At 43.8% G+C, this 230,686-nt stretch carries 222 protein-coding genes, 3 tRNA genes and 1 other RNA gene (2 of these 226 cut by a window edge); 104 read left to right on the plus strand and 122 right to left on the minus strand.

All coding sequences use genetic code 11. The features are described 5' to 3' along the window. On the plus strand, positions 1-956 hold the 3' end of the coding sequence (locus tag K7G75_RS12940) for a M14 family zinc carboxypeptidase (RefSeq protein ID WP_222984657.1). The gene continues 1,558 nt to the left of window position 1, outside the view; only the last 956 of its 2,514 coding nucleotides appear in the window; its start codon lies beyond the left edge, outside the window; the stop codon is at positions 954-956. An 8-nt stretch (positions 957-964) separates the two neighbouring features. Further along, positions 965-2,542, plus strand: a complete 1,578-nt coding sequence (locus tag K7G75_RS12945; RefSeq protein ID WP_222984658.1) for an amidohydrolase family protein — start codon at positions 965-967, stop codon at positions 2,540-2,542. A gap of 138 nt (positions 2,543-2,680) precedes the next feature. On the opposite strand, the gene K7G75_RS12950 is transcribed toward K7G75_RS12945, so the two are convergent. After that, positions 2,681-2,917, minus strand: a complete 237-nt coding sequence (locus K7G75_RS12950; RefSeq protein ID WP_222984659.1) for a hypothetical protein — start codon at positions 2,915-2,917, stop codon at positions 2,681-2,683. Between the two features lie 374 nt (positions 2,918-3,291). Between K7G75_RS12950 and msrA the strand changes: the two genes are divergently transcribed. Beyond that, complete coding sequence (gene msrA / locus K7G75_RS12955) at positions 3,292-3,987, plus strand: peptide-methionine (S)-S-oxide reductase MsrA (protein WP_222984660.1); 696 nt, start codon at positions 3,292-3,294, stop codon at positions 3,985-3,987. A 114-nt stretch (positions 3,988-4,101) separates the two neighbouring features. Here the strand turns inward: msrA and K7G75_RS12960 are convergent, their stop codons facing one another. The 4 genes from K7G75_RS12960 to K7G75_RS12975 all read right to left on the minus strand — a co-directional run bounded on the left by K7G75_RS12960 (position 4,102) and on the right by K7G75_RS12975 (position 7,196). Continuing rightward, a complete protein-coding gene (locus K7G75_RS12960) occupies positions 4,102-5,514 on the minus strand; it encodes a hypothetical protein (protein WP_222984661.1) in 1,413 nt (470 codons plus the stop codon). After that, positions 5,486-6,088, minus strand: a complete 603-nt coding sequence (locus tag K7G75_RS12965; RefSeq protein ID WP_222984662.1) for a hypothetical protein — start codon at positions 6,086-6,088, stop codon at positions 5,486-5,488. The genes K7G75_RS12960 and K7G75_RS12965 overlap by 29 nt, the downstream gene beginning before the upstream one ends. Continuing rightward, on the minus strand, positions 6,078-6,617 hold the full coding sequence (locus K7G75_RS12970) for an RNA polymerase sigma factor (protein ID WP_222984663.1): 540 nt from the start codon (positions 6,615-6,617) through the stop codon (positions 6,078-6,080). The genes K7G75_RS12965 and K7G75_RS12970 overlap by 11 nt, the downstream gene beginning before the upstream one ends. 153 nt (positions 6,618-6,770) lie before the next feature. Next, entirely contained in the window at positions 6,771-7,196 is a 426-nt protein-coding gene (locus tag K7G75_RS12975) for an organic hydroperoxide resistance protein (protein WP_222984664.1), read from the minus strand. A 194-nt stretch (positions 7,197-7,390) separates the two neighbouring features. Between K7G75_RS12975 and meaB the strand changes: the two genes are divergently transcribed. Genes meaB through K7G75_RS12990 form a run of 3 tightly spaced genes read left to right on the plus strand, consistent with a single transcriptional unit; the run spans position 7,391 to position 10,288 of the window. Further along, the gene (meaB, locus tag K7G75_RS12980; RefSeq protein WP_222984665.1) at positions 7,391-8,434 is read left to right on the plus strand and encodes a methylmalonyl Co-A mutase-associated GTPase MeaB; all 1,044 of its coding nucleotides are present in this window, start codon (positions 7,391-7,393) and stop codon (positions 8,432-8,434) included. A 38-nt stretch (positions 8,435-8,472) separates the two neighbouring features. Then, the gene (locus K7G75_RS12985; RefSeq protein ID WP_222984666.1) at positions 8,473-9,435 is read left to right on the plus strand and encodes a glycosyltransferase family 2 protein; all 963 of its coding nucleotides are present in this window, start codon (positions 8,473-8,475) and stop codon (positions 9,433-9,435) included. Next, positions 9,416-10,288 carry a lysylphosphatidylglycerol synthase transmembrane domain-containing protein gene (locus tag K7G75_RS12990; protein ID WP_222984667.1) on the plus strand — a complete coding sequence of 291 codons (873 nt, stop codon included), beginning with the start codon at positions 9,416-9,418 and terminating at the stop codon, positions 10,286-10,288. Before K7G75_RS12985 ends, K7G75_RS12990 begins: the two co-directional genes overlap by 20 nt. Here the strand turns inward: K7G75_RS12990 and K7G75_RS12995 are convergent. The 5 genes from K7G75_RS12995 to mazG form a co-directional block, all read right to left on the minus strand. After that, a complete protein-coding gene (locus K7G75_RS12995) occupies positions 10,285-11,946 on the minus strand; it encodes an ArnT family glycosyltransferase (RefSeq protein WP_222984668.1) in 1,662 nt (553 codons plus the stop codon). The two genes, K7G75_RS12990 and K7G75_RS12995, sit on opposite strands and share 4 nt — an antisense overlap. Further along, positions 11,943-12,512: a phosphatase PAP2 family protein gene (locus K7G75_RS13000; protein ID WP_222984669.1), complete on the minus strand. Its 570-nt coding sequence runs from the start codon at positions 12,510-12,512 to the stop codon at positions 11,943-11,945. Before K7G75_RS13000 ends, K7G75_RS12995 begins: the two co-directional genes overlap by 4 nt. Continuing rightward, positions 12,512-12,739: a hypothetical protein gene (locus K7G75_RS13005; RefSeq protein WP_222984670.1), complete on the minus strand. Its 228-nt coding sequence runs from the start codon at positions 12,737-12,739 to the stop codon at positions 12,512-12,514. Before K7G75_RS13005 ends, K7G75_RS13000 begins: the two co-directional genes overlap by 1 nt. Positions 12,740-12,764: 25 nt before the next feature. Then, positions 12,765-14,144, minus strand: coding sequence for an MATE family efflux transporter (locus tag K7G75_RS13010; RefSeq protein WP_222984671.1), 1,380 nt, complete (start codon positions 14,142-14,144; stop codon positions 12,765-12,767). Positions 14,145-14,220: 76 nt separating this feature from the next. Next, on the minus strand, positions 14,221-14,994 hold the full coding sequence (gene mazG / locus K7G75_RS13015) for a nucleoside triphosphate pyrophosphohydrolase (RefSeq protein ID WP_222984672.1): 774 nt from the start codon (positions 14,992-14,994) through the stop codon (positions 14,221-14,223). Between the two features lie 129 nt (positions 14,995-15,123). On the opposite strand from mazG, the gene K7G75_RS13020 reads away from it, so the two are divergent. The 3 genes from K7G75_RS13020 to K7G75_RS13030 are packed head-to-tail and all read left to right on the plus strand — an operon-like array spanning position 15,124 to position 18,291. After that, positions 15,124-15,999, plus strand: coding sequence for an alpha/beta hydrolase (locus K7G75_RS13020; RefSeq protein WP_222984673.1), 876 nt, complete (start codon positions 15,124-15,126; stop codon positions 15,997-15,999). 53 nt (positions 16,000-16,052) lie between these two features. Next, positions 16,053-16,706 (plus strand): GDSL-type esterase/lipase family protein, encoded by a 654-nt coding sequence (locus tag K7G75_RS13025; protein ID WP_222984674.1) that lies wholly within the window; start codon positions 16,053-16,055, stop codon positions 16,704-16,706. Positions 16,707-16,716: 10 nt separating this feature from the next. Then, complete coding sequence (locus tag K7G75_RS13030; RefSeq protein ID WP_222984675.1) at positions 16,717-18,291, plus strand: family 20 glycosylhydrolase; 1,575 nt, start codon at positions 16,717-16,719, stop codon at positions 18,289-18,291. Positions 18,292-18,294: 3 nt separating this feature from the next. On the opposite strand, the gene K7G75_RS13035 is transcribed toward K7G75_RS13030, so the two are convergent. From K7G75_RS13035 to ruvX, 3 genes are read right to left on the minus strand one after another with little or no spacing between them, the layout of a single operon-like run. Continuing rightward, complete coding sequence (locus K7G75_RS13035) at positions 18,295-18,729, minus strand: DUF5606 family protein (protein WP_222984676.1); 435 nt, start codon at positions 18,727-18,729, stop codon at positions 18,295-18,297. 53 nt (positions 18,730-18,782) lie between these two features. Further along, entirely contained in the window at positions 18,783-19,373 is a 591-nt protein-coding gene (def, locus tag K7G75_RS13040) for a peptide deformylase (protein WP_222984677.1), read from the minus strand. A gap of 3 nt (positions 19,374-19,376) precedes the next feature. After that, positions 19,377-19,787 carry a Holliday junction resolvase RuvX gene (gene ruvX, locus K7G75_RS13045; protein WP_222984678.1) on the minus strand — a complete coding sequence of 137 codons (411 nt, stop codon included), beginning with the start codon at positions 19,785-19,787 and terminating at the stop codon, positions 19,377-19,379. A gap of 99 nt (positions 19,788-19,886) precedes the next feature. Here ruvX and K7G75_RS13050 point away from each other — a divergent pair, with 99 nt between their 5' ends. Continuing rightward, positions 19,887-20,702 (plus strand): 2,3,4,5-tetrahydropyridine-2,6-dicarboxylate N-succinyltransferase, encoded by an 816-nt coding sequence (locus tag K7G75_RS13050; RefSeq protein ID WP_222984679.1) that lies wholly within the window; start codon positions 19,887-19,889, stop codon positions 20,700-20,702. Positions 20,703-20,894: 192 nt separating this feature from the next. After that, a complete protein-coding gene (locus K7G75_RS13055; protein ID WP_222984680.1) occupies positions 20,895-21,698 on the plus strand; it encodes a glycosyltransferase family 2 protein in 804 nt (267 codons plus the stop codon). Here the strand turns inward: K7G75_RS13055 and K7G75_RS13060 are convergent. Beyond that, entirely contained in the window at positions 21,680-22,513 is an 834-nt protein-coding gene (locus K7G75_RS13060) for a glycosyltransferase family 2 protein (RefSeq protein ID WP_222984681.1), read from the minus strand. The two genes, K7G75_RS13055 and K7G75_RS13060, sit on opposite strands and share 19 nt — an antisense overlap. A gap of 66 nt (positions 22,514-22,579) precedes the next feature. Between K7G75_RS13060 and K7G75_RS13065 the strand changes: the two genes are divergently transcribed. Genes K7G75_RS13065 through K7G75_RS13090 form a run of 6 tightly spaced genes read left to right on the plus strand, consistent with a single transcriptional unit; the run spans position 22,580 to position 28,028 of the window. Then, the gene (locus tag K7G75_RS13065; RefSeq protein ID WP_222984682.1) at positions 22,580-23,398 is read left to right on the plus strand and encodes a glycosyltransferase family A protein; all 819 of its coding nucleotides are present in this window, start codon (positions 22,580-22,582) and stop codon (positions 23,396-23,398) included. A gap of 2 nt (positions 23,399-23,400) precedes the next feature. Continuing rightward, positions 23,401-23,961, plus strand: a complete 561-nt coding sequence (locus K7G75_RS13070; protein ID WP_222984683.1) for an L-threonylcarbamoyladenylate synthase — start codon at positions 23,401-23,403, stop codon at positions 23,959-23,961. 1 nt (position 23,962) lies between these two features. Then, positions 23,963-25,393, plus strand: a complete 1,431-nt coding sequence (locus tag K7G75_RS13075) for a CCA tRNA nucleotidyltransferase (protein ID WP_222984684.1) — start codon at positions 23,963-23,965, stop codon at positions 25,391-25,393. Continuing rightward, complete coding sequence (locus K7G75_RS13080) at positions 25,390-26,403, plus strand: COX15/CtaA family protein (RefSeq protein ID WP_222984685.1); 1,014 nt, start codon at positions 25,390-25,392, stop codon at positions 26,401-26,403. Before K7G75_RS13075 ends, K7G75_RS13080 begins: the two co-directional genes overlap by 4 nt. A gap of 41 nt (positions 26,404-26,444) precedes the next feature. Then, positions 26,445-26,939 carry an IS1096 element passenger TnpR family protein gene (locus K7G75_RS13085; protein ID WP_222984686.1) on the plus strand — a complete coding sequence of 165 codons (495 nt, stop codon included), beginning with the start codon at positions 26,445-26,447 and terminating at the stop codon, positions 26,937-26,939. A gap of 30 nt (positions 26,940-26,969) precedes the next feature. Continuing rightward, a complete protein-coding gene (locus K7G75_RS13090; RefSeq protein WP_222984687.1) occupies positions 26,970-28,028 on the plus strand; it encodes a nucleoid-associated protein in 1,059 nt (352 codons plus the stop codon). On the opposite strand, the gene K7G75_RS13095 is transcribed toward K7G75_RS13090, so the two are convergent. Further along, positions 28,025-29,101: a hypothetical protein gene (locus K7G75_RS13095; protein WP_222984688.1), complete on the minus strand. Its 1,077-nt coding sequence runs from the start codon at positions 29,099-29,101 to the stop codon at positions 28,025-28,027. The two genes, K7G75_RS13090 and K7G75_RS13095, sit on opposite strands and share 4 nt — an antisense overlap. A 74-nt stretch (positions 29,102-29,175) precedes the next feature. On the opposite strand from K7G75_RS13095, the gene K7G75_RS13100 reads away from it, so the two are divergent. The 5 genes from K7G75_RS13100 to uvrB are packed head-to-tail and all read left to right on the plus strand — an operon-like array spanning position 29,176 to position 37,483. Then, positions 29,176-30,072, plus strand: coding sequence for an ABC transporter ATP-binding protein (locus K7G75_RS13100; protein ID WP_222984689.1), 897 nt, complete (start codon positions 29,176-29,178; stop codon positions 30,070-30,072). Between the two features lie 11 nt (positions 30,073-30,083). Continuing rightward, a complete protein-coding gene (locus tag K7G75_RS13105) occupies positions 30,084-30,917 on the plus strand; it encodes an ABC transporter permease (RefSeq protein WP_222984690.1) in 834 nt (277 codons plus the stop codon). A gap of 29 nt (positions 30,918-30,946) precedes the next feature. Next, positions 30,947-33,661 (plus strand): T9SS type B sorting domain-containing protein, encoded by a 2,715-nt coding sequence (locus tag K7G75_RS13110; RefSeq protein WP_222984691.1) that lies wholly within the window; start codon positions 30,947-30,949, stop codon positions 33,659-33,661. Positions 33,662-33,708: 47 nt separating this feature from the next. Beyond that, positions 33,709-35,445 (plus strand): T9SS type B sorting domain-containing protein, encoded by a 1,737-nt coding sequence (locus K7G75_RS13115; RefSeq protein WP_222984692.1) that lies wholly within the window; start codon positions 33,709-33,711, stop codon positions 35,443-35,445. Between the two features lie 49 nt (positions 35,446-35,494). Continuing rightward, positions 35,495-37,483 carry an excinuclease ABC subunit UvrB gene (gene uvrB, locus K7G75_RS13120; protein WP_222984693.1) on the plus strand — a complete coding sequence of 663 codons (1,989 nt, stop codon included), beginning with the start codon at positions 35,495-35,497 and terminating at the stop codon, positions 37,481-37,483. A 100-nt stretch (positions 37,484-37,583) separates the two neighbouring features. Here the strand turns inward: uvrB and K7G75_RS13125 are convergent, their stop codons facing one another. The 4 genes from K7G75_RS13125 to K7G75_RS13140 all read right to left on the minus strand — a co-directional run bounded on the left by K7G75_RS13125 (position 37,584) and on the right by K7G75_RS13140 (position 40,576). After that, complete coding sequence (locus K7G75_RS13125) at positions 37,584-38,009, minus strand: Hsp20/alpha crystallin family protein (RefSeq protein WP_222984694.1); 426 nt, start codon at positions 38,007-38,009, stop codon at positions 37,584-37,586. Between the two features lie 117 nt (positions 38,010-38,126). Then, on the minus strand, positions 38,127-38,528 hold the full coding sequence (locus K7G75_RS13130) for a TerB family tellurite resistance protein (RefSeq protein ID WP_222984695.1): 402 nt from the start codon (positions 38,526-38,528) through the stop codon (positions 38,127-38,129). Positions 38,529-38,652: 124 nt separating this feature from the next. After that, entirely contained in the window at positions 38,653-39,846 is a 1,194-nt protein-coding gene (gene sucC / locus K7G75_RS13135; RefSeq protein WP_222984696.1) for an ADP-forming succinate--CoA ligase subunit beta, read from the minus strand. 91 nt (positions 39,847-39,937) lie between these two features. Further along, positions 39,938-40,576, minus strand: a complete 639-nt coding sequence (locus K7G75_RS13140) for an LON peptidase substrate-binding domain-containing protein (protein WP_222984697.1) — start codon at positions 40,574-40,576, stop codon at positions 39,938-39,940. Between the two features lie 166 nt (positions 40,577-40,742). Here K7G75_RS13140 and lysA point away from each other — a divergent pair, with 166 nt between their 5' ends. The 3 genes from lysA to K7G75_RS13155 all read left to right on the plus strand — a co-directional run bounded on the left by lysA (position 40,743) and on the right by K7G75_RS13155 (position 42,981). Continuing rightward, on the plus strand, positions 40,743-41,981 hold the full coding sequence (gene lysA, locus K7G75_RS13145) for a diaminopimelate decarboxylase (RefSeq protein WP_222984698.1): 1,239 nt from the start codon (positions 40,743-40,745) through the stop codon (positions 41,979-41,981). A 1-nt stretch (position 41,982) separates the two neighbouring features. After that, positions 41,983-42,396: a DUF3995 domain-containing protein gene (locus K7G75_RS13150; protein ID WP_222984699.1), complete on the plus strand. Its 414-nt coding sequence runs from the start codon at positions 41,983-41,985 to the stop codon at positions 42,394-42,396. Between the two features lie 69 nt (positions 42,397-42,465). Beyond that, the gene (locus tag K7G75_RS13155) at positions 42,466-42,981 is read left to right on the plus strand and encodes a thioredoxin family protein (RefSeq protein ID WP_222984700.1); all 516 of its coding nucleotides are present in this window, start codon (positions 42,466-42,468) and stop codon (positions 42,979-42,981) included. A 6-nt stretch (positions 42,982-42,987) separates the two neighbouring features. Here K7G75_RS13155 and guaB read toward each other — a convergent pair whose 3' ends face one another. Further along, complete coding sequence (gene guaB / locus K7G75_RS13160) at positions 42,988-44,460, minus strand: IMP dehydrogenase (RefSeq protein ID WP_222984701.1); 1,473 nt, start codon at positions 44,458-44,460, stop codon at positions 42,988-42,990. Positions 44,461-44,701: 241 nt separating this feature from the next. Here guaB and K7G75_RS13165 point away from each other — a divergent pair, with 241 nt between their 5' ends. Beyond that, complete coding sequence (locus K7G75_RS13165; protein ID WP_222984702.1) at positions 44,702-46,924, plus strand: TonB-dependent receptor family protein; 2,223 nt, start codon at positions 44,702-44,704, stop codon at positions 46,922-46,924. A gap of 57 nt (positions 46,925-46,981) precedes the next feature. Here the strand turns inward: K7G75_RS13165 and K7G75_RS13170 are convergent, their stop codons facing one another. From K7G75_RS13170 to K7G75_RS13185, 4 genes are read right to left on the minus strand one after another with little or no spacing between them, the layout of a single operon-like run. Then, complete coding sequence (locus K7G75_RS13170; RefSeq protein WP_222984703.1) at positions 46,982-47,845, minus strand: hydroxymethylglutaryl-CoA lyase; 864 nt, start codon at positions 47,843-47,845, stop codon at positions 46,982-46,984. A gap of 21 nt (positions 47,846-47,866) precedes the next feature. Next, the gene (locus K7G75_RS13175; protein WP_222984704.1) at positions 47,867-48,535 is read right to left on the minus strand and encodes a LysE family translocator; all 669 of its coding nucleotides are present in this window, start codon (positions 48,533-48,535) and stop codon (positions 47,867-47,869) included. Next, positions 48,535-49,572: a quinone-dependent dihydroorotate dehydrogenase gene (locus tag K7G75_RS13180; protein ID WP_222984705.1), complete on the minus strand. Its 1,038-nt coding sequence runs from the start codon at positions 49,570-49,572 to the stop codon at positions 48,535-48,537. Before K7G75_RS13180 ends, K7G75_RS13175 begins: the two co-directional genes overlap by 1 nt. A 53-nt stretch (positions 49,573-49,625) precedes the next feature. Further along, positions 49,626-50,051 (minus strand): hypothetical protein, encoded by a 426-nt coding sequence (locus K7G75_RS13185; RefSeq protein WP_222984706.1) that lies wholly within the window; start codon positions 50,049-50,051, stop codon positions 49,626-49,628. Positions 50,052-50,142: 91 nt separating this feature from the next. Between K7G75_RS13185 and pepT the strand changes: the two genes are divergently transcribed. Then, on the plus strand, positions 50,143-51,372 hold the full coding sequence (gene pepT / locus K7G75_RS13190) for a peptidase T (RefSeq protein WP_222984707.1): 1,230 nt from the start codon (positions 50,143-50,145) through the stop codon (positions 51,370-51,372). 134 nt (positions 51,373-51,506) lie between these two features. On the opposite strand, the gene yajC is transcribed toward pepT, so the two are convergent. From yajC to nusB, 3 genes are read right to left on the minus strand one after another with little or no spacing between them, the layout of a single operon-like run. Further along, a complete protein-coding gene (gene yajC, locus K7G75_RS13195; RefSeq protein ID WP_222984708.1) occupies positions 51,507-51,794 on the minus strand; it encodes a preprotein translocase subunit YajC in 288 nt (95 codons plus the stop codon). Positions 51,795-51,806: 12 nt separating this feature from the next. Continuing rightward, entirely contained in the window at positions 51,807-52,286 is a 480-nt protein-coding gene (locus K7G75_RS13200; RefSeq protein ID WP_222984709.1) for a DUF1573 domain-containing protein, read from the minus strand. A gap of 39 nt (positions 52,287-52,325) precedes the next feature. Next, positions 52,326-53,273, minus strand: a complete 948-nt coding sequence (gene nusB, locus K7G75_RS13205; RefSeq protein ID WP_222984710.1) for a transcription antitermination factor NusB — start codon at positions 53,271-53,273, stop codon at positions 52,326-52,328. A 170-nt stretch (positions 53,274-53,443) separates the two neighbouring features. Here nusB and K7G75_RS13210 point away from each other — a divergent pair, with 170 nt between their 5' ends. From K7G75_RS13210 to K7G75_RS13220, 3 genes are all read left to right on the plus strand, one after another. Continuing rightward, positions 53,444-55,195, plus strand: a complete 1,752-nt coding sequence (locus tag K7G75_RS13210) for an ABC transporter ATP-binding protein (protein ID WP_222984711.1) — start codon at positions 53,444-53,446, stop codon at positions 55,193-55,195. A gap of 80 nt (positions 55,196-55,275) precedes the next feature. Further along, positions 55,276-55,647: a PUR family DNA/RNA-binding protein gene (locus K7G75_RS13215; RefSeq protein WP_222984712.1), complete on the plus strand. Its 372-nt coding sequence runs from the start codon at positions 55,276-55,278 to the stop codon at positions 55,645-55,647. 87 nt (positions 55,648-55,734) lie between these two features. Continuing rightward, positions 55,735-58,263 carry a M14 metallopeptidase family protein gene (locus tag K7G75_RS13220; RefSeq protein ID WP_222984713.1) on the plus strand — a complete coding sequence of 843 codons (2,529 nt, stop codon included), beginning with the start codon at positions 55,735-55,737 and terminating at the stop codon, positions 58,261-58,263. Here the strand turns inward: K7G75_RS13220 and K7G75_RS13225 are convergent. Both K7G75_RS13225 and K7G75_RS13230 read right to left on the minus strand, forming a co-directional pair. Then, a complete protein-coding gene (locus K7G75_RS13225; protein ID WP_222984714.1) occupies positions 58,238-59,284 on the minus strand; it encodes a lysophospholipid acyltransferase family protein in 1,047 nt (348 codons plus the stop codon). The genes K7G75_RS13220 and K7G75_RS13225 overlap by 26 nt on opposite strands. Next, a complete protein-coding gene (locus K7G75_RS13230) occupies positions 59,281-60,198 on the minus strand; it encodes a bile acid:sodium symporter family protein (RefSeq protein WP_222984715.1) in 918 nt (305 codons plus the stop codon). The genes K7G75_RS13225 and K7G75_RS13230 overlap by 4 nt, the downstream gene beginning before the upstream one ends. 114 nt (positions 60,199-60,312) lie before the next feature. Between K7G75_RS13230 and K7G75_RS13235 the strand changes: the two genes are divergently transcribed. The 3 genes from K7G75_RS13235 to K7G75_RS13245 are packed head-to-tail and all read left to right on the plus strand — an operon-like array spanning position 60,313 to position 61,729. Beyond that, on the plus strand, positions 60,313-60,867 hold the full coding sequence (locus tag K7G75_RS13235) for a thioredoxin family protein (protein ID WP_222984716.1): 555 nt from the start codon (positions 60,313-60,315) through the stop codon (positions 60,865-60,867). Between the two features lie 15 nt (positions 60,868-60,882). Then, positions 60,883-61,212 carry a cupin domain-containing protein gene (locus tag K7G75_RS13240; RefSeq protein ID WP_222984717.1) on the plus strand — a complete coding sequence of 110 codons (330 nt, stop codon included), beginning with the start codon at positions 60,883-60,885 and terminating at the stop codon, positions 61,210-61,212. Beyond that, positions 61,202-61,729: a GNAT family N-acetyltransferase gene (locus K7G75_RS13245; protein WP_222984718.1), complete on the plus strand. Its 528-nt coding sequence runs from the start codon at positions 61,202-61,204 to the stop codon at positions 61,727-61,729. Before K7G75_RS13240 ends, K7G75_RS13245 begins: the two co-directional genes overlap by 11 nt. Here K7G75_RS13245 and K7G75_RS13250 read toward each other — a convergent pair whose 3' ends face one another. Next, the gene (locus K7G75_RS13250; protein ID WP_222984719.1) at positions 61,730-62,272 is read right to left on the minus strand and encodes a YfiT family bacillithiol transferase; all 543 of its coding nucleotides are present in this window, start codon (positions 62,270-62,272) and stop codon (positions 61,730-61,732) included. A 160-nt stretch (positions 62,273-62,432) separates the two neighbouring features. Here K7G75_RS13250 and K7G75_RS13255 point away from each other — a divergent pair, with 160 nt between their 5' ends. Then, on the plus strand, positions 62,433-63,071 hold the full coding sequence (locus K7G75_RS13255) for a peroxiredoxin (RefSeq protein WP_222984720.1): 639 nt from the start codon (positions 62,433-62,435) through the stop codon (positions 63,069-63,071). 491 nt (positions 63,072-63,562) lie between these two features. Here K7G75_RS13255 and K7G75_RS13260 read toward each other — a convergent pair whose 3' ends face one another. Then, positions 63,563-64,495, minus strand: a complete 933-nt coding sequence (locus K7G75_RS13260; protein ID WP_222984721.1) for a peptidylprolyl isomerase — start codon at positions 64,493-64,495, stop codon at positions 63,563-63,565. 253 nt (positions 64,496-64,748) lie between these two features. Here K7G75_RS13260 and K7G75_RS13265 point away from each other — a divergent pair, with 253 nt between their 5' ends. After that, positions 64,749-65,135, plus strand: coding sequence for an SRPBCC family protein (locus tag K7G75_RS13265; RefSeq protein ID WP_222984722.1), 387 nt, complete (start codon positions 64,749-64,751; stop codon positions 65,133-65,135). Positions 65,136-65,151: 16 nt separating this feature from the next. Next, complete coding sequence (locus K7G75_RS13270; protein WP_222984723.1) at positions 65,152-65,367, plus strand: hypothetical protein; 216 nt, start codon at positions 65,152-65,154, stop codon at positions 65,365-65,367. Positions 65,368-65,384: 17 nt separating this feature from the next. On the opposite strand, the gene K7G75_RS13275 is transcribed toward K7G75_RS13270, so the two are convergent. Next, complete coding sequence (locus tag K7G75_RS13275) at positions 65,385-66,785, minus strand: M20/M25/M40 family metallo-hydrolase (RefSeq protein ID WP_222984724.1); 1,401 nt, start codon at positions 66,783-66,785, stop codon at positions 65,385-65,387. After that, positions 66,782-67,666, minus strand: coding sequence for a PPK2 family polyphosphate kinase (locus tag K7G75_RS13280; protein WP_222984725.1), 885 nt, complete (start codon positions 67,664-67,666; stop codon positions 66,782-66,784). Before K7G75_RS13280 ends, K7G75_RS13275 begins: the two co-directional genes overlap by 4 nt. Positions 67,667-67,845: 179 nt before the next feature. Between K7G75_RS13280 and K7G75_RS13285 the strand changes: the two genes are divergently transcribed. After that, the gene (locus K7G75_RS13285; RefSeq protein WP_222984726.1) at positions 67,846-68,562 is read left to right on the plus strand and encodes a hypothetical protein; all 717 of its coding nucleotides are present in this window, start codon (positions 67,846-67,848) and stop codon (positions 68,560-68,562) included. A 2-nt stretch (positions 68,563-68,564) separates the two neighbouring features. Here the strand turns inward: K7G75_RS13285 and K7G75_RS13290 are convergent, their stop codons facing one another. The 10 genes from K7G75_RS13290 to K7G75_RS13335 all read right to left on the minus strand — a co-directional run bounded on the left by K7G75_RS13290 (position 68,565) and on the right by K7G75_RS13335 (position 78,054). After that, positions 68,565-69,728 carry a sigma-54-dependent transcriptional regulator gene (locus K7G75_RS13290; protein ID WP_222984727.1) on the minus strand — a complete coding sequence of 388 codons (1,164 nt, stop codon included), beginning with the start codon at positions 69,726-69,728 and terminating at the stop codon, positions 68,565-68,567. Between the two features lie 11 nt (positions 69,729-69,739). Beyond that, positions 69,740-70,564, minus strand: a complete 825-nt coding sequence (locus K7G75_RS13295) for a DUF6268 family outer membrane beta-barrel protein (RefSeq protein WP_222984728.1) — start codon at positions 70,562-70,564, stop codon at positions 69,740-69,742. A gap of 68 nt (positions 70,565-70,632) precedes the next feature. After that, the gene (locus tag K7G75_RS13300; RefSeq protein ID WP_222984729.1) at positions 70,633-71,532 is read right to left on the minus strand and encodes a mechanosensitive ion channel family protein; all 900 of its coding nucleotides are present in this window, start codon (positions 71,530-71,532) and stop codon (positions 70,633-70,635) included. A gap of 6 nt (positions 71,533-71,538) precedes the next feature. After that, on the minus strand, positions 71,539-72,882 hold the full coding sequence (locus K7G75_RS13305) for an ABC transporter permease (protein WP_222984730.1): 1,344 nt from the start codon (positions 72,880-72,882) through the stop codon (positions 71,539-71,541). After that, positions 72,872-73,810 (minus strand): ABC transporter ATP-binding protein, encoded by a 939-nt coding sequence (locus K7G75_RS13310; protein ID WP_222984731.1) that lies wholly within the window; start codon positions 73,808-73,810, stop codon positions 72,872-72,874. Before K7G75_RS13310 ends, K7G75_RS13305 begins: the two co-directional genes overlap by 11 nt. Before the next feature lie 185 nt (positions 73,811-73,995). Further along, positions 73,996-75,111, minus strand: coding sequence for a molecular chaperone DnaJ (dnaJ, locus tag K7G75_RS13315; protein WP_222984732.1), 1,116 nt, complete (start codon positions 75,109-75,111; stop codon positions 73,996-73,998). 6 nt (positions 75,112-75,117) lie between these two features. After that, positions 75,118-75,693, minus strand: a complete 576-nt coding sequence (locus K7G75_RS13320; RefSeq protein ID WP_222984733.1) for a nucleotide exchange factor GrpE — start codon at positions 75,691-75,693, stop codon at positions 75,118-75,120. Positions 75,694-75,822: 129 nt separating this feature from the next. Further along, positions 75,823-76,797, minus strand: coding sequence for a TIGR01777 family oxidoreductase (locus K7G75_RS13325; RefSeq protein ID WP_313777842.1), 975 nt, complete (start codon positions 76,795-76,797; stop codon positions 75,823-75,825). 121 nt (positions 76,798-76,918) lie between these two features. Next, on the minus strand, positions 76,919-77,581 hold the full coding sequence (mnmC2, locus tag K7G75_RS13330; protein WP_222984734.1) for a tRNA (5-methylaminomethyl-2-thiouridine)(34)-methyltransferase MnmC2: 663 nt from the start codon (positions 77,579-77,581) through the stop codon (positions 76,919-76,921). Beyond that, the gene (locus K7G75_RS13335; RefSeq protein WP_222984735.1) at positions 77,578-78,054 is read right to left on the minus strand and encodes a DUF4920 domain-containing protein; all 477 of its coding nucleotides are present in this window, start codon (positions 78,052-78,054) and stop codon (positions 77,578-77,580) included. The genes mnmC2 and K7G75_RS13335 overlap by 4 nt, the downstream gene beginning before the upstream one ends. Positions 78,055-78,159: 105 nt before the next feature. On the opposite strand from K7G75_RS13335, the gene K7G75_RS13340 reads away from it, so the two are divergent. Further along, the gene (locus K7G75_RS13340) at positions 78,160-79,227 is read left to right on the plus strand and encodes a branched-chain amino acid aminotransferase (RefSeq protein WP_222984736.1); all 1,068 of its coding nucleotides are present in this window, start codon (positions 78,160-78,162) and stop codon (positions 79,225-79,227) included. A 27-nt stretch (positions 79,228-79,254) separates the two neighbouring features. Here K7G75_RS13340 and K7G75_RS13345 read toward each other — a convergent pair whose 3' ends face one another. Together K7G75_RS13345 and K7G75_RS14830 are read right to left on the minus strand one after the other, a co-directional pair. Beyond that, complete coding sequence (locus K7G75_RS13345) at positions 79,255-79,641, minus strand: pyrophosphohydrolase domain-containing protein (protein WP_222984737.1); 387 nt, start codon at positions 79,639-79,641, stop codon at positions 79,255-79,257. Continuing rightward, positions 79,631-79,855: a hypothetical protein gene (locus tag K7G75_RS14830; RefSeq protein ID WP_222984738.1), complete on the minus strand. Its 225-nt coding sequence runs from the start codon at positions 79,853-79,855 to the stop codon at positions 79,631-79,633. Before K7G75_RS14830 ends, K7G75_RS13345 begins: the two co-directional genes overlap by 11 nt. Positions 79,856-79,985: 130 nt before the next feature. Here K7G75_RS14830 and K7G75_RS13355 point away from each other — a divergent pair, with 130 nt between their 5' ends. Together K7G75_RS13355 and crcB are read left to right on the plus strand one after the other, a co-directional pair. Next, on the plus strand, positions 79,986-80,165 hold the full coding sequence (locus K7G75_RS13355) for a hypothetical protein (RefSeq protein WP_222984739.1): 180 nt from the start codon (positions 79,986-79,988) through the stop codon (positions 80,163-80,165). 16 nt (positions 80,166-80,181) lie between these two features. Next, on the plus strand, positions 80,182-80,556 hold the full coding sequence (gene crcB, locus K7G75_RS13360) for a fluoride efflux transporter CrcB (RefSeq protein WP_222984740.1): 375 nt from the start codon (positions 80,182-80,184) through the stop codon (positions 80,554-80,556). Here crcB and K7G75_RS13365 read toward each other — a convergent pair. Next, the gene (locus tag K7G75_RS13365; protein ID WP_222984741.1) at positions 80,553-80,789 is read right to left on the minus strand and encodes a hypothetical protein; all 237 of its coding nucleotides are present in this window, start codon (positions 80,787-80,789) and stop codon (positions 80,553-80,555) included. The genes crcB and K7G75_RS13365 overlap by 4 nt on opposite strands. A 38-nt stretch (positions 80,790-80,827) precedes the next feature. Between K7G75_RS13365 and K7G75_RS13370 the strand changes: the two genes are divergently transcribed. The 3 genes from K7G75_RS13370 (at position 80,828) to K7G75_RS13380 (ending at position 83,630) form a co-directional block, all read left to right on the plus strand. Beyond that, a complete protein-coding gene (locus K7G75_RS13370; protein ID WP_222984742.1) occupies positions 80,828-81,166 on the plus strand; it encodes a P-II family nitrogen regulator in 339 nt (112 codons plus the stop codon). Positions 81,167-81,195: 29 nt separating this feature from the next. Further along, positions 81,196-82,452: an ammonium transporter gene (locus tag K7G75_RS13375; protein WP_222984743.1), complete on the plus strand. Its 1,257-nt coding sequence runs from the start codon at positions 81,196-81,198 to the stop codon at positions 82,450-82,452. Positions 82,453-82,568: 116 nt separating this feature from the next. Then, a complete protein-coding gene (locus tag K7G75_RS13380; RefSeq protein WP_222984744.1) occupies positions 82,569-83,630 on the plus strand; it encodes a porin in 1,062 nt (353 codons plus the stop codon). A gap of 44 nt (positions 83,631-83,674) precedes the next feature. Here the strand turns inward: K7G75_RS13380 and K7G75_RS13385 are convergent, their stop codons facing one another. Beyond that, entirely contained in the window at positions 83,675-84,322 is a 648-nt protein-coding gene (locus K7G75_RS13385; RefSeq protein ID WP_222984745.1) for a DUF1684 domain-containing protein, read from the minus strand. Positions 84,323-84,382: 60 nt separating this feature from the next. Between K7G75_RS13385 and K7G75_RS13390 the strand changes: the two genes are divergently transcribed. After that, positions 84,383-85,120, plus strand: coding sequence for a DJ-1/PfpI family protein (locus K7G75_RS13390; RefSeq protein WP_222985036.1), 738 nt, complete (start codon positions 84,383-84,385; stop codon positions 85,118-85,120). On the opposite strand, the gene K7G75_RS13395 is transcribed toward K7G75_RS13390, so the two are convergent. Together K7G75_RS13395 and K7G75_RS13400 are read right to left on the minus strand one after the other, a co-directional pair. Then, positions 85,107-86,522, minus strand: coding sequence for an alpha/beta hydrolase family protein (locus K7G75_RS13395; protein WP_222984746.1), 1,416 nt, complete (start codon positions 86,520-86,522; stop codon positions 85,107-85,109). The two genes, K7G75_RS13390 and K7G75_RS13395, sit on opposite strands and share 14 nt — an antisense overlap. A 68-nt stretch (positions 86,523-86,590) precedes the next feature. Beyond that, positions 86,591-87,043 carry an Lrp/AsnC family transcriptional regulator gene (locus tag K7G75_RS13400; protein WP_222984747.1) on the minus strand — a complete coding sequence of 151 codons (453 nt, stop codon included), beginning with the start codon at positions 87,041-87,043 and terminating at the stop codon, positions 86,591-86,593. 124 nt (positions 87,044-87,167) lie between these two features. Between K7G75_RS13400 and K7G75_RS13405 the strand changes: the two genes are divergently transcribed. Next, the gene (locus tag K7G75_RS13405) at positions 87,168-87,569 is read left to right on the plus strand and encodes a TIGR03643 family protein (RefSeq protein WP_222984748.1); all 402 of its coding nucleotides are present in this window, start codon (positions 87,168-87,170) and stop codon (positions 87,567-87,569) included. A gap of 10 nt (positions 87,570-87,579) precedes the next feature. Here the strand turns inward: K7G75_RS13405 and K7G75_RS13410 are convergent, their stop codons facing one another. Next, a complete protein-coding gene (locus K7G75_RS13410) occupies positions 87,580-91,038 on the minus strand; it encodes a methylmalonyl-CoA mutase family protein (RefSeq protein WP_222984749.1) in 3,459 nt (1,152 codons plus the stop codon). A gap of 141 nt (positions 91,039-91,179) precedes the next feature. On the opposite strand from K7G75_RS13410, the gene purU reads away from it, so the two are divergent. From purU to K7G75_RS13430, 4 genes are all read left to right on the plus strand, one after another. Continuing rightward, the gene (gene purU / locus K7G75_RS13415) at positions 91,180-92,028 is read left to right on the plus strand and encodes a formyltetrahydrofolate deformylase (protein ID WP_222984750.1); all 849 of its coding nucleotides are present in this window, start codon (positions 91,180-91,182) and stop codon (positions 92,026-92,028) included. A gap of 71 nt (positions 92,029-92,099) precedes the next feature. After that, complete coding sequence (locus tag K7G75_RS13420; RefSeq protein ID WP_222984751.1) at positions 92,100-92,804, plus strand: DUF4197 domain-containing protein; 705 nt, start codon at positions 92,100-92,102, stop codon at positions 92,802-92,804. Positions 92,805-93,171: 367 nt separating this feature from the next. After that, complete coding sequence (locus K7G75_RS13425) at positions 93,172-94,695, plus strand: helix-turn-helix domain-containing protein (RefSeq protein ID WP_222984752.1); 1,524 nt, start codon at positions 93,172-93,174, stop codon at positions 94,693-94,695. Between the two features lie 356 nt (positions 94,696-95,051). Continuing rightward, positions 95,052-95,246, plus strand: a complete 195-nt coding sequence (locus tag K7G75_RS13430; protein WP_222984753.1) for a hypothetical protein — start codon at positions 95,052-95,054, stop codon at positions 95,244-95,246. On the opposite strand, the gene pyrF is transcribed toward K7G75_RS13430, so the two are convergent. The 10 genes from pyrF to K7G75_RS13480 form a co-directional block, all read right to left on the minus strand. Next, entirely contained in the window at positions 95,243-96,073 is an 831-nt protein-coding gene (pyrF, locus tag K7G75_RS13435; protein ID WP_222984754.1) for an orotidine-5'-phosphate decarboxylase, read from the minus strand. The genes K7G75_RS13430 and pyrF overlap by 4 nt on opposite strands. A 20-nt stretch (positions 96,074-96,093) precedes the next feature. Then, positions 96,094-97,170 carry a peptide chain release factor 1 gene (gene prfA, locus K7G75_RS13440; protein WP_222984755.1) on the minus strand — a complete coding sequence of 359 codons (1,077 nt, stop codon included), beginning with the start codon at positions 97,168-97,170 and terminating at the stop codon, positions 96,094-96,096. Positions 97,171-97,235: 65 nt separating this feature from the next. Continuing rightward, a complete protein-coding gene (locus K7G75_RS13445) occupies positions 97,236-98,552 on the minus strand; it encodes a DUF3570 domain-containing protein (RefSeq protein WP_222984756.1) in 1,317 nt (438 codons plus the stop codon). 4 nt (positions 98,553-98,556) lie between these two features. Next, complete coding sequence (locus tag K7G75_RS13450; RefSeq protein WP_222984757.1) at positions 98,557-98,766, minus strand: DUF4266 domain-containing protein; 210 nt, start codon at positions 98,764-98,766, stop codon at positions 98,557-98,559. 9 nt (positions 98,767-98,775) lie between these two features. Continuing rightward, the gene (locus K7G75_RS13455; RefSeq protein ID WP_222984758.1) at positions 98,776-99,768 is read right to left on the minus strand and encodes an FAD:protein FMN transferase; all 993 of its coding nucleotides are present in this window, start codon (positions 99,766-99,768) and stop codon (positions 98,776-98,778) included. After that, complete coding sequence (locus K7G75_RS13460; protein ID WP_222984759.1) at positions 99,765-100,202, minus strand: thioredoxin family protein; 438 nt, start codon at positions 100,200-100,202, stop codon at positions 99,765-99,767. Before K7G75_RS13460 ends, K7G75_RS13455 begins: the two co-directional genes overlap by 4 nt. A gap of 17 nt (positions 100,203-100,219) precedes the next feature. After that, positions 100,220-100,660 carry a QcrA and Rieske domain-containing protein gene (locus tag K7G75_RS13465; protein WP_222984760.1) on the minus strand — a complete coding sequence of 147 codons (441 nt, stop codon included), beginning with the start codon at positions 100,658-100,660 and terminating at the stop codon, positions 100,220-100,222. A gap of 46 nt (positions 100,661-100,706) precedes the next feature. Beyond that, a complete protein-coding gene (locus K7G75_RS13470) occupies positions 100,707-101,885 on the minus strand; it encodes an AIR synthase related protein (RefSeq protein WP_222984761.1) in 1,179 nt (392 codons plus the stop codon). Positions 101,886-101,950: 65 nt separating this feature from the next. Next, a complete protein-coding gene (locus tag K7G75_RS13475) occupies positions 101,951-102,943 on the minus strand; it encodes a serine/threonine dehydratase (RefSeq protein ID WP_222984762.1) in 993 nt (330 codons plus the stop codon). 6 nt (positions 102,944-102,949) lie between these two features. Beyond that, a complete protein-coding gene (locus tag K7G75_RS13480; RefSeq protein WP_222984763.1) occupies positions 102,950-105,136 on the minus strand; it encodes a glutamine synthetase III family protein in 2,187 nt (728 codons plus the stop codon). 210 nt (positions 105,137-105,346) lie between these two features. Between K7G75_RS13480 and K7G75_RS13485 the strand changes: the two genes are divergently transcribed. Continuing rightward, a complete protein-coding gene (locus K7G75_RS13485) occupies positions 105,347-106,357 on the plus strand; it encodes a glutamine synthetase beta-grasp domain-containing protein (RefSeq protein WP_222984764.1) in 1,011 nt (336 codons plus the stop codon). 56 nt (positions 106,358-106,413) lie between these two features. On the opposite strand, the gene K7G75_RS13490 is transcribed toward K7G75_RS13485, so the two are convergent. Further along, positions 106,414-107,352 carry a calcium/sodium antiporter gene (locus tag K7G75_RS13490; RefSeq protein ID WP_222984765.1) on the minus strand — a complete coding sequence of 313 codons (939 nt, stop codon included), beginning with the start codon at positions 107,350-107,352 and terminating at the stop codon, positions 106,414-106,416. 671 nt (positions 107,353-108,023) lie between these two features. Between K7G75_RS13490 and K7G75_RS13495 the strand changes: the two genes are divergently transcribed. Together K7G75_RS13495 and K7G75_RS13500 are read left to right on the plus strand one after the other, a co-directional pair. After that, positions 108,024-109,799, plus strand: a complete 1,776-nt coding sequence (locus K7G75_RS13495) for a DUF885 domain-containing protein (RefSeq protein ID WP_417950721.1) — start codon at positions 108,024-108,026, stop codon at positions 109,797-109,799. Positions 109,800-109,887: 88 nt separating this feature from the next. Further along, positions 109,888-110,031 carry an SsrA-binding protein gene (locus K7G75_RS13500; protein WP_222984766.1) on the plus strand — a complete coding sequence of 48 codons (144 nt, stop codon included), beginning with the start codon at positions 109,888-109,890 and terminating at the stop codon, positions 110,029-110,031. Here the strand turns inward: K7G75_RS13500 and K7G75_RS13505 are convergent. Next, complete coding sequence (locus K7G75_RS13505; RefSeq protein ID WP_222984767.1) at positions 110,028-110,540, minus strand: adenine phosphoribosyltransferase; 513 nt, start codon at positions 110,538-110,540, stop codon at positions 110,028-110,030. The two genes, K7G75_RS13500 and K7G75_RS13505, sit on opposite strands and share 4 nt — an antisense overlap. 73 nt (positions 110,541-110,613) lie before the next feature. Between K7G75_RS13505 and K7G75_RS13510 the strand changes: the two genes are divergently transcribed. Further along, a tRNA-Arg gene (locus K7G75_RS13510) sits at positions 110,614-110,687 on the plus strand. 340 nt (positions 110,688-111,027) lie between these two features. Here the strand turns inward: K7G75_RS13510 and K7G75_RS13515 are convergent. From K7G75_RS13515 to K7G75_RS13525, 3 genes are all read right to left on the minus strand, one after another. Continuing rightward, positions 111,028-112,614 carry a right-handed parallel beta-helix repeat-containing protein gene (locus tag K7G75_RS13515; protein WP_222984768.1) on the minus strand — a complete coding sequence of 529 codons (1,587 nt, stop codon included), beginning with the start codon at positions 112,612-112,614 and terminating at the stop codon, positions 111,028-111,030. Between the two features lie 417 nt (positions 112,615-113,031). After that, entirely contained in the window at positions 113,032-113,745 is a 714-nt protein-coding gene (locus tag K7G75_RS13520) for a LytR/AlgR family response regulator transcription factor (RefSeq protein WP_222984769.1), read from the minus strand. Next, on the minus strand, positions 113,742-114,788 hold the full coding sequence (locus K7G75_RS13525) for a sensor histidine kinase (RefSeq protein WP_222984770.1): 1,047 nt from the start codon (positions 114,786-114,788) through the stop codon (positions 113,742-113,744). The genes K7G75_RS13520 and K7G75_RS13525 overlap by 4 nt, the downstream gene beginning before the upstream one ends. 327 nt (positions 114,789-115,115) lie before the next feature. Here K7G75_RS13525 and K7G75_RS13530 point away from each other — a divergent pair, with 327 nt between their 5' ends. The 5 genes from K7G75_RS13530 to K7G75_RS13550 all read left to right on the plus strand — a co-directional run bounded on the left by K7G75_RS13530 (position 115,116) and on the right by K7G75_RS13550 (position 118,329). Continuing rightward, the gene (locus K7G75_RS13530; RefSeq protein ID WP_222984771.1) at positions 115,116-116,120 is read left to right on the plus strand and encodes a Vgb family protein; all 1,005 of its coding nucleotides are present in this window, start codon (positions 115,116-115,118) and stop codon (positions 116,118-116,120) included. Further along, a complete protein-coding gene (locus tag K7G75_RS13535; protein WP_222984772.1) occupies positions 116,113-116,496 on the plus strand; it encodes a DoxX family protein in 384 nt (127 codons plus the stop codon). Before K7G75_RS13530 ends, K7G75_RS13535 begins: the two co-directional genes overlap by 8 nt. 71 nt (positions 116,497-116,567) lie before the next feature. Then, positions 116,568-117,053 (plus strand): hypothetical protein, encoded by a 486-nt coding sequence (locus K7G75_RS13540; protein WP_222984773.1) that lies wholly within the window; start codon positions 116,568-116,570, stop codon positions 117,051-117,053. Then, positions 117,053-117,925, plus strand: coding sequence for a hypothetical protein (locus K7G75_RS13545; RefSeq protein WP_222984774.1), 873 nt, complete (start codon positions 117,053-117,055; stop codon positions 117,923-117,925). The genes K7G75_RS13540 and K7G75_RS13545 overlap by 1 nt, the downstream gene beginning before the upstream one ends. A 5-nt stretch (positions 117,926-117,930) precedes the next feature. Beyond that, the gene (locus tag K7G75_RS13550) at positions 117,931-118,329 is read left to right on the plus strand and encodes a hypothetical protein (protein WP_222984775.1); all 399 of its coding nucleotides are present in this window, start codon (positions 117,931-117,933) and stop codon (positions 118,327-118,329) included. Between the two features lie 12 nt (positions 118,330-118,341). On the opposite strand, the gene K7G75_RS13555 is transcribed toward K7G75_RS13550, so the two are convergent. After that, positions 118,342-120,534, minus strand: coding sequence for a carbohydrate binding family 9 domain-containing protein (locus K7G75_RS13555; protein WP_222984776.1), 2,193 nt, complete (start codon positions 120,532-120,534; stop codon positions 118,342-118,344). A 454-nt stretch (positions 120,535-120,988) separates the two neighbouring features. Here K7G75_RS13555 and K7G75_RS13560 point away from each other — a divergent pair, with 454 nt between their 5' ends. Then, complete coding sequence (locus K7G75_RS13560; protein WP_222984777.1) at positions 120,989-122,098, plus strand: helix-turn-helix domain-containing protein; 1,110 nt, start codon at positions 120,989-120,991, stop codon at positions 122,096-122,098. Between the two features lie 61 nt (positions 122,099-122,159). Here the strand turns inward: K7G75_RS13560 and K7G75_RS13565 are convergent, their stop codons facing one another. From K7G75_RS13565 to K7G75_RS13625, 13 genes are all read right to left on the minus strand, one after another. Then, positions 122,160-123,182: a pectinacetylesterase family protein gene (locus K7G75_RS13565; RefSeq protein ID WP_222984778.1), complete on the minus strand. Its 1,023-nt coding sequence runs from the start codon at positions 123,180-123,182 to the stop codon at positions 122,160-122,162. Positions 123,183-123,311: 129 nt separating this feature from the next. Continuing rightward, positions 123,312-123,611 carry a hypothetical protein gene (locus K7G75_RS13570; RefSeq protein WP_222984779.1) on the minus strand — a complete coding sequence of 100 codons (300 nt, stop codon included), beginning with the start codon at positions 123,609-123,611 and terminating at the stop codon, positions 123,312-123,314. Between the two features lie 386 nt (positions 123,612-123,997). Continuing rightward, complete coding sequence (locus K7G75_RS13575) at positions 123,998-124,873, minus strand: hypothetical protein (protein WP_222984780.1); 876 nt, start codon at positions 124,871-124,873, stop codon at positions 123,998-124,000. A gap of 35 nt (positions 124,874-124,908) precedes the next feature. Then, positions 124,909-126,627 carry a SusD/RagB family nutrient-binding outer membrane lipoprotein gene (locus K7G75_RS13580; protein WP_222984781.1) on the minus strand — a complete coding sequence of 573 codons (1,719 nt, stop codon included), beginning with the start codon at positions 126,625-126,627 and terminating at the stop codon, positions 124,909-124,911. 18 nt (positions 126,628-126,645) lie between these two features. After that, the gene (locus K7G75_RS13585) at positions 126,646-129,918 is read right to left on the minus strand and encodes a SusC/RagA family TonB-linked outer membrane protein (RefSeq protein WP_222984782.1); all 3,273 of its coding nucleotides are present in this window, start codon (positions 129,916-129,918) and stop codon (positions 126,646-126,648) included. A gap of 507 nt (positions 129,919-130,425) precedes the next feature. Then, a complete protein-coding gene (locus K7G75_RS13590) occupies positions 130,426-131,136 on the minus strand; it encodes a gluconate 2-dehydrogenase subunit 3 family protein (protein WP_222984783.1) in 711 nt (236 codons plus the stop codon). Between the two features lie 3 nt (positions 131,137-131,139). Continuing rightward, positions 131,140-132,861 carry a GMC family oxidoreductase gene (locus K7G75_RS13595; RefSeq protein ID WP_222984784.1) on the minus strand — a complete coding sequence of 574 codons (1,722 nt, stop codon included), beginning with the start codon at positions 132,859-132,861 and terminating at the stop codon, positions 131,140-131,142. A 190-nt stretch (positions 132,862-133,051) separates the two neighbouring features. After that, positions 133,052-133,666 (minus strand): hypothetical protein, encoded by a 615-nt coding sequence (locus tag K7G75_RS13600; protein WP_222984785.1) that lies wholly within the window; start codon positions 133,664-133,666, stop codon positions 133,052-133,054. Positions 133,667-133,843: 177 nt separating this feature from the next. Continuing rightward, positions 133,844-134,119, minus strand: coding sequence for an ATP-dependent Clp protease adaptor ClpS (locus K7G75_RS13605; protein WP_222984786.1), 276 nt, complete (start codon positions 134,117-134,119; stop codon positions 133,844-133,846). A gap of 19 nt (positions 134,120-134,138) precedes the next feature. Next, positions 134,139-134,966, minus strand: coding sequence for a 50S ribosomal protein L11 methyltransferase (gene prmA / locus K7G75_RS13610; RefSeq protein WP_262420349.1), 828 nt, complete (start codon positions 134,964-134,966; stop codon positions 134,139-134,141). Positions 134,967-134,978: 12 nt separating this feature from the next. After that, a complete protein-coding gene (tpiA, locus tag K7G75_RS13615; protein WP_222984787.1) occupies positions 134,979-135,728 on the minus strand; it encodes a triose-phosphate isomerase in 750 nt (249 codons plus the stop codon). A gap of 23 nt (positions 135,729-135,751) precedes the next feature. Beyond that, entirely contained in the window at positions 135,752-136,846 is a 1,095-nt protein-coding gene (locus tag K7G75_RS13620; RefSeq protein ID WP_222984788.1) for a BT_3928 family protein, read from the minus strand. Further along, on the minus strand, positions 136,843-137,385 hold the full coding sequence (locus K7G75_RS13625; protein ID WP_222984789.1) for a DUF1599 domain-containing protein: 543 nt from the start codon (positions 137,383-137,385) through the stop codon (positions 136,843-136,845). The genes K7G75_RS13620 and K7G75_RS13625 overlap by 4 nt, the downstream gene beginning before the upstream one ends. Positions 137,386-137,478: 93 nt before the next feature. On the opposite strand from K7G75_RS13625, the gene folP reads away from it, so the two are divergent. From folP to K7G75_RS13640, 3 genes are read left to right on the plus strand one after another with little or no spacing between them, the layout of a single operon-like run. Beyond that, positions 137,479-138,312, plus strand: coding sequence for a dihydropteroate synthase (gene folP / locus K7G75_RS13630; RefSeq protein ID WP_222984790.1), 834 nt, complete (start codon positions 137,479-137,481; stop codon positions 138,310-138,312). A gap of 44 nt (positions 138,313-138,356) precedes the next feature. Beyond that, the gene (gene cdaA / locus K7G75_RS13635) at positions 138,357-139,142 is read left to right on the plus strand and encodes a diadenylate cyclase CdaA (RefSeq protein ID WP_222984791.1); all 786 of its coding nucleotides are present in this window, start codon (positions 138,357-138,359) and stop codon (positions 139,140-139,142) included. Next, positions 139,139-139,909 carry a DUF3667 domain-containing protein gene (locus K7G75_RS13640; protein ID WP_222984792.1) on the plus strand — a complete coding sequence of 257 codons (771 nt, stop codon included), beginning with the start codon at positions 139,139-139,141 and terminating at the stop codon, positions 139,907-139,909. Before cdaA ends, K7G75_RS13640 begins: the two co-directional genes overlap by 4 nt. 2 nt (positions 139,910-139,911) lie before the next feature. On the opposite strand, the gene K7G75_RS13645 is transcribed toward K7G75_RS13640, so the two are convergent. Beyond that, on the minus strand, positions 139,912-141,684 hold the full coding sequence (locus K7G75_RS13645) for an ABC transporter ATP-binding protein (protein WP_222984793.1): 1,773 nt from the start codon (positions 141,682-141,684) through the stop codon (positions 139,912-139,914). Continuing rightward, positions 141,668-142,423: a tRNA pseudouridine(38-40) synthase TruA gene (truA, locus tag K7G75_RS13650; protein ID WP_222984794.1), complete on the minus strand. Its 756-nt coding sequence runs from the start codon at positions 142,421-142,423 to the stop codon at positions 141,668-141,670. Before truA ends, K7G75_RS13645 begins: the two co-directional genes overlap by 17 nt. 88 nt (positions 142,424-142,511) lie before the next feature. Here truA and K7G75_RS13655 point away from each other — a divergent pair, with 88 nt between their 5' ends. Beyond that, complete coding sequence (locus tag K7G75_RS13655) at positions 142,512-143,006, plus strand: metallophosphoesterase family protein (protein ID WP_222984795.1); 495 nt, start codon at positions 142,512-142,514, stop codon at positions 143,004-143,006. A gap of 59 nt (positions 143,007-143,065) precedes the next feature. On the opposite strand, the gene K7G75_RS13660 is transcribed toward K7G75_RS13655, so the two are convergent. After that, on the minus strand, positions 143,066-143,476 hold the full coding sequence (locus tag K7G75_RS13660; protein ID WP_222984796.1) for a DUF4293 domain-containing protein: 411 nt from the start codon (positions 143,474-143,476) through the stop codon (positions 143,066-143,068). 194 nt (positions 143,477-143,670) lie between these two features. Here K7G75_RS13660 and rho point away from each other — a divergent pair, with 194 nt between their 5' ends. From rho to K7G75_RS13675, 3 genes are all read left to right on the plus strand, one after another. After that, positions 143,671-145,227, plus strand: coding sequence for a transcription termination factor Rho (gene rho, locus K7G75_RS13665; protein ID WP_222984797.1), 1,557 nt, complete (start codon positions 143,671-143,673; stop codon positions 145,225-145,227). 130 nt (positions 145,228-145,357) lie between these two features. Then, positions 145,358-146,032, plus strand: coding sequence for a hypothetical protein (locus K7G75_RS13670; RefSeq protein ID WP_222984798.1), 675 nt, complete (start codon positions 145,358-145,360; stop codon positions 146,030-146,032). A 5-nt stretch (positions 146,033-146,037) separates the two neighbouring features. Next, positions 146,038-146,727, plus strand: a complete 690-nt coding sequence (locus tag K7G75_RS13675; protein ID WP_222984799.1) for a hypothetical protein — start codon at positions 146,038-146,040, stop codon at positions 146,725-146,727. 81 nt (positions 146,728-146,808) lie between these two features. On the opposite strand, the gene rpsT is transcribed toward K7G75_RS13675, so the two are convergent. The 4 genes from rpsT to proS form a co-directional block, all read right to left on the minus strand. Next, a complete protein-coding gene (rpsT, locus tag K7G75_RS13680) occupies positions 146,809-147,060 on the minus strand; it encodes a 30S ribosomal protein S20 (protein WP_222984800.1) in 252 nt (83 codons plus the stop codon). Positions 147,061-147,145: 85 nt separating this feature from the next. Next, a tRNA-Glu gene (locus K7G75_RS13685) sits at positions 147,146-147,217 on the minus strand. A 75-nt stretch (positions 147,218-147,292) separates the two neighbouring features. Next, a tRNA-Glu gene (locus tag K7G75_RS13690) sits at positions 147,293-147,364 on the minus strand. Between the two features lie 78 nt (positions 147,365-147,442). After that, entirely contained in the window at positions 147,443-148,918 is a 1,476-nt protein-coding gene (gene proS, locus K7G75_RS13695; RefSeq protein WP_222984801.1) for a proline--tRNA ligase, read from the minus strand. Positions 148,919-149,012: 94 nt separating this feature from the next. On the opposite strand from proS, the gene K7G75_RS13700 reads away from it, so the two are divergent. Together K7G75_RS13700 and K7G75_RS13705 are read left to right on the plus strand one after the other, a co-directional pair. After that, positions 149,013-150,326: a hypothetical protein gene (locus K7G75_RS13700; protein WP_222984802.1), complete on the plus strand. Its 1,314-nt coding sequence runs from the start codon at positions 149,013-149,015 to the stop codon at positions 150,324-150,326. A gap of 35 nt (positions 150,327-150,361) precedes the next feature. Further along, entirely contained in the window at positions 150,362-151,861 is a 1,500-nt protein-coding gene (locus tag K7G75_RS13705) for an OmpP1/FadL family transporter (RefSeq protein WP_222984803.1), read from the plus strand. A gap of 53 nt (positions 151,862-151,914) precedes the next feature. Here the strand turns inward: K7G75_RS13705 and K7G75_RS13710 are convergent, their stop codons facing one another. Further along, entirely contained in the window at positions 151,915-153,375 is a 1,461-nt protein-coding gene (locus K7G75_RS13710; RefSeq protein ID WP_222984804.1) for a T9SS type B sorting domain-containing protein, read from the minus strand. A gap of 116 nt (positions 153,376-153,491) precedes the next feature. Beyond that, positions 153,492-155,291: a T9SS type B sorting domain-containing protein gene (locus tag K7G75_RS13715; RefSeq protein WP_313777846.1), complete on the minus strand. Its 1,800-nt coding sequence runs from the start codon at positions 155,289-155,291 to the stop codon at positions 153,492-153,494. A gap of 138 nt (positions 155,292-155,429) precedes the next feature. On the opposite strand from K7G75_RS13715, the gene folE reads away from it, so the two are divergent. From folE to K7G75_RS13760, 9 genes are all read left to right on the plus strand, one after another. Further along, positions 155,430-156,110, plus strand: coding sequence for a GTP cyclohydrolase I FolE (gene folE, locus K7G75_RS13720; protein ID WP_222984806.1), 681 nt, complete (start codon positions 155,430-155,432; stop codon positions 156,108-156,110). Between the two features lie 12 nt (positions 156,111-156,122). Continuing rightward, positions 156,123-157,604, plus strand: coding sequence for a cysteine--tRNA ligase (gene cysS, locus K7G75_RS13725; RefSeq protein WP_222984807.1), 1,482 nt, complete (start codon positions 156,123-156,125; stop codon positions 157,602-157,604). A gap of 4 nt (positions 157,605-157,608) precedes the next feature. Further along, on the plus strand, positions 157,609-157,863 hold the full coding sequence (gene yidD, locus K7G75_RS13730) for a membrane protein insertion efficiency factor YidD (RefSeq protein ID WP_222984808.1): 255 nt from the start codon (positions 157,609-157,611) through the stop codon (positions 157,861-157,863). 189 nt (positions 157,864-158,052) lie between these two features. Next, on the plus strand, positions 158,053-159,015 hold the full coding sequence (lgt, locus tag K7G75_RS13735; RefSeq protein ID WP_222984809.1) for a prolipoprotein diacylglyceryl transferase: 963 nt from the start codon (positions 158,053-158,055) through the stop codon (positions 159,013-159,015). 4 nt (positions 159,016-159,019) lie between these two features. Beyond that, positions 159,020-159,505, plus strand: coding sequence for a DUF192 domain-containing protein (locus tag K7G75_RS13740; protein WP_222984810.1), 486 nt, complete (start codon positions 159,020-159,022; stop codon positions 159,503-159,505). Beyond that, positions 159,505-160,029: a GNAT family N-acetyltransferase gene (locus K7G75_RS13745; RefSeq protein WP_222984811.1), complete on the plus strand. Its 525-nt coding sequence runs from the start codon at positions 159,505-159,507 to the stop codon at positions 160,027-160,029. The genes K7G75_RS13740 and K7G75_RS13745 overlap by 1 nt, the downstream gene beginning before the upstream one ends. A 37-nt stretch (positions 160,030-160,066) precedes the next feature. Then, positions 160,067-161,326 (plus strand): ATP-binding cassette domain-containing protein, encoded by a 1,260-nt coding sequence (locus K7G75_RS13750; RefSeq protein ID WP_222984812.1) that lies wholly within the window; start codon positions 160,067-160,069, stop codon positions 161,324-161,326. 212 nt (positions 161,327-161,538) lie between these two features. Continuing rightward, positions 161,539-161,865, plus strand: coding sequence for a hypothetical protein (locus K7G75_RS13755; protein WP_222984813.1), 327 nt, complete (start codon positions 161,539-161,541; stop codon positions 161,863-161,865). Positions 161,866-161,882: 17 nt separating this feature from the next. Further along, on the plus strand, positions 161,883-162,659 hold the full coding sequence (locus K7G75_RS13760) for a HEAT repeat domain-containing protein (RefSeq protein ID WP_222984814.1): 777 nt from the start codon (positions 161,883-161,885) through the stop codon (positions 162,657-162,659). Between the two features lie 37 nt (positions 162,660-162,696). Here K7G75_RS13760 and secDF read toward each other — a convergent pair whose 3' ends face one another. Continuing rightward, positions 162,697-165,657: a protein translocase subunit SecDF gene (gene secDF, locus K7G75_RS13765; protein ID WP_222984815.1), complete on the minus strand. Its 2,961-nt coding sequence runs from the start codon at positions 165,655-165,657 to the stop codon at positions 162,697-162,699. A 212-nt stretch (positions 165,658-165,869) separates the two neighbouring features. Then, complete coding sequence (gene mdh / locus K7G75_RS13770) at positions 165,870-166,796, minus strand: malate dehydrogenase (RefSeq protein WP_222984816.1); 927 nt, start codon at positions 166,794-166,796, stop codon at positions 165,870-165,872. 235 nt (positions 166,797-167,031) lie between these two features. Here mdh and K7G75_RS13775 point away from each other — a divergent pair, with 235 nt between their 5' ends. Then, a complete protein-coding gene (locus K7G75_RS13775) occupies positions 167,032-167,403 on the plus strand; it encodes a hypothetical protein (RefSeq protein ID WP_222984817.1) in 372 nt (123 codons plus the stop codon). Positions 167,404-167,489: 86 nt separating this feature from the next. Here K7G75_RS13775 and K7G75_RS13780 read toward each other — a convergent pair whose 3' ends face one another. Together K7G75_RS13780 and gyrB are read right to left on the minus strand one after the other, a co-directional pair. Next, on the minus strand, positions 167,490-168,491 hold the full coding sequence (locus K7G75_RS13780) for a DUF6588 family protein (protein WP_222984818.1): 1,002 nt from the start codon (positions 168,489-168,491) through the stop codon (positions 167,490-167,492). A 72-nt stretch (positions 168,492-168,563) separates the two neighbouring features. Then, the gene (gyrB, locus tag K7G75_RS13785; protein WP_222984819.1) at positions 168,564-170,504 is read right to left on the minus strand and encodes a DNA topoisomerase (ATP-hydrolyzing) subunit B; all 1,941 of its coding nucleotides are present in this window, start codon (positions 170,502-170,504) and stop codon (positions 168,564-168,566) included. A 403-nt stretch (positions 170,505-170,907) separates the two neighbouring features. Between gyrB and K7G75_RS13790 the strand changes: the two genes are divergently transcribed. Next, positions 170,908-171,438, plus strand: coding sequence for a hypothetical protein (locus K7G75_RS13790; RefSeq protein ID WP_222984820.1), 531 nt, complete (start codon positions 170,908-170,910; stop codon positions 171,436-171,438). Positions 171,439-171,504: 66 nt separating this feature from the next. Here K7G75_RS13790 and asnB read toward each other — a convergent pair whose 3' ends face one another. After that, the gene (asnB, locus tag K7G75_RS13795) at positions 171,505-173,196 is read right to left on the minus strand and encodes an asparagine synthase B (protein WP_222984821.1); all 1,692 of its coding nucleotides are present in this window, start codon (positions 173,194-173,196) and stop codon (positions 171,505-171,507) included. A gap of 239 nt (positions 173,197-173,435) precedes the next feature. Here asnB and K7G75_RS13800 point away from each other — a divergent pair, with 239 nt between their 5' ends. Next, the gene (locus K7G75_RS13800; protein WP_222984822.1) at positions 173,436-173,966 is read left to right on the plus strand and encodes a DUF2911 domain-containing protein; all 531 of its coding nucleotides are present in this window, start codon (positions 173,436-173,438) and stop codon (positions 173,964-173,966) included. A 44-nt stretch (positions 173,967-174,010) separates the two neighbouring features. On the opposite strand, the gene K7G75_RS13805 is transcribed toward K7G75_RS13800, so the two are convergent. From K7G75_RS13805 to K7G75_RS13840, 8 genes are all read right to left on the minus strand, one after another. Further along, the gene (locus tag K7G75_RS13805; RefSeq protein ID WP_222984823.1) at positions 174,011-175,633 is read right to left on the minus strand and encodes an amidohydrolase; all 1,623 of its coding nucleotides are present in this window, start codon (positions 175,631-175,633) and stop codon (positions 174,011-174,013) included. Positions 175,634-175,682: 49 nt separating this feature from the next. Next, positions 175,683-176,744, minus strand: coding sequence for an OmpA family protein (locus tag K7G75_RS14835; RefSeq protein ID WP_222984824.1), 1,062 nt, complete (start codon positions 176,742-176,744; stop codon positions 175,683-175,685). A 146-nt stretch (positions 176,745-176,890) separates the two neighbouring features. Beyond that, entirely contained in the window at positions 176,891-178,279 is a 1,389-nt protein-coding gene (locus tag K7G75_RS13815; protein ID WP_222984825.1) for an alpha/beta fold hydrolase, read from the minus strand. Between the two features lie 13 nt (positions 178,280-178,292). Continuing rightward, the gene (locus K7G75_RS13820) at positions 178,293-180,065 is read right to left on the minus strand and encodes an alpha/beta hydrolase (RefSeq protein WP_222984826.1); all 1,773 of its coding nucleotides are present in this window, start codon (positions 180,063-180,065) and stop codon (positions 178,293-178,295) included. Positions 180,066-180,075: 10 nt separating this feature from the next. Then, entirely contained in the window at positions 180,076-181,314 is a 1,239-nt protein-coding gene (locus tag K7G75_RS13825; protein ID WP_222984827.1) for an FG-GAP repeat domain-containing protein, read from the minus strand. Between the two features lie 52 nt (positions 181,315-181,366). After that, positions 181,367-182,173: a helix-turn-helix domain-containing protein gene (locus K7G75_RS13830; RefSeq protein WP_222984828.1), complete on the minus strand. Its 807-nt coding sequence runs from the start codon at positions 182,171-182,173 to the stop codon at positions 181,367-181,369. Between the two features lie 80 nt (positions 182,174-182,253). Continuing rightward, complete coding sequence (locus K7G75_RS13835) at positions 182,254-184,005, minus strand: TonB-dependent receptor (RefSeq protein WP_222984829.1); 1,752 nt, start codon at positions 184,003-184,005, stop codon at positions 182,254-182,256. Between the two features lie 13 nt (positions 184,006-184,018). Beyond that, positions 184,019-187,042, minus strand: a complete 3,024-nt coding sequence (locus K7G75_RS13840; RefSeq protein ID WP_222984830.1) for a tetratricopeptide repeat protein — start codon at positions 187,040-187,042, stop codon at positions 184,019-184,021. Positions 187,043-187,187: 145 nt separating this feature from the next. Here K7G75_RS13840 and K7G75_RS13845 point away from each other — a divergent pair, with 145 nt between their 5' ends. From K7G75_RS13845 to ppgK, 3 genes are all read left to right on the plus strand, one after another. Continuing rightward, entirely contained in the window at positions 187,188-187,871 is a 684-nt protein-coding gene (locus tag K7G75_RS13845; RefSeq protein WP_222984831.1) for a cell division ATP-binding protein FtsE, read from the plus strand. Positions 187,872-187,873: 2 nt separating this feature from the next. Further along, a complete protein-coding gene (locus tag K7G75_RS13850; protein WP_222984832.1) occupies positions 187,874-188,299 on the plus strand; it encodes a hypothetical protein in 426 nt (141 codons plus the stop codon). 97 nt (positions 188,300-188,396) lie between these two features. Next, the gene (ppgK, locus tag K7G75_RS13855; protein WP_222984833.1) at positions 188,397-189,164 is read left to right on the plus strand and encodes a polyphosphate--glucose phosphotransferase; all 768 of its coding nucleotides are present in this window, start codon (positions 188,397-188,399) and stop codon (positions 189,162-189,164) included. Here the strand turns inward: ppgK and typA are convergent. Then, a complete protein-coding gene (typA, locus tag K7G75_RS13860) occupies positions 189,161-190,960 on the minus strand; it encodes a translational GTPase TypA (RefSeq protein WP_222984834.1) in 1,800 nt (599 codons plus the stop codon). The genes ppgK and typA overlap by 4 nt on opposite strands. A gap of 133 nt (positions 190,961-191,093) precedes the next feature. On the opposite strand from typA, the gene kdsA reads away from it, so the two are divergent. Further along, positions 191,094-191,912 carry a 3-deoxy-8-phosphooctulonate synthase gene (gene kdsA, locus K7G75_RS13865; RefSeq protein WP_222984835.1) on the plus strand — a complete coding sequence of 273 codons (819 nt, stop codon included), beginning with the start codon at positions 191,094-191,096 and terminating at the stop codon, positions 191,910-191,912. On the opposite strand, the gene K7G75_RS13870 is transcribed toward kdsA, so the two are convergent. The 3 genes from K7G75_RS13870 to K7G75_RS13880 all read right to left on the minus strand — a co-directional run bounded on the left by K7G75_RS13870 (position 191,909) and on the right by K7G75_RS13880 (position 193,922). Beyond that, positions 191,909-192,280, minus strand: coding sequence for a DUF1801 domain-containing protein (locus K7G75_RS13870; protein ID WP_222984836.1), 372 nt, complete (start codon positions 192,278-192,280; stop codon positions 191,909-191,911). The genes kdsA and K7G75_RS13870 overlap by 4 nt on opposite strands. Positions 192,281-192,370: 90 nt before the next feature. After that, positions 192,371-192,652 carry a hypothetical protein gene (locus K7G75_RS13875; RefSeq protein WP_222984837.1) on the minus strand — a complete coding sequence of 94 codons (282 nt, stop codon included), beginning with the start codon at positions 192,650-192,652 and terminating at the stop codon, positions 192,371-192,373. Between the two features lie 64 nt (positions 192,653-192,716). Beyond that, positions 192,717-193,922 (minus strand): NAD(P)-dependent oxidoreductase, encoded by a 1,206-nt coding sequence (locus K7G75_RS13880; protein ID WP_222984838.1) that lies wholly within the window; start codon positions 193,920-193,922, stop codon positions 192,717-192,719. Positions 193,923-194,026: 104 nt separating this feature from the next. On the opposite strand from K7G75_RS13880, the gene ssrA reads away from it, so the two are divergent. The 3 genes from ssrA (at position 194,027) to K7G75_RS13890 (ending at position 196,376) form a co-directional block, all read left to right on the plus strand. Next, positions 194,027-194,423, plus strand: a transfer-messenger RNA (tmRNA) gene (gene ssrA, locus K7G75_RS13885). A 339-nt stretch (positions 194,424-194,762) separates the two neighbouring features. Continuing rightward, positions 194,763-194,894, plus strand: coding sequence for a hypothetical protein (locus tag K7G75_RS14800; protein WP_262420350.1), 132 nt, complete (start codon positions 194,763-194,765; stop codon positions 194,892-194,894). A 120-nt stretch (positions 194,895-195,014) separates the two neighbouring features. Next, a complete protein-coding gene (locus K7G75_RS13890) occupies positions 195,015-196,376 on the plus strand; it encodes an exonuclease domain-containing protein (RefSeq protein ID WP_222985039.1) in 1,362 nt (453 codons plus the stop codon). Positions 196,377-196,473: 97 nt separating this feature from the next. On the opposite strand, the gene K7G75_RS13895 is transcribed toward K7G75_RS13890, so the two are convergent. The 4 genes from K7G75_RS13895 to K7G75_RS13910 form a co-directional block, all read right to left on the minus strand. Continuing rightward, complete coding sequence (locus K7G75_RS13895; RefSeq protein ID WP_222984839.1) at positions 196,474-196,656, minus strand: hypothetical protein; 183 nt, start codon at positions 196,654-196,656, stop codon at positions 196,474-196,476. Between the two features lie 77 nt (positions 196,657-196,733). Continuing rightward, positions 196,734-197,522: an aldose 1-epimerase gene (locus K7G75_RS13900; protein ID WP_222984840.1), complete on the minus strand. Its 789-nt coding sequence runs from the start codon at positions 197,520-197,522 to the stop codon at positions 196,734-196,736. Positions 197,523-197,524: 2 nt separating this feature from the next. Further along, positions 197,525-198,505 carry a PLP-dependent cysteine synthase family protein gene (locus K7G75_RS13905; protein WP_222984841.1) on the minus strand — a complete coding sequence of 327 codons (981 nt, stop codon included), beginning with the start codon at positions 198,503-198,505 and terminating at the stop codon, positions 197,525-197,527. An 87-nt stretch (positions 198,506-198,592) separates the two neighbouring features. Further along, positions 198,593-199,834, minus strand: a complete 1,242-nt coding sequence (locus K7G75_RS13910) for an ABC transporter permease (RefSeq protein ID WP_222984842.1) — start codon at positions 199,832-199,834, stop codon at positions 198,593-198,595. A gap of 3 nt (positions 199,835-199,837) precedes the next feature. Here K7G75_RS13910 and K7G75_RS13915 point away from each other — a divergent pair, with 3 nt between their 5' ends. Next, positions 199,838-201,064: an exo-beta-N-acetylmuramidase NamZ family protein gene (locus tag K7G75_RS13915; RefSeq protein WP_222984843.1), complete on the plus strand. Its 1,227-nt coding sequence runs from the start codon at positions 199,838-199,840 to the stop codon at positions 201,062-201,064. 20 nt (positions 201,065-201,084) lie between these two features. Here the strand turns inward: K7G75_RS13915 and K7G75_RS13920 are convergent, their stop codons facing one another. The 3 genes from K7G75_RS13920 to K7G75_RS13930 are packed head-to-tail and all read right to left on the minus strand — an operon-like array spanning position 201,085 to position 203,322. Further along, positions 201,085-201,939 carry an alpha/beta hydrolase family protein gene (locus K7G75_RS13920; RefSeq protein ID WP_222984844.1) on the minus strand — a complete coding sequence of 285 codons (855 nt, stop codon included), beginning with the start codon at positions 201,937-201,939 and terminating at the stop codon, positions 201,085-201,087. A gap of 27 nt (positions 201,940-201,966) precedes the next feature. After that, positions 201,967-202,806, minus strand: coding sequence for a sterol desaturase family protein (locus K7G75_RS13925; protein ID WP_222984845.1), 840 nt, complete (start codon positions 202,804-202,806; stop codon positions 201,967-201,969). 21 nt (positions 202,807-202,827) lie between these two features. Continuing rightward, entirely contained in the window at positions 202,828-203,322 is a 495-nt protein-coding gene (locus K7G75_RS13930; protein WP_222985040.1) for a YkgJ family cysteine cluster protein, read from the minus strand. A gap of 80 nt (positions 203,323-203,402) precedes the next feature. On the opposite strand from K7G75_RS13930, the gene K7G75_RS13935 reads away from it, so the two are divergent. Beyond that, positions 203,403-204,116, plus strand: coding sequence for a class I SAM-dependent methyltransferase (locus K7G75_RS13935; RefSeq protein ID WP_222984846.1), 714 nt, complete (start codon positions 203,403-203,405; stop codon positions 204,114-204,116). 40 nt (positions 204,117-204,156) lie between these two features. Beyond that, positions 204,157-204,957 carry a hypothetical protein gene (locus tag K7G75_RS13940; protein WP_222984847.1) on the plus strand — a complete coding sequence of 267 codons (801 nt, stop codon included), beginning with the start codon at positions 204,157-204,159 and terminating at the stop codon, positions 204,955-204,957. A gap of 12 nt (positions 204,958-204,969) precedes the next feature. On the opposite strand, the gene K7G75_RS13945 is transcribed toward K7G75_RS13940, so the two are convergent. Continuing rightward, positions 204,970-205,602 carry a 7-carboxy-7-deazaguanine synthase QueE gene (locus tag K7G75_RS13945; protein WP_222984848.1) on the minus strand — a complete coding sequence of 211 codons (633 nt, stop codon included), beginning with the start codon at positions 205,600-205,602 and terminating at the stop codon, positions 204,970-204,972. Between the two features lie 99 nt (positions 205,603-205,701). Between K7G75_RS13945 and K7G75_RS13950 the strand changes: the two genes are divergently transcribed. Continuing rightward, the gene (locus K7G75_RS13950) at positions 205,702-206,376 is read left to right on the plus strand and encodes a DUF4386 domain-containing protein (protein WP_222984849.1); all 675 of its coding nucleotides are present in this window, start codon (positions 205,702-205,704) and stop codon (positions 206,374-206,376) included. Here K7G75_RS13950 and K7G75_RS13955 read toward each other — a convergent pair whose 3' ends face one another. After that, complete coding sequence (locus K7G75_RS13955) at positions 206,377-206,835, minus strand: RidA family protein (RefSeq protein ID WP_222984850.1); 459 nt, start codon at positions 206,833-206,835, stop codon at positions 206,377-206,379. A 56-nt stretch (positions 206,836-206,891) separates the two neighbouring features. On the opposite strand from K7G75_RS13955, the gene K7G75_RS13960 reads away from it, so the two are divergent. The 3 genes from K7G75_RS13960 to K7G75_RS13970 all read left to right on the plus strand — a co-directional run bounded on the left by K7G75_RS13960 (position 206,892) and on the right by K7G75_RS13970 (position 210,097). Further along, complete coding sequence (locus tag K7G75_RS13960; protein WP_222984851.1) at positions 206,892-208,397, plus strand: helicase HerA-like domain-containing protein; 1,506 nt, start codon at positions 206,892-206,894, stop codon at positions 208,395-208,397. Between the two features lie 114 nt (positions 208,398-208,511). Further along, positions 208,512-209,063, plus strand: coding sequence for a hypothetical protein (locus tag K7G75_RS13965; protein WP_222984852.1), 552 nt, complete (start codon positions 208,512-208,514; stop codon positions 209,061-209,063). A 74-nt stretch (positions 209,064-209,137) separates the two neighbouring features. After that, positions 209,138-210,097 carry a YybH family protein gene (locus K7G75_RS13970; protein ID WP_222984853.1) on the plus strand — a complete coding sequence of 320 codons (960 nt, stop codon included), beginning with the start codon at positions 209,138-209,140 and terminating at the stop codon, positions 210,095-210,097. Here the strand turns inward: K7G75_RS13970 and K7G75_RS13975 are convergent. Beyond that, a complete protein-coding gene (locus K7G75_RS13975; RefSeq protein WP_222984854.1) occupies positions 210,094-210,516 on the minus strand; it encodes a winged helix-turn-helix transcriptional regulator in 423 nt (140 codons plus the stop codon). The two genes, K7G75_RS13970 and K7G75_RS13975, sit on opposite strands and share 4 nt — an antisense overlap. Positions 210,517-210,612: 96 nt before the next feature. On the opposite strand from K7G75_RS13975, the gene K7G75_RS13980 reads away from it, so the two are divergent. Further along, positions 210,613-211,452 carry an alpha/beta fold hydrolase gene (locus K7G75_RS13980; protein ID WP_222984855.1) on the plus strand — a complete coding sequence of 280 codons (840 nt, stop codon included), beginning with the start codon at positions 210,613-210,615 and terminating at the stop codon, positions 211,450-211,452. A 33-nt stretch (positions 211,453-211,485) separates the two neighbouring features. Next, a complete protein-coding gene (locus tag K7G75_RS13985) occupies positions 211,486-211,908 on the plus strand; it encodes a VOC family protein (protein ID WP_222984856.1) in 423 nt (140 codons plus the stop codon). Positions 211,909-211,910: 2 nt separating this feature from the next. Here the strand turns inward: K7G75_RS13985 and K7G75_RS13990 are convergent, their stop codons facing one another. Together K7G75_RS13990 and K7G75_RS13995 are read right to left on the minus strand one after the other, a co-directional pair. Then, the gene (locus K7G75_RS13990) at positions 211,911-212,534 is read right to left on the minus strand and encodes a DUF2306 domain-containing protein (RefSeq protein ID WP_222984857.1); all 624 of its coding nucleotides are present in this window, start codon (positions 212,532-212,534) and stop codon (positions 211,911-211,913) included. 4 nt (positions 212,535-212,538) lie between these two features. Next, entirely contained in the window at positions 212,539-214,266 is a 1,728-nt protein-coding gene (locus K7G75_RS13995) for an alpha/beta hydrolase-fold protein (RefSeq protein WP_222984858.1), read from the minus strand. Between the two features lie 150 nt (positions 214,267-214,416). Between K7G75_RS13995 and K7G75_RS14000 the strand changes: the two genes are divergently transcribed. After that, positions 214,417-214,572 (plus strand): hypothetical protein, encoded by a 156-nt coding sequence (locus K7G75_RS14000; RefSeq protein ID WP_222984859.1) that lies wholly within the window; start codon positions 214,417-214,419, stop codon positions 214,570-214,572. On the opposite strand, the gene folD is transcribed toward K7G75_RS14000, so the two are convergent. From folD to K7G75_RS14015, 3 genes are all read right to left on the minus strand, one after another. Next, the gene (gene folD / locus K7G75_RS14005) at positions 214,569-215,453 is read right to left on the minus strand and encodes a bifunctional methylenetetrahydrofolate dehydrogenase/methenyltetrahydrofolate cyclohydrolase FolD (RefSeq protein ID WP_222984860.1); all 885 of its coding nucleotides are present in this window, start codon (positions 215,451-215,453) and stop codon (positions 214,569-214,571) included. The genes K7G75_RS14000 and folD overlap by 4 nt on opposite strands. A gap of 70 nt (positions 215,454-215,523) precedes the next feature. Further along, complete coding sequence (ffh, locus tag K7G75_RS14010; RefSeq protein WP_222984861.1) at positions 215,524-216,852, minus strand: signal recognition particle protein; 1,329 nt, start codon at positions 216,850-216,852, stop codon at positions 215,524-215,526. A gap of 99 nt (positions 216,853-216,951) precedes the next feature. After that, positions 216,952-218,706 (minus strand): hypothetical protein, encoded by a 1,755-nt coding sequence (locus tag K7G75_RS14015; protein ID WP_222984862.1) that lies wholly within the window; start codon positions 218,704-218,706, stop codon positions 216,952-216,954. Between the two features lie 114 nt (positions 218,707-218,820). On the opposite strand from K7G75_RS14015, the gene K7G75_RS14020 reads away from it, so the two are divergent. From K7G75_RS14020 to K7G75_RS14030, 3 genes are all read left to right on the plus strand, one after another. Beyond that, a complete protein-coding gene (locus K7G75_RS14020) occupies positions 218,821-219,318 on the plus strand; it encodes an RNA polymerase sigma factor (protein WP_222984863.1) in 498 nt (165 codons plus the stop codon). A gap of 106 nt (positions 219,319-219,424) precedes the next feature. Next, on the plus strand, positions 219,425-220,339 hold the full coding sequence (locus K7G75_RS14025; protein WP_222984864.1) for a FecR family protein: 915 nt from the start codon (positions 219,425-219,427) through the stop codon (positions 220,337-220,339). Further along, positions 220,317-222,884: a TonB-dependent receptor gene (locus tag K7G75_RS14030; protein WP_222984865.1), complete on the plus strand. Its 2,568-nt coding sequence runs from the start codon at positions 220,317-220,319 to the stop codon at positions 222,882-222,884. Before K7G75_RS14025 ends, K7G75_RS14030 begins: the two co-directional genes overlap by 23 nt. A 29-nt stretch (positions 222,885-222,913) precedes the next feature. Here K7G75_RS14030 and argS read toward each other — a convergent pair whose 3' ends face one another. Beyond that, the gene (argS, locus tag K7G75_RS14035) at positions 222,914-224,692 is read right to left on the minus strand and encodes an arginine--tRNA ligase (protein WP_222984866.1); all 1,779 of its coding nucleotides are present in this window, start codon (positions 224,690-224,692) and stop codon (positions 222,914-222,916) included. A 105-nt stretch (positions 224,693-224,797) separates the two neighbouring features. Between argS and K7G75_RS14040 the strand changes: the two genes are divergently transcribed. The 4 genes from K7G75_RS14040 (at position 224,798) to K7G75_RS14055 (ending at position 228,860) form a co-directional block, all read left to right on the plus strand. After that, positions 224,798-225,223, plus strand: a complete 426-nt coding sequence (locus tag K7G75_RS14040) for a hypothetical protein (RefSeq protein WP_222984867.1) — start codon at positions 224,798-224,800, stop codon at positions 225,221-225,223. Next, a complete protein-coding gene (locus K7G75_RS14045; protein ID WP_222984868.1) occupies positions 225,220-225,738 on the plus strand; it encodes a DUF1648 domain-containing protein in 519 nt (172 codons plus the stop codon). Before K7G75_RS14040 ends, K7G75_RS14045 begins: the two co-directional genes overlap by 4 nt. Then, positions 225,735-227,165 (plus strand): SDR family oxidoreductase, encoded by a 1,431-nt coding sequence (locus K7G75_RS14050; protein ID WP_222984869.1) that lies wholly within the window; start codon positions 225,735-225,737, stop codon positions 227,163-227,165. Before K7G75_RS14045 ends, K7G75_RS14050 begins: the two co-directional genes overlap by 4 nt. Positions 227,166-227,360: 195 nt before the next feature. Beyond that, the gene (locus K7G75_RS14055) at positions 227,361-228,860 is read left to right on the plus strand and encodes a peptidase associated/transthyretin-like domain-containing protein (protein ID WP_222984870.1); all 1,500 of its coding nucleotides are present in this window, start codon (positions 227,361-227,363) and stop codon (positions 228,858-228,860) included. Between the two features lie 131 nt (positions 228,861-228,991). Here the strand turns inward: K7G75_RS14055 and K7G75_RS14060 are convergent, their stop codons facing one another. Further along, a protein-coding gene (locus K7G75_RS14060) for a hypothetical protein (protein ID WP_222984871.1) crosses the window boundary here: on the minus strand, positions 228,992-230,686 show its 3' portion. The gene runs 606 nt beyond the window's last position; the window shows 1,695 of its 2,301 coding nt (coding positions 607-2,301); its start codon lies beyond the right edge, outside the window; the stop codon is at positions 228,992-228,994.

Consider the following 230,686-nt stretch of genomic DNA (forward strand, 5'->3'; position numbering starts at 1 on the left):
TGTCGTCATCTTTTAAACCGTTTACCATCAAGACCGCTTCGGGTGACAAAGAATTCAACTATGGTGCGTTGGTCGTGCCTGTAAGTCTTCAAAAGAAAGATGCGGAAACCGTATTCTCACTGCTAAAAGAGGCCCAAGACCAGTTTCAGATATCCATGTATGCGGTCAATTCGGGATATAGCCAAAAGGGCATCGATTTGGGTAGCCGATATATGGAGCCGTTAACTGCACCTAAGGCCGCTATGCTCATCGGACATGGGGTCCACTCCTACGAGGCCGGTGAAGTATGGCATCTGTTGGACACCCGGGTCCATATGCCTATCACAAAAATCCCTCTGCGAAATTTCGACTGGGCAAACCTGGACAAATACAATACCTTGGTCATGGTTTCAGGCAGTTATGACTTCTCCGAAAAGGAATTTGACAAAATTAAGGACTGGGTAAGCAAGGGCAACACCCTAATCACCATTGGAACCGCCTCTAAATGGGCGGTGGACAAAAAACTGGTCAAGGAAAAGCTTACAAAAAAGGAAAAGGACTCCACAGAACTTGTGGAACGCAAACCTTATGTGGATGCCCCAGAAAACCTGGGAAAGGAGAGCTTGGGAGGAGCTATCTTCAAAGTTGACCTTGACATTACCCATCCCCTGGCTTTTGGGTATCGGGACACTGCAATTCCAGTATACAAAAACAATTCGGTATGGTTGGCCCCAAGTAAAAACGAGTATGCCACCGTGGCCAAATATTCCTCCGACCCCCATATTGACGGTTTTATCACCAAGAAAAACATGGAAGAAAACCTTAAACCTTCGGCATCACTGGTGGTGAGCAAGGTGGGTTCAGGGAGGGTAATACTCTTTGCGGACAATCCCAATTTTAGGGGTTCCTGGTACGGAACCAACCGATTATTTTTGAACGCCCTCTTTTTGGGCAATAAAGTTGAAATTCCAGAATGATGATCACAATGAAAAAAGTATGCTCCGTATTGTTGTTCCTTCTTTTTTTCTTGGCCCAAGGCCAGGAAAAACTAGGCGAGGGACCCTTTCCACAGCTAATAATCCGAGGGGTAACCCTTATTGATGGGAACGGGGCTCCTCCTCGGGGACCCGTCGATATCGTTGTGGAGAACAATAAGATTGTCAACATTCAAGTCGTGGGATATCCCGGTGTGAAGATTGATGAATCCACAAGACCCAAATTAAAGTCCGGTGGCAAAGAACTTGATTGTACCGGTATGTATCTATTGCCGGGATTTGTGGATATGCACACCCACATTGGGGGTGAAGCACAGGGTGCCCCACCTGATTACGTCTTCAAACTATGGATGGGTCATGGCGTCACCACTGTAAGGGAAGTCGGAGGAAGAGGGGTGGATTGGTCTTTGGACCTTAAAAAGAAAAGTCAGAAAAACGAAATTATTGCCCCCCGAATATTTACCCATACCATCTTTGGACAAAAGACCTCGGATTTCAACCCATTGAACGATGCCCCAATTAGCACCCCTGAACAGGCTAGAAAATGGGTGCGAGCCAATGCGGAGCGCGGCGCTGATGGCATCAAGTTTTTTGGAGCATCCCCAGAAATAATGGCGGCTGCCTTGGACGAGAACAAAAAACTGGGGCTTCGCTCAGCCTGTCATCATGCACAACTGGATGTTGCCCGTTGGAATGTTTTGCACTCGGCTAGGGCCGGACTGACCAGTATGGAACATTGGTACGGACTTCCCGAAGCGCTTTTTGAGGACAGGACCGTTCAGGACTATCCGCTGGATTACAACTATCAAAATGAACAGCATCGATTTGAGGAAGCCGGGAAATTGTGGAAACAGGCAGCCAAACCTTATTCCGAACATTGGAACAACGTCATGAATGAACTTATTGGCTTGAATTTCACTTTAGACCCGACATTGAACATTTATGAGGCCAGTCGTGACCTGCACAGGGCCAGAAGAGCGGAATGGCATGAGGACTATACCTTGCCATCCCTTTGGGATTTTTATCAGCCCAGTAAAATATCGCATGGTTCCTATTGGCACGATTGGGGCACGGAACAGGAAGTGGCCTGGAGAGAAAACTACAAACTTTGGATGACGTTTGTGAACGAATACAAAAACCGGGGTGGGCGGGTCACCACAGGGTCCGATTCGGGATTTATTTTTCAACTCTATGGTTTTGCCTACATCCGGGAAATGGAACTGCTTCGCGAAGCGGGCTTCCATCCTTTGGAAGTAATCCGCTCAGCCACCTTGAACGGGGCCGAAGCGTTGGGCATGGCGGATAAAATTGGGACCGTTTCGGTCGGGAAATTGGCCGATTTCGTGATTGTTTCCGAAAATCCCCTGAAAAACTTAAAGGTACTCTATGGAACGGGGGCCATCAAACTGACCGAAAACAATGAGGTGGTGCGTGTGGGCGGTGTCTCCTATACCATCAAAGATGGCATCATTTACGACGCGAAAGCACTTTTAGAGGACGTAAAGAAGACCGTACAACAAGAAAAACTGAAATTGAGCTACAAGATAAAGCAACCAGGGTTAAAATAGTTTCCATAGTATGAGATTGGGGTTAGTAATGGGTTTAGTCCGAATTTCTTCTTTTTCGAAGCGAAAAGGCCAGGGTAGAAATCACAAAGGCCAGGCTAAAAAATAGGGCTAGCGGAATCAATATTCCCAATATCATGATTAAGCCAATTTGGAACTGTTGTTCTTGGTTCTAAAAGTAAGTTCCTTTTTGATTCTGGAATTCTTGAACTTGTACAACCTGGCCACTTCAGCTCCGTTCTTTTCAACGGTCTTGATTTCAATACTCAATTCAACACCAGCGGTTGTGGTGTCCACTTTGATCTCTTTGGTATCATTCTGGGCCATGGCCGCAGTTCCGAAGAAGATGATCGCGATGAAGGTGAATATTGTTTTCATGATTTGGGTTTTAATTACATTGTAAATGTACCCCCGCCCTCTTCCTGCCCTAGATTTATGTCGCCCAATGTCCATTTTTTTTCGGTGTAGAAACTTTTTTAAGGCAAAGTGCACGCTATCGTCGATGAACGTTTTCCGCTGGAAAAACCATAGGCCGATTCGATGTGCATTTCATCGATGCGCCAAGGCCAGCGAACGGTTCAGCAAAGTGGGAATTAATGTAGTTTTGTAAGAATTAGCTCACAGATTTGTTTCGATATTTTCCCTTTTTGATGATATTTATCCACTGGATGGAAGGTGCAACACTTAACACTTTTTAACCTTTGTTGCTGTAATTGTTGCTATCTTATACCTACTTAGTAAAAAAACATCCAATGAAAATTGTTCACACGCTATTCTTAATCACTCTTTTCTTGTCCACCTCCAGCTGTCTTTCAAAAAACAAAGCTGAAAAAACGGTAGCTGTACAATCGGAACAGTCCGACGTTTCCAAAAAACAAACCCTTACCGAAGCTGAACTGCAACAATATGAAACGGCCTATTTTGCCAGTGGCTGTTTTTGGTGTGTGGAGGCCATTTTTGAAAGTGTAAAAGGCGTACAAGAGGTATATTCGGGATATTCCGGAGGATCTGAAAAGAACCCAACCTATAAAAAAGTAGCCTATGGTCTGACCCGCCACGCCGAAGCGGTTGAGGTATACTATGACCCAAAGGCAATTTCGTTCACACAATTGGTACAGGTCTTCTTTGGATCCCATGACCCGACCACCATAAATAGGCAAGGTCCCGACCAGGGTGCCCAATACCGTTCCATTGCTTTCTATAAGAGTGAAGAGGAGAAAAAAATTATTGAAGACTATATTGCCGCCTTAACGGCTGAGGATGTTTACCAGGGGCGTCCCATTGTGACGGAAGTTGAAAAGTTTGATGTTTTTTATAAGGCCGAGGAGTATCACCAGGACTATGAACGAAAAAATCCGAATAATTCCTACATTCAAAATGTGTCCATTCCAAGATTGAATCGGTTCAAGAAGAACTTTGCATCCTTTTTAAAGGAAGAATCACATTAGCATTTTTGTTTTTTAAAAAAAGAATGGAAAATCCTGAAGGGCATCGGACTTAGCAAGAGGTTTTTGTGAAGCATTGGGAGTTATTGGGACAAGGGTATAGAAGCGTTCCGGTGGTTATTCTTTCAGCACCACATCACTATATCGGGAAGTAATACTTATGGATTTCCCATCCGTATTTGCAAGATGGTACCCCTTATGCACCTTATTGTTGTGGTTGTTGGAGGTGTTCAAGGTCAGTTTTTTAGGGTATTCAAACTCGGACAGGGTTTCGTTTATGAAGATTGAGTAGGCCACAGTGGGCAACTTTAGGTCCAATTCCCCATGCTCCACCGAAATATCAATCGATGAAAACCCCTCACCCACCGCATTGATCAGCAAAGATCCCAAGTTATTGGAAACAAGGGCACTGTCCAGAAGTCGGTCAATGGTAACATGGGAGGAAACGGAGTTTAAGTTCAATTCCTTCACTTCCTTTAGGTTTACTTTATCGGAATAATCGGTTCTTAGCTGTCCATAGTTCCATTTTTGGACCACCACAGGGGAATAGGAGGCCCTGATATTGGTCCCCCTCCCCTCTATAGTGGATGCAAGCAAGCTTGCATAGGACAAGCTTGCATTGATATTCCTTGTGTTGTTCGCCAACTTTACCTCGCCGTGCCTTACGTCCATTTTAAGTTTAACGGATTTTGGCATTTTTATCTTGATATGGGTCTTGACCTTATATTTTTTGCTTTCCCCATCAGATGAAAAGTAGAATACGTTAGTATCGCCATCGGAATGGACACTGACACTTCTTTGCATTCGGGCTTGGTGTCTGGCTTCATCCCTGTGCTTGCGAAGCTCGTCCCGTTGCTTTCGTGCCTCGTCCCTGGCCTCTTCCCGAATTTTATCCCTCTCTTCCCGAAGTTCTTTCAACTCCTCGGCCCTCTCCCTGGATCTTTCCTCAACTTCCTTGCTCCATTCCTTTATTCGCTCCTGATATTCGGCATCAAAATTCTTGTCAAAGTCCTTTTTCCATTCCTTCAGGTACTTTTCACCATCCTCCCTGTATGCATCATAGTCAAATTCCAAAAAAGGTATCGGAGGCATAGGTGGCATTTCGGGGATTACCATGATTTCGGGTATATCAATATGCTCCATGATATGGTCCACGGAGGGGACATCGGGAATCACAAAATCAAAATCCTTGATGTCGAAAGCATACGATGACATGCCCATTCCACGGCCTACGGTGCGTACCTCAATTTCCCTGCTATTTCCAAAAATCTTTATGGCATCCTTCTCGAAGAACTCAGTGGCCTCTTCATCCGTGGCATCCTCCAGTTTCACCACAGCAGTAACTTCCACTTGGTCCTCGTCCCACGTTTCGAACTCAATGTCGGCATGGGAAGTGTCAATGTTCAATACGGCATCATTGCCAACGGTGAACGTTTCCTTGTAGGTCTTGCTCCTTTCCTGAGCATGAGCCATCAGGCCCGCCAGCAGAAAAAGCGAAGCATTAAACGATATGAGATGATTTCTGTTCATTTTTTGATGATTTTATTTGGTTCAACTTCGATTTTAATTTTTGTAACAATTGCAGTCGCAACTGCAAGTTTTGGACCAGCGCATTTATCGTCTGGTCATTGGGGCCTACCTGGTTCAACTCTTGGTTAAGTCTCCGATATTCGGCATCCAGTTCTGAGAGTCTTTCCATAAAATTGTCCATGACTTCCTTGTTTTCCGAATCCACTTCCAAATCAGAAAGTTGTAGGTTGATGTTGGACAGATAGTAATTCTCGATTTTCTTTAGGTCTGGGGAAAGGTCTCCCAATGAAATGGAGGTGTTTGTTTTTGGAGGTGAATCCTTATCCACAATTTGGATTCCGTTCTCGGTTCCAGGTTTTGTTTCCCCATTGAAAAAATAGATGCCAAGACCCATGACCAAGACCACGGAGGCCGCTACCTGTATCCAAAAACCGATACTTCTTTTCCTTTTTGATGGGTCGATGGGCATTTCCTTTTCCAATTTGGACAAAAAGCGTTCCTCATGTCCTTTTTTCAGAACTGGATTTTCCCCTTCCCTTTCTTTGGCAAACATTTCCCTAAGATCAAGTGCCATATGCCATATTTTTTAAAGTTTCTTTCAATTGGGTCTTCCCTCTCAACAATCTGGTTCTGGAAGCCGTCTCCGAAATGTCCAGTATTTCGGAGATTTCGCCGTGGTCGTATCCTTCAACCAGAAACAATTGCACCACATATCTGTATTTTTCGGGCAGTTCCTCAATGGCCAACTTCACCTGTTCCACGGATGGCCCTTCTTCTATGGTCCAATCGTTCTCCTCTTCAGCCACATGTAGCATCTGTTCATCAAGATCAGCCCTTTGACGGTGCTTGGATTTCAAAAAATCAATACTTCGGTTAACCACTATCCTTTTCAACCAAGCTCCAAAAGTAACCTCTCCCTTAAACTGTTCTATGCGCTGGAACGCCTTTATGAAAGATTCCTGCACTACGTCCTCGGCATCATCCGGGTTTCCCAAAAAGCGCATGGCCACCCCGTACATTCCTTTACAGTATTGTTTGTACAGTTTCAGTTGGGCCTTTCTGTCGTTGGCCTTGCATTGCTCTACCAATTCTATTTGAAACACCTTCAGTTTTGTGGTTTGGTAACTTAGTTGTTCGCCTTAAGGACGCAGAAAAAAATGCGCCGTTGCAAAATACCATCGTTTTCCGTTTTATTTAACAAAAAATCCCGTTGAACTAACAACGGGATTCTTCGGGGTGGACCAAAAATTTATAAATCATTCATCCAACAGTAAATTCAAATGGACCGTTATATTATCCCTGGTAGCTTTGCTATACGGACATATTTCGTGGGCTGCGTTGATCAAACGTTCACCGGTGTCCTTATCCACAGTGGGTAAATACGCATCAAGGGTGGCTTCCAAAAAAGCGCCTTCCTCCTCTGTATTGAAAGCTATGGTGGCCGTTACGCTGAAGTCCCCCAGATCCTTCACGTCATGATTTTTGGCAACGACCTGCAGCGCGCCCGCAAAACAGGTGGAATATGCCGCTGCAAAGAGTTCTTCCGGATTCGTTGTCTTTGGGTTTGTTTTTCCTTTGGAATTGGGCATGCTAATGTCAAAATCCAAAAACCCGTCCTCACTTTTCACATGCCCAGACCTGCCCCCGGTGTTTGTGGCCGTACTCTCAAAAATAGTTTTCATAGATCAGTATTTTGTATTTGTATCGAGAAGTTACTATTTGTGGGGCTACGCCCCTAATAAATGCCATTAAAATTTTGTGAAATACCACAAATGCGGCATTCTTTTTTCTTGGATATGAATCGTTCACCAAAAATTGAATGTACCGTAACCCATGAAAACTTTTTACTTTAGTGGAGAATTAGATCTTACATTACTTGAAAAACAGCAAAGACCAGAAATCCAACACCGTTTCCCGAATCAAACAGCTTCGCAAGCGGGAAATTGCTGTTGAAACCCTGGTAGATGGCATTTTGAAGGGAAACCAGGCCCTTTTGGCCCAAGCGATAACCCTGCTGGAAAGCACCAATCCCAAGCATTACGAAAAGGCAAATACCGTTATAGAGCAATGCCTTTCCCAACCCAATAACAGCATTCGAATAGGCATCACTGGTGTTCCCGGGGTAGGAAAAAGCTCTTTTATTGAGGTATTTGGAAAAATGCTGACCTCCTTGGGGAAAAAGGTGGCCGTTTTGGCCGTGGATCCCACCAGTTCGCTGAGCAAGGGCAGCATTCTTGGCGATAAAACACGGATGGAAACCCTTTCCAAAGATCCAAAAGCCTTTATTCGTCCCTCTCCCTCCGGTTCATCATTAGGAGGGGTGGCACAAAAAACAAGGGAGAGCATCATAATCTGTGAAGCCGCCGGGTACGATGTGATATTGGTGGAAACCGTGGGCGTGGGTCAAAGCGAGATTGCCGTGCACAGTATGGTGGATTTTTTCTTGTTGCTAAAACTTTCAGGTGCCGGGGATGAGCTGCAGGGGATTAAAAGGGGAATTATGGAAATGGCCGATATTATTGCCATAAATAAAGCGGATGGAGGGAATATTGAACAGGCCAAATTGGCCGTGTCCGAATTTTCAAGGGCCCTGCAACTCTATCCTCCCAAGGAAAATGGGTGGGTTCCCAAAGTAGTGGCCTGTTCGGCAGCCGAAAATACCGGAATTGGTGAGTTGTGGGAAATTATTGAGGATTTCATTAAAAAGAACAGGGCCAATGGCCATTTCTTTGAAAACAGGAAAAAACAGAACAGGAATTGGTTCCTTCAGACCGTAGACGAAAGCATAAAGCACTTTTTTCATCAGAAGCCTGCTTTTAAAAAGGCACAGGAGAAAATGCTGAAAGAAGTGGAAGCGAACAAAATTTCTCCCTTTTATGCCGCAAAGGTTTTGTTGGATGGGATTACCAAGGAACTTTAAATAAAAGCAATAACTTTGCACGCACCATATATCAATACATGAGCGCCATAACCGATTCTCTTCTATCCATAGTGGTCCCACTTTATAATGAGGAGGACAATGTGGTTCTGTTGACCACCAAAATCCATGAAAGTCTAAAGGGTTATCAGTACCAGATCGTGTATGTGGATGATTTTTCCAAAGATGGTACACGAAGGGTGGTCAAAGAGATGGATGACAACAAGGTGCATCTTATAGAGCTCAAAAAAAACTATGGCCAGAGCTTGGCCCTGGCAGCAGGAATTGACTATGCGCAGGGCGAATACATCATTACCATGGACGGAGATCTCCAAAACGATCCTTCTGACATTCCCATCATGTTGGAGCATGCCCTTAGCGGGGAATACGACGTGGTCACGGGCATCCGCCAGAAAAGAAAGGACTCCCTAGTTAAGAAAATACCATCCAAAATTGCCAATTTTCTGGTGCGGAGGGTAACCAAGCTCGACATCAAGGACAATGGCTGTGCTCTAAAGGTTTTTACCAAGGATATTGCCAAGGGCCTGAACCTGTATGGTGAAATGCACCGGTTCATAACTCTTTTGGCCCATTTGGAAGGTGCACAGATAAAGCAAGTGCCGGTCAAGCACCATGCGCGCCATGCGGGCGAGTCCAAATACGGCTTGGAGCGTGTCTTCAAGGTGGTGGCGGACATGATGCTCCTGCTCTTTATCAGAAAATATTTTCAACGACCCATACATCTCTTCGGAATTTTTGGGGTGCTATTGATCATTCTGGGGGTGTTCATCAATATCTATTTGTTGATCGTGAAATTGGGTTTTGGCGAGGATATTGGGAGCAGGCCGTTGCTGATTTTTGGAATGATGTTCATTCTTGGGGGAATTCAATTGTTCACTATTGGCATTGTAATGGAACTGCTGATAAGAACGTATTACGAGTCCCAGCAGAAAAGGCCTTACCGCATCAAAAATATTTCGATAGGTGACGGAAAAGCTGCGTAAAAAGTTACTAACAGCGCTGAAATTGGTCGTCAGTGCCGCTTTGATCTATTTCATTTTTACCAAGATAGATTTTGATGAGGTACTCCAAGCCTTGAAAAAGAGCCAGCCTCTCTATCTGATGGCCTCGATATTGCTCTTTGTTTTATCAAAGATTCTTTCCGCTTTCCGGCTCAATCTATATTTTCATCAGATAGGGGCCAAACTGTCCCAAAAGAGCAATTTGGTCCTATACCTTCTGGGTATGTTTTACAACCTTTTTTTGCCCGGGGGCATTGGTGGTGATGCTTACAAAGGATACCTCATCCAAAAAAAATACAATACAGGCACTAAAAAGGTGGTTGCCGTTCTGCTTTTGGATCGTTTGAGCGGTATGCTCCTGATTTTTGTGTATGCCTGCGTTTTGGCACTTTTGTCCGAACAATCCATTTTTCAAAACTTACAATGGCCCTTGGCCTTGGCGATTCCGTTGAGCATATTCGCTTTTTGGTTCGCCAAAAAACGATTTTTTTCCTACACACTGCCCATTTTTTGGAAGTCATTGGGATATTCCGCCTTGGTGCAACTTGCACAGCTGGTTTGCGTTTGGTTCATCCTAAAATCACTCGCCATACATTGGAATCTTGTGGAATATCTTTTTGTTTTCTTGGTTTCGTCCATAGTATCAGTGATTCCGCTCACCATTGGGGGCATCGGAAGTCGTGAAGTGACCTTTTTGTACGGGGCAAAATGGCTTGGATTAAATGCGGGTACTTCGGTTGGTATAAGTTTTACCTTCTTTTTGATTACCGCTTTGGTATCGCTTTCAGGTATCATGTACCATTTCAAGAAGCCAAAATTAGAGGAGGTGCCCTAGTCCTTTATGTGTACCAAATGCATCCGTTCCAATTTCTTCTGTCTGGTATGCGGGTTCAAAAACTTAAGCTGAAGTCGGGTAATCCGGAACTGGTCCACGGTGATTTGTTCATGCCAATGAAATCCCTCATCACTCAATATATCCAGTTCTTGGTCGGTGGCATAGATCCAAATGTCCTGTTTGTCCAACAGCTCGGATGTGGATGCAAGGTTGACAGGATTTTGATTATAGAAATCCAAGGCCCAGGTATGACGCTCAGAAATCTTGAAGATCTTGTCCACAGGTATTTCGTGCTCTGCCACTTTTGCAGCCATGGTAGATCCTGCTTGGTAGCTTAATAGACGGGGGTAAAAATGGGTGTTCAAAATCCCATTCAACAATAGTGAACTACAGACAGAGAGCGTTATGATTCGCATGTACTGTGCTTCCCTTTTCAGGCAGAAATAGGTAATCACCGCCAGTACGGATACCAAAATGGCGTAACCGTGCCAATGTTCAAACTTGAAGACATAGAAACATATCAGAAGGGAAAAAATGAACACTATTCCCAATATAAAATATTGGATTCCCAAAACTACATTGGCCACCCGATGCTTTTCATATCGGTACAAACTATACAGATAGGATGCTGCAAGAATTGCATATAGTGGAACAAGAATGTTCATATAGTGTGGCAGTTTGAACTGGGCGAAACTAATGATGAAGAATAAGATGGTGATTCCGCCCAAAGTCAGAAATTCGTACTGGGGAAGATAGGCAAAACGCATTTTCAAGAATGTTTTTACCCGACACCAATAGGCAATCAGGGCCAATACGGTCCACGGCAGAAAAATCCAAAGAAACGTATGAAAGAAGAAGAAGAAATCACTACTGTTTTTTCCAACCCCCTCGCCACTCAATCGTTCAAAACTCTGTTCCCAAAAAATAAAAAAGATTCCGCTTCTATTGTCCCTGCCGCGGATCACTTTTTCCGGATGCAGATCAAATTGATGGTAATAGGCGTAGAGCATAGGTGTAATGGCCATTGCAAATACCAACAAGGCCACCAAGACCTTCCAGTTCAACAATTGCGCCCATTTTCGGGTATAGGTCAAATGACAAAGCAATGATATGCCTATGACCACCAAGGCAATTTGGCCCTTGGTGGAAAAGGCCAATCCTGCCCCCAAAGCACCCAAGGCTATATTTTTCAGCGTGTTTTTTTCAACATAGGCCACGAGCTGCCAAATGGCAAAAATGGTAAAGCCAGTCAGGACTGCATCTGTGCGGACATCAATAACTGATAAAACTATGGTCTGTGCCGTCATAAAAATCAATGCAGAAAATCGACCAATATCCCTGTTGTACAGTAGGTTCCCCAAACCAAAACAACTATAGGCTCCCAGCAGGGTAATCAAAATGGCCGGTATACGATAGGCCCAGGCACTTATCCCAAATAGTTTGAATGAAAGGGACGCCAACCAGTAATGCATGTGGGGTTTGTCCAAATACTCCTCCGTGCCTTTTATCAGATTGATAAAATCATTTTCTTGAACCATACGCATGGCCATGACCGCAAATTGTGCAGAATCATTTTCAAAAAGAGTCACGAACATTCCGGCGATATATACCAGAACAACAAGGGCAAGTAAAAACCAGTACCTGGTAGAAGAAATCATTTCCTCATTTTTTGGAATGCAAATATAGCCAACTTGGCAAACAACCATCCAAAGAGTATTCCAACACATGTTCCAGTGAGCACATCCAGTGGATAATGCACTCCAATATAAATACGGCTGTAGGCGACCAAGCAGGCCCAAATGACCAAAATTGCACCCAAGTATTTTACCTTACCTCGAAATAAAACCAGAAAAAAAGTGGCAGGGCCGAAGGAATTGGCCGCATGTGCGGAAAAATACCCAAACTTACCTCCACAATAGCTTTTTACCAGGCGCATTGTCTCGCTAATCTCTGGATCATAGCAGGGCCTTAGCCTACCAATTCCATATTTAAAAAAATTGGAAAGTTGATCCGTGCACGTGATAAGCAGGGCCACGGTGACAAGAACAACGCTTGTCTTTTTCCATCCAAAGTTCTTAAAGCACAGATATAGTAATAGGAGATAAAGTGGGAAAGAATTTCTGGTCTTCGTCATGAACATCCAAAAACCATCCCAAGTGTCGGTCCCCAAGCCGTTCAGATATAGGAACAGCTGCTTGTCCAATTGCAGGATCTCCTCAAGCATCAGCCATCGTATCTTGATACCTCCCTATCGTAAAAAGCGTTGGCCGCTTCAATCAAAATTTCTGCCTCTGAGGCCAATTCCTGTTCATCTTCCTTGGAAAACTCCTCCATCCACTCCACTTCATCATTCTCCAGATTGATAATGAACCGTGGATACTCCGTATGGACGATAAAAATGGCGTCGGGATAATCGGTGTTATCAGCCAAAAGAAATTTCGGTAGTTCCATGTGCTAAGAATTTGATGTGCAGGTTTTAGGGTCCAGTTTGGTTCCTGATCAATTTTTTGGTCAAATAGTTAAATCGAATATACAACATTACTGCGGATGCGGTAAGCCCCAATAAAAGCCCCAACCAAATGCCCGTGCTCTTGAGCTCCGTGAACAAACCGAAATAATAACATACGGGAAAACCTATCAACCAATAGGCCGCAAAAGTGATGAAAGTGGGTATTTTGACATCCTGAAGTCCGCGTAATGCGCCAAGCACCACCACCTGAAGCCCATCTGAAATTTGGAAGAATGCCGCCACCAACAACAATTTGGCCGCTATAACGATCACTTCGGTGTTGTCCACTTGGTTGGCAAGATCGTCCACATCCAAATAAATGGTGGGAAACCAATGCCTTCCCAACAGGAAAAGTGTGGCAAAGACGACCTCCAACAGAAAAGTGAGGAAAAATATGGATTCCGCGATTCTTCTAAGTTCCCGAAAGTTCTGCAATCCTTTTTGATTGCCCACACGTATCATGGCCGCTACGCTGAGCCCCATCCCGACCATAAAGGTCATACTGCTAAGGTTCAAGGCTATCTGATTTGCAGCCTGGGCATTCTTGCCAAGAACCCCGCTCAACCATATGGCAGCGGTAAAAATGGCCACTTCAAAAAACATTTGCATGGCCGAAGGGAATCCCAGGCTGATTATTTTTCGCATCACTTTGTTTTCAATGTTCCTGAAATTGAAATGTGATACATAGGGCCTAAATTTTTCTTTCCGCTTCAATAAATACCAGATATAGCCCACCATAATGAGTCTAGATACCAGTGTGCCGATGGCAGCCCCCACAATTCCCAATTTTGGAAAACCAAACGACCCAAAAATGAGCAAATAGTTGATGACAATGTTAATCACATTGGCCAAAATGGTGGCATACATGGGGTATTTGGTCTGCGAAAGTCCTTCAGAAAATTGCTTCAACGCCTGAAAAATAATCAGGGGAACTAGCGAAAAGGCAACCAGGTCCAGATAGGGAATTGCCAATTCAACCACTTCCGGTGGTTGGTCCATGGAATGCAGCAGTGGTTTGCAGACCAATATCACCCCAAAGAGGGAAAATCCCAATAAGGTACAGAGCACCAAACCATGTTTTAGTGCACTCTTGCCATCGGCTTGGTTACCCGCGCCGTCCGCTTCGGCCACCAGCGGCGTGATTGCCGTTGAAAAACCGATGCCCAAAGACATGGCGATGAACACAAAACTATTGCCAAGGGAGACAGCGGCCAACTCTGCCGTACCCAATTGGCCTACCATGATGTTATCGGCAAAGGCTACGAAGGTATGGCCCAACATCCCCAAGATCACGGGATAGGCCAATCTTAGGTTAAATGCAAACTCTCTGGTATATCGTTGTAGCAAAATGGATTCTTAAAGCGGACAAATGTAGTCCAATCAACATAATCTGAATCGTTTATAAGGGAACTATTCGGAAAACCTAAACTTTTTTGGCCTCTTCCCAGAATACGTCCATTTCGGCCAAGGTCATTTCCTTAAGGCTTTTTCCCTTTTCCTTGGCTTTTCTTTCCAGATATTTGAAGCGTTCGATAAACTTCTTGTTGGTCCGTTCCAACGCATTTTCAGGATTTATCTCCAAAAAGCGGGCATAATTGACCATCGAAAAAAGAACATCCCCAAACTCGGACTCAATTCTATCTCTATGGTTCGATTCCACCTCAACCTGCAATTCGCCGAGTTCTTCCTTTAATTTTTCAAAGACCTGTTCCGGCCGTTCCCAATCGAATCCCACACCGGCCACTTTTTCCTGGATTCTATTGGCCTTGACCAAGGCAGGTAGGCTACTGGGCACTCCCTCGAGAACACTTTTCTTGCCTTCTTTCAGTTTGATGTTTTCCCAATTCTGCTTCACCTCTTCCTCATTTTCTACCTTTACATCGCCATAGATATGCGGATGACGGTTTATCAATTTTTCGCAGATGTCATTGGCTACGTCCGCCATATCAAAATCCCCGGTCTCCGAGCCTATTTTGGCATAAAAAACAATATGCAATAACAGGTCGCCGAGCTCCTTCTTCACTTCTTCCAGGTCATCATCCAAAATGGCGTCCCCCAACTCGTAGGTTTCCTCAATGGTCAGATGGCGCAGCGACTGCATGGTTTGTTTCTTGTCCCACGGACATTGTTCACGCAGTTCGTCCATGATGTCCAACAATCTTGAAAAAGCCTTCAATTGCCTCGCTCTATTGTTCATCCAAAAAGTTTTGCCAAAAATACGAAGACCCTTTTAAGTAAAATCCATCCTTGCCTAACAAAGCGTTCTTATTTTTCAACAGGTGGGGCGTATCAAAAACAGTTGTATTTTTGAAGAAAAGCCGATACTATGAAATCCATAACGCTTCTTGTCATTTTGTTCGGATGCCTTTGGCTACCGGCCCAAGAAATCGTGAAATTGCCTGTTGATGAAAACCCTCCAGTGGTATGGACAACCGCTCTGGGGCAATATTATTCTCCCATTTGGAAGACTGAAGTGGTCACCAATGTCTCGGAGCCCACCATACAGGTTTTCCGTCCCGAAGAAGCCCTCAATAATGGCACATCAGTCATTGTCGCGCCCGGGGGCGGATTATACGCTCTCAGTATAAAAAAAGAGGGTACGGAAGTTGCTAAGTGGCTTAATGAAAAAGGGATTACCGCATTTGTACTCCAATACAGGTTAGTGCCCACCGAAAAGGACGGGGTTGCGGAGATTTCGGATTTGTCCGTGAACAACCCGGACAAGATTGGTGAGGAAGTGGCCAAAGTGCTCCCCTACTCCATTAAAGATGGCCTAAATGCGATAAAACATGTTAGGGAAAATGCCACCTCATACGGTGTGGATCCAAACAAAATCGGGTTTATGGGATTCTCGGCAGGTGGTGCGGTAACCGTGGGGGTAGGCTACAATTACTCCCAAGACAACAAGCCCAATTTTTTAGTGCCAGTATATTACTGGTCGGATGTGCTACCAATCCAAGAACCGAAACCCGATGCACCTCCCATGTTTATTATTTGTGCCACCGATGATCCCTTGGGATTGGCAAAAGGCAGCATCGATCTCTATTCCTCATGGTTGCAGGCAGGAAAACCTGTGGCCCTGCACATGTACAGTAAGGGCGGACATGGTTTTGGAATGGAAAAACAGGGACTGCCCTCAGATTCTTGGATTGAACGGTTTTATGAATGGAGCCAAGCCCAAAATCTGGTAAGCAATTATTGATGTTTTTTAGTCGGTTACCAAAAAAATATCTCTCAAAACAATACGCTGATGCTATGAGGCGATTTTTGTTTCTGATGATGCTATTCCCCGTGCTGGGCAATACACAGGATCCAAACCGATTCAAGAAGGAGGTAATGCATATAGAACAAAGAATGGATTCTCTATGGGATTCATCAAAACCGGTCATAGTATTTACAGGGAGTTCCAGCGTACGACTTTGGAAAGATCTGGAAGAGCGATTCCCGGAACATCAGATATTGAACACAGGATTCGGAGGTTCCCAATCGTCCGATCTGGAACATTATTTGAACCCTTTGGTCATAAAATATGCTCCAGTACGTGTCTTCATTTATGAAGGCGACAATGATATAAGTGATAAAAAAAGACCTGGGCTCGTCTTCAAAACCATGGAGCGGATAGTGCATGTACTCCGGGGCCAAGCATCAAACCCTGAAGTTGTCCTCATTTCATCCAAACCCAGCATTGCCCGATGGCGTTTAAGGGGAAAATATCGTCGACTTAACCGCAAATTGGCTCGATTTGCCACCGAAACCCAAGGGGTTTATTTTGCTGATGTTTGGCATCCTATGCTGGATAACAGAACGCTCAAAAGAGATCTCTTTATTGATGATGGCCTTCACATGAACAGCGAAGGTTACGATATATGGTATGGCGTTTTGAAGGATTTTGTCGATTTTGTTAAATAAAACCCAATGTATGTTTAAAAAAGTTTTTGCGGTATCCCTTTTGTTGATAGTTGCCGCAGCCTGCCAGCCCAAGAAAAAGGAAATTTTGTATCCCAAAACAGATCTTTCCCAAGCTCCCCTTATCCCAAAACCCATTAACACTGTGGCCACCCACAGTGCTTTTGGATTGGATCAAAATACCGTTATCCTTACTTCTGAAAGTGACCCTGGTTTTGAGCAGGTGGGACGATTTTTGTCGGATAAGATAAAATGGCAAACTGGATTGGAAGTACCTGTAAACCAGACTGCTGAGGAAAATTCCATTCATCGCTTCATTTATATAAATAAGGCAAATTCCCAAGACCTTAAAACCCCAGAGTCTTATCAGCTTTACATTAAAAATGATTCCATATTCGTCAATTCCGAATCGGTGGAAGGTGCTTTTAGGGGAATACAGACCCTGCGCCAACTCATTCCAGAAAAAAGCAACGACACGCTCACGGACCATCCATTATGGGTTATTCCATCCGGTAAGATCGTGGATGCTCCAAAATTTGCGTTCCGTGGGGCCATGTTGGATGTGGCCCGCCACTTTTTTACCGTGGAGGAAGTAAAGAAATATATAGATATTTTGGCCTATTATAAATATAATAAGTTTCACCTTCACCTTTCCGATGACCAAGGTTGGCGGATTGAGATCAAATCTTGGCCCAAACTTACAACCGTTGGAGGAGCCACCGAAGTTGGCGGTGGCAAGGGAGGGTTTTATACCCAAGAGGAATATAAGGAGTTGGTCAATTATGCTGCTGAGCGACATATCACCATAATCCCAGAAATAGATATGCCAGGGCACACCAACGCCGCATCGGTGAGCTATCCTTTTTTGAACGGCAATGGAAAAACTTTAAAGCCTTACACAGGCACACGGGTCGGTTTCAGCACCTTTGATGCGAACAAGGACAGTGTTTACATTTTCCTGGACGATGTTATTCGTGAAATTGCCTCCATTTCACCGGGACCTTATTTTCATATTGGAGGCGATGAGAGCCACGTTACCCCAAAAAAAGACTATATACATTTTGTGGAACGGGTTGAAAAAATAGTGCAAAAACACGGAAAATCCATGATTGGATGGAATGAGATAGCCCAAGCGGATATAAGCCCTTCAAGTGTTGTCCAGCTTTGGAATGAAAAGAAACATGCCCAAATAGCCGCGCAAAATGGTTCAAAAATCATTCTGTCCCCAGCGGAGAAAATTTATCTGGACATGAAGTACGATTCACTTTCGACCTATGGACTTAACTGGGCTGGCCTCATTCCGGTGGACACAGCTTATAACTGGGATCCGGAAACCTATGTGGAAGACCTTCCGATAGAAAGCATTTTGGGCATTGAAGCGCCGTTGTGGTCCGAAACCATTTCCAACAGTGCCGAGCTTGAATATTTGGCGTTTCCCCGTGCCATAGGATATGGCGAGTTGGGATGGTCGCTTCGGGAGCATTGCGATTGGGAGGATTATAGGACCAGACTGAGACAACATGTGCCCTACCTAGAACGGATGCAGGTAAATTATTATCCAACAACGTTGGTGGATTGGGATAAATAGTCCCTATTCCTCCTCGGTGGCAGGGATAGCGGTCTCTTCAGTGTCTGTTTCAGAGAAATCGGTGATCTTGTTGTCGACAAGGATATTGTACCACTGTATTATTTTTTTGATATCACTGGCATAAACCCTGTCTTCATCATAGTTGGGCAAAATTTCGAAGAAATATTCCTCCAAGTCCATTTTTTCGGCTTTGTGGCTGATTTTGGTCTTTTCCCCGCCTTCCTTTTCCTTTATTTTTTGGAAGATTTCTCTAAGGGGAACCTCTTCTTCCAGCGTATAGATGGCAATTTCGGACAGAACGCTGACATTGTTCCGCATGCTCACGGTCACCCTTTTTCCATCCAAAAGCGATTCGCCCACGAAACCGCTCCTGGTTTGGGTCAGCAACTTGTAAAGTCCAGGTTTTCCACCTATCGACAAAATTTTATCCAGTGTCATTGCTTATATTTTCTGGGCGTAAAATTATGTTTTTATCCCAAATCCAATTTTTTTTAACGTCTTTTTTTGATGCTGGGAAACCGCATCTTGTATTCCACCTCGATTTTTCCCTTGGAAATTTTGTCCAGTCTGCTTTTTAAAAGTCTTTTCTTTAAGGATGAGAGCTTGTCGGTGAACAGAATTCCCTCGATATGATCGTACTCATGTTGTATGACCCGAGCCAACAGTCCGTCAAAAGTCTCTGTGTGAGAATTGAAGTTCTCATCCAGATAGCTGATGGTTATTTCCGGCTTGCGCTTTACATCTTCCCGAATATCCGGAATACTCAGGCATCCTTCATTGAAGTTCCATTCCTGGCCATTCTGTTCCTCAATCTTTGCATTGATGAACACTTTTTTAAAATCCTTTAACCGATCTTGTTCTTCTTGGCTCAATTCCTCATCATCGGCAAAGGGTGATGTATCCACCAAGAAAAGTCGTATCGGCAATCCAATTTGCGGGGCTGCCAATCCCACACCGTGGGCATTGTACATGGTCTCCCACATGTTGGAAATCAACTCATCCAATTTGGGATAATCTTGGGGCAGATCTTCCGCGACCTTTCGTAAAACGGGGTCTCCGTATGCAACTATGGGTAAAATCATAAACTATTTTCTGTTAAGGTAGGCCTGCAAAATAAGTGTCGCGCTTATTTCATCCAGCTTGGCCTTGTCCTGACGCTTTTTTTTCTTCATTCCTCCTTCAACCATGGATTGCATGGCCATTTTGGAGGTAAACCGTTCATCCTGTCGTTCAATCGGGATATGTGGAAATCGCTGTGAAAGTTTTTCCATAAAAGGTAGGATAAGCTCTTCAGATTCCGACGGTGTGCCATCCATCTGCTTGGGTAGACCAATCACAATTCTTTCCACGACTTCCTTTTCTTCATACTCGGAAAGAAATTGCATCAGATCACTGGTCTGGACTGTGGCCAAGCCAGAGGCAATAATTTGAAGTTCGTCGGTTACCGCTATTCCTGTCCGCACTTTTCCAAAATCCAAAGCCAAAATTCTCGCCAAAGCAATTTTTTGGCAAAAATAGCGCAAAAATGTTACGCGGTTAAAATAGGGGCCAATATTCTGGCAAGGGCATTATCTTTGCCCAAATTTAACATGGACATGACAGATTTACGAGCAACGGTTGAACAAGCATGGGAAAATAGGGATTTGCTTAAGGAGGAATCTACACAAAAAGCCATCAGGGAGGTGATAGACCTTATTGATACGGGCAAACTTCGCTGTGCGGAGCCAACCAGCACTGGTTGGACCATTAACGAATGGGTCAAAAAGGCCGTGGTGCTCTACTTCCCCATTCAAAAAATGGAGGTTTTGGAAGCGGGAATTTTTGAATACCACGACAAAATTCCATTGAAAAGAGGATATAGGGAGAAGGGCGTTAGGGTGGTCCCCCATGCGGTCGCAAGGCATGGTGCATATATTTCTAAAGGGACCATATTGATGCCCAGCTACGTTAATATTGGTGCCTACGTGGATGAAGGCACCATGGTAGATACTTGGGCCACTGTTGGAAGTTGTGCTCAGATTGGAAAAAATGTCCATTTAAGCGGAGGTGTTGGTATTGGGGGTGTGCTGGAGCCGTTACAGGCTGCTCCAGTGATCATTGAGGATAATGCTTTTATAGGTTCCAGATGTATTGTTGTGGAAGGTGTTCGGGTTGAGAAGGAAGCCGTATTGGGGGCCAATGTTGTGCTGACTGCCTCCACCAAAATTATTGATGTAACCGGTGACGAGCCCAAAACTTTAAAAGGTATTGTGCCTGAACGGTCAGTTGTTATACCCGGGAGTTATACCAAAAAGTTTGCGGCGGGAGAATTTCAAGTGCCATGTGCACTGATAATTGGTAAGCGAAAAGCGAGTACGGACAAAAAAACCTCTTTGAACAATGCATTGAGGGAGCATGATGTTGCTGTTTAAAAAAAATGTTAAACCAAAAGCAACCCTTTTTCATTATTTAATCCTATAGGATAGAAGACAACCTCAACATTACATATACAGAAGGTAGGGTTTTTTTGATTTCAGTTGTTGTAAGAAAAACTGACTGCGCAACAATTTTTACCCCATTTTTTTGTTATAATTTTGTCAAACCAATTTTGAATACCAATAAATATGGCTGAATTGAGCGCCCCAAAGCAAAAATTGTCAGCATTGATCATAACCTACAATGAAATGGGTTACATTGAAAAATGTATAGAATCGGTTTCGTTTGCTGATGAAATCCTAGTAGTAGATTCCTATAGTACGGATGGCACTTTTGAGTATCTTCAAAACCATCCGAAGGTCAGGGTACTCCAAAATCCTTTCGAGAATTTTACGGCCCAGAAGTCCTTCACCCTCAAACACGCTTCCAACGATTGGATTCTTTTTGTGGATGCCGACGAAATAGTCACCGATGCACTTCAAAAAGAAATAACGCAGACCATTAACAACCCAAACGCCTGCGAGGCCTATTGGTTCTACCGTAGGTTTATGTTCCAAAATGAACCCTTACACTTTAGTGGCTGGCAAACAGACAAAAACCATAGGCTCTTTAGAAAAAGTAAGGCCAAGTTCACCGATAGGAAAATTGTCCATGAAACCTTGGAGGTTAATGGTAATTCCTGTGTTCTTAAGGAAAAATTGGTGCACTACTGCTATAAAAACTATGAGGATTACAAAGGAAAAATGTTGAAATACGGTCAATTAAAGGCCAAGGAAGCTTTTTATAAGGAAAAGCATTTCAACTATTTTCTCATGGTCTTCAAACCGCTTTGGAAATTCTTCAACCACTACGTTTTGCGACTGGGGTTTTTGGATGGAAAAAAAGGCGTTATCGTCTCTTATTTGAATGCCTTGGGTGTATTGGAAAGATTTCGTGAACTTAAACGATTGGAAAAGAAAAACGAGCTCGCCTATTATTTGGTGATGCCATAGTGGGTCCAAACCATTTTTTGCAATCGGGTCTCCCTTCGTATGGCCCTGTTCCTTGCGATGGATTCCGGAGTCTTATATCCCCTCTTATGATCTAGGTGTACACAAACCGCACTGTATCGGAGCTGTTTGGACTTTATCCCAAAATTGAACAAGCGTTCCCCAAGTTCCCGGTCCTGACCACCATATTGCATACGCTCGTCGAAGCCATTCACATTCATGATGTCCTTCTTCCAACCAGAAGAATTGTGTCCGTTCCAACTGGCGTTGGTCGGTGTTAGGGTATTCAGAAATTTTGAAATTACCCCTCTTGCCCTTAGTTTGTTGTTCTTGAATGTTTTGGGAATGCCTTTTTCCTTGAGCCAATTGATGTTGAAACAGTTCTGTTTTTCAATATCCTTCAAGGTAATCATCTTGGAAATGTTCATGGGAAGCATGTAATAGCCTCCCGAAATGAAATAACCTTCTTCTTTGTTGATGTAATGTACCTCTACAAAATCTTCCCTGGGAATGCAATCCCCGTCCGTCATTATGATGTATTCCGCATTGCACGACTCGACAGCCTTGTTCAGAATCCTGGATTTTTGGAAACCATCATCCTCTTGCCAAACATGGATGATCTCATAAAAAACCTGAGGGGCAAGTTCTTCCAAGAGTGCTTTTGTCTTTGGTCCTGAACCGTCGTCGGCTATTACCACCTCAAAATCCTTGAATATTTGGCAATTGAAGCCCCACAACACTTTTTTTAACCATTCTTCGGCGTTATAGGTGCTTACGATAACGGAAATTTTTGGAGCTTCCTTTACTTTCTGCTTCATCTTCGCAAAAATAGAAATATTAAATGTTATCCCATATCCTTAATTTTGCAATAACAAAATCCTTATATGAAGGTAAAAGAAATACCCATTTCGCTTTTTGAGCAATTCAAGCTAACAATAACATCCCAAAACAGTTTAGTTCGTGACAAAAAGCATATTCCGGTAATTGTATCCTTGGCATCCATACCATCAAGATTGGGAATTGTGCATTTGACCATACGGAGTATTTTGAATCAAGACGTGCTGCCAGAAAAAATAGTTTTATGGCTCCATAAGGATTTGCAAACCGATATTCCCAAAAAGCTTGAAGATTTACAGGGAGATTTTTTCGAAATTAGATATACAGATTATTCCAGTTCCCATAGAAAGTTGGTAGAACCGCTAAGAATTCATCCAGAGAAGATAATTGTCACATGCGACGATGACATGATGTATCAAACGGATTGGCTCTCCAAACTTTACGAATCCCATCTTAAAAATCCCAATTGTGTCATGGCCAATCAGACTCGCTGTATTTCCCATTCCAAATCAGGGGATTTGCTGCCTTATAGCCTATGGGAGTCCAAATCAAGAAAGTGCGAGAATCCCAAAGCCACGTTACCTATCGGAGCTGGAGGTACATTATATCCCCCATGGGTAATGGATGATAAAGTATTTGACCGGGAACTGTTCATGCAGCTAGCACCAAAAGCGGATGACCTATGGTTCAAAGCCATGACCCTGTTAAACGGAACGCTTTCCAAACAAACCGAAAACAACGATAAGGAACCAATCCCTATTTGGGGATCTCAAAAAACATCATTAAAAAAAACAAACATCAAAGAGGACAAGAACCGCACCCAGTGGTTGGCCCTTTCTGATTACTTTCAACTAAAAGTATACTGATCTTGATAGAGGAAATCAACAATTGCATAAGGGAGCTCAAAAAAGGAAACCTCATATTATACCCCACCGACACGGTTTGGGGCATTGGCTGTGATGCCACGGACCCCGAGGCCGTTAAAAAAGTATATGCCCTAAAACAACGGGAAGATAGCAAGGCCTTAATCTGTCTTGTGTCCAATCAAGCCATGCTGGAGCGCCATGTAAAACACGTTCCCGAAGTGGCCTATGACATCATGGATTTGGCCACCAAACCTACCACCATTGTTTTTGATGAACCATTGGGTATCGCCCCCAACCTGATTGCCTCGGACAATACCCTGGCCATAAGGGTGGCCTCGGATAAATTTTGCCAATACCTCATCAACAAATTTGGCAAACCCATTGTGTCCACATCAGCCAACATTTCTGGTCAACCCACCCCAGGAAACTTCAAAGAGATTGACCCCAAAATTTTAAAAGGAGTGGACTATGTGGTAAATTTGCCGGACGAAAGCAACAACCCTTCTCCCTCCTCGATCATAAAATTGGGCAACGACGGGCAGGTTAGGGTAATCCGGGAGTGAAATGACGCAGGAATTCCATAAAGAAGCCATACAAAACCCCATTTTTGAGACAATTGGAAAAACCGCTGAGGAGCTAGAAGTGGATGCCTATGTGATCGGTGGTTTTGTGCGTGATCATTTCTTAAAAAGGGATACCCCAACCGATATCGATTTTGTTGCCATTGGAAGTGGAATTCAACTGGCCAAACACGTGGCCTCCAAACTGAAGGGCAAACCTGAGGTGACGGTATTCAAAAATTTTGGAACGGCCATGATCAAATATGAGGGCATGGAACTGGAATTTGTGGGGGCCAGAAAAGAAAGCTATCACCGGGACAGCAGAAAACCCATTGTTGAGGATGGCACACTGGAGGATGACCAAAACCGCCGTGATTTCACCATAAATGCAATGGCACTTGCACTAAACCCAAAAAACTTTGGCGCTCTTTTGGACCCTTTTGATGGCATGGGCGATTTGGACAAAAAAATCATTCGCACACCATTGGAACCCGGCATCACATACTCCGATGACCCCCTGCGTATGATGCGGGCCATAAGGTTTGCAACTCAACTGGATTTCCATATTGCATTGCCCTCCCTAAAAGCGATCGCCCAACACAAAGACCGTCTGAAAATCGTTTCCAAAGAACGTATCGTGGACGAACTCCACAAAATACTGATGAGCCCCAAGCCTTCCGTAGGCTTTGCTTTGATGCACCAAACCGAACTTTTGCCTTTAGTACTGCCGGAGCTTAAAGCACTTCAGGGTATCGAGGAAATAGAAGGGCAACGCCACAAGGACAATTTTTGGCATACACTGGAAGTGGTGGACAACATTGCCCAGACCACCGATAACCTTTGGTTGCGCTGGGCGGCCCTGTTGCACGACATTGGAAAGGCCCCGACCAAAAAATTCCACAAAAAAATCGGGTGGACCTTCCATGCGCATGAATTTGTGGGTGCCAAAATGGTTTACAAACTCTTCAAAAGGCTCAAAATGCCCTTGAACGACAAGATGAAGTTTGTCCAAAAAATGGTGTTGATGAGTTCACGGCCCATCATCCTGGCAGAAGAGCATGTGACCGATTCCGCGGTAAGACGCCTGGTATTTGATGCTGGTCAACATGTCGACGAGCTCATGACTCTTTGTGAAGCGGATATCACGACCAAAAATCCACGAAAACAAAAGAGATATAGAAACAACTTTCAACTTGTTCGGCAGAAAATTGTTGAGGTCGAGGAACGGGACCACATTCGCAACTTCCAACCTCCCGTTTCCGGTGAGGAAATCATGGCAACCTTCAACCTAAAACCGTCCAAGGAAATAGGCATCATAAAAGAGGCCATCAAGGAGGCCATTTTGGAAGGTGAGATTCCCAATGAGCATGGGGCCGCCTATCAATTTATGCTGAAAAAAGGAAAGGAAATGAATTTAAAGGCCCATTCAGAATGAAGCGGAACAAATACGTAATATATTGGTTATTAACGGGATGCGCTCTTATTTTTATTATGGTACTGGTGGGTGGCATCACACGGTTGACGCACTCGGGGCTTTCCATTTCGGACTATAAATTGATACAGGGAACAATTCCCCCGATGAACGAACTGGAATGGCAGGCGGCTTTTGACCTTTACAAACAATACCCTGAGTACCAGAAGCTCAACTACCATTTTGATTTGGAGGATTTTAAACAAATCTATTTTTGGGAGTGGCTGCATCGGGTCATTGGCAGGTTCATCGGTATAGTGTTCATTGTTCCCTTTCTGTTCTTTCTATGGACCAAGAAATTGGACCGGGCCACGGTAAAAAAATGTTTGCTACTACTTTTTTTAGGGGCATTTCAAGGATTTTTGGGTTGGTATATGGTGAAAAGTGGTCTTGTGGACCTCCCCGATGTATCCCATTATCGCCTGGCCGCACATTTGACCACGGCATTCATCACTTTTGCGTACAGCCTTTGGGTTGCCCTAGACTTGATTTTTCCAACGAAAAAAGAAGTACATACTGGAATTCGGAACCTTATCCGGGTGGCGTTGGCCGTACTTTTGATACAGATAGTTTGGGGCGCCTTCGTGGCAGGGCTGGACGCAGGCTTCATTCACAACGATTGGCCGATGATGAGCGAGGGAAAATTGATGCATGAAACAGTTTATATTGAGCAGCATCCTTTGCTTAAAAACTTCATTGAAGGAAGAAGTGGGGTACAGTTTGTACACCGCTATCTGGCCTATATTGTTGTCGCATTTATGCTTGCCATATGGTATAAAACAAGAAAGACAGGCAGGACATCCTGGCAGGAAAAAGGGATTCAATCCATTTTGATTTTGGTTCTTTTGCAGTTCTTGCTGGGCGTGTTGACCTTGATTTATGCTGTTCCGCTATGGTTGGGCGTGGCCCATCAAATCGGTGCATTTTTTCTGTTGGCCGCCACTACCTTTACCTTGCACAGGTTCACCAAATAATGGCGAATTGTCGTAAATTTGTGCCACTTTAATTTTTTTCGATGATTTATAAAGTCAGGATTATCCTGGATGCCGAGGAAGATATTTTTAGGGATATCGAAATTGAGGACAGTAATACTTTGGAGGAATTTCACGATGCCATTACCCAGGCATTTGGATTTGAAGGAGGTGAAATGGCTTCTTTTTATACCTGTGACGAAGAATGGAACCAAGATGAGGAGATTGCACTTTTCGACATGGGGGAAAACGGTTCGGATATCCGACTAATGAATGAGACGTTTTTGGAGGACGTACTTTCGGAGAACAGCCCTAAACTGATTTATGTGTACGATTTTTTCAGCATGTGGACCTTTTTTGTGGAGTTGGCCGATATTATTGAAAAAGAGGATGGAAGGGCTTATCCCAACCTTTTGTTCAGTTTTGGGGAGTTGCCAGATTCACCCCCAGAGAAAACATTTGAATCCAAGCCCAATATGGAATTTGAGGATCCACTGGACAATTATGATGATTTTGACTTTGACGAAAACTGGAACTAAAACCCATTTGCCCTTTAACCCTTCACCCTTATGCTGAACTTCTATAATGCCCAAATCGAAAACATATCCCTGCACCGTGTGGGGAACAAAAGCAAGAACGAAACAGCCTTTTTATCCGTGGAGCCCTATACCCTGAACGATGAAATGGCGGGGCTCCTCAAGGAATACTTTTTTAGGCCTTTTAGGGAAAAGGAAGAAAATTATTTCCGGTTTTCGCATGAAGCGGATTTGGAATTCAACGAGGTATTTAATGCCATTTCGAAGATTTTCAGCAATCCCCGGGATACACACACACAATCCAAAAAAATAACCACACATCTGTTCGAGCAATCCAACCATCCCCATATCAAAAGCGGAGAGGTATTTATAGCCCATTTTTCAGATGTTGTGTTGGATAACCAAAAAACGGAAGCTGTCGGTATTTTCAAAAGTGAATTGAAGCACGATTTCCTTCAATTTGGTGAAAAAGACCAAAACCTCGATGTTTATATTCGTCAGGGAATCAATACCAATAAACTGGATAAGGGATGTCTGGTGCTCAATGTAAGCCAGGAAGAGGGTTACAAGGTGCTTTCCGTGGACAGTAATCGATACGATGCCAAATATTGGTTGGAAGATTTTTTGGGCCTTGTTCCTTTGGCCGATGAAAATTTTTACACCAAGAACTATCTCAAGTTCTGCCAAAATTTTGCCAAGGATGTGGTGTTGCCTGCGGAAGATAAACAACAGGAAGTGCTCTTCATGAACAGGGCCGTGAATCATTTTGCTAAAAACGATGCGTTTGAGGAGTCCTCCTTCTTGAACGAGGTCATGGAAAATCCGGATTTGATCCCTGAGTTTAAACACTACAAGGTTGAGAAAGGCCCAAAATACAGCATTGAGGATGTTTCCAACTTTGATATTTCCAACAAGGCGGTTTCCGATACCCGAAAAAAAATAAAGAATGTCATCAATCTGGACACCAACATCCAAATAAAAATGGATTTTATCAACCCGGAATCAGCGCAGAAATTTGTGGAAAAGGGTTGGGACGAAGAGCGACAGATGTATTACTATTTGGTCTATTTCAACAAGGAGCAGAAAAGCTAGAATTTCTTCTCAATAATCTGTTTCATGCTTACATCTTGGTAATTTCTTTTCACGAAATCCAGAGCAGTGGCCAGAATCTGGCCCATATTCTTGCATTTTTTGAATTCCACATCCATCGTGAAGTCGTGAAGCTCGGTTTTTAGCCGTTCTACATTTTCAGGCAGGGATATTTTATCCATTTTCACGCAGTTTATCAACCGTTTGATCCTGTTTCCAGAACTGATGATACGCTTGGCAACTATGGACCTTTCCTCTATTTTATATTGATCTACGGAATATTGCTGGAGCCTCTGCCCCACCAGATCTACCATTTTAAAATTCTCCTTAAAAAATTGGGGCAGGTATACTTTGAACTTTCCTTCAAAGCATTGCTGGTCAAAATCAATGGCCCTTATTCGGTAGACCACGTGGTCAAAATCGTGCACGGGCACAATCACATAATTATAGGATCTCATATCGCCCAATAACCGAATCATGCAGCGCTCATTGAACTTTACGAACTCCTTGGCCAATTGGGCCTGCTCGGACTTGGAGCATTTAGGTAAGATGTCCTTGATGAACACATCGCCGGGGATGCCCGCAATATGCTCTTCTATCAACGTGTCCTTGTACAATAAAAAGTTCAGGTTGTAGGGGGACAGCATGTGTTCCAATTCGAGGCCATAAACCCGAGAGGCATCCGTTTTTTTTATGTAAAAATGGGTGTAATTGTCATTGAGGATGTTCCTTACCTTGATGCGGAATGGCTTTGAGTTGCCAAAAGTGCAAAAATCCACGGCATCAATATTCAAATAGTCCAAAATGCGAGTACTACCGTCGGAATGCAGTATGGAATAGACTTTCTTCAGGCTCATATCTATTTCCGCCCGGTCAAAATCAGAATAATAGACCCGCACCCAAAGGGTGTCGTTCCCCTCATTGTCATAGACAACCACGGAGCCTGAAAAGCGTAACAGGTCATCGTAAAAGATGGGAATCTCTATTTTCCGGTTGTACCGCTCTAGATAACCATCCAACTTTTTGTTGATGGGAAACGCCGGTTTTTTCTTCGACATCAGTTTTTCCTCGGACATTCTTTCGCTATTTTGTAACAAATTTCCTTTGACCTCGTCAAGTTACTATAAACAAATCGAAAAACGATTCCGTCTTGCAAACAATACTGACCGTAACCAATCTAACAAAAAAATTCGGCTACATCACGGCCGTCAAGGACCTGTCGTTTACCATAGAAAAAGGCAATGTGTATGGCATTTTGGGACCCAACGGCAGTGGTAAGTCCACCACCCTGGGCATTATTCTGAACGTGGTGAACAGAACGGCTGGGGATTTTTCGTGGTTCGACGGAAATACCACGACCCACGAAGCGCTCAAAAAAGTAGGGGCCATTATTGAACGACCCAATTTTTATCCCTACATGACAGCGATCCAAAACTTGAAGCTGGTGTGCAAAATCAAAGAAGTGCCAGAAACGAGAATCCAGGAAAAGCTGGAATTGGTCGGACTTTGGGAACGTCGCAACAGCAAGTTCAAGACCTATTCCCTGGGAATGAAACAGCGTTTGGCCATTGCCTCCGCACTACTGAACGACCCCGAAATCTTGATTCTCGATGAACCCACAAACGGATTGGACCCGCAAGGCATCCATCAAATACGGGAGATCATTAAAAAAATTGCCGGCGAAGGAACTACCATTTTATTGGCCTCCCATTTGTTGGACGAGGTTGAAAAAGTGTGTTCCCATGTGGTCATCCTAAGAAAAGGAGAAAAATTGTACTCGGGTCCCGTAGGCGGCATGATGGCAAGCCATGGCTTTTTTGAACTGCGCACCGTAGACATGGAAAAACTACAGGCACTTTTGGAAAAAAATGCAAGTTTTGGGAAAATCACCCGCGAGAATGGCACATTGACAGCTTTCTTAAAGGAGGAAATGGACGCAGAAGAACTCAACAAAATGCTGTTTGATCAAGGAATGGTACTCTCTCATTTGGTAAAACGCAAAGAAAGTCTGGAAGAACAATTTTTGACCCTGACCAAGAACAACTAATCAAAAAACGAATGGTACGCTTACTACAGATAGAATTCATCAAACTTTGGAACAACCGGGCAAGCAAGGTCTTGATAACCTCCTATTTTGTGTTGCTCACCTCCATTGCCTTGATAGCAGCGATAAAATTTGACATTGGCCCGGTGCAATTCCACCTGGCCGATCAGGGTATCTTTAACTTTCCGTACATCTGGCATTTCAACACCTGGGTGGCTGCCATTTTCAAATTGTTCCTGGCCATTGTTATCGTGTCCATGATGGCCAATGAGTATAGCAATAAAACCATCAAACAAAATTTGATCGATGGGCTGTCCAAAAAAGAGTTCATCCTCTCCAAATTCCTGACTGTTATTTCCTTTGCCTTTATTTCCACAGTGTTTGTTTTTATAACCTCCCTTATTCTAGGGTTGATTTATTCAGATTATAATGAAATCTCCATCATCTTTTCCGACCTGGAGTTTTTGCCTGCTTTTTTTGTGAAACTTGTTGGGTTCTTTTCTTTTTGTCTGTTCTTGGGCATGTTAATAAAACGGTCTGCATTTGCCCTTGGTTTCTTGATCTTATGGACCATTTTGGAGCAGGCCGTATTTGGCATTTTAGGCTGGAAGTTCATGAGCTGGCCAGCGGCCAAACGCGTAAAGGACTTTTTTCCGTTGGAATCCATGATGAACCTCATTAAAGAGCCAGGTTCCCGTCTATCGGCGGTACAGAATATTGGTGACCAGATTGGGGAGAACTTTCGATTCGATTACCACACCTATTGGTACGAGTTTTTGATCGTCATCTTTTGGACCGCACTTTTCATCTATTTATCCTATGCTTTATTGAAAAAGCGTGATTTGTAGTATCTTGTAAGATGCTATAATGAGGATGAATGTTTTTTCGACACCACTTTTTTCTGCTGGTATCTCTTTTATTCTGCCTTAACTCCATTGGACAGGACGAGACCTCCAATTGGTATTTCGGAAATAATGCCGGCATCCGTTTCAATGCGGACGGCTCGGTGACCCCATTGACCGATGGGAGGCTGAATACCTTTGAAGGCTGTACTTCCATTTCGGATGCTTCGGGCAATCTAGTGCTCTATACGGACGGAATCATCATTTATGATCGCAATCATAATATCATGCCCAATGGAACAGGGCTTTTCGGAGATCCATCCAGCACACAGTCCGCCATTGTGGTTCAAAAACCAGATGACCCCAATATACTCTACGTCTTTACCGTGGATACCAAAGTGTTCGAGGAAGATCCTGATCGGGGTTTCAATTATTCAGTTGTCGACCTTACACTGAACAATGGCAATGGAGCGGTTACACAAAAAAACATCAATCTACTGGCAGATTGTTCCGAAAAAATATCGGCAGTGTTGAAAGACTGCTTTGACAAATCCATTTGGGTGGTCACCTTGGGGCCTCCGGCTGGCGACCCCACACGATTCAATACCTTCTACGCTTATGAGGTGAACGATGCCGGGGTAAATCCATTTCCTGTGGTCAGTACTTTTCCCAGTCTCCAGATCCAAGATCCCCGTGGATACTTAAAATTCTCTCCCGATGGCACCATTTTGGCCAGCGCCAATATGATAGGTGGGCTTTATTTGTACGATTTTGATGCAGCAACAGGGATGATTTCCAACCAGCGGGCCATTACCACTACCAATACCAACTGGATATCCTACGGGATTGAATTCTCGGTCAATCAGCAATTTCTGTATGTTTTGTCTTCAGGGGTGCAGGCTCCTGATCAACCGGAAGCTCCTTCCACTTCGCTACTGCAATACGATCTCACCGCACCGAATATTTCCAATTCCGAGGTAGAATTGGACCGAAGACCCTTGTTTCGTGGAGCGTTACAAATGGGTCCGAATGGCAAAATATACCGTACCATTGCGGAAAGTTATTTGCAAGGAAGCCCATATTTGGGGGTCATAGAGAATCCCAATGATCCAGGAAATGCAGCAAATTATGTCCACAATGCCGTTTATTTGGGCGGTAGAAATGGTACGCAAGGACTTCCTCCTTTTATTCAATCTTTCTTTAATAAAATAGGCCTGGTAAGGTACCCTGATGGTACAACCAGCAGCTCCTTGTCCATTTGCGATGGGGAATCCTTCACTTTGGAAGGCGACAACGTGCCCAATGCCACATATATCTGGGAGAAAGATGGAACATCCTTGCCCGTAGTTGGGAATTCATTCACCATAAATCCTGCCAGCCCTACTGATTCCGGACACTACACCTTGGAAATAATCTCCAATGACCCCAACGAATGTCCCATAATCGGTGAGGCTTTCATATCGGTCAACCCTCTGCCCAATGCGCAACCCATTTCATTGATCCAATGCGATGCGGCCGCGACCAATGTTTCTGATGGTCTTACCACTTTCAATTTGAATCAAGTCATATTTGATACCTCATTTAGCTACTTTTTCTATGAATCCCTGGTAGATGCGAATGTGGACAATCATATCAATGATCCCACCGATTATTTGAATACTCAACCTTTCAACCAGACACTGTATTATAAAATCGTCGACGCCAATGGGTGCGAAGATGTGGATGAATTAGAACTTCAGGTACTTTCCGTGTCGCTAACCGATGACGAAAAAACCTACTATGCCTGTGATGCAATTGCGGAAGATGCTTTTTTGGAAGCCAGTTTCGACCTGGATGCCATTCTAAGTACGGACTATGCAAACCGGGATGCGACCCTTTACACTTCCCTGGAAGATGCCAATCGGGAACAGAATCCCGTGTCAGGCATGCTAATGACCGCCTCAACGACCCTATATGCCCGAGTGGAGATGAACAACCAATGTGAGGATGTGGACAGGTTGAACCTGATAGTAAATCCAACACCTCTTTTAGATTTTCAGGAGGAACTAATTTGGTGCACGGATGGGTCGCCCATATCCATTGATGCTCCGTTGGGTTATGATATTTATAGATGGTACCGGGTTGATGGTACAAGTTTGACTCCCGTTGGCGGTCAACCCACATACCTGGTTGAGGAAGTAGGGGAATACCTGTTGGAAGTTGGATACCAATACAATACCCCAGATGGAATACTTGAATGTTTCAACTCCGATAGTTTCGAGGTGAAACCCTCCAATAGAGCATTGATAGAGAACGTCGATGTACAGGATATTTCTGAAAACAATGTGGTTGAAATCTTTGTCTCGGGAGATGGGTCCTATGAATATGCCTTGGATGGCAGCGACTATCAAGACACTTCAATTTTTCAAAATGTGCAGCCGGGATTCGTCACGGTTTCGGTTCGTGATAAAAATGGATGTGGCATCTCAAGGGAATTGATCTCGGTCATCGGATATCCCAAATTCTTTACGCCCAACGGTGACAGTATAAACGATTTTTGGCAGATAAAGGGTGCCGATGATCAGTTTCAATCCGAAAGTGTTATCCAAATATTTGACAGGTATGGCAAACTTTTGGCTCAAATAAGCCCTAAAACAGAAGGTTGGAATGGAATGTACAACAATAACCTTTTACCCGCCTCTGATTATTGGTTTCAAGTGACATTGGAGGACGGTAGACTATTTAAAGGGCATTTCAGCTTGAAGCGATAATCAGTTAGAGGATTATTTTGTAAATTATGATGTTTGAATTCTTTCAAATGTTAAAAAAATTGCTCATCATATCGGCTTTTGGCCTTTGTGGGATTATTGGTGCCCAAGAATGCCCGGACTTGTTAAGCCCATCCAATGGTGCTACCAATGTGCCGGTGAATGCTACAATCTCATGGGAATCGGTCGCTGGTATCCCCGGGTATCGTATCCGAATCGGTACTACGCCAGGAGGAGCAGAAATTCTTGAACAATCCGTTGGAAATTCAACATCCTATACACCACCATTGGGACTTCCTGAAAACAGACAACTTTACGTAACGATAATTTTGGATTTTTTGTTTCAGGGTAGTACAGATATTGTGTGCCCCAGTCAAACTTTTACAACTGAGGATGTTACCACGCCCCCAGGATGCACAACCATAAGAAACCCACAGGATGGCGCCACCAATGTGAGTGTCTTTACAAACATTTCATGGTTTTATGCCCCTACGGCCACGGGTTATCTTCTTTCAATTGGAACTACTCCTGGGGGAGGCGATGTGCTTCCGCAAACAGATACTGGCAACATTTTAGCCTTTACACCCCCTGGGCAATTACCTGAAAATACAACCCTTTATTCCACAGTTACACCCTACAACGAAAATGGCCCTGCCGGAAGCTGCTCGAGTACTGAATTCACAACAGGTGAGTTGGCAGCATTACCAGGTTGTACCAATCTCACCAACCCGATAAATGGGGCCATCAATGTACCATTAACCCCATTTCTTGAGTGGAATTCGGTTCCAGGAGCAACGGGATATCGTGTTACAATAGGATCGGCACCAGATCGTGCGGACGTTTTGGACAATGCAACCTTTTTTACCAATTCAACATTGGTCCTGAACTTTGAACCCAATCGCACCTTTTTTGCCACTATAGTTCCCTTTAATGAATCAGGTGAAGCTATAGGCTGTAGACAGGAGAACTTTTCCACATTGCTGGGATGTGGGCCCTATCTGGATTTGGCCACTGGGGAATTTGTCACTCTAAATCCCGAGATAGACTTTCCAGAATCATTGTCTTTTTGTGAAGGTGAGGCACCTTTCCTAATCTCTTCTTCAGATTTGGCAGATGGATATAGGTGGTATGAAGTAGACCAATTTGGTAACGAGACCTTGCTCTCGGAAAGCAATTCAATATCAATTTTGGAAAATGGCACCTACAGATACGAAGCCTACAATTTGGTATCTCAGTCAGGTGACATAATAGAATGCCCCAGCACCCAAATATTCAATGTGGTCTCTTCTGAAATAGCCACTATACAACGCTTGCGGGCACGAAGTGATGGCGTGGAGCTGCAGATCACCGTGGAAGCCACGGGAAATGGGAACTATGAATATGCAATCGACAACGAGGATGGCCCCTATCAGGACAGTAACGTTTTCGAAAATGTGGTGCCGGGCACCCACATCTTCTATGTGCGTGACAAAAACGGTTGCGGTGTGGTACAGAAAGCGTTCATCCAAGATTTGACAGTGGAAGGTTTCCCAAAGTTCTTTACCCCGAATGGAGACAACATAAACGATTTTTGGCAATTCATCCAGCCACCCAATTCAGAGGCCATAGTACTGCAAAGCATCCGGATTTTTGATCGCTATGGAAAATTTTTAAAAGAGATTTCCCAGAATTCAGAAGGCTGGGACGGTAATTTTGCAGGAAGACCATTGCCTTCCGGAGACTATTGGTTTCATGCCGTTGATGAAACAAACAGGGAAATCAAAGGGCATTTTTCGCTTAAGCGATAATATTTTGGATTCGCTTCATTATGGTCCGGGCCTTTAGTATTTTTGCCTGATGAAGTTTCACGTAGTTTCCGAATTTCAACCTACCGGTGATCAACCCGAGGCCATAAAACAGCTCGTGACCGGTATCCGTGGTGGAGATCCCCATCAAACACTTCTTGGAGTAACAGGTTCGGGAAAGACTTTTACAGTGGCCAATGTGGTTGAAGCTGTCCAACGTCCCACTTTGGTGCTGGCACACAACAAGACACTTGCCGCCCAGTTGTATTCCGAATTCAAGCAATTTTTTCCAAAAAATGCTGTGGAATACTTTGTTTCCTACTACGATTATTATCAACCTGAAGCTTATATTCCATCCAGCGGTCTGTATATTGAAAAGGACCTTTCCATCAACGAGGATATAGAAAAACTGCGATTAAGTGCAACGTCCTCACTTCTTTCAGGGAGAAGGGATGTGCTCGTGGTGGCTTCCGTTTCCTGCCTCTATGGTATCGGCAACCCTGTTGAATTCCAAAAAAATGTGATTTCAATCCATCGCGATCAGATCATTTCCCGGACCAAATTCCTGAAACAGCTGGTGCAAAGCCTGTATGCCAGGACAACTGCGGATTTTCGAAATGGAAATTTCCGGGTCAAGGGCGATGTAGTCGATGTCTTTCCTGGCTATGCGGACCATGCCTTTCGTATTCACTTTTTTGGTGATGAAATTGAAGAGATTGAGGCCTTGGACCCATTCAACAATAAGGTCATTGAAATTTATGATAGCCTGAACATTTATCCAGCCAATATGTTCGTAACCTCTCCGGATATCCTTCAAAATGCCATTAGGGAAATACAGGATGATTTGGTGAAACAGGTGGATTATTTCAAGGAAATAGGACGACCCCTCGAGGCCAAACGCTTGGAGGAGCGAACCAATTTTGACTTGGAAATGATACGGGAATTGGGCTATTGCTCCGGGATCGAAAACTACTCCAGATATTTGGACGGTCGGGAACCGGGCACAAGACCTTTCTGCTTGCTGGATTATTTTCCAGATGATTATCTGATGATCATTGATGAAAGCCATGTCACGATCCCTCAGGTCCATGCCATGTATGGTGGTGACCGATCAAGAAAGGAAAATCTGGTGGAATACGGCTTCAGACTACCAGCGGCCATGGATAATAGGCCTTTGAAATTTGAGGAGTTTGAGGCCCTTCAGAACCAAGTGATCTACGTAAGTGCCACCCCTGCGGATTATGAATTGGAATTGAGTCAGGGAGTATATGTGGAACAGGTCATTCGTCCAACGGGCCTTTTGGACCCGGTTATTGAGGTAAGGCCAACACTGAACCAAATTGATGACCTGATCGAAGAAATTCAAAAAAGGGTTGAAGTTGACGAGCGGGTCTTGGTGACAACGCTGACCAAGCGCATGGCGGAGGAATTGACAAAATATCTAACCCGAATTGATGTGAGATCCCGCTATATTCACAGCGACGTGGACACCTTGGAGCGTGTTGAGATCATGCAGGACCTGCGAAAGGGCATCTTTGATGTTCTTATCGGCGTCAACCTACTTCGTGAAGGACTTGATCTTCCAGAAGTTTCGTTAGTGGCCATTTTGGATGCTGACAAGGAAGGTTTTTTGAGGAGCAATCGGTCACTCACACAAACTGTGGGCAGGGCTGCCCGAAACTTGAACGGAAAGGCCATAATGTATGCTGATGTTATTACGGAAAGCATGCAAAAGACAATTGACGGGACGAATTATCGCAGGGAAAAACAAATGGCCTTTAACAAGGAGAACGACATTGTGCCGAAAGCCCTTAAAAAGAATCTGGACAATGCACTGGCCAAAAACTCAGTGTCCACCTATCATTTTCAAAAGGAGGAATTGCGGGCCGCAGAACCTGATTTGGAGTACCTGACACAGGACCAGAGAGAAAAAATAATCAGGGACAAGAGAAAAGCAATGGAAAAAGCGGCGAAGGAACTGAACTTCATGGAAGCCGCAAAGCTTCGGGATGAAATAAAACAGCTCCAGAATCAGGAATAAAAGCAAGCGCGCCCCGCACACATGGTGCGAAGGCGCGCCCACAAACTAACCAACTCAATCAACCATCATGAAACACCTAAGTTGGTGTACTCATATTGCCTTATCCAATTGCAATCAACCGCTTTGGTTTTGGCAATGCCTCTTGCTTTTTGGGCAAGGTCAACCTTAAAATTCCATCTTCGTATTTGGCGTCTATTTTAGAACCGTCCACGGTTTCCGGTAAGGTAAAGGCCCTTTTGAAGGAAGAGAATGAAAACTCCTTTCTGGTGTAGTTATCATTGGTCTCTTCATTTTCCATTTTTACTTCGCTAGAAATGGTCAGCACATCATTATCCACCTCAACGGTAAAGTCGTCCTTTTTTCCTCCTGGAACGGCAAGTTCCAGTTCAAAATTCTTCTCATTGTCCTTTATGTTGACGGCAGGAACGGAAGTATTCCAGTTATCGGTGCCACCGAACCAGTCTGGACCCATAAAATCGTTCATTAACGATGGAAAAAGTAATTTGTTTATTTTTACTATGCTCATGGCGTTTTATCTTTTTGGTTAAACATTAAATTCAACCATACCATGGCAAACGACGTACCAACAGCTAAATCATGCCATTATGGCGCTTATTTGGAGTAAAAACATGTCAAAATGACGCTAATTGTAGTGGGCTTTGAAAATGTTGATGAGTACGTCCGCAGGCACCAACTTGTCGGGATAGTTGTGCATTATTTGGAGCACTTGGCCTATTGCTGCGGGTGGAAGCCCCATTTTAAGGCCTACATTGTATAATCGTTGGATTTCCTTGCTGTGCTGTTCTTGGTCAATATTCATCAACAACAGCAATCGGTGGAATTGTACTATACGGTCCGCTTGCGATTTAAGCACAACTTTAGGGGATTTTTTCCTGAGGAGGTCTTTGACCGTATCCTTATCAACCCCTAAATTATTGGCCACGGTCAACAAAAACCGGTATTCCGACTTTTTCATGGAATAATCCACCCTAGCAAAGGCAATCATCTCGGAAAGAATGCTCAGTTTTTCTTGATGGGATCGCATGGGTTCAGTCTTGGAATACTAACTATATAACTCTCATCCTACGGATTTTAGTGTACAAAGACAAAAAATGAAAAGGGCCTACTCCTTAAAGTAAGCCCTTTTTTAATTTCATGCATATCGGGAATCAACCCAATACTTCCTTAACCTTGTCCGCAGCCTCTTGAAACTGCACGGCAGAATGTACTGCCAAACCAGAATTATCTATGATTTCCTTTGCCAACTCGGCATTGGTCCCTTGAAGCCTCACAATTATGGGAACTTTTATGGCATCGCCCATGTTTTTGTAGGCATCCACAACACCCTGCGCCACCCGGTCGCAGCGAACGATACCACCAAAAATGTTGATCAGTATCGCCTTTACGTTAGGATCTTTTAAAATAATCCTGAAAGCCTCTTCTACCCTCTTGGCATCCGCGGTTCCCCCAACATCCAAAAAGTTGGCGGGCTCACCACCGGCCATTTTTATCAAATCCATGGTCGCCATGGCCAGGCCAGCGCCGTTTACCATGCAACCCACGTTGCCATCCAGATCCACATAGTTCAAGCCAACCTCCCTGGCTTCTACCTCAATGGGGTTTTCTTCACGGAGGTCACGCATTTCGGCGTATGCTTTTCTTCGATACAGCGCATTGTCATCAATGGAAACCTTGGCATCAACCGCCATGATCTTATCATCCGATGTCTTCAAGACCGGGTTGATCTCAAAAAGACTGGCATCACTTTGCTCGTAAGCTTTATATAGTGCTGAAACAAATTTTACCATCTCTTTGAAGGCTGATCCGGACAATCCTAGATTAAATGCTATTCTTCTGGCCTGAAACGGCAACAATCCCATCCCAGGGTCAATTTCCTCCGTAAAAATAAGATGTGGTGTCTTTTCGGCCACTTCTTCAATATCCATACCCCCCTCAGTGGAATACATCACCATGTTCCTACCCGTGGCCCTGTTCAAAAGAACGGACATATAAAATTCGTTGGTCTCGCCGTCGCCCGGATAGTAAACATCCTCCGCCACCAAAACCTGGTGCACTTTTTTCCCTTCCGCAGAAGTTTGCGGGGTTATCAGGTTCATCCCGATGATGCTTCCCGCCAGTTCTTCAACTTCTTTCAAGTTTTTGGCCAATTTTACGCCACCGCCCTTTCCCCGGCCACCTGCATGTATCTGGGCTTTTATCACATGCCAACCTGTTCCGGTTTCCTGCGTTAGCTGTTTGGCAGCATCCACCGCTTCCTTGGCATTGCGGGCAACGATACCCCTTTGGATGCGCACACCAAAGCTGGCCAAAATTTCCTTTCCTTGATATTCGTGAAGATTCATCTATTTGTTAACTTTTGTTTGCGGACAAAAATAGAAAACAGCATCGACAAAAGGAAGATGATCTATAAGAATTATCGGAGTGATGGCTTTGCTACCCTTTAAAATCCTTAAAATCCAAAGGGTCGAAGTTTTTAAAATGCCCGTTCAATTCTATAATGCCCTTGGTGCGATTGATTTCCTTCAAAACGCGGATGGTCATTTTCAAATGCTCTTTTATGAACTTCAGGCGGTCCGTTTCCTTCGGAATCTGCAACAAATCGTACTCCTGTTCAAAGGAAAGTCCCATTTTATGGGCCAAGGAATAACTGTTGAACTGCTCCGGGTTAATTTTGGTGAAAGGGACATCCATTAAACCATAAAGTTTTTCGATATGGTCCAATACCTCCTTTCGCAATTCATTATCGGCATCGTACTCCAAATCCAAAAGCAGCACCTCCCCGCCGGCATATAATTTATCTTCCATCTGCTGCTGAAAGGAAAGTATCCTAAATACTTGTCTTGCCACGCATACGACGTCCATGGAACCATTTTCGTAGGTGGTCACCACTTCCACAAGCTGAACCTCGGTGCCAAAGGAAATGGTATTGTTTATAAATACTGGGATTCCAAAGGTAATGGCCTCCCTCCTGCAGTCGTGTATAAGCTGTTTGTAGCGCTCCTCAAAAATGTGCAGTGGCACCGTTTCTCCTGGAAAAAAAATGGTCTGCAATGGGAACAGGGGCAATTTCATGGGCGCAATTTACCTTAAATGTACAATCCGAAAACCAAAAGAGCAAACATCCTCAAAACATCAAATCGTTATGTTTGCAACATTTTGTTATAAAAAGTTAATTTGAAAACTATTCTTGGTCAACCGACGAACAAGTTTTAGTTTTGTTTTAAAGCTATTAGGTAAAATGGAATCCCAACATCTAGTGACCCTTGCGAAGCAATTTGGTGCTCCGCTCTACGTATATGATGCGGCCAAGATCGCTTCGCAATACCAACGATTGACCGATGCCTTTGAAGGAGTGGGCAAGCTACGGCTGAACTATGCGGCCAAAGCCCTGTCCAATCTAAGCATTCTCCGATTCATGAACCATTTGGGCAGCGGTTTGGATACTGTGTCCATCCAAGAGGTGAAATTGGGGCTTATGGCCGGGTTTGAGCCAGAATCCATCATTTTTACTCCCAACGGGGTTTCTTTGGAAGAGATTGAAGAGGCATCGGCCCTTGGGATTCAGGTGAATATCGACAATCTTTCCATTTTGGAGCAATTTGGAAGCAAACATCCCGATGTTCCCGTTTGCATTCGCATCAATCCGCACGTGATGGCCGGTGGCAACTCCAATATTTCCGTAGGGCACATCGATTCCAAGTTCGGAATCAGCATTCACCAAATTCCGCATTTGCTTCGCATTGTGGAGCTGACGAACATGAACATTAACGGGATCCATATGCATACGGGAAGTGATATCCTTGATATTGATGTGTTCCTTTACGCCTCTGAAATTCTTTTCGAAACAGCTAAAAACTTCAAAGATCTGGACTTCATCGATTTTGGAAGTGGTTTTAAGGTTCCCTATCGGGAAGGAGATATCCAGACGAATGTTGAGGAATTGGGCAAAAAACTCACAAAAAGGTTCAATGAGTTTTGTGCGGATTATGGCAAAGAGCTTACCCTCGCCTTTGAGCCTGGCAAGTTTTTGGTGAGTGAAGCAGGATATTTCTTGGCGAAAGTGAATGTGGTGAAACAGACCACTTCCACGGTTTTTGCCAGTGTGGACTCCGGTTTCAACCATCTAATCCGTCCGATGCTCTATGGATCCAACCACGAAATTGTTAACATATCCAATCCCGATGGCCGCGAAAGGTACTACTCCGTGGTGGGTTATATCTGCGAAACGGACACTTTTGGAAGCAATCGAAGAATCAATGAAATTGCGGAAGGGGATATATTATGTTTTAAAAATGCCGGAGCCTATTGTTATACCATGTCCAGCAACTACAACTCAAGATACCGGCCTGCCGAGGTACTTTGGTTGAATGGCAGGGGACATCTGATAAGGGAGCGCGAAAATTTTGACGATATTCTCAAAAACCAGGTGGACGTAAAACATCTGTTCGAAACCTCACGGAAAGAAGTCTTAAAATAGTATGGATGTACTGGCCACCATTATTTCCATCGTTCTAATTTTTCTGGCGGCCCTACATTTTTACTGGTCCATTTTTGGGATCAAGGATCCCGAGGCCGTTCTTCCTAAAAGATCGGGGAACAATATCACTTTTTCTCCAGGAAAATTTGGTGCGGCCCTTGTGGGCGTTGCCCTTTTGTTTTTTGCCTTCATATTCATCAACAAAGTGCTAATGCTTCTAGACCATCCTTGGCTGAAATATATTTCCGTTGGAATTGGGATGATTTTCATTGTAAGGGCTTTTGGGGATTTTAAGTACGTAGGCTTTTTCAAGACCGCCAAGAACAGTAAATTCTCCGCTCTGGACACACGATACTATTCGCCCCTATGCCTACTCTTGGGCATTCTCATTCTGGTTTTGGAGGTTTTTCGCTAGATACTTTTTTGGCACAATTTTCGTTAGTTTTATATATATAGCACGACGAAATCGTCAAAACCTTAAACTATGCGCACAAAGGTTACCCAAATCGGTTTATTTTTTCTTTTTTTATTTGGATTCCAATCCCATGCACAAAACATTGATTGGTTGACCTGGGAAGAAGCCGTTCAACTATCGCAGACGGATGCCAAGCCCAAAAAAATGTTCATCGATGTGTACACTGATTGGTGCGGATGGTGCAAAAAAATGGATAAGGACACTTTTCAAAATCCTGAGGTTTCAGCCTATATGAAAGACAACTTTTATATGGTAAAATTGGATGCAGAAGGAAAGGACCCCATTGAATTTCAGGGGAAAACCTTTCAGTTTGTGCCATCTGGACGAAGGGGTTACCATGAATTTGCAGCGGCCCTATTGCAGGGTAAAATGAGCTATCCTACCGTGGTGTTCTTGGATGAGGATTTTAAGATGCTCTCCCCTGTACCTGGCTACCAGAAAGTGGAGCCTTTCTTGCAGATAGCGCGCTATTTTGGCGACAACATCTACAAGGATAAGGATTGGCAGACGTATGCTGGGAAGTAAACTTTATTACCTGCTATAATTCGGACTTTCCTTGGTGATGGTCACATTATGCGGGTGACTTTCATGGATTCCGCTGGAAGTGATCTTCACAAAACGACCTGTTTCCTTAAGTGTGGCAATGTCCTTGGCACCACAATACCCCATACCAGCTCGCAGTCCCCCAATAAATTGATGCATACTTTCGTATAGATCTCCTTTATAGGGTACACGGCCCACGATGCCCTCCGGGACCAATTTTTTGATATCATCTTCCACATCTTGGAAATAACGGTCCTTGCTGCCTTCCTTCATGGCTTCCACAGAGCCCATACCCCGATACGATTTAAACTTTCTGCCTTCATAAATGATCGTTTCCCCAGGGGATTCCTTGGTACCCGCCAATAAAGAGCCCAACATAACGGTGTCCGCTCCAGCAGCAATGGCTTTTGGAATATCCCCGGTATAGCGGATTCCACCATCGGCAATAACAGGAACCCCTGAGCCTTTTATAGCCGCAGCTACCTCCAGTACCGCCGAAAATTGGGGAAATCCGACACCAGCGACCACACGCGTGGTGCAAATGGAACCAGGCCCAATTCCTACCTTAACAGCATCGGCACCAGCTTCAACCAGGTATTTGGCAGCTTCAGCGGTGGCAATGTTGCCAACGACCACCTCGAGTTCCGGAAAAGCCTTTTTCACCTCTTTTAAAATACCGACCACACCTTTGGTGTGTCCATGTGCCGTGTCTATTATGATAGCGTCCACACCAGCCTTTACCAAAGCACCGGCCCTATCCACGGCATCTGGGGTAACCCCAATGGCGGCAGCCACTCGTAATCGGCCATATTGATCCTTATTGGCAAAAGGTTTTTGCGTTAGCTTGGTAATGTCCCTAAAGGTGATCAAACCGACCAAGGTATTGTCCTTGTTCACCACGGGAAGCTTTTCAATTTTATTTTCCTGCAAAATCACCTCGGCCTGCTCCAGGGAAGTCCCTTCCCCCACGGTGACCAAATTTTCGGACGTCATAACCTCGGCAATAGGCCGCATGTCATTTTTTTCAAAACGCAGGTCACGGTTGGTAACAATTCCGATGAGTTTTTTGTTTTCGTCCACAATGGGAATGCCTCCTATACTGTATTCTTTCATGTGGGCCTTGGCATCCCGAACGGTAGATTTCAACGGTAAGGTAACGGGATCCATAATCATTCCACTTTCTGCCCGCTTTACTTTTCTAACCTTCAGCGCCTGCTGCTCAACGGTCATGTTCTTGTGCAATACCCCGATACCCCCTTCGCGGGCCATGGCAATGGCCATTCTCGATTCGGTCACTGTATCCATGGCAGCGGACACAATGGGCACATTTATAGTGATATTCCTCGTGAATTTAGATTGGATATTGACTTCTCGTGGGAGTATTTCGGAATACGCTGGCACCAAGAGGACATCGTCGTAAGTAAGTCCTTCGCCAACAATTTTGTTTAGGTGGGCTTCCATTGCAATTACGGATTAATTGCGTGCAAATATACCATATTTAATTCAATATAAAGGTGCCATCCTTCGGACGCTCGTTGCATGTATGCTAATTCATCATTTTCGCAATTCACTGGTTATCATAAAGAAGGCAAATGATTACTATAATTTGTTTTTATTTATTCTAAATAAACTTTGAATTTAAAAAGTGTCGGCGTATTTTTGCAGCTCACTAAATTATTTTAAACCAGTCTAAATAAAACAAATGTTCCGTTCAAATTTTCTCCTATTTGTCCTATGTTGCACTTTGGTGACCGCCCAGCAAAACCAACCTGCCAACGATTCATCCCTCATCAAACTGGATGAGGTCGTGCTTTCCGCCAAGGTTATTTTTGGCAGCAAGTTTGTCGCCAAAAACAGAACCGGATCAGCCTATTATCTTTCCCCGGAAGAAATAAAAAAATTCAATTACACCGATGTAAACCGTACCCTACGCAGTGTGCCCGGCGTCAACGTTTATGAAGAAGACGGTTTTGGCCTTCGGCCCAACATCAGCCTGCGGGGCACCTCACCGGAACGCAGTGCAAAAATTACGCTGATGGAAGATGGTGTGCTCATTGCACCCGCTCCTTACAGCGCTCCCTCGGCTTATTATTTTCCAACCATAGCCCGCATGCAAGCAGTGGAAATATTAAAGGGAAGCAGTCAGGTGCAATACGGGCCCTACACCACAGGGGGTGCCATCAATATGATTTCCACCGAGGTTCCAGACAAATTCGGCATCTTTCTGAACACAAGCTATGGAAGTTTCCAAAGTGGACGTATCCATGCCCAATTGGGAGACAGCCGCAAAAATTTTGGCTATTCCGTGGAATACCTCAATTACAATTCCAATGGTTTCAAGGATTTGGACAACGGTGCCAATACCGGTTTCGACAAGAATGACTTGGTGGCCAAGTTCAGGGTAAACACCAACCCGGAAGCAAAAGTGGGCCAAGCTTTTGAATTGAAGTTCCAATACTCGGATGAAAACTCCAACGAAACCTATTTGGGCCTCACCCAAGAGGATTTTGATGCCAGCCCTTTTAGAAGGTATGCCGGTTCGCAGGAAGATGAAATGGTGAACGATCACCTTCAGTTCATGGGAACCCACATACTCAATTTTACAGATAACTTTAGGATTACCACCACCGGATATTTCAACGATTTTAGCCGAAACTGGTACAAGGTTGATTTTGTGACCATCAATGGCGAACGTGAGGGCATTGGCAGTATTTTTGGCAATCCCACCACTTTTGCCCCTTATATCGATTTGGTAACCGGCGCTTCCAATAGCGGTGCCGATGATACCCTGAACGCCAGAAACAACAACCGCGATTATTATTCTACCGGTGTTCAGACCAAACTGGACTACCATTGGACCGGGGAAAACACATTCCATGATCTGGAGATGGGACTGCGCTATCATTTTGATGAAGAAGATCGTTTTCAATGGATTGATGACTACGCCATGATTGACGGAAACATGCAGTTGGTAAACGCAGGAATCCCAGGAACCAATGCAAACCGAATCAGCGATGCAAGGGCATTTGCCACCTATGCCATGTACAAGATCAAATACAAAGATCTAACCTTGACCCCTGGTCTGAGATACGAGAACATCACCTTAAGAAGAAAGGACTATGGCAACAACGATGTGGACCGAACAGGCATCAACCTATCCGAAAGGGAAAACAAGGTGGACGTTTTCATACCTGGCATGGGTTTCAACTACAACTTTGATAAACTCTCTGTCTTTGGAGGCGTGCACAAAGGGTTTTCACCTCCAAGCAACCAGCCAGGCGAAAATCCCGAGGAAAGTGTCAACTATGAATTGGGAACCCGTTTCTCCTATGCGGGGATTTCAGGAGAGTTGGTTGGTTTCTATAACGACTTCAGCAACCTCTTGGGCAGCGACCTTGCTGCCACAGGCGGTACCGGTTCGTTGGATCAATTCAATGCCGGTGAGGTAAAGGTCCAGGGGATAGAATTATTGTTGAACTACAATTTTTTGGAGAATAATGAAAGTTTTCAAATGCCATTCACTTTTGGATACACTTTGACGGACACCGAATTCTTGAACAGTTTTGGCAGTGAAAATGACATCTGGGGAGAAGTAACCGCAGGGGATGAGCTTCCGTACATCTCCAAGCATCAGTTCAATGCAATACTGTCCTTGGAGCATGAAAAGTTTGAGATAAACCTGAGCGGACGCTACAACGGCGAATTTAGAACCGAAGCGGGCAATGGTGCCATCCCAGAAAATGAAAAAGTGGCATCCAACTTCATTTTGGACCTCGGTGGCCGATACCGCCTTAATCCCCACATTGCCTTGACGGCCAATGCAATCAATCTTTTGGACGAAAGCTATGCCGTGGCGCGTGTTCCAGCTGGGTTACGGCCTGGGCATCCCTTTGGGATATTTGCCGGTCTGGAACTTAGATATTGATTTCAGTTTAGTTTGATTTTAAGTGCAGGGCATCCGGTTATCCGGGTGCCTTTTACATTAATGGTACGCGGTGAACAATTCAGTTGCCTTATTGTAAGCAGCTTCAAAGACCATCCAGTTCACCCCGGTATCTGCCTTTTCTGTGGTAAAATAGGATAGCATCTTTTCCGTGGGCATGTTGCCCGTGAGCTCATCCTTGGCCATTGGGCAGCCACCAAAACCCTGCACGGCACCGTCAAAACGTCTACATCCAGCTTTGTAGGCGGCATCTACCTTTTCGTGCCACTTGGTCGGGGTGGTATGCAAATGCGCCCCAAATTCTATGTGTGGGTATTTTGGGATAAGTTGTGAAAATAAATAATCGATCACCTCGGGTGTGGAGCTTCCAATGGTATCCGAAAGTGAAAGAATAGTAGTGCCCATTGCCGCCAATTTTTCGGTCCACTCCCCTACGATATCCACATCCCAAGGGTCACCATACGGATTACCAAATCCCATTGAAACGTAGGTCACTACTTGTTTATCATGGGTATTGGCCACCTCCAGAATACCTTTTAGGGTATCCACGGATTGGGCAATGGTCTTATGGGTATTCCGCATTTGAAAGTTCTCCGAAATGGAAAAAGGAAAGCCCAGGTAATCAATCGCCCCGTATTGACAAGCATCTTCCGCCCCCCTAAGGTTTGCAACTATGGCCAGCAACTTGCTCCTGGTCCGGGAAAGATCAAGTCTTTCCAAAACCTCGGCCGTATCCTGCATTTGGGGAATGGCCTTGGGCGATACGAAACTTCCAAAATCGATGGTGTCAAAACCGCATCCCAGCAGGGCCTGTATATACCTAACCTTTTCCTCCGTTGGAATAAGGGTCTTTATGCCTTGCATGGCATCTCGGGGACATTCTATGATCTTGACTTTTGACATGGGTGACCGTAAAATTACCATTTATTTGTTCGACACGAACAGATAAAAAGCAATCCCAACAAAAACAATAATCTGCAACCATTTTAGATAAAGACCGGCCTTCGTGTGTGTGGTAAGATATTTGGAAATAGTACCGGCCAATAGGGCTATGGTTGAAAAAATAAGAAGAGCCACCAACATGAACAGCAACCCCAACACGTAGAACTGAAGTACCGTGTTTAAGGTATCGCTGAACAGAAAACCAGGAAAAAAGGCCAAAAAGAATATGGTGACCTTCGGATTCAGCACATTCATGGTAAAACCAATGCCAAACAGTCTTTTTGCTCCTTTGGGCTGCGCGTTGGCTTGTCCAAAAGAAATGGATGCCTCACTTTGATACACCTTAAAGGCCAGATACAAAAGGTAGAGCGCTCCAAAAATTTTTATGGCATTGAAGAGGATGTCGCTGTTCTTGATTATTTCTGAAACGCCAAAGGCCAATAAGGTGGTGTGCACCAAACAGCCGCTTATAAGCCCCGCTACGGTAGCAAGTCCAGACTTTACCCCATTGGAAAGACTTTGCGTAAGTACATAGATATTATCGGGACCTGGGGCAATGGCCAAAGCCGCTGAGGATATTATGAATCCGATTAGCACGGAGTAGTTCACCTCATGGACACTCTGAAACAACAAAAGCGGAAAGACATCCATCACATTCTCTGCAAAATCGCCTTGTTTATATTTTTGATGAGCGCAGGTCCCTCATATACAAATCCCGTGTACAGTTGAACCAAATCCGCCCCTGCATCCAACTTTTCCAAGGCATCCTCCGGAGAATGAATCCCACCTACCCCAATAATGGGAAAGGCCTTATTGCTTTTCTCCGCCAGAAAACGGATTACCTCAGTACTCCTGTTTTTCAAAGGTTTTCCGCTAAGGCCACCTTGTTCCTCGGATAAAATCAAATGTGATTTGAGTCCTTCCCGTGAAATGGTGGTATTGGTCGCAATTATGCCATCAATATTGGTTTCCTTCATAATGCTGACGATGTCCAGCAATTGCTCCTCCGTAAGATCCGGTGCAATTTTCAATACGATGGGTTTTTCCTTAAACCCTGATTTTTTGGAAAGCTTTGAATTTTGATTTTTAAGTTTTTTCAAAAGGCGGGTCAAGGGTTCTTTGTCCTGCAACTCTCGAAGCCCAGGTGTATTTGGAGAACTCACGTTGACCACAAAATAATCCACATGCTCAAATAGGGCTTCAAAACAAATCATATAATCCTTGATGGCATCCTCGTTCGTGGTGGTCTTGTTTTTGCCAATATTGCCCCCCACGATCACCCTATGCTTTTTCTTCAAATGCTCCGCAGCCTCAAAAACACCTTTGTTGTTGAACCCCATACGGTTTATTATAGCCTCGTCCTCCTTAAGGCGGAACAGCCTTTTCTTTGGATTGCCCTTTTGGGGCTTGGGCGTAACGGTTCCAATTTCGACAAAACCAAAACCAAAATCGGAAAATTCGTTGTACAACTTGGCATCCTTGTCAAAACCTGCAGCCAGGCCCACGGGATTTTTAAACCGTATTCCAAAGACTTCCCTTTCCAGTCTTGGGTCTTTCAATTGATAAAACCTTCGGAACAGACCGGCCAATCCTATTCTGGAAAACAAGCAAATCGCCCGGAACGAAACATGGTGTGCAGTCTCTGCATCCAACAAAAACAGAAACGGACGGATCAGGATTTTGTACATTCAAGAAATTTTGACAAAAATATAAACTCTTCAATGAGGATGTAAGAAATCGGCTATTTTTCGTTAACTGACCTTTCTACGTGGATAGGGCGCAAGGTGAGCTGATGGCAAAGGTCCAAGTAGCGTTTATATTGTCTATCGTTAAAAATGGACAGCATACGAGCGTCCATCATCCGTAAATTTTGCTTCATGCTGTCCAAAAGCCCTTTATATTTAAGGGAAACTGTCATCAAAACCTCTGGTGAACTTTCTTCATGCTTTTTGATGAGGTGCTTTGCCTGATCCTTGAGGATATCGTTTCTTATCTTGAGCTCAGCGCTCCAGTTTCTCATTTTTTCCTGTTGTTCCTCATTCAGTTGAAACACCTCCAAGATGGTCTCGTTATCCTTTCCTCCGATGCCCAAAAGACAATCCTGTTGGGAAAATCCAAGAAAGCCATACAATAATAGTGTATAAATTAAGGTTGATCTAAAACGCATTGTCCTTGAAAAAGCTGAAATATAGGATTTCGGCCGCTGATTTTTCCAAAATCACGATTGAATAAGCATTATTTTTGATAAAAAGCATTTCATGGAAAACCTTTTGCCACGATTTCTTGACTATGTGGCCATTGACACACAGAGCGATCCCTACTCAAAAACTACCCCCAGCACTGAAAAACAATGGAAATTGGCCAAAAAATTGGTGATGGAGCTCCATCAAATCGGTATGCAAGAGGTTTCCATAGACGAAAACGGGTATATCATGGCCACCTTACCCGGCAATATTGACAAAAAAGTGCCTACCATCGGCTTTATTTCCCATATGGACACGTCCCCGGATTTTTCGGGCAAGAATGTGAAACCGCAGCTTGTCAAGAACTATGATGGAAAGGACATTGTGCTGAACAAGGCCAAGAACATAGTTCTTTCTCCCGACTACTTTGAGGATTTGTTGCAATATGAAGGGCAAACCTTGATCACCACAGATGGTTCCACCTTATTGGGTGCGGACGACAAGGCTGGAATTGCCGAAATAATTACGGCCATGGAATATCTTATCCAACATCCCGAAATAAAGCATGGCCCGGTCCGGGTGGCGTTTACCCCAGATGAGGAAATCGGCAGGGGAGCCCATAGGTTCGATGTTGAAAAATTTGGGGCGGATTGGGCCTACACCATGGATGGCAGCCAAGTGGGTGAACTGGAGTTTGAAAACTTCAATGCGGCAAAGGCCCATATAAAGATTGCTGGGAAAAGTGTTCATCCTGGTTACGCCAAGGGAAAAATGGTAAACGCCATTGGTATTGCCACTGAGTTCCTTAGCCTATTGCCCCCAAGGGAAGTACCGGAACACACGGCCGACAGGGAAGGCTTTTTTCATGTGCACAAGATAAAGGGGGAGATTGAAAGTGCTGAAGTTGAGCTCATCGTAAGGGACCATGATGCAGTCCATTTTGAAGCCAGAAAACAGTTGCTTCATGATATCGCGGATAAACTTGCCAAAAAACATGGGGATTGTATCATTTTGAATATTGATGACCAATACCGCAACATGCGGGAAAAAGTGGAGCCTGTGTTCCATATTGTGGAGATTGCGAAAGAGGCCATGGAATCTTTGAGTATTGAGCCCATCATTAAGCCCATACGTGGGGGCACCGACGGCTCCCAGTTAAGTTTTATGGGCCTGCCCTGCCCCAATATTTTTGCCGGAGGGCACAATTTTCACGGGAAATATGAATATATCCCCTTGGAGAGCATGGAGAAAGCCGTTAAGGTCATTGTGAAAATATGTGAGCTTACGGCCATCCAAATAAAATAGCATTGAAACTAATCCCAACAAGAAAGTTGAAGAAAATCCTACCTGTGATTTAATAGGACATTGGATTGAATGATGGTTATAGATAAAAAAAAGCGCCGTTAAGGCGCTTTTTAATTTTATTAAAATTTTTAAATCTATTTCTTTGCGGGAGCATTTAATTTTTTGCTCATTTCCATGGAAATGGCGGAACGGTCAAACTTAAGGCGACCGGCCATGGTTTCGATGATACAGGAATAATCCTTGTCATTCAACTCCAAAATCTTACCGTGCAGCCCACTCTTGGTAATGATGCGGTCTCCCTTTTTTAACTCCGATGCAAATTTCTTCTCATCCTTCTGACGTTTGATTTGCGGGCGTATCATAAAAAAATACGCAACGGCAAAAATCAATATCAGCGGTAAAAAATCTCCTATATTTCCCATTTAAAAAATATCCTATTTTACCGGTCCAGCAGGTGTGGACGATGGTGCATTTACAAATGCTTTGATTCTCAAAAGCTCAGTGCCTTTTTCCGTGTTGGCAGTAACCGTTACTGTTTTAGTCACCTGATTTTGTCCAGAACCGTTGAATTTCACCAACAACTCACCAGATTCTCCCGGAGCTATCGGCGTGTTTCTTGGGTATTCGGGAACGGTACAACCACAGCTGCTCTTGGCATCTGTGATAATCAATGGGGCATTGCCCGTATTGGTAAACTTAAAGGTTGTTTCTTGTGGGGTTCCACTCTCGATAGTGCCAAAATCGTGTTCGGATTTCTCGAAAGTCATTACAGGTAATTGTTTCTGTGCTTCATCCCTGTCATTGGCAGTTGCCACGTTATCGGCCACCACTTTGTTGGATGCCTTGTCCTTACAGGAAACACCGATCACGGACACGGCCATGATCAAACTCAATACTGTTGTTATTCTCTTCATGGTATTAAATTATTTTTTTCAAAATTAATCAAATATTGTTTAATGCAGCCCCCGACCAATTTTTTGTAGTCTTCCATCTGCCTTGTACTCCTTTGCCAACTTGTCCAAGACCCCATTGATAAAGATGCTGCTCTTGGGTGTGGAATATTCCTTGGCTATTTCCAGATACTCGTTCAGCGTCACTTTCTCGGGTATGGTATGGAAGTTCAGCAGTTCACAAATGGCCATTTTTAGGATGATGGAGTCAATTTCGGCAATTCGGTCATTGTCCCAGTTGGGAGTCTTCCCCTCTATCTCCTCTTCCCATTTTGCATCGTTGAGCAAGGTTTTTACCAATAACTGATTGGCATAGACCATGTCTTGCTCGTCCTTGAGCAAGGGTGGCAAAAAGAAACTTTCCCTTGTTGACTCATTTGTTTTCCGCAGGCGCTTTACCAAATAGGTGTTGACTATGGGAAGGTCATCTACCCATGTGAGTTTGTCATCCTCAAAGTAATCATAGATTTTTTCATTGGGTGCAATGATGTTCTTAAAAAGTTGCAGCACCAATTCCCTGTCATCTTCATAATCGTCGTGCCCATTGGTCATATAGGCTTTATAAATATCGCTGGAAATGATTTCCTTGTACAGTATCTTCACATATTCGTCGTTCAGATACCAGTTGTTCAGCTTTCTTTTGGATAGCGCTTCCTGCAACAATCGGTTATTGGAAATTTGTTGCAGCAATCTGTTTTTGATGAATTTCTCTGGGTCCGGATAGTCGTCCTCCGCAGTGGCCAAATATTTTTTTGATGCATGGCTGGCATGTTTTTGCGCCATGCGGTGCAGTTCCACCAAAAGACTCAAAATAAGCAGGTAGAGCACGTACATGTTGTCTATGCTCATTTTGAGAAACTTCTCCTGTTTCTCCAAAGAGTCATCCTTGGATTGGACAAGGGCGTAGATGCATTGCATCACTTTTACTCTGATATGCCTTCGGGTCAGCATTTTTTAAAGAACTTTTAAAGTCGTTTTTGGCTTTTACAGGGCAAAAGTAATCTTATATTTCAATCTTGCTGCACCAAAACGGTTTTCTTATCAGTTTTATAACATTTACTTTGTGGGCAAAGGCATATATTTGCCGGATGGTCAAACTTTTTTAACCATTTTCTCCCTTCATGAAGGAACTAAAGCACCTTAACAAATACTTCAAAAAATACTGGTTTAAGCTGCTGCTTGGAATATTCATCACCATAATTGCCCGGGTTTTTTCGTTGGTAATGCCTTCCTACGTGAATAAATCCATACAGGCGATTGAAAATTTCTTCAGCGATAGCATCTCCATGCCCGAGGCCAAGGAGCTGTTGTTCCAATACATATTGATCATAATCGGGGCGGCCATATTGTCGGGGTTGTTCACATTTTTGATGCGACAGACCATTATCAATGTTTCCCGTTATATTGAATATGACCTGAAGAATGAGGTTTTTGATCATTATCAAGTCCTGAACCTGAATTTTTACAAGAAAAACCGCATCGGCGATTTGATGAACCGTATTAGTGAGGACATCAACCAGGTGCGTATGTACGGAGGACCGGCGATCATGTACGGCATACAGACCCTTACGCTTTTTGTTTGCCTGATTCCCCTCATGTTCATTAAAGCGCCAACCCTGGCCGCCTATACTTTGCTCCCACTGCCCATTTTATCAGTTCTGATATATCAAATCAGCAAAATCATCCATAAAAGGAGCACCAAGGTCCAGGAGTTTCTTTCCACGCTTTCCACCTTTACCCAGGAATCGTTTTCCGGTGTTGCGGTGATCAAGGCCTATGGCCTGGAGCCTAAAATTAATACCGAGATCCGCGATTTGGCGCAAAAAGGAAAGGACACGAGTATGGATCTGGCCAAGGTGAACGCCTGGTTTTTTCCATTGATGATCCTTCTTATCGGAATCAGCAACATTTTTGTCATCTACATTGGGGGCAAGCAATACATTAATGGTGAAATTGCTTCCATAGGAATTATTGCAGAATTTATCCTCTACGTAAATATGCTCACATGGCCGGTCGCTATCGTTGGTTGGCTCACCTCCATAGTCCAGACAGCGGAAGCCTCCCAAAAAAGGATCAATGAGTTTTTGAAGGTGGAGCCTTCCATAAAAAATGAAGTTGCCAAAAGCACGCCCATAAAAGGTGATATTGAGTTCAAAAATGTAACATTCACCTATGAGGATACCAATATCACGGCCTTGAACAATATTTCCTTTAAGATAAAGGCCGGGGAAACTGTGGCCTTTTTGGGCAAAACGGGCTCGGGCAAGTCAACCATATTGGATCTGGTGGCCCGTTTGTACGATACCACCTCTGGTGAGGTACTGATTGACGGAAAACCTATACGGGAGCTCAACCTAAACAGTCTGCGAAGTGCCATCGGTGCCGTACCCCAAGATGCCTTTCTCTTTTCTGATACCATTGAGAACAACATCCGGTTCGGGGATGAGGCGGCCACTTTGGAAGAAATCAAGGATGCGGCTAAAAAAGCGGTAGTCCACAAGAACATTGAGGGCTTTGCCAAAAAATACAACACCATTCTGGGGGAACGGGGCATTACGCTGAGTGGTGGACAAAAACAGCGGGTATCCATTGCGCGGGCACTGCTCAAAAATCCCAAGATATATCTTTTTGATGACTGTCTTTCCGCTGTTGACACAGAGACGGAGGAGGAAATCTTGAACAACCTTAAGCAACTTTCAGAGAACAAAACCACGTTGATAGTCAGCCACAGAGTATCTTCAGCAAAGAATGCCGACAAAATCATCGTGCTGGAAAACGGTGGGATCATACAAGAAGGTTCCCACGACGAATTGAACAGTGTGGATGGCTATTATAAAGAACTCTACCTCAGCCAACTCTCAGAGAAAGAATAGCAAAAAAGTTGCTGGATTAGCTTTTTTTTTACATTTTTGGTTGAATTATTCAACATTGCAACAAACATACACTACACCATATGAGCGAGAAAGATATCATGGATCAGGAAGAGATTTACTCCAAAGTGCTGCGTGCAGGGAGAAGAACCTACTTTTTTGATGTTAGGAGCACAAAGGCCGGAGATTACTATTTAACCATCACCGAAAGCAAGAAGTTTACCCACGATGATGGCTCCTTTCATTATAAAAAACACAAAATTTACCTTTATAAGGAAGATTTTGAGGCCTTTAGGGAGATTATGGAGGAGATGATGGACTACATCATCGATGAGAAAGGTTCCGAGGTTATTTCCGAGCGTCACCAAAAAAACTTCAAAAAAGAAGATGATGAGGCAGAGCAGAACGGTGAATCATCCGGTAACTTCACCGATGTGGATTTTGATGATATCTGATGAATAATTCATAAAAAAACCAAAAAACGGCCTGTATTGCACAGGCCGTTTTTTATTTTTAGCAAAGACTAATTCAAACGAACCTATATGAAACGATTGTACACGCTCTTCCTGGCTGTATGCTTCTGCCTGAATCTGACCTCACAAGAAATTTCCCTCGATTATTACATTCCCAAAAACGTGTCCTACAACCCAAATATCCCCAAACCTGCGGACATTATTGGCCATGAAGTGGGCGAATGGCATGTAACCCATGACAAGCTGGTTTTTTATATGCAGCAAATAGCCGCCTCCAGCGATAGAATCACCTTAGAAAACCGCGGCACTACCTATGAGGGAAGACCTTTGGTTTTGCTGACGGTGACCTCCCCTAAAAACCATCAAAATCTGGAAACCATCAGGGAACAACATATTGCAATGACAGAAGGCAACAATACCGTTGATGTGGCCGATATGCCCATCGTGGTCTACCAGGGGTTTTCCATTCACGGGAATGAGGCCAGTGGTTCCAATGCCAGTTTGGCCTATGTCTATTATTTGGCAGCCGCCCAAGGACCGGAAATTGAAACCATGTTGGACGATATGGTGATTCTTCTGGACCCAAGTTTCAATCCTGATGGTTTGCAGCGTTTTGCCTATTGGGCCAATGTCCACAAAAGCCAAAACCTAAATCCTGATCCAAATGAACGGGAATACCACGAGGTTTGGCCAGGTGGGCGCACCAATCATTATTGGTTCGATATGAACCGTGATTGGTTGCCCGTACAGTTACCAGAAAGCAAGGCCCGGATAGAGACCTTTCACAATTGGTTGCCCAATATATTGACAGACCACCATGAAATGGGGACCAACAGTACGTTCTTTTTTCAACCTGGAGAACCTTCAAGGGTGCATCCCCTCACTCCAAAAATCAATCAGGAGCTGACCAAAGAAATCGGCACCTATCATGCGAAAGCATTGGATGGGATAGGTTCCCTCTATTATTCCGAAGAGAATTATGATGACTATTATTATGGCAAGGGTTCGACCTTTCCCGATGTCAATGGAGGCATAGGCATTCTTTTTGAACAGGGCAGTTCCCGTGGACACGTGCAGAAAAGTGAGAACGGCTTGCTAACATTTCCGTTCACCATCAGAAACCAATTCACTACCGCACTTTCAACCATTGAAGCTGCTAAAAACATGCGTGTAAAACTACTCAATTACCAAAATCAGTTCTATACGGACATGCGGGCCGAAGGTTCCCGCAGCAAGGTAAGGGGCATTCTGTTCGGCGATAATAAAGATGCGGCCAAAACACGGCACTTGGCAGAGATTTTAAAAAGGCACAAGATTACCTTTCACGAACTGGCCCAAGATGTAACGCTCAATGGTAAAACCTACCAAAAAGGATATAGCTACGTGGTTCCTATGGACCAAAAGAACCCAAGGTTGGTGCAGGCCATGTTCGATATGCGTACCACCTTTGCCGACAGTCTTTTCTATGATGTTTCGGCATGGACCTTTCCCTTGGCATTTAATGTGGATTATACCTATTTGAATTCACTTTCCAATGCCGGGCCTGTGGTCACCGATTTAAAAATGCCCGATGGCGGAGTGGACAAAAGAAGCCAATACGCCTACCTTTTTCCATGGAATGAATACTACACGCCTAAGGCATTGAATAAAATTTTGAACAAAGGATTGCGGGCCAAGGTGGCTAAATCCCCTTTTCAGGTGGAAGCCAAAAGTTATGACTACGGCACCATCATGATTCCCGTGCACAATCAAAAACTAAGTCCTGAAGAGCTGTATGATTTCCTGAATGCCGCCGCACAGGAAAGTCATATCGAGATTACGGCAGTATCCACGGGGCTTGCACAGGGGATTGATTTGGGGAGTAACGATTTTGATCCAATCCAAAAACAAAAAGTGGCCATTCTGGTGGGTGACGGTGTGCGTTCCTATGATGCCGGTGAAATATGGCATCTGTTCGATATTCGTTACGATATGCAAATCACCAAAATCGACTCCCGTCACTTCAACGATGTTGATTTGGACAAATACACCGACCTGATACTGCCAAGCACGGGATGGGGCGGGGGTTCCGAGTTGAATGAAAAAAGTGCGGAAAAGATTATGGACTGGGTGAAAAGTGGTGGAACGGTCATTGGATATCGGGACATGGCCAATTGGTTCAAGCAAAACAAGCTGATGGAACTGGAAATACGAAAGGATACCTTGGTGGCCAAAAGCATCCCGTTTGACAAAAAAGATGATTTTACAGGAGCACAGGTTACCGGCGGAGCAATTTTTGAAGCCCAATTGGACCGCTCCCACCCCATAAATTATGGCTATAAAAATGATAGACTGGCTTTGTTCCGAAACAACAACATCTACTTGGAACCTGAAAAGAACAGCTATGACAATCCCATCCAATACACGGACAAACCCTTACTGAGCGGTTATGTTTCCGAGGAAAATGCCGAACTCATAAAAAACAGTGTGCCCTTCAAGGTAAAAAAAGTAGGGAAAGGCAGGGTTATCCTGTTTACGGACAATACCAACTTTAGGGCCTTTTGGTACGGTACCAACAAATTGTTGATGAACGCTATTTTCTTTGGGAAGATGATGTGATTCCCATTTTTACCAGCACCATATTGACAACGGCATGGCCCAAAACAAAAAGGCATGCCGTTTTTGCTTGGTCCAAATTCCAAAGCACCAAAAAGCCGAGCAAATAAAATAGGGGATATATAAGGAGTGCAAATCCAATTCGGAAAGTGGCCATAAATTCCTCCTCCGGGACCCTGGGCTTAAGAAACATACGCCAAAGCATGACCATGGGAAGGTTCCATAAAACAAAAACACGTCTTAAAAGCCAATTGGTAGGTTGTGTTTTTAAATTCCCCGATTGAAGATATGCGTTGTCATTAACCATGGTATTTACCTTTGCTGGATCAAGATAAATATTGCCGTTCTCCCCTATCCTCTCAGTCACATCATCGTACAAATCTTCCGGAATATGGGTGGTCAACCCTGTAAGGCTATCGAATACTGCCTGTCGTAACTCCGAAACAAAATTATCCGCTCCCAAATGCTGTTGTACTGAAATCGGCTTCCCAAAATGAAGGGTGGCCGAATCACCGGCTTGGGTAGGATGGGCATAGTTCTGGCCAATGGCCACCAATTGCAGGTCCAAATTGGGATATTTTTCCAAAGCTGCCAGCACAACCCTGGTAAATCCTTTGCTCAGGGGCCTCACCCTGCGTCTTAAACTATGGTTTGCCTCTGGGAACAACACAATGGCTTCTCCATTGGCAAGAAGACTGGCGCATAGCTCAAAAATTGGTCCGTTTTTGGTCAGATTGGCCCTACCATCCCGTAGCCTATAAATGGGCAACATTTGCAAAAAGGAAAAACCTGACTGCAATATTGGGTTAGCAAAAATATCGGAACGGGCCAAAAACCATGGCTTTCTTCTACACCGAGTGGCAATCAAAAGCACATCAAGCAATGCGTTTTGATGATTGGATAGAAAAAGAACCGGCTTATTTGTGGGAACGTGCGCTGCACCAACTACCTTGATGCGTTTGTAGTAACAAAAAAGTCCCGCAGACGCCCATAATTTTATCAAATAATATCCCAGTTGCTTCACACCAGCTCTTCTTTTTCAACCGGCCGGAAACCCCAAATACTGCCGAGAACCAGTCCGGAAACCAAATGCCAGATTCCCCAAAAAGCAGTAAGCAGGGCCATGCCACCCAAACCATCAAAAAAAGTAAAAATCAACAACAAGCCCAATCCTGAGTTTTGGATACCAGTCTCAATAGTGATACAGCGAACGTTTTCCCGTGAGAGACCAACCGCCTTGGCAATCGAGAACCCGGTGAGCAGCGCCACCAGATTGTGCACCATTACCAGCCAAAAAACGTAGAGCACATATTCCATAAAAATATCTTTGTTCTTATATAGCGCCAAACATACCAGCATCACAAAAAACAATAAGGAACCCACTTTAAATCCTTTGGCCAGTTTTTGAGCTATTTTGGGTCGATAATGGTTCACCAACATTCCCAAAACCAACGGAACACCAAGTAGAAGTGCCACAAGCTTTATCATTTCCGCAGGAGAAATGGAAACCTGTCTCAAAATGGATGCCGTTGGACCATATAGCCCTCCCCATAAATTCAGGTTGAATGGTGTCATAAAAATCGCCATCAAGGTGGCAATCGCAGTGAGGGTCACGGACAGCGCTGCATTCCCCTTGGACAAATGTGTAAAGAAATTGGAGACATTGCCCCCAGGGCAAGCGGCAACCATGAACATGCCCAAAGCCATGCTGGGAATGGGTTCAAAAAACCATACCAAGCCAAATGTAAGCGCGGGTAATGCCAAAAACTGACATAGTACACCGGTAAGTACCGGTTTTGGAGTCTTCAAGAGGCGTTTGAAGTCATCCCATGAAATTTCGAGGGCAATACCAAACATGACCAGTGCCAAGGCCAGATTTAGGGTCCAAAGGGACTTTTCATCAAAATTGATGTGAACGCTGTCTATAATTTGCTCCAAGAATAGAAAATTTGGTTTACAAGATACAGGATTCCTGCAATTCTGAGCTTTAGCCTTGTTTTAAGGATCAAACTCCCGTAATTTCATAATTTTAGTATTCCAAAAAAGGACAATATGGCACGTACACCGAGTAACATGCTCCCTTTGGGCACCAAGGCCCCCGATTTTGAATTGTTGGATACCGTATCTGATACTCTTTGCTCTTTGGATACCCTTAAAGGTAACAAGGGCACCGTGGTCATGTTCATCTGCAACCATTGCCCCTTTGTTATCCACGTGAATCCGGAGATTTCCAAACTGGGGCGTGAATATCAGAAGAAGGGTATTGGCTTTGTGGCCATTTCAAGCAACGATGTGGTCAACTATCCACAGGATGCCCCCCATTTGATGAAGGTAAGGGCCCAGGAAGAAGGGTATACCTTTCCCTATTTATATGATGAAACCCAGGAAGTTGCGAGGGCCTATGATGCAGCCTGTACTCCCGATTTTTATCTTTTTGATGCACATTTGGAACTGGTGTACCGTGGACAACTTGATGATTCCAGGCCGGGAAATGGCATCCCGCTATCTGGAAGCGATCTGCGAAACGCAATGGATGCACTCTTGGAGGGAAATAAAATAGACCAAAACCAGAAACCCAGCATTGGTTGTAACATTAAATGGGCCTAAACTGAAGCAATATAAATGAAAATAAATCCGCACACAGCACTCAAACGATTATCCGAAGTCGATTCTCCTTTTTTGACCTTGTTCACACACGGAACGTTGTCCGTAGAAATATACAAACCGGAAAAGGTGGACCTGCAGCAACCCCACACCCGTGATGAAGTCTATGTGGTGGTCTCCGGGAATGGACGGTTCATGATGGACGGAAAACATATCGATTTTGGGCCAGGCGATTTTTTGTTTGTTCCAGCCGGCATGGAACATCGGTTTGAGGACTTTTCGGATGATTTTGCCACCTGGGTGCTCTTTTATGGTCCGGAAAGAGGTGAAAATTCCCATGAAAAATAAGGTTGTTCTAGAGCTGGTTCAAAAAGATACTGTTGGTACTTACATTGAGGTAGGCCAGCAATCCTATTGTGAACACTACTTGCATCTCTGGGAAAATGAGGATTCTAGCCCCTACCTCCAGAGCAGTTTCATACATGATGTAGTGCACAAGGAACTGGAAGATTCCAATGTGATCCTGTTTTTGGTAAAAACTGAAAATATTCCAGTGGGCATTGTCAAACTCATCTTGGACCAAGAACTGGATGAAATCTCTGCTAAAGACGCCCTCTTGGCCCAAAAAATCTATTTGCTCAAATCATTTTCGGGACTTGGTATCGGAAAAAAGGTGCTTCAGCTAATTGAGGGCTTTGCGAAGAACCTCCAAAAAAAGGTGGTATGGCTGGATACCATGCAAAAAGGAAAGCCCATCCATTTTTATCTAAAAAATGGATATAAAATCAAAAAAGAAAGTGAACTGAAGCTGCCAGGTGCCAAAGCTGCGGAAAGGCCGATGTGGATCCTCACCAAGCAACTTTGACTACCAACCCTCCCTCTCAACAAGCTTTTGGATATGGGCCAAATGGTGAGAGCCATGCCATGCATACCGCCCCACATTTTCTGCAAGGGTGGTAACCGTGTTTCCCTCAGGATGGGTGAACACCCGCTGTAGGTCGTCGTTTGAAAGTCCTTTTAAAAGATAAACCAGCTTGGCATGCACCGCCTTGAGATGATCCAAAGAAATTTGTATGGGCGCCGATTTGGCATCGAACAGGTTGGACCACTCCTTTTCGCGATATGGCTTGATCACCGGATTGTCCTCCGTCAAAGCCCACTTAAACCGAATATAACTGTGATGGTGGCTGTCAGCAATATGATGTATCAATTGGCGTACGGTCCAACCACCAGGTCTATACGGGGTTTCCAATTGTTTGGCAGATAGCGGGGTCACCAACATCTCCAGTTTGGCCGGTAAATGCTCCAAAATCGATATCCAATCCTTAATGTGACCATCGGTAATCGTTCTGGGTATTTGATAATGACCAATGGGGTAACGCAGTTGTTTGAGTACTTCTTTTTCCATGTTTAAAAGTAACAAACTTTGCGGTTGCTAAGGGTAACGGCATGACCAAAATCATTTGGAAGAACAAAACTTTAATAGACATTTAACGCTTGTAAACCTAAACTTGATTATTATCTACTAATTTTGTAGGGTATTCATGTTAATTCAATAAAAAAGCACTATGGCAACCATTAGATTGGGCGATGTCGCCCCTGACTTTACTGCAGAGACCTCACAGGGCTCCCTAAACTTCTACGATTATCTTGGAGATGGCTGGGGCATTCTGTTTTCGCATCCCGCGGATTTTACTCCTGTTTGCACCACAGAGCTTGGAACAGCAGCCAAGTTCAAGGCTGAATTTGATAAGAGAAATGTAAAAATGATGGCTCTTAGTGTTGATGGTGCGGCCTCGCACCACGAGTGGATAAAGGACATCAACGAAACACAGAACACCGTTGTGAACTTTCCCATCATAGCCGATGAGGACCGAAAGGTGTCGGATCTGTATGATATGATACATCCTAATGCCGATGATACCCTTACGGTAAGATCGGTTTTCATCATAGGACCGGATAAAAGGGTGAAGCTGATTTTGACCTATCCCGCATCAACAGGACGAAATTTCTATGAACTTTTGCGGGTAATCGACTCGCTTCAACTTACGGCACACCATAAGGTGGCCACACCGGCCAACTGGAAGAATGGGGAAAAAGTGGTGGTAAGCCCTTCCATTCCTACTGACGAAGCCAAGGAAATATTCACCAAGGGCGTTGAGGAAATCAAACCCTATCTGCGCATGACCCCTGACCCTACGACCTAGTCAAAACATACCAAAAACAGAATCCATTGACCCGAACCGCCGTTCGGGTTTTTTATTTTTTACGGTTGGACGCAACCCTAGAATTTTTTTTAATCTATTCTTGTGAACACTGTTCCCCGACAACCATTAAATGAACAAAGTATGAATACTTTCTTTGGAGTACTCCTACTACTCTTGCTTGTTAACCTACTGCTACTTTTGTTGAGCGTCAACAACTCTAAAAAATGATTTCAGGTCGGTTAATGCATTCCATATTCCCGGTTCTTTAAAGATTGATGGGCAATATAGTAGGGTATTTTTGCGTTCGGTTGTTATTCAATTGTATAAAGACGCCAGATAGCTCAATTCAATAACCAATGAATACTTTTTTTACGATTTTGTCTTTATTGCTTGTTTTGAACCTGTGCTTGCTTTTGGTAAGTGTGAATAGGTCAAAATAAAAGCTCCCAAACCAAGTTTGGAAGCTTTATGTTTTTTGTTGGACAGTAGTTTTACCCCACCTTCATTAGTTCCACATCAAAAATCAATGTAGCATTGGGAGGTATAACACCCCCAGCGCCTGCACTGCCATAAGCCAAGTGCGAAGGAATCACAAAGCGTGCCTTGTCGCCTACTTTGAGCAATCCAATACCTTCGTCCCAACCAGGGATCACTTGCCCAATACCCAAGGTAAAGTCTATGGGTTGGTTTCTCTTATAGGATGAATCAAAAACCTGTCCGTTGGACAAACAACCTTCATAATGTACGGAAACGGTTTTTCCCTTTTCTGCTTTTTTGCCATTTCCTTCCTGAATAAGTTTGTAGCGAAGTCCACTTTGCGTCTTGTCAAACCCAGCGGCAAGTTCTTCCAACTCAGCCTCTGCCTGCGCCTTGGCTTCGGCAATCCGTTTTTCCCTGGCGCCCTCAAAGGTCCTGAAAGCTTCGATTGCATTCCAATTTTGGGCTTCATCCCCTACCCTAACTATTTCCAGTGTCTTAATCGTATCTCCCTGAGCAATGATGTCCACGACCTCCTGTCCTTGTTCCACATATCCAAAAACGGTATGTTTGTTATCCAACCAAGGAGTTGGTCCATGTGTAATGAAAAACTGGCTCCCGTTGGTTCCGGGTCCCGCATTCGCCATGGACAAAACGCCGGGGGCATCGTGCACTAAATCAGGATGGAACTCATCATCAAACTTATAGCCGGGGTCGCCGGTTCCAGTTCCCAAAGGACATCCGCCCTGTATCATAAAGTCGGCAATTACCCTATGGAACTTCAATCCGTCGTAATAGGGTTTGCCCTGTGGTTTTGCAGAATTTTCCATATCCCCTTCGGCCAAGGCCACAAAATTGCCCACCGTTCCGGGAGTTTTGTCATGGGTCAATTTTACAAGTATTTCTCCTTTTGTTGTATTGAACTTTGCGTAGATTCCGTTCTCCATGCTATTTTTTTATGATTATTTTGATAGTTTGCTGTTAAAGTCCGCAAAGGTAAAGGTTTTAAAGGGCATTATCGAATGGCTTGGAGAATTTCAATAGATCAAAAGGAAGACATGAGGCCATGAATCCTGCGGATCAGGAGGCGGTTTTCGCAAAAATTCACTACTTTCTTGATGATAAATGCCCCACTCCAATGAAGTCACATTTTTTTAGAAAGCAATGAATACGGTAAAATGGAAAATACATCTCAAGTCCATGCCAGAAAAGGTATTTGCCTATCTTGAAACCCAAGAGGGACGTGAGAAATTTTGGGCTGAAAAGGCTCCAGAACATGAAGGAGCCATACATTTCCATTTTTCAAATGGACACGTATATGTGGGCAAAATAATTCATATGGAAAAAGACAAGGAGTTCCATCTTGATTATTTCAATTCCAAGGTTAAGTTCACTTTGAAGGCAACAAAGGACAATGGTACCGATTTGACTCTGGTAAACGAAGGTATCCCGGACGATGAGTATTTGGAGGTGTATGCCGGTTGGGTGTCGGTGCTATTGACATTAAAAGCGGCAATAGACCATGACTGTGACCTAAGAAACCATGACAGGGCAAGGACATGGAATCAAAAATTTGTTGACAATTGATGTTTTTAATAAAAAAATGACAGAATTAGGAAATACAGAGGAATTTGACCAAATTTTTGCGACAGGTTCCAACGCACATAATATGGGGCTTAAGCTTAGAAAGCTGATTACCCAGAGTTTTGACCGTATTGAAGAAAACATTATCCACAGAAGACATAACTTGGCTATTGGGCATGGTTCAGGAAAAAGCTCCCTTTTAGTACAGATTGAATTACGCATGCCAACCATATAGATTGGGCCATATACCAATTACCCCTTTATCACGGATTGTGGAACGGTACCATATTTGTCTATCAAATACACCAAGCTGGCCATAGTTGCCGCCCCCAATTCCAGTTCCCGCTTGTTCACATGCTCAAAAGTGTCATTTTCGGCATGGTGATGATCAAAATAGCGTTGGGAATCGGGCCGCAATCCAGCAAGTACCAATCCTTCATTTTTTAATGGTCCAATATCGGCTCCGCTGTAACCTTCCACAAACATGTGGATCAAATAAGGTTCAAATAGCGGTTTCCAACTCTGTATTTGTTTCAGGTTTTCTTCCGAACAGTCAAAAGAGAATCCCCTTGGGGTAAACCCGCCCGAATCACTTTCCAATGCAAAAACATGATGCTCGTTTTTACTTCGGGCCACCTCGGCATATTTGTTTCCTCCCCTGAGTCCATTCTCCTCGTTCATGAAGAGTACCACACGTAGTGTGCGCTTGGGCCGATAGCCTGTTTCCTTGAACAATCTGAGTACTTCCATGCTCTGAACGCACCCGGCACCATCATCATGTGAGCCATCACCAAGATCCCAAGAATCGAGATGTCCCCCAACGACCATAATCTCCTCGGGATGTGTGGAGCCCCGTATCTCGCCTATCACATTGTATGATTCCACATCGGGAAGTTGCTTACAACTCTGCTTAAAATAGAAGCTTATATTAGGATTAAGTTTTAAAGTGGTACTCAACAACTCGGCCCCTTTGGTACTGATTGCAGCCGCTGGGATGCGATTTTCCACCGGAATTTCCCCATAACTCATGGAGCCTGTATGCGGATAATCGTCCAAACGCAGGTTCATGGAGCGCACAATGACTCCCAATGCTCCATATTTTCCCGCTTCCTCGGCACCGGAATACCGTTGGTCCACGCAGCCGGAATACGCAGCAAATGTGCTGATTTGGGTGGGATCCATCGGACGGTTATAGAAAACTATCTTACCCTCAATTTTCTCCCTGCCCAGTTTTTCAAGGTCGGCAATACCCTGTACTTCAACGATATTGGCCTTTATTCCTTTTTCTGGTGTCGCCACGGAGCCCCCCAATGCGCAGATGGGAACATTGGTCGTGAGTCCAGGTTTGGTTTCGATATAGGCAAATTCAGGGGTGCCCCTTACCCATTTGGGCACCATAACGGGCTGAAGCCACACGCGGTCCAACCCCAGGGAATCCAGCTGCTGTCTGGTATAGTCGACCGCCTGCTGGGCCTGTACGGAACCTGAAAGCCTACCACCGATTTGATTGGACAAATGATTGAGCCAATCATAGGCTTTGCCCTTGGTCAGTGCGGCATCATAGATTGCCCTTATTTGTTTTTCATCCTCAGACTGTCCATAGAAAACACTCCCAGATAGTAGTAATAGAACCACAAGTACAATACCTCTCATTCGGCTGATTTTTCCAATTGTTGTTTAAACATTTCCAAGTTAGCCTTTATTTCATCATCCAATTCGGGTTCCTTGATATCTTCATATTTTTTTAACGCTTTCAGGAGAATAGAGGCCACTATGACCCTAGCGGCCTTTTTGTTATCAGCTGGTATCACAAACCATGGCGCATGATCTTTGGAGGTCTTTCTAAGGGCTTCCTCGTAACAGGCTTGGTACTTGTCCCACAACTTCCTTTCTTTCAGGTCATCTGGGGAAAACTTCCAGTTTTTGCGTTTCAGCCTAATTCGCCGTAAAAGTCGCTGTCGCTGTTCCTCTTTGGAAAGATGGAGGTAGAATTTGAAAATAAGAGTGCCGTTTTCGGCTATATGTTTTTCAAAATTGTTGATTTGCTTGAAGCGTTCTTCCCAAAAACTGTGGTCAATATCCGAAACGGATTCAATTCCGGGTATGTTCTCGCCCAGAATGTATTCGGGATGCACTCGGGTGACCAGCACGTTTTCATAATGGGTTCTGTTGAAAACAGAAAATTTACCCCTTTCGGGCAGGACGATATAGTGCCGCCACAAATAATCGTGCTTGAGTTCCCTTGGTGTCGGTACCTTAAAACTATGCACCACAACACCCCGGGCATTGAAATCCTTGAACACTTCCCTGATCAAACTGTCCTTGCCCGCGGTGTCCATTCCCTGCAAACAAACCAAGACCCCATATTTTCCATGTGCATAAAGGGTATCCTGAAAATCTCCCAGTTCTTTCCTGATTTTCTCCAGGTCTTTCTTGAGCTCATCATTCGATTTTCCCAAGTCTTCCAAAGTCCTTTCTTGTGAAAGTTTTATCCCTTCATGGACCTTGTACGTGTCGATTTCAAATTTTTCCATGGGATTGAAGATAGCTTTTTTTGTCCATTCCTTCAATCATCCGAAAAAAAGTGCATTCTATGGATTACTTGTGCCGTTGATGGGATTAGATGGTGCTTTTGTCGATTTTTTTATTTTGTAAGATGATTCTTAAACTAATTTAGATGTAATCATGAACGCGAAGTCCCAAATCGAGCGTAATGAAAACAAGAAAAATTATCCTACTTATCATCTTCCTTATTGGCGTTATAAGCCTATGGCTTATGTCTTCCTTCAGCAATAAGAACGCTTGTGAATATGCCATTTCCAATATTGAGTATATTAAGGAACAGATAGAGACGGCCATTTTATCGGATGGTTTTGAGAGGTCAAAATACTTTGCCTACAAGGCCTTGGCGAGTATTGAAAAAACAAAATCAAATTTTGACGAATGTGGGTGCGATGGCACTATTGAAAGTTTGAAAAATGCAGCTTTTGATTTGAAATTGGCCACAAAGGCCCCAACATCGGAAGTTTCGAAAAAGTCATTGCACGCAGCTCTAGACAATACACTTATAGGCATCAAAATTCTTCAGGTCTTTGAAAAGGATTACGCGAGTATACAGGGTAGCGATATCTTGGTCATGAACACGCAGGAAGCCCTTGAAAAACAAACCGACATATTTTTGCCACAGCATGGTGATCTAAAGGAGAAGGTTCACAATTGCCTGTTGGGCTTTGAATCTTCGCTGGAAAAGGTTGTCACGGATGTGGATTGCAAGGAAGCCCTGCAGTTTATTACCAAAATTCATGTGGAGGCCAGTGAGACGCTATTGAATACGGAATTGTCCGAGGCCAAAAAACAGTATCACAACCGTGTTAGGACAATTACCAAGGAGGCCCTTTCCGAATTGGGTGATTGTAGTGATAGTGAATAAGTTTACTTGCTGGCAAAGAGTTTCACGTCTTCTTCAGATACTTCCTTTCCTCCCAGAATGATAAGGCGCTCCACCACGTTGCGCAGTTCCCTTACATTGCCCGTCCAGTCATAGCCCTGCAATAACTTGATGGCCTGTTTGGAGAATGTTTTTGGTGCAGTTCCTTGTTCGAAGGCAATTTTTTCCGCAAAATGATTGATCAACAAAGGTATATCGTCCCTTCTGTCATTAAGGGAGGGTACCTGAATCAGAATCACGGCCAAGCGATGGTACAGATCTTCCCTGAACCGGCCTTCCTCAATTTCCTTTTTCAAATCCTTGTTCGTAGCGGCCAAAACCCGAACGTCGACCTTGATATCCTTATCGGTCCCAACCCTCGAAATTTTGTTTTCCTGAAGGGCACGGAGTACCTTGGCCTGGGCAGAAAGACTCATATCCCCGATCTCATCCAAAAAAATAGTCCCTTTATTGGCTGCCTCAAACTTGCCTGCACGGTCCTTTACTGCTGAGGTAAATGCCCCTTTCACATGTCCAAAGAGTTCGCTCTCTATCAACTCGGAGGGAATTGCTGCACAGTTCACCTCAATGAAAGGTGCAGAGGAACGTGGACTTTTTTGATGCAACCAGTGGGCCACCAGTTCTTTTCCAGTCCCATTGGGTCCGGTAATCAACACACGGGCGTCCGTGGGCGCCACCTTTTCAATCATATCCTTTATGGTTCCTATCTCCGAACTTTCCCCGATCATCTCGTAGTTTTTGGAAACCTTCTTTTTAAGGATCTTGTTTTCAACCACCAACTCCTTGCGGTCCAATGCGTTCCGGACCGTGGTCAACAATCGGTTAAGATCTGGTGGTTTTGAAATATAGTCAAAGGCACCCAATCGCATGGTGTTCACCGCAGTATCCAGGTCGCCATGGCCAGAAATCATGATGAATGGGACCTCTGGTTTAATCTTTTTGGTTGCCTCCAATACTTCCACACCATCCATTTTTGGCATTTTTATGTCGCACAGTACAAGATCATAATCTTCTTTTTTTATGGCTTCAACGCCTTTCAGGCCATCTTCCGCTTCCTGAACCTCATAATGGTCGTTCTCTTCGGTCAATATTTTCACCAATACCCTTCTAATCGCCGATTCGTCCTCTATCACCAAAATTTTTGACATACTGTGTTATTTTAAAATATTCCTATTTTGAAACCAGTCCGAATATAAAGATTTGCCTCATCATTCAACAAAAAAACATTCTTGCGGTTATCGTCCCTCAATATCCCCTGCTGCTCTATGGACCTTCCTGCCATGGCAAAAAAGGACATCCTTTTGGATATATTGTATTGATATCCAACGGTGGCAAGCAATGCCGAGAGCGATATTTTTGATGCCAATTGTCCATCGGGCAAAACAATGTTTTCCTGGATATTTATGAAGTATCCATCCAAGAATAATGCCATTTCCAATGTATGCCTCTTGCCCAGATGATGCTGGAAGCTGGTTTTGGGAATACCCAAGTTGTAGGACCACTTTGGGTGGAACTTTCTATAATAACTTATTATCGGTAAAGGTACCGGAAGACCCGTGGTGCTATTAAAGGACAACCCGAGCACAATCCTGAACGGTTTGTCGGCCGTGGGGCTTTCCTTCCAAAAGGAAGCCGTGGCATTTATGAAAAAATCATCCGTCAGCGTGCCGCTGGTGAAATTGGAGGCCAGTCTGGGCGTTACGATTGCGACCAAATTCCAATTTTCGTTCCATTTGGTAATGAAGCCCAGGTTAAGGTCCGCCACATGAAACCGGATGAGCTCACTTTTGTCAAACGCAAAATCGCGGGAATAGCCGATATCAAATCTATTGTATTCCATCCCTGCGACCAAGTAATCCTTTCTCTCGTTCAGCCTGATAGGCAGATTGAAGAGCATCTTGTAACGCTGGGTCTTTATCCCCGTATCGTTTTCTGGAATATTTAAATATTCCAACCTGAATATATCCGTACTCTGGGCCCCCATGCTGCAATGGAACAGGAACGTTAGGAGGACAATGAGTCCACACAGGGGCTTAAGGAAGGTTGAGGTTTTTATTTTTCCTGATGTTTTTGGTTCTGAAAGATATGGACATCGCGTTGTGGGAAGGGTATGGTAACCTTGTTTTCCCTAAATCTGGCGTCAATTTTATAGCGCATTTCGCTTTTGATCTTTGGGTCCCCAAAACTATCATTGGTATAGAAGTTCAAGGAAAACAATAGGGCAGAGTCCCCAAAATCATCAAAAAGCACAAAGGGTTTTGGTGTTTTTAATACCTGCCTTTGTTCCGCGGCCACCTCTTCCAAGATTTGGGTCACCAAGGCAACATCACTTCCATAAGCAACACCTACCGTAACACTCTCCCTGGTGGTCTTGTGGTTTTGGGTATAATTATACATGATGTCGCTTATGAACTTGTGGTTGGGAATGATTATTATCTTATCATCCCTGGTTATGGCCCTGGTGGTGCGCAACTTGATCTCAAAAATCTTGCCCACTTTGCCATCCACATCAACCACATCCCCTACTTGCAGGGATTTATCGATAATAATAAAAATTCCTCCCAAAACATCCTTGAAGAGTTCTTGTAGAGCCAGTCCCAACCCCACGAAAAAGACCGCCGATGCCGTAATCACCAGCGTAATATCAATTCCGGCAGCGCTAAAGGTTACCAGCACTACCACTAAATAGATCACGTAGTTGATGAACTTGAACACACTGGAGAACTTCTGCTTGTCCTCACGTTCCATTTTTCGTGTGAGCAAATGCCGCAGCCACTGAAGCAAAAATTTCGTGACCACAACCGAAACCACCAATAGCAGCAACAGTCCAATGGTCAAATGAATGGATTTCTCACCCTCTCCAAGATGAAAACCCGTGTTCAGGAATTCCTTTATGGATCCCCAAATGTCCTCTTTGATGATTTCCTTTATTTCACCTCCCTCTTTTTGCATATAAGATCAATATTTCAACCATTTAAAGAGTTCCTTGTAGGAGGGCCGTTTGCCATACATCAAAATACCCACCCTATATATTTTGGCCGCCAAGGAAACTATGCCCCAAAAAGTTACAATTAAAAGCGCAACGGACAACAATAATTGCCACAAAGGTACAGCGCCCTCACCGATACCTCCCGGTAGACGCATCAACATGACAATGGGCGAGGTAAGTGGAAACAATGAAAACCCCACCGCAATAGGTCCATGCGGGTTACTGAATACCGAAAAGAACCCCACGTATATAGCTAACATCAAAGGCAGTATTATCGGGAAAATGAACTGTTGGGTATCGGTTTCGTTGTCCACAGCAGCCCCGATGGCAGCATAGATGGAGCTATATATCAAATATCCCAGGATAAAATAGACCAGAAAAGAAGCAATCAAGAGTAACCATGGAATATTGATGATCTCCTTGGTGTACAACATCATCTCCTTGCTCATTGGAGCGGAAATCTGCGCCATGTTGCTACCCATTCCAGGCGCCATGGAAGTTTGTGCAGCGACTGCACCCAGGTCAATATCCAGAAACAACAGCACCAAAAACAATAGCGTGGATGCTGATATAATCCAAATGGCAAATTGGGTAATTCCCGCCAAAGAGGTGCCTATGATCTTCCCCAACATCAGCTGGAAAGGTTTAACCGAAGAAATAATCACTTCAATGATCCTGCTGGTCTTTTCTTCAATGACGCTCCGCATGACAAATCCACCATATATAATAATGAACATCATGATGGCATATCCAAAGGCCCCGCCAATAAATGCCTTGATCTCATTGATTCCCCGGACACTTCTTTCGCCTTCAAAAGTTGCCAAATTGATCTCGAACGGTTTTTCCACTTCCGAAAACTGTTCCGGTGATATTCCCAGTTGGCCCAATCGGTTTTGCCGCAACTGTTTTTGAAAGATTCCTTCCAAAACCTGCGTGATATTAGTGTTTGGATTGTCCTTGGTGTACAAATACGCCTCCCGGGCCACATACTCCACGTCGTTGCCTTTTGGAAGGTGCAACAATCCATAATATCCCAATGCAATGGTCGAATCTTTGGCTTCCTCCAAGGAAATATTATCAACGTTTACAAAAGACAATCCCTGGGAAGGTTGGAACTGTTGGTGAAAAAAATCACTGTCGTTCAGCACTGTGACCACCCGGGTTTCGTTGTCATTTATTTTGGTGAGATAGGCAATCAATACAATCATGCCCACAATCAAAAGGGGACTGAGTATGGTCATCACTATGAACGACCTATTGCGTACCTTGGCCAAATATTCCCGTTTGACTATCAATGCCAACTTACCTGTCATGGTCCTTGTTTTTTACAGTTTGAATGAAAATATCATTGGCAGAAGGAATGGTTTCCTCAAAATGATGGATATTGGCCCGATTGGACAATTCGGCAAGCACTTCCGCAGTGCGTTCGGATGGCAATTGTACCTGAAAATTGAGTTGGCTTTCCAATGGATCAAATTGGGATGAGAGTATGTTGAACTTGGCTCTCAAACTGTTCAAAAGTGCATCCCCATCACCGTTTGTCTGCAACCCAACATTGAAAATGTTTTTCTTATAGGCTTTTTTGATATCGGACAACCTTCCATCCAAAATCTTCTCCGATTTATGGATCAGGGCAATATACTCGCAAAGCTCTTCGACGGATTCCATTCTATGGGTAGAGAATATAATGGAAGTGCCCTGCTCTTTCAATTTCAATATTTCATCTTTGATGATGTTGGCATTTATGGGGTCAAATCCGCTGAACGGCTCATCAAATATGAGCAACTTGGGCTGGTGCAATACAGTCACTATAAATTGTATCTTCTGGGCCATCCCCTTGGATAGCTCCTGTATTTTTTTGTTCCACCAATCCCCAATTTCCAAGCGGTCAAACCAATATTTGAGCCGCTTTTTTGCTTCTGATTTTGAAAGGCCCTTCAGTTGGGCCAGATAAAGTGCCTGCTCCCCCACTTTCATGCTTTTGTAGAGTCCGCGTTCCTCAGGAAGGTATCCTATGAGTGAAATGTGTTTGGGTGCGAGGGGTTCCCCATTGAACCAAATCTTTCCCTGATCCTGATAGGTTATTTGGTTGATGATTCTTATGAAGGAAGTTTTTCCGGCCCCGTTGGGACCCAACAATCCATATATGCAGTTTCTGGGTATTTTTAATGAAATGTTGCTCAGCGCAGTATGGTTTCCATAGGTTTTGGAAACATTTTCGGCAACAAGGATGTCGTCCATTTAAACTATTTTTTCAAAGATATGCAATTGCCCCAAAAGGCCATTTGACTCTAAAAACAAAACCCACCCTTAAAATAATTTCAAGGATGGGAAAAAAATTGCTATGAAAAAGAAAATTAGATATTGGATACCCAACATCAATTTCAAATATACGTTTTTTATTTAAACAGCAAGCTTTTTTGCAATTAAGAGAACATATCTTTTACTTTTTCAAAGAAAGATTTATCAGATTTTTCTGGCTTTGGAATGAAATTTTCATCATTCGCCATACGTTCAAAAAATTCCCGCTGTTCTTTGTTCAATTCCTTCGGGGTCCACACATTCACGTGTACCAGCAAATCGCCGCTGCCGTACCCATTTATACTGGCTATCCCCTTTCCACGCAGGCGCAAAATCTTTCCTGATTGGATACCGGGCTCCAGCTTTATTCGAACTTTTCCCCCCACGGCATCTATTTCCTTGGAACTTCCCAGTGCCGCTTCGGAGAGGCTTATGTACAGGTCATAATGTAGGTTGTCCCCTTCGCGTTTCAAGGTTTCGTGCTCCACGGTTTCAATGGCCACCAACAAATCTCCGGGGACTCCGTTGCCCGGGGCACCGTTACCTTTTCCGGAAACCTTAAGTTGCATTCCTTCTTCAACCCCTAGCGGAATTTTAATGGAAACGGTCTCCTCCTTAACCACCAGTCCTTGGGCATCCGCCCCTGCTGGTCGCTTGTCTATGATCTGTCCTGCACCACCACAGCTACTACAGGTGGTAGAGGTTTGCATTCTGCCGAGTATGGTATTGGTTATTTTGGTCATCTGACCACTGCCGTGACAGGTGGGGCAAGTTTTATAGGTGACCCCGTCGGCCTGTACTTTCCTTCTTACCTTCACCTTTTTTTCAACGCCATTGGCCACTTCCTCAAGGGTCAATCGTACCCGTATGCGCAGATTGCTCCCCTTTACACGTCGTTGGCCTCCGCCACCAAAGCCGCCAAATCCGCCAAAACCACCTCCAAATGCACTGCCAAAAATGTCGCCGAACTGACTGAAGATATCTTCCATATTCATGCCTCCACCGCCAAAACCGCCACCTTCGAAGGCCGCGTGACCATATTGGTCATATTTGGCCCGCTTATCTGGGTCGCTCAGCACTTCATAGGCCTCAGCTGCTTTTTTGAACATTTCCTCGGCCTTTGCATCCCCAGGATTTTTGTCGGGATGATATTCAATGGCCTTTTTTCGGTAAGCCTTTTTTATTTCGGCTGCCGAAGCTCCCTTGGAAACACCCAATATTTCGTAATAGTCTTCCTTCATAAGCTGTTAATTTCCAACAACCACCTTTGGGTGCCGTATAATGCGATCTCCAAGTTTGAAACCTTTTTCAATCACATCAATTATTTTTCCTTTCATTTTTTTGTTTGGGGCGGGAATTTGTGTGATGGCCTCATGGATCTCTGCGTCAAAAACATCGCCTTTTTCCACTTCTATTTGCTCAAGTCCCTTGTTCTTTAGGGTTTCCTTGAATTTGTTGCTGATGAGTTCCACACCTTTGAACATTTCCTTGTCCTCGGATTTTGATAGTTCCCTTAGTGCCCTTTCAAAATCGTCCAACACGGGAAGGAGCGAAACCATTACCTCCTGTCCGGCTGTCCTAAACAGTTCCATCCGTTCTTTGGAGGTCCTTTTCTTGAAGTTTTCAAACTCGGCAAACAGCCTCAAAAATTTGTCCTTTTCCTTGGCAAGATCTTCCCGCAGTTGGTCTTCAACCGAAGTTTTCTGGTCTTCCAAAGTTTCTTTGTCCAAATTTCCGTTTTCTTCGCTCAGTTCAGGATTTTCATCGGTAGAAACACCGTTCAGTTCCTCTTCCATTTCCTCAACCTTACTTTTTTTGCCCATAAACGTCTGTTTTTATTTCTTTTTTCAAGTGGCAAAAGTACTGCCAATTGTCCAAAAATGTCAAAATGTCATTGCAAAACATAAAAAAATCCGCCAATGCGGATTTTATACATTTTAAAGGATAAACCACTAAACCAATTCGTTCTTCATCGTGGCTGTGGCTGTTCTGCTTTTCCGATTCTCGTCAAAAAGATTTTCCAGGGCCGGACCCAAGTTGGGAAATTGAAAATTGAATCCGTGCTTTTCCATTTTTTTGCTGCTTACCCGTTGACTGGCAAATAGAAGGTAGGACATTTTCCCAAGGATTCCGCTCAGCACAAATTTGGGGACATTAGGCAACCATAGGGGCCTGTTCAGAACCCGCGCCAATTCTTTGGTCATTTTGGTATTTGTTACCGGGTTGGGCGAAACCCCATTGAAAACACCTTCAAGCTTGTTTTCCAGTACAAATGTGAACATGATGGCAAGATCATCTATATGGATCCATGATTGCCATTGTTCGCCGCTGCCCAGAGGCGCCCCCACAAAATTTTTGACCGGTGTCGCCATTCTGGGCAATACCCCTCCATCGGTAGAGAGCACAAGACCTATGCGAATCTTTGCCAGTTTAAAGTCAAATTCATTGAACTTATCGGCGGAAGCTTCCCATTTTTCTGTAACCTCTCCCAAAAAACTGTCATCGACAACTGTTTCCTTTTCATCATAATAATGCGTCAGTGAGTCGGGATATATCCCTATTGCCGATGCAGTGATGAAGGACCTTATTTGATGGGTGCTTTTTTTGGACAGGGCATTGTAAAGGGTATCCAAACTTTCCGTCCTACTTTTTAAGATTATTTCTTTGTTTTTTGAAGTCCATCGTTGTGCAATGCTTGCCCCAGCCAAATTGATGATGGCGTCCACCCCGTCAAAACAAGCCATGTCTATCTCATCTTTGGCCGGGTTCCAATAAAAACCTTGAAAATCCTTAGAGTCTGTAATCTTATCCTTGCTGGTGGTCAAGTAATTCACCATTATATTTTGTTGGTGCAGCACTCTGACAATCGCTTGACCAACCAATCCCGTAGCTCCTGTGATCAACACCTTCATACCATCCTTTTGCATCAAAGTTATAGGTTTAAATACCTGTTTTTGAGGTATTAATTTAGGTTTAACACAAATGTTTAAACTTTATGACATTTTATGTTAAGTATTTCCCCAGGCTTAAGAAAACTTTAAGGCGGTCTCAGTCTTTTATGGCCCTAAGCATTTCCCGTTTTCCAGGAGGGCCCGGCAATCTTTCCACGGTAAACCCCACCGCCTGCAAAGCCCTGCGGACACTACCTTTGGCCGCATAGGTGACCAAAACTCCCTTTTCTTGAAGGGACAGGTGCATTATCCGGAAAATTTCTTCGGTCCACAACTCTGGCTGCACCCTGGCCCCGAAAGCATCATAATAAATAAGGTTGAACAAATTACGCCCTTCAATTTCCCTGAAATCCTTTTTTTGCTTGCAAAGGGTAAAGTCTTCAGACAGTTTTACCGTAGCCTCCCACGATGCGCTGTGCATTTTTTGAAAAAATGCTGCGCAGTCCAGAAATTGGAGCTGTTCACAGAAGTTCAAGGCATCTACTTCCACTTGGGAAATGGGATAGGCTTCGACCGCCGTATAATGTGTTTTCAAGCCCAGTTCAACGGCTTCATAATAAGTGATCAGTGCGTTCAATCCTGTCCCGAAACCAATTTCCAATAGCTTTACCTCTGTGTTTTTGAACAAGCGCAACCCGTTTTCGATAAAAACATGATATGCCTCTTGAATCGCCCCATGTTTGGAGTGATAGTGTTCATCCCAATCTTCAATTTGAATGGTTTTTGAGCCGTCGCCCGTGGTTATTATCCTCCGTTTCAATCTTTTGCCTGGATTAGCACACCATCGGCCTCAAAACGGAGCGTTTTTTTCGGGGAATTGATCTTGTTTATTTCTTCCGGTGAATCTCCACGATCTTTTGCGTAGTGTCTTTGTTCCTCGACCGATATTTCTTCCTGAAATGCGATTCCATTCATGACCACGTTCATATCAGCAGCGTTGGTGGGAACAAAAAAACCGTAGTCCTTGAATTTCACAAAAACCTCACTCCCGCCATCCAATGCCACCTTCATCCAACAACCTTTGGCCTGGCAAACTTCCTTGATCTTTCCAGTCAACTGTGCCTTAACCGCATCTTTTAGATCAAGCCCATCAAAAATCGCATTGGCAGGCCTTTCATTTGGTCTGATTTGGAACGCTTCCCCATAAAAACCTGATATTTTAGGCTCTTGGGCACTCACAAAAACTGCAAAAAACATTGGTAAAACAGTAGCAAAAATGTTAAAAAACCTCATAATCAGTAAGATTTGTGTTTTCCCTAAAAAAGAATGGTAATTAGGATTAAGGTACGACCAAAACTAACAATAATTGGCTAATTTTAACATCTAAATTGTAATGTCATGGAAGCGATGGTAAACAATATATCCGTGGAGAAAGCGGCCACTTCCAAAATCCATAAGGTGGATTTTGACAACCTTGCCTTTGGAAGCACCTATACCGATCATATGTTGGTCGCCGACTATGCCAATGGTGAATGGAGTGCCCCCAAGATCATTCCTTATGGCCCTATATCATTGGATCCGTCTTCCAAAATATTTCACTACGGACAGTCCATTTTTGAAGGACTTAAGGCGTATAAGGACGAAGAAGGAGGCGTATGGCTTTTCAGGCCCCTGGAAAATTGGAAAAGGCTCAACAAATCGGCCAAGCGACTGGCGATTCCTGAATTGCCCGAAAGTCATTTCATGGATGGCCTTGTTGCCCTATTGCAATTGGAACAAAATTGGGTTCCGCGGAATCCTGGCAGTTCGCTCTATGTCCGACCTTTTATGTTTGCTTCCGGAAATGGGTTCCATGCCTCCCCGGCCAAGGAATACAAATTTATTATTGCACTTGCGCCCTCTGGGGCCTATTTTTCTGGCAAGGTAAAAGTATTGATTGAGGAGACCTACTCCCGTGCTGCCAATGGTGGTGTTGGCTATGCAAAAGCCGGAGGGAACTATGCCGGTCAGTTTTATCCGACCCAATTGGCTGCGGAAAAAGGATACCAGCAAGTGATATGGACGGATGACAACAACCATGAATTTATCGAGGAAGCGGGCGCCATGAACGTTTTTGTCCGTATCAATGATACCCTTATGACTGCACCCACCAACGACCGTATTTTGGATGGCATTACCCGAAAAAGTATTTTGGACATTGCCAAGGATGAAGGTATTGCCACGGAAGTGCGCAAAATTTCTGTGAAAGAGGTGGTGGAAGCTGCCAAGAATGGTTCGTTAAAGGAAATGTTCGGTGCGGGCACCGCGGCCGTGGTTTCCCCCATATCAGGGTTTGGATATAAGGGTGTGGACTATGAACTACCAGAAATTAAAGACAGTTACGCCTCCAAACTCAAAAAAATAATAACTGATATCCAGTATAATCGTACTGGGGACAAGTTTGGTTGGCGATATAAAGTAGTTTAAAAAAAAAGCACCTTTTAGGTGCTTTTTTTATCTGTCCATTATTTCTTGAATATTTGGTTTAAAGTAGTTCGGTCCTTTGAGCACCTTGCCATCTTCCCTATAAATGGGTTTTCCGTCCATACCCAGTTTGCTCATATTGCTGCGCTGGATTTCCTCAAATACCTCTTCTATCTTATATTGCATACCATGTTCCAAAATGGTTCCACACAGAATATAGAGCATATCCCCAAGTGCATCCGCAACCTCAATCAAGTCCCCTTTGTTGGCGGCTTCCAGGTATTCCTTGTTTTCCTCATCCATAAGATTGAACCTTAATCTGTTCTTATCCGTTCCCAAATTTGCCGTTGGTTCCTGGCAAACACCAAGCCCAAACGACCTGTGGAACAATTCAACCGCCCTTATTTTACTTTTCATTGCTGGTTATTTGATTTAGTTTTGCATAAAAATATAAAATATGTTCAGTTCCGGACAATTGATCTTTGCCTTGTTTTTTGTTGTTGCCTTCACCTTTCTTATGATACTTTCCTACCGCAAGGACAAAAAATTGCACCAGAGAAATTATAAAGGTGTTACCTGGGTCCTTGTTTCCTTTGTGATTTTTGTATTGGCGTTGTTCCTGATCAAACACTTTCTCAAAAATTAACATCTACATTACAGATACCACAAAAATGAGGGGTTTAACAACTTTTGGAGCCGTTTAAACCGTATACTATAGGAAAAGGTGTACTTTTGTTTAACATTTATTTGGCAAAACCATTATGATTACATTTTTGGGAATCTTATTCGGCTTACTTGCTATCAATGCGATTCTTTTATTGTTCAGTGTCAACGGTGCCACTGAAGGATTTGGAGGGTCCACAAACAAAAATGAGAAGACTTCAGTTACCAAACTCTTACCCCGGGAGTCTTCCGAAACCGAATACAAAAAAGCTGTTTAGTTCGTACCTTTGAGGTATGAAACAGGCTCTTCTTATTTTCCTGGGAGGCGGCTTTGGAAGTATGCTGCGCTTTGTGGTTTCCAAATCACTGAATCCCTTGCTCCAAAATTTTTTTCTTGGCACTTTCCTGGTGAATATAGTAGGTTGCCTACTAATAGGTATCATTTTGGGTTTATCCTCACGGGAAAATCTTTTCTCTTTTAATACCACTGTCCTGCTCGCAACGGGTTTTTGTGGCGGCTTCACCACTTTTTCGGCATTCGCTTTTGAACAGCATACCCTTATAAAGAACGGCGAATTTTTCAGCTTCTCCCTATATGCCATTGCCAGTTTGGCAATCGGTGTTTTTGCCGTTGCGCTGGGATTGTGGCTCTCCAGACTTGGGAGTTAGTTATATTTCTCAATTTTATTCCCGCTTTTTGTTTGTTTGATAACAGATTTGTAATAAAAATCGCCATTTACTCCAAAAAGGGCGACAAAATCCGTTGCATCCCATAAAAAATTGATTAAATGATTAAAAAAGTGATTTATATAATCACATACCCCTAAAATTATAGGGGTATTTTTTTTATAACGATAAAAATGAAGTTGTATGCCCTCAAAAATTATATGGTCTAGATTCAATTAACATATATTTGGCATCATCAATTAACAACTTAATTATGAAAAAAGTCGAGGCAATTATTAGAAAATCAAAATTCGATGAGGTCAAAAAAGCACTTCATGGGATTGAGGTAAACTTCTTCAGCTACTGGGACGTGACTGGGGTTGGAAATGAAAAGCAAGGACATGTGTACCGGGGTATATCCTATAGTACCTCAGATATCCAACGGAGATATTTGGTCATAGTAGTGTCCGATAACTTTTTGGAGAGAACGGTGAACACACTGTTGGATTCCGCCGCTACGGGAAATGTGGGAGATGGAAAAATCTTCGTTTCCGATGTGATTGAGGCTTATCGAATCAGAACCAAGGAAAACGGAAGCGCCGGAATAAACTAATTACAAACCAACTAACAACATTTAAGATTATGGATACAGGATTATTTACAGCAAATAACGTATGGATGATGGTATGTACCGGACTGGTGTTCTTTATGCACCTTGGGTTTTCCTTCTTGGAAATCGGGCTTACCAGACAAAAGAACACGGTGAACATTTTATTCAAGAATGTTTTCATTATATGTGTGGGATTGCTCCTTTATTATATAGGAGGCTTTAATTTAATGTACCCTGGTTTTGAGGAGGGCGATTTTGGCTTTCTCAAGTTCGCAGGGTTCGGCATCGCAGCTCCAGAGAACGGAATGACCCCAGAGTATGCCGATGGCGGCTATACATGGTGGACAGACTTCCTGTTCCAAGGTATGTTTGCGGCAACAGCGGCAACCATTGTTTCGGGAGCCGTTGCCGAGCGTATAAAACTGGGTAGCTTTATGGTCTTCACCATTATATATGTAGGCCTCATTTACCCTATCGTTGGTTCCTGGCAGTGGGGAAGTGGATTCCTTTCTTCCCTTTCGTATGGCGAAGCCGAAGGATTCTACGATTTCGCAGGTTCCACTTTGGTACACTCCGTTGGGGGATGGGGCGCTCTCATGGCCATATACCTTTTGGGGGCCAGAATCGGGAAATTTGGGGACGATGGCAAACCAAACGCCATTCCCGGACATAACCTGCCATTGACAGCCGCCGGGGTATTGATCCTATGGTTGGGCTGGTTCGGTTTCAACGGAGGTTCAGTACTTTCAGCGGATCCAGCTACCACCTCACTGGTATTGGTTACCACTTCCCTTGCAGCAGCAGCTGGCGGAGTATCAGCCTTCGTAACCTCATTTTTTGCGTACAAGAATTTCGATTTGACCATGTTCTTGAACGGAATCTTGGGAGGTCTTGTCGGAATTACAGCGGGCGCGGACCAAATGTCGCCCAATGAAGCCGTCATTATCGGTCTTTTGGCCGGTATCATCATTGTTCTTGGGGTGGCCTTGATCGATAGATTGAAGTTGGACGATCCCGTTGGCGCCGTAGCAGTACACCTAATCTGTGGTATCTGGGGTACGCTTGCAGTGGGAATCTTTGGCCAAATGGCCGGATTGGACCAATTCCTTGTACAGTTGGCAGGAGTTGGAGCTGCGGGGGCATTCTGCTCGGTAACAGCTTTTATCATCCTACTTGTCATCAAAAAGGTATCAGGGCTCAGGGTCTCCGAAGATGAGGAACTTGAAGGCCTCGACCTGCACGAACATGGTATGGATGCCTATGCCGATTTTAGAATGAATCAACACTGATTATAAAAGGAAACGGAGCGTTCTGCCAAACGCTCCGTAGTATAACCTTTTCAACTTGAAACTCAAAAATTAGAAAAAACGCACCTCCAAGGAGGGCACCTAAACTATTTAAGATTATGAAAACGATTATAAACACAAAGTTCGCAAAAAAAATACTATTTGCAGCCCTTGCCATAGTATCGGTTCAAGGTTTTTCACAAGAGGAGGAAGAAAAACCGAAGTTCACTTTTAGCGGGTCGGTAGATGCTTACTACAGATCTAATATTACCGCTCCCAACGGGGAGGAAGCCATTGCTCCAGGCTCATCTTTTGCCAATCTGGATGGTTTTGCCCTGGGCATGGCCAACGTTATTGGGTCTTATGAAGGAGAAAAAGTAGGTTTTGTGGCTGATTTGGTATTCGGCCCAAGGGGAACCGATGCCATCTTTGCATCACCAATGTATTCCGCAACCGGGGATATTGTGAACCAATTGTACGTATACTGGAATGTGAGTGATGCCGTTACCCTTACCTTTGGTAATTTCAACACCTTTTTGGGGTATGAAGTGATTTCTCCTGTGGCCAACTTCAACTACAGTACCTCGTACCTATTTTCTTATGGGCCATTCAGCCACACAGGTTTGAAAGCTGATTTTGATTTGGGCAATGATTGGTCCGCGATGCTTGCTGTAATGAATCCCACCGATTTGACCGAGCTCAATGGTACGGGGGATTACGCCGTTGGTGCCCAATTGGGTTACTCAGGCCAGTTCTTGAACTTGCTTTACAGCCAAGGTGGCTTTGAAATTGACTATACCGGTGGATTTGACCTTTCCGAGGAATTTTTCTTGGGCATCAATGCGGCCCACTTTACCCAAGAGGATGATGGTGGAAGCTTTACCGGGGTAGCGCTTTACCCACAATATAAGACTTCTGACACCTTTACCATTGGACTTCGCGGAGAATATTTTACAACGAGTGATGGTTTCGATAATGTTGCAGGAATTGGAGCTTTTGGAGATGACGATGATGGCAGCGTACTTGCCATAACGCTAACTGGAAGTGCAACTATTGGTGATTTGATTTTGAAGCCAGAAATTCGATTGGATAGCGCTTCTGAAGATGTTTTTATCGACAATGACAGGGAAGCCACGGGCAGCTTGGCCTCCGTTCTTTTTGCAGCTATCTACTCTTTTTAACCGACAACCTACAAATAATGACGAAAAGCCTTTTTCCCCAGGGATCAAGGCTTTTTTTCAACACTAAAGTCTTTCACTCCTGCTCTCACATTAGTTCTCAAATAATTTTGCCTTGGCACTAGAGGGCAGGAGTACTTTTTATTGTAGACACAATAGGGATTATAGGCCCGGTTAAAATCAATGACCAGGGTATCCCCTTCGGGGATTGACAAATCAATATAACGCCCTCCACCATACGTCTCCTCTCCATTGGTTTCGTCCAAAAAAGGCAAGAACAGATAGTCTTCAAATTCCTCCTGATCTGTTAAATCCAAACTCTGGTACACCTCCAATTGGTGCTCCGACCCATTCAAGCTAAAATGCGCAATACCATAGACTACTTCCAATGTTTTTCGGTCCGTTGTGGTTGGCATTTGAAAGGGTTTTGCATCAGGTGTCCGCTGAAAGAACGCCCTGACAACATAGGCAGTATCCGGTTTGAAAAACTCCAGTCCTTCAAATTGCTTGCGGTGCCTATCGAGCAAGGGTGAAGTCTTGGGATCACGAAAACTAGCGTTCAATTCCTTCTGAAAATCCAAGATTGCCTTGAGTATTTCCGATTTGTATTCCGCTTGGGCCTGTTCATCATGGTATTTTTTACCTTGGCCACAGGCGATGACCAAAAAGAAGAGCATCAATGAAATATATTTCATTATACCATATTTTTACACAAAGGTAGCGGAAAGGACCATTTGTAGTAACTTAGATCCATGATGAAAAAATACCCCCTTGTTTGGCTTTTGTTTCTTCTTTTGACGTTTTGTGCCGAAAAAAAGGAAAAGGAAGCATCCACTAATATGGCGACCCGCACAATACCTAATATTGCACCCAATCGCTACAATGTCGCTTTTTTGATCATGCACGGGGTGTACAATACAGAATTCACTGCACCCTTCGATATTTTCCAACATACGCAATACCGCGAAGGTATAAAAGCCATGAACACGTTTACCGTGGCCAACACGCTTGAACCCATCACCTCATTTGAGGGAGTTAGGATTCTGCCCGATTTTGACTACACCAAAGATTCCATTCCCGCGATTGACATTTTGGTGGTGCCCAGTGCGAAGCATCATTTGGATACGGATTTGGAAGATTCGGCAATGATTGATTTTGTGAGAAGCGTGAGTCAAAATGCTCTGTTTGTCACCTCCCACTGTGATGGGGCTTTTGTACTGGCCAAAGCTGGGGTGTTGGATAGTGTGGTCTCCACCACTTTTCCTTCCGATATAGAAAAGTATAGGGACATGTTTCCAAATTTACAGGTAAAGGACAGTGTACTTTTTGTACACGATGGAAAATTTATAACCTCTGCCGGTGGGGCCAAAAGCTTTGAAGCGGCTTTATACCTCTGCGAGCACCTATACGGAAAGGAAATTGCCAGAGATCTGGCAAAAGGGTTGGTGATCGATTGGGATTTATCCCAAGTTCCCAGTCTTATTCTTCAATAATGTCGTATCGGGCCTCGTTTAAATATTTGGTTACCAACTTATTAAATTCTGGAGTGATGCGGAACAAGGCAGTATCTTCCAAATTGTACAGTTTTTCCTTATCCTTAAATCCTTTTTTCAGTGCCTCTTCCAGATAGAAAAGCGCGGTACCGAAATCTTCATTTTTTGAACTCAACGAGATTATATTCAGATAATACTCAAAATTTTCAGGTTCGATTACCGTCTTGAGCATATATAAAAAAGCAAGTGCATCTTCATCAATTATCGGCTCCGAAAGCTCAATATTGATATTGTCCTCGGCCAATGCGTTCACAAAGCCGTACAGTCGATTGCCCATCTGTTTTTCATAGATATCCGTACCCGATTTGAATTTATTCAACTCCTGAGCCTGGTAGTTCCACCATCCCAGATTGTTGAAGTTGTGGCTGAGGACATCTTCTTCCATATAGTATTGATAGTCCTCTTTAAGCAGTGATTCTTTCAAAAAAGCATTGTTTTCCCCGCGGCGCATGGCCCTATAGAGTTTATCCTTCCGAAGATCTTTTAGGACATTGCGCAGGGAGTCCAAATTCTTATGGGCTCCGAAGATAGAGGTCATCTCACCCAAATACTGTTCGGCCAGCAAAAATTTTCTTTGTTGCATCAGCCCCTGTACTTTCTGTAAATCATCGCTGTATGCGTTCTCAATGTATGCCGTGTCTTTAGGTACTACGCCTTTTGCCATGGCCCCCAAGGTGAACAATTGCATACTTTTTTCAAGATATTCGGGGTCTGGCCAGGCACCATCCTTTTCATGCAATAAAATTTGATTTGGAAACTTGAACCTGTCCAAAATCTTCTCCACGGACAACATCATGGGGTATTCAAAATTGTTTTTTCCAACTATTCCAACAAAATGGAAGGGCTGCTTCACATTCAACAGTTCCGTATTGGCAATCGTGGACCCAATGGAGATTGTCCCTCTGATCTCCTTGATAAAAATCGGCACAAGATTAGAAAAACGGGCTGCTGAATTTGCCCCTGCCGTATAAATCAGTCCTGGGTGCACGGGCAACAGATTTACGATTCTTTCGATTGTCTTTCCTGTGGAAACCATGTTGGACGATAGGGAAACGGTGTCCGAAACACTTGGCGCCGCCAATATATAGCCTTCTTTTTCCGCTGCTTGCAAGAACATGGAAAGTGCCTGTTTTTCCCTGCCGTCCAAATCAAATACCATCAACAATGGCCACTTTTTATCCGTATGGAATGTTGTGGGGAGATAGAGTGAAAAGGTCTCGGGAACCGAATCATTGACCATCAAATCTTCCATAATGGTTCCCTTTTTTAAAGTAAGCTGTTGGGAAAACCCTCCATATAAAAGGAGAAGTTGTAGTATAAGAAGCAGGTATATTTTTTTCATAACAGGTGTCCCACAAAAATCTGGCCAAAGCAAAAAGTGCTAACCATGATTTAAAGTTACTCGAAAATTTAGTTCAAACCCTTGGCTTTTCCAATCGGAGCGTTTTCCACCACATTGGATAGCACAATATGTGTTCTGCATTCACCATAAACGATCAATTCGTCAATAAATTTTTCTAGATGTGCCTGGTCGCGCAACACAACCTCCATAATTATGTTTTCATTGCCAGTGATCCGATAACAGTTGACCACTTCTTGGAACGACTTTACCTTTTCCAAAAAAGGTTTCAGTTTTCCCATGAAAGCCCTGAGCATTATTATGGCCTTTAATTGATGGCCCGCCAAAGCATACGAAACCTGGGTGCCATAACCTTGTATGATTCCAAAGTCTTCCATCTTCTTTACCCGTTCGGCCACTGCCGGTGAGGTAAGCCCCACTTTTCGGCCGATATGGGCAAAGGATTCCCTAGCATTCCGCTGTAAGTACCCGAGAATTTGCCAATTCAGTGCATCTATCTTCATTTTTTAAGAAAAAGTATGTTGTAAATTTACGATTAAAAAGCAAAATCATCATTACACTTTAAAATACAAATTAATTATCGTGCTTTAGTACGTAATTTTATGAGTGAAAATTGCTTTAAAGAAAATGGAGAGAGGTTCGTTAAATTCTCTTGGTATATACCGTGAATCCTTGGCCCTTCGCGATCTCAGCGAGGCCATAGCCACCTATTTTTCATATAACAAAGAAGTCCTGTCCTTGCGCAACGTGCCTAGTTTTCGCAGCGATGTCACCGAATGCATGTTGGCGGATGCCATGCTCATTACCAAGGAGATTGAGCAGGTGGCCATGAGCAATTCATATTCCGTGAGAATGAAAAGCCTGACTTTCATCAACATTATGACACGCAATATTCTTGCTTATTGCAATGGCCTGGAAAGGGATGGTGTAAAGGAGAAAGAGTACCTAAACCTGCTCCGAAGGGAAATCCGTGTTTTTAGGAGTTCCTTTAAAAAATGGAGAAAGTCTATCTTGAACAGAAACGACTAGCCCGCACCCATTACATATTTCTTCTATATTGTCCGCCTACTTCAAAAAGAGCATGGGTTATCTGTCCCAATGAGCAATATTTGGATACTTCCATAAGTCGTTCAAAAAGGTTTTCGTTACGGATTGCTGTGATTTTGAGTGATTGCAATTGTGCTTCTGATTCTTCCTTGTTCCTCTGGTGCAAATTGTTCAGTGTTTGGATTTGATTTTGCTTTTCTTCCTCTGTGGCCCTGATCACCTCCGCAGGAAGAATGGTCGGTGACCCCTTGGAACTCAAAAATGTGTTCACACCGATAATGGGATATTCCCCAGAATGTTTCAAGGTTTCGTAATGCAAACTTTCTTCCTGTATTTTGGACCTTTGGTACATAGTTTCCATGGCGCCCAATACGCCACCGCGTTCGGTAATCCTGTCAAACTCCAAAAGCACGGCTTCCTCCACCAAATCGGTAAGTTCTTCAATAATAAACGAACCCTGCATCGGGTTCTCGTTCTTCGCAAGCCCCAGTTCTTTGTTGATTATCAATTGAATGGCCATTGCCCTTCTCACGGATTCTTCTGTAGGCGTGGTTATGGCCTCGTCATAGGCATTGGTGTGCAGGGAATTGCAATTGTCATAAATGGCATACAGGGCCTGCAAGGTGGTGCGGATGTCGTTAAAGTCGATTTCCTGGGCATGAAGGCTCCTTCCCGAGGTCTGGATATGGTATTTCAGCATCTGTGCCCGTGGATCTGCCCCATACTTTTCTTTCAAGGCCTTGGCCCAGATTCTTCGGGCCACCCGGCCAATAACGGCATATTCAGGGTCAACCCCATTGGAAAAGAAAAAGGACAGGTTGGGTCCGAACTTATTGATATCCATTCCTCGGCTAAGGTAGTATTCCACGTAGGTAAAACCATTGGACAAGGTGAAGGCCAACTGAGTGATGGGATTTGCGCCCGCTTCGGCAATGTGATACCCCGAAATGGAAACGGAATAAAAATTTCGCACCTTATGGGCTATAAAGTACTCTTGGACATCCCCCATCAAACGAAGGGCAAACTCCGTAGAAAAAATGCAGGTATTCTGCGCTTGGTCCTCCTTTAAAATATCCGCTTGTACGGTGCCACGAACCTGACCCAGGGTTTCTTTCTTTATTTTTTCATAAATGTCTTTGGGAAGCACTTGGTCCCCAGTCACACCCAACAACATCAATCCCAGTCCATTGTTTCCTTCCGGCAAATTACCCAAATAGGTGGGTCTTTCAACACTCTTTTTCTGATATAGTTCCTTGATTTTTTGTTCAACCTTTTTTTCCAGACCTTCTTGCTTGATGTATTTCTCACAATTTTGGTCAATCGCGGCATTCATGAAAAAGGCGAGCAACATGGGAGCCGGTCCGTTTATGGTCATGCTCACCGAGGTCATGGGATCGCTGAGATCAAATCCGGAATATAACTTTTTGGCATCATCCAAACAGCAGATTGACACCCCTGCATTTCCAATTTTGCCATAAATGTCAGGTCTATGGTCTGGATCATGACCATAGAGGGTGACGGAATCAAACGCCGTGGAAAGGCGCTTAGCGGGCATGTCCAAGCTCACGTAATGAAACCTTCGGTTGGTCCTTTCTGGACCACCTTCCCCGGCAAACATTCTCGTAGGGTCCTCCCCTTCTCTCTTAAATGGGTACAGCCCTGAAGTATATGGAAATTCTCCCGGAACATTTTCCTGTAAAATCCATTGAAGAATATCTCCCCATGCCTTATACTTTGGCAGCACCACTTTCGGAATCTGACTATGGGACAGGGACTCGGTATGCGTTTTTATATTGACTTCCTTTCCCCTGACCTTAAAAGAATACACATCGGCCCTGTATCGATTGACTTTTTTCCGCCATTTTAGTATGGATTCCCAATGATGTGGGTCCAAATCAAGCTTCACCTTGTCAAACTCCTTTATGAGCAGCGCACAAAATTCCTTATCGCCCTCGACCTTGAGATGAGCGAAGATTGTTTCTTCCCTCAAGCCGGATTTATCCAACCAAAGCTCTTCTGCCTCTTCCTGGTTTACGTCCGCCAGTGAGGCAAGGGTCAAGAAAATGCCATAAAGTTTTTGCGCAATTTTTGTTTGAGTCCCAGTTCTTTGATCATATGCACGGTTGGTCTCCGCTATTTCGGATAGGTACCGCGTTCTTGAGGGTGGAATAACAAAAACTTTCTCTGACATTTCATCATTAACCTCAAAAGACGAAATCAGGGTTGAGCCTGTCTTCGCAGCCAGGGTAGCCATTACGGCACTATAGAGCTGGTTCATGCCAGGATCATTGAATTGGGATGCGATGGTCCCAAAAATGGGCAGGTCTTCCGCTTTGGCGTTCCACAGTCCATGATTGCGCTGGTATTGCTTTTTTACATCGCGAAGAGCATCCAAAGCTCCTCTTTTGTCAAACTTGTTAATGGCAACGATATCAGCAAAATCGAGCATGTCAATTTTCTCCAATTGGGTGGCTGCCCCAAATTCAGGGGTCATCACGTAGAGCGATACATCACTGTGTTCCAAAATTTCCGTGTCCGATTGGCCGATACCTGAAGTTTCCAAGATGATCAAATCAAAATGGGCCGCCTTGAGCACCTGCACCGCTTCGGAAACGTGCTTGGAGAGCGCCAAATTGGATTGTCGGGTGGCCAAGGACCGCATGTATACCCGATTTTTGTTAATGGCATTCATTCGGATGCGATCTCCCAACAAGGCCCCTCCGGTTTTGCGTTTGGAGGGATCAACGGAAACAATGCCTATATGTTTTTCGGGAAAATCGACCAAAAAACGTCTTACCAACTCATCTACAAGACTTGATTTTCCGGCTCCCCCTGTACCCGTTATGCCCAGTACCGGTATTTGTTGGGCCAGACTTACCACCTCGTTTTGGTATTCCTCATAGGCGTCGTGCCTGTTTTCGGCCAAGGATATTAATCGGGCAATGGTATTCGGATGTTTTTTCTTCAATAAGTGGGATACAGAATCGCCTTTTGGTAATTTTAGGTCCGGAATGGCACGATCACAACGTTTTACCAAATCGTTGATCATGCCTTGAAGCCCCATTTCGCGTCCATCGTCCGGGGAATAGATGCGTTCTATGCCATAGGCCATCAATTCCTTTATCTCCTCCGGAAGGATTACTCCACCACCACCACCGAAGATCTTAATATGACCTGCGTTTTTTTCCTGCAACAGGTCGAACATATAGCGAAAATATTCGTTATGCCCTCCCTGGTAAGAGGTCATTGCAATGGCATGGGCGTCTTCCTGAATGGCACAATCCACTACCTCGGCCACGCTTCTATCGTGCCCCAAATGTATTACCTCAACACCAGTGGCTTGAATGATCCTGCGCATGATGTTTATCGCCGCATCATGTCCGTCAAAAAGGGAGGCTGCGGTCACAATTCTTATCTTGTGCTTGGGTTGGTAGGGCTTGCTTTGTTCCATTGACAATAAAACGTCTTTTTTTGCCCTGCAATTTACAGAAAATGCAACTGATAATTGGTTTTGTTTCGAATTTTACAAAAAATTTGAGGCTTCTAGATTTCCTTTTTTGATTGTCCTATTTTTATCGGTCAATGTTTGACCATGAACCTAACCATACTCATCCACTGTAAGGACCAATCGGGGATAATTAGAGCGGTAACCAACTTCATTTATGAACACCGTGGGAACGTGGTCTATCTTGACCAACATGTGGACAAGCAGGCCGGGGTGTTTTTCATGCGCTTGGAGTGTGAGTTTGAAAAGGGGCAATCATTGAATGGCTTCAGTACCGAGTTTGCAAATGGATTGGCAAAAGAATTCAAAATGGATTGGGACATCCATACGGACGAATACAGACCCCGAATGGCCATCTTTGTCTCTAAATATAAGCATTGCCTCTATGATCTTTTGAGCAGACATACTTCTGGGGAATTGCAAGTGGACATTCCTTTTATCTTGAGCAACCATGCCGATCTAGGATATATTGCCGAGCAGTTTGGAATTCCATTCCATCATATCCCAGTAACCACAGAAAACAGGAGTGACGCTGAGGCAATCCAACTTAAGTTGTTGAGGGAATCCCAGGTGGATTTCATCGTTTTGGCCAGATATATGCAGATTGTTTCCCCTACAATAATAGATGCCTTCCCACAAAAGATCATCAACATCCACCACTCTTTTTTGCCAGCTTTTGCAGGGGCCAAACCATACCATGCTGCTTTTGAGCGTGGTGTAAAGATTATAGGTGCCACCAGTCATTATGTGACCGAAGCGCTGGATGCAGGTCCAATTATTGAGCAAGATGTTATACGGGTGTCCCATGCGCATTCCATCAAGGATTTGATTGCCAAGGGACGCGATCTGGAACGGATCGTGCTCTCGCGTGCAGTGCATCTGCATGTGATGCGAAAAACCATGGTGTACAATAACAAGACCGTTATTTTTTCATAGATATTTTTTAACGGGTGGTTGCTTTGTATACTTAAAACCGTAAATTATCGGTTAAAACTAAATACAGCAGCATGAAACGAATTCTTCTTTGCTTTTTGGCCCTTCAGATTTTAGGATGCACAGAATTGCAACAGGTTGTGAACCAACTGCCACAGGGAACCCCAGGTATTGGAAATGCGGAAATTGCCCAGGCCCTTAGGGATGCCCTTCAACTGGGAATCGACAGACAAGTGGACAAACTGGCCCTCAAGGACGGTTTTTTCAAGAATGAGTTGGTGCGAATCTTACTTCCCGAAGAACTTAAGAAAGTAGATAAGACTTTGAGGGATGTAGGTCTTGGAAATCTGGCCGACGAGGGATTGCGGATTATAAACAGGGCTGCCGAAGATTCGGTTGGAGAGGCTACCCCCATATTTGTGGAGGCCGTTCGTGGCATTACCTTCAATGATGCAAGACAGATACTTTTGGGTGCGGACAATGCTGCGACACAATATCTTGAGCGATCCACAAGAATCAAACTATATGATAAATTCAACCCAATAATAAAGAATTCGTTTCAAAAAGTGGGGGCGGACCAAATCTGGAACAACATTATCATAAAGTACAACAGCCTGCCACTCACCACCGACGTGAACCCCGACCTCACCGATTATACCACGACCGAAGCCTTGGAAGGTGTATACCGAATGATTGCTGTGGAAGAAAAGGAAATTAGGACAAAAGTTGCCTCAAGAACAACAGAATTGTTAAAAAAGGTGTTTGCTTTGCAAGATTAAGTGGATTTTTTTCAGAATTACGCAATAAGTAGAAAATATTCCCGTTATAAATTCAATAAAATGAGGCAATTATAACGAATTGCTAAAGTTAAGTTAACCTTGACCTGACGGTTAAGGTAGATTTTTGTAGCAAAATTATCTGAGTTAGCATTTTTTTGAGTTAGTTAGTTTAAACCGGTGTTCGCACCGGTTTTTTTGTTTTATTCCAACTATACTGGTCTTCAATGCATTACTACAACCTAAAAACATAAGAATATCTGTTCGTTTCGAGGTAAACTATTATCGGGATTTCCCTTTTTAAGATTTTTTTAACATTTCGAGTTTGTTAAATAAGTAACTTCAAAGTAAGCTAATTCGAACTCAAAAAATGAGAACTTGGGGTACTCCATTGTTTCTGCTCTTTTTTATTTCTACCTTCTCCGACGCAGCGCCGTTAAAGTATGGTAGTACTGACGACGGGGAATTGGCTCATATTGGATTACACGATTCATTGGCGTGGGCCGATTATTATTATAATATCCACAGGTATAAAAAAGCATTGCCCCTCTATGAAAAAAATCTTCAGAATTCAAGCGAAGAAAGAAAACACATACTAAAAAAAATGGCGTTGAGCGAGGCCGCACTGGAAAATCCTGCCAAATCACTTGGTCACGTCTACGAATGCTTCAAAACCGATTTTAATCCCAACTTTCTTTTGAACGAAGGTTTTGACCCCATAAGGGAAACCGAGGAGTTCCAAGCAGTGTTCAATACTATTGTTCCAAGGGCAACTTCTTGGTCACTAGTGTTTCTTTTTGTTGCGTTGGTAGGTTTTTACATTGTGTTTGTTATTGCCTTTAATTCCCAGATACATCCCACTTCCAGAATCTTGATAAGTTTGTTCATTTTTATCCACTCCTTGTTTATTCTGAATATCTCCGTTAACCGGGCCAATTATCTTTTGGAGTATCCCCATACCTATTTAATGTCGACTTGGGCATCGTTTCTTTATGGTCCTTTGCTATTTTTCTATTTTAAGGCTACCACGCAGAAGTACCGATTTAGGAAGCTAGATCTTTTGCATTTGCTACCTACTGCCGTTCTGTTCGGATTCTTGATTGAAGAGGTATACTTAATGTCAGCTGATCAAAAAATCCAGCTGATGTTATCCCGTATTTTCAATGGATTGAACCCTAGCGATTCCGAAAAACTGCTTTTGTTGGTAATTTTAAAAATCGTCTCACTTGCAATCTATGGCTATTTTATTTGGAAAGTCTATTTAAAGAGCAAAAGACTTAACCTGGTTGGGCTGAAAAACAGGATATGGCAAAAAAATATCTACTGGATACATATTTTTTACGTAATAACCTACTCAGTCTATGGGATAATAATCATCAATAACCTCAACTCTGGAGTCCTTTTTGATACTTCTGTGATTGCCATGGCTGCCATGGTACTCTATGTAGGTTATTCAGCAAACATTCAACCAGATGTCTTTAACGGTGCCTATTCCTATATAAACCGGTTATTCCCAAAGTATGAAAAATCGGGATTAACCCCAAGCCTGTCTCTTGAACTTAAGGAGAACCTGCTCCATCTTTTTGCCAACGAAAAAATTTACAGGGAGAACGACATCAGTCTGGATACCGTAGCACAACGGTTAAACACCACGCGCCATAACGCTTCTCAGATAATAAACGAGCACTTCCACGTAAGTTTCCACGAATTTGTGAACACCTATCGTATCAAAGAGGCCAAAAAGTTGCTTGTGGACGAAAAGGCCCACAATCTCAATATCATCAACATTGCCTACGAAGTGGGGTACAACAACAAGGTGACATTCAACAAGGCCTTTAAAAAAGATACACAACTAACCCCATCCCAATATCAAAAAAACATACTGAGGTCGTAGTGCAGTATAAAAAAGGTAAAAGTTTATAAGGTTTGGCCAATAGCCATGATCGGTTTCCGATTTTTATTTCATGAACAGCCCAAGGGTAAATGGCCGGGATTGCAATCTCAGTTTTGGGAAAACGGTTGAATTAGTCTTCAAACAGGGACCCTATGGGCTGTTTTTCTTTATTTGATGGATTTTTATAGCCCGATTTCCATGCCGCACATTCCCGGTCCCGGTATTATCAAAAAGTTAAAATAAAGGATTATACGTTAAAATTTAGATAAAGTGTCTGATTTATAGACGTATACCCCTCCCCACGGTAAACTCTGAAGACGTTTTCAACGTATCTTTGATATAACAAATCTTTAGCTATGAGTGATCAGTTTTGCAAAGTGGGTACAGTTACCCCCATTACCAGCGGCACCAATGCCATAGATATCTTGGAATATAGGTATAGAAACTTTATGGAGAAAGCCATGGACGCCACCTACATGAATACCAAATTGGGTGAGTTCTTCAACCGGAAAGCTGAAGAGCTTAGGCATATATTGGACAGCTTGTCCTAGGTGATTAGATTGGCCTTTTTTAGTTCAACCTCCATAAGTTGTTGCAAGCCCGCAGCTTGTTCTCCGGCCTTTGCAGCAAAGTCCTTGTCTTGGGAAGCATAAAGTATTCCCCTGGAAGAATTTACCAATAGACCTACCTCAGAATTCAAGCCAAACCGGCAAACTTCTTCCAAACTACCTCCCTGTGCCCCAACCCCAGGAACCAGCAAAAAACTATTGGGGACCATGGTCCTAATCTCTTTAAGATAGTCCGCCTTCGTGGCACCTACCACATACATAAGCCGATTCGCATTTTTATACCCTTTTGATGTCTTGATCACCTCTTGGTAGAGCTCATGTTCTCCCAATTTTCTGGTCTGAAAATCAAAAGCACCGTCATTGGAAGTCAATGCAAGAAGGATGGTGTGCCGATTCTCAAATTCCAAAAAAGGTTCCACTGAATCCCTTCCCATATAAGGGGCTACCGTAATGGAGTCAAAATTTAAAGTTTCAAAAAACGCCTTGGCATATCGGGTGGATGTATTGCCAATGTCTCCCCTTTTGGCATCCGCAATGGTAAAAATATTGGGGTGGTTGGCATTCAAATATTCCATGGTGCGTTCCAACGACTGCCATCCCTGCAAACCATAGGCCTCATAAAAGGCGATATTGGGCTTGTAGGCAACACAAAAGGGGTGAGTGGCATCGATAATGGCCTTGTTGAACTCAAAAATAGGGTCGTCCTCCTTAAGCAAATGCTTGGGGATTTTTTCCAAATCCGTATCCAGGCCTACACATAGGAATGACCTTTTTTGTTGAATCTGGGAAACTAAATGGGCTATCTTCATAATATGTTGCAAGGCAAAACTTAAAAAATTTCGGAAGCCTCGCGCAGCTTTTCGGTATTTTCCACCAACATCAGCTCATCGATTATTTTTTGAATGTCCCCATTGATGATGTTTTGAAGATCATAAAGGGTAAGGCCAATTCTATGGTCGGTTACCCTACCCTGCGGGTAGTTGTACGTTCTGATCTTTGCGGAACGGTCACCACTGCTGACCTGGGAATTGCGCTTTGCCGCATCTTCCGCCTGTCTTTTGGCCAACTCCATGTCATATAACCTTGAGCGTAGCACCTTAAAGGCCTTATCCTTGTTCTTGTGCTGCGACTTCTCGTCCTGGCATTGTGCCACCAATCCCGTAGGGATATGGGTCAATCGGACTGCGGAATAGGTCGTGTTGACCGACTGCCCTCCAGGTCCCGAAGAACAGAAATAATCGATGCGGACATCCTTGGGGTCAATCTGGACATCAAAATCCTCCGCCTCGGGTATTACCATCACCGTTGCCGCGCTGGTATGCACCCTACCCTGGGTCTCGGTCTGGGGCACCCTTTGTACCCTATGTACCCCAGCCTCAAACTTAAGGGTGCCGTAAACGTCTTCACCCGTCACCTCAAAATGGATTTCCTTGAAACCACCACTGGTACCCTCGTTCAGGTCGATTATATTCGTTTTCCATCCTTTGGACTCGCAATACTTGGCATACATGCGATAAAGATCTCCTGCAAATATGCTGGCCTCGTCGCCTCCTGTTCCAGCCCTTATTTCCATGACCACATCTTTTTCGTCCTCAGGATCCTTTGGAATCAGTAAAAACTTGATCTCCTCCTCCAAATTGGGGAGTGCACTTTTGGATTCCTCCAACTGCATTTTGGCCATCTCCAACATTTCGGTATCACTGCCATCAGCCAATATCTCCTCCGCTTCCTTCATATTTTCTGTAAGCTGGATATATTGGATACGCTTGTCCATGAGCAACTTTAAATCCTTGTATTCCTTGTTCAGTTTGATATATCGCTCCTGGTCCGAAATAACATCGGGCTGGATGATAAGATCGGAAACCTCATCAAAACGCTGCTTTACAATATTAAGTTTATCGAGCATAAATCAATCCACGGTTAAGGCTACGAATTTACGACTTTTGGGTGATTGAACTTATGTGCGCCGCCTCAATTTCCCACAAAAGTGGTGGCCAGGGAGAGTATGTAGGCATTGAGCCCATCACTGCGATCATATTTACTGAAACGTAGGTCGACCGCTTTAAATCCGAAACCAAAAATGGAGGTGTTCTGAAAAATATCCTTGTACTGGACACCCATGCCAAATTGATGCGCTTCGTAAGCGGATAGGTCAAAATCCGAGGTGTAAAACTGAAACGTGGAAAGTGCCTCTTCTTTTTCATAAAAATAATCCGCCCGTGTTTGCGTGTAGTACCGATAGGTGGGATATAGGGTAAAACTGTTGGATACCTTCAAAGGCACCTCCAAACTGGCGGTATGTGAGGTAATGCCCCAATCATCCCAATAAAATCTGTAGTAGGATCGCAATACCACCACATCGTTCAGGAAATAGTTGAGACGACCCCCAAAAGGTACCTTAAATCGACTATCGGGCAGACGTTCCACGTCATCCGCCAATTGAAAATCATCAATAAAAAAATCTCCCACATCACCAAAATATACCCTTTGGAAGGGGGTGCTAAGCAAACCATTCTGTGAGACGAAATCCATAAAAAGGGCCCCTTGGAGCCGCTTTCCCAGAATCTGCGAAATACTTAATGAAAGGGAATAGGAGTTTCGCTGTTCCTTGTCAAACTCAACAAAATTGGGATTGTAGGTGCCAATCCCCATTATCCGGTCATCAAAAAACCCCTCGCGGAGTTCAATGGGATAAATGGTTTTCCACGAATCAAGAAAAACCTGTCCCCCCAAAGATATTTCAGTGTTCTTTTCATTGAACAAGCGTGTATAGCTTCCACCAAAACCAATGGAAACATAGTCATACTCAGATGAAAAATAACCATTTGCGGTCCAAATCGCATTTCGGTCGTCCGAACTGTGCTGATAGGTTGGATTAATGTAGGCCAGCATATCTTTTCTGGACTCTCCGGAGGATGCATCAAAAGGGTTGGCCCCCAATCCGCCGTCCAAGGGATTCACATTGCTGGACGATGCCGAGGTATAGGCTGATAGGCCAACATCCACTGTCAACATATCATCTTCGTTGATTGGCATGCGCAATACAATGGTCGAAGTGGCATCGGTAAGAGCTTCGGTGCCCTCGCCCCCGGTCACCGCGGCGTGCACCCCGTCTTGATCATAATAACTGAACAATAAATCGATCTCACTGGATTCCAATACCTTTTTTTTATAGCTGGTATCCCCCTGTTGGGACCAAATACCGAAGCATGCCAAAAAGCAACATAGTGATGCAATCACATGTCGGCTCGCTCTGAGTGTGTCTTTTTTGAGGTATGAAGTATTCATTTTGTCAATTACAGCCGCAACCGCCTCCTGTTTTGCCCCCGTTGGCCCCGGAAGCGCCTTCCCGGTATATCTGGAAGTTGGTCTCAAAGCGTTCGCAAACTTTTGCGCCCAATTCCATTTCCGTATCGTTAAGGTAGACTTTTTCATACTCCCTAACCACCACGCAGGAGCTTGCAAAAAGTAGTATGAAAATGAAGACCACAAACTTATCCATAGGTTGAATTTACTGATTTGTATCAAAAATAATCCCTGAACTGCGATGTATTTTGTTTTCCGAGTCCACAACCACCACTTCCACACCATCCATTTGGTTGATCAAATGTATACCTGTGTCCTTGCCCATAATGAAAACTGCTGTGGCAAGGGCATCACAAAGTTCGGCCTGCTTTGCAAAAATGGTGACACTATGTATTCCGGTGGTGGGATAACCGGTTCTTGGGTCTATGATATGCGAATACTTTTTCCCGTTCAGCATAAGGTACTTTTCATAATTCCCAGAAGTGGCAACGGACGACTCCACCACGGGCAACCAGCTGAAAACCTTATCCTTGCTCAATGGATTAGCTATGCCAACCAGCCATTTTTCCCCAGTGGACTTGGTGCCCCAAGTGGTTAAGTCTCCCGAGGCATTTATAATCCCCCCTTTCACCTGTTTGGAAATCAGAAGTTCCTTCGCCTTATCGGCCGCGTAACCTTTTCCTATGGCACCAAACCCGATGCGCATGCCCGGTTCCTTCAAAAAGACGGTTTTTTCCTTTTGGTCCAATATAATATTGGAATGACCTACTTTGGCCACGGATTGTTTTATCTGCTGTTCGGATGGCATTTTGTCCATAGACCCATCAAACTTCCAAATGTGGTCCATCGATGCATAGGAAATATCAAAAGCGCCATCCGTTATTTCAGAAATTTTCTTGGAACGTTCAATTAGGTTGAAAAGTTCTGGACTGACCTTTACTGGTACTATCCCAGCATTTCTGTTGACTTTTGAAGTTTCTGAATCATCATCCCAGGATGAAATCAACTTTTCTATACGTTCAATCTCCGAAACGGCCTCATCAATATTTATATATCCGATCTCCTCATTGGGAGCGACCACGGTTATTTCGAACCGGGATCCCATGAGCTTCAATGTTTTTTTTACGGTAACGTTGCCCTCCTGCCCATGGGACATCAAAATAGCAAGGCAGCACGAAAGGACACAGAGCGATTTCATTGCAGGAAACTGTTCAGAAGTGCTATGTATTCCTGAGGAGAGGATTTGGCATAAAAACTGGTCTGTCCCAAGACCAACTGTTTCTTGTCCAACATCACCACAAGTGGAAAGTGTCCTTTGGAGTTAAATTTTTCCGCCAGCGATTTGTTGCTATTCAACTTATTCTCGGACAATTGGTTTTTTTTCCTTCTTGGGAAATCGGCGTTGTACAATATATAGTGGGATGTCGCATAACTTTTGAAGGTATCCGTATCCAGAATGTGCTTCTTGAGACGGATACAGGGCGCGCACCAGTCGGAACCTGAAAATACGAGTACAATAGGTTTGCCCTCTTCATTGGCCCTTTTCAAAGCGGTTTCAAAGCTTTCTTGCCATAATTGTGCGTGGATAGTACCTACACAAAGGAGACATAGTATGGACAAGAACTTTTTCATTCTAATGGGATCATGGGCTACTCGAACACCCGAAGGATGGAACCTTCCAGTTCCAAATTGTACACTTTTATGGGTCTTGCAGGATTGCTGTCTACTTGGTTCAAAGGGGTCCCATCCTGTGCAAACCGCGAACCGTGGACATCACAATAAAAAATGCCCCCCTCTTGGTTCACAAAACGGACCTGATCATAGGATTGATGACTACACACCTGGCTTGCGGCCACGAATTCACCTTCCAGATTTTTGGCCACCACAACCAAGTTTTTAAGTATGAAGCCTCCGTTGGCATTTAGAGGTTGGGCTTCTGCCGAATCAAGGTCTATGGTGAAGTCCACCCCAGTGGGTTCCTCCACAATATCTCCATTTACTTCGTCTTTCGAACAGCCTTGTAAACATGGAAAAGTAAGGGCAAACGCAGCACCGGCACCCAGACTTCGTAGAAATTCTTTTCTTTCCATAGCGTGAGGTTTATAACAAGAACGTTAAAACAGAGGGAATCGTATGCTAATATATAAAGGTTCCGTACTCGCTTTGGATGGTTAATTTTTTGCTTTCGGAGGCCTCCACATGCCCAATGATCCGTGCATCCACATCGAAGCTTTTTGAAATGGAAATAATGTCCTCCGCCACATGCTTGTCCACATAGAGTTCCATGCGGTGTCCACAATTGAAAACCTGGTACATTTCCTTCCAATCCGTGCCGGATTGCTCTTGGATCAGCTGAAATAAAGGTGGTACGGGAAACAAGTTGTCCTTTACGATATGGAGGTCATCCACAAAATGTAGTATTTTGGTCTGAGCGCCTCCACTGCAATGGACCATGCCGTGTAGTTGCGCCGAGGTATATTTTTCCAGTATTCTTTTAATGATGGGAGCATAGGTTCGGGTCGGGGACAAAACCAACTTACCCGCATCCAATGGTGCATTGGACACCTTGTCCGTGAGTGCCATGTTACCTGCATAAATCAATTCATCGGGGACCGAAGCATCAAAACTTTCAGGATATTTTTCTGCTAAATATTTACTGAAAACATCATGTCGCGCCGAGGTGAGTCCATTACTGCCCATACCGCCATTGTATTCGGTTTCGTAAGTGGCCTTACCAAAGGATGCAAGACCCACGATGACATCTCCGGCCTTGATGTTGGCGTTGTCGATGACCTTGGAACGTTCCATTCTTGCCGTTACGGTGGAATCGACTATAATGGTCCGGACCAGATCGCCAACATCTGCTGTTTCTCCACCAGTGGAATAAATTTTCACACCATGCTTGTCCAAATCGGAAATCAATTCCTCAGTGCCATTGATTATGGCCGAAATGACCTCACCGGGTATTAAGTTTTTGTTCCTTCCAATGGTAGACGATAACATAATGTTATCCGTGGCACCTACACAAAGTAGGTCGTCCACGTTCATGATCAGGGCATCTTGGGCTATTCCTTTCCAAACCGAGATATCTCCGGTCTCTTTCCAGTACATATAGGCCAAGGACGATTTGGTGCCAGCACCATCGGCATGCATTATCAAACAGTGTTGCTCACTTCCGGTGAGATAATCTGGGACTATTTTGCAGAAAGCTTTCGGGAAAAGACCCTTATCTATATTCCGAATGGCCTTGTGTACATCTTCCTTTGAGGCTGAAACCCCACGCTGTGCGTATCTTTTGCTAGCGTCCGCTGACATAAAAGTGGTTTGGGCAAAAATAAGGAAACTGTGTGCCATTCCCCATCTTTTTCAAGATAGGTTTTTCACTCAAAATGGATGGGTAGGACCTCCAACCAATCTCTTTCCCATATTTTTTGGGTGGTTGCCTGGTCCATATTGCCTCCTGAAATCACCATGAGCACGCGCTGTTTGGATTCCATTGTGCCCAACCATCTCTTGATGGCTTCCATGCTCATGGCGCAAGTGGGTTCAATTCGGCATTTCAATAAATGAGTCAACCATTGGGTCCAGTAGATGATATATTTTTCTTCGATTTCATAGAAATCGTCCAGTTGTTTCAAATATTCAAATGTGATATCCCCAACAGTCATGGTCATGGCACCGTCGGCAAGCGTGTCGGGTGGTGCGGATAAACGCTGGATGCTTCCCTTTCGCAACGATTCTGCGGCATCATTGGCATTTAAAGGCTCTACGCCAATTACCTTGGTTTTTGGTGATAACCCTCTTGTTGCGATTAGGGAACCGGACAACAGACCTCCTCCACCGCAGGGTGCAAAAACGGCATCTATGTTGTCCAGGTGGGTCAGCGACTCGTAGACCGCCGTGCCCTGCCCGCAAATGACCTGCTCATGGTTAAATGGTGGTATCCAATAGACTCCTTTTTCGGCAGCGGCCTCTTGCACTTTTTGGTCCGTAATGTCCCTAGTGCTACTTAGAACAACTTCCGCACCGTATGATTTGGTAGCCTGTATCTTCACTTTAGAAGAATATTCCGGCATAAAAATGGTGACTGGGATACCAAAACTGTGGGCGGCATAGGCCACAGCCTGCGCATGGTTCCCAGAACTATTGGCCACAATGCGGCTTGGCACCTTTCCATTTTCCTTTAACCATGCTACCGTGTTGCATGCTCCCCTGGCCTTGAAAGCGCCAATTTTTTGAAAATTCTCGGCCTTAAAAAAAATTTCATGGCCCAACCACTGGTTTAAAAGTGAAGAGGTTAAAATGGGTGTTTCACGGACATGCCCTTCAATCCGGTTTCGGGCTTTTACTATGTCATGCAAATTCAAGCTCACCTGATGTTATTTAGCAAACAGCAACTCCCTGTATTTGGCAAATGGCCATAGGTCATCGGCCACAAGTCGCTCCAATTTGTCCGTATGTGAACGGATAGAATCGAAATAGGGCTTCACATTGTCACAATAGGCCTTTGCTTTCTTGTTGATGGCAGTTAAATTGTTAGCCCGCTTTCGGGCTTCAATCATTTCATCGGTTTGTTTTTTGATTTCCGATATATGCTCTCCAATTTGCTCTAGAATGTTCAATTGTCCTTCTGCCACTTTCTTGTGGGCCGCTCCATATACTTCCTTTAGGCTATTTATGTTCTGTAGAAGCAAATTTTGATAACGAATGGCCGCAGGGAGTATGTGGGTATATACCATCTCACCCAGTATCCTTCCCTCTATCTGGATGTGCATGACATAGGCGCCAAGTTCCACTTCCTGATGCGCCCGTAGCTCCACCTCGTTCATAACCTCCATTTCCTTGAACAACGCTATGGTTTCGTTTGAAGTGAGCACCTGAAGGGCCTCAGGGGTATTTTTATTGTTGCTCAACTTTCTTCTACGGGCTTCCTCTTGCCATTCGGTGCCGTAGCCGTCTCCTTCAAATCGGATTCTTTTGGAGGTTTTGATGTATTCTCTCAACACGTTGAAGATGGCTTCATCCTTCTTGAGGTTTTTCTTGTCGATGAGTGCGTCCACTTCCTTTTTGAACTGTCTTAGCTGTTTGGCCACGATCGTGTTGAGGATGGTCATGGGCTTGGCACAGTTCATTTTGGAGCCAACGCCCCTCATTTCAAACTTATTTCCGGTAAAGGCAAAAGGAGAAGTACGATTTCTATCAGTGTTATCCAACAGAATTTCCGGGATTTTGCCGACCACATTCAATTTGAGCTCGGTTTTTTCCTCTGGTGATAATTTTCCTTTGGAAACACCCTCAAGTTCATCCAGCACATTGCTCAATTGTTTTCCTATAAAAATGGAAAGAATGGATGGCGGAGCCTCATTGGCACCCAACCTATGGTCGTTACTTGCCGAGGCTATGGATGAGCGCAAAAGCTCTTCATGGGTATCCACAGCTTTTATGGTATTCACAAAAAAGGTCAAAAACTGCAGGTTTTTCATCGGTGTAGAGCCAGGGCTGAGCAAATTAACGCCTGTATCGGTTTCCAGTGACCAATTGTTATGCTTGCCAGAACCGTTGATTCCCGCAAAGGGTTTTTCATGAAAGAGGACCATGAAACCATGGCGGTCTGCTATTTCCTCCATGACGTCCATCAACAATAGGTTATGATCCACCGAAAGGTTGGCCTCCTCAAAAACGGGTGCCAGCTCAAATTGGTTAGGGGCAACTTCATTATGGCGCGTTTTAACGGGAATGCCCAGCCTGATGCATTGTTTTTCCAAATCGCTCATGAAACTCAACACCCTAGGCGGAATCACTCCAAAATAATGGTCGTCCAATTGCTGTCCCTTGGCCGCCGCATTCCCGACCAACGTTCTACCCGTCATTACCAAATCGGGCCTAGATTGTGCCAATTCCCTATCCACCAAAAAATATTCCTGTTCCCATCCCAGGGTGGCCTGCACCTTGCGTACGGTTTTGTCAAAATACTGAGCCACCCCCGTCGCTGCTTGGTCCATGGCATGAAGTGCCCTCAACAAGGGAGCCTTGTTGTCCAAAGCCTCTCCGGTATAGGCCACAAAGATGGTTGGTATGCACAGTGTGGTTTTATAGATAAAAGCGGGTGAGGAAGGGTCCCATGCGGTATAGCCACGTGCTTCAAACGTATTTCGGATGCCCCCACTGGGGAAACTGGACGCATCAGGTTCTTGCTGAACAAGTTGGGCACCTCCAAACTTTTCCATGGCCCTTCCATCCGAAATTATATCGAAGAAAGCATCATGTTTTTCTGCAGTGGCTCCTGTTAAGGGCTGAAACCAATGGGTGTAATGCGTAGCTCCCATGGAAAGGGCCCAGGCTTTCATGCCCTCTGCCACTTGATCCGCAATTTTCCTGTCAATCTTACTGCCTTGAAAAATGGCGGATTTCACATTATCAAAGGCTTCTTTGGTCAAAAATTGAAGCATTTTCTCTTCATTGAAAACTTGCTTTCCAAAGAGTTCCGAACGTTTTATGGGTTCCTCGATATGGGTATGCTGTCTCTGTGGGGCATTCCTGAGAGCCTCAAATCTCAAATTTGGCATGGTTGTCTTTTTATATACAAAGCTACAATTAACAATTTAATAATAAAACGAATAAAAATTACTTTAATTTTCATTATACCCCCCAATAAATAGGGGTAATACAAATATTGGTCGAATAATTGTTAATTTGACCCTATAAATTTCATATTGTAACATTGAATAAGCTATTTTTGTCAATCGAAAATTTGAGAACAAATAACTACCTTAATTATGAGCAAATCTAAATTAGAGTACATCTGGTTGGACGGTTACACTCCTACGGCCAACATGAGAAGTAAAACAAAGATTGAAAAAGACTTCAGTGGTAAGTTGGAGGACTGCCCGATGTGGTCTTTTGATGGAAGTTCCACGCAGCAAGCTGAAGGTGGTTCATCCGATTGTCTATTGAAACCGGTTGCGATTTTTCCAGATCCTGCAAGAAAGAATGGATACTTGGTGATCGCTGAGGTTATGAATCCTGACGGAACACCCCATGAGAGCAATTCCAGGGCCACCATTGATGATGAAAATGATGACTTCTGGTTTGGATTTGAGCAAGAATATTTCATAATGGACACCCATACCCAACTGCCCCTGGGCTTCCCGGTGGGAGGTTATCCCGGACCCCAAGGGCTTTACTACTGCTCCGTGGGAGGTAGGAACACCCATGGTAGGGAAATCGTGGAACGCCATGCCGATATGTGCCTAGAGGCCGGATTGAACTTTGAGGGAATAAACCAAGAAGTGGCTTGCGGACAGTGGGAATTCCAGATTTTTGCCAAGGGAGCAAAAAATGCCGGAGACCAAGTTTGGGCAGCGCGCTATATGCTGGATAGGCTAACAGAAGATTACGGTTACTATATAGAATATCACCCAAAGCCCATTAAAGGGGATTGGAACGGTTCTGGTATGCACGCCAATTTCTCCAACAGTGTGTTGAGAACAGCAGGCAAGAAGGAAACGTATGAAAAAATCTGCGAAGCTTTCCGTCCGGTCACCAAAGAGCACATTGCCGTTTACGGTGAGTTCAACGACCAACGATTGACAGGTTTGCATGAGACCCAATCCATAAATCAGTTCAGCTATGGCGTGTCCGATAGAGGTGCTTCCATTAGAATACCGATTGCCACCGTGGAAAGCGGATGGAAAGGATGGTTGGAAGACAGGAGACCGGCATCCAACGCAGATCCTTATAAGGTTGCGGCCCGCATCATCAAGACCGTGAAGTCTGCCAAGGTCTAAAAAATTGGTAAATTAATTGTTGATTAGGAAGAACCGCTCCGTTATGGGGCGGTTTTTTATTGTACGGTCAGATATACAAATCCAGCATAGAACAGCAATAGCACCAAACCATCCCGCCATCCCAATCGCAGACCTTTCGGAAAGAATACCAAAGGAAGAATTAAGAAAGAGATGCCCAACATCCAGAAAATATCACTGGAAAGTAGGCCTTGGTCCATTACGGTTATGGGAGTGATTATGGAAGCAATCCCCAAAACCGCCAAAAGGTTGAAAATGTTAGATCCGATAAGATTCCCCAGGGAAATGGCCTTTTCCTTTTTCAGAATGGCAATTACAGAGGCCGCCAATTCGGGTATGCTGGTCCCCACGGAGACCACCGTTATTCCTATTATCCTGTCGCTTACCCCAAAAGTAGAGGCCAATCCCACGGCCCCATCAATCAAAAGTTCAGAGCCTCCCCACAGTGCGGCACCACCAATTCCCAAGTACAAAACGGTCTTGTACCATGGTAAAATAACATCATCCTCCGGCATTTCGTCCACGACCGCTGTTTTTTGAAACCTAAGCAAATAGACCAAAAACAGGAACAAAAGACAGACCATAATGATTCCCTCATAGCGCTGAAGCACCCCATCAAAATAGATGAAACCACAAAAAAGAAGGGAAGCCACCATCATCACGGGCCAATCCGTGGAATAAAAACTAGGCCTTACGTCTATGCTTCCCAAAAGCACGGTCACCGCCAAGACCAATCCTAAATTGGCAATGTTGGATCCCACAACATTGCCCAAGGCCAGGTCGGGAAAACCATCCAATGCGGCCTTTACACTCACTATGAGCTCAGGTGCAGATGTGGCAAAGGAAACAACCGTCATCCCAATTACAATTTTTGGAATGGAAAGTCTTAGGGACAAGGCAACGGCCGATTTCAATAGCCAATTTCCACCTGCAATGAGCAGGGCAAGTCCAACGATTATAAGCAGCGTGTTTTCCAATGAGGCAATTTTTGCGCAAATATAACGGATGATTCCTTCAAGTTATCATAAATGGAAAAAGCATGAGGTAAAATACCTGTTATAAGCATGGTAAAACCGAGTCTGGATCCCACGCAAATTTTGAAAGACAGTTCACTCCCAGCAAACGAAAACTGAAAATTTACCCCTTTTTTGAATGAATTGCCCCTTGGTTTTTGAAATCATCCCAAAAACATGCCTACAAAAGTTATTATTTGTAATAATAAATTAAAATATGAATTACAATTTATCACTTGATTCAAGGGCGATTATAAATATTGAAGAGGTCAAGTATTTATTTACCTACAATCCTATATGCAATTGTATAGATTTTGTTTCAAAAGTTTGGAAACGTGATTTTTCTCATTTTATATTAAAAAATCAAAACCATAAAAAACATTTTTTCTAACCGTTAAAAGAACAATTTCAATGATAGTGATCGTAAAAATCTTAGTGGCCTTACTTCTCCAGCTCCTGACCATTATTTTTGTATGATGCGCCCAACTTCAATCAAAAAAATGGTTCATGAAAATGCATTACTGGCAGCCAAGTCAAATCGGCATGTAACGCAAAACCCATCGAAGGATTTCTTTAACAGTTTTGAACGTTGCTATTTGTTACTTTTAGCACCAATCATTTAAAAACTGTCCAAAGTGAAAAAAATACCAGTTATCCTTGTTGCTGTATTGATGGTGATTTCTTGCAAGCAAGATAAAAAGGAAGATACCCAAAACACCAGTGAGGATTTTCAAGCGCTGCTTGATAGCTATTATGAAGATGGACTTAAGTTGAGCCCCATCAGTGCGACAATGGCAGGGGACAATAGGTACAACGACCTCTTCGAAAATCCGCTCTCTGAAGAATATGCGACCAAATCCAAGGCGCACTTTCAAAATTATTTGGAAAAGCTATCGGAATTTCCTGATGAGCAACTATCGCCCAGCGAACGGATGACCAAGGCCATTTTGAAGTGGGAATGCGATATCAATCTGGCGGAATTCCAATATAATGCCGACCTCACCCCCATTGACCAAATGTGGTCCGTGAACCTATTTATTGGACAATTGGCAAGCGGAGCCAGCGCACAACCTTTTAAAACTGTTGGGGACTACCAAAATTGGTTGAAAAGGGTGAATGGTTACCTGGAATGGATGGCCAGCGCAGAAGAAAAAATGAAAAAGGGGATGGAAACGGGGCATGTGCTTCCAAAATCACTCATTGTTAAAGTTCTTCCCCAATTGGAGTCCTTGACTATTAAAGACTTGGATGAACATCTTTTTTATCAGCCTATAAAAAATATGCCTTCTGACTTTACCAAAGAGGAAAAAACCATGTTGACCAATGCATATACCACGATGGTAAGTGAGAGGGTAATTCCGGCCTATGAAAAGCTCCATGCCTTTATGAGCGGACCCTATTTTGAGGCCGGCCGCGAATCCAGCGGCATTCAAGGTGAGCCGGATGGTGATGCCTATTATGCCCATCAGATTAAAAAGTATACCACGACCAACATGACCGCTGATGAAATACATAAACTGGGACTGAGTGAGGTGGCCCGAATCCGTTCGGAAATGGAAAAAATAAAGGAGCAGGTGGGTTTTGAAGGTGACTTGAAGGCGTTTTTTGACTTTGTTAGGAGCAATAGGCAACTTATGCCCTACACGGATGCCCAACAGGTCATTGACAATTTCAATGAAATCCATGATAGAATGAAACCCCAGTTGGAAAAGCTGTTCGACATGAAGCCCAAAACTCCGTTTGAAGTGCGACGCACGGAGGCTTTCAGGGAAAAATCGGCCAGTGCCGAATACAACCCAGGGTCTTTGGATGGCACTCGACCAGGAATCTTCTACGTTCCCATTCCCAATGCGGAAGAATACAATGTGTACTCAGACGAGTCCTTATTCCTCCATGAGGCCATACCGGGTCATCACTATCAGATATCCTTGACACAGGAGAATGACGACCTGCCCAAATTCAGAAAGACACTTTGGTACAGTGGTTATGGCGAAGGATGGGCACTTTATAGTGAATCCCTTGGCAAGGAACTGGGCTTGTACACAGACCCCTATCAAGTTTTTGGCATGTTGGGTGCCGAAATGCACCGTGCCATACGATTGGTAGTAGATTCGGGTCTCCATGCCAAAGCTTGGACCCGTGAACAGGCCATCCAGTATTCCTTGGATAATGAAGCCGAGTCGGAAGCCAGTATAATCTCGGAAATAGAACGCTATATGGCCAATCCAGGCCAGGCGTTGTCCTATAAGATTGGGCAGTTGAAAATTATAGAGCTTCGAAAAAAGGCCGAGGAAATCTTAGGTAACAAATTTGACGTTCGCAAATTCCACAATGAGGTATTGGAGACCGGATGTATTCCCTTGGCGCTTCTTGAGGAAAAAATAAACGCCTGGATTGAATCCAATAAATGACAATCAAAAGGGCTGCCCATGGCGGCCATTCTTTCTTTCTGAAAATCAGTCCAGTATTGCGTATATTTACATCAGACAATTCTAGACCATGTTTTATAAATTATTGGCCAAAGTGAACAAGGCCCTTCTCCCCTCGTACACCAAAAAAGGGCTCGATCTTGCCAAGGCTTCCAAATGGCAATTGGCCATTATTGGATGGAGGTATTATGTCACAACAAGAGCTTTAGACTAGTATTGAAGCAATGACCTTATCTGGTGACCGTTGAGCTTTTCATCGCCTCTTAGATAAGTTAGGTGTATCAGAAAGTTGCACTGGACCACCTCACCCCCCAACTTTTCAACGAGCTCGCATACCGCTTTGGCGGTGCCTCCCGTAGCCAAAACATCGTCATGAACCAAAACTTTTTCCCCTTTTGCTATGGCATCGGTATGAATTTCCAAGATATCCTGCCCATACTCCAATTCGTACGAAGCTTTCAAAGTTGAAAAAGGCAGCTTTCCTTTTTTTCGAACGGGAACAAAGCCTGCTTGCAATCTGGAAGCCATTAAGGGCGCAAAAATAAACCCGCGACTATCCACCCCGACCACCTTGTCCACTTTTTGATCCTGAACCATATCCAATAACTGATCACAGGCTTTGAGCAGCATCTTGTGATTTTGCAACAGCGGGGTAATGTCTTTGAAAACTACTCCGGGCTTGGGAAAGTCCACGATATCCCGAATAAAGGGTTGAAAATCCATAGGTTTTCAGTTACGACGGTTTTGCCATAAAGGTAAAAAGAAATATATTTGCACCCCCTTTTAACGGGAACATGGCCTCGTGGCGCAACTGAATAGCGCATCTGATTACGGCTCAGAAGGTTGCAGGTTTGAATCCTGCCGAGGTCACTTATACCTATCAAATAAATTAAAAAAGTCTGTAAATCATTGGTTTACGGACTTTTTACTTTTTAACTCATCTACTTAATTTCAAATGAATCATGCAATTATCGGAAAATTCGATGTCCTCTTTTTCGTAATTTGCAAATGGCGACCTGTTTATCCAAAGAAATTGTATAAACGACCGCCTCGCTTTAGGTGAGCCTTGCAGGATACCATGGAGGTCCCAAACGGAAAAAGCAGATTTCCAGATTTATGAAAGCCTTAAATACGAATTCTTGGGTATTGTGGAATTCCAAAAGCAATGGTTTGAATCAATCAATGCAGAATATGTGTTTTGGAAATTAAATTAGTGCACCAAAAATTTTTTGGCGATATGATCATTCTCTATCATCATCAAACATAAATAAATGCCTTTTGGGAGATTTTCATTACCATATGCTATCTTGTAGACTCCCTCAGCATGCTTTTCGTTTACCAACTCTTTTACAAATTGCCCCATAGTATTATATATTTTAATCTGAACATGGGAAGGACTTGATAAACTATACTGAATATTCTGTCCAGCCACTTGTAATATTTGTTCATTTAATATTTCTTCATTTATTGAAGTCAATAGTTCCTCGTCGACACATCGGTTCGCCGGAATAGATGGCCTTTTAAATTCATATGCACCAATATCCCATGGACCTGTACGAACCTCGTTCGCAAAATCAAAAGCAACATCAATGATTTCGCCTGCCAGAGTCTTAAAGCTCCATTGCGTTCCTGCATCAATTACGGGACTACTATCTCGTACATGCCAATCACGCATTGGATCAATAAATTGGGGATCAACATCATATATGCCACGCTCTTCCAAAGGCGGGTTGGGTGCATTGTAATAGAGGTTGTGATCCGTAGTGAGTCCAGACCCGATCCCACTAAATAAAGCTACTTCATCCTGAATATTGTAAAAAATGTTATTCTTAAAAGTTGGATTTACAACTACAGTATCAGTTTGCAAAGTAAACATCCCATGTTTGGTTCCGATGACTACATTATTATAAAAACCACAATCTATACCACTAATAATTGCCAAAGGGCGCTCTATAAGTCCGGGGGACTCCGAAACAATGATATTATTGAATGCAACGCTATTCCTTGCCTGTACCGGACTACCGGGAGGTGAACTTCCCCCAAGAACAATTCCATATCCTCCACCGGTCATTTGCACAGTGTCATTGTGTATATAATTACCATAAATAAGATTGTCCTTTGGATCAAGATATTTAACCAAAATGTGAACTCGGCCAATATTATATAAGTGATTGTTACGGATAATGGAGCTATTCGCGGGAGTACAATCAATACCATCATGCGTAAAATCGTAGATGTAATTGTTCTCAATTATGATATCATTTACCAAATGTGTTTTAATGGCTTCTTCATAACCATTATGGATCACATTTCCCCTTACACGACAGTGATGTCCTCCTTTATCTTCAGGGGCGCCCTCCGTAAGGTCCTTATAAAATGTAAGGATGTGGTTCCAAGTAGGGTTTGGGTCATTGGGCGTCGGGTTTGCTTTTTTTATCTGTGTTATTTCAAAATCCTCAATGTTTATATAGGGCACGGTTACATATATTCTTCCCCAACTCTTGCCCAAGTCAAATACAATTTTTGCTCCTTGCGGGTTGGCAGATTTAAATACGATTGGTTTTTCCTTGGTGCCCCCAACGGTTGTAATCTCTATCCGATTTCGTTCTATGTACGTCCCGTCATGGAATAGAACTGTATCACCCGGTTTAACGGTTTTTACAATATCGAAAAATGTATTTTCCGCTCCTGGGTACACATTAATCGTTTGGGCATAGAGATATGTTTGTAAAGAGACACAGAAGAAGAGCAATATAACAGCTATAAATACGCTATTCAAGTAGGCTAAGTGTTTCATAATGATTAAATTATCAATAATAATTATTTGTTAGAAAACACTGAATATTCCTTTATAAGCAATGTAATCTAAAAGCTGCTCAGACGAACTGTTAGTGAGTCCATGGACAATCTTTTAAATTTTGCAATCTAAAGAACGATAATCAGTGAGGTCTTAAAGAAAATCCAGTTTGATTTGAGGCAAATCCCTGGATAAAAGGTTGAAGATCTGAACTGGTCCTAATTAACTATAGGCATAAAGTCCATTACTAAAGTAATGATTTTTTATTCATGAAAACAGAATGGCAAAATCATGTAAGGGTTGGGTTGAATATAAATACATGGCAAAGCTATTAACTTTCTGCACGCTGTGCTCGCATGGAAACATCGAAGGTAGTGTCATAGCAGTCACAACAAAGCAATGCCAAAATCAAAATTCCTATGGATGCAGCGTTTTGATCTTTGAAAAAAACTGTTCCCTATAGGTATTTCCAATGGACAGCTCCGTACCCGCTATCTCCACGGAATCGATACCATAGGTCTTGATTTTCTCCAGAGCAATTATATACGATTTATGGATTCTTGCAAACTTGTCAGGAGGAAGTGTTTTCTCCAAATGTGCAAGTCTTTCATAGACCACCAAAACCCCATTTTCCTCCAAATGGATCTTAACGTAGTTGCTCAGCCCTTCTATCATAACAATCTCATCATAATGCACCTTCACATTTTTTCTATCCGATTTGAAGTAGGTATAGGCCCGTTCCTGTGCAATATTGCTGTTTTTTGATTGATGGGCACTTTCAATTTTTTTCTTGGCCTTGTTAATGGCCATCAAAAAACGTTCAAATGAATACGGTTTGAGCAGATAATCAAGTACGCTCAGCTCAAAACCTTCTACGGCAAACTCCCGATAAGCCGTGGTAATGATGGTCTCGGGAGGGTTTTTCAAGGTTTTCAAGAACCCCAGACCAGAAAGTTTAGGCATTTCGATATCCAGAAAAAGTAGGTCAATGTGATGCTTCTCCAAAACTTCCATTGCTTCGAGGGCATTATCGCAGGTACCATATAGCTCCACTCCCGGAGTGTCTTCCAAATATCCTTTTATGATCTTTTGGGCAATGGGTTCATCGTCTACTATCAGGCACCTGATCATTGATCTTTTGTGTTAAAGGTAATCTCCATGACCACCGAAAAAGTTTTGTCTTCACTCTTTATTTCCAATGTATGTCTATCTTCAAACAACAATTCTAACCTTCTGCTAATATTTTTGAGCCCCAATCCCTCGCTGTTCCCATCTTCCCTTACTGAAGGGACGCTATTCGCAATTTTGAACATCAAACTGTCCGTGCCCGCAATTAGCTTAATATCAATCCATCCTTTTTTAACCTCGTTGTGTATTCCATGCTTAAAGGCATTTTCCACCAAAGGAATCAAAATAAGGGGCGGAATTTGTAGATTCTCCGTTTCACCCTCTACGCTAAAAGAAATATCCATTCGTTTGCCAAATCGCTCTTCTTGCAAAGCGATGATGTCCTTTATGAGCTCGATTTCCTTGGTGAGGGATACCTTGTTCATAGCAGATTCATACAAGGTATAGCTCAAAATATCCGACAATTTTAGAATCAGGTTTGGTGTCTTGTCCGATTTTTCCAAGGCCAGGCCATAAATGCTGTTCAAGGTGTTGAACAGAAAATGTGGGTTTATTTGGGATTTTAAAAATTTTAGCTCCGCATTCTTCTTTTCTTCCCTTAGCAATTCCGTTTCCTTTCTTTGGTTGAACCAATCCGAAAACAGTTTGAACCCTGCCGTAAAAGCAACCGGGGAAACTATAATCAGGGCATTCTGCAATAATCTCGGTAAATTGAACACATCCGTGATGTGCCCATCCATCCAATGTGGAAAAAACTTGGGGTATCCCCAATAAAGTACAAAATAACGATGTGCAATGGCAGTTACGGCCAGCACCAGGATCAATGTCGCAAAATAGGTCAGCAGTTTATTGCGATAAAGAATCCTTGGTATCAGTACAAACCAGTTCACATATACAGCAATCAATCTTGATGGGAGGAAAAGCAATTCAAAAATGATGGCATCCTTCAGCGAATCACTATAACTCCATTCCGAAATGGCAAAGGAGAACATGATAACAACCCAGAAAAGGATGTGGTACACTACATATTTTGTGCTGGATTTCATGTCCTAAAATTATCAAACCTAACCCTTTTATTTCCATTATCCCCCCAATATTATGCATAGTATGGTATAAATTATTCCAAATGGGCACTATCGGGCTCATCAAGGAACAAAATGAAAAATCAGGTCGAAAATTTTTGAAAATCAATCCGCATTTTTTTTGACTGACAGCTTGAACAAAAACGGGTTCAATGCCAATTTGTTGGTTCCCTCTTGTTTTTGCATAAGGAACCATTGCCTTTGCATAAAATATATTTCAGCTCATGTAAAACCCATATCTGGCGCATTGCATCCCACTAGATTTACAGTTAAAACAAAACCTGTATCCGTATGGTAAACCGTATTGCTCCGATTCTTTTCTATTTGATTGCCCTCGCCTATTGCCACGCACAGGAGGACATGGATTATTTTAACAAGAGCCTTATTGCCTTCACGGTTCCAGAAAAGGATTTGATACCGGAGAGCATAGCATACGACCACGTAAACGAGGTTTTTTATATGGGCAGCACTAGAAAGGGCAAGATCTTGAAAAAGGATAAAAATGGCATATTGACCAATTTTGCCGAGGCCTCGGACAATGGCATGTGGATGGTCATCGGAATCAAAGTGGATGCCGCAAGGCGAGTCTTGTGGGCCTGTAGTTCCGGAGGTGATAATTTACTAGGTTACAACCTCAAGGACGAAGTGGACGGAAGGCCAGCAGGTGTTTTCAAATTTGATTTGGATACCGGTAAATTGCTCAACAAATATATCCTGGACACTCCGGGTGAGATACATTTTTTCAACGATTTGGCCATAGCCCCCAACGGAGATGTGTATGTAACCCATATGTTTCAGGACCATGCAGTATATCGCATCGAAAGTAATACCGATAAATTTGAAAAGGTGTTCTCCTCGGAGCTAATCAAATACCCCAATGGCATTGCATTTTCAACCAACGGACAAAAACTTTATGTGGCCCATGCCGACGGTATCGCACTAATCGACATGGACTCTGGGCAACTAACTCCATTGGATGTGCCGGAAGGATTAAAAATAGCCAGAAGGGAAAGCATTGACGGATTATATTTTCATAAAAACGCCCTAATTGGCGTACACCCGGACATAAGTACCGTCAACAGACTCCTTCTTGATGAAACAGGTGAAAAGATTATCAAAGCAGAGCCGTTGGAAGTGAACCACCCCATGATGGACAATCCGACCACCGGAGAAATAGTCGGGGACCATTTCTATTATATCGCAAATGCCCAATTTGGCAAGTTTAATGAAAATGGTCTATTCCCTATCGACAAACTTTATGAACCGGTTGTATTAAAAGTTGGCCTGGATGATTAAAAAAATACCTGTTCTGGATGTAACTTGGCTCATACGCTATTGGCTGGGCATTATGATGATCTTGCATAGCTATGAAACATTGCTTTTTGATGGAATCTCTGGATTCGCAGGATATCTTGAAGCCTTGGGCATACCCTTTCCCGCAGTAGCGGGCTATCTGGCCAAAGTATCTGAATGTTTGGGTGGATTAATGATAATTTTGAATATCTGGACACGCTTATTTTCAGCTTTAATAGGTATGGTGATGCTGGTAGCCGTTTTTGTTGGTCATAAAGGACTGATCTTTGGAGAGGCAGAGTTGGCTTTCAACTATTTTTTGTTGGCTGTGGTCCTGTTCTTTAGACCTTCCATCCCTTTCAAACTTATAAACAAATGAACAAGGCAATTTATACAATCATAGCGACAATTCTCATTCTTACAATTTCTTGCGCGGAAACGAAAACAAGCATGAGTGTCGATAATTCCAAGAGGTTTTTTGCAAAACTTACCAAAGGTAATGGCACTTGGGTGCATTATCCCAATGATTCAACCATGGCCTTTAATGCGTTTATCATGAGATTTAATCTGGATAAGGGAGACACCTTAAATGGTCTGATTTCAGGCGCCACAAAAGCTGGGGACACCTTGCTATTTTGGAATGTCAAGGAGTATGGAACATTGGGAAAAGACAGCACTGTTTTTCAGCAAAGTGGACAGGTCGGTAAGGCCCTGGGCTCGTGCTTTTTTCCTGATTCCTTGACCCGAAAGGCACAATTTACCTTGGCCTATTCCAATGGGGTCACGCAAGAGCACAAAGACACACACACCTTTCTGAATGATTCTACCATGCTTACCGAGAGCGAAATCTTTGACAATGAAATCCAAGAATGGGTAAAGCAACCCAACGCCATTTGGACATTTGAACAGCACATAAATCATCAAAACAGGCCATAATGAAAATCTCAAACAACATAGTTCAGGGCAGGCGAAACCTTTTGAAGACTTCCGCCCTTGGCATATTGGGCATGTCCATGCCAAATCTGGCATTGGCCCATAGCAAAACCTTTTCAGGTTACCACGAATACATCCCGTATGGTGATGTGCCAAAACACTTTCCCAACATAGACCCAGAAATTATATCCGAAGTGGTGGGAAAGTCACATTCCAACTTGGAAAGGGTCAAGGAACTTGTTGACCAAAGACCGGAACTGGCACGATCCGTCTGGGAATGGCGCTTTGGTGATTTTGAATCGGCCATTGGAGCCGCTTCGCACGTCGGGCGGAGGGATATTGTCCAATACCTCATCAGCAAAGGGGCCAGGCCAACCATCTTCACCTTTGCGATGATGGGTGCCCACGATACTGTGAAATCCATGGTCGAATTTTTCCCTGGAATACAAAAAACTATGGGGCCGCATGGGATAAGTCTGCTGGACCATGCCTATTTTGGGGAACGAATGAAGGATAAAATGTCGGCCCAAGAAATCGATAACCTCAAAAAAACAGTGGATTATTTGGAATCATTGGGTGATGCCGCCGGTGAAAAATATCTGGATGTAGATCCTGAGGAACAAAAAAGGTACTTGGGGGATTATAAGTACGGTGATGGAGCCAATGAAGGTTTCTCGGTACAGCTCAATATGCGTAACTTATTGTCGCTGGCGCCCATCGGTGGTTTTGGTGGGTCGCTGTACAAACTGGCCGAAAACAAATTTATATACAATGGGGCACCTTCTGTGATGGTGAGTTTTGAATCGGAAAAGGACAATATCAAGTCCTTGAAAGTTTCCACACCTGAAGTTGAAGTCACTGCCCTTAAAATCTAAAATTTATGAAAACAAGAAAACTGCTTCAGATTGTTTTGGCCGTGCTCGGTGGAGAGATGGCCCTGATCCTATTTGCAACAATTGCGCAAGAAGTCCTTTTTGATGGTGTTAGCTACCATGCCTCTTCCATGTTCGATATAATTTTTGGTGGATTGGCCACTTTCATCGCGGCCGTGCTGGCAGGAATTGTTGCCCGATTTATCATTAAAAATAACAACAATGTTGTTCCCATAGCCATTTCAGTCATCATAATTGCCGAAATGACCTATCTTATTTTAACCAACAAAACAGGAGATCCCGTTTGGTTCGACATAATGGCTGGAGGTTCACTTGTTGTGGGAATATGGCTGGGGTTCAATTATCAGAGATTTTTCACCCCAAAAGAAAAAATCCAGGTTTCCTAAAAACATTTGGCCCTAGAACCAGTAGGTCAATTTCAAGATCAGGCCCCGATTTTTAATGGTCAGGTTCTCTGGGAAATAGTTTTCAGTATAGACCGCAAAAAAGTCGGACATGGGCAAAAACCGCCATTGAAAACGACTATTGAGGTTTAGGTTGTCAATTTGCGTATTGTACTGCAAAAATGTGGTCCAGAACATTTTATTGGAAAAAGATATTTCAGAAGTGAGTCCAAAAAGGTGCAATTGGTCACTCTCAAGATTCTCGGGAAGCCGTATGTCATTAAAGTCGTACCGCAAACCAAAGTTTCCCCAAGGCTGAAAGCGGATGTTGGCCTGGGCATTTATCGACAATCCCTTGCCGTTGTAAAAAGTGCCATAATCCGACCCCAAACTGCCCGAAATCTTTTTTCTGGGATCAAGCCGATACCAAAAACCGACCCGATCATAGGAATAGTATCCTGCGGAAAATGGAACACTTCCCACAATAAATGAATCGAATGGTAAATCATTTTTCTCATTTACATAACTCAGCTCCAACGCGTTCTGGTTTTTAAAATCAAAAAAATAGAAAAACCCCGCAAATGATGCATTCAGGGATCCGTCCGTATTCAGGAATACCCGACTGGAGACACGGGGCCCATGGAGATTGTATTTAGAGGTTTCCTGTTTGGGTAAAAAATTATACACAAACAGATATGACAGTTGGTAATAACCCAATCTTACGAAGGTGTCGTTTGCGGCATCAAAATTGTTCAACCTGGGCACAAAGCCAACGTCCGTTAAGTAATTCTCGCCCACCCTATCCCCCGATACTCTTGTTAAGATATTTTTATTGTTGAATTGAACCGTGGCGGTATAATAATGTTCTTCATCCAAGTCCCCCGGATTGAAAGATCTGTGCATTCCCATAGTTGCGCTCCATTTGCCCGCCGCATCCAAAAAATTATATTCCAACGCCAGCACCCTATTGAAAGCATTTTGGGTGGAGTCGGAAGTGTTCGACATGCGCTGTCGGTTTACAAAAAGTGCGTCGAGGGTAGATCTTTTCCCCACGCGCTGCGAAAACGCGGAAACAAGATAGTTTTGGGCATTCACATCATCAGTGTCTCCGGTTTGCACGTCCATAAGGCCCATACGAAGCTTATTTGACAAGTTGCCGGATATCCTTGCCCCATAATGCACCGGGACGGGCAATCCATTATCCAGACCTATTCTTCTTGAAAAAAAAGGATTGATTTCCTCCTTTCCAAAGGAAGTGAACAGGTCACTGTTTTCCAGAAAGAAACCCCTACGTTCAGGAAAAAAGAGGGGAAATCTTGTCAGATTGGTAATTTGCTGGTCCACATCTACATTGGAAAAATCTGGATTAATGGTCAAATCCAGGTTCAAGGATGGCGAAATGGCCAATTTGGCATCAATACCAGCTTCGAAATTGTATTCCGCTCCGCTATTCGATTGAAAATCCTGGTTCACCCCGCTCGCAACGTAGGGAAGCAGGTTAATATTACCCTTTTTTGTTTTGGGTGGATTTTCATCCCAAATCACCTGCCCTGTATGTCCCAGATTTATGGTGTTCAGATTAAGGGGGACCCTATTCCATGAGGAGTAATAGTTGTTTTTCATGTCATTCCTAACAAAATTCAACCCCCAGGACTTTATGGTGGGATCATATCGCAACGTCCTGAACGGTATGGCCATTTCAACGTACCAAACGTTGTCACCCAGCGAGGTTTCCGAGAACCATTTGTTGTCCCAGTTTTCATTGATAAAGGATTCATTGCCCTCCACACTGATCAAGCCTTCAAATTGTGCACCTCCGGCATTGACCCCAAAGAAGAAGCCGTTTGTTTTTTGGTTAAAGGGATCCAGGACAATGGCTATGCCGTCACTGCCAAAATGTTCATCGGCCTGATCCCGCTTCAAGGTGCGAACAATGTGGTCGTTGTTCTTTTCAAAACAAATGATCCCGACATATAAAAAATCATTGGTATAGGCCAATTTGACCTTGGTCTGCGATTCGGCATCGCCGGTATCCTTGGGCCATTGGTTCAAGAAAGGGGCCGTTTCTTCCAAGTTTTGCCAAACCGCATCATCCAAAATACCATCGATGGTAATGGGGGTGTCTATTTTTTTTATTGTGATTTGCCTTTGCGCTTGAATGTGCAAGGATGAAATAAAAAACAAGGCGCATATTACCTTTAAGGCCATACAGGTCATTTTTGTTCCCAGCATCAAGATGAAAACAATTGCAGTTACATTTAAGGTTTTTACACAAACCAATAGTTTTTTTATGCGTTCGTAAACTTTGGAATTGTTCAAAAATCATCTTAACCTCTATTTTAACTTATCCTCTGGACCAAACTTTACAGATCCAAAGCGACAGCAATATTTGGCAAGGCCAGATTTTGTTCCAAAGCAATGGCTTAAGCGCCTTGAAATTTCATGGAAGAATCATGTCTTCGGCACAAAACAGCATTTCCAAAGCTAATAACTACTCCCTGGAATGTTCTGGAAACTTTATTTGTAACAGCATTAAAAAATGGATTAAAATGGCTGGTGGATCAAGCATTTTCAATAAAAATGTGCGGGATATTGTATATCCCGATTGAGATATACAAACCTACTTACACTTTGTGGTATCTTTACAATAAGACTATTCGCTATGAATATTTGGGAAATATTATTGCTTTTCTTTGCCCTTCAAGGATTTATGACGGCTTTCTTTCTTTTGACCAAAAGAAGCACCTCTAAATTCGCAAATTGCCTATGGGGTATTTTTTTATTGCTCTTTTCACTGAATATAGTCTACAACATCCTTTTCTGGGCCTACAATGATTGGAGACTTACAGTTTCATTGAATCTGGTATATCTAATACCTTTTTCACTTTACGGCCCATTGTTTTATTTATATATCAATGCATTGGTCAAAAATGGGACAATTTCGTGGAAAAAAATGTTGCCGCATTTTGCTCCTACACTCCTTATTATCGCAAACTTTTCATATTACTTCAGTTTGCCAGTGGAAACCAAACTTGTTTTGGAGGATGAGGGTGGTTTTGGCCATTCTTTTTTAATCAGCCCAAGTGCGGTATACGTGGTCGTATCCATTATTATGTTGATCTATTCGTTTTTGACATTTAAAGCGGTAAAGGACAAATTTAAACAGGATCCCGAGATGAAGTTATGGTTGACGATTACTACCGGGGTATTTTTCCTATTTGGTGTTTCCTGGGTCGTATATTTTATTCTATCAAGGTTAGGCGTTCTGGAACTAAGTCATGACTATATAATAGCATTTTTTATGGTCGCCCAAATTGGAATTACCACTTATTTTGGTTTCAATTATTCGGAAGTGTTCAATGGAAAAGCCTTGAATAAAGTTTTTCCCCTGATTAAATATCAAAAATCGGGACTGTCAAAAAGAGTGCTCAATGAATATAAAGAAAAACTGCTGATCATCATGGAATCCAACTCGCTCTATTTGGACTCTGAATTGAAATTGACGGATTTGGCAGACGAGTTAAATGTTTCAAGACACCATGCCTCCCAAATTATAAACGAGTGTTTTGGAATGAGTTTTTATGAATACATCAACCGATATAGGGTTGAAGAAGCTGAAAAATTATTGACAGACGAAAAAGCTTCGGACCTAAATATTACCGATATTGCCTTTAAAGCCGGCTTCAACAATAGAATGTCCTTTTACAATGCGTTCAAGAAACATGTTGGCATTACCCCTTCTGAGTATCGAAACCGCAGTATGGCCTCCTGAGAACATAAATTCAAATTGTTATACGGGTTTTTCTATCCCGGCCATCAATTTATTTGTTTTTTCAATCTTGCCCACGACCAATAATTTTTTCAACCCATTGAGGAAAGGAAGTTTCCAATGATACTTTGGTTTTATAAAACCTGTCATTATCTAGAATGGTATGGTAGTTACTTGAGTCAATATAATAGTGGTAGTACCGTAAATTTTGATTCAAAAAATTTGCGGTCTCGTATAGGTTGTCATTTAATCTATCCCCAGACTCCCCTAACAATTCCAAAAAAGAACGCTGGGATGTATCATTTAAGGAGTTATATACAATAAATTGTATGTTTTCATTTCTTTTACCAGCTAATAGGGCAAGCTTTTCAACGTTGATTTCCGCTGGCTTGTCATTCAAGTCAAGTAATTTTTGAATCACCTCATGGGTCCGCCATGTGTCAAATACTTTGGGGATACTGTCAGACAGATAGCCCCCAGATGAATCACAAATTACCGATATAGTGGCATTGGGATAGCTATCCGCCATGACACACCCATATATGGGTGTAGCTATTGCACCCGCACTACTGCCCGCCACGACTATTTGTTCTAAATCGCTAAAACGGTCAATTATCCATTGTATCCCATCAAGCGAATTTCTGCTCCCAAAGTGTTTGATTGTTTTACTGTGCTTTCCATTTTCATATCTTTTTTCCATATCCCCCAAAAAAACATCCGCAGAGCAATATGGAAGCACCAAAAAGGAATATTCGGTAAACGGATTGACCTTGTTTTGAAAATCAAAAATCCCTTTCCATGACCCTGGGTCATCCGATTCAAAAACAGCAGGTTTAAATGTTGGTAGTGTAGCCACATTATAATAATCCCATGCGGCCCCACCTCCTTGAAAATAGATTAAAAGTTTTTTAGGCAATCCCTTTTTGTAAAAGAAACTATAGGGAGATCCATCGGAACAAATCCCCTTCTCACTATGAATCTTGAGCCATATGGGCACCTCTTTTTCCAAGGTGGCTGTTTGTCCACATCCGAAAAAAAATAAAAGTGAAATGAAATTGATTCCTCTTGACCAAAAATGGTGCTGCATTACGCAGAAAAAGATGGTTTTTCTTTGAATCAATAGCAAATTTCCCATACAATAATCAAATAAAGATTCAACAAACCCATAGCCTTTATCAGCGATTCCCATAGCTACACTTTGACCTAAAGAAATGGACTAATCCAATTTGATGGCATTTTCCAGCATATGTAAATGCCAGATAGCGTCTCTTGAAGTTTTAATATCAGTATTCCGGACAAAATGGCCTTTGTTCAAATTCATCCGCAAAATGGATTGCACATATTCCATTACAGTATCGGCAATTTGAAATTGAGCCTTGGAAGTATACCATAGCTCCGCCCCCTTAAAATCAATATCACCTTGCATCAATACTTTAATGGGCCACGTAGAACTTAGCCATAAACTTTCATGCTTGCCATATATGTCATTAAAATTGAAATAGACGATGTCAAGCATATTTGGCTTTCCATGCCTTTCAAAATTATAGGTGCATTTAACAAATTGTTCATTTGCAGCAAATTCGCATTTTAGAGTTCCCATTAAACTTCTTGGATTTTCAGTTTTTGGACCATAAATCCTTTCAACGTTCCAAGTACCGATCAAAAAGGAAAAATCTTTGGTTGAACCTGTTATGCTGTCTTTTTGAGCATGGATAAGGGAAAGTGGGAATAGCGACAACCAATATAGTGCATACCTAATCATGTAATCAAAGAATTAAATTTATAGTGCCAATCCGTTTTCATTTGTGGCCCAAAAAATGACCAATTGAATTTGTTTATGTACCCTATGAAAAAAAGGCCCCTATCGGATAGGGGCCTTTTTTATACTATAATGTTTTCATTCTACAGATTGTCCAAGCAGTAATCCAGAAGCTCAACCCCGGCTGTCGGGCTAGGCTCTAAATCAACGACCACATTGCCATTGGCGGAAGTGACTTGGGCAGAAACTTCTTCGTCAAATGAACCGGAACTGAAGATAATAGATATAACCTCAGTGTCTGCAGAAATATCAAAAGTAAAACTAGCACTTCCTCCAGTTTCAAAAGTATAATTTGTTGTCTCACCATCGATGGTTATGTCCAGGCTAGCTCCGTTCCAGCCATCACCAAATGAATCCTGCATTTCAATGGACCATGTTCCAGGTGTTGGTGTGGTTGGAGGACAAACAATGGTTGCCAAATAATTGAAGGGAGCTTGAAAAAACGATCCTCCCGAAATGTTCGCTGCCACATCAGTATTGGTAAAGGATCTTCCATCTGTAAGGTTCGCAACCAGCCGGATGTTCACCTGATCTCCCCCAAAAATATCGTCTGGATCATTGGGTATACCCAAAACATTCAAAACCTCTTGATAAACCAAGGATACTGTGGCCCTTGGCAAACCAAAAGGCCCTGTGGAAAAACTAGTCGCCGGAACTGTCGTGAACAAAGTTTCTGTACTGGTAACTTCACCATTGAATTCATTGTTGTCCACAAAATTTACGTAGATATCCACATTGGAAAGCAATCCTCCGTTTTCTTCATCTTGATATTCCATGGTTAGTGTCCAAGGAGAGCTTGGGTCGAAAATGTTGAATGAATTGGGATTAACATTGACAGTTCTAATAATGGCTCCCCTTTCAACATTGGGCAATAGAATATCGATGGTTTTATCATCGTCACTACAAGCCATCACAAGGAAGGCCAAAGCTCCAATTAAATAGTTTTTTATTTTTTTCATGAAATTCATCATTTTATTGTTATTGAAATTCTCGTTTAGTTTGCAGGTGGCCCATCTGTATTATCCCAGAAAACCGGTTCCGCATTGGTTGCCTTTTGCGTGGAATTGGAGTTCGCGTTGACGGATACCGCCGGATAATACATGGAACGCATGAAATTTCCGGGGTTGGCGTCCTGATTGGGCTGCAATGTAGTAGGAGCGCCTGTTCTGCGGTAAAAATTATAGGGATCCACCCCGTTTCCATAGAATCCAATAAGTACCTGTTCACCGAGGATGTCCCATTGAGTTCCATTGTCCGCTGTGTCGAAATCATTTATCACTCCGGTTACGTAACTAGTGACATCCGAGTCCGACGGCTCAAAAGACTGGTCTGCGAATTGGTCCAAGCCACCAAAAGAGCGTACTTTTTCAATTTGAGTTGCCATAGCCTGGTTCAATAAAGTACTTGCCTCAGTAGAATTGCCAGCTACCAAAGCCATTTCAGCTCTCCAAAAATCCACCATAAAAGATGTCATTATTGGGGTGATTCCCGCACCATTACCTCCGAAGGACGAAGGGTCCGACGGCTGAGCTATTTCAGTAAAAGTACTGTCATCAAAGCGACCACCAACTGGGTAAACGCCCCATGTGGCACGTAACAAACCGTCTGGTGGAATCCCCTGTGAATCTCCATGGTCTCTCCCCCAATAACCGTTGTCCAACCAGCAGAAGGTGAATCCACCGGCCACATAGTGGGCTGGCGGTTGTTGTAAAGAACACCTTAAAGTTTCTTCATTGGGTTCAATTTCTGCACCGGGCACAGCTGGAGTTTGACGATAGATATAATATCTTAATCTAGGATCGTCAGTGGTATCCAACTGGTTCATGAGCCAGTTCGACATATAGTCCGTTCCTCCACCCGCTGTGTAGTTTATACCATATCTTGGATGTCTGGTATCCGGATTGGTAGCGCTGGTAGCGGTCCAATTCCATTGAAAGTCATCGGCAGCATCCTGAATATAGTCACCTGATGCTATAATTGCATTGAAACTAGTTGCCGCATTGCTATCCACCAAGCGCGTGTTCAAATAGAGCCTTAACTTTAAGGTATTTGCCGCCCTGACCCATTTACCATAGTCGTTTCCATAAAAGAAGTCGTTGGTTGGGTCTGAAATTGGGCTGCTATTGAAGTTTGCTATGGCTTGATCAAGCAAAGCGAAGGCTGCCTGATAGACCTCAGCACCGGCATCGCGAACTGGGTTTTCAATTCCATCCGTTTCCAGTCTAGCGGCTTCGGTATAAGGGATATCCCCAAAAAAATCAACCAATGAGGTAATCAAATAAGCCTCGATGAATTGCGCTATACCAATATGTCTGGTAAAACCGGCCTCTTCAGCCAAAGGAGTCATTATACGAATGTCCTGGATAATTCCCCTATACGCATTGGTCCATTCATCATCAAAAACATTACCTTGAAAACTGCTTTGATAATTGCTGGCCGTTGCATTGGTAAAACTTGTCATACGGGTCAATTCCATACCGATTATGTTCAACCCATCATCTCCAGTGGTAAAATTATCCTCTGTGACTGCAGTTCCATCCAGGTGTCGCACAAAATCCTCTTGGATCGCAGTCAAAAAAAAGTCAACATCTGCTTGCCCGGGCACCAAAAAATTGGGGTCTTTGGTGATGTCCAACTCCACTGTTTCACATGAAGTGATCAGCAATATGCAGCAAGACCAGAATGCATATAAATATTTGTTCAATTTTTTCATTGTTATCAATTTTGTTTTTTAAAATGTTGCTTTTATACTAAGTCCGTATCTTCTTGAACTGGGCCCATTGATAAAATCAAAGCCCTGTCCATTCCCGACACCCAATCCCGCAGTGTTTGGGTCGAAATTGGCTCCCTTGGGTGTATTAAAAGCTCGAAACCAAAGGTTCTGGCCAGATACCGTAAACGTGAGTCCCCCAAAGGGCGTTTTGTCCAAAAACTTTTTGGGCAACGAATAGGCCAAGGAGGCCTCCTGAAGTCGTAGGGTTGTAGCATCGTATACCTGCAGCTCACTAGGACCAAAAAGTACATTTTGAAAAAAGAAATCCGAATTGTTTATCTGAAACCTATTTGGGTTTCCATTTAAATCCACCCCTGGAATGACATAGGTGTTTTCCCTGTCATTGGTTTCGGGGATGAGCCCTCTTCCCAATAAAGTGGCTATTGTTGACGAATAAATATCCCCTCCCTGCGTATAGTTCCATTGGAAACCCAGTGTGAAATTTTTATAAGAAAGTGAATTGATGATATTTGCAACCCAATCCGGATTGGGGTCTCCAATTATCCCATCAGTAGGGTCTTGTACGTACCAACCATTGGTTCCAATTACGGCATTTCCGTCATCATCCCTCAGAATTCTAGTTCCGAAAAATGCACCCAACGGCTCCCCTTCTATTGCAGCATTCCCTAAATTGGAAAACCCAGAGTATACTACCAAATCAGTATCCAAACCGAGGTCAGTGACGGTAGTTTCATAAGCGGTGAAATTCAAATTTGTCCGCCAATTAAACTCCCCATCATCCTTGGCCCTAAACCAATTCACTCCCAAATCAATCTCAACACCTTCCGATTCTATTTCTCCAATGTTTGTAGCAATCACCGTATTTCCGGTAGCTGGCTCCAAAGGTCTATCCAATATCAGGTCGGTGGTGAAACGTTTGTAAACTGAACCTTCCAAAGTAATGCGGTTGTTCCAAAAACGGGATTCAATTCCCAATTCAATCTCGTTCAACACTTCTGGTCTTAAATCAGGATTTCCAAAGCGATCCGGGGTCGAGTTGGCTACCACATTTTGTCCTGAACTATCCTGGGTTTCCCTAACATTAAGACTCAACGTACTGGCTATTGGGAAAGGTGTTGATTCAAAATTCGCGGAAGACCCAAAACCTGCCCGTATTTTCAGGTAATTCAATACATTTTCAGACTTGAGCCCGTCGAAAGCAGCCGTTGGAATGAAGGACAAGCTCGCACTTGGATAAAATTGTGCTTGGTTGTCTCTAGCAAAGTTGGATACCCAATCATTTCGAGCTGCAAAGGTTATGTACAAGAAATTATCATAGTCAAAATCTGCCTGGGCGTAGACACCCACCAAATTCCTCTCTGTAGTACCTTGGATCGGCAAAGAATTAAGAAAGTTGAAGTGCCTTAACACCCCGAAGGCTTGTTGGTTGTCACTTGCAACGCCGATCCTGTTAAAAATCTCTCTCCTTGATGTGGCTCCCACATTGAAGGTGGCTCCAACTTTTTCAGTGATATCGTAATCTCCGTTGAGCACCAAGTTATGGTCCCAAATTGTATTGGTGTTGTTCCAGGTTTCGTAGAATCCACTTAGCAGTCGAACATCGTTACTGTTGCTGTTTACACCTCCTTTGTTTTGAAAATTAGCATTGTTCTCGCTGTAAACATCAATTCCAGCCCTGTAGATCAAATTCAGATTGTCATTGATATCGTATTGCAAAGAGGCTTGTCCAAACACTCGATTTGTTTCCTGGGAAAATTCTGCATTGGCAATGGTCCATAGCGGATGTTGGATGGTATTATCCTGTCGATAATAAACACTTCCTCCCGTAATGGGGTCTTCAAAGGGTAGACCTTGCACATCAATGCTTCTAGGGGTAAACCAAAGATCGCCAAATACGGATGACCCTGTTCCAGTAGCGCCACTTCCATTACTTAAAGCAACAGGCGGGCTAATGAATTTGCTTCTGGAGAAGTTCAACGTTCCACTTGCTGTAAACTTATTGGACAGCTTTGCGCTACCCCCAATACCTAAGGTATTTCGTGTAACCGAGTTATTCGGTGTAAAACCATTATCCTTAAGATGGCCATAATTAACGTTGTACGAAATTTTTCCATCGTCTGAGCCGCCTCGAACATTTACATTAAAGGTAGAAACACCTCCTGTTCTGAAAAACTGGCCCACGCTATCATATGGTCTCCACTCGTATCGTTGTCCTTGAAACTCCGGAAATGCAGCTTGGATTGCTGTGGTTGAGGTCGAATAAGGATGCGGTAAGGTTCCATTTTCATCTATGGCTGCTTGGTTGCCCCATCCAGCAACACCATCTCTTCTGAAGCTTGGACCCCAGTTGCTGAAAAACCAACCGAAACTTTGGTCGAAACCGTTTCCATATTCGTTCTGATAATCCGGAAGTGATGCGATTTCGTTAAAAAAGAAAGAGCTATTTACGGTTATTTCGGTCTTTTTAGGTCCGGTTCGGGAACTGCCCCCTTTAGTAGTGATCAAGATGACACCGTTTCTTCCCTGCGAACCATAAAGTGTTGCCGCGGCAAGTCCTTTAAGTACATTGACGCTCTCAATACTATTGGGATCCAAATCCAGAAAGCGACTGGATCCATTGTTGCCATTGATAAAATCTTGACGGGATCCACCAGGGGCCGCGCTATCCGTACCTCCATTTCTTCCTGATGAGTTGGTAGCTGTGCTAAAAGGAACACCATCAACTATAAAAAGAGCTTGATTGTCCGAGCTAAAAGAAGACAGTCCACGAATCACCACGTTGGTTCCAGAACCTGAAAGCCCACTCTGATTTGTGATCTGAACCCCCGAAGCCTTTCCTTGCAGTACCCTGGCAACATCCCCTTCGGGCCTTGATTCCAGTTGGTCCTCACTTACTTCTGCCACGGCGTATCCCAGTGCCTGTTTTTCCCTTTTAATGCCCAAAGCGGTAACAACAACCTCTTCCAAAGCCTGTGCATCCTCTTCCATTTGAACATTAATAATACTCTGGGCACCTACCGTTCTTTGCTCCACCTTTTGACCTATATATGTAAAAAGAAGGGCTTGTCCTTCACTGGCTGTAACAGTATAGTTCCCGTCAAAATCCGTTTGGGTTCCAGTGTTGGTTCCTTCTACTACAATGTTTACCCCGGGCAACGGAAGGCCATCTTGGTCAGTGACCGTACCAGTGATTGTTTTTTCTTGGGACTGTGCAGATGCAAAGTAAAACAGCATCAAAAAAAGTGTCCCAAACAGTTTCTTTACTTTCATAGAGTTAAAGTTTTGTTAGTATTTGAAAATGAGTTAGGCAATTGAGAAAGGCGGGCGGAAGAAAAGGTTATGATAGCTAATTCAAACAATACCTCTGTAAAATGAGAACAAAACTCAATGGTCGTCCTGTAGAAGAAGTAAGGCCTCTCACCGCCCTACCTTTACAATTGCACCGTAAAAGAATTGAAATAAACCATCGCGTATGATTGAGCCGATTGGTGTTTACATATTTCCCGACCCAGAATTACTTTTACAAATCCACCATTGCACCAAGCCTTTAACATTTAATACCTAAACCAAATCAGATATGGAATCAAATAAGCAGACAAATAATTGATGATGTTCAGAAACACAATGGCTATTTGGAACAGATACTTTGTATCAGCCCATTTGTAGGATGCATCAGGGCAGAAGCCAGCCATTTGCATAAGTTCAAAAAGTAAACGCCCAACCAAACTTAGTTTGGCTGGGCGTTTTTCTGTTTTATGGGATATTGCTATGTGCTTGCTAAGTAATCAGATTACCATCCTCATCCCATTCAGCAATAACATTCCGTTTGCTTTGGTCGATACATTTGGCCAACCATTCTTCTTCATAAGCAACTCCGTGTTGTTCAAGCACTTCATCGGGAACGCCATCCCATACATTGGGCATGTTTCCTTTGTAACCTAATTCTTCAATCCCCAGTTTTGAAGTATAAAAACCAGTCAAGGTCAAATTTCTGACCAAAGAGAAGAAATTGACCGCTGCCGGGCGCTCTTCTTCAGGGATTTTGGGATCATAATAGGCGATTTCATCCAAGACCTCGTGTTGCCTCTCTTGCTCCAAGGATATGAATTCCGCTCCAAACCTGGAATTGCATTGATGGTCCAACCACATAAGGCCTCCCCTAAGACCCACTTGCATTTCCGGAATGTCCTTGGCCATAAATTCAATAAAATTGGGCACTTCGGCCTCCGTTGCACTTCTATATTGATCACTTGCCGGAAGTATCAGGTCACATAAAAATGCCAGGGTGGCCATTTCGTGCACGTTGAAAAATTGCTCCTCACGGAGTTCGGCATTCAGTTCCTTTTCCTCTGGTGTTCTGCCATAGAACACCTCCGCTTGTTGGACCATCTGGTCCATGCCCTCATCCCCAGGTTTGCAGCCATGCAGAGCCAGCCCACCGGCCACCGAACCCAAAACAAGTGATTTTATGCTCTTTCTTCTGTCCATGTGCTAAAGATTCTGTTTTTTCAATTGATCCACGATATAGTCCGATGCCCTCCATGAAAGCGCCAAAATAGTCCAGGTACAGTTCTTGTCCGCTTGGGAAACAAAGGGCCCGGCATCCACCACAAAAACATTGTCCACATCGTGGAGCTGTTGGAACTTATTTGTGACCGAGGTTCTGGGGTCATTTCCCATCCTGGTTGTTCCTACCTCATGGATTATTCGCCCTGGGGCCTTCAATCCATAATCCTCATCCTTGCCCGGCATGGTGCCCAAAGGTGTCCCTCCCATGTTATGGATGATTTCAGCAAAGGTTTCCTGCATGTGTTTCGCCTGGTTTCGTTCCATATCGGACCATTTGTAGTGAAATCGAAGTACAGGTATTCCCCACTGGTCGACCGTTGATGGGTCTATTTCACAATAATTTTCTTTGAGGGCTATGGATTCTCCCCTTCCGCTCACACCAATCAAAGCACCGTAGTATTTTTTAACATCACTACGGAGCACGTCACCATAGCCTCCGACTTTTGTTCCAAAGAACTGATTGAATTCATTCACATTGAATCCAAACCCATAGCTGGGCATTCCCATTCCTCCCCAAACCTCAATGTGGTAGCCTCTCGGGAAATCCAGTTTGGAATTATCTCCCCACCATGGGGAATATACATGCATTCCTCCCACCCCATCTTCATTGTAGGATACCTTGCGGTTCATGAGGTCGGGAATAAAGCCAACGCGATCGCCCCCGGTTGAGTCGTGCAGGTACTTACCAACATGATCACTGTTATTGCCCAGTCCGTTGGGATGTTGTGCGCTCTTGGAATTCAACAGTATTCTTGCGGTGCTGCAAGCTGATGCGCTCAGCACGACCACCCTGCTTTTTAGTTTGTATTCTTTTCTGTCCTCCTTATTGATATAGGAAACACCCGTGGCCCTTCCCTCACCATCTGTGGTCACCTCGCGCACCACACAATTGACAAAGAGATCTACTTGGCCACCATTTTTCTGCGCTGGAAATATCAAACAGGTTCCTGCAGAAAAATCGGCATATACCTGACATGCCCTACTGCACTGTCCACAGTAAAAACAAACGCCACGTTCATTATTGATGCGCTTGGTAAGCATGGACATTCGGGATGGATAAACGGGTATATTGCTCTTTCTTGCCCCTTTTATATAGAACAATTCATGTAGGCGTGGCTTTGGAGGTGGCAAAAAGAAACCGTCCGGGTCATTGGGCAATCGTTCATTGGTGCCAAAAACCCCGATAAGTTTGTCCACTTTGTCGTAGTAGGGTTTGACATCTTCATAACCAATGGGCCAGTTCTCGCCATATCCATCCACGTCTTTATGCTTGAAATCCAGTGGGCCAAAACGCAACGAAATTCGCCCCCAATGGTTGGTCCGGCCGCCGAGCATGTGCGACCTAAACCAATCAAACTTGGTCCCATCCTTGTGGGTGTATGGTTCTCCCTCTATTTCCCATCCGCCGTAGGCCGCATCAAAATCACCAAATGGCCTCACCGTAGGTGCCCCCCTTCTCGGACTTTCCCAGGGCCATTTTAACTGTGTCTGTTGCGTTGGGTCTGCAGGGTCAAAAAAAGGACCTGCCTCCACCACTGCGACCTTTAATCCCGCATCGGCCAAGACTTTGGTGGCCATGCCTCCGCCGGCTCCCGAACCTACAATAATGACATCGTAAACTTTTGTGTTCTCTATTATCTGCATAGTGTAGTACTGACAGTGTTCAAATCTGGTTTTGCTTGATCCGTCACTGTGTTTTCGCTTGAGAACACTCTTTTACTTGACCATAATGCCGCTATGGATGCAAGTCACAACCTCTTTAAAGGTATGTAAATTAATCAGAATGATTTTTTTGTAAAAAAGAATGGTCAGTAGATTTCAACAAACTTGTTCACTAGGGTCGATGGCTTCGTTTCAATGAATCCAAAATTCTTTGTTGCTGCTGCAATTGTCTCTTCAGTTCTTGGTTTTCGTTGATGGATTGCAATTGAAGCTGCTCCATTTTACGTTGATACTCATCCATGGGCACGTAGTCAGGTTCGAACAATGCCGTCTTGAAAATACTGAACACGGTGAACAAAAAACTGATACCGATGGCTGAAATCAAAAGGATGAGGAGGGTCTTTTCTCTTTTTGCCTCAGGCACATTTTTTTTGAGCAGTTGCTTTTCATCTTTGGAGAGCTTGCGGTTGCTGGAGAGCTGGTCCAGGAATGTATCCCATTTTTCCTCCTCCTTTACGTACATTTCCATGAAACCCCCATCGTCCAGAAAATCCTGGGTTATTGGCGTTGAAGCAAGCATGAACATCTCCTGTCCATTGCCCCCCATGATATCCAACAGTTGCGGATCGTAGTGCTGAATTTCCTTTATCAGCTTTTGAACATATTGAAGGTCGTAGTTGGGTCTTAGGAATTCGTCGTACAGGGTCTGAACTTCAAAATAGTCCCTTCGCTCCAGGGCATATTCCAGAAAACGGTCTTTTAGCTCAGCTTTGAAGAATTCGCCCATTGCCGGGGGTATTGTTGATTAGACGCAGTGTTTGGAGTTGCCATGCAAAATTAAGGCAAATGATTGATGACCCATCAAAGAAGCAGTAAAGAATTTGTTAGACCCAAGTTGGTCGGTTTGCCTTTGGCAATTGCAAGATGTGCCAGAAAATACAACTATGGGAATACTTGCGGGGAACTAAATAATCTCCGCGCTCAGACCTGCCTGCAACAATTTGGTACACCTGGGTTTTAGAAATGAGTATTCACCTGTTTTGACGGTGCATTTACCATTATAATGAACAATCAACGAACATTGCTCAGCTTGTTCGGGTGTATGGTCGCAAACATCGATCAAAGTGGAGATGACATGGTCGAAGGTATTCACATCATCATTAAAAAGTATAATCTCGTTTTGCTTTGTCGTCTCTTCTTCCAAAAGAAGTTCTTCCAGGCCTTTTTCCTTGAGTCCCATGGTTTTGGATTTTACATTTTCAATTTACATATTTTGCGGAAACCCAATTGTTCTTTTCTAATTTTTTTTCATATTCCAAACCGCAGGTGGCACATTTTGAGGAAATTGCATCCAAATCTTCCAAATAAAACCCACTTAAAAAAAGTATGCCGCCTGGATTCAAGCTTTGGGCATAGGTAGGAATGTCCTCCAACAATATGTTTCGGTTGATGTTCGCCAGGATCACGTCGTAATTTTTCCCTGCCAACACTTTCTTGTCCCCTATAGCCACCACAATGTCATTGCAGCCATTTCTTTCAATATTTTCTTGGGTATTCAAAAAGCACCATTCATCCACATCGATGGCATGGACGGAAGTTGCTCCCTTCATTTTGGCCAGAATAGCTAGAACACCTGTGCCACAACCCATGTCCAGGACAGATTTTCCAGCAAAATCCGTATCCAAAATATGCTGCAGCATCATGTGGGTAGTTTCATGATGTCCCGTGCCAAAACTCATTTTGGGTTCTATGACGATGTCGTATTCAATATCCTCGGTGGGGTGAAAGGGCGCCCTTACCATACATCGGCTCCCTACCTTAATGGGCCGGAAATTCTTTTCCCATTCGGCATTCCAGTTTTGCTGCTGAATTTTAGTGTGCGACCAAGCAAAATCAATGTCTGGATGGTCCAAAATGGAGATGTTATTCAGAATGGTCTCCTTCCAATCCCTTTCCTGGATATAGGCCAAAAGGCCCGTTTCAGTCTCCACAAAACTTTCAAAACCGACTTCGCCCAATTCCGCAATCAAAATATCAGTGGCGGGTTGGGGCGGTTCAATCGTAAAACTATACTCAATATAAATCAACCGTAAAATGGTTTAGATGGCCTTGACAATGGCAACAAAATCATCAGAATTTAAGGATGCACCACCAATAAGGCCGCCATCTACATCGGGCTTGGAGAAAATTTCGGTGGCATTGCTTGGTTTTACGCTTCCTCCGTATAGTATTGAAACCGCATTTGCAACGGATGTGTTATACGCCTTGGCAATGGTGTTTCTGATAAATGCATGCATTTCCTGCGCCTGTTCTGGACTTGCTGTTTCACCCGTGCCTATGGCCCAAACAGGTTCGTAGGCCAATACAATATGCTTCCAGGCTTTGGCATCCAAATGAAAAAGTCCATTCTTTAACTGGCTTTCCACTACGGAAAAATGATTGTTGGATTTTCGTTCTTCCAGTTCCTCCCCAAAGCAAAAGATGACCTTCATCTGTTTGTCCACCGCAGTCTTTACTTTTTTGGCCAAAAAATCATCGGTTTCCCCAAAGTAAGAGCGTCTTTCCGAGTGGCCAATAATGACCGTGTCCACACCAATATTCATCAGCATATCGGCCGAAATTTCACCGGTGTAGGCACCATTCTCCGCAAAATGCATGTTCTGTGCGGCCACTTCTATGGTTGAAGCTTCCAATGCCCTTTTTGCCGCTTCGAGGTTCACAAAGGTTGGGGCCACGATCACATGGGCATCGGTATCGGGTATTTTTGCCGAAAGTTCTGAAAGCAATGCTTCCGTTTCTTCCAGATTTTTGTTCATTTTCCAGTTTCCTGCAACTATTTTGGTTCTCATAATGTTGGTTTTCTTCTTTCGTTTCAAAATTTTAGTTCGTCAAGGTCGTTGTAGTGCACTTTTTGGCGGATGGTTCCCCGTTCCAAAACCAGCACCGCTGGATTGGAGCGCACAATCGTTTTTAAGGTTGTCTCATCCGTGAAGTAAAACTCAAAATCAAGATTGTACTTTTTGACAATGTTTTCCTTTAGCTCATTACTTGATGCAGACATGCCTATCACTTTGTATCCTTTTTCAATGGCTTTGGATGTCAGCTGTTGAATCTGTTCAAAACTTACCTGATTGCTCTTGAAAAGATCGTAGGCCACCACCATGACCAGCTTTTCCTCTTCCAAAAGTTCAGAAGCATAGTCCTGTCCTTCCCTTTCAATGGTAAAATCGTGAATGGGGGGTTCGTATCCTTTTTGGACCTCCGTGGTCTCCACATCGATGAACTCACCATCCACTGATGGATATTCCCCATTGGTCACGACAACCTTATCTTTTCCATCAACCTTGAACCTCCAAGCATATTCGTATAGGGGCTGCGGTGCATCATCGGGAACGGTCATGCCCTGTTGAATGTTGGCACCAATTTTATAGGGTCTGAAATCCACAGTGGGCAAATGGTTCAACACATGGTTGGCAAACAACGCACACAGCAGCAACGAAACTGTGCCTACCATCCAATTGGCTTTGGAGGAAAACAAAGGGGTAATGAACCGTCTGCCGAAAAATAACACCAGAATCAAGATCAAAAGAATCACGTCCTTGGTAAACGACTCCCATGGTGTAAGCTTTACCGCGTCACCAAAACAGCCACAGTCCGTTACCTTGTTGAAATAGGCAGAATAGAAGGTAAGGAACGTAAAAAATACAATCATGAGCAACAGGCTCCACACGGTGAACCTGGGTTTAAAACCAATAAGTAGCAAAACACCCAAAATCACCTCAACAATGACCACAAAAATGGATATGGCCAGAGCCAGTGGCATCAAAAAAGGCAAATCAAGTACTCCTTGGCTAAAATATTCTTCCAGTTTGAAGGAAAATCCAACTGGATCGTTCAATTTGATGAGACCGCTTATGATAAATAAAGCCCCGACCACTATCCGGGAAGTCCAAACCAAGTATTTCATGATTGTTCATTTAAATGGATCATCGCAAAAACGGCATAGTTCACAATATCCTGATAATTGGCATCGATGCCCTCGCTCACCAAAGTAGCCCCCTGGTTGTCCTCTATCTGTTTTACGCGCAATAACTTCTGCAGGATCAAATCGGTAAGGGAACTTATCCGCATATCGCGCCAAGCTTCGCCATAGTCATGGTTTTTGTCCTCCATCAACTTTTTGGTAATTGCCACTTCCGCATCATACAAAAAGACAGCTTCATCTGCCGTTAAATCAGGCTGTTCCACAACGCCCATTTTCAATTGTATCAGCGCCATGATTGCATAATTGATAATCCCAATGAACTCCGATTGCTCGCCCTCATCCACCTTTCGAACCTCGTTTTGCTGGAGACTTCTGATCCGCTGTGCCTTGATGAAGATTTGATCGGTAAGGGATGGCAATCTCAAAATGCGCCAAGCGGTTCCATAGTCGTGGGCCTTCTTTAAAAACAATTCCCTACAGGTATGGATAACGGCATCATATTGTTGGGAGGTCTGCTGCATGTATTCTATCTAATTTGCGTAAATTTCGTCAATATGGGGTGCACAAAAGCACCGTGCCAAAGATAAACAAACACAACAAAGCTGGTATTTTTTATGACCTTAAACTGCAAAGGTGAACTGATAGACCTGAGTACCCCAAAAGTAATGGGCATTCTTAATCTTACCCCGGATTCGTTTTACGACGGTGGAAAATACAAGAACGAAGCTTCCATCCTGTCCCAGGTTGAAAAAATGATCAAGGATGGCGCTACCTTTATTGATATGGGTGCCTATAGTTCCCGACCCGGTGCCGAACATATTCCCGAAGCCACTGAAATGAAAAGGATGCTGCCGATTGTGGAATTGATCCTGGATAATTTTCCCACTGCACTGATTTCCATCGATACGTTTCGAAGCAAACTGGCTTCAGCATGTTTGGAGCGGGGTGCTGCCATGATCAACGACATCTCGGCGGGAAATCTGGATCCGAAAATGTTCGATACCGTAGCCCAATTTCAAGTCCCCTATATCATGATGCATTTGAAAGGCACTCCCCAATCCATGCAAAAAGAGGCCCATTACGATAATCTGATCAAGGACCTGTTGTTCTACTTTTCCCAAAAAATGCACGAGGCCACCTCAAAGAGAATAAACGATGTGATCATCGATCCCGGTTTTGGTTTTGCCAAGACCACTGCTCAGAATTATACACTCCTGAACCACCTGGATATGTTTCAAAGTCTGGAGGTGCCCATTTTGATTGGGTTAAGCAGAAAATCAATGATCTATAAAATTTTGCAATCCTCCCCACAAGAAGCACTCAACGGAACCACGGCATTGCATACCGTGGCCTTGTTGAAAGGGGCCAATATACTTAGGGCACACGATGTGAAAGAGGCAGCGGAATGCATTGCGCTGGTGGAAACTTTAAAGGCAAATGCCCTCTAATTTTTTGTTGTGCTATTTTTGCTAATTTTACAAAAACACTGCGGTTGGATTTTCTAAATTTCCTTGAGTTTAAGATCACAGATGTCATTGACATTGTGCTGGTGGCCGCAATGCTCTATTATGTATACAAACTGGTCAAGGGCACCGTTGCCATAAACATCTTCATCGGCATCGTTATTGTTTGGGCGCTGTGGAAACTTACCGAGCTGCTTCAGATGCGGATGATCAGTAGTATGGTGGGCGGTTTTATGAACATTGGCCTAATTGCGCTCATCATCGTTTTTCAACAGGAAATCCGAAAGTTTCTGTTGATGATCGGTTCCACCAATTTTGCCTCGAAGCGTAATTTTATTCGGCATTTTAAGTTTTTGAAACAGGAGGCCATGCCCACCGACATGAACGTGGAGGCTATCGTGTCGGCCTGTGAACGCATGGGCGTGACAAAAACAGGGGCATTGATTGTGATGGAAAGAACCAATTCCCTCGACTTCATCAAATCCACCGGGGATGCCATGAACATAGAGATTACCCAGCCCATTTTGGAAAGTATCTTCTTCAAGAACAGCCCATTGCATGATGGCGCCGCGGTCATCCAGGATAATTTTATAACGGCCACGAGGGTCATATTGCCAGTTTCCAACGACCGGAGCATTCCGCTGCGATTTGGTTTGAGGCATCGGGCAGCAGTTGGCATCAGTGAAAAGACGGATGCCCTCTGCTTGGTGGTCAGCGAGGAAACCGGGACCATTACCTACATCAAAAATGGGGAGTTCATTCCTTTTAAGAGCACCAAAGAACTGATCGCACGAATCAAAAAAGATTTGGAATGATGGACTGCGGAAATTGTAGATCAAGCCTACGTTCCGATTTTTCCTATTGCCCCAGCTGCGGCGCAAAAATCATCCGAAACAGATTGACATTAAAGCATGTTTGGCAAGATGTAAGTTTCCAGCTCTTCAATTTGGACAATACCTTCCTGAAGACTTTCAGGCATATGTTTTCGCGGCCCCATGTGGTCATTGAGAGCTATGTTTCAGGAATACGGAAAAAGTACATGAACCCCGTAAGCTATTTTGCCATAGCGATTACGCTTTCGGGTATCCTGTTTTTTGTGTTAAGGAATGTATACCATGTAAATCTTACGGAGAGCAGCTTCTCGGATGTACAGACATCCCAGATGGACTATGTATTTGATTATCAAGGGCTACTTGCATACTTACTAATGCCGATTTATGCATTGATGACCTGGGTCGTGTTCTTGGATCAAAAAAAACTCAATTATACGGAACATCTAATCGCCAATGCTTATTTGGTCGGCCACCTATCGTTTATACAGTTTTTGGTTTGTATGCCCTTGTTCGGTCTTTTTGATGTTCCGTACGACATTTTCAATTGGGGTTTTTTAGTGTTGACCGTGGGATACCAGTTTATTGTCCTTCAAAAAATTTACCGCACGAATATTTGGTCCACATTGGTTCGAGGATTGGTATATCTTTTTCTGTTTGCCGTGGTTATGCTTGCCATGGGCGTACTCATTGTGATATTAAGCCTCATAACAGGACACATGAGCATTGAAGATTTTAGGCCAAAAAGTTAGGGTCAAGCCACTTCCTCAGCCAAGAATTGGGCTTCGTATAGATCATTGTAATACCCTCCTTTGGCCAACAGCTCCTTGTGGGTGCCCATTTCCACAATCCGTCCCTCATCCATCACGATTATCTTGTCCGCTTTTTTGATGGTGGCCAGTCGGTGGGCAATGATTATGGATGTCCTTCCCTCGGTGACCTTGTCAGTGGCCTGTTGGATGAGCTGTTCGGAATAGGTGTCCACGGAGGAAGTGGCCTCGTCCAAGACTAAAATACTGGGATTGCTCACGTAGGCCCTTAAAAAGGCAATGAGCTGTCGTTGCCCACTGGATAGCATGCTGCCCCGTTCCTTTACATTGTATTGGTAGCCTTCCGGCAGACTCGATATGAACTCATGGACCCCGATCTGCTTTGCTGCCTGCTCTATTTCCTCAATGGTCACCGAGTCATCACGAAGTGAAATATTGTTTGCAATGGAATCTGCAAACAAAAATACATCCTGAAGCACGATGGCAATGTGAGAGCGAAGCGATTTTAGGGTATAGTCCTGGATACGGTATCCATCAATCAAGATTTCGCCGGAATTTATCTCATAAAAACGATTGAGCAGGTTGATGATCGTGGATTTGCCCGCTCCGGTGGCACCGACAATGGCAACGGTTTCCCCGGCTTTTACCTGAAACGATATGCCATGTAGCACTTCTTCATCCGGCATATAACCAAAGCGTACATCCTTGAACTCGATATCTCCCTTTACGTCTTCCTTTTCCATTTTGCCCGTGTCCTCGATATGGCTATCGGTATCCAAAATCTTGAAAACCCTGTTGGCCGCCACCATTCCCATCTGAAGGGTATTGAACTTATCCGCAATCTGCCGCAAGGGCCTAAAAAGGAGATCCATCAAAAAGAAAAAGGCAAAAATGGAACCGGTATCGTTTAGCCCTACATTCTCAATATTCTGGATGACGCCAAAATAGACCACCAAACCAATACCAATGGAGTAGGAAATCTCGGCCACGGGAAAGAATATGGAGTTGTACCATACGGTTTTCAACCATGCATTTTGATGTTTTTCATTAATAATCCGGAACTTTTCCTTTTCTATCTCTTCCCTATTGAACAATTGTACAATCTTCATTCCGGCAATGCGTTCCTGGACAAAGCTATTGAGATTGGCCACCTGGGTCCGCACTTCAATAAAGGCCACTTTCATGGCCTGTTGGAACAGCCTTGTGGCCACTAGGATAACAGGTAAAATGGCAAAAACGATCAGGGCCAATTTCCAGCTGGTATACAACATGATGGCGGCGGCGAGCAACATTTTCAGCACATCGGCCACTATCATAAAAAAGCCCTGGCTGAAAATCTCACCAATGCGCTGCATATCTGCAACTGCCCTGGTGACCAAAACCCCAATGGAGGATTTATCAAAATAGGCCATTTTAAAACTTATCATTTTCTTGAAAAGCCGTATTCGGATATCCTTGATCACCGATTCTCCCAACAGATTCGCGAAATAATTGAAGGATAATTGGGTAATGACCTGACCAAAAAGCACCCCCAGCATCATCAAAATAAGGGTGAGAAGGGTTTGACTGTCCTTATTCTCCAACGCTTCATTGATGATCCTTCGGACAAGATTGGGGATTTCCACGGCAAAGGCGGCAGAAAGTATCGCGGCCACCGCAACAACCCAAAAAATGACCCGGTAAGGTCGTGTATGGGCAAAAACCCTTTTAAAAAGACCAAAATCGAATGCTTTGCCTATCTCATCTTTCTTGTTCATCCACTAGTTCTTTTGGGTATAAAACCTTGGTCAAATATAATCCTTTTGCAGGGACGGAAACCCCTGCCTCGCTCCTGCTTTTGCTTGCAATTATTTCTTTCATGATGTTCGGCTCCATTTTGCCCGTGCCAATATCAAGCAATGTACCCACAATGGCCCTGACCATGTTGCGCAAAAAACGGTCCGCGGTTATGGTAAACACCAAACGTTCCCCTTCCCATTTCCAGAAAGCGCCCCGCACCTCACAATTGAAGGTTTTTACATCTGTATTGGACTTTGAAAAGCATTCAAAATCGGAATGCTCCATAAGTAAGGAGGCCGCTTTGTTCATGTGGTCAAGGTTCAAATCTTGTCTCACCAAATGCGCAAAATCCCAATGAAAGGGATTTTTATGTTGGACCACCCAATATTCGTAGGTTCGTTCTATAGCATCAAAGCGTGCATGGGCATCGGGTTTTACCTTAAAGATGTCCTGAACTGCAATGTCTTCTGGAAGAAAGGCATTGAGCCTATGTGCCAAATCCTGGATATCGGCAAGGGCTTCGAAATCAAAATGGGCAAACATTTCCTTTGCATGCACCCCGGTATCCGTCCTTCCTGCTCCCACAACCTCAATGGGGTGGCGAAGCAAGGTTGACAATGCATTTTCCAATGTCTCTTGAACCGTAGTGGCATTGGGTTGCTTTTGCCAGCCGTGATAGGCCTTGCCGAAATAGGAAAATCGGATAAAATATCTCAAACGAATCCCTTACTTTTAAGGTCTTAAAGATAATCCAATCCTATCCATTTGTTGGGTACCGCTGTTTTTTTAGGAAATTTTTAGCGTAATGACCAGAGTATTGTTGCTTTCCGATACCCATGGACACATGGATGCCACCATCCTGAAATATGCCGCCCAGGCCGACGAAATATGGCATGCTGGGGACATCGGAAGTTTAGAGGTCACAGATCAATTGAAACGGCTAAAACCGTTACGTGCGGTATTTGGGAATATTGATGACCATATGATCCAACGCGAGTTTCCGGAAAACAACAGGTTTATGTGTGAGCAGGTGGATGTCTGGATTACCCATATCGGAGGCTATCCCGGAAGTTACAACATTAGGGTAAGGGATGAGATCAGGCAACATCCGCCCAAACTTTTCATTTGCGGGCATTCGCATATTTTGAAGGTAATGAACGATAAGAAATTGAATTTGCTGCACATGAACCCAGGGGCTTGTGGAAAGCATGGGTTCCATGCTGTGCGGACCATGCTCCGATTTGTAATAAATGGGGAGAAAATATCCGATTTGGAAGTCATTGAACTTGGTAAACGATAAACAAAAAATCCCGGCCTAAACCGGGATTCCTTCGCACTAATACTACTAAGATGTTAGGTTCAACGTAAGCGATCAACAGATTTTACAAGATCTTCATCCTTTTTGATGGCCCTGTTGGCCAGGACCAGAAAAACGATAGAAAATACAGGAATCAGCATCCCAATACCCTTCTCAGAAATAACATTTTCTCCGGATAAGCTTAGCGATCGGTAAACGAAAAATCCTAGTAAAAAAAGGTTCAATATGATGTTCAATCTATTTAACACAAATTGATTTTGTCTGTTCTTGTACAAAAAAATCGAAATCAAAGCCAGTGCTGCACTGACGTAAAATGCGATACTGATCCAAAGCTCGTTTCCCGCAAAAATCCTTGCTCCTTCGGCATCTATCCAAATGTAAAGTACAAACGGAAGCACACCCGCCAAAAGCGCAACAATCACCAAAAAAAACGTTTGGATGCGTTGAATCATTGTACCAATTTGATTTAAAACGCAAAAATAGATGTCTTTTTTGATAAAACTGCCCTTGTTCCTTAAAAATAATTTGTATACTTGTGCCGTTATTAGTAAAGCTCTTACCCAAGGAAATCTTTCCTCCAGTAGTTATCAAATAACTTTTTTACTTCAATATTCAGATTATACAAGTTTAACTTATTCGTTATTTAATGTTCGAGATTTCAGATCTAAAAGCTAAAAAGCTTCCTGAGTTGCAAGAAATTGCGAAAAACCTCAAAGTCCCCAAATTCAAAACACTGAAAAAATTGGACCTGGTCTACCAAATATTGGATGTCCAGGCCTCAAACCCAAAAGCTATCATCAAAGAGACAACCTCCGATTCCCAAGAAAACGGCACACCGAAACCAAAACGGTCCAGAAACTTGGACATAAAGGCTGAAAAGCCAGAGACCCCTGAAAGACCATCGAATAAAATCGTAGAGGAAAAAAAGGAGGAAACTGACCATCAACCCAACAAAAGGGACTTTAAGCAAAAGCCCCAAAACAATCAAAGAAGAACCAACCCCAGCCAAAAAAATACTGGGCACGACAAAAAGAACAGCAATTTTGACAAGGATCTGAGAAATAGGTACAAGGAACCCGAATATGAGTTCGACAGTATCATAGAAAGTGAGGGCGTACTTGACATAATGCAGGATGGCTATGGCTTTCTCCGCTCTTCGGATTACAATTACCTATCCTCACCAGACGACATCTATGTTTCCCAATCACAAATTAGGCTTTTTGGACTTAAGTCCGGAGACACTATTTTGGGCAACATAAGACCTCCCAAGGAAGGGGAAAAGTATTTTCCGCTTATCAAAGTGAACAAAATCAATGGATTGGACCCCCAAGTGGTTCGCGACAGGGTTTCTTTTGAACACTTGACCCCACTGTTTCCCAAGGAAAAGTTCAAATTGGCCGAGCGCCAGAGTACCATTTCCACGAGAATAATCGATTTGTTCTCGCCCATTGGAAAAGGCCAACGTGGCATGATTGTTTCCCAGCCCAAAACTGGTAAGACGATGTTGCTCAAGGATATTGCCAATGCCATTGCTGCCAATCATCCCGAGGTATATCAGATTATCCTGTTGATCGACGAAAGACCTGAAGAGGTCACCGACATGCAGCGCAATGTGCGTGGTGAAGTGGTTGCCTCAACTTTTGACAAGGAAGCATCCGAGCACGTAAGGGTCGCCAATATTGTATTGGACAAGGCCAAACGTTTGGTGGAATGTGGCCACGATGTGGTAATCCTATTGGATTCCATTACCCGTTTGGCAAGGGCGTACAACACTGTACAGCCCGCCTCTGGAAAAGTATTGAGTGGTGGTGTGGATGCCAATGCACTGCACAAGCCCAAACGCTTTTTTGGTGCGGCACGAAACATTGAAAATGGTGGATCCCTTTCCATTATTGCAACCGCATTAACAGAAACGGGCTCCAAAATGGACGAGGTAATCTTTGAGGAATTCAAGGGTACGGGCAACATGGAACTCCAATTGGATCGCAGAATTTCCAACCGTAGGATCTTCCCTGCCATCGACCTAGTTTCTTCATCCACCAGAAGGGACGACCTGCTTTTGGATGAGAACACGATACAGCGTATGTGGATCATGCGAAAATATTTGGCCGACATGAATCCGATTGAGGCCATGGAATTTATGGAGCAACGCATAAAACAGACAAAAAGCAACGAAGAGTTCCTTATGACGATGAGTCAATGATGAATAGGAACTTCTAAATCTTTTAAAGCCCTTTATAATCCTTTATAAAGGGTTTTTTGTTGACCTGTTTTGGAGAAAAAACATATCTTTAAAATGATTTCCCACAAACAAACCTTAAAACACTTGCAACATGAAAAACACCAGAACCATGACGTCATTTTTCTTGGCCGTCGTTTTACTTATGATGGGCGCATGCCAACCCTCACAAAAAAAGCCGGATACCAATGAACCGGGAACAACCGAAAAACCAGAACCGGTAAAGGCCCCGGAACAGATTATTTCGCTGGAAGAGTCAAAATCCCTTTACGACAACTACAGTCGGAACCGGGCGGAACTGATCCAACAATTCGAGCTTGAGCAAAACAACGATGAAAAATTTGAGGTCGCACGTTTTGCGGCCTTCGATTATGCTACCATCAAACAATATCTGGCCTTTATCGAGCAAGAAGCGGATTCGGCAGGTGTGGATATTTCGTCGCTCCGTTTGTATTTTGCCAACTATCCCAATAAGGAAAAATTTCCCGATGGGAAAAGAATTGTACATCCCAGACAAAATTCCATTTTTATCGTCCCTACCATTAATGTGGATGGGCAGGATTTTGGGTTTTATATCGGTGCGGACGGTAAGGCAAAACTCATTAAGGATGCCGTGGGGCAACAAGGAATGGGCCTGCTCAATGGAGAGGGACAGAAATCGTACGCCAGTTTTGCCCCAAGTTTTTCCTCGGCCACATTACAGTCTGGCAGTCAAAGTCTCAATTTGAACAGGGGTAACTCAAGCCCGCCCCCACCGGGTGATTTTTAATGATAATGGACTCTGAGATTTATGCCATATTAAAGGACCATTATTTCATCCCATTTTATCTGTTGACTTGGGTTATATCGGTAGCGACCTATAGAAAATACTTTGATACGGTTTTAAAGTATTTTCCAGTTTTCATTGCCTATACATTTTTTACGGAGCTATTGGGTTATTTTATAAAATACCACGAAGAGTTTCAATTCTTCTCGGATGAAAGGTATTCCTGGCGCAACATTATTATTTATAACATCTACCAAGTGGTAGCTTTTCTTTTCTTCTACTGGGTGTATTGGAAAACGCTAAAATCTGTCCATTATAAGAAATGGGTGAAATATGGTGTTGGAATGATGCTGGCGAGTTATATAATTAGCCTGTTCTACCAAAATCCCTTTTATACAGGTCTTTATTATGCCGATATAGTGGGGGCCGTTGTCCTGCTAATATGTGTTATTCTCTATCTAAAAGAAAAGAAGGAGGAGGCCAACCCCTATCCACAACGGTATAATCTGCTATATTGGGTCAGTATCGGCACCCTAATCTTCTATCTAACAGCACCCTATGTTCTGTTGGTGGGGTACGTGAGGTATGACATTTGGAGCGTTTATGGTTTTCATTCCATATTGGTGGTGCTCATCATGCTGATGTACGCATTTTTTATCGTTGGACTGCTCATGGGCAAGCGGAAAGCATTTAGGTGACGACCCCATTAAAACATATCCTGCAAGAACAAAAAAAGCGCCCAGATTCGGGCGCTCTTCAAATTTTATCGTACTATAATATTACATAGCAGCAACCTTGCTCATCAATTTGCTTTTCAAATTGGAAGCCTTGTTGTTATGGATGATGTTCTTCTTGGCCAATTTATCGATCATGCCAACAACGGTTGGCAACAAAGCTTCAGCTGCCTTTTTGTCCTCCTCGTTTCTCAACTTCTTGATGGCGTTACGAACGGTCTTGTGCTGGTATCTGTTGCGCAAACGTACCGCTTCGTTCCTTCTGATTCTTTTTAATGCTGACTTGTGATTTGCCATTATTTTAGTTTAAAATGGATAATGAAAAACTGAAAATTGGCATGCCCGTTTTTCATTTTTCACTTTTATTTACAATTTTCCTCAGTAGCCCGTAGGGGAATCGAACCCCTGTTACCAGGATGAAAACCTGGCGTCCTAACCCCTAGACGAACGGGCCTTTTTGAAATATGGACGATGAATTTAGAATTACTAATTAAACAATCCAACACTCTTAATCCAATATTTCAACTTGTAGCCCGTAGGGGAATCGAACCCCTGTTACCAGGATGAAAACCTGGCGTCCTAACCCCTAGACGAACGGGCCATAAGGTTGCATAATTGCGGATGCAAAAATACAACTATTTTTAAGTCTTGCAACAGTTAATTTTATTTTTTGGGCCTGTTAATAGGCTTTGGCGAACAGTACCCGTTGATTGGATGGTTTGCCCGTTACCATACATTTCCCTTCCTCTTTTTCCTCGTTGAAGGGTATGCAGCGTATGGTGGCCTTTGTCTCTTCCTTTATCCTGTCCTCCGTCTCTTTGGTTCCATCCCAGTGCGCTGAAACAAAACCGCCCTTTTCTTCAATGATCCGCTTGAACTCATCATAAGAATCCACCTTGGTCATGTGCGCTTTTCTAAAATCAAAGGCCTTTTTGTAGATGTTTTCCTGGATTTCATGCAACAAGCCGTCAATACGTACTACAACATCCTCGGCCTTAATCGACATTTTTTCCAATGTATCCCTACGGGCCACCTCAAAAGTCCCATTTTCAAGATCACGTTGGCCTACGGCAATTCTCACTGGCACGCCCTTCAATTCATACTCGTTGAACTTGAAGCCTGGTTTATGGGTGTCCCGTTTATCGTATTTCACGGATATTCCTTTGGAACGCAGTGCCTTTACCAAAGGCTCCACCTTTTCACTAATGGCATCGAGCTGGTCCAATCCTTTATAAATGGGTACTATGACCACCTGTATCGGAGCCAATTTGGGAGGTAGCACAAGTCCATTATCATCACTATGGGTCATGACCAAAGCACCCATAAGCCGGGTGGAAACCCCCCACGAAGTGGCCCAAACATACTCTTGATTACCTTCCTTTGTCGCAAACTTAACATCAAATGCCTTGGCAAAGTTCTGTCCCAAAAAGTGCGAGGTTCCTGCTTGCAAGGCTTTGCCGTCCTGCATCAAAGCTTCTATGCAATAGGTTTCCTCGGCTCCAGCAAAACGTTCACTCTCCGTTTTGGTTCCTTTGATCACAGGAACTCCCATATAGTCTTCAACAAACTCGGCATACACATGCATCATCTGCTCGGCCTCTTCCACGGCCTCTTCCCTAGTGGCATGGGCAGTGTGACCCTCTTGCCAAAGAAACTCAGCGGTGCGCAAAAACAAACGGGTACGCATTTCCCATCGAACCACATTGGCCCATTGGTTGATCATTATGGGAAGATCACGATAGGACTGTACCCATTTTCGATAGGTATCCCAGATAATGGTCTCCGATGTCGGCCTAACGATGAGCTCCTCCTCCAATTTGGCATCTTCGTCAACAATTATTCCACTTCCGTCCTCGGCATTTTTCAACCTATAATGTGTGACCACGGCACATTCCTTGGCAAAACCTTCCACGTGGCTGGCTTCCTTGCTCAAGTAGGATTTTGGGATGAACAACGGGAAGTATGCATTCTCATGCCCTGTTTCCTTGAACATTTTATCCAATTGGGCCTGCATCTTTTCCCAAATGGCAAAGCCATAAGGTTTGATGACCATACAGCCCCTGACCCCAGAGTTTTCGGCCAAATCTGATTTTACAACAAGTTCATTATACCATTTGGAATAATCCTCGCTTCTGCTTGTTAATTTTTTACTCATCTACTGTAGTTTGGCACAAAACTTGTGACTTTGTTAGGAAAATGATTGGGTAAAACTAATTATTTTTAATATGTCCAACAATAAAAATTGTGAGATGATAAAGTCTGTACCCCACCCAAAGTTTTTAACGGTAATCACTGTTTCAATCACCGCTTTGCTATTGGCATCATGCGGATCATACCAGCAAGCATCCTATTATGATGACGATGGCATTTATTCAAGCCGGGAACCTGTGGTTCGTGTTGAAAAAAAATCTCCACAAGCCGTTCGGGTCGAACAACGTGAAAGTGATCTCTATGGGGATTATTTCGGTCAAAAGGCTGCAGAATACGGTGAGATCTTGGATGAAGAGATATTCACGGATATAGATAGTTACTCAAGTGCTATTGAAAATGACAGCATCCCATTTGGAGAACAGACCGATTATTTTGCCAATAACAATACCTATTTGGGAAATCCCGGTTGGGGAGATAACCCCACCAACCTTACCATTAATGTATACGATAACTGGGGCTGGGGTGGTGGCCTTGGTTGGGGCTGGAACGATCCTTGGCTTTGGAACGGCTGGGGCTGGGGAGGCATCGGCTGGGGCTGGGGCTGGAACAATCCCTGGAGATGGAACCGCTGGGGCTGGGGCGGTGGCCTTGGTTGGGGCTGGGGTTGGAACAATTGGGGCTGGGGAGGTCCTGGCTGGGGCTGGGGCTGGAACAATTGGGGTTGGAACAACTGGGGTTGGGGAGGCTATTATGGCGGACGTTATGGCTTCAATAGAAGTAGACGTGGCTATGCTGGCAACATCATTCCCGGAACAACGCTGAGAGGACGATCCAACCTTGCTTCAAGGACAAATGGATACTCATCAAGATATGCGGCTAACAGGGGACGGTCCAATTTGGGCAGAAGTTCTGCCCTGGGAAGGAGTTCACAGACCTATCGAAACGGAACCACTGCCAGAAGATCGGTAGGTGCCGACGCCATAGCCAGAAACAGAAATTACAGAACAAGCAGAAGCAATCGTGTTTCGCCCTATACCAATAGGTCAGGAAACTACCGCTCGTATGGAACTTCACCATCTTCCAGAAATCAGGGAACTTACCGCAGTAGCAGGAGTGGCACCTATCAAAGGAATGGCACCATAAACAGAGGGTCATCACCCAACTATAATTCATCGGGAAGAAGCACCAGAAGTTACCAATCATCCAGGTCATCCGCCCCACGAAGCAGTAATTATAGTAGATCTTCCAGAAGTTCTAGAAGCTCAGGCTCATACAGAAGCAGTTCTGGAAGTTCTCGTAGCAGCGGCTATCGAAGCTCTGGAGGTTCTGGAAGTTACAGAAGCTCTGGAGGCGGCAGGTCATCAGGTGGACGATCATCTTCAGGAAGAAGCGGAAGAGGAGGTAGACACTGATCCCATAAAACATAGGTAATACTAAATCGAACAAAATGAAGAGAATCTCAACTTTCATGATGATATTGGCATGCTTCTATGCAAGTGCCCAGACCATAGACGATGTACTGCGATATAGCTCAGAAAACATTATTGGAACTGCACGTTATCAAGCCATGGGCGGTGCCTTTGGCGCATTGGGAGGTGACTTATCCGCCCTTAACGTAAATCCCGCCGGTTCCGCTGTTTTCAATTTTAGTGAGCTGAGCATATCAGGGTCCAACTATAATAGAAACAACGATGCCCTGTTCGGAAACACCCTCCGAAACACCGAGATCAATTCTTTGGAACTCAACCAGGTGGGCGGGGTGCTTGTCTTCAAATCCAACAACAGTGATTGGAAAAAGATTGCCTTGGCGTTCAATTATGATATGGTCCAAAATTTCGACAATGAGTTCTTTGCCGGCGGAAATACATCGCAGGGTATCGACAATTACTTCCTAAACTTTGCACAGGGACAGCAATTGGGTCCACTAAGGGTGCAACAGGGCGAACTTATTGAAGATGCCTATTTGGATATAGGCGCTTCCCTTGGTTTTGGCGCACAACAGGCCTTTCTGGGGTTTCAGGCCGGGCTGATCGAACCTACTGAGGATGTCGATGCCAATACTTCCTATTTCAGCAATGCACAATACAGCAACGTAAATCAGGAATATTTGCAGAGCACCACCGGATATAACAGCCGATTTACCCTAAATTTTGCCGGACAGTACCAAGAAAATCTCTATCTGGGCGCTTCCCTTAATTTCCACAACGTATTTTATGATAAAATAACATTCTTTGACGAAAGTGGATATGATCAGGATTCCCCCGTGCAGTTTACAACATTTGACAATTTTCTGCGTACCGAAGGTTATGGATTCTCATTCAGCCTGGGGGCCATCGCAAAATTGAACGACAATATAAGGGTCGGGGGCAGCTATCAGTCTCCAACATGGTATCAACTTACGGACGATACCTCGCAAAGGATCAATTCCTCCCTAGCCGTTCCAGACATCAACTTCATCGACTTTGGGGTGGTGAACCTATTTGAGGAATATCGGATAAAAGTTCCTGCAAAACTAACTGGAAGCGTGGCAGTCGTTTTTGGAAAAGATGGTCTGTTGAGCTTTGATTATGGTTATCAGGATATGTCCCAAGCCGAATTGCGCCCTACCGCCGATCCCAGTTTTGCCTCAGAAAATGATTTCATCGCCAATCAATTGGGTGTAGTGAACACCTACCGTTTAGGTGGTGAGATGCGATTTGATGAAGTAAGTCTTCGGGCGGGCTATCGGTATGAGGAAAGTCCTTATGAAAATGATGACATCATAGGTGCCCTTAGCGGATTTTCAGGTGGCATAGGATATAGTTTTGGAGGCAGCCGTTTGGACTTGGCATACAGCAGGACCGAGCAGGATGTGAACACCTTCTTCTTTGACTCTGGCATAAATTCCTCGGCCATGGTCAATCAAATCAATAGCCATATAACCTTGGGCTATACCATCAAGTTTTAAAAAAATTGAAATCGAGAAAAGAAAGGTCGGAAGGTTTTCCGGCCTTTTTTGGTTTAACGGACCAGTGAAAAGTGTCTACGGACGGATCGTGCCACGAACACGCCGTTATCATCCCGATTGTAATCCAATCGAAACCAGTAATCGGATGAGGGCAAATCCCTTCCATTGAAGGTACCATCCCATCCCGAAGCATCGTTCAATTGCTTCAACAACTTCCCAAAACGGTCAAAAATGAAAACTACCGGATTATCCAGCGTTTCTATGCCCAATACGTTCCAATTGTCATTAATGTTATCCCCGTTTGGGGTAAAGAATTTAGGGTAACCAACGACCAAAAATTCAATAGGTGCGGTAGTACCACAGCCATTTTTATCATTGATTATCACCGTGTTGATTCCGGGAGGTACGTCAAGAAATATTGGGTCATCCTGAAACTCCCCCCCATTGATGGCATATTCCAAGTCCCCATCACCAAGAGGCACAATTTCAATATTATAGGGGTCGGTCTGATCACTATTGGCTAGATCATCTATAATGCGCACCTCATCCAGTTCCGGCACACCGTAAAAAGTGATCAGGATTCCACCATTGTCAACCACCGTAGGTGGGGTTCCGGATGCGGTGGTGATTTCTACAAAATATCGTCCAGAATTAGGACTTGTAACCGTCAGCTCTGCGCCAAAAGGCCCTGTTCCCACCAAAGTATCATCTATGGTGCCGTCATTATCGTAATCCACCGTCCACACCACATTGGCAATATCAGATCCTGCTGGGGAATTCAAAGCACTTAAAACAATATCTGGGTCCCCTTCGCACGCAATGATGTCCAAGCCCAAAAACTCATCCCGCAGGGTACAGTCCAGAGCGGTGTTTTGGTCCGCATCCACGGAAGTTCCGGTAAAGGTCAAGATGAAAGACTCGGGATCTCCATCAAAATTGGTGTTGTAGTTGTTGATGAACAAGTAATAAATCTCTCCGGCGGTCACATCCAACCATTCATCATAGGTGTTCTGGCTTCCCACAACAAATGGGGCACCTTCCCTTCCATCCACAGGATTTACTCCTATTCCCGTAAAGTTAGTATCGTTCACCTCATAATTGCATCGTATGGGCTGCGCTGTACCATCGCCCACAATACCACAGAAATTCTGTCCTGAAGTTTGATCAAAAGGGCCATATAGGGCAAAGTCCCATTCTGAGGTAACAATGCCACCGGGATTGATGGGTAGTGCCTCAATATCAAATCCGATTTGGCCATCGGTGCCAGCACGGAAAACATACCATGCTGTGTTGTTTTCCAAATTGGCCGAGCTTACGCTACCTTTTTCCAAACAACCGGATTGTGTGATCACCTCAGGGTCAAAATCATCAATATCCCCACTGCCATCTGTGGTACCCATAATGGGAGCATCGGCACATACGGGAATTGCTGTTCTACAATCTGGTGAGTTCTGGGCTTTTAGCGGAGCAAAAAACAAGAAAGTGAGGCAGACCGCGCAACATAGGGCTCTCATGAGGTTTTGGGGCTAAGGGTTATGCTATAATCTAACTCTTATAACTCTCTATATTCCCATTTTAGTATGTTTCAACGGAAAAATCGCACCGCTAATCGATGAAATACATTTCCGTTTTAACGACGCAGGGAAAAATGGCTCTGTAGATACTTTGCAAACACCCTGTTACCGTCATTATCCAAATAGGAAAGTTTGAACCAATAATCGGTTGAGGGAAGGGGTTTCCCATTAAAGTTGCCATCCCATCCAGCATTGAACTCGGTCATTTGGGCGATCAGTTTTCCATATCGGTCATAAATGGTGACAATGGGGGCGTTGAGTTCCGAAAGGCCCTCAATATGCCAGCTTTCATTGAGCACATCCCCATTGGGCGAAAAAATAGCTGGAAATCCAACAACCACAATGTCTTCCGTAAGTTCACCACAACCGTAGGGGTCCCTTATGGTAACGGTATGGACACCGGCAGGAACGTCACTAAACCTGTTGGTCGTTTGAAAATCACCATCATTTAACTGATACTCGTATTCATGATCCTCAACCGTGTGCACTGTCACCGTATTGTTGGCCTTAAGATCATCAATTTCAATTTCCTCTATCACCGGCGGCCGGGAATTGATTACGTTGATATCCATACTGCTCTCACAAACAATGCCCTGTGAGCTATGACTCACAGTAATCGTATATTGTCCATCTTGTGAAACCGTAATATTGGGGGTTTGCTCCCCAGTACTCCAACTATAACTGTAATTGGGATTGGGCAGTGTTTCGCCTATGATAACCCCTACAGAACCCTCACAATAGGTCGCTTGATCCCCGAATGTCAGTATCGGGGTTTCCACTCCCGTCAAAAGAAACGCTATCGAGGCATCATAGCAGTTGGGATTTGCCATGGATGTGGTCCTTATATAAATGGTTTCCTGCCCTGGGCTTTTTATATACAGCTTGGGCAATGCATTTATGCCCGCATCGGCATCAACCTGTGAAACGTGGTAACTTACCATAAATTCTTGGGCACTTTGGCCACCCAATGCTTCCCAATCCTTGGTTTCCAGGTCAAAAGAATCACCGGGAAGCAAGCAAAAGGCCTCATCGGAGACTACACCCGTTATCGGCATGGCGTTGAACCCAACCTGTACCTCACTGATGATACTTTCTGTTGGGGTGGTTACTTGTACGCGGTATACACTTGAATTGGACACATTAAGCGTTGCCCCGGTCTGTCCCGATATGTTTTGAAAACCACTCCCGTCATCCCGATACCATGCATAGGCAATGGCCCCAGAGGTTGTGGCATCCAAAACCACCGTATCGTTCTCACAAGCGGCAACGGGAGGGCCCAAAAGATTGCTTACAATGGAACAATCCAGCGCCGTATTGGGGTTCATGGTCCAAATATCTCCGGTAAACTGAATGGAAAAGCCTGAATTTACGTTACTGAAATTATTGATGAATAGGATATAATCTTCCCCAGCGTTAACCTGCAGCCAATCCTCATAATGCACCGAGTCCATATCCCCAGTGGGGTCCTCTCCCACCCCTATGAAACTTTTTCCTTCGCTATTGTCAAAAAAATTACATCGGACAGGGTCTCCCAGATTGCTGCAATCGCTCGTTTGGTACAAAGCAAAATCCCAATCCTCGGAACTGTTATGGCCAATGTTGAAGCCCAATTGTCCGGATGCGGCCGTTCTAAAGCGATACCATGCTGAGTTGGACTCTATGCTTCCGGAGGTGGTCTGTTCCAAGCATCCGCTGGATGTGGTGCCGGCAAAATCATCAATCCCAAAGCCAGTGGAGCCGCCATTTATCGGCGTATTGCTGCAAATGGGAACTGCATTCCCACAATCAAAGGTAACCTGTGAATAAACGGCAGGACCAAGCAAGCATAGCAATAGGAATTTGACCAAGAACTTCACAGTATGAGATTGATAGATTTTGGGTAGGATAAAAATACCGCACTCCATGCCTTAACAATAATTTATGTTGTCAAACGGGGGATAGAAGATGTTAAATAGTGCATTAATGTATATCTTTGCTGTCTTGAATCAACAGCAATGAAACTAGAACGGGCCTTGGAAGAGCAGCACGAAGAAAGGGGAAACGACCATGTGGGTTCATCCACGGAAACCCCAATGCGCAAAGATGCCTTTGTATTGAGCGACGAAGAGAAAATTGAGCGAATCCAAAACAGTGTCCGGGAAATCATGCTCACCCTTGGGCTGGATTTGGATGATGACAGCCTTGGTGGCACACCGAAACGGGTGGCCAAAATGTATGTTAAGGAAATTTTTGGAGGACTGCATCCCAAAAGAAGACCCGAACCATCCACCTTTGAGAACAAGTACAAATATGGTGAAATGTTGGTAGAGAAGAACATTGTGGTGTACTCCACCTGTGAACATCACCTACTTCCAATAATCGGACGTGCACACATTGCCTATATTTCAAATGGGACCGTGGTGGGACTTTCCAAAATGAACCGGATCGTGGATTATTTTGCCAAGCGTCCCCAGGTTCAGGAACGAATGAATATCCAAATTGTAAAAGAGCTGCAACAGGTATTGGGCACGGAGGACGTTGCCTGTGTAATCGATGCAAAGCATCTCTGTGTAAATTCACGTGGAATACGTGATATTGAAAGCAGCACGGTCACCGCCGAATATGGTGGTAAGTTCAAGGAAGAGGCCACCCGAAGGGAGTTTTTGGACTACATCAACCTTGACACCGAGTTTTAATCGACTTTTTTCATGCAATTGTACAAGAACCAAACCCTTAGAGTACACAATTCACTTTCAGGAAAAAAAGAGGTTTTTGAACCTATAAATGCTGGTTATGTGGGCATGTATGTTTGTGGACCTACGGTTTACAGCAATGTGCATTTGGGCAACTGTCGCACTTTCATGTCGTTTGATATGATTTTCCGGTACCTTAAGCATTTGGGCTATAAGGTTCGTTATGTTCGAAACATTACCGATGCCGGGCACTTGGAGAATGATGCCGATGAGGGCGAGGACAAGATTGCCAAAAAAGCAAAATTGGAGAAAATAGAACCCATGGAAGTGGTGCAACGCTACACCGTGGATTTCCATAACACCTTGCAAAAATTCAATCTGTTGCCCCCGAGCATAGAGCCTACCGCCACAGGCCATATCATCGAGCAAATAGAGATCATTAAGGAAATTCTAACCAAAGGTTACGCCTACGAAGTCAATGGTTCGGTATATTTTGATGTGGTCAAATTCAACGAACACAACGAATATGGCAAGCTGAGCGGGAGAAAGTTGGAGGATATGATCGCCAATACCCGTGAGCTCACCGCACAGGACGAAAAAAGAAATCCCCAGGATTTTGCCCTTTGGAAAAAAGCCGAGCCACAGCACATTATGCGATGGCCCTCCCCTTGGGGCGACGGTTTCCCTGGATGGCATTTGGAATGTACCGCCATGAGCACCAAATACTTGGGTGAACACTTCGATATTCATGGTGGTGGTATGGACCTGAAATTTCCGCACCACGAATGCGAAATCGCCCAAGCCGAGGCCAGTACTGGCAAATCCCCCGTTAAGTATTGGCTGCATGCCAATATGTTGACATTGAACGGAAAAAAAATGTCCAAATCCACTGGTAACAATATTTATCCAGCTGAAATCATCAGTGGCGAAAATGATATTTTGAGCAAGGCCTATGCGCCATCCGTCGTCCGGTTTTTTATGATGCAGGCCCACTACACCAGCATTTTGGATCTTAGCGATGATGCGCTTCAAGCCTCGGAAAAAGGATACCAACGATTGATGGAGGCCATGGGGAGCCTAGAGCGCCTCAAAACGGCTGACAAATCAGATTTTGATGTCAAGACTTGGCGAAAGAACTGCTACGATGCCATGAACGATGATTTCAATACCCCGGTACTTATCGCCCATCTTTTTGATGCCGTGAAACACATCAACCTAATCAAGGAAGCCAAGGAAAAGATCGCTAAAGAAGATAAAGCATTGTTGCAAGACACTATGCATGCCTTTGTCTATGATGTGCTCGGTATTGAAAACCAATCGGCAGGAAAAGACGATTCCAAAGTGCTTGATGGGGTCATGGAATTGTTGATAGAACTGCGCAATCGTGCCAGGGCCAACAAAGACTTTGATACTTCTGACAAAATTCGGGATGAACTGAATGCCCTCGGCGTCCAGATCAAGGACGGCAAGGACGGGACTACGTTCAGCATAAACTAAAACCATGAAAAACGGGGAAGCGACCAAGACCTCGGGACTTAGAAAAGTACTGATTGCCCCTTTTGTTTTCCTTGTTCGGGCCTATCAACTTCTTATTTCGCCGTATACCCCATCCACTTGCCGGTATTCCCCCACATGCTCCGCCTACACACTGGAAGCCCTCAAAAAGCATGGCCTTTTTAAAGGAGGATGGTTATCCATTAAACGAATTTTTAGCTGTAATCCGTGGGGAGGTAAAGGTTATGATCCAGTACCGTAGGAAGTTTAAAACCAAAGCTCAGGCTCAGGCACAAAACCAACTTATGGTTTAGGCATTCCAAATAAAAACCAATTGCCTGCTTTCCGCTTTTCATTTTTACCTACTGCCATCTTTTTTCACCCTTAACCTTTAACCTTTCCCCAACAACCCATTACATCTAAATAATTATCTTAGTCCAAAATTTATTGAATGTATTTTCTTGGCTTTGATTGGAACCCAGAAGGAACACTTTTCAAATTAGGGTTTATTCAGATTAAGTATTACAACCTGCTATGGATAGCAGCTTTTATTTTGGGTTGGTACATTATGAAGCGAATCTTCCAAAATGAAAAAAAATCCATGGATAAGTTGGATTCCCTGTTCATTTATGGTGTGGTTTCCATTATGTTGGGCGCACGATTGGGCCATGTGTTCTTTTATGATTGGGATTATTACCAAAACCACATGTTGGAAATTTTGCTTCCGATTCGTGAAAGTGCGGGCGGAAACCTATTTGGTATCATCAATGGATACGAGTTTACAGGTTTCACCGGTTTGGCGAGCCATGGAGCAACCATTGCCGCTATCATCGGGGTTTGGCTCTATTCCCGAAAATGGGAAGATATCAGTATGCTATGGGTATTGGACCGAATGGTGGTCCCCACAGCAATCGGTGCGGCCTTCGTCCGATTTGGGAATTTTTTCAACTCCGAAATAAATGGAAAGGTTGTTGACAAGTCCTATTTTTTGGCCACGCGCTTTATCCGTGATTCCGACGACATGCCAGGGTATAAAGCCATGGCCCTGACCAAGGAAAACACAGAAAACGCTGCTTACAAAGCCATTGAGCACAATCCTGAATTCACCAGTATTTTGGAATCCATTCCCTATAGGCATCCAGCACAGTTATACGAGGCCATTTGCTATATTTTTGTCTTTGTTGCCCTGTATCTTTTGTACTGGAAAACGGATAAGAAAGACAAAACCGGATATCTCTTTGGGTTTTTCATGGTGCTTCTGTTCACCGTTCGGTTTTTTGTGGAATATTTCAAAAAGAGCCAAGGAGGATTTGAAGAGTCACTTGGGCTGCTTTCCACGGGGCAATGGCTGAGTCTGCCCATGATTGGCATTGGATTGTATTTTATGTTCAAACCGCAACCCAAAAAGGCATAATCCAATGAAAAATGCAATGCTTCTGGCAAGTTTGATGCTTTTGGTGCTGGCATCATCCTGCAAAACGGAATCCAAAAAGGAAATCAAAACCGAAGCCATTTCCTTTACCAAGGAAGGCGATTTGCGGATTTATAAGTCGGTAACGGATTCCCTGATCACTTCCTTTGATATTGAAATAGCAGAATCGGATTATGAAACCCAAACGGGATTGATGTACCGTCAATCCATGGAGCAGAATCAGGCCATGTTGTTCATTTTTCCAGATGTGGCGATGCATTCCTTCTATATGAAAAATACCGAGTTCCCCTTGGATATCATATATGTTGATGAGAACCTCAAAATTGCCAGCTTTCAGAAAAATGCCAAACCTTTTGACGAAAACGGACTTTCCTCCCAGGTTCCCGTGAAATATGTGCTCGAAACCAATGCCGGACTTTCGGATAAATTGGGATTGCAAGTTGGCGATAGCATAGCATTCACCAAACAATAATGCCCAAGTACCTTCTCCATAATGAATCCTCGGAACGATTGCTTTTCCGAAAAATGAAACTTTCGGACTTTGATGCATGGTTGCCATTTTTCCATGATCCCACCTCTACGCAGTTTTGGGAAGGACTCCCAAAAAACCCGGTTGAAGCCTGTCAACAACAATTTGACCGCATCTTTGAACGCTACGAGAATGACCTTGGTGGCATGAACGCGCTTATACATAAGGAAACCGAAAAACTCATCGGAATTTGTGGTTTGTTGGTTCAAGAGGTGGATGGCATCCTAGAGTTGGAGATAGGTTATTCCATAATGCCTGAACATCGCCTAAAGGGATTTGCCTTGGAAGCCGCTAAAAAATGTAAGGAGTATGCCTTCAGCAACAATTTTGCTCCATCGTTGATCTCCATCATCCATGTGGACAACATTCCATCTCAAAAAGTGGCCCTGAAAAATGGTATGCACCTGGACAAAACCACGACCTACAGGGACAATCCCGTTCACATTTTTAGGGTTAATCACAGATAATTCTGTATTTTCCATAAGCTTGCGCATTTTTCAACATATGTCAAACACCAGACACATTGCCATCCTTATCAACAACACCTCCAAGACCCAGGACCTGGTCCAAAAGTTCTTAAAAAATCAACCGGTGTCAGGTTGCGAAATGCTTGCCAATAGAAAAGGGATGCTGTTTGCCCGGTCAGAAATTGAGCGTTTTATGGATGAGGAGGAAAGGCACGACATCAAGATCTTGACCCGAAACACACATCAACCGCTTAAAACCATGAGCAGTGGGGAACAAAAAAAGGCGCTGCTGCAGTATTTGATGGCTCAAGATCCCGATTTTTTGGTGCTCGTAAATCCATTTGATAACCTCGATGTGGAATCCCAATCCCTTTTACGTCATGAGCTTAGCTCCATTTCCAAATCAAAGATTTTGGTTCAGTTGGTAAGTCGATTGGAAGACATTTTGCCCATGACCACGGATTTTTTTAAACTCGATGGTAAAAATTTGATTCCCTATGCCTCCCAAGAGGCTTTTCTGAAGGAAAACCAATATGACAAGATTACATTTTCAGGGGCCATTCCTCCCCCATTGGAAATTACCGAGGCAATATATCCAGAACTTGTCCTTTTTCGGAATGTGTCCGTTCAATTTGATGGTCGACAGGTGTTGCACAGCATCAACTGGACCATCAAACGGGGTGAATTCTGGCAATTAATGGGTCCAAATGGCAGCGGCAAAACAACCTTATTATCCATGATTACCGGAGATAGCCATAAAGGATATGGGCAGGATTTGACCATTTTCGGTCAGAAAAAGGGTAGCGGCGAAAGTGTTTGGGATCTCAAGGAAAATATTGGTTACTTCACCCCGGCCATGATGGACAAGTTTAGAGGATACCATACGCTCGAGAATATGATCATTTCTGGATTGCATGATTCCATTGGGCTATATGTTCAACCTTCGGATGTAGAAAAACAATTGGCCCAACAATGGTTAACCCTATTGCGACTCAAGGATAAAAAAGATGATCTCTTCAAAAATTTGAGCCCCGGGGAAAAACGCTTGGTCATGACCGCAAGGGCCATGATAAAGCATCCCCCCTTGCTCATTCTTGATGAGCCCACAGCGGGATTGGATGATAAAAGTGCAGCTTTTTTTGTAGCCCTTGTGAACAAAATTGCCAATGAAAGTGATACGGCTCTCATCTATGTTTCACATAGAATGGAGACTGGATTAAATCCACATTTTATTTACCAACTGAGCATGGCGAAGACCGGTTCTGTCGGAAAAGTTGTATTTGTTCAAAATCTTTAGGAACCAATATGTCGCAGCGCATTTGAACTGAAGTTTTCTTGTTCCGTTTAGTCTTTTGTTTTTTTGTTATCTTATAACTCCTTGTAAAAAAGCGGTTCAACCATCAAAAATCAAGGTAAAACCAGAAGCCAAAATTGAAGATTGCAAGGCTTACGGATCATTATATTTGTCTGTTCTCAATTTTTTGGGCCAATCAAAAACCCATTGAAATAATGACGCGAGAAGAAGTTTTGGAACTGTATAAGGAAGCCATAGGCAAGAATTCCGGATTTGAGCTTAAGGGCAAGACCATGCCCTATACCTCGGCCAATGGCTATATGTTTTCCCAACTGAACAAGGATGCCCAATTGGGCATACGCCTTTCCAAGACGGATACTTCGGCGTTTGATGCCAAATATGGTGCAAAACCATTTACCTCCTATGGTGCCGTGATGAAGGAATATGTGCTTGTTCCCGATATTTTATTGTCTGACCTGGAAACATTGGGAGCTTATTTGCAAAAAGGATATGAGTACGTAATGTCGCTTCCATCGAAATAATTTGATTTGCCGTAGCAATGGGATTCTATGATCTTTCCAAAGAAGAGCGAGCCAGGTTGGTGAGCCGTATTGAGTCTGAAATAGTAAAGGATCTAAAGGAAGGAAGTTCCGATGCGATTCAAACTTTGTTTTCAGATGAGGACACCTATGTGAGGAAAGCTGCATATCAGGCCATTGGCAAAATTGAAAAAGACGAGCATCTGGACAAGTCCGAAATTGTGTCCTTATTGAACACCCTGATGAAATCCGATTCTGAGAAAATAAGACAAACCACGGTTAATGCGGCTGGGGAACTGGGAAAAACAGATTTTAAGGTTGTGGAACACCTCTTTGACCTGGGACTCTTCGATGAACATCACAGTGTGCGAAATGCAGTGATAGGCTCTATCAAAAAAATGGGCCAAAAAAACCATGAACCTGTTCTGGAATGGGCGAAAAAGTATCTTGACCACCCTGATAAGGAGGTCAGGAGGGAAATCTGTCATGGCATAGAGTTAAGGGGACGGACGCATCCGGAGGACATTCTTCCTTTACTAAGGCAATTGCAGCACGATCCAACAGCAAGGGTCAGAAATACACTGATCCACGTTCTGGGACAGATTTCATACAAAAAGGGATGTCTCAGGAAGGTTGTTGGGGCACTTCTTACCTGGGAAAACGAGGAACTGGTGAAAAAAGCCTTGGATGAAATCGTTGATGTCCACCGTCGTTACAAGAACTTTGCAGTCCTTACACAAGACCAAGCCATAGAACTCATCGACGAAATCTTTCTCCATAAAAAAACCTCCCAATGATTTGGGAGGTTTTGAGTTCTTATTGATCTGGACAACACTACGCTGTCGCAGGGGCAACTTTATTCTTAAGACTATCGAACATAATCGGGGTGGCGATAAACACGGACGAATACGTTCCTACTATAACACCCACAATCATGGCAAACATGAATCCTCTTAGGCTTTCTCCTCCAAAGATGAAAATGGCCAAAAGTACGATCAAGGTGGTCAACGAGGTGTTCAAGGTTCTGCTCAAGGTGCTGTTCAACGCCTGATTTATATTCTCGCCAGCTTTCCAGCCTTTTAATCCGACGATTTCACGGATACGGTCAAACACTACCACAGTATCGTTCAAGGAGTACCCAATAACCGTCAAAATGGCCGCAATGAAGGCTTGATCAATCTCCATGTTGAATGGCATGATCTTCCCTGTAAGGGAGAAAATACCCAAAACAATCATTACATCATGGAAAACAGCCACTACGGCGCCCAAAGAGAATTGCCATTTCCTAAATCGCAACAAGATGTATAGGAATACCACGGCCAAGGAACCAATGATGGCCAAAAAGGCATTCTTCTTAATGTCATCGGCTATGGTTGGCCCCACTTTCACGGATTGAAGAATCCCGATGGATTTATCCGATGCTCCAACGGTAAAATCCTCAAAAGAAGTGCCGTCGGGCAAGTACTTTTGTAAAGAGTTATACAATTTGGTCTGAATTTCATTGTCCACCTCAATGCCTTCGGCATCCACCTTGTACGGTGTGGTCACTTTTATCTGATTGGCGTCCCCAAAAGTCTTCACATTGGTGCCACTTCCAAAAACGGTGTTCAACTCGGAGGCGATTTCTGAAGGACTGACTGCCTTTTCAAAGCGAATTTGGTAAGAACGTCCTCCAACAAAATCAACCCCTTGTTGTAGTCCGGTTGTAAACAGTGAAAAGATGCTCACTGCAACCAAAACTCCGGAAAGGATGTAGGCAAACTTACGCCATGACAAAAAGTTGAAGTTCAAGTTTTTGAACAGATTTTTTGTCAACCCAGTAGAGAAATCCAAGGTTCGTCCTTTTTTGCTCAAGTAGGTATCCACCATAAGTCGGGTCACGAAAATGGCCGTGAACAGGGAAGTAACAATACCTATCAACAAGGTAGTGGCAAATCCTTTGATGGGACCTGAACCAAATATGAACAGGATAATCGCGGTAAGACCAGTTGTAATATTGGCATCCAAAATAGAGGAAAGTGCATTGCTGAAACCATCGGCCACAGCCTGTGCCTTGCCCTTGCCACGCGCCAATTCTTCCTTGATACGTTCAAAAATAAGCACATTCGCATCCACTGACATGCCTATAGTCAACACAATACCTGCGATACCTGGTAGTGTCAAAACAGCTCCCAGACTGGTCAACACCCCAAAAATCAACAAGATGTTGAACACCAAAGCGATATCGGCAAAAATCCCAGCTTTTCCATAGTAGAAAATCATCCAGAGCAACACAAAGGCCATGGCGATCAAGAAGGACATAAAGCCACTGTCAATGGCCTCTTGCCCCAACGAAGGGCCAACAACTTCGGATTGGATTATCTCCGCAGAGGCGGGAAGTTTACCTGCCCGCAATACGTTGGCAACATCTTTGGTCTCGTTAATGGTGAAGGTCCCTGTGATTTCAGAGCGCCCTCCGGATATGGGTCCTGAGGAAACACCAGGGGCTGTGTATACTTTATTGTCCAGAACAATGGCAATTCCGGTCTGATTGGTGTATGCATCACCAGTAAGCTTTTCCCATTCCTTGGCCCCTCGGGTATTCATGGTCATGCTCACCGCAGGCTTGTTGAACTGGTCAAAGGTGTCCTGTGCATCCGAGACCACGTCACCGCTTATTCTTGGTTCTCCTTCCCTATTGGATTTTAGGGCGTACAGCTCGGCTACTTCAGAATCCTTGGCAGGTCGTTCCCATAGAAATTTGGTGAATTGTACGTCGTTGGACAACAATCTTTTGATTTCTGGCATACGCAGATAGCCTCCTATTTCGGCGGTATCGGTCACCAACGCCCTTGCAATGGCATGACTCCCCGGATTGGCAGGAATCAATTTGCCCAACAAGGGGTTTGTTTCGGGTGCCAAGTCCAAAGAATCCTGAGCCACATCGGAAAGCAAAGAGTCGATTTCCGATTCTGGTTTTACGGCTTCCTCTTGCTCGACTGGCTCCAAAATATCTTTCAATCTTTCATTGGCGTTGACCAAGAAAGCGCCTAAATTTTGGTTGCTTTGGGGATAGGTTTCCCAAAACTCCAACTGTGCGGTGCTGGAAAGCAGTTCCTGTGCCCTTGCGATATCCCTGGCCCCTGGCAATTCCACCAAAATACGGCCTGAATTTCCTTCCCGTTGGATGTTGGGTTGGGTCACCCCGAAACCATCAATACGCTCACGAAGCACCTCGAATGCGGAAACGATGGACTCATCAATCTTTCTTCTGATGATTGGCTTTACCTCATCATCGGTCATTTGAAAATTGATGTCGTCACTAAGTCCTTTATTTGCAAAAATATCGGGAGAGGCCAGCTTGGTGTCTCCTTTTATGTTGTCAAAAGCATCGAAGAAAAGGTTCAGATAGGTATCATCACTGTTTTTGGAAGCATTGTCCGCATCGGCCAGTGCCCTGTTGAAAACCGGATTCTTGGAATTATTTGCCAGCCCTTTAAGGATGTCCTTAACGGAAATCTGCAGGGTGACATTGATACCTCCCTTAAGGTCAAGACCTTTGTTCAACTCTTTCTTCTTGGCATCTTCATAGCTGGTGAAACCCAGTACAGGGTTACTTCCAATGGAATCCAAGTACGACGCCTCTAAAGCTTCGCGCTTTCCCACATAGTCTTCCTCTGCTTCCGAAATTTGGTTGATGGCGTAGGCCTCTGCATCTTTTTCCAGCTTACCTGTGATGAACGTGTAGGATAGCTGATAGATGCTCACCAAACCAAAAAGGAGCGCAAAAAGCCTTATAAGTCCTTTATTTTGCATTGATTATTAAATTTTTAGAAGTTTTTTTAAACAGCGTGCAAATATATCATTTCCGATAAGATTTGCCAATAGAAATTGAGGGAATTGCAATTGGCACCTATGGTTGAAGTGTTAAAATAAAAATGTCATTTCGAATCTGAAGGATGGGAAATCCAAATCATGGGATTTCCCGCTTCGCGCGAAATGACAATTTTGAAACTTCTATTTGGTTCTTATACCTGAAGAAGTCCGTTGGTTTTCCTCACTCCTTCGGCACTTTCCTGCATTTTGGCCTTTTCCGCATCGCTAAGCTCTATTTCAACCACTTTTTCGATGCCATTTTTACCCAAAACAACGGGTACTCCAATACAAATGTCGTCCAACCCATATTCCCCTTCCAAAAAGGTGGAGCAGGGGAACATTTTCTTTTGATCGCAGGCAATGGCCTGAACCAAGCTAGAAACTGCCGCTCCCGGTGCGTACCAGGCACTGGTGCCCAACAACTTGGTCAATGTGGCACCGCCCACTTTGGTTTCCTCTACCACCCATTGCATTTTTTCTTCGGAAAGGAACTCGGACACTTTTACACTGTTTCTTGTAGCGTGCCCAATCAATGGGACCATTCCCGTATCGCTATGACCACCTACCACCATACCATCCACATCGGAGATTGGAGCTCCCAAAGCTTCTGCCAATCGGTATTTGAAACGGGCGCTATCCAAAGCTCCTCCCATACCAATGATCCTGTTTTTAGGGATATCGGTGCTCTTGTGGACCAGATACGTCATGGTGTCCATGGGATTGCTTACCACAATGATGATGGTGTTGGGCGAATGTTTCAATAGATTGGAAGAGACATCCTTAACAATCCCTGCATTTATCCCTATGAGCTCTTCCCGTGTCATCCCTGGTTTTCTTGGGATTCCAGAGGTGATCACCGCAATATCGCTGCCCGCTGTTTTGGAATAATCGCCTGTTGTCCCGGAAATTTTGGTGTCGAACCCATTGAGTGATGCGGTCTGCATCAAATCCATGGCCTTCCCTTCGGCATATCCTTCCTTAATGTCCAACAAAACAACTTCGGATGCAAAATTTTTCATTGCTATGTATTCGGCACAGCTAGCTCCAACTGCGCCTGCTCCAACTACGGTAACTTTCATTTTTATGGGTTTTATTTTTAGTGGACCAAAAATAAGGCATTTAGGGCAGAAAAAACCTGACATTTTCCATTTTCTAGGCCATCTGTTTTAAAAGAAATCTATCTGGGAAGCGGACATTTTGATGACGGAGAAAGAAGTAAGTCCAAAAATGACCATTGTACTTTCATTTTTGCACAATAAACAGGTTTGAATTTTCGTTATAATAGTCCCAAATCCTGTTTTAACCTACTTAAACATGAAAAAGCTCTTTTCATTGTTATGCATCATTTCCATTGTGGCAGTAAGCAATTGTACAAGCGTTCCGGAAAACAACGATCCCATCTTGGGTATCTGGGTAAGGAACAATGTCTCCACAGATGCCAACAAAAACACAAGCAATATCCGAGAGGAATGGATTTTTAACGATGTGTACCTGGGTAGATATCAAAGTTATTCCAATTCCAAATTAGATTTTTACACTGATTTTAAATGGTCCGAGGAAAATGGTGTCTACACCATCATCTTTGGTGATCCACAGGTTCCGGATGTAACCGTGAGCCTAGAGCAAAACGAAGCTCCTGAAAAGTTGACCCTGGACAATGGTTCTGTCTTCGCCACCAGGGAGTAATGTGAAGGCACACTTATGAAAATAGGAGGCCCCAACTTTCGATGGGGCCTTCTTTATGGTTGGTCAGTATGTGGGTGGCGCTATTTTTATCTAAATCCAAAGTTCAGTCCGAATGTGAATGTGCTGAACTCGGAAATGTTGTACTCGGCATTCAATCTAAAGAAACCCAGTTTGAGCTTGGTTCCCAAATTCGCAGAAACTCCACTGGCATCTGATGAAACTGTAAAAGGATCTGTATAGGTGGTCTGAAAGGGCCCGGTGGTGACGATATAGTCCCCAAGCAAATCGATATCCGACTTTCCGGTAATGTAGCCAAGACCTCCATAGAAATTGATCACAGGTAACTTGGTGGACACAACTGCGCTAAAATTCCATGTTTTAAAGGTAGCATCAATACTCTGGTCACTTCCATCTATCACTCCTGAATCGGTGAAATCATAATCTCCGGATAAATTGGTGTACCCGATCACCGCGGATATAGCCACTGGCAAAACTTTGTCCGCAGGAAGCAGTTTGGTAAACTCATATTGGATACCTGCACCAAAAAGGCCAATTTTTGCGTCATCATCAAACTTGATCTTGGGCAAAAAACGGGCTTTTACCTCCAACCCTTTTACAAGCCCCACTGCTGCTTGGATGTATCCAGAGGGCACAAAATTGAAATCTTCAGAAGCGAGTCCTGTTGGCAGGGTAAATTCCTCTCTTAAAGGGCCTTCGCCGACAAACACGTTTACTCCCTCAATATCTCCCAAAGCTGTGGCGACCGGTCTTGCTTGACCAGGATTGTCCACAAAGTCCAGATTTTCATAATCGTTGGGATCCAGAATGAAGGATTTTTTATCCTCCTTGTTTTTGAACCCCGTTATATTTCCCACAATGGATATTTCAAATCCGCCCAAGGGTTTGGCATCGGCGGTATTGTACCAACCGTTGGAAATGCTGTAGATCCCTGCCTCCGAAACAGGAGCCAGATAGGCATTGGCAAATCGTTCCGCATCGTTAAGGCCAGAAACGAACAGATCGTTCAAATCTTGGGCCTTGCCCACACTAATCGTAAGCACTGCAAACAAAAGCACTATTCTTCTCATCTTGTAAAATTTTTCCTAAAACTAAAAAACTCGCCCTTTTGGAGCGAGTTTTTGTTGTGAAACAGCTGTTATCTATGCATCTATGTTGGCATAGACGGCATTTTTCTCTATAAACTCACGTCTCGGAGGCACCTCATCGCCCATCAACATGGAGAAGATTCGGTCAGATTCGGTTGCATTGTCAATGCTAACCTTCCTTAGTGTCCTGAATTCCGGATTCATGGTGGTGTCCCACAATTGTTCGGCGTTCATTTCACCCAAACCTTTATACCGTTGAATGCCTGCTCCCCCGTTCATGGATTCCACAATCTCATCGCGTTCCTTATCATTCCAAGCATATCTCCTTTTGGTGCCTTTTTTGACCAAATATAACGGTGGCGTGGCTATGTAGACATGCCCATTTTCAATCAGTTCCCGCATGTACCGGAAGAAAAAGGTTAGAATCAGGGTTTCAATATGGCTTCCATCCACATCGGCATCACACATGATGATGACTTTGTGGTATCTTAATTTTTCAAGGTTCAGTGCCTTGCTGTCCTCTTCGGTTCCAATGGTCACACCCAGAGCGGTATACATGTTTTTGATCTCCTCATTTTCGAAGACTTTGTGCTGCATGGCCTTTTCCACATTCAAAATTTTACCCCTCAAAGGTAAAATGGCCTGGAAATTACGGTCACGGCCCATTTTGGCCGTACCTCCCGCCGAGTCACCCTCAACAAGGAAGATTTCGCAATTTTCCGGGTTCTGGTCAGCACAATCGGACAGTTTTCCCGGAAGTCCGCCCCCGCCCATGGGGTTTTTCCGCTGGACCATTTCCCGGGCCTTCGCAGCCGCATGTCGTGCCTGGGCCGCCAATTTCACTTTCTCAACGATTTGTTTGGCATCATCCGGATGTTCCTCCAAATAATCGGTCAACATTTCTGAAACGGCTTGACTAACAGCGCTGGTCACCTCCCTGTTTCCAAGCTTGGTCTTGGTCTGCCCCTCAAACTGGGGCTCGGCTACCTTTACTGAAACGATGGCAGTCAATCCCTCACGGAAATCATCCCCAGCAATTTCAAACTTCAACTTGTCCAGAAGCCCAGAATTGTCCGCATACTTTTTTAATGTTGTGGTCAAACCTCTTCTGAAACCGGAAAGATGTGTCCCCCCTTCGTGGGTATTGATGTTGTTCACATAGGAATGCAGGTTTTCGGTATAGCCAGTATTGTATACCATGGCAACCTCTACGGGAATACCGTTTTTCTCCCCTTCCATGGAGATGACACTCTGGATGAGCGATTCCCGGTTCCCATCCAAAAAGCGTATAAATTCCTTAAGCCCCTCTTCGGAATAGAAGGTTTCGGAAACAAACTCCCCCTTTTCATCCTTATTGCGCTTATCGGTAAGCGTTATGGTCACTCCTTTGTTCAAATAGGATAGTTCCCGCATCCTATTGGCCAAGGTTTCATAGTTATATTCGGTGGTTTGGGTAAATATGGTATCGTCCGGGGTAAATGTGACCACGGTTCCAGTTTCAGTACTGTCCCCAACACTTTTTACTGGATATAAGGTCTTGCCCCGTGCATATTCCTGTTCCCAAATCTTACCTTCTCGATAAACTGTTGCCTTTAAATGGCTGGACAATGCATTTACGCAGGAAACACCTACTCCGTGCAATCCACCGGAAACCTTATAGGAGTCCTTATCAAATTTTCCGCCGGCACCTATTTTGGTCATGACCACTTCCAAGGCAGAGACACCTTCCTTTTTGTGCAATCCCACGGGTATCCCCCTACCATTGTCCTTGGTGGTAATGGAGTTGTCCTCGTTGATGATCACTTCAATGGAATCGCAGTGCCCTCCCATGGCCTCGTCGATGGAGTTGTCGACCACTTCGTACACCAAATGGTGCAGTCCCCTGGGCCCTACATCCCCAATATACATGGATGGTCGCATGCGCACGTGCTCCATGCCCTCCAAAGCCTGGATACTATCCGCGGAATATTGGTCTTTTTTAGCTTCTTCGCTCATATATCTACTGTATTTGCCTTGAAATTTTCAAATCCTACAAATATAAGGAATACCCTATGAAATTAGGCAGTTGGAGCCTTTTAAACCCCCTAAGTTATCAACAAAAAACTGTGGAAAACAAAGCGTGAAATAAGGAGGTCAAAATTCAACAAAAAAGCCATTAAAATCCATAATACAGCTTTCTTAACTAGTAGATTATCGGGTTAGATTTTCCTCTTGCCTCCGTTCCTTTCATACTATGAATTATGCAAGTTCACTTGCATAAAACAATAAAGCGTTCAATTTGATACCATGGGCCTTATTTGGGGATGATACCCAACACGCTTGGCTACTTTAAAAAAAGAATTTGAGGTCCGTGTGATAAATCCTACTTTTGACACCTATAAAACTCAAATTTTACATCATGAAGAAAAGTTTATTTACATTTTTTGCCGCAATAGGTTTTGTGGCCGCAGTCAGTGCACAAGATGGGGCTCAAACTGCTAAAGGTAGTTGGCTTATTGAGGCAAATACTGGCTTTGGCGGGGAAGGTATCACGGCACATTCGGCCAATACCGGTTTTTCACTTATTTCCACTGATAATTCCACCATTTGGGGTATCGGAGCTGAGGGAGGTTACTTCGTTGCGGATGATTTGGCCCTAAAAGCAGGACTAGGTTACTCGGATTTTGATGGATTGACCGTTTTCTCCTATAAAGTGGGTGCAAAGTACTATGTAATCAGTGCCATTCCCTTTCAAATAGATATTACCGGTGCCAGTATCCAAGATATACCAGAAAATCCACTTTGGCTGGGTCTACAGGGAGGTTATGCCTTTTTTCTTTCTGACCATATAAGCGTGGAACCGGGTCTGCGCTATAATCTAAGCCTTAACGAGGATTTCACCGATGAAGGCATCTTCGAGTTTCGTATAGGGTTTGCCCTTTACTTCTAGCATTAAAAAAGCCCCTTTTTAAGGGGCTTTTTCGACTAATCAACAATGGAACAACTTCTTCCCGTGTTAGAATGAAATAAGGGAAGGTTGTTTTACATAAGCATCTTCGTGCACATTGGCAACGGCCCTACCTGAAGGGTCGTTCATGTTCTTAAAGGCTTCGTCCCACTCGAGGGCTATTTTGGTACTGCATGCTACGGATGGTTCCTGCGGAACGCTTAGGGCCGCTGCGTCCGAAGGGTAGTGTTCCTCAAAAATGGAACGGTAATAGTACTCTTCTTTTGTGGTAGGGGTTTGGATGGGAAACTTGAAATGGGCATGCTGCAGTTGTTCGTCACTTACTTTTTCATCCACAAGTGCTTTCAGGGTATCAATCCAACTGTAGCCCACACCATCCGAAAACTGTTCTTTTTGTCTCCAGGCCACACTTTCGGGCAGATAGGATTCAAAAGCCTTGCGAACCACCCACTTTTCCATGCGCTCACCATTGATCATTTTATCTTTTGGGTTGATGCGCATGGCCACATCCATGAATTCTTTGTCCAAAAACGGCACTCTGCCCTCTATACCCCAAGCGGCCAAAGATTTGTTGGCTCGGAGGCAATCATACATATGGAGTTTGTCCAATTTCCTCACGGTCTCTTCGTGAAACTCTTGGGCATTGGGAGCTTTGTGAAAATACAGATAGCCCCCAAAAAGCTCATCAGCACCCTCTCCAGAAAGGACCATCTTGATTCCCATGGATTTGATGACCCTTGCCATTAGGTACATGGGTGTTGAAGCCCGTATTGTGGTGATATCATATGTTTCTAGGTTATATATCACGTCCTTAATGGCATCCAATCCTTCTTGAATGGTGAATTTTATCTCGTGATGGATGGTTCCTATATGGTCCGAAACCTTTCTGGCCGCTGCTAGATCTGGGGAACCTTCCAAACCCACTGAAAAGGAATGCAACTGTGGCCACCAGGCATCGGTGGTATCACCAGATTCTATCCGTTTTTGGGAATATTTTTTTGCAATGGCCGAGGTCACTGATGAATCAAGTCCCCCTGACAACAATACACCGTAGGGCACATCCGACATCAATTGACGGTGCACCGCAGCTTCCAACGCTTCTTTAATGGACTGTATACTGGTCTCGTTTTCCTTGACCGCCTCATAGTCCATCCAATCTCTTTTGTACCATCTTTTGAACTCCCCATCTGCACTGTGCATATAATGTCCCGGAGGAAAAAGTTCGATCTTGGAACAGGTCCCTTCCAACGCCTTTAGCTCAGAGGCCACATAAAAGGTGCCATTCTTGTCCCACCCTATGTAAAGCGGAATAATTCCCATATGGTCCCTAGTGATGAAATATTCGTCCTTTTCACTATCATAAATGGCAAAACCGAATATCCCGTTCAATTCGTCCACGAAATCTGTCCCTTTTTGCTGATAAAGCGCCAAAATGACCTCACAATCGGATTGGGTCCTGAACTGGTACTTGCCCTCAAACGGCTTTCTTAGCTCTTGATGGTTATAAATTTCGCCATTGGCCGCCAAAACCAGTTTGCCATCATCACTCAAAAGGGGTTGTTTGCCCGAAGCCGGATCCACAATGGCCAATCGCTCATGGGCAAGAATGGCCTTTTCATCTGAATAGATTCCACTCCAATCCGGGCCTCTATGCCTGACTTTTTTGGCCATTTCCAATAATTGGGGCCTAAGGGTCTCCGCACTTTCCTTAATATCAAACGCACATACTATGCCACACATAACATATTCTTTATAACAGTATGGAACAAAAGTCTCCATTATTATTATTAAATAAAACAAAAAATAAATAATTGATTACATTTATTCTTTAATAAATGATTATTAATATCATATAATAACTTATTTCTGATGATGGTACCAATATTTATACGGTCTGTAAGGTTTCCAAATTTTAACGTCTCTTTATAAACACTTCATTCAATTACATCCTAGTTTTGGAAACATCTAAAATCACAATCATGAAAAATGTATTCTTTTTTACTTTCTTAACCATTGCTCTGGCATTTTCCACGCAAGCAACAGCACAAAAATTCAGTGGATTGGACAAAAGTCCTGCCGACATAGCTTCTTATCCAGCCAGCTACCGCGTAGCCGATAAATCAGTTCGTGTAATCTACAGCAGGCCCCAATTAAAGGGACGTAGCCTTGCCGAACTTGCTCCTTCCGGTAAGGTTTGGAGGACTGGTGCCAACGAGTGCGCCGAAATCACTTTTTACAAGGACGCCACCGTAGGTGGAACGTCCATTGGTGCTGGTACCTACTCACTGTTCACCATTCCCGGTGAGGATGATTGGACAGTAATATTGAACAGTAATCTAAACCAATGGGGCGCTTATTCCTATGACAGCACTGCGGATGTTGCACGTGTTTCCGCAAAAGCAAGCAGCGATGGAGAGTCGTTGGAGGCCTTTTCCATTGCTTTTGATGATGATGGCAATATGATCATGGGGTGGGACAAAACCCGGGTTACCTTGCCTATTAGCATGTAATACCGATATATTTGAAAATAAAAAAGGCGGGGATGACCCGCCTTTTATTTTTTGCGAATGCCGCCCAGAAAAACCTGCTCTGCTTCCAGGTGTGGGACACTGTCAATGGGCATGGTCATGATATCGCCGCTAAGGATAACGAAGTCGGCAAACTTTCCGACCTCGATACTGCCTTTTTCCTTTTCCTCAAAATTGGAATAGGCCGCCCAAATGGTCATTCCTTTTAGTGTTTCTTCACGGGAAAGCGCATCTTTCATTTGAAAACCGCCATCAGGATAATCTTCCAGGTCTTGACGGTCCACCGCTGCATAAAAAGTCAGGAACGGGCTCACCCTCTCCACGGGGAAATCGGTTCCCAAAGCCACTACGCCGGCCTTGTCCAACAGTGTTTTAAAGGCATAGGCTCCCTTGACCCGTTCCGGTCCCAGCCGATCTTCTGCCCAGTACATATCACTTGTGGCATGGGTTGGTTGCACGGATGGGATGATGCCTTTTTCAAAGTAATCAAAATCAGCAATGGAAACCACCTGCGCATGTTCCACCTTCCAGCGTCTATCTTCCTTTCCTTCCAGTGCTTTTTCATAGGCCCGAAGCACCACAACATTGGCAGAATCCCCAATGGCATGTGTGTTCATTTGATAGTCGGATGCCGCTATGCGTTGCGCCAATGCCTCCATTTGATCCATTGGGGTTATCATGGCTCCATAATGGCCGTTTTGGTCCGAATAGGGTTCCTTTAGCGCAGCGCCCCGGGACCCCAACGCACCATCGCCATACACTTTTATAGATCGTACGTTAAGTTTATCTGTTTTGATGATTCCGCGGTTGAGAAAATGATCCAAATTTTCCTTGGAATTGCCCACCATGGCATAAACCCGCATGGAAAGTGCGCCCGCTTGTTGCAGACTGTCTATGAGTTCGATAATGGATTGGTCCAAGCCTGCATCGTTAACGGTAGTGAGCCCATAATCCAAGCATAATTTTTCAGCGTCCTTTAACGCCTGTATCTGGGTGGCCCTATTCGGCCGGGGCATCACTGCATCGACCATCCGCATGGGCGTATCGACAAGCACTCCGGTCAATTTTCCATCTTTTTTTACGATTTCCCCACCCTCCACTTTGGTTTCGGAAGTGATTCCGGCCAAATCCAAGGCCTTTTGGTTGACCAGATAAGCATGCCCGTCCACACGCTCCAGAGCTATTGGAATTTCGGGGAACAGCGCATCCAATCGGTCCTTGGTCGGAAATGTTTTCTCCTCCCAATCATTCTGGTCCCATCCCCTTCCCTGAATAAAATTTGTGGGGTTCTCTTTTTGGAAAGCAACCACCTTTTCCAAAATTTCCTCAAAACTGGACGTCCCCACTAAATCAACCACCTGTTGGTTCAAACCCAATCCATAAAAATGGCAGTGGGCGTCGATCAACCCAGGAACAATGGTTTTGCCCTGGGCATCCAGTTCCTCGGTTGCCTCATAGCTTTTTTGTATCTCCAAGTGGTCTCCCACTGCGATGAACCTGCCATCCTTGACCGCAATGCCGGTTGCTTTCGAAAAATTCCCATCAACAGTATAAACATTGGCATTGTGAACGATCAGATCCACTTTCTCCCGCGGATTGCAGGCCACCAAAAACAGAAGGCACAAACTAGAGATGATACGGTATTTCATTTTGATAGGGTTTCCATCAAAAATAGAGAAAGCGAATGGAATATGGTGATTACTCGTCCACAAACTCGGTCATCACAAACTCCACCCGTCTGTTCTTTCTGCGGGCTTTTTCGGTAAGTGTGGTATCCAAAGGAATTTGGTTGCCATAACCTTTTGAGCTGATACGTTCTTTCTCCAATCCCAAAGTCATAAGATAGCGGGCCACACTCTGTGCCCTTTGGCGGGAAAGCACATCATTGTAATCTTCTGAACCTAGATCATCGGTATGCCCACTAATGGAAACTTTCAGGTTTGGATGTTTTTTCAGGTATTCATAAACGTCCTGCAAGCTTTGCTTTGCTTTGGGTTGCAGATCAAAACGATCAAAATTGAAATTGACATGATCCAAAACATAGATTTCATTGGGTCTATATTCAGGTCCCAGATATTTCAGGGAAACATCGTCCACATAGTAATAGGAATAGCCCTCAGTTCCCGGAAGCTCTTCATTAAAATGGAGATAGTCTGTACTATGGTTACTCTTAAAATTCCCAAGAATCAAATTGGCCTCAAAGCCTTTGGCCACAAATTCGAGGCTTATTTGCATCCATTTGGACTTATCATCATAATAACCAATGGACTGAAATTGCTTGGCATGCGTAGTTTTGATTCCGTTTGAGGCCAGGGCAGTATGGGAAAGTTGCCTTTTTGTATGTACGGAAAGTGCTTTTTCGGATAAAACCGCCCCAATATCCTTTACCGCGCCATCGGATTTTTCTGAAAGGCTCAGATATAGGCTCAGCTCATAACGATGTCCTTTTTGAAGGGTCTCCTTAAGCGCTACCTGAATATATTCGCGATAATCCTTTGGCGCAAATAGATAGAGTCCGGCGTAGGCGCTTCCTTCAAATGCTTCCTGTTTTCCTTTGAAATTTAGAGGTATCCCGAGCTTGGTTCTGCTGCATTGGTTAAAATAATCGGTGGTGCCCAAGGTAGGGGCGTTCCAGTACTCCGCATCGCGATTCAGATTGCTCATCTTTACGGGACAGGTGGCAAAATCCTCAAATCCCCCATTTTGAACCAGGTTCTGGGCATGGATCTGTGCAGCATGGATCATAACTGCTAGGGACACTATGTGAATGAATCGCAATGGCATGGTTTCGAACCGCATTGAAACGACCAATCGCAATTAAGGTTGATGGACTGGCGTAGACTAAATAACGTTTTTTTCGAAGAATTATTTCGCTATTGTCTAATAATCAGCATTTTGAACAACAATCAATCTGTGGGCGACATCCAAGCAATAATATCTTTTGCAATACTTGGATGATAGTTCTCCATAATATGGGCTCTATATTCACCGGCTAGAGATAATCTTGCCCCTTCCTCCTTGGACTTTATTTTAGCAAAAACGTGGTCGGCTTCTGGAATTTCCAAAAAGGTACCCTGACCGGGATTTTGTTCATTGATTAGGGAAACAATATCCTTTGCGGCTCCATTGTTAAGGGCTTGGAGGTCTGAAGTGCCATAGATTGCCAATACTTTTGATTTTACATTGGACCATGATTCAGCATTACGAATGCTATTGATGGTCGAAAAGAATGTATAATGTCGTCCGAAGAAGTAGTCCCCATCGCTATAGTTCAACACATTCATTTCTTCATCCAAATATTTTTTGTTTTTAGGATCTTTACGTATTTCCTGCGGCGATTTTCCCTCTATCAACCATTGGTGCATCAGGGAAATGGAATTTCTGACCATGGCATCCATTTGCTCCCTGGTCTCAACGCCAAAGTAAATGGGCTGTTCCCGAAAATTATCTAGAAAATATTCGAACCATGTCTTATAGATCGGCGCGTATACAATTATGCCCTTGGGTTGATATGCCTTTGCCAAAATAGGTGCAGTGACACTTCCCATGGAGTGTCCAAATAGAAACAGTTGCTCCATATCCACATAAGGCAAAGCTCGAAATTGCACGTAAGCGGCCTTATGGATTTCCAGTTCCTCCTCATAGTCAATATCCCGACAGTTTTTTATCTCCTCGCTGTCTCCAATTCCAGGTCGTTCAATTCTATAAACCGTATACCCAGCATTTACAAAATCATCGATCAGTAGTTTTGCCGGCTCAGTAGGATTGGCCCAAAAATCTTGCGAACCACAATAAATCCCTTGTAAAAAGAAAATTGCTGGGGATTTGTCAACACGTTTTGGTTTATGTACTATGGTCCGTAATCTACCCAATCTGGTCTGAAGTGTTCCATAGATCACTTCTGTATCGTTTGAAGATGATTCCTTAGGTTTTCCAAGAGCATGTCCCTTAATTGTTTTTGTTTTTCCATTTCTATTGATCTGTATTCGCAAAAAAACACCTTCCCTGAGTCCACGGGCCAAGGCAAAAACTTGAGATCTATCCGTTATTTCTTCGTCGTTTATTTGCAAAACCACATCTCCTGTTTGCATTCCCAAATTCGCAGCAGTGGAACCAGATATGATCCTTGTGACCAAAGCGCCACTAGCTATCTGCAGTTTGTTGACTTCCGCCACTGAGTCATTAACGGTTACAATCCCGATGCCTAGGGACGCCTTTCGCTGCAATTCTTGCGCCATTGATTTTGAAGTAAGCGCAACGCCAAAAACCAACAACAATATGGACCAATACTTCATTGTACTTTTATGCTCAACCATTGTCCTTTAAAAATTTATGTACAGTTCCAAAATATTCATCAGGCGCATCAAGCCATCCGTAATGAACACAATTGCTTAATAATTTAAGGGTTGAGTTTGGAAATACGGCATGCATGGCCTCTGCATGCTCTGGGGCCACAATATCATTTTTTCCATGAATGATGAGAACCGGATTGGCAAACTGCTTCATTTCATCCACTACATTATACTGGGTTTTTCGCAAGTCTGACCATATCGATTGGTTCACTTCAGGGTGGTACCGTGAATTAAATGCGAGGCCTTTGAAAACCCTATTCCTGTTTTCTTGGTTATAGAGATAGCCTCCTGCAATGGCTTTGGCCCGTTTCATGCGGCGTAAATCAATATTTTCCTCACTATCCAGGTTGGCAAGAACATCCTTATCTTCATCATCCAGTCTGGACATTAGCCTTTGATCTACTGTGCTTAAAAAATCCATTGTCATACCCGCTGAATGAGACAATATCATCGCTTTTACATTATCTGGATATTTGGCCGCGTAGCTCATTGCATATAATCCGCCGAAGGATTGACCAAACAGTGTGATTTTTTCCAATCCCAGGTGTTTTCTCAGGGCTTCCAGATCCTGCACCATCAAATCTATAGTAAGACTGCTATCCTGGGGCCCATGCAGTTTGGAAAAACCTGTTCCCCTTTGGTCGAACAGAACAACAAGACGGTCCCTGGAAAAGTTTTGGGCCAATGAAGCAAAATTGTGACTGGAAAATCCTGGACCTCCATTAAGAATAAACAACGGCTCCCCCGCTCCAAAAACCTTGTATGCGAGCTTAAGGTCCTTCATTGGCAGGTACGAATAGTCCGCTTTCTTCTTTTGGATATAATCAACGACCACACTACGGTATTTTGAGTTGTCCATTTTGCCCAGATCTTGTAAAAGTTGACTGTGGCCCATATCCTTTATGTGATAAAATTCCATGGTTTCGTAGTTAGCTTTACCGGCCTCTTGTTCAAGCAGCTGGGTATAACCATAGGTATCCTTTTCAGAAATGACCAGCATGGGGATCCATTGGTTGTCAATATATGAAGTCGGTGATGCCCTCCGATGCTCTCGTTCAGTATTGCCAAAAACAGCCTGTACGTGCTTTTCAGCCATGTCTTTCCCATTATATTTCAAATGGCTTTCATGATAAGCTGCGATGTCATAAGCTCCGGCAATGGGTATGGCAGCCCTGATATCCCTTACCGACATGCCAACTTCGAACAGATAGCTTGGGTCCATGGCCAATAGCGCGGACAAATGGCCCCCTGCAGAATAGCCGCTAACAAAAATGGAATTTTGGTCATAGCCGTAGGATTCGGCATTTTGATACACCCATGCAAAAGATCGGGCGACATCTTTTATGTGCTCAGGATGCTGGATTCCTTCATCAAACTTCGGATTCTTCCAGGTGCCCGGACTCAGTCTGTAGCTTATTGTGGCTACTGCAATACCTTCATTTGCAAATGCACGGGCCAAATCTGTTTCAAACTTTCTACCGCCAAAAGCCCAGGCACCACCGTGAATCCACAGCAAAATTGGTGGGTTTTCCACATTATTGGGAACGAACAGGTTTAGCTTGTGCTTGATAGTGTCCGCATCCTTGCCTTTGTAATACGGAAGATCGTAGTACTCGGTAACATCATTGACCTTCCCATTTTTTTGAAATCCTGAACATCCCCAACTACACCCGAGGCATAGGGTAAAAGCAAGAATCAATATGGTAAACTCCTTATTCCATTGTTTCATTCTCCAATCTTTATTCATTTCTTATAAGCAATATGTCCTCTCCCCTAAAATTGCACAGATAGATATCTTCAAGGTCATCTCCATTAAAATCTGCCAAAACAAAATCAAAAGTGTAGTTGTCCATTTCAGGAAAATATAGCCCGGTTTGATCTTTGAATGTGGCGTTCCCTTGATTGATCAGCACCATCATATGTTGCCCATTGAACCGATTACCGTTAATCAGGTCCAAAAAACCATCCCCATTAATGTCAAAAAATGTTGCACCGACCGTTCCGAAGTCGTTTTGAGGCAAAGAAGCTATAGTTTCCTTAAAAAAGCCATAACCATCATTTAGTAACAACCGATTCTGTGGGTTTCCCAATCCACCAAAATCCACGTTAGCGAAAAAAATATCCAGGTCACCATCATTATCCAAGTCACCCAATTCAACCTCGCGGGTTTGGTCATTTACCGCCGGTAAACGGTCGTCAGCCTCATATTTAAAATGACCTTTCCCGTAATTGATCAATATGCGGTTGCTTGTCTCGTTTGCCTCAACCAAATCCAAATCTCCATCACCATCCAAATCACCCAGGGCAATATCCTGCGTGGTCGATGTATCTGAGGGAAGTCTAAGCTGTGTCTCATCAAGAAAAACCCCCTTTCCATTATTGATCAATAAAAAGTTCTGCCCTTGGTTACCGATAATTAAGTCCGCATACCCATCTTCGTTGAAATCCGCGGTTTCCACCACATTGGATATCCCCCGAACGGGCAATCCTGCCAAAAAATCCTCAAAATAGCCCTGTCCCGTGTTACGATAGTATTCATTTACTTGGTCATCCTCACTAACAAAGACCAGATCAACATCACCATCTTTGTCAAAATCTGCCATGGCTATATCTTCCGAATCGCGCTTGTTTTTCGGGAATCTCTCTCCGCTCTCATCCACCAGGGAGCCCTGGCCGTCGTTTATAAGAATTATGTTATGTCCGAATTCAATGGCCAATACCAAATCCTGATGACCGTCACCATTAAAGTCAAAAGCTTCCCCATTCATACTATTCTGCCCTAAGTTTCCACTTTTCAGGGCATCCGGTGTTGCCATGCGGTATATGGGCTTTGGTTTACTTTTTTGTTCAGAAAGAGGTGGTGCAAGGGTTGGATTGTGCAAAAAGAAAAAACCCATTAGCATAACAGCAACAAACAAGACAATAAAAAACAAAAGGGCATACTGTTCGCGCTCCATTACCGGCCGATATAATAACATGGAAACAAGTTAGGGCACAACCTAATAAAGAATATGTAAAATCTTGCGAATTTTAACGGTAGAGCTGTTTCTTCAAACACTTTTGTAGGTAGTGGGCATCGCCAAACCCACATTGCTCGGCAATATAAGCAGGCTTATATCCTTGATTAAACAGTTCTTGGGCCCGCTGTATTCTGATTTCATTCAGATACTTATTGGGCGATTTACCATAAAAACCCTTGAACCTTTTTTGAAAATGGAATGGTGACAAGCAAGCTTCCTTGGCTATCTGGTCCAGGCTCAGTTTTGCGCTGTAATGCTTTTCAATGAACACCCGCCCTTTTTCCATCTTCTCCCATAAGTGATATCTGGTATCTTCTTTTTTTACTTCCAGTTTGCGCAATTTACTTGTAGAATGTGCAAGAAAGGGAATCAGTTTAGCAAGTGTGCTTTCAAGAAAAAAATCTGGGTTGGCCCATTGCGCATCAATGGTTGTGGACGAAAACACATCGGGAACCTGCAAAAATGACGAGGAAATTGGAAAACCAGGTACGATGGGCAAGTCCGTTGCATACCTGTCCAACTGCTGTTCAAAAGTGTCCTCTGAAAAATAAACACAAACTCCTTTAACAGGTCCTTTTGCGTTTATCCTTGTTTCCAACTCCTGTCCTGGCGGCACCAATAAAAATTGATTGGAATGGACCGTTTTTCTTTCCCCGTTAATGATGTAATGCTCGGTACCATGGAATACGAATTTCAAGGAATAGCAATTTGTGAAGCTTCGTGCCTTAAATTGGATCAGGTTTGAAAAAAGGACTTTCCCGTCAACTTTCTTACCATTAAAACCGTTGATTTCCCCCTTTTTGATTTCAACTTCCATGGAATGGTCTTTGAGCTAAGATAAGGACTTTACATACTTAAGTCGAAATCATTGAGGCTTGTTTACGGTCAAAAACCCCGTTAAAGATCAAACTTATAGCTAACCCCGGCCAGTGCCTGAAAACCCTGAACCCTAAAATTGGCCCAGCGCTGATATTCATTGTTGGCCAGGTTGGATGCCTTTACAAAGATGGATAGCTGCTCATTGAAGCGGTATCCCAAATGGGCATTGGCATCAAAAAAGCCATCCAAGGTCACTATTGTCGCAGGAAATTCGGAAGGCTGTACGTTCTGGACCACCTGGGCTACGAGATCATCCCTTTCCCCCACATAAAACAGATTGGCACCGGCATACCATTGGTCATTGATTTGGTAATCCAGAAAGAGTGATCCTTTAATCGAAGGCAGGTTCCATGCCGGATTATCCGTTTCGGTATCATAATCATTGAATTCAGCATTGATGCCCAGCATAAAATTTCTGTTGAGGTCCACATTGAGTTCCGCAAAAATGCCCAGAGTCTTTACATCATCATAAAAAACCTGGAAAGAATTCCCGAAAGTATATCCTTCCTCATCATTTCTGAACAGGTTTTGTGGATTCAACAAAAATAGGGGTTTCCGATTTTCAGCGGTATATGATCCCTTGATATTGTATCCCACATGGGACGTCAATTGCCCTTTCAAACCAACATAGCCCTCATATTGTCGGTCCGTTGGCTGAATATCCAACGTAGGGGACACAAAAGGGTTCTGGTCCACAAAACTGTGATAGGTGTTTTGCGTTAATTGACCTTCAATTCCGCCATAAGCGATCACATTCTCTTCCAAAAGTCGATAGGATGCAGTCACCGCAGGGTAAATGAAGAAATTGCTGTCACTGTTTTCCGTTGCCAGACCATATACAAAACTGGCCCCAAGATTTAGGGTGAGATCATCCCGAAGCACCAGAAGGCTTGGGGTTATCCCCGCTTGAAATTGTCCATAATCAATCCCTGCGTCGTTAATCGCATTGTTCACCGACGCATTTGCAAAACTCCCGTTGACAAAGTCAAGTGCAATGCCCACGTTTATCAATTCCTCCGTGACCGGCAATTCCAGAGTGGAATTGAGAATTATTCGGTTTTCACCTGATTCGGCAGCATCCCAAAAACGTCTCAGCAACACATTCCCCTTTTTGAAATAGGAGTCCTCCATTTCCAACTGTGCGGAACCTTCGGCATTAAAATAGTGCTGCGTTTCATCAATCCCCGCTATAGTGACTTCATCAAAGCTTTCGGCATCTATCCCATACCAGTTATATATTTGATGTTGAAGACCCATATTGGCGCCCCAGTTCAAATCCCTAGCCTTCTTTTTGTAGGACACGTCCAATTTGGTGTTGTAGAATTCCGTATCCAATGGGGTAAAATCGATGTCGCCCCTTGAGGAATGATGGTTGAGTCCAACGTCCAGTAAATCCTCCCGCCTGTTCAGTTCCTGACTGGTGTAAAAGTCAAGCAGGGCATTGTTATAATTACCCAGTCCCACTGAAGCAAAGGAATTGTACAAGGTAGGTGGTGGAACTTTTTTTACGGTGGAAGCCTTTCCCTTGGCAGGTGTAAAGGTAGAAGCCACTGGCACGGAAAAAATGCTATAGTCGATTTCCTTTTTCTGAAGCACTATGGAATCATTGAGATCTGGTGAGGATTTGATTTTGAAGGCATCGGATACCGTTGGGGAATATGGTTTGACCACGGTCACCGTTTCTGTACCAATATTATCGGTCTGCTGGGCAGAAATGATGCCACAAAAACTCAAAAGGAGCAGTAAAAATATAGAGGTTCTCTTTTGCATACCAATTCTCGATTTAATTTTGATTTGGGTCAACGCTTGAATTGCGCTCCGCTTCCCTTGACTTTATCACGGCCAATTCGCCTTGTGCCTCGGCCTGGATGTTTTCAAATTCGGAAAAGTTGGAGACCACACTTTCTAAAATATAGGTGGCCTGAAAGGCATCCCCCAGTGCATAAAAATTCTTGGCCATAATCACAAGTCCCTTTCCGCCCCATTGTTTGTGGGCAGAATAATCCTTGGCCAATTTTTGCACGGAAACATTTGATGCCTCGAAATCTTGGTTTTTGTTTTTGAAATAGGCATCAAAGTACCAAGCCTCCGCAGCGGTTTCCCCACTGGCGATAGCTTTTACCTTTTGATAAGCGGTTTCGGCCAGGTCTTCATCTCCCGTGGCCATGGCAGATCGTGCTATCATTATTTGTGCATCGCTTTTGATACGGTCGTCAATTTGTGGGGCCTGCAATACTTTTTCGGCATATTCCAGGGTTTTTTTATACTCATTTTGTTTGTAATGGCCCTTCATCAAATTGGATTGGGCAAAGGTTCTGTTCTGTGGGATTTCGGCCAAGCCTTCCAACCGCAACAAATAGGGCATTGCATTTTGATAGTCCTGTTTTTCCACATAGATCTCGCATACCCGGGTCAATGCCTGTTCAACAAACTCGCCGCTTCCGCTGTTCGCCACAGTCTGATATTTGGGTAGCGCCCGTTCTTTGTCCCCGTTTGCAAAATGAAGCTGAGCCAACTTAAAGTTGGCCTCAAGGGCATGTATGCCGTTGGGAAACCCATCGATATAATCTTGGTAGGCCCGAAGGGCAGCCTCACTTTTACCTTCCACATGTTTGCGCTCCGCAGCCTCAAAACTGGCATTGTCCAATTCCGCATCGGTCACCTCAACAAAGTCTAAATTTCTGGCCCATGCGGCATATTCGCTCACCCTGCCCTCATCCACATATACCAATTTGGCGGTGGCAACGGCTTGTTTGGCCTCTTGGGTGTTGGGATATTTTTGGACCACTTCCTTCAGTTTGTCCAGCGCTTGATCGTTCCTACTGGCATTGTAGTGGACCAATCCCTGGCGCAACAGGGCACTGGGTGCAAATCTGCTGCGTGCGTATTCGGCAATTAAACGATCATACGTTTGTAATCCTTGCGACTCTTGATTGGCCTGGATATAGGTATTGCCCAGTTCAAAGAGTGCATCATCACGCAATGCGGATTTGGGATAACGGGTCAAAAATTCATTCAAGCCATCTATTTTTCGATCATTGTTTCCAAGAAATCCAATACAGAGGGTTTTCTGGAATGCCGCATAATCGCGTTCTGGCCCGTTCATTTTTGATGCTTCTTCATACGCCGATTGTGCCAAGCTGTACCTGCTCGTCACAAAATAACTGTCCCCCAACCTCAGATAACTGTCGTTGCGCCGCTCATCATCGATTTGGGTCGCATTTACAACCTTTGCAAAATGGGAAATGGCCTGCGCATAGTCCTTCAACTTAAAATAACAGTACCCGATATTGTAATCAGACGTTTCGTATTCTTGCAACGACCTGCCCGCCGGTTGACTTTGGAACTGTATGAACGTTGTCAAGGCATCTTCAAAGCGGTCCAATCGATATGCAGATTCCGCCTTCCAAAAGAGTGCCCGTGCCTCAAAGTTGGGGTTTTCGGCGTTTTTCAAGGATTTGGTGAAACGTTCCAATGCAGCCTCATATTGTCCATCCAAAAAGAGTTCCACTCCCCGGTAGAAAGCTACTTTTTGATACGTTTCCTTACTGGCGTAGCTGTTGTTTTCTTCCAAAAGCTGCATGGCCCCTTCAAAATTTTTGGATGTGATGTATGAATCCACCAAAAGTTCCTGAATCTCTGTCCGGTGTGTGTCTTTTGGGTATTTTTCCAAATAAGTGGCCATAACCTGCGGTACAGGTTCATAGGGATTCCCGATCTCGTAGCTCAAGCGGGCATAGTTCAACAGCGCATCTTTTTGGATATCGGCACTAAAATCCATTTGGGAGGCATTGCGAAACGCATTTAGGGCCTCAGGCTTTTTGTCCACCTTTAAATAGCACTCCGCCAAATGGTAATAGGCATTTTGGGAAACACCGTTGGTGCCCCCTATTATTTTGTTGAACTGCTGAATGGCATTTTCATGATCTCCCTGCTTGTAATGGGCGTATCCCAGCAAATAATAATCGGTATTGTTGAGCCTCCCCCTATCGCCCCTGTATTTTTCTAGGTAGGGAATGGCCTCTTGGTAGCGTTCCAGATTAAAATAACTCTCGCCAATGATTTTGTTCAACTCGGATTGCTCCTTTCGGTCCGATTTCGGTAATTGTTTTTCGGCCATGGCAATCGCCTCTTCAAAATTCCCCAGTTTAAAATTAAGGTCAGCCTGGTAGTAGGACAGCTTTTCATTTAACAGCTCAGGGTCGGTAATTTGGTCGAACCGGGCACTGGCCTGTTCATAGTCATCCTGTTCATAGGCAATGTACCCCAAATAGTATTTGGCCTGAGATCCATATTTGTTTGATGTGCTGACCTTGCCCAGATAACTTTCGGCTTCCTTGGGATTTTTAGAGGTATACAGTGCATAGCCCATATTGAAGTTGAAACGCTCCTCATCGGCATAACTCATAGCGGATTGGTCCACTTTCCTATACCATTTTAATGCATAGGGGTATTTGCCAGTGTCGAAATAGTAATCGGCAACATCCATAAAGGCCGAATTGCGCTTGGTGGAGGTTGGGTAGCGCTCCACAAAGTCTTCCATCATCTTATCCGCGCCGCGCTGGTTCAACCGAATGGCAGCATTTGCCGAATAATAGGCACTGTTGGCCTCGGTTTCGTAATCTTTGGTGTTCGCCTTAACCTTTTCAAAAATGGTCTGTGCGGCCTGATATTGTTGATTGTTGTACAGGGCCAGGGCATCCTGAAAATCCTTGTCCTCATGCACAAATACCTGTGATTCCTGCGAAAAGAGTGTGAAAAAAGCACCCAAAAAAATGGGAAAAAGGAGGAGGTTTTTTCGATTCATAGTGTTCTACGCTGTTCTCGATTGACTTTTACCATAACGTCAAAATTTGAGCCAAAGTATATCTTAATTCCCTGAAGAAGAATACCGGCATCAAAAAAGTGTTGTAATTTTAAAACTTGTTACTTTTATATTTCAAATCTATTCCATGTCCGAAACCATTGTTGCCCTGAAGCATGCAGCCATTTTTCAAAACGAGAATCTCATCTTGAACCATATTGACCTTGAGGTGAAAAAAGGTGATTTTGTTTACGTAATAGGAAAAACGGGAAGTGGCAAGAGTAGTTTCATGAAGACCTTGTATGCCGATCTGCCCTTGAAACAGGGTTCGGGAAGTGTGGTTGGTTTCAGCCTGAAAGGCCTACCGGAAAAGGAAATTCCTTTTTTACGTAGAAAACTGGGTATTGTTTTCCAGGATTTCAAACTTTTGCCGGACCGAAATGTGAACAACAATCTTCTGTTCGTGCTCAAGGCCACAGGATGGACGGAAACGGCCAAAATGAATGCCAAAATTGAAGAGGTTTTGGACAAGGTTGGGATGAAAACCAAAGGTTTTAAATTTCCCCATGAGCTTTCCGGTGGAGAACAGCAACGTATTGCCATTGCCCGGTCGCTGCTCAACGACCCCGAGCTCATCCTCGCCGATGAACCCACAGGTAACCTCGACCCCCAGACCAGTGTGGAGGTAATGAAGGTTTTGCAGGACATCAACAAAAATGGTCGGACCATTATCATGGCCACGCATGATTATGCGTTGATCTTGAAGTATCCTCACAAAACCCTAAAATGTGATGGCAGCAAGGTTTTTGAAGTAGTACAAAAAGCAATTTAGCCATGATCATTAAAAAACGGGGCCATGCCAAGGACAAAAAGGCAAATCCTTTCATAGGGATATTACTCTTCTTGATTTCCATTGTTCTAATGACCTTGACCGGGCCTTTGGGTCTCCTTTATGGGTTTTTACACAAATTGTTCACCAAAGGAATCACCGGGATTGGGGAATTTGCCCTACAAATTGCCATTTCGGTGGACCAATTGGGCAATGTTGTCATGCAACACCTTTTCAATGCCCTATGGATCAGCAAGGACGGTTATGCATTTGGCAATAGGGATGAAACCATTTCCAGTGTTTTGGGAAAGAACAAACAGTTGCAAACATTGACCGGTTTTGGAAGGGCCATTGATGGATTTCTCGATTTTATCGACCCAAATCACTCGCTCAACTCCATTGACTATTATGTTGAGCCTTTACAGAAATAGCGCTGCTTACAGCCTGTGAATAGCCATTTATCCGCAATTTATTGGTCCGCTAAAAGTTTTTTGTTTCTTTGTTTAAATTTTAACACACTAACCATTTATGGACATTTTAGGTATTGATATCGGTGGTTCGGGTATCAAAGGTGCTTTGGTAAATGCCGAAACCGGCGAAATGTTGACAGACCGCTTTCGTATCCCCACCCCAAAATCCAGAAAACCCAAGGACATGGCCAAGGTGGTCGCAAAGATTGTGGAGCACTTTGATTATCAAGGTCCTGTGGGTTGCGGTTTTCCCACCATCGTTAAAAACGGAGTTTGTTTATTGCAGGGCAATCTTCACAAAAGCTGGGTTGGTGTAAATGTGGACGAGCTGTTCACTGCAGCCACCGGACGCGAATTCACAGTACTTAACGATGCCGATGCCGCTGGCTATGCCTCTATGAACTATGGTGTTGGAAAAGGAAAAAAAGGATTGGTAATCATGATCACCATTGGGACCGGATTGGGAAGCGGGGCCTTTTTCAATGGTGTTCTAATCCCAAATTTTGAACTGGGACAAATTCCGTACAAGAACTACAAGAAAATTGAGCTATGGGCCGCTGCCTCGGCAAAGGAACGGGAAAATCTCAGCTATGAAAAGTGGGGCAAACGTTTCAACAAATTCCTTAGGATAGTTGAAACCGTTGTGTCCCCTGACTTGATCATCTTGGGAGGCGGCACCTCAAAGGATTGGGAAGAGTTCCATCACATTATCGACATTGAAACCAATGTGGTAAGAGCCGAGCTCATGAACCATGCGGGCATAATCGGTGCTGCCGTCGCTTGTTTGAGAGAACAGCACCATGGCCATTTGAACCTAAAAAGTTAGTCGATTTTATTTCGCTTGCGGTCCACTTCTTTCAGAAAGATTTTCCTTAAGCGCAAGTGGTTGGGAGTCACCTCCACATATTCATCCTTTTGAATATACTCCAAAGCTTCTTCCAATGAAAACTTTATGGCAGGCACAATTTTGGCCTTGTCATCAGCCCCTGACGAACGTACATTGGTCAACTTCTTGGTTTTGGTCACATTGACAACCATATCATCTCCCCGTGAATTCTCCCCAATAACCTGACCTTCGTAAATCTGTTCTCCTGGATCGATAAAAAACTTGCCCCTTTCCTGAAGTTTGTCAATGGAATAGGGTATCGCCGTACCATTTTCCATGGAAACCAGCGACCCGTTCTGTCTTTGGGCAATTTCACCTTTCAAGGGTTGATATTCAAAGAAACGATGTGCCATTATGGCCTCTCCGGCGGTGGCCGTCAGCAATTGGTTTCGTAAACCGATGATTCCCCTTGATGGTATGATGAATTCACAAACCATTCGAGAACCTTTGGCCTCCATACTGGTCATTTCCCCTTTTCTGATGGATACCATTTCCACAGCCCTGCCCGATACTTCCTCCGGCAGGTCTATGGTCAAGTGTTCCATAGGTTCGCACTTCACTCCATCAATTTCCTTGATAATTACCTGGGGCTGACCAATTTGGAGCTCATAGCCCTCCCTGCGCATGGTCTCTATCAATACGGAAAGGTGAAGTACCCCTCGGCCAAAGACCATAAATTTGTCGGCACTTCCCGTTTCTTCCACTCGAAGGGCCAAATTCTTTTCCAATTCTTTTTCCAAGCGCTCCTTAATGTGCCTTGAAGTGACAAATTTGCCATCCTTCCCAAAAAATGGACTATCGTTGATGGTGAACAACATGCTCATGGTAGGTTCATCGATGGCGATGGTCTTCAATTTTTCGGGGTTTTCAAAATCGGCCACAGTGTCCCCTATTTCAAAGCCTTCCATACCCACTATTGCACAAATGTCGCCCGCCTGGACATCCTCCACTTTCTTGCGGCCGAGTCCTTCAAAGGTATAGAGTTCCTTTACCCTGGTCTTTATAACTTTCCCATCTCTTTTCACCAAGGAAATCTGCTGATTTTCCCTCAGCGTTCCCCTTAACAATCTGCCGATGGCAATCCTACCCGTGAACGAGGAAAAATCCAGCGATGTGATCAGCATCTGGGTGGACCCTTTTTCAGGTTTGAATTCCGGCACATGGGCAATGACCATATCCAGAAGTGGTTCAATGCTTTCGGTTGGCTTTTGCCAATCCTCACTCATCCAATTGTGCTTTGCAGAGCCGTATACCGTCGGAAAATCGAGCTGCCATTCCTCGGCACCCAATTCAAACATTAGGTCAAAAACCTTTTCATGGACCTCTTCGGGTGTGCAATTTTCCTTGTCCACCTTGTTGATGACCACGCAGGGTTTCAGTCCAAGATCAATCGCCTTTTGCAGCACAAAACGGGTCTGTGGCATGGGTCCCTCAAAAGCATCCACAAGTAAAAGGACGCCATCGGCCATATTCAGAACACGTTCCACTTCACCGCCAAAATCGGCGTGACCAGGGGTATCGATGATGTTTATCTTTGTATCCTTGTAGACCACGGAAACATTTTTGGAAACAATGGTGATCCCACGTTCCCGTTCCAGGTCATTATTGTCCAAAATAAGTTCCCCTTTGTTCTCATTGTCCCGAAACAAACGGCAATGGTACATTATCTTATCCACCAAGGTGGTTTTGCCATGATCTACGTGGGCAATAATGGCAATATTTTTGATTTTGGACATATCCCAATTTTTTAAGCGCGCAAAGGTAGTGCTAATTTTCTGCTTTTGAACATACTGGCCCTGAATTTAATATGTGAATTTTTGGGAAAGTGAGTCGAGGACAAATGCCATATCTTTGCGAAAAATTCATCGAATGGACCTAAATTCTATTCCCCAGATAAAATATGCCAATGGCAATAACTTCTTTTTGCTGTCCGGTCCCTGTGCCATTGAGGGCGAGGACATGGCCTTACGGATTGCGGAAAAAATAGTTTCAATTACGGATAAACTTAAAATTCCCTATGTTTTTAAGGGAAGTTTTAAAAAGGCCAACCGCAGCCGTATTGACTCGTTCACTGGAATAGGCGATGAAAAGGCATTGAAAATCCTAAAGAAAGTTTCTGAAACCTTCAAAGTGCCAACAATTACGGATATTCATGAGATTTCTGATGCAGCAATGGCCGCGGACTATGTGGATGTCCTTCAAATACCGGCCTTTTTGGTGCGACAAACGGATTTGGTGGTGGCCGCAGCGGAAACAGGAAAGGTCGTCAACCTGAAAAAGGGACAGTTTATGAGCCCCGAAAGCATGAAGCATGCCGTGAAGAAAGTTACAGATTCCGGAAATGAAAACGCTTGGATAACCGATCGTGGTACCATGTTCGGATATCAGGATATGATTGTTGATTTTAGGGGAGTACCCACCATGAAGCAATATGCGCCAGTGGTTTTGGACGTTACCCACTCACTGCAACAGCCCAATCAGTCCTCAGGGGTGACGGGTGGCCGACCTACTTTGATTGGCACCATGGCCCGGGCTGGAATTGCCGCAGGAGTGGATGGTCTATTCATGGAAACCCACTTTGATCCTGCCAATGCGAAAAGTGATGGGGCGAATATGCTGGATTTGAGCCTTCTTGAGAAATTGTTGACCGATTTGGTGGCACTGCGAGCCGTGGTCAATACGTTCTAATTCCGCTTATAGAATCCTTTTTCCCTATGGGAATAGACTTCTTGCAATACTTCAGTCAAGATTGAGTCGTCGATTTCCTCCAAAGAGGCAAACCGGAGTGATTTTACCACTTTGCGTTTTTCCGTGACCATTATTTCGATGTATTTTGTGAGATGCGCAGAGGTCCAAAAGGCAATATCAACATAATTCTTCTTTGAAGGAGCATTGAAATAACAGATTGGAAACTTATCCACATAAAAACAAGGGATTCCCCATTTGTATTTCATGCTTACCTCGGGAACCACAACCTCAACAACGGCCCTTAAATGCAACAAAATACTGCGCTTGGGTTCGGGTTGCTTTAGGATATATTCTTCTGCAGGGTTCATCTTTTTAAAAAAAAGGGCATAGCGCTAATAGGCTTGATAGAAAAATGGGCTTACTGATAAAAAATGTTATCCCAGATACATTGGTACATTTTAAAAATAAGATCCATTAATTTCCCTGTCGAAATCCGCCTTGATGTGTTCAATGTACTTGAGCGGGGTTTTTTCGGATATCCAAACCCAGCGATTTTTCATGTCCACATCAAAATGGAAACAGTTGAAGTTGCCGTCGAACTCAGCATCTAGCCGATCCATTAAAAATCGGGTGATCTTTGGCCGCAACCTGTATTCAAGATCAATACAGGCCTGCTGTATTTTGGCATTGTTCTTTTCGGAGATTATCCAGTTGAATTTCACTGCAGTTAATCTAAGCAAGGAAAGATAGTAAAAAATGGGCTTCAGTTACGGTAAAAAAGCAAAAGCTCTCGACAAATTGCATTTATTCCCCACCATCCACATAATCCTGCAAATAAGAGAACCGTGGGGTCAACTTTCCGTTGTGCGTCATTCGTGCCCGCTCCAGAATACCATCCTCATCCTGATTAAAAAAAGCCGGGATAACATGTTTGGCAAAGGCCTCACCGAATCCCGCACTGGCATCGCGGGGCAATTCGCAGGGCAAATTGTCCACCGCCATTACGGCAATGGACTCAGGTTTCCTGTAATCCGTCTCACTCTCTGAAATGGCATCGTAGCCATAAACCGGGTCGGCCACGGTGGAAGGTCTTATGGTGGAGGCCACCGGACCGTCTATATCACAGCTGATGTCTGCCACAACCTTTATCTTAAATTCTGGATGCTTTGCATCGTCCCGGGTGTAGAGGTAAGGCGCCCCGTCCCCATAAAAATGTCCTGCAATATAAAAGTCGGTGACCTTGGCAAAACGGAAAAAATTAGATCGGTATTCCTGTGGATTTGCAAAAAAATCAGTTTTGCTTCCCCTTATTCCATCTTTCCGCTTGTTGTATTCCGAAGCATCAATCTGGCAATAGACGGGCTCTTGAAAAGTGTCTTCCAAGTAATCGGTGACGGTGACCTTTTTCAGTCCCATCGCATCCAACATTTCCTTGGCCCCATTGCCTACCCTGCCCCTACCGGTGAGCAGGATTTTAATATTGGGCAATATGATTTTTTTTAGTTCTGAAATCAGTGCTTGTTGGTCTTTTAAAGTTTCGGCTTTTGGCAGCTGGAACGCACCAAATTTTAGACCGCAGGCACGAATTCCATTATAAGCTCCCACGATGCCCGCATATCGCCCAAAAGCCACCAGGCGCTGTCCTTTTTGGTTGGTGATCACTTCATGATCGTACAGCTCAATGTTTTTTTTAAGGATTGCCCTGAGCAAATCGCGGTTGTAGGGTTGCTTTTTTATGGTATGGGAGAAAAAGAAGTATTTTTTATTGGGGATCAGAGCGTCAATGGGCACCTCCTTTACCCCAAGGAGCACATCGCACGGTTCCATACTTTCCACCACGGGGATTCCCAGGTCTTGGTATTCTTTGTCGGCGAACACCCTTATGGGAGAGCTCTCGACCAAAATTTCGGCTTTTGGATATGCTGAAAGGACATTTTGACACGCTGATGGGGACAGTACAACCCTTCGATCTGGTGGGTTTTTGCGTTCCCTTATGATTCCGAACTTCATAAATTGGTTTGGTATAATTCTTGGTCTAAAATACGGGTATTGCAAAGGGTGAGCAAACTTTTGATTAACTTTGCCCTTCTTTAAAAATTGTTCTTTGAAAAAATGGGGCCGACCGGTTTTGACAGCGAGACCAATGGCGATGTAAGCATGCCGAGCGCTGGGGTACAGCTCGTTAATATCATACTTCACACTTTTAATTGGCGAAAATAATTACGCTCTTGCCGCTTAATCCGAATTACAGTAGGATTTAGCCTCGTCCCTACCAGGTAGGGAAGCGAGATGTTCCTGACTAGCCCTTGTTGGCGGCGATTCGTAAAGGAGCACCAAAAAAGTCAACATAGCGATCGTATGGCTTCGATACGGTCGTAAAACTTAAGAAGCTAAGCGTACGATAGGCGGTTTTCGGTCGGTCGTGCGTCGACAACCAAACGAAGACTACGCATGTAGAAAGCATGGTTATTGCTTGTTTGGACGAGGGTTCGAATCCCTCCGGCTCCACAGCAAAAACTCCCACTTGCCGGGCGTTTTTAATGGTTTTATTTTGGATTACCAATGTGATTGTGACTGATCCCATTATCGGTGTGATAAATGTCTTCACCGCATTCACACAACTTTCGACTGTCCCAATTCAATAATGGTAGGCCTATTTTCCGTTCTATGTTTCATGGTTCACACTTAATGGCTAATTAAGCATGGTTTGCCATCAATAAAATTGGTTCAAAATCAACTTTTTTCGATGAGTCTCCTTGGTTATGCCTTTCAGCGCAATTTTTCTTCCTACGCCGATTTGTTAAAAAATACTTTTGTGTCATGTAGAACTTTGTAAAAAAAGTGACCCCAATGAAAGTACTGCTAAAGACGCTCCAAAAGGAACTGACACCAGATAATATGACTGCTGCCATAAGCTGTCTTATCATTTCGATTACGGTATTCTTTATCATGTCCGTTTTGGGAAGGGACATTCCCCTTTAAGTTTACCATTTTGCACATCATTATTTTCCCTGCAAAACAAAATTGCAAAAGACCGCCAAAGTAAATTTTGGTGACTTTTTGCATTATACCTAATTTGTGTACATCAACAAAAGTCTGTTCTTGTACACCATTATCGACATAGAGACAACCGGAAACGGCATCAAGGGAAACAAAATCACCGAGATTGCCGTTTTCAAATTTGATGGAGCACAGGTAGTTGATGAATTCACATCCTTGGTCAATCCGCAGTGTCCCATTCCCCAGTTTATAACAGGTTTGACGGGAATTGATGACCGCATGGTGCAAAATGCCCCCACTTTTTATGAAATTGCCAGGCACATTCTGGAACTTACCGAAAATTGCATTTTTGTAGCCCATGCAGTGAATTTTGACTACGGGGTCATCCGGGAAGAGTTCCGCCAGATCGGGATGGATTTTACCAGAAAAAAACTCTGTACGGTGCGCTTGTCCCGAAAGTTGATTCCGGGTTTGCACTCGTACAGCTTGGGCAAATTGTGTTCTTCGGTCGGCATTCCTCTAAAAGATCGGCATCGAGCGCGGGGCGATGCCCATGCTACCATGCTACTTTTCCAAAAACTATGGTCCAGCCCCAATGCCGAAACGGTTTTTGCCACATTTTTGAATGCCAGAAACCAAGAGGCCACATTGCCTCCCCATTTGCCCAAAACGGTCTTTGATCGCATTCCGCCAAAACCTGGCATCTATTATTTTAAGAATAATAAGGGAGAGATAATCTATGTGGGGAAGGCCATCAATCTAAAAAAAAGGGTGTTGGGCCATTTTTATGACAAAAGTGCGAAAGAAGTTCAATTGTGCAACGAAACCGCCCATATTGATTTTGAACTGTCAGGCAGTGAACTTGTGGCCCTGTTGATGGAGTCCGCCGAAATCAAAAGACTGTTCCCGAAATATAACCGAGCGCAGAAAAGAGGGCCTAAACAGTATGCTATTTTTGAATATGAAGATCGAAACGGAATTCTTCACCTGGCATACAACCTTAAAAAAGGTATTCCCCGTCCGTTGAAAATTTTCTACAACCCAACAGATTGCAGGGCTTTTTTGGAAGAGATTTGCAGGACCTTCGCTTTATGTCCCAAATACTGTCATTTACTGGAGACACCTGGGGCATGTTCACACCATGAATTGGATTCTTGCGAAGGCATCTGCACTTCAACTGAATCGGTGATTTCCTATAACAAAAAGGTAAAAGACGCCATTGCCCAAACGAGACAGCAGGTTAGCAAAGCGCATATCATAAAGGAAAAGGGAAGAAACCCTAACGAAAGTGCTGTGGTGCTGATAAGTGAAGGAATGTACAGGGGATACGGTTTTATTGACGATCAAATCAATATTTCCACATTGGAGGACATCGAGGCTTTCATCATTCCGCAAAAAAACACATTGGAAACACAGCGCATTGTAGAATCAATGCTATCCAAGGCCGAATCTTTTGTACTGTGAGGCCATTACTTTATTTTTTGGTACATCCTAATCACAAAAATGAACCAGGCAATGAAAATGATGGCAACAATAATGGAGTATATCAAAATGAAATCCATTATTTCCTGTGTTTAAAATAATTCATAAAACCCAATATGGTGGGTGCCCAGAACGCTACAAAAATCGCCTCCAATTTTTTTCCGCTCAGGAACATTACCTCGGAAACGATAATTATGGATACAACTACAAGGAGCATGATGAAATTCATGACCCCTACTTTCTCAATAAAATGTTTGAACATCAATCTGTATTCAAAAGATTATCTACCCTAAATTAGAAATTAATGGGCTGAACTGGGTAACAAATTTTAAGATTTTTTTAACTCTTTTGAGGATTTGTCTTCAGTACCACCTTAAAAAAACGATCTGTGTCACCCAAATGCTCAAACCCCAAATGGATTTCCCTTTGTTCCACGGCATAGGGATAGAAGGAAATGGGCTCAATACAGACCATGTTTCTCACCTCGGTCCAGCACATAAAGTGTCCAAAACCTTCCGTTTCGATGGTAATTTCATGTTTGTCCCGGAGTATGACCGTATTTGTATCAGCAACCTGAAGGGCCCTGCTGCCCACTTCCAAAACTTCATCCAAAGTTATGGTTCTTGTGGGGGTCACAATGGTCGGATTTTCCGTATGCATTTTAAAGGCCGGATGATATCCCAGCATAAAGGGCATGTCCCGTTCACCCGAAACCCTAAAAGTTATTTCGAGTTGGTTTTCCCTCAAAAGGAAAGATTTCTCAAATTGAAAACTATAGGGCCAAATTTGCCAAGGTTTGGGCGATCTATCGGGAAACTTTGAATTTTCAACCGGAGTGCCAGCCTTATATTTTTTGATGAAAACAGCCGAGTCCGCAGTTTGTGATACGAGCTCATAGTCCAACTCCCTCAAATGTCCGTGCTGATCTTGGATCGCGTTGCCCCGGGGAACCTGAACCCTGAAACCGGCCTCGTTCACTGGACCAATTATGGGAAACATTTCGGTGTCGGAACTACTCCACCCCGGACTGCCCTTTTGATGGATATACTGATGGTCTCCAACCTCGAAACTTGAAAGTTCCCCATCGTCAATCCGAACCGAACAATTCCCGTGTTTCAACTGTACCATAGCTATTCAATAAATCCTTGTTTCCGCATCCAATCGTCGTTGAACATTTTACCCACATAGCGGCTACCATGATCGTGGAACAATACCACAACCACATCTTCCTTGGTGAAATGTTCTTTTAATTGCAGTAATCCTTTGATCGCGGCTCCGGCAGAATTCCCCAAAAACATGCCTTCTTCCTTAGCCAAACGCTGGGTATAAATCGCCGCATCCTTATCCGTGACTTTGGTAAATCCGTCGATGATATCAAAATCGACATTTTTGGGCAGAATATCTTCCCCGATACCCTCTGTGATATAGGGATAAATCTCATTTTCATCAAAAATACCCGTTTCATGATACTTTTTGAAAACCGACCCGTAGGTATCGATGCCCCATACTTTTATATTGGGGTTTTGCTCTTTGAGATATTTTCCAACCCCTGAAACGGTGCCCCCGGTACCCACTCCCACCACAAAGTGGGTCACTTTTCCATCCGTTTGCCTCCAAATCTCAGGTCCGGTGGTCAAATAATGGGCTTTTGCATTGCTGGGATTGTCATATTGGTTCACATACCAAGAGTTGGGTATCTCTGTGGCCAATCGCCTTGCTGTGGAATAATAACTTCTGGGGTCATCGGGAGCGACATCAGTTGGACAAACATGCACCTGGCTACCCACAGCCTTTAGAATATCTATTTTTTCCTTGGATTGCTTGTCGCTGATCACACAGATCATACGGTAACCTTTTACAACGGCCGCCAGTGCCAAGCCCATTCCAGTATTTCCAGAAGTGCCCTCAATAATGGTCCCCCCGGGCTTCAAAATTCCGGCTGCTTCGGCATCTTCGATCATTTGCAGTGCCATCCGGTCCTTTACCGAGTTGCCTGGGTTGAAGGTTTCGTATTTTGCCAAGACCAAACAGGGCAATTCGGCCGTTAATTTATTCATTTTGACCAAAGGCGTGTTCCCAATGGTCTCCAAAATGTTTTCTGCGTATTCCATACTGGGGACAAAGATAGTTTTTTGGGATGCACATCCATCCTTAAATTATTCCAAAAAAAAAACTGGAAATGCTACCTGAAAGGTGTTTTATTCAAACTGAATGGCCTTTACGGGAGTAATCTTGGTGATGATGTATGAAGGTAGAAGAAGCATTAAAAGACACAACAGCATTACACCCAAATTCAACAACAGGACAGTTGGCACATTTAGATAGACAGGGATGTAGTTGATATAGTATTCCTCCGGGTTTGGAAACTTCAGAAATCGGTATTTGTACTGAAAATAAAGTAGCCCCAGACCAATAAGGTTGCCCCAGAACAGGCCCACAGCAATCAAATAGGCAGCATTGTACAGAAACACTTTTCTAATGCTCCAATTGGCAGATCCCAAGGCCTTTAAGATCCCGATCATCTGGGTGCGTTCCAAAATCAGGACCAATAGGGCCGTTATCATATTAATGCCACCAACGATGATCATTATTCCAATGATAAGCGCAATGTTGAAATCGAAGAGGCCGATCCATTCGAAAATACGGTAGTATTTTGTTTTGATATTTTGGGTATCGAGACTGGAAACGGTTTTTCCATAGATTTCGTTACTTTTTTCATCCAATAGGTCAAAATCATCCAAGAAAACCTCAAAACTTCCTATTTGGTCCTCTTCCCATTGATTCATCCGTTGCACATGCCGGATGTCCACAAAAACATAGGTGGCATCAAATTCCTCGAAACCACTGTCATAGATTCCAACAATCTTGAACCGCCTGTTGTTGGGCACTTTTGAAGCATCACCATCTTTCAGAAAAAAAGAATAAAAAGAATCCCCAACGTTCAACTGCAATCGATTGGCCATCATTTTGGACAACAAGACCTCATCATTCAACTTTCCGGAAAAATCCGGCAACCTTCCCGCTACTAAATACTCCCTGAACACGGTCCAGTCATAATCCTTGCCCACTCCCTTTGCCAACATCCCCTCAAAGGTATCCTCTGTCCTGATAATCCCTCCTTTTAGTGCCACCGCCTGTACATGGGCCACGCCCTCCACATCCTTGAATTCCGGGTAAAAATCCTGATTCAGGGAAATCGGTGTCACCGAAACATCGGAATTGTTGTTGTCGTAATTGGAAATTTGGATATGGCCGTTGAATGCGGCCACTTTTTCACGAATTTTGCGTTTAAGGCCCACGCCAGTGGCTATGGCCACCAGCATCATGACCACTCCAATGGCAATGGCAGCTATGGCTATTTTTATTATAGGGGCGGAAATACTAATTTTATGTTCCTTCCCTGTGATCAGGCGTTTGGCAATAAACAATTCTAAATTCAACGAATGCCCTTTTTATCGATTTTCAAAAGTACAGTTTTATTGTTGGTTTTGGTGTTTTCTTCGTGTAGCGGACAGTCTAAAAAAGCAATCGGGGGACATAAAGGAATGGAACTGGACACGCTGCCCAAAATTGTGGTGGGGGCCAATAACATGGACCTGTACCTCTCCAACCTTAAGGAAAAAAGGGTGGGGATAGTGGCCAACCAAACCAGTGTAATTTTCAAGGAAAAGGGATACACACACTTGGTAGATTCATTGGTCTCGCTCGGGGTGGATATCCAAAAAGTGTTTGCCCCAGAGCATGGGTTTCGAGGGGAAGCGGATGCCGGGGAACACGTAAAAGATGGGTTTGATACCAAAACTAAGCTTCCAATTGTCTCGTTGTACGGAAAAAATCGGAAACCATCCCAGGATCAACTGAACGGACTTGATATCGTCGTTTTTGATATCCAGGATGTCGGGGTCCGGTTCTATACCTACATTGCAACGCTACAATTGGTTATGGAGGCCTGTGCCGAAAAGGGTGTCCCTGTTCTGGTTCTGGACCGACCCAATCCCAATGGGCATTATGTGGACGGTCCTACCATGAAAATGGAGCACTCCGGTTTTTTGGGCATGACTCCCATTCCTTTGGTGTATGGGCTGACGATGGGTGAGTATGCCCAGATGTTGAATGGTGAAGGTTGGTTGAAGGATAGCATTCAGGTGGAGCTAAAAGTTATCCCGCTTAAAAGCTATACGCATCAGTCAGCATATAATTTGCCGATACGCCCTTCCCCTAACCTTCCCAACGATACAGCCATAACCCTGTATCCTAGTTTGGGACTTTTTGAAGGAACAAATGTCAACGCGGGTCGGGGCACTGAATATCAATTTCAACGCTATGGGGCCTCTTTTTTGGACAGTACCCATTATGATTTCAGTTATGTGCCACAACCCAATTTTGGTTCCAAAAATCCCAAAGAACAGGGAAAGACCTGCTTTGGAAAAGACCTTTCACAAAGTGAAAGAATGCATGAAATGTCCTTGCGCTGGATTATTGATGCCTATCAAAACACCATGGACAAATCCAAATTCTTCAATACCGATGGATTTACCAAACATGCCGGAACGCCCCTGTTGCAACAACAGATTGAATCAGGGCTTTCGGAACAGGAGATAAAGGCTAGCTGGCAAGAAGATTTGGAGCAATTCAATAAGATTCGCAAAAATTATTTAATCTACGAGTAGCCACAGGCCACCATGAAGCACTAAACATTGTTGAACCAATCCAAGGTTTTGGGCCAAAGTGTATTCTCAAATCTACGGCTAAAGAACCCAAAATGCCCTATTTTAGAAGCCTTGACATCCTTAGGGAAAACCATCTCAAAGGTTTTTTCAGCATTTACAAACTCATTATGAATCCGCATCAGTGCCAGTTTGGTTCCAATTGGATCATCGCTGATTGCAAAGGTGAGCAACTTGCCCCGATAAGCATCAAAATAGGTTTTGTGTCCGCCCTGTTCCAACTGAGCAATCATATCCGGACTCAATCGACGCGCATGCCATTGTTCTATGACACCTTTCGGAACATCTTCCAGAACACCTAATCGCTTGCCGGGAAAATAACCGAAAATACGTGTCAACCCGGGCAAAAAAACGTGCCACATCAGATATAATTTTAGGCTATCCTTCTTCCAATCTTTATAATAAGCAGTTTGTGCCCCAATGGTCAATATGCCATCTACCTGTCGATTTAAGGGACAAAGTCCCAAAAGGGTTCCTCCGATGCTATGGCCCAACATTACTATGGAATTTACGGCATAGTTGTCCTGTGTATATTTTATAACTGCCACCAGGTCTTTTTGTGCCCAATCCACAAATGATGCCCTGAAATCCTTTAATCTTTTGGGTCTGGAGCGAGCTATGCCTCTATAGTCATAGGTGATTACGGTGACCCCGTTCCCAGCCATGAAAACTGCATAGTTGCGATATAAATCTTGATTGACCGCCGTAGCTGAATTAATGATCAAAACCTTCTTCTGGTTTCTTGCTTCATGGGCCTTATAAACCATGGCATAAATACTATAACCATCATTGCAGATAATGACAATTTCTTCGGGCATCCGTAAAGATTCAGATTAGAGTAGCTTTCAAAATTTCGCCTTTTCCGTCGTCGGTCTTCTGTATTTGTGAAAAGGCTGCTTCAACAATCCTAGGATACTGCTATTCTCCCTTTCATCCGGAAAAGTATCCACACCATACACAATTTTGTCCGTGTCCATGGTCATAAAAGTCCCAAAAAGTCGGTCCCAAATCGAAAAAATATTGCCATAATTGGAATCGGTATAAGGCAATTTATAGTGATGGTGCACTTTGTGCATATCGGGACTCACAATGAGCCAACTGAGGGCATTGTCCACCTTTTTGGGCAGTCGAATATTGGCATGGTTGAATTGGGACAACACTACGGACATGCTCTGGTACAGCATGATAATACCAATGGGCGCACCAACAAGAAAAATTCCTGTAAGTGTAAAAAAATAGCGGATCAAACTTTCCAAAGGATGGTGTCGGTTAGCCGTGGTGGTATCCACATTGTGATCGGAATGGTGCACCAAATGAACCATCCAAAGTGGTCTTACCTTATGTTCCACCCAATGTGCGGCATAAGCCCCTATCAAATCCAAAAATAGCAGCCCCAATAGCACATAGAGCCATAGTGGCATATCGGGCAACCAGTTAATGATCCCAAATTGGTTCTCCACGGCCCAATCCGATGTTTTGAGAAATAGAAAGGCCAGGGGAAAATTGACCAAAATGGTAGTAAGTGTAAAGAAAAAGTTCGGAACCGAATGGCGCCACTTTTTATAGGGCACACTGAACAGCGGTACAATACCTTCCAAAATCCAGAAAAAAGTGATGCCACCGACCAAAATCAGGCTTCGGTGCCAGGATGGTATGGTTTCAAAGTAGGCTATTATCTGTTCCATAGTTTCAAAGATAATAAATGATCATATTTTCAGTCTTTTTTTCATCTCTTCAACAATGTTGAATGCCGCAGGGCAAATGGCCACATTCTTTAAAGTAAGATTGCTTATTTGATGAAACTTTTTTCGGTCGGTATGGGGGAATTCCCGACAGGCTTTGGGCCTTACTTCGTAAATGGAACAATAGTTGTCCTCCCCTAAAAAGGAACACGGCACTTTTTGGAGCACGTGGTCATTCTCCTCATCAATTCTCAAATATTTGTCTATAAATGTTGCGGGTTTCATCCGAAGATGTCTTGCAATCCGTTCTATATCGGCATTCGTGAAAAGTGGCCCGGTCGTCCTGCAGCAATTTCCGCAGGCAAGACAATCCGTGCGTTCAAATTCAGCATGGTGCAATTCCTGCATCACATAATCCAAATCTTTTGGCGGTCTTTTTTTAAGCTTGGCAAAGAATTTCTTGCTTTCCGCATGTTTTTCCTTTGCCTTTTGGGGCAACTGTTCCAATTCTGGTTCCATGGAAGCAAACATAAAAAAGAGATTCCAATTAAACCTTTATCTCCCATTAAAGTCACAACTTTGCATAATAACAGGCCGTAATGGAGGATGTGTTTGGAAAAGCCCTGATGGACTACCATGCCGGGAACTATACGGAAGACATTATAACCTTTTCTTCCTTGGATGAAAAGGACTGCATTCCGCTGCCCTATCTATTTAGGGATATAGGGGAAATGCCGGCTTTGGAACAAAAAGCCCTTGATCTTGCTCATGGAAAAGTACTGGATATTGGCTGTGGCGCAGGTAGCCATGCGCTATATCTGCAGGAAAAAGGATTGGAGGTCACCGCCTTGGATTCATCCGCTGGGGCTATTCATGTTTGCAAGAAAAGAGGTGTTGCCTCAACCAATAACCAATCCATTCTTGACTATGCCGAAGGAAGTTTTGATACCCTGTTGCTGTTGATGAATGGCATCGGCTTGGCAGGAAGTCTAAAAAATTTGGATGCTTTTTTAATGCATTTGGCTTCATTATTGCGTCCCAATGGACAAATACTGCTGGATTCCAGCGATATTATCTATATGTTTGAGCAAGAAGAGGATGGAGGGTACTGGATTCCATCCGATGTTGATTATTACGGCGAGGTAACCTTTGTTATGGAATATAAAAATCAAAAAACAGCTCCTTTTCCATGGCTTTATATAGATTATGATACCTTGCGGAATAAATGTTTGGCCAATAATCTATCATGCGAATTGATATTGTTGGGCCCACATTACGACTATTTGGCGAAACTAACTTTAAAAGAATACTAGAATCAAAAAACAGAACGTTCTACATTAATAGCTTGGAGGCATGAGAAAGAAAACCGCTATTTATTTGATTTTTACCATTGGTGTTTTGTTGGGTTGCTCCAGGGATTCCGATGTTACCTCCCCACAAAATTCAACGGGGAACAAATCGGCCAATCTTTTGGCCACAGGGGCATCAGCCAACGATATCCTTTCCAATTCAAATTTTGACCAATTGTTGATCGAGATTGCCTTTGTTCAGGGTTTCCGTCCCACGGATGAGGCCTTGACCAGCTTTGAGCTGTTTTTAAGGCAAAGGACTTTCAAACAAAACATTCAATTTACTTTCAATCAACTACCATCTCCCAATGAGGAAACACTTTTGCTGGACGAGATAGTGGAGCTTGAATCGGAAAACAGGACGGTTTACAATCAAGGCAATACCTTGGCCATATACATCTATTTTGCCGACGCTCCCGCAGATTCTGACGATGAAAGTGAAGGACTTGTCTCCCTAGGAGCTGTGTACAGGAACACTTCCATGGTAATATACGAAAAAACCATACGGGATTTGGTAGGCAACAGCACACTTGTTTCCGTTGCCGATGTAGAGGCCGCGACGCTCAATCACGAATGCGGTCACCTACTTGGTTTGGTCAATTTGGGAACAACACCAATAAACGACCACGAAGACCCAGAGGCCGAAAATCATTGCAATGTCCAAGGTTGTTTGATGCGTGCCGAACTTCAATTTGGTGGTGCCATGATGAAGGCAATGGAAACCAACACATCCAAAGGCATCGCTCCCATACCTACCTTAGATGCGGAGTGCCTATTGGACCTCCAAGGCAATGGAGGGCGCTGACAATTTTCTTTGTTAAGGAATATTGAGGTATTTGTGGGTCTGCAGGGAAACCTTCCATTTAGGATTTTTCATTACGTAGTCCACGATGAGGGGAACCATTTTATCCCTTACGCTCCACTCGGGCTGCAAATACAATATGCAATCCTTGCCCACTTTGGTGGCCTGCTCTTCTGCAAAAACAAAATCGTGCTTGTTGTACACGATTACCTTGAGCTCGTTGGCTTTTTTATGGATATCCCCAACTGGTAGCTTATTCTTTTTTGGTGAAAGACAAATCCAATCCCAGGTTCCGGTCAAGGGATAGGCTCCAGAAGTTTCTATATGGGTCTTCAGGGACCTTTCCTTCAGCCCCATTGTCAAAGGGCCCATATCCCAGGTCAATGGTTCACCACCGGTAACCACAATCGTATCCGAATGGCTGGCAGCGTTGTCGATAATGCTATGTATGGGCGTTGGTGGATGGGTCTCGGCATTCCAACTTTCCTTTACATCACACCAATGGCATCCTACATCACAACCCCCTACCCGTATAAAATAGGCGGCGGTCCCTTTGTGATATCCTTCGCCCTGAATGGTATAAAATTCCTCCATTAAGGGCAACATCAACCCTTTTTCCACCAAATCCATTACGTTTTCTGAAACCATGAGGCAAAGATAGGTATATGGCAAAAGAGCGGACAAACTATTTGGCAGGAAGTGGTAACAAATCTGCGGTAAATTCGTCTACTTCCTAAAATCATCCTTATGAAAAATAATAAATCCAAGGCCCGTATTGCGGGTTTGCTATATTTTATTGTAGTTATTGCTGGGATTTTTTCACTGATGTATGTTCCATCACAACTGATTGTATGGGACAGCGCACAACAAACCATGGAAAATATTCAAACCTCCGAAAGTCTGTTTCGGTTAGGAATATTGGCAGAGTCCATCAGCTTTACCGCTTTTTTGCTCCTTCCTTTGGTCCTTTACAGCTTACTAAGCAAGGTAAACAAGTCCTATGCCGTGGCCATGGTCGCCTTGGCACTGCCGAGCGTGCCTATTTTTTTTAGTGCTTTATTGAATAAATTCGCCTTGCTTTCAACCATCCATGGACCTGACAATCCAGCATGGTCCAAATCCGAACAGGTCATGTTCTACCTGCATCAATTTAACGATGGTAATCTTTTGGGTCAGAATTTTTGGGCTTTGTGGCTTTTTCCTTTGGGATACCTTGTTTTTAAATCTGGTTTTCTTCCAAAGTTGTTGGGTTACCTTCTTATGGTAGGAAGCATAGGTTACTACATAGATTTTTTGGGAAGAATAGCCATTCCCGATTATTCAGACTTCATTATAGCCGATTACATTACAATTCCTGCCAGCTTGGGAGAAATAGGAACCTGTCTTTGGTTGTTGGTCATGGGTGCCAAGGAGAAAGAATGACTATTTGATTGCCATTGCCTCAATCTCTATTTTGGCCCCTCTGGACAGACCACCGGCAGCAAAAGTGGTTCTGGCCGGTTTTTTTGTAAAGTGTTTGGAATAAACCTCATTAAAGGCTCCAAAATCGTCCATGGTGCTTAGGATAACAGTACATTTAACCACATTGTCCAACGTCATGCCATGTTGGGCCAAAACGGCCTCTATATTTTTAATGGCCTGCTCCGTTTCTGCCTGTATCCCTCCCTCAACGATGGTTCGCGTGGTATGGTCCATACCCAATTGACCAGCCAAAAAAAAGAGATTTCCAGCCTGGACCGCATCGCTGAAAGGGGAGTTTTGTTTCTTTACCTCATGCGATTTATGAAAAACAAGCTCCGTGTTCTCTTGGGCCGTGGAAGAAAAACCAAGTCCCAACGTCAAAACCAGCAGCAATATAAATTGAAAACGTTTCAGTTTCATAAGTGTGTTTTTAGATTTGCTTAAAATTACCCTATTTTTATCGGAAATTGAACGGAATGGACCGCAAAGAAAAATTCTTTGATCATATTGAAACGGGGTATACCACCAAAGGTGACTTCATTGCCATGGGTGCTGCTATGTTGGATGGTGAAACTGTGACCAACGCATTCGTAAAAGTGCCTCTGAAAACCTTGAATCGCCACGGTCTCATTGCGGGGGCCACCGGAACTGGTAAAACCAAGACGCTACAGGTACTTGCCGAGAACCTTTCCGAAAAAGGAATCCCTGTTTTGCTGATGGACCTAAAAGGTGATTTGAGCGGCATTGCACAACCCAGTCCCGGGCATCCCAAAATTGATGAACGCCACGAGAAAATCGGATTGTCTTTTGAAGCCAAAGGATTTCCTGTGGAAATTCTCTCCCTTTCAGAACAAGATGGTGTTCGGCTAAGGGCCACGGTCTCCGAATTCGGACCTGTTTTACTTTCCAGGATATTGGACCTAACCGTTACGCAGGAAGGTATTGTGGCCGTAGTTTTCAAATATTGTGATGACAACAAGCTGCCTTTGTTGGATTTAAAGGACTTCAAAAAAGTGCTGCAATATGCCACCGGAGAGGGGAAGAAGGAATTTCAAGATTCCTATGGCCGAATTTCCACAAGCTCCACGGGCACCATTCTCCGAAAAATTATTGAGTTGGAACAGCAAGGAGCCGACCTGTTCTTTGGGGAAAAGTCATTTGATGTTGAAGACTTGGTGCGCATTGATGAAAACGGAATGGGATATGTGAACATCATTCGATTGACAGACATTCAGGACCGGCCCAAACTTTTTTCCACCTTTATGCTGAGTCTATTGGCTGAAATTTATTCCACTTTCCCGGAGCAAGGCGATAGTGACAGGCCTGAGTTGATCCTCTTTATCGACGAGGCACACCTGATTTTTGACAATGCCTCCAAAGCGCTCTTGGATCAGATTGAGAGCATCGTCAAATTGATTCGTTCCAAAGGAATCGGGCTATATTTTGTTACCCAAAATCCAACCGATGTGCCGGACGATGTTTTGGCGCAACTGGGACTAAAAGTTCAGCACGCCCTTCGGGCATTTACTGCAAAAGACCGAAAAGCGATAAAACTGACCGCTGAGAACTACCCAATCTCGGAATTTTACGATACCAAGGAAATACTCACCTCTTTGGGCATCGGCGAGGCACTGATATCTGCCTTGGATGAAAAGGGCAGGCCAACTCCCTTGGCGGCTACCCTGCTTCGGGCGCCCATGAGCCGCATGGATGTGTTGACAGATTCCGAATTAAAGGATGTTATCGGCAAATCCAAACTGGTGAAGAAGTACAACGAGGAAATTGACCGTGAAAGTGCCTACGAAATTCTGGACAAAAAAATTGAAAAGGCGGAAAAGGAAGCTGAAAAAGAACAAGGGACAACATCCAGAAGAAGCACCTCAACCCGACGCAGTACCCGAATGAACCCGGTGGTAAAAGTGCTTACCAGTGCCACCTTTATCCGTGGGGTACTCGGTGTGCTTAAGAAAGTGATTCGTTGACAGTCGCTAACCGAGATTTAATCTAATACGGACATCATATTTCATCTGTTTGTTTGCAGAAATATTTCCAAAGGACCATAATAAGAAACATTGCAAATTCATTTTAACCATCCAATGAAAAAATCCTTTCGTACCAACCTATATTTGGTTTTATTTGTTTTGATGGTGAGCTGTTCAAAAACGGACACCACCTTCCTTATTACTGAACAAAGTGTTGGCCCTTTGCATAAGTCCACTCCAATTACCGACCTAGAAACGGTTTTTGTTGGGGATTCCATTGTGCGAGACACGGCACGCTTAAAACTGGGCGGAAAAACAAAAAAGATCAAGGTTTTTGAAAAAGGTGGGGAACACCTTTTGACCCTTACCCCTTCCGCTGACAGTATTCCGACCATTGAAAATATCAGGATTTTTGATGTCCGCTACCAAACCGACAAAGGCATCGGCCTGGCAAGCACTTTTGGGGATATCCAAAAGAACTATTCCATAAAAAAAATTGTGACCACCTTAAACAGTGTTGTCATTTTTCCAAAGGAAAGCAGCTTGTATTTTACCATCGACAAGGAAGAACTTCCCACCAATCTCCGCTATACCACATCCAATATTGAGGCCGTGCAGATTCCGGCAACGGCCAAAACCAAATATTTGATGATAGGCTGGGAATAGCCCAATCGTTAACAAATGCATAAAGGCGGTAAATCTTAGGAGGTATTTGGTTAATTTGGGGAAAAACCAACCCAATGAAAAAACCGCTCTTGTTTCTATTCTTGTTTCCTTTCGCAATGGTAGCACAGTATGATTACGAGCCGTCCCAAGAACATCCCTATGGACTCCCCAATCCGGAAGCTCCCTCAGCGCTTTTGGACTTTGCACCAATGATCGGGGAATGCCAGTGTAAATCGGAGACCCGAAATCCCGATCAGACCTGGGCAGCTCCGGTGGATATGGTTTGGCGTTTCAAATATATCATGAACGGTATGGGAATCCAGGATGAAACCTTAAAGGAAGACGGTACCTATTCGGGAAGTATCCGGCAATTCATCCCTGACAGCACAAGATGGTACGTACACTATTATAGCCATCCAAGGCCATCCACTACCCTTCCGACCTGGGAGGGAAAAAAGACGGAAGATGGAAAAATAGTGCTCTATCGGGAACAGCAAGCACCAAATGGAATGGAAGGCTTTTTTCGACTTACCTTTTATGATATGGATGAAAATGGATTCAAATGGGTCGGTGAATGGGTGGATAAATCAGAATCCGTGGTGTTCCCGACATGGAGGATTGACTGCTCCAATGGTAAAATATCGAAAAACAACAAATTAGAAAAAGAACGCATACTAGAGGCTACACGCATTTTTTCAAAAGCCTACATGAATGGGGACTATGAAACCATTGCCAATAGCTACACCATGGATGGCAAGATTTTTCCGAACAATGCGGATATCATCTCAGGAAGACAGGCCATTAAGGAACGATGGATGCAGGGTGCAGGGGCCAAAATACTGCACCATGAAATTCAGCCACTGGAAATTAAATTTTTTGGGGATTATGCCCATGATTATGGCTACTTTCAGGGAAAAACCGAACGAAAAGACGGTTCTGTGGTCGACTGGAAGGGCAAATATGTGGTCATATGGAAAAAAGAGGATGGCAACTGGAAAATGTACCTCGACATCTGGAACCGAATCAGTGATTAAAGCAATCCGTATTTCTCTCGGTTTGCCAACACTTTTGGACTGTTGGCCTGCATCCATTCGGTCAGTTCCAAGAGTTTTTCCACATAGGTTTGTCCAAAATCCGTTAGGCTATATTCCACCCTCACTGGCACCTCGTTAAATGCTTCTCGGGAAATGTATCCATCCGCTTCCAACACTTTCAATCGCTGGCTCAGTACCTTATTGGAAATCCCGTAGACATATTTTTTGAGCTTGTTGAATCTCAAAACATGGAAATAACCCAACCAAAGAAGGATCAAGGTGCTCCATTGATCCGATGCCACGGACATCACATCCCGAACCGGGCAAAGCTCGGGGGGATTCCTATAATCAATGTGCCCAAACATTTTTTCCAATTTTCTGGCCATTCTAAACTTCTGATTTTCAACAACGGTTTCCATGATTATACTTAGTATGGGGTTAGGGACCTCTTTTTTGTTACAAAATGAATGTGTATTTTAGTTTCCAATAAAGAGTAAGTTACAAAAAGTAACCATATGAAAAAACTCCTGACCAAAATAGTTCCGTTGATCTATGGCCAATTTTTTAACCTATATGCCTTTTTTGCCCCTCAAAAAGCCGCTCATTCCGCCTTTACGCTCTTTTGCAAGATCCGAAAAGGCCGTGTTTTGCCTCAGCAGGAATCCTTTCTTGAAACTGCAAAATTTGACATAGAGGAGGTTTCCGGCCACAAACTGCAATCTTACAGGTGGGAAGGACGCAGGGAAACGGTACTTTTGGTGCATGGCTGGGAAAGCAATGCGTTTCGATGGCGAAATCTTATCAAAAAACTCAAGGAAGCCGATTTCAATGTAATTGCCTTTGATGCCCCAGCCCATGGATATTCTTCTGGAAAGCTGCTTTATGTACCCCTGTACGAGGAAACGGTGCACCACATGGTAAAAAAGTATGATCCAAAATTCATTATTGGACATTCGGTAGGTGGAATGACGCTGATCTACAACGAATACAAGAATCCAAATCCACAAGTAGAAAAAATGGTCATTATCGGGGCTCCTTCGGAGTTTCATGAAATAATGGAACACTACCAGGATCTTTTGAAATTCAACAACAGGGTGATGCAGGCCTTGGATGACTATGTTTTTAACCGGTTTGGATTTCGCATCCATGACTTTTCTGCATCCAAATACGCGGAGAGCAACAAGAAGAAAGGGCTTATTTTCCATGATCGTTTTGATGCCATTGCCCCGTACCATGCCTCGGTGGCCGTGCACAAAAAATGGAAGAACAGCGAGTTGGTCACCACGGAAGGACTGGGCCATTCCATGCACCAAGAACAGGTAAACGAACAGATCATTTCTTTTTTGGAAGCTTAACAAAGAAGTTCTACTTTTCAAAAAAAAACAGTCATGCAAACGATAACCCCTTTCCATATTGCCATTCCGGTGCATAACCTGGACGAGTGCAGAACTTTTTATCGGGAAGTTTTAGCATGCGAAGAGGGCAGAAGCAGTGACCACTGGGTAGATTTCAACCTTTTTGGACATCAATTGGTTATTCATTACAAACCAAAATCAGCGGAAGATTTGCATACCAATCCGGTGGATGGCAAAAATGTGCCTGTCCCACACTACGGGGTGGTGCTTCCGTGGGATGTGTTCCAATCATTCTCGAAAGAATTGAAAGAAAAGGGAGTTACTTTTATCATTGAGCCCTACATCCGATTTAAGGGCGAGGTTGGTGAGCAAGCCACCATGTTTTTTTTAGATCCTGCCGGCAATGCATTGGAATTCAAAGCTTTCAAGGATATGGGGCAGTTATTCGCAAAATAACTTCAGTCTATGGTAAGGCCTTTTTTGCGCACCCACAGATGGGCAAAAACCATATTGGGAACCCAGCATAGCCAAGCCACTATTTTGTACGCAATCAAAAATTCGCCAAAGGCCATGGTCAAAAGTGGCAACCAGATTCTTAATGTTACCGCTGCAAAACAGGCGGCGTAACTGTAGATCATCATGCCCTGATGCAGGGATAAATCCTTTTTTCTTATGGCGATATAGGCTTTGCCGGTAGTAAAAAGCCAAATCAATCCAAGTAAAATGAAGCCCAAAGAGGAGATAAATCCACCTGTGGCAAAAAAGCCAATATACACCGCACAAATTCCACTCACGGCTACCGATAAAACATACACCTTTCCCAAAGTACGGTGCAATGCCAGGTTCTTGGACCTGATCTTTTTACTGAATTGGGACCAACCTGTGAGCAAAGCCAAACCTCCGAAGGAGATATGCCCATAAAATCCTATTTGCCAAATGGTACTCGTCAGAATTTCCTGGGATTTACTTGCCAATAGCCCAGCATCTTCTGGCATGATAAGATACATTGCAGGATATAGTCCGATAAAGATGGCCAAAGTGACGAACGCAATCCACGCTATTTTGTTTCTGGTACGACCCATATTGTTATTTATATCTCCAACTGGTTAAATCTGCATTCTTCGGGGCGCTTTCCGATATGCGCTTCATGATTTTGGGCACATACATGCTATTATACCGAAAGCGGCTAATATGGTTCGGGAGTTCCGGATCACCGTTCCAGCAATGTTCCGCTCTATCGCCATACAGGACCTCGCCATCGTAATAGGGATCTGTGGTGTTTTCCAGAAAGTCTTCCATCAAATAAACGGCATTGTTCAAGTAATAGTTGTCCATATCGCCACAGTAGATATGAATTTTACCCTTCAATTTTTCTCCCAATTTATCCCAATCCCTTTCCAAAATATACCTAAGATCGTAGTTTTCTTTCCAATATTCGGCCACTTTTGGATTGATCTCTCCGGTCGTTTTGTCCCAAATCCGTTCTGGGTAGCCATCTTTTCCCTGGGGTGAATAGGTGGCCTCCCAAATATCCCATTGTTGGCCAGATCGGGATTTTGTGCCCAAAACAAGTTCCAATTGGTTATATTCCCTTGCAGTGGTCTGAACATGGCCCAGGTAGTCGCGGTGCGCGGGAACTTCCAGAGGTTTGTGCTCGCTATCGTAATAATATGCATTCTTGTCCTCATAAATGTTGGTGAGGCAATATGCCCTAAAATCGATGGGGTCCGGACAGGCCGCAAAGCACCCATTGTATTCCTCAGGATATTTAACCTGAACGGCCAGGGCCTCCCAGCCTCCCGTGGAGCCGCCGTACAAAAACCGGGACCATCCTTCGCCGATACCCCTGAACTCTTTTTCAATGTATGGGATCAGTTCATGCGTGATCGCATCGCCATATGGACCCTGATTGGCCGAGTTCACGGCATAGGAATCATCATAGTACGGGGTGGGATGCTGTATCTCGATAATCAAAAATCGAGGGAAATCCGGTTCGTTCCACCGCTTGTAAAAGTCGTAGGCCTCTTGTTGCTGGATGATATTGTAACCTTCCACATCAAAACGTGCCGAGTATTCCGGTTCTAGATTCGGATCCGGTGGAGTGGTCCTGAACCCTCCAAAGTCGTCTGGAAAATGGCCATGGAAAATCATCAAGGGATAGTGAGCCTCTTGATGCTCTTCAAAACCTTTGGGAAGTAGAATATGGGCTCCCAAATACATGTCCCTGCCCCAAAACTCACTGAGCTTTTCAGATTTGATCTTCACATGCTTTATCCACTCGGTATCCTTAGGTTCCGAGATGGGCGGAATAACCTTTTCCATGGCCACCCTAACATTACGGATTCCATTTTCATCTATATTGATCTTAAAGGGCTCGCTATAAAGATTTCCCGGAGATCTGTTCCATTGCTGTCCCTCACCATTATCCATAGGCAGCTTCACGGTATGGCCGGTAGCCAAATTAAAGGTCTCGTAGGTGTGCAACAATGCCTGCACGTAGTACTCCCCTGCTGGGATATCGCTTAAGCTTTCATAGGGAAATCCGAGAACGGCATCATCAAAAACGATTTCTTCGCCCGGATTCATACCTTCAACGTCCACACCAAAGATCAATTGGGTATGTAACCTCGCATTTATCTGAAAGCGTGGTTCATTGTCATTATTTGTCGAAAGCATTAGAAGCAACCTACCGTCCAAGGCCATTTCACTTGCTTCTTCTGTAAACAAAACGGAAATCTGGTTTTGGTTTTCCTTTTTTGTACATGCTCCCAACAATGTAACCAAAAGAAGGGTCAGTTTTATCTGGATTTTCATAGTGTTATCTGGTTTGAATGAAAAAGATAGTGAATTTAAATTTCGATTCAAACGAAATCTATTTTGATCTTTATCCTATACTATTTTGGATGTTGGAAACGTTATCAATTGGAAATCAAATGGGTATGATACCTACTAAATTACCAGATGATGAAAACCATTCTCCTTTTGATCAGCTTGATATTTACCTTGCTCGCTGTTACCAGTTGCACCAACGATGAAGGTGAAAACGATCTCGATTTTATTTCTCCCGATGAGGAGGAACAGCTCGCTTTGCTGGAAACAGAAACCAAAAACGCGGATTAATTGCCTGCCTTGTGCCTTTCGCGGGCCAACAAGGTGTTTTTGAGCAACATGGCAATGGTCATTGGGCCCACGCCACCGGGCACAGGTGTTATATAGGACGCTTTTTTGCCCACATTTTCAAAATCGACATCTCCGGTGATGTAATACCCCCTTTCCCGGGTGTCATCCGGTACACGGGTTATGCCCACATCTATGACCACTACATCTTCTTTTACCATATCGGCTTTCAAGAAATTGGGTACGCCCAAAGCGGAAACTATAATGTCAGCCTGCAATGTAAGGGTCTTTAAATCGTGGGTTCGGCTATGGGTAAGGGTTACGGTGGCATTGGCTGTTTTTCCCTTTTGGCTTAAAAGTATGCTGATGGGTCTTCCCACAATATGGCTACGGCCAATGACCACAGCATGTTTTCCTTGGGTATCGATATCATATCTGCGTAGCAGTTCCATAATCCCAAAGGGCGTGGCGGGTATAAATGATTCCATGTCCAGGGCCATTTTTCCAAAATTGGCAGGATGGAATCCATCTACATCCTTATTGGGATCTACGGCCATCAGGACCTTTTGCTCATCGATATGCTTGGGCAATGGAAGTTGCACAATGTAGCCGTCTATATCGGGATTTTGGTTCAAGTTTTCGACCTGTTTCAACAGTGCTTCCTCGGTAGTTTCTTCTGGAAGATGTATCAAGGTGGATTGAAACCCTATTTTTTCGCAGGAGCGTACTTTACTGCCCACGTAGGTGAGGCTGGCACCATCATTACCGACGAGAACAGCTGCCAAATGGGGCACTTTTTCTCCCCGCTCCTTCATCTGCCTTACCTCAACGGCTATTTCTTCCTTTATTTGGTTTGATATTTTTTTCCCGTCGAGGATTTCCATATGTGCTCAGGTTTTAAAAAGGGTTATAGGAATCAAGAATATTTATCCCACTCATCAAACATCCAACAAACTATCTCATGTTCTGCATCATCTGCATCATTTTTTTACCGCCACCGCCTTGCATCATCTTCATCATCTTGCTCATTTGGTCAAATTGCTTCAACAGTTGGTTCACTTCTTGGACGGAAGTGCCGCTTCCCAATGCGATTCGTTTTTTACGGCTTGCGTTCAATTTGGATGGGTTGGACCGCTCGTCCGGGGTCATGGAATGGATAATGGCCTCAATATGTTTGAATGCGTCATCGTCCACATCCAGTCCCTTAAGGGCTTTCCCCGCTCCGGGTATCATGCCAATAAGGTCCTTCATGTTGCCCATTTTCTTTATTTGCTGAATTTGGCTCAGGAAATCATCAAACCCAAAACGGTTCTTGGCAATTTTCTTTTGGATTCTCCGGGCCTGTTCCTCGTCAAACTGTTCTTGGGCACGTTCCACAAGGGATACCACATCTCCCATTCCCAAAATACGGTCGGCCATCCTTGAGGGATGGAACACATCGATAGCCTCCATCTTTTCGCCGGTCCCGATGAACTTGATGGGCTTATCCACAACTGATCTGATGGAAATGGCCGCACCCCCCCGGGTATCACCATCCAGTTTGGTAAGGATGACGCCGTCAAAATTCAATACATCATTAAAGGCTTTTGCCGTGTTCACGGCATCTTGTCCAGTCATGGCGTCTACCACGAAAAGGGTTTCTTGCGGTGAAACAGCCTTATGGATATTGGCAATTTCGGTCATCATCTGCTCATCCACTGCCAAACGGCCTGCGGTATCCACAATAACCACGTTTGCACCAATCGCTTTGGCATGCTTGATCCCTGCCTGTGCTATGGCAACGGGGTCGTTGTTTTCCCTATCGGAATACACCTCGGCGCCAATCTGTTCCCCAACAATATGTAATTGGTCAATCGCTGCCGGACGGTATACATCACACGCGACCAAAAGTGGCTTTTTGCTTTTCTTGTTCTTAAGATAGCCTGCAAGCTTACCGGAAAAGGTGGTTTTACCGGAACCCTGCAGTCCCGACATCAAGATTACGGAAGGATTTCCTGACAAGTCGATTTCCTCGGCTTCCCCACCCATCAGTTGGGTAAGTTCATCCTTTACGATCTTGACCATGAGCTGGCCCGGTTGCAAAGTCGTCAATACATTCTGGCCTAGGGCCTTTTCTTTTACCCTATTGGTGAATTCCTTGGCAATCTTAAAGTTTACGTCGGCATCCAGTAGGGCCCTGCGGACCTCTTTTAGGGTCTCCGCAACATTTATTTCCGTAATCTGTCCATGTCCCTTGAGGACGTGGAGCGCTTTATCCAGCTTTTCACTTAAGTTATCGAACATGGGCGTTCTTCATTTTAGAGGGACAAATTTAAGAATAATAAAAAAGAAAAGGACGGCTTTGGGGAGAGCCGTCCTTTTCAACAAAAAATGGGGAAAATCCTATAGTTTTTCGAAAACCAATATTTCCAATGTGCCATCTCCACTTTCGTTCCTCAGCTCGATTCTGGAGGAGGAAACTTCAACTATCTTCCAGTCTTCCGTCAACCCGCCAAGGTTGTCGTTGGTGTCAAAATTGATGTAGAATTTCAATCCTTCCTCAGAGTCCCTAAGTATTCTCCACAAACCGGCGGCGATTGGGTCATCGTTTATGGAAACCTCTACTTGGTGCATGGTGGAGAAGTTAAAATCCATATCCACAAACTGGGAGGTCAAATCCATCTCACCTTCTTGGTATAGGGCTATGTTCCAAGGTCCACCAAGCATAATGTTCCTAATTTCGGTCACATCTCCATCACCGGCACTGTCATCACAAACGCGTAGCAAAACCAATTCGTGGCCCGTTGCCTCAACCTCAAATCTCAATCTGGTATCAAAAAGGTCTCTCAAGGGCCAATCAAAGCTTACCCCTGGCTCATCCTGAATAGTAATCAAAAGGGACAGAACCTGCTCGCTGTTGAGTCCAACCTCCCAAGTTCCTTCCAGCGTGGAGATTCCATTACTTAGCGTAACCAGACCCTCTGGCATAAACTTGAACTCGTACCCAAGAAGTCGCTCGATTTCTTCACCTTGGTTTATCACTTTCTTGATGATCCACTCACATTCTTTCAGGATTTCCCTTAAAGCGCTGATATCGGTCTCACCACCCTCGCAAAGTTGCTTCATGATTATCTTGTTGCCGCCTTCAGCATATAATTTTATGGTGTGCTCACCAATTTCGTATACCAACCATTCCAAGTTGAAGTCAACCAGTGTATCAAACTCAAGGGTCAATAGTGGACCATGATCTGTGAAACGTGCACTCCATGTTCCATTAAGTACGTTTCCAGCACGATCTTTTACGGTAACCCCTCCATCCTCGGTAAAGGTCATTAGGTATTCAAAGTACTGATCTGTGTTGTTTACATTATCACGAACCACTTCTTGAACCAACCAAGGGCACTCGGTCAGGCAGAAATCAAAACGTTCTTCATCAAAATCATCATCGTTGTAATCGTTGTCATCGTCCTCATCACATTCGTCCTTTGCATTTTCCAGGGCCATGGCCAATTCACCATTGCTGTCAACCACGATCTCGGTCCCATCAAACTTTTTCAAGGTTAGGGGAAAATCAATACTGATCAGATCATTTTCATCAAGTTCTTCAAAAAACTTTCTCAACTGCTCGTCACTTTCTACCAACACCTCTCCGGTTTGCTGTTCGTTGATGTCGAATGTGAACAGGGTAATTGGGTAAACGAAGTCAATACACTCAATGTCATCATCCCCTCCACCTTCAAGACACTCTTCGGCCAATTGTATTAACCTTTCTTTGTTCTCAATGACGATTTCGGAGAAATCGGCCAAAGTAATTGTAATGGGGAAAAGGAAGTTCAGAACGTCCACATCATCATCCAGCTCATCAAATATTTCTTCAATGGTGTGAAGGTCTTCCCTAGAATCTATGATAATCTCAATTCCATTGGCTTCGACGGTATAGGGGAACTGCACTGCAAAGCAGCTTGCACCGTCTACTATGTTATCAAAAGAACCATCATTGGAAGATGTTTTCTGGATCAATTCCGCTGTTGAGGAATTGGCAGTGATTGTTTCTTGTTGATCACCGTTTATCTCCTCAAACTCTGACTGACAAGCGATAAAATTTAAGGAAATAGCTAAAAAACCTACGTATACAAGGTTGTTTATAAACTTTTTCATAACGAATTTGGATTTTGGGGTTAATTTTCATGGTTAGAACAACCCTTGAATAAAAAACCCTACTTTTTCTTATTTTTTTTCAAATATCTTTGGGTCCAGAACAATCCTGCGCCCATGGACAATGTATGTGAGGAACAAGTCTTCAACACTATTTTTAGATCTAACTCTAAAACGATCTTTAACTATATCTATTATAAGTTCGGCAATAAGGAGAAGGCACATGATGCTGTGCAGGAGGCTTTTGTGAAGTTATGGGAGAATTGTGGCAAGGTAACCCCTGAAAAAGCAAAGTCCTTTGTTTATAAGGTGGCCAATAATATTTCCTTGAACATGATCAAGGCAGAAAAGATAAGGTTGAACTACGCCAAGAACACAAACGAAGGTTCCAGCGAATCCCCTGAATTTTTATTGGAAGAAAAGGAATTCCAGCAAAAACTGGAAAATGCCTTGGGGGCCTTACCAGAAAATCAACGGACAACATTCTTGCTGAACCGGATCGATGGAAAAAAATATGCAGAGATTGCAGAAATGGAAGGGGTAAGTGTCAAGGCAATTGAAAAGCGAATGCATTTGGCGTTGAAAAGTTTGCGGGAAAAAATTGATGGCATATGAGCTTCAATGTTCAGTTGGCAATTGTTAATTGCTAATTGTTAATTGTTGCTAGAAGGGTAGGGTTTTTTTAGATTGAATTGTTAAACCAGTATAAAGCATAGAAATCATGCAAGAGAATTACTTGGCAAAATGGCTCAGCGGAGAGCTTTCCAAAGAAGAACTCGAGGAATTCAAAAATTCCGACGCGTATGCTTCTTACGAAAGGCTTAGGGCGGGGGCAGCATCGCTTTCCGGCCCTGATTTCAATGTGGATAAGGCACTTGAGCGTTTGAACGCAGAACATATTGGCCAAGCGCCAAAGGTAATCAGCCTGAACCCCTTCAAAAAGTTTCTACGGGTGGCCGCCGTTATTGCCATCTTGCTTGCCGGTTCCTATTTTTATTTATCCGGTTTGAACGAATCCGTTTCCACCGAATATGCCCAGCGAACCGAGGTCACCTTGCCCGACGACTCCGAAATTTTCCTGAACGCGGATTCCGAAGTCTCCTTTAGCCAAAAAAATTGGAATGAAAACCGTAACGTCATCCTTCAGGGTGAGGCCTTCTTCAAAGTGGCCAAGGGACAAAAATTCACGGTAACGACCAACCAAGGCCAAGTGGCTGTGTTAGGCACACAATTCAATGTGGAGAGCAGGGAAAACTTTTTTGAGGTCACCTGTTATGAAGGATTGGTAAGTGTAACGCATAATGGAAAAGAGACCCAATTGCCAGCAGGAAACTCCTTTATGATTATCAATGGGGCGCAATTGAATGCATCCAAGCCCAAAACAAACCAACCTACCTGGTTGGACAGCGAAAGTAGCTTTGAAAACATTCCATTAAAATACGTTTTATCCGAACTGGAAAGGCAATATGACCTCAAGGTGAAAACGGAAAATGTGAATGTAGATCTCCGATTTACCGGTACCTTTAGCAACAAAGACCTCGATATGGCCTTAAAAAGTATAAGTTCCCCCTCAAAACTGCGTTATAACCTAGAGGGCAATAAAGTACTTTTTTATGCTGAGAGCACTCCGCAATAGCCAAAGAACTTTTATTTCAGGGGTATTTCTGTTACTTTCCATTTCCACAACAGCGCAAGGGGAGCAAGAAGATACCCATTCGCTGATTTCCTATGTAAAAGAACTGGAGGACAACTTCAACGTCAAGTTTTCATATCTCAATGAAGATTTGGAAGGAATAAGCCTGACCGTCCCAAATAATTTGGTGGCCTTGGAAGATATTCTAAGGTATCTAGAAAATGAATTCCATATCACGATTGAAAAACTCAGCGACCGCTATTATGCACTTTCCAAAGATTCCTCAGTGACCATTTGTGGTTTTGTTTTGGACAATTTTGCTGAAAATACCATCCCAGGCGCCACTTTGGAGGTATTGGGAACCAATACAGCCTTGATAACTGATGAAGATGGGAGTTTTACCGTGGTCGATGCCCCCCGAAATGGCTCGCTTAGAATACGATATCTTGGATACACCACAAAAATAATCAAGGTAGAGGACCTACTTGATGGAGGAGGCTGTTCCAAAATCCTGTTGGCCCAGCAGTATGAAAAATTAAATGAAGTAATCGTATATAAATTCCTTACCACGGGCATCATTAAGGAAAGGGATGCAAGCATTACATTGAACACAGCTGATTTTGGCATCTTGCCGGGGCTCATCGAGCCCGATATCCTGCAGACCGTGCAGGCCCTTCCGGGAATAGAGAGCATTGATGAGACGGTTTCGGACATTAACGTGCGCGGCGGCACCAATGATCAAAACCTTATTCTTTGGAACGGTATCAAAATGTACCAGTCCGGACACTTCTTCGGTCTTATTTCCGCTTTCAACCCTTACCTAACGGATAAAGTGACCGTGATCAAAAATGGCACCTCCGCAGCCTTTGGTGATGGTGTGAGCAGTGTGATCCAAATGGAGACCAACAATCAGGTGCCCGATTATTTCTCGGGCGGGGCCGGATTAAATCTTATTAGTGGGGATGTTTTTGGACAGATTCCGGTTGGAGAGAAAATGGGGCTCCAATTTTCCGCAAGACGCTCCACCACCGATTTTTTGAACACACCCACATACAATAATTTCTTTGATCGTGCCTTTCAGGACAGTGAAGTCACGAATCAGAATAACGTATCCGTGGATGACGATATCCTAAGACAAGAAAACTTTTTCTTCTATGATTTTACCGGAAAGTTGCTTTATGACATCAATGCTGACCAAAAATTGCGCTTAAACTTCATCAGCATCGCCAATAATCTTGACTATTTGGAAACAAACGAAGTCAATAATGAGACCACCATCAGTATTTTGGAACAGAACAACTTCTCCATTGGTGGGCAATGGCTCAGTAACTGGACGGATAGGTTTTCCTCCCATCTGAATGTATACTATTCCAAATATAATTTGGATGCGCAGAGCATTTTTGCCAATCAGGTCCAAACCCTTAATCAAAAGAACATTGTGGATGAACGGGCCGTAAAACTCGATTCGCAATATGAAATTCTGCAAAACTTGGGATGGCGCAATGGATTTCAATATATAGAGACAGGGATTGTCAATAGGGCATTTGTGTCCCAACCCAATTTTGACACCAACACCAAAGGGGTGATAAGAATCTATGCCCCCTACTCCGAAATTGCCTACACTTCCTTTGAAAACAGGTTCATCGCTAAAATTGGGGGCCGGTTCAATTTTATTGAAAACCTGGACACGTTTTCCAAATTCCTTTTGGAACCCCGACTCAATCTTAACTTTAGGTTGGCCAACCATCTTAGGGCTGAGGTTTTGGGAGAGTTCAAAAGCCAGACCACCAATCAGGTAATCGATTTGGAGCAGAATTTTCTCGGCATAGAGAAACGACGATGGATCCTGTCCAACGACGATACACTTCCCATTACAAAGAGCAAGCAGGGCTCAGTAGGCATCAATTATGAAAAGAACGACCTGTACCTTGGTTTGGAGGGGTTTTACAAGCGGGTGGATGGTATAAGCACCCGCACCCAGGGTTTTCAAAACCAAAACCAATTCAGTGGAGAAATTGGAAGCTATGATGTAAAGGGAGTGGAATTTCTAATAAACAAGCAGGGTGACAACTATAGCACATGGTTCAGTTACACGTTCAATAAAAATGATTATACGTTCGATTCCATTGTGCCAAGCAGTTTTCCCAATAATCTGGACATAAGGCACACCCTTACCTTTGCGGGAACCTACACATACGGCAATCTGAAATTGAGCGTCGGGGTCAACTACCGCACCGGAAGGCCCATTACAGAACCGTTACCGGGCGATGAGGCTCTGGACACCTCGGTTTTTCCCACGAGAATCAATTACCAGGCCCCAAACAGCAGTCGATTGCCCGATTATTTCAGGGCCGATGCCTCTGCTGTATACAAATTCAACCTCAGTAGTCGCATATTGGCCAATGCCGGGATTTCCCTGCTCAATATCACCAACAGAAAAAATACCTTGAACCAATATTACCGGATCGGTGATGATGAACAGATAGAAACAGTGCAGAACATTTCGCTGGGGCTAACCCCCAATGTCAGTTTCAGGGTCAGTTTTTAGGACCAATTGGCTGTTGGCTTTCAAATGCATTACATCCGTTCCGGAACCTCAATCCCCAAAAGCTTGAAAGCGGACCGGATTACTTCGCCCACTTTTTTGCTCAATTGAACCCGAAATACCTTTTTCTGATGGTCAGGTTCTCCAAGAATGGAAACCTGCTGGTAAAACGAATTGAATTCCTTTACCAGGTCGTACGCATAATTGGCAATTAATGCGGGACTGTAGTTTTCGGCGGCCAACTGTACGGTTTCTGGAAAAAGTTGGACAATCTTTAACAGTTCCTTTTCCTTCTCGTGAAGGTCAAAACTCATATCGAGTGCCTTCGAGAAATCAAAATCAGCCTTGCGGAGTATGGATTGGATCCTTGCGTAGGTATACTGGATGAATGGTCCCGTATTTCCCTGAAAATCCACAGATTCCTCAGGGTTGAAGAGGATTCTTTTTTTGGGGTCTACCTTCAAAATATAATATTTCAAGGCTCCCAGACCTATGATCCTATACAATTCCTGTTTCTCTTCTTCGGAATACCCCTCCAATTTTCCAAGTTCCTTGGAGATTTCCGCCGCTGTATCCTCCATATTCCGGATAAGGTCGTCCGCATCCACCACGGTACCTTCCCTACTTTTCATCTTTCCGCTGGGCAGGTCCACCATGCCATAGCTCAAATGATAGAGTTTTTCTGCCCAAGAGAAGCCCAATTTCTTTAAAATCAGGAACAATACCCTAAAATGATAGTCCTGTTCGTTGCCCACTGTGTAGACCATCCCATTGATGTCCGGAAAATCAGTAACCCGCTGAATGGCTGTTCCAATATCCTGGGTCATGTACACTGCGGTACCATCGGAACGCAGCACGATTTTTTCATCCAGTCCCTCATCCGTAAGGTCGATCCAAACACTGCCATCATCCCTTTTGAAGAAAACCCCCTTTTCAAGTCCGTCCTTGACCACATCGCGGCCCAGAAGATAGGTATCGCTTTCATAATAGAGCTTATCAAAATCGACACCCAGATTTTTGTAGGTAGTGTCAAACCCTTCGTACACCCAACCGTTCATCATTTTCCACAACGCCACGGTCTCGGTGTCACCTGATTCCCATTTTCGGAGCATTTCCTGGGCTTCCAATAAGATGGGAGCTTCTTTTTCAGCATCCTCTTTTTTGATGCCGTCCGCAACCAACAGCGAAATTTGTTCTTTGTAGGTCTTGTCAAACGCCACATAATATTTACCCACCAAATGATCGCCCTTCAGTCCAGAGGTTTCAGGGGTTTCACCGTGACCAAACTTTTGCCATGCCAGCATACTCTTGCAGATATGGATGCCACGATCATTGATGATCTGGGTCTTGTACACTTTTTTTCCCGAAGCCTTCAAGATTTCCGCCACGGAATAGCCCAACAGGTTGTTTCTGATATGGCCCAAATGCAAGGGCTTGTTGGTATTGGGAGAGGAATACTCCACCAATACCGCATCTTTCGAGGTGGTCCTGGCATAGCCAAAATGCGGTACATCCAGAATGTCCTTAAAAAAGTTGAGGTAGTGGCCATCCGAAACCACTAAATTCAAAAAACCCTTTACCACATTGAATTTGGCCACTTCCTGCAAATGTTCCTGCAGATAGGCTCCAATTTGGTTCCCTATGATTTCGGGGTTCCCTTTTACATAGCGCAGAAGCGGAAATACCACAACCGTAACGTCCCCCTCAAAGTCCTTTCGGGTGGGCTGCAATTCCACGGAGGGCACATCAGCCTGAAATAGCTGTTTAACCGCTTCCTTTACTTTCTGCGTCAAATTGTCCTGCAAACTCATCTCATTGGCGTTTGAGCCCGCAAAACTACATATTTTTTACCCTTTTGTAACATAATTACCAAGGCATTGCCCCTAAGGTAGTGGCAATTTTGATTAATTTTAGGCATGCTTCTGAACGTATCGTACACAGATAAGAAAGTAACCCGGAAAATTGATGCTGCCGTTGGGAAACCTTTTTCTTTAAAAGAACGATGGGCCTTGGGCGGCATCGGCTCTCCCAAATTGTTTATTACCGACGCCAGTGTTGAAATCCAAAATCTCTTGATCTTGGACAACAACCTGAACAGCTGCAATATTGAAATGCGACCAGGGGGCATCATCATTAGGTTTCGTTCCCTTTTGGAGACCTACGGCCTGGTGATTCCCTACCACAAACTCAGCATTTATAAGGGTGATCTGGCCATATATTCCATGTTCAAGGACCACTATTTCATAAAGGTAAGGTCGGACACCAAGGCCATTCAAAAATATTTTAAAAAGCTGATGGACTATAAAGCGGACAATGCACCAACTTCAATAGAAGACCTATGAAACTTTTCAACGACCATCCGAAAATAGAAGTGACTCCTACGGCCACCGATAAAAAGTTGATCAAGATTGGATGGCTGGTCGTTGCCCTGAATGCAGGGGTGGTACTTCTTTTTTACTTCGACCTGCCAAAAACCATTCCCACCCATTTCAATTGGGAAGGCCAGGTAGATGGATACGGTCATAAACTCAGCCTGTGGATAATCCCCTTCATCAGTGCGCTGATGTACATGGGATTAGGGTTCATGATCACCAAAATGAAACCCTACCAAATGAACTATCCGGTTAAGGTTACCGAAAAGAATGCGCCAAAATTGTATGCCACTGCCCTGCGAATGGTAACCGTAATGAATTTGTGCTTTGTAATCGCTTTTTTTATCACCACAACAGTGATTTTGCTCAAGGTAAAGAACTTGGTCGATGCTGTGGACGTACAATTGCTCATCGGCCTATGGATACTCAACGGATTGGTGCCCTTTTACTTCATTTACAAAATGTTCACCCTTTCCGATAGATGAAAATACTCCTCACCGGTGCCAACGGGTATATTGGAATGCGGTTGCTTCCCCAATTGTTGGAGCTTGGCCATGACATCGTGTGTGCGGTGCGGGATGAAAAACGCCTCTCAGTGGATGCCCGGATCCGTTCCAAAATAGAAGTGGTGGAGGTGGATTTTTTGGAAGACGCGCAGGAAGATGTCCTCCCAAAGGATATAGATGCCGCTTATTACCTCATTCATTCCATGGCATCATCCATTTCCGATTTTGATGAAAAGGAAGCCATTGCCGCCCACAATTTTAATGCACATCTGTCCAAAACACAGGTAAAACAAGTCGTTTATTTAAGCGGAATAGTAAACGACACCGAACTCTCCAAACATCTAAGTTCCCGTAAAAATGTGGAGGACATCCTTTATCAGGGGCCCTTTGAACTGACCGTTTTGCGCGCAGGGATCATTGTGGGTTCCGGCAGTTCGTCTTTTGAGATCATTCGGGACCTTTGCGAAAAATTGCCCGTGATGATCACCCCAAAATGGGTGCTCACCAAAACCCAGCCCATTGCCATCAGGGATGTAATTCAATTTTTGATTGGGGTTCTGGGACGTCCGGACACCTATAACCAATCCTTTGATATTGGAGGCCCGGATGTGCTTACTTACAAAGACATGCTCAAACGCTACGCCAATGTCCGTGGCTTCAAAAACTGGATCTTTACCGTACCCGTTATGACACCGAAGCTCTCCTCCTACTGGCTCTACTTTGTCACTTCCACCTCATACAAACTGGCCGTTAACCTGGTGGACAGTATGAAAATGGAGGTGGTGGCCAAGGACAATCGATTACAACAGTTATTGGGTATTGAAACCCATACCTACGAACAGGCCATCGATATGGCATTCAAAAAAATTGAACAGAATTTGGTGGTCAGCAGTTGGAAGGATAGTATCGCCAGCGGTCAAATAAGCGAAGATCTGGAGAATTACATCCAAGTGCCAAAATTCGGGGTGCTCAAGGATGAGCAGGTGGTGGCCATTGAAGATGAGCAGGCCGTGCTGGACAAGATTTGGCGGATTGGCGGGGAGACAGGATGGTACTACGGGAGTTGGCTCTGGAAAATCCGGGGGTTTCTTGATAAACTGAATGGTGGCCCGGGACTCCGTCGTGGCCGCACCCACCCGGACAAGATCTACCCCGGTGATGCGCTCGACTTTTGGCGGGTACTCCTGGCGGACAAAAAAGGAAAACGATTGTTGCTCTTTGCGGAAATGCGCACTCCCGGGGAGGCATGGCTCGAATTCAAGATAGATGAGGACAAAAAACTACATCAAATTGCCACATTCAGGCCCAGGGGCCTCAGGGGCAGGTTGTACTGGTACAGCGTACTGCCCTTTCATTACTTTATTTTTGGCGGCATGATACGGAATATTGCCAACACCTCGTCATAATAACCAAATTGTCATTCTGAGTGCCGGCCAGCTTGCTTGGGAAGGCGAAGAATTTCTCCATGAGCTGTCATTTCATGCTTGACACGAAGTTTTTTGGAACAATCCGTGTTACAAATCATAAGGCCAATCGTCCTACTAGCAAGCAACCCTTTTAGGGTTGTTCTGTCTTTAAAGGAAATTCATCAAAAAAGGAATATGAGCAAGACCCCGCTTCTTTTACCGTTCTTCGCACTGCTTTTTGGCCCAACGTTGGTCGCCCAAACTATAAGTTCCCGATTGGTGGATGCCAAGACCCAAAAGGGCATTCCGTATGCCACGGTGCAATATGGTGAACATCAAGGGGTGATCACCAACGAGGAAGGGCGTTTCAGTTTTGCGGTGGATGGCCGCACTTCCCTGCTCGATTCCATCTACATTTCGTCCATGGGATATGCAAAAAAAGGTTTTACCCCGGAACAGTTGCAGGACAGTGTTTTGGCCCTTCAACCCAAGGCCATAGCACTGAGCGGAGTGTATCTGTTTGACGAGGAACTCTCTGTGGAGGAGATTTTGGAAAAAATGAAGGAACGCCTGCCCGAAAATCTGAACAATGACCCCGTAAAGCAACGTTTCTTCCTTCGGAAGTCGGAATTGGGCAACATCCATAAGGTGGATTTTGGCTTTGAAAAGTCCAGCATCAAGGAACTCAACAAGGATTTGATGGACAGTCTTGCCGCCTCCATCCCCAAAAGGGCCCACCACTACACCGAAACTTTGGGAGACCTATATCTACACGATGGAAAATACAAACTGGACATCATCAAGGCGGCCGACCTGTATGACAAAAATGAAATCGCATCCATGGAGGACTTGGGCAAACGCATGGAGGCCATTTTTACCAAAAACATAAAACCCGATTCCTACCTGAAGATAAAATCGGGCATTTTTAGCCAAAAGGTGCAGGTAGATTCCATTTTGGCGGAAATGGAGGAGGAACAGGCCGAAAAAATCAAGGAGGAAGTCGAAAAGGACACCGTTTCCGGGCTTTTGGATGCACAACGCTATGTGTTCAGGGAACTGTTGAGGGAGCTTTACTACAAGGAGGACACCAAACTGGATGTGATAGAAAAAACCCGCCGCTACGATTTTAAACTGGTGGGCTACGCCGACATTGCCGACAAAGGGGTGTACGTCATAGATTTTTGGCCAGACCGTGGCAGTGCCCATTTTAAGGGCCGCCTCTATATAAATATAGAGGACTTTGCCGTGATGCGCCTGGATTTTGAAAACGTGGAGCGTCTCAGCAATTTTAAGCTGTTGGGCATCACCTATCGTGAGGAGCTATATAGGGGGACCATGCGCTTTGCACAACTGCCCAACCAACGCTACGAACTGCAATTTATGGACCTCAGCATTGGACAGTATTTTGCCGTGGACCGACCGCTAAAAGTGGTGGAAAAGAACAAAAATGTAAAGGGCCGACGCAAACAGAACGAACTGTTGCTCAACATTGACTTTAGGATGGGCGGCACCAACAAATGGGAATTGGTGGTCTTTGAAAACACCATGATCCAAGAACCCCAGTTTGCCGATTTTAAGGAGGACAAAAGCATACAGGCCACCTATATGCCCACCTATAACCCCGAGTTTTGGCAGGGCCATACCATTATGGAGCCCAATCAGGCCATTCGTGAGTTTACGGTGGAGGGGGAGTGAATTCTCTTGGGTAAAAACACCTTTAATCGTCAAGAAAGGAGTTGGTGGTCCAAATGGGATGATGGGGTTTTTGAAGAGGTATGGATATCAAATATCAACAAAACTAACTGTAGACAAGTCAAATTTACTTTTTAAGAGTTTTTTGAAATCAAACTATCCAACCCTTCAAATAAATCTTTACTAATCCTTTCGTTTTCTGCCACATATTCAATCTCATTTTGGAGTAAGTTAATTACAGAATCAAAGTACTCTTCTTTTTGGAACAAACCCTTTAATTTGCTAAGTCGTGAGATTTCTGTTTCATAACCATAATATTTAATCATCTCTTGAAAAATGAAATCTATTGAATTCTTCTCTTTTTCAGCTTCAGGAATACTCTCATCAATATGATCAACTTGTACAATTTGTTTTTCGCGAAGTTCTGCAAGGGTGTTTGCATATTTCAAACCAACTTCTTCATTCACATTGATTATTGTCTTGACAACATCAAGAAGTGACTGTGTTTTTTCTTTGAAATCATAACTATCGTCAAGAATAGTCAATATTTCGCTTGATAGAGTTCCAGGTTTAACCTTCAGATTCATCATTGAAAAATGATCCATCAATCGGGTAGGAGTATACATGAACCATCGGGTGCAACTAGGAAAATCTTCAAAATAATATTTTCTAAGCTTAATAAGGCCAAAATCCCATGTGCAGAAAATTGGCTCAATCGGATTAACATCAACATCGGGATCTGCCAATCTTCTAATCATTATTGCATCACTGCTTGTTGCGAAATGTGACTTATACTTGTTATCCTTTTTCAAAACTAAGTCAATTAGTTCCCTTGCTTTGTCCAGATTATATTCATACTCAATTTCTTCAATTTCTACCCCCAGCGTGTCCAAAAGATACTCCATCTGAGATCTAAATGAATCTCCTTTCTCCAATTTTTCATATTTGAACTTAAATTCCAAAAGAAAATCTTCAAAGTCCTTGATTCCTTCATCCAATAAATTCCAATCGCTTAAGTGCAGATAAAAATTGTACAGGATGTTGCTAGTTTTTCCTAATGCGTTAAAATATGGGAGCTTTGTAAAAGGTATAAGCTGCAAAGCGTCAATAAATATTCTCGTTGTCTCTAAAGCGTATCTTCTAATTGTTAGCAACGTCAAATCATTTTCACGGACAAAGCTTAAAAATTGTTTAGCAACTTTATAATGATAATCGTTATAATCAGAATTTGAATTATAGTGTGCAAGCAATAAATTAATCAAGACATTGGTGTCTAAAAAGACAACCTTATTGTGATGGTGCTGCAAAATATAATCTTGAAGCCTATCAGGGTCCGAAACTTTAGAAAAAACTTCGCCAGCAGCTATTCTTGATAGAATCGAACTTTGGTCTGCAATTTCAAGAAGCTCTGAAATCAATAATTCTGATTTATCTTCAGGTATTGATTTCTCTATCAAAAAATCGATAAAAGCTTGAGTTGCTGTTTCTAAATCATGAATTGTTGAGTTTCTGTACGTAAATTCACTTATGTTAATTGAATAGCTACTTTCATAAAGCTTTATTAATTGCAAAATGATATCCTCAATTAATTCTCCAATCTGATATTTCATCAAAACATTGGAAATTTTCTTTCTAAAGAAAGCTTCCTCGATTTTGAATTCATCAAGGACCTTTTCTATTCTTTCTTTTTCATTTTCAGTTAATTCCAAATTTGAAGCACTGGATTTTTTTATTTTCTGTTCTGTATTCATCCTGCGCAAAATACTTTGGAAATATTCATCAGCTAAGGTGGTCTCAAACTGTTTATTTATGGTATCCAATATTTTATA

Source organism: Flagellimonas meishanensis, assembly GCF_019880545.1.
GTDB lineage: Bacteria > Bacteroidota > Bacteroidia > Flavobacteriales > Flavobacteriaceae > Flagellimonas > Flagellimonas meishanensis.

Excerpts from the sequence above, each read along its gene's own strand:
- K7G75_RS12945 (WP_222984658.1), top strand. The coding sequence starts at position 965 with ATGAAAAAAGTATGCTCCGTATTGTTGTTCCTTCTTTTTTTCTTGGCC.
- K7G75_RS12950 (WP_222984659.1), bottom strand. The coding sequence starts at position 2,917 with ATGAAAACAATATTCACCTTCATCGCGATCATCTTCTTCGGAACTGCG.
- msrA (WP_222984660.1), top strand. The coding sequence starts at position 3,292 with ATGAAAATTGTTCACACGCTATTCTTAATCACTCTTTTCTTGTCCACC.
- K7G75_RS12960 (WP_222984661.1), bottom strand. The coding sequence starts at position 5,514 with ATGAACAGAAATCATCTCATATCGTTTAATGCTTCGCTTTTTCTGCTG.
- K7G75_RS12965 (WP_222984662.1), bottom strand. The coding sequence starts at position 6,088 with ATGGCACTTGATCTTAGGGAAATGTTTGCCAAAGAAAGGGAAGGGGAA.
- K7G75_RS12975 (WP_222984664.1), bottom strand. The coding sequence starts at position 7,196 with ATGAAAACTATTTTTGAGAGTACGGCCACAAACACCGGGGGCAGGTCT.
- K7G75_RS12985 (WP_222984666.1), top strand. The coding sequence starts at position 8,473 with ATGAGCGCCATAACCGATTCTCTTCTATCCATAGTGGTCCCACTTTAT.
- K7G75_RS12995 (WP_222984668.1), bottom strand. The coding sequence starts at position 11,946 with ATGATTTCTTCTACCAGGTACTGGTTTTTACTTGCCCTTGTTGTTCTG.
- K7G75_RS13000 (WP_222984669.1), bottom strand. The coding sequence starts at position 12,512 with ATGCTTGAGGAGATCCTGCAATTGGACAAGCAGCTGTTCCTATATCTG.
- K7G75_RS13005 (WP_222984670.1), bottom strand. The coding sequence starts at position 12,739 with ATGGAACTACCGAAATTTCTTTTGGCTGATAACACCGATTATCCCGAC.
- mazG (WP_222984672.1), bottom strand. The coding sequence starts at position 14,994 with ATGAACAATAGAGCGAGGCAATTGAAGGCTTTTTCAAGATTGTTGGAC.
- K7G75_RS13020 (WP_222984673.1), top strand. The coding sequence starts at position 15,124 with ATGAAATCCATAACGCTTCTTGTCATTTTGTTCGGATGCCTTTGGCTA.
- K7G75_RS13025 (WP_222984674.1), top strand. The coding sequence starts at position 16,053 with ATGAGGCGATTTTTGTTTCTGATGATGCTATTCCCCGTGCTGGGCAAT.
- K7G75_RS13030 (WP_222984675.1), top strand. The coding sequence starts at position 16,717 with ATGTTTAAAAAAGTTTTTGCGGTATCCCTTTTGTTGATAGTTGCCGCA.
- K7G75_RS13035 (WP_222984676.1), bottom strand. The coding sequence starts at position 18,729 with ATGACACTGGATAAAATTTTGTCGATAGGTGGAAAACCTGGACTTTAC.
- def (WP_222984677.1), bottom strand. The coding sequence starts at position 19,373 with ATGATTTTACCCATAGTTGCATACGGAGACCCCGTTTTACGAAAGGTC.
- K7G75_RS13050 (WP_222984679.1), top strand. The coding sequence starts at position 19,887 with ATGACAGATTTACGAGCAACGGTTGAACAAGCATGGGAAAATAGGGAT.
- K7G75_RS13055 (WP_222984680.1), top strand. The coding sequence starts at position 20,895 with ATGGCTGAATTGAGCGCCCCAAAGCAAAAATTGTCAGCATTGATCATA.
- K7G75_RS13060 (WP_222984681.1), bottom strand. The coding sequence starts at position 22,513 with ATGAAGCAGAAAGTAAAGGAAGCTCCAAAAATTTCCGTTATCGTAAGC.
- K7G75_RS13065 (WP_222984682.1), top strand. The coding sequence starts at position 22,580 with ATGAAGGTAAAAGAAATACCCATTTCGCTTTTTGAGCAATTCAAGCTA.
- K7G75_RS13075 (WP_222984684.1), top strand. The coding sequence starts at position 23,963 with ATGACGCAGGAATTCCATAAAGAAGCCATACAAAACCCCATTTTTGAG.
- K7G75_RS13080 (WP_222984685.1), top strand. The coding sequence starts at position 25,390 with ATGAAGCGGAACAAATACGTAATATATTGGTTATTAACGGGATGCGCT.
- K7G75_RS13085 (WP_222984686.1), top strand. The coding sequence starts at position 26,445 with ATGATTTATAAAGTCAGGATTATCCTGGATGCCGAGGAAGATATTTTT.
- K7G75_RS13090 (WP_222984687.1), top strand. The coding sequence starts at position 26,970 with ATGCTGAACTTCTATAATGCCCAAATCGAAAACATATCCCTGCACCGT.
- K7G75_RS13095 (WP_222984688.1), bottom strand. The coding sequence starts at position 29,101 with ATGTCCGAGGAAAAACTGATGTCGAAGAAAAAACCGGCGTTTCCCATC.
- K7G75_RS13105 (WP_222984690.1), top strand. The coding sequence starts at position 30,084 with ATGGTACGCTTACTACAGATAGAATTCATCAAACTTTGGAACAACCGG.
- K7G75_RS13110 (WP_222984691.1), top strand. The coding sequence starts at position 30,947 with ATGTTTTTTCGACACCACTTTTTTCTGCTGGTATCTCTTTTATTCTGC.
- K7G75_RS13115 (WP_222984692.1), top strand. The coding sequence starts at position 33,709 with ATGTTAAAAAAATTGCTCATCATATCGGCTTTTGGCCTTTGTGGGATT.
- uvrB (WP_222984693.1), top strand. The coding sequence starts at position 35,495 with ATGAAGTTTCACGTAGTTTCCGAATTTCAACCTACCGGTGATCAACCC.
- K7G75_RS13125 (WP_222984694.1), bottom strand. The coding sequence starts at position 38,009 with ATGAGCATAGTAAAAATAAACAAATTACTTTTTCCATCGTTAATGAAC.
- K7G75_RS13130 (WP_222984695.1), bottom strand. The coding sequence starts at position 38,528 with ATGCGATCCCATCAAGAAAAACTGAGCATTCTTTCCGAGATGATTGCC.
- sucC (WP_222984696.1), bottom strand. The coding sequence starts at position 39,846 with ATGAATCTTCACGAATATCAAGGAAAGGAAATTTTGGCCAGCTTTGGT.
- K7G75_RS13140 (WP_222984697.1), bottom strand. The coding sequence starts at position 40,576 with ATGAAATTGCCCCTGTTCCCATTGCAGACCATTTTTTTTCCAGGAGAA.
- lysA (WP_222984698.1), top strand. The coding sequence starts at position 40,743 with ATGGAATCCCAACATCTAGTGACCCTTGCGAAGCAATTTGGTGCTCCG.
- K7G75_RS13150 (WP_222984699.1), top strand. The coding sequence starts at position 41,983 with ATGGATGTACTGGCCACCATTATTTCCATCGTTCTAATTTTTCTGGCG.
- K7G75_RS13155 (WP_222984700.1), top strand. The coding sequence starts at position 42,466 with ATGCGCACAAAGGTTACCCAAATCGGTTTATTTTTTCTTTTTTTATTT.
- guaB (WP_222984701.1), bottom strand. The coding sequence starts at position 44,460 with ATGGAAGCCCACCTAAACAAAATTGTTGGCGAAGGACTTACTTACGAC.
- K7G75_RS13165 (WP_222984702.1), top strand. The coding sequence starts at position 44,702 with ATGTTCCGTTCAAATTTTCTCCTATTTGTCCTATGTTGCACTTTGGTG.
- K7G75_RS13170 (WP_222984703.1), bottom strand. The coding sequence starts at position 47,845 with ATGTCAAAAGTCAAGATCATAGAATGTCCCCGAGATGCCATGCAAGGC.
- K7G75_RS13175 (WP_222984704.1), bottom strand. The coding sequence starts at position 48,535 with ATGGATGTCTTTCCGCTTTTGTTGTTTCAGAGTGTCCATGAGGTGAAC.
- K7G75_RS13180 (WP_222984705.1), bottom strand. The coding sequence starts at position 49,572 with ATGTACAAAATCCTGATCCGTCCGTTTCTGTTTTTGTTGGATGCAGAG.
- K7G75_RS13185 (WP_222984706.1), bottom strand. The coding sequence starts at position 50,051 with ATGCGTTTTAGATCAACCTTAATTTATACACTATTATTGTATGGCTTT.
- pepT (WP_222984707.1), top strand. The coding sequence starts at position 50,143 with ATGGAAAACCTTTTGCCACGATTTCTTGACTATGTGGCCATTGACACA.
- yajC (WP_222984708.1), bottom strand. The coding sequence starts at position 51,794 with ATGGGAAATATAGGAGATTTTTTACCGCTGATATTGATTTTTGCCGTT.
- K7G75_RS13200 (WP_222984709.1), bottom strand. The coding sequence starts at position 52,286 with ATGAAGAGAATAACAACAGTATTGAGTTTGATCATGGCCGTGTCCGTG.
- nusB (WP_222984710.1), bottom strand. The coding sequence starts at position 53,273 with ATGCTGACCCGAAGGCATATCAGAGTAAAAGTGATGCAATGCATCTAC.
- K7G75_RS13210 (WP_222984711.1), top strand. The coding sequence starts at position 53,444 with ATGAAGGAACTAAAGCACCTTAACAAATACTTCAAAAAATACTGGTTT.
- K7G75_RS13215 (WP_222984712.1), top strand. The coding sequence starts at position 55,276 with ATGAGCGAGAAAGATATCATGGATCAGGAAGAGATTTACTCCAAAGTG.
- K7G75_RS13220 (WP_222984713.1), top strand. The coding sequence starts at position 55,735 with ATGAAACGATTGTACACGCTCTTCCTGGCTGTATGCTTCTGCCTGAAT.
- K7G75_RS13235 (WP_222984716.1), top strand. The coding sequence starts at position 60,313 with ATGGCACGTACACCGAGTAACATGCTCCCTTTGGGCACCAAGGCCCCC.
- K7G75_RS13240 (WP_222984717.1), top strand. The coding sequence starts at position 60,883 with ATGAAAATAAATCCGCACACAGCACTCAAACGATTATCCGAAGTCGAT.
- K7G75_RS13245 (WP_222984718.1), top strand. The coding sequence starts at position 61,202 with ATGAAAAATAAGGTTGTTCTAGAGCTGGTTCAAAAAGATACTGTTGGT.
- K7G75_RS13250 (WP_222984719.1), bottom strand. The coding sequence starts at position 62,272 with ATGGAAAAAGAAGTACTCAAACAACTGCGTTACCCCATTGGTCATTAT.
- K7G75_RS13255 (WP_222984720.1), top strand. The coding sequence starts at position 62,433 with ATGGCAACCATTAGATTGGGCGATGTCGCCCCTGACTTTACTGCAGAG.
- K7G75_RS13260 (WP_222984721.1), bottom strand. The coding sequence starts at position 64,495 with ATGGAGAACGGAATCTACGCAAAGTTCAATACAACAAAAGGAGAAATA.
- K7G75_RS13265 (WP_222984722.1), top strand. The coding sequence starts at position 64,749 with ATGCCAGAAAAGGTATTTGCCTATCTTGAAACCCAAGAGGGACGTGAG.
- K7G75_RS13270 (WP_222984723.1), top strand. The coding sequence starts at position 65,152 with ATGACAGAATTAGGAAATACAGAGGAATTTGACCAAATTTTTGCGACA.
- K7G75_RS13275 (WP_222984724.1), bottom strand. The coding sequence starts at position 66,785 with ATGAGAGGTATTGTACTTGTGGTTCTATTACTACTATCTGGGAGTGTT.
- K7G75_RS13280 (WP_222984725.1), bottom strand. The coding sequence starts at position 67,666 with ATGGAAAAATTTGAAATCGACACGTACAAGGTCCATGAAGGGATAAAA.
- K7G75_RS13285 (WP_222984726.1), top strand. The coding sequence starts at position 67,846 with ATGAAAACAAGAAAAATTATCCTACTTATCATCTTCCTTATTGGCGTT.
- K7G75_RS13290 (WP_222984727.1), bottom strand. The coding sequence starts at position 69,728 with ATGTCAAAAATTTTGGTGATAGAGGACGAATCGGCGATTAGAAGGGTA.
- K7G75_RS13295 (WP_222984728.1), bottom strand. The coding sequence starts at position 70,564 with ATGGGGGCCCAGAGTACGGATATATTCAGGTTGGAATATTTAAATATT.
- K7G75_RS13300 (WP_222984729.1), bottom strand. The coding sequence starts at position 71,532 with ATGCAAAAAGAGGGAGGTGAAATAAAGGAAATCATCAAAGAGGACATT.
- K7G75_RS13305 (WP_222984730.1), bottom strand. The coding sequence starts at position 72,882 with ATGACAGGTAAGTTGGCATTGATAGTCAAACGGGAATATTTGGCCAAG.
- K7G75_RS13310 (WP_222984731.1), bottom strand. The coding sequence starts at position 73,810 with ATGGACGACATCCTTGTTGCCGAAAATGTTTCCAAAACCTATGGAAAC.
- dnaJ (WP_222984732.1), bottom strand. The coding sequence starts at position 75,111 with ATGAAGGAAGACTATTACGAAATATTGGGTGTTTCCAAGGGAGCTTCG.
- K7G75_RS13320 (WP_222984733.1), bottom strand. The coding sequence starts at position 75,693 with ATGGGCAAAAAAAGTAAGGTTGAGGAAATGGAAGAGGAACTGAACGGT.
- K7G75_RS13325 (WP_313777842.1), bottom strand. The coding sequence starts at position 76,797 with ATGCAAAAGGATGGTATGAAGGTGTTGATCACAGGAGCTACGGGATTG.
- K7G75_RS13335 (WP_222984735.1), bottom strand. The coding sequence starts at position 78,054 with ATGAGGTTTTTTAACATTTTTGCTACTGTTTTACCAATGTTTTTTGCA.
- K7G75_RS13340 (WP_222984736.1), top strand. The coding sequence starts at position 78,160 with ATGGAAGCGATGGTAAACAATATATCCGTGGAGAAAGCGGCCACTTCC.
- K7G75_RS13345 (WP_222984737.1), bottom strand. The coding sequence starts at position 79,641 with ATGAAAAGTAAAATAAGGGCGGTTGAATTGTTCCACAGGTCGTTTGGG.
- K7G75_RS13355 (WP_222984739.1), top strand. The coding sequence starts at position 79,986 with ATGATTACATTTTTGGGAATCTTATTCGGCTTACTTGCTATCAATGCG.
- crcB (WP_222984740.1), top strand. The coding sequence starts at position 80,182 with ATGAAACAGGCTCTTCTTATTTTCCTGGGAGGCGGCTTTGGAAGTATG.
- K7G75_RS13370 (WP_222984742.1), top strand. The coding sequence starts at position 80,828 with ATGAAAAAAGTCGAGGCAATTATTAGAAAATCAAAATTCGATGAGGTC.
- K7G75_RS13375 (WP_222984743.1), top strand. The coding sequence starts at position 81,196 with ATGGATACAGGATTATTTACAGCAAATAACGTATGGATGATGGTATGT.
- K7G75_RS13380 (WP_222984744.1), top strand. The coding sequence starts at position 82,569 with ATGAAAACGATTATAAACACAAAGTTCGCAAAAAAAATACTATTTGCA.
- K7G75_RS13385 (WP_222984745.1), bottom strand. The coding sequence starts at position 84,322 with ATGAAATATATTTCATTGATGCTCTTCTTTTTGGTCATCGCCTGTGGC.
- K7G75_RS13390 (WP_222985036.1), top strand. The coding sequence starts at position 84,383 with ATGAAAAAATACCCCCTTGTTTGGCTTTTGTTTCTTCTTTTGACGTTT.
- K7G75_RS13395 (WP_222984746.1), bottom strand. The coding sequence starts at position 86,522 with ATGAAAAAAATATACCTGCTTCTTATACTACAACTTCTCCTTTTATAT.
- K7G75_RS13400 (WP_222984747.1), bottom strand. The coding sequence starts at position 87,043 with ATGAAGATAGATGCACTGAATTGGCAAATTCTCGGGTACTTACAGCGG.
- K7G75_RS13405 (WP_222984748.1), top strand. The coding sequence starts at position 87,168 with ATGGAGAGAGGTTCGTTAAATTCTCTTGGTATATACCGTGAATCCTTG.
- K7G75_RS13410 (WP_222984749.1), bottom strand. The coding sequence starts at position 91,038 with ATGGAACAAAGCAAGCCCTACCAACCCAAGCACAAGATAAGAATTGTG.
- purU (WP_222984750.1), top strand. The coding sequence starts at position 91,180 with ATGAACCTAACCATACTCATCCACTGTAAGGACCAATCGGGGATAATT.
- K7G75_RS13420 (WP_222984751.1), top strand. The coding sequence starts at position 92,100 with ATGAAACGAATTCTTCTTTGCTTTTTGGCCCTTCAGATTTTAGGATGC.
- K7G75_RS13425 (WP_222984752.1), top strand. The coding sequence starts at position 93,172 with ATGAGAACTTGGGGTACTCCATTGTTTCTGCTCTTTTTTATTTCTACC.
- K7G75_RS13430 (WP_222984753.1), top strand. The coding sequence starts at position 95,052 with ATGAGTGATCAGTTTTGCAAAGTGGGTACAGTTACCCCCATTACCAGC.
- pyrF (WP_222984754.1), bottom strand. The coding sequence starts at position 96,073 with ATGAAGATAGCCCATTTAGTTTCCCAGATTCAACAAAAAAGGTCATTC.
- prfA (WP_222984755.1), bottom strand. The coding sequence starts at position 97,170 with ATGCTCGATAAACTTAATATTGTAAAGCAGCGTTTTGATGAGGTTTCC.
- K7G75_RS13445 (WP_222984756.1), bottom strand. The coding sequence starts at position 98,552 with ATGAATACTTCATACCTCAAAAAAGACACACTCAGAGCGAGCCGACAT.
- K7G75_RS13450 (WP_222984757.1), bottom strand. The coding sequence starts at position 98,766 with ATGGATAAGTTTGTGGTCTTCATTTTCATACTACTTTTTGCAAGCTCC.
- K7G75_RS13455 (WP_222984758.1), bottom strand. The coding sequence starts at position 99,768 with ATGAAATCGCTCTGTGTCCTTTCGTGCTGCCTTGCTATTTTGATGTCC.
- K7G75_RS13460 (WP_222984759.1), bottom strand. The coding sequence starts at position 100,202 with ATGAAAAAGTTCTTGTCCATACTATGTCTCCTTTGTGTAGGTACTATC.
- K7G75_RS13465 (WP_222984760.1), bottom strand. The coding sequence starts at position 100,660 with ATGGAAAGAAAAGAATTTCTACGAAGTCTGGGTGCCGGTGCTGCGTTT.
- K7G75_RS13470 (WP_222984761.1), bottom strand. The coding sequence starts at position 101,885 with ATGTCAGCGGACGCTAGCAAAAGATACGCACAGCGTGGGGTTTCAGCC.
- K7G75_RS13480 (WP_222984763.1), bottom strand. The coding sequence starts at position 105,136 with ATGCCAAATTTGAGATTTGAGGCTCTCAGGAATGCCCCACAGAGACAG.
- K7G75_RS13485 (WP_222984764.1), top strand. The coding sequence starts at position 105,347 with ATGAGCAAATCTAAATTAGAGTACATCTGGTTGGACGGTTACACTCCT.
- K7G75_RS13500 (WP_222984766.1), top strand. The coding sequence starts at position 109,888 with ATGTTTTATAAATTATTGGCCAAAGTGAACAAGGCCCTTCTCCCCTCG.
- K7G75_RS13505 (WP_222984767.1), bottom strand. The coding sequence starts at position 110,540 with ATGGATTTTCAACCCTTTATTCGGGATATCGTGGACTTTCCCAAGCCC.
- K7G75_RS13515 (WP_222984768.1), bottom strand. The coding sequence starts at position 112,614 with ATGAAACACTTAGCCTACTTGAATAGCGTATTTATAGCTGTTATATTG.
- K7G75_RS13520 (WP_222984769.1), bottom strand. The coding sequence starts at position 113,745 with ATGATCAGGTGCCTGATAGTAGACGATGAACCCATTGCCCAAAAGATC.
- K7G75_RS13525 (WP_222984770.1), bottom strand. The coding sequence starts at position 114,788 with ATGAAATCCAGCACAAAATATGTAGTGTACCACATCCTTTTCTGGGTT.
- K7G75_RS13530 (WP_222984771.1), top strand. The coding sequence starts at position 115,116 with ATGGTAAACCGTATTGCTCCGATTCTTTTCTATTTGATTGCCCTCGCC.
- K7G75_RS13535 (WP_222984772.1), top strand. The coding sequence starts at position 116,113 with ATGATTAAAAAAATACCTGTTCTGGATGTAACTTGGCTCATACGCTAT.
- K7G75_RS13540 (WP_222984773.1), top strand. The coding sequence starts at position 116,568 with ATGAGTGTCGATAATTCCAAGAGGTTTTTTGCAAAACTTACCAAAGGT.
- K7G75_RS13545 (WP_222984774.1), top strand. The coding sequence starts at position 117,053 with ATGAAAATCTCAAACAACATAGTTCAGGGCAGGCGAAACCTTTTGAAG.
- K7G75_RS13550 (WP_222984775.1), top strand. The coding sequence starts at position 117,931 with ATGAAAACAAGAAAACTGCTTCAGATTGTTTTGGCCGTGCTCGGTGGA.
- K7G75_RS13555 (WP_222984776.1), bottom strand. The coding sequence starts at position 120,534 with ATGGCCTTAAAGGTAATATGCGCCTTGTTTTTTATTTCATCCTTGCAC.
- K7G75_RS13560 (WP_222984777.1), top strand. The coding sequence starts at position 120,989 with ATGAATATTTGGGAAATATTATTGCTTTTCTTTGCCCTTCAAGGATTT.
- K7G75_RS13565 (WP_222984778.1), bottom strand. The coding sequence starts at position 123,182 with ATGCAGCACCATTTTTGGTCAAGAGGAATCAATTTCATTTCACTTTTA.
- K7G75_RS13570 (WP_222984779.1), bottom strand. The coding sequence starts at position 123,611 with ATGCTTGACATCGTCTATTTCAATTTTAATGACATATATGGCAAGCAT.
- K7G75_RS13575 (WP_222984780.1), bottom strand. The coding sequence starts at position 124,873 with ATGAAAAAAATAAAAAACTATTTAATTGGAGCTTTGGCCTTCCTTGTG.
- K7G75_RS13580 (WP_222984781.1), bottom strand. The coding sequence starts at position 126,627 with ATGAAAAAATTGAACAAATATTTATATGCATTCTGGTCTTGCTGCATA.
- K7G75_RS13585 (WP_222984782.1), bottom strand. The coding sequence starts at position 129,918 with ATGAAAGTAAAGAAACTGTTTGGGACACTTTTTTTGATGCTGTTTTAC.
- K7G75_RS13590 (WP_222984783.1), bottom strand. The coding sequence starts at position 131,136 with ATGGACAGAAGAAAGAGCATAAAATCACTTGTTTTGGGTTCGGTGGCC.
- K7G75_RS13595 (WP_222984784.1), bottom strand. The coding sequence starts at position 132,861 with ATGCAGATAATAGAGAACACAAAAGTTTACGATGTCATTATTGTAGGT.
- K7G75_RS13600 (WP_222984785.1), bottom strand. The coding sequence starts at position 133,666 with ATGGGCGAATTCTTCAAAGCTGAGCTAAAAGACCGTTTTCTGGAATAT.
- K7G75_RS13605 (WP_222984786.1), bottom strand. The coding sequence starts at position 134,119 with ATGGGACTCAAGGAAAAAGGCCTGGAAGAACTTCTTTTGGAAGAAGAG.
- tpiA (WP_222984787.1), bottom strand. The coding sequence starts at position 135,728 with ATGAGAACCAAAATAGTTGCAGGAAACTGGAAAATGAACAAAAATCTG.
- K7G75_RS13620 (WP_222984788.1), bottom strand. The coding sequence starts at position 136,846 with ATGAAATACTTGGTTTGGACTTCCCGGATAGTGGTCGGGGCTTTATTT.
- K7G75_RS13625 (WP_222984789.1), bottom strand. The coding sequence starts at position 137,385 with ATGCAGCAGACCTCCCAACAATATGATGCCGTTATCCATACCTGTAGG.
- folP (WP_222984790.1), top strand. The coding sequence starts at position 137,479 with ATGACCTTAAACTGCAAAGGTGAACTGATAGACCTGAGTACCCCAAAA.
- K7G75_RS13640 (WP_222984792.1), top strand. The coding sequence starts at position 139,139 with ATGATGGACTGCGGAAATTGTAGATCAAGCCTACGTTCCGATTTTTCC.
- K7G75_RS13645 (WP_222984793.1), bottom strand. The coding sequence starts at position 141,684 with ATGAACAAGAAAGATGAGATAGGCAAAGCATTCGATTTTGGTCTTTTT.
- K7G75_RS13655 (WP_222984795.1), top strand. The coding sequence starts at position 142,512 with ATGACCAGAGTATTGTTGCTTTCCGATACCCATGGACACATGGATGCC.
- K7G75_RS13660 (WP_222984796.1), bottom strand. The coding sequence starts at position 143,476 with ATGATTCAACGCATCCAAACGTTTTTTTTGGTGATTGTTGCGCTTTTG.
- rho (WP_222984797.1), top strand. The coding sequence starts at position 143,671 with ATGTTCGAGATTTCAGATCTAAAAGCTAAAAAGCTTCCTGAGTTGCAA.
- K7G75_RS13670 (WP_222984798.1), top strand. The coding sequence starts at position 145,358 with ATGAAAAACACCAGAACCATGACGTCATTTTTCTTGGCCGTCGTTTTA.
- K7G75_RS13675 (WP_222984799.1), top strand. The coding sequence starts at position 146,038 with ATGGACTCTGAGATTTATGCCATATTAAAGGACCATTATTTCATCCCA.
- rpsT (WP_222984800.1), bottom strand. The coding sequence starts at position 147,060 with ATGGCAAATCACAAGTCAGCATTAAAAAGAATCAGAAGGAACGAAGCG.
- proS (WP_222984801.1), bottom strand. The coding sequence starts at position 148,918 with ATGAGTAAAAAATTAACAAGCAGAAGCGAGGATTATTCCAAATGGTAT.
- K7G75_RS13700 (WP_222984802.1), top strand. The coding sequence starts at position 149,013 with ATGATAAAGTCTGTACCCCACCCAAAGTTTTTAACGGTAATCACTGTT.
- K7G75_RS13705 (WP_222984803.1), top strand. The coding sequence starts at position 150,362 with ATGAAGAGAATCTCAACTTTCATGATGATATTGGCATGCTTCTATGCA.
- K7G75_RS13710 (WP_222984804.1), bottom strand. The coding sequence starts at position 153,375 with ATGAGAGCCCTATGTTGCGCGGTCTGCCTCACTTTCTTGTTTTTTGCT.
- folE (WP_222984806.1), top strand. The coding sequence starts at position 155,430 with ATGAAACTAGAACGGGCCTTGGAAGAGCAGCACGAAGAAAGGGGAAAC.
- cysS (WP_222984807.1), top strand. The coding sequence starts at position 156,123 with ATGCAATTGTACAAGAACCAAACCCTTAGAGTACACAATTCACTTTCA.
- yidD (WP_222984808.1), top strand. The coding sequence starts at position 157,609 with ATGAAAAACGGGGAAGCGACCAAGACCTCGGGACTTAGAAAAGTACTG.
- lgt (WP_222984809.1), top strand. The coding sequence starts at position 158,053 with ATGTATTTTCTTGGCTTTGATTGGAACCCAGAAGGAACACTTTTCAAA.
- K7G75_RS13740 (WP_222984810.1), top strand. The coding sequence starts at position 159,020 with ATGAAAAATGCAATGCTTCTGGCAAGTTTGATGCTTTTGGTGCTGGCA.
- K7G75_RS13745 (WP_222984811.1), top strand. The coding sequence starts at position 159,505 with ATGCCCAAGTACCTTCTCCATAATGAATCCTCGGAACGATTGCTTTTC.
- K7G75_RS13750 (WP_222984812.1), top strand. The coding sequence starts at position 160,067 with ATGTCAAACACCAGACACATTGCCATCCTTATCAACAACACCTCCAAG.
- K7G75_RS13755 (WP_222984813.1), top strand. The coding sequence starts at position 161,539 with ATGACGCGAGAAGAAGTTTTGGAACTGTATAAGGAAGCCATAGGCAAG.
- K7G75_RS13760 (WP_222984814.1), top strand. The coding sequence starts at position 161,883 with ATGGGATTCTATGATCTTTCCAAAGAAGAGCGAGCCAGGTTGGTGAGC.
- secDF (WP_222984815.1), bottom strand. The coding sequence starts at position 165,657 with ATGCAAAATAAAGGACTTATAAGGCTTTTTGCGCTCCTTTTTGGTTTG.
- mdh (WP_222984816.1), bottom strand. The coding sequence starts at position 166,796 with ATGAAAGTTACCGTAGTTGGAGCAGGCGCAGTTGGAGCTAGCTGTGCC.
- K7G75_RS13775 (WP_222984817.1), top strand. The coding sequence starts at position 167,032 with ATGAAAAAGCTCTTTTCATTGTTATGCATCATTTCCATTGTGGCAGTA.
- K7G75_RS13780 (WP_222984818.1), bottom strand. The coding sequence starts at position 168,491 with ATGAGAAGAATAGTGCTTTTGTTTGCAGTGCTTACGATTAGTGTGGGC.
- gyrB (WP_222984819.1), bottom strand. The coding sequence starts at position 170,504 with ATGAGCGAAGAAGCTAAAAAAGACCAATATTCCGCGGATAGTATCCAG.
- K7G75_RS13790 (WP_222984820.1), top strand. The coding sequence starts at position 170,908 with ATGAAGAAAAGTTTATTTACATTTTTTGCCGCAATAGGTTTTGTGGCC.
- asnB (WP_222984821.1), bottom strand. The coding sequence starts at position 173,196 with ATGTGTGGCATAGTATGTGCGTTTGATATTAAGGAAAGTGCGGAGACC.
- K7G75_RS13800 (WP_222984822.1), top strand. The coding sequence starts at position 173,436 with ATGAAAAATGTATTCTTTTTTACTTTCTTAACCATTGCTCTGGCATTT.
- K7G75_RS13805 (WP_222984823.1), bottom strand. The coding sequence starts at position 175,633 with ATGAAATACCGTATCATCTCTAGTTTGTGCCTTCTGTTTTTGGTGGCC.
- K7G75_RS13815 (WP_222984825.1), bottom strand. The coding sequence starts at position 178,279 with ATGAAGTATTGGTCCATATTGTTGTTGGTTTTTGGCGTTGCGCTTACT.
- K7G75_RS13820 (WP_222984826.1), bottom strand. The coding sequence starts at position 180,065 with ATGAAACAATGGAATAAGGAGTTTACCATATTGATTCTTGCTTTTACC.
- K7G75_RS13825 (WP_222984827.1), bottom strand. The coding sequence starts at position 181,314 with ATGTTATTATATCGGCCGGTAATGGAGCGCGAACAGTATGCCCTTTTG.
- K7G75_RS13830 (WP_222984828.1), bottom strand. The coding sequence starts at position 182,173 with ATGGAAGTTGAAATCAAAAAGGGGGAAATCAACGGTTTTAATGGTAAG.
- K7G75_RS13835 (WP_222984829.1), bottom strand. The coding sequence starts at position 184,005 with ATGCAAAAGAGAACCTCTATATTTTTACTGCTCCTTTTGAGTTTTTGT.
- K7G75_RS13840 (WP_222984830.1), bottom strand. The coding sequence starts at position 187,042 with ATGAATCGAAAAAACCTCCTCCTTTTTCCCATTTTTTTGGGTGCTTTT.
- K7G75_RS13845 (WP_222984831.1), top strand. The coding sequence starts at position 187,188 with ATGTCCGAAACCATTGTTGCCCTGAAGCATGCAGCCATTTTTCAAAAC.
- K7G75_RS13850 (WP_222984832.1), top strand. The coding sequence starts at position 187,874 with ATGATCATTAAAAAACGGGGCCATGCCAAGGACAAAAAGGCAAATCCT.
- ppgK (WP_222984833.1), top strand. The coding sequence starts at position 188,397 with ATGGACATTTTAGGTATTGATATCGGTGGTTCGGGTATCAAAGGTGCT.
- typA (WP_222984834.1), bottom strand. The coding sequence starts at position 190,960 with ATGTCCAAAATCAAAAATATTGCCATTATTGCCCACGTAGATCATGGC.
- kdsA (WP_222984835.1), top strand. The coding sequence starts at position 191,094 with ATGGACCTAAATTCTATTCCCCAGATAAAATATGCCAATGGCAATAAC.
- K7G75_RS13870 (WP_222984836.1), bottom strand. The coding sequence starts at position 192,280 with ATGAACCCTGCAGAAGAATATATCCTAAAGCAACCCGAACCCAAGCGC.
- K7G75_RS13880 (WP_222984838.1), bottom strand. The coding sequence starts at position 193,922 with ATGAAGTTCGGAATCATAAGGGAACGCAAAAACCCACCAGATCGAAGG.
- K7G75_RS14800 (WP_262420350.1), top strand. The coding sequence starts at position 194,763 with ATGAAAGTACTGCTAAAGACGCTCCAAAAGGAACTGACACCAGATAAT.
- K7G75_RS13895 (WP_222984839.1), bottom strand. The coding sequence starts at position 196,656 with ATGTTCAAACATTTTATTGAGAAAGTAGGGGTCATGAATTTCATCATG.
- K7G75_RS13900 (WP_222984840.1), bottom strand. The coding sequence starts at position 197,522 with ATGGTACAGTTGAAACACGGGAATTGTTCGGTTCGGATTGACGATGGG.
- K7G75_RS13905 (WP_222984841.1), bottom strand. The coding sequence starts at position 198,505 with ATGGAATACGCAGAAAACATTTTGGAGACCATTGGGAACACGCCTTTG.
- K7G75_RS13915 (WP_222984843.1), top strand. The coding sequence starts at position 199,838 with ATGCCCTTTTTATCGATTTTCAAAAGTACAGTTTTATTGTTGGTTTTG.
- K7G75_RS13920 (WP_222984844.1), bottom strand. The coding sequence starts at position 201,939 with ATGCCCGAAGAAATTGTCATTATCTGCAATGATGGTTATAGTATTTAT.
- K7G75_RS13925 (WP_222984845.1), bottom strand. The coding sequence starts at position 202,806 with ATGGAACAGATAATAGCCTACTTTGAAACCATACCATCCTGGCACCGA.
- K7G75_RS13930 (WP_222985040.1), bottom strand. The coding sequence starts at position 203,322 with ATGGAACCAGAATTGGAACAGTTGCCCCAAAAGGCAAAGGAAAAACAT.
- K7G75_RS13935 (WP_222984846.1), top strand. The coding sequence starts at position 203,403 with ATGGAGGATGTGTTTGGAAAAGCCCTGATGGACTACCATGCCGGGAAC.
- K7G75_RS13940 (WP_222984847.1), top strand. The coding sequence starts at position 204,157 with ATGAGAAAGAAAACCGCTATTTATTTGATTTTTACCATTGGTGTTTTG.
- K7G75_RS13945 (WP_222984848.1), bottom strand. The coding sequence starts at position 205,602 with ATGGTTTCAGAAAACGTAATGGATTTGGTGGAAAAAGGGTTGATGTTG.
- K7G75_RS13950 (WP_222984849.1), top strand. The coding sequence starts at position 205,702 with ATGAAAAATAATAAATCCAAGGCCCGTATTGCGGGTTTGCTATATTTT.
- K7G75_RS13955 (WP_222984850.1), bottom strand. The coding sequence starts at position 206,835 with ATGAAACTGAAACGTTTTCAATTTATATTGCTGCTGGTTTTGACGTTG.
- K7G75_RS13960 (WP_222984851.1), top strand. The coding sequence starts at position 206,892 with ATGGACCGCAAAGAAAAATTCTTTGATCATATTGAAACGGGGTATACC.
- K7G75_RS13965 (WP_222984852.1), top strand. The coding sequence starts at position 208,512 with ATGAAAAAATCCTTTCGTACCAACCTATATTTGGTTTTATTTGTTTTG.
- K7G75_RS13970 (WP_222984853.1), top strand. The coding sequence starts at position 209,138 with ATGAAAAAACCGCTCTTGTTTCTATTCTTGTTTCCTTTCGCAATGGTA.
- K7G75_RS13975 (WP_222984854.1), bottom strand. The coding sequence starts at position 210,516 with ATGGAAACCGTTGTTGAAAATCAGAAGTTTAGAATGGCCAGAAAATTG.
- K7G75_RS13980 (WP_222984855.1), top strand. The coding sequence starts at position 210,613 with ATGAAAAAACTCCTGACCAAAATAGTTCCGTTGATCTATGGCCAATTT.
- K7G75_RS13985 (WP_222984856.1), top strand. The coding sequence starts at position 211,486 with ATGCAAACGATAACCCCTTTCCATATTGCCATTCCGGTGCATAACCTG.
- K7G75_RS13990 (WP_222984857.1), bottom strand. The coding sequence starts at position 212,534 with ATGGGTCGTACCAGAAACAAAATAGCGTGGATTGCGTTCGTCACTTTG.
- K7G75_RS13995 (WP_222984858.1), bottom strand. The coding sequence starts at position 214,266 with ATGAAAATCCAGATAAAACTGACCCTTCTTTTGGTTACATTGTTGGGA.
- K7G75_RS14000 (WP_222984859.1), top strand. The coding sequence starts at position 214,417 with ATGAAAACCATTCTCCTTTTGATCAGCTTGATATTTACCTTGCTCGCT.
- folD (WP_222984860.1), bottom strand. The coding sequence starts at position 215,453 with ATGGAAATCCTCGACGGGAAAAAAATATCAAACCAAATAAAGGAAGAA.
- ffh (WP_222984861.1), bottom strand. The coding sequence starts at position 216,852 with ATGTTCGATAACTTAAGTGAAAAGCTGGATAAAGCGCTCCACGTCCTC.
- K7G75_RS14015 (WP_222984862.1), bottom strand. The coding sequence starts at position 218,706 with ATGAAAAAGTTTATAAACAACCTTGTATACGTAGGTTTTTTAGCTATT.
- K7G75_RS14020 (WP_222984863.1), top strand. The coding sequence starts at position 218,821 with ATGGACAATGTATGTGAGGAACAAGTCTTCAACACTATTTTTAGATCT.
- K7G75_RS14025 (WP_222984864.1), top strand. The coding sequence starts at position 219,425 with ATGCAAGAGAATTACTTGGCAAAATGGCTCAGCGGAGAGCTTTCCAAA.
- K7G75_RS14030 (WP_222984865.1), top strand. The coding sequence starts at position 220,317 with ATGCTGAGAGCACTCCGCAATAGCCAAAGAACTTTTATTTCAGGGGTA.
- argS (WP_222984866.1), bottom strand. The coding sequence starts at position 224,692 with ATGAGTTTGCAGGACAATTTGACGCAGAAAGTAAAGGAAGCGGTTAAA.
- K7G75_RS14040 (WP_222984867.1), top strand. The coding sequence starts at position 224,798 with ATGCTTCTGAACGTATCGTACACAGATAAGAAAGTAACCCGGAAAATT.
- K7G75_RS14045 (WP_222984868.1), top strand. The coding sequence starts at position 225,220 with ATGAAACTTTTCAACGACCATCCGAAAATAGAAGTGACTCCTACGGCC.
- K7G75_RS14050 (WP_222984869.1), top strand. The coding sequence starts at position 225,735 with ATGAAAATACTCCTCACCGGTGCCAACGGGTATATTGGAATGCGGTTG.
- K7G75_RS14055 (WP_222984870.1), top strand. The coding sequence starts at position 227,361 with ATGAGCAAGACCCCGCTTCTTTTACCGTTCTTCGCACTGCTTTTTGGC.